Source organism: Neptunicella marina, from assembly GCF_014270035.1.
Lineage (GTDB): Bacteria > Pseudomonadota > Gammaproteobacteria > Enterobacterales > Alteromonadaceae > Neptunicella > Neptunicella marina.
The window spans coordinates 115,344-289,222 of sequence record NZ_JACNEP010000007.1; the positions used below are offsets into that span (position 1 = coordinate 115,344).

The 173,879-nt window shown below is 43.4% G+C and carries 151 protein-coding genes, 6 tRNA genes and 1 pseudogene (1 of these 158 only partly in view); 59 read left to right on the forward strand and 99 right to left on the reverse strand.

Annotated features, from left to right (window positions below; translation table 11 throughout):
* The 7 genes from H8B19_RS10535 to H8B19_RS10565 form a co-directional block, all read left to right on the forward strand.
* Window positions 1-1,529: the 3' portion of a TonB-dependent receptor gene (locus tag H8B19_RS10535; RefSeq protein WP_186506845.1), read on the forward strand. 1,459 nt of this gene lie to the left of the window's left edge; the window shows 1,529 of its 2,988 coding nt (coding positions 1,460-2,988); the start codon falls outside the window, past its left edge; the stop codon is at window positions 1,527-1,529.
* A 201-nt stretch (window positions 1,530-1,730) separates the two neighbouring features.
* Window positions 1,731-3,284 carry a tryptophan halogenase family protein gene (locus tag H8B19_RS10540; protein ID WP_186506846.1) on the forward strand — a complete coding sequence of 518 codons (1,554 nt, stop codon included), beginning with the start codon at window positions 1,731-1,733 and terminating at the stop codon, window positions 3,282-3,284.
* A 32-nt stretch (window positions 3,285-3,316) separates the two neighbouring features.
* Window positions 3,317-4,045: a SapC family protein gene (locus H8B19_RS10545; RefSeq protein ID WP_186506847.1), complete on the forward strand. Its 729-nt coding sequence runs from the start codon at window positions 3,317-3,319 to the stop codon at window positions 4,043-4,045.
* Window positions 4,046-4,055: 10 nt separating this feature from the next.
* Complete coding sequence (locus H8B19_RS10550; RefSeq protein ID WP_186506848.1) at window positions 4,056-5,069, forward strand: cupin-like domain-containing protein; 1,014 nt, start codon at window positions 4,056-4,058, stop codon at window positions 5,067-5,069.
* 38 nt (window positions 5,070-5,107) lie between these two features.
* Window positions 5,108-6,598, forward strand: a complete 1,491-nt coding sequence (locus H8B19_RS10555; protein WP_186506849.1) for a tryptophan halogenase family protein — start codon at window positions 5,108-5,110, stop codon at window positions 6,596-6,598.
* A 24-nt stretch (window positions 6,599-6,622) separates the two neighbouring features.
* Entirely contained in the window at window positions 6,623-7,339 is a 717-nt protein-coding gene (locus tag H8B19_RS10560) for a DUF6445 family protein (RefSeq protein WP_186506850.1), read from the forward strand.
* A 240-nt stretch (window positions 7,340-7,579) separates the two neighbouring features.
* Complete coding sequence (locus H8B19_RS10565) at window positions 7,580-8,524, forward strand: response regulator (protein WP_186506851.1); 945 nt, start codon at window positions 7,580-7,582, stop codon at window positions 8,522-8,524.
* A 36-nt stretch (window positions 8,525-8,560) separates the two neighbouring features.
* Here H8B19_RS10565 and soxR read toward each other — a convergent pair whose 3' ends face one another.
* The 10 genes from soxR to H8B19_RS10615 form a co-directional block, all read right to left on the reverse strand.
* The gene (gene soxR / locus H8B19_RS10570; protein ID WP_186506852.1) at window positions 8,561-9,019 is read right to left on the reverse strand and encodes a redox-sensitive transcriptional activator SoxR; all 459 of its coding nucleotides are present in this window, start codon (window positions 9,017-9,019) and stop codon (window positions 8,561-8,563) included.
* A 75-nt stretch (window positions 9,020-9,094) separates the two neighbouring features.
* Window positions 9,095-10,027 (reverse strand): M14 family metallopeptidase, encoded by a 933-nt coding sequence (locus H8B19_RS10575; protein WP_206683181.1) that lies wholly within the window; start codon window positions 10,025-10,027, stop codon window positions 9,095-9,097.
* 191 nt (window positions 10,028-10,218) lie between these two features.
* Window positions 10,219-10,623 (reverse strand): hypothetical protein, encoded by a 405-nt coding sequence (locus tag H8B19_RS10580; RefSeq protein ID WP_186506854.1) that lies wholly within the window; start codon window positions 10,621-10,623, stop codon window positions 10,219-10,221.
* A 118-nt stretch (window positions 10,624-10,741) separates the two neighbouring features.
* Window positions 10,742-11,911: a serine hydrolase domain-containing protein gene (locus H8B19_RS10585; RefSeq protein ID WP_186506855.1), complete on the reverse strand. Its 1,170-nt coding sequence runs from the start codon at window positions 11,909-11,911 to the stop codon at window positions 10,742-10,744.
* Window positions 11,912-12,010: 99 nt separating this feature from the next.
* Window positions 12,011-13,285: an ATP-binding protein gene (locus H8B19_RS10590; protein ID WP_186506856.1), complete on the reverse strand. Its 1,275-nt coding sequence runs from the start codon at window positions 13,283-13,285 to the stop codon at window positions 12,011-12,013.
* Window positions 13,286-13,288: 3 nt separating this feature from the next.
* Complete coding sequence (locus tag H8B19_RS10595) at window positions 13,289-14,023, reverse strand: response regulator (protein WP_277816403.1); 735 nt, start codon at window positions 14,021-14,023, stop codon at window positions 13,289-13,291.
* On the reverse strand, window positions 14,008-14,412 hold the full coding sequence (locus H8B19_RS10600) for a DUF3019 domain-containing protein (RefSeq protein ID WP_186506858.1): 405 nt from the start codon (window positions 14,410-14,412) through the stop codon (window positions 14,008-14,010). The genes H8B19_RS10595 and H8B19_RS10600 overlap by 16 nt, the downstream gene beginning before the upstream one ends.
* A 15-nt stretch (window positions 14,413-14,427) precedes the next feature.
* On the reverse strand, window positions 14,428-15,279 hold the full coding sequence (locus tag H8B19_RS10605; RefSeq protein ID WP_186506859.1) for a MipA/OmpV family protein: 852 nt from the start codon (window positions 15,277-15,279) through the stop codon (window positions 14,428-14,430).
* 242 nt (window positions 15,280-15,521) lie between these two features.
* The gene (locus tag H8B19_RS10610) at window positions 15,522-16,340 is read right to left on the reverse strand and encodes a 5'-nucleotidase, lipoprotein e(P4) family (RefSeq protein ID WP_186506860.1); all 819 of its coding nucleotides are present in this window, start codon (window positions 16,338-16,340) and stop codon (window positions 15,522-15,524) included.
* Window positions 16,341-16,477: 137 nt separating this feature from the next.
* A complete protein-coding gene (locus H8B19_RS10615) occupies window positions 16,478-18,283 on the reverse strand; it encodes a serine hydrolase (protein WP_186506861.1) in 1,806 nt (601 codons plus the stop codon).
* A 151-nt stretch (window positions 18,284-18,434) separates the two neighbouring features.
* On the opposite strand from H8B19_RS10615, the gene H8B19_RS19235 reads away from it, so the two are divergent.
* From H8B19_RS19235 to hpf, 3 genes are all read left to right on the forward strand, one after another.
* Window positions 18,435-20,156 (forward strand): histidine kinase, encoded by a 1,722-nt coding sequence (locus H8B19_RS19235; protein WP_186506862.1) that lies wholly within the window; start codon window positions 18,435-18,437, stop codon window positions 20,154-20,156.
* 8 nt (window positions 20,157-20,164) lie between these two features.
* Complete coding sequence (locus tag H8B19_RS10625) at window positions 20,165-20,860, forward strand: LytR/AlgR family response regulator transcription factor (protein ID WP_186506863.1); 696 nt, start codon at window positions 20,165-20,167, stop codon at window positions 20,858-20,860.
* A gap of 129 nt (window positions 20,861-20,989) precedes the next feature.
* Entirely contained in the window at window positions 20,990-21,346 is a 357-nt protein-coding gene (hpf, locus tag H8B19_RS10630; RefSeq protein WP_186506864.1) for a ribosome hibernation-promoting factor, HPF/YfiA family, read from the forward strand.
* 32 nt (window positions 21,347-21,378) lie between these two features.
* Here the strand turns inward: hpf and H8B19_RS19155 are convergent, their stop codons facing one another.
* Window positions 21,379-22,461: a methyl-accepting chemotaxis protein gene (locus H8B19_RS19155; protein ID WP_186506865.1), complete on the reverse strand. Its 1,083-nt coding sequence runs from the start codon at window positions 22,459-22,461 to the stop codon at window positions 21,379-21,381.
* 422 nt (window positions 22,462-22,883) lie between these two features.
* Window positions 22,884-24,800, reverse strand: a complete 1,917-nt coding sequence (locus H8B19_RS10640) for a methyl-accepting chemotaxis protein (RefSeq protein ID WP_186506866.1) — start codon at window positions 24,798-24,800, stop codon at window positions 22,884-22,886.
* Between the two features lie 299 nt (window positions 24,801-25,099).
* Between H8B19_RS10640 and H8B19_RS10645 the strand changes: the two genes are divergently transcribed.
* Window positions 25,100-25,660, forward strand: coding sequence for a hypothetical protein (locus H8B19_RS10645; protein ID WP_186506867.1), 561 nt, complete (start codon window positions 25,100-25,102; stop codon window positions 25,658-25,660).
* Between the two features lie 48 nt (window positions 25,661-25,708).
* Here H8B19_RS10645 and H8B19_RS10650 read toward each other — a convergent pair whose 3' ends face one another.
* On the reverse strand, window positions 25,709-26,851 hold the full coding sequence (locus tag H8B19_RS10650; protein WP_186506868.1) for an aldose epimerase family protein: 1,143 nt from the start codon (window positions 26,849-26,851) through the stop codon (window positions 25,709-25,711).
* Between the two features lie 188 nt (window positions 26,852-27,039).
* Here H8B19_RS10650 and H8B19_RS10655 point away from each other — a divergent pair, with 188 nt between their 5' ends.
* On the forward strand, window positions 27,040-28,338 hold the full coding sequence (locus H8B19_RS10655; protein WP_186506869.1) for a M20/M25/M40 family metallo-hydrolase: 1,299 nt from the start codon (window positions 27,040-27,042) through the stop codon (window positions 28,336-28,338).
* 93 nt (window positions 28,339-28,431) lie between these two features.
* On the opposite strand, the gene H8B19_RS10660 is transcribed toward H8B19_RS10655, so the two are convergent.
* Both H8B19_RS10660 and H8B19_RS10665 read right to left on the reverse strand, forming a co-directional pair.
* The gene (locus H8B19_RS10660) at window positions 28,432-30,888 is read right to left on the reverse strand and encodes a TonB-dependent receptor (RefSeq protein ID WP_186506870.1); all 2,457 of its coding nucleotides are present in this window, start codon (window positions 30,886-30,888) and stop codon (window positions 28,432-28,434) included.
* 303 nt (window positions 30,889-31,191) lie between these two features.
* On the reverse strand, window positions 31,192-31,956 hold the full coding sequence (locus H8B19_RS10665) for a CPBP family intramembrane glutamic endopeptidase (protein ID WP_186506871.1): 765 nt from the start codon (window positions 31,954-31,956) through the stop codon (window positions 31,192-31,194).
* Between the two features lie 144 nt (window positions 31,957-32,100).
* Here H8B19_RS10665 and H8B19_RS10670 point away from each other — a divergent pair, with 144 nt between their 5' ends.
* Window positions 32,101-33,171, forward strand: a complete 1,071-nt coding sequence (locus H8B19_RS10670; RefSeq protein WP_338401520.1) for a phospholipase A — start codon at window positions 32,101-32,103, stop codon at window positions 33,169-33,171.
* 20 nt (window positions 33,172-33,191) lie between these two features.
* Here H8B19_RS10670 and H8B19_RS10675 read toward each other — a convergent pair whose 3' ends face one another.
* Window positions 33,192-34,184: an AraC family transcriptional regulator gene (locus tag H8B19_RS10675; RefSeq protein ID WP_241737566.1), complete on the reverse strand. Its 993-nt coding sequence runs from the start codon at window positions 34,182-34,184 to the stop codon at window positions 33,192-33,194.
* 126 nt (window positions 34,185-34,310) lie between these two features.
* Between H8B19_RS10675 and H8B19_RS10680 the strand changes: the two genes are divergently transcribed.
* From H8B19_RS10680 to H8B19_RS10690, 3 genes are all read left to right on the forward strand, one after another.
* Window positions 34,311-34,829: a (R)-mandelonitrile lyase gene (locus H8B19_RS10680; RefSeq protein ID WP_186506872.1), complete on the forward strand. Its 519-nt coding sequence runs from the start codon at window positions 34,311-34,313 to the stop codon at window positions 34,827-34,829.
* Window positions 34,830-34,841: 12 nt separating this feature from the next.
* Window positions 34,842-35,108, forward strand: coding sequence for a cyclophilin-like fold protein (locus H8B19_RS10685; protein ID WP_206683178.1), 267 nt, complete (start codon window positions 34,842-34,844; stop codon window positions 35,106-35,108).
* A gap of 111 nt (window positions 35,109-35,219) precedes the next feature.
* A complete protein-coding gene (locus H8B19_RS10690; RefSeq protein ID WP_186506873.1) occupies window positions 35,220-36,389 on the forward strand; it encodes an MFS transporter in 1,170 nt (389 codons plus the stop codon).
* A 55-nt stretch (window positions 36,390-36,444) separates the two neighbouring features.
* Here H8B19_RS10690 and H8B19_RS10695 read toward each other — a convergent pair whose 3' ends face one another.
* From H8B19_RS10695 to H8B19_RS10735, 9 genes are all read right to left on the reverse strand, one after another.
* The gene (locus H8B19_RS10695) at window positions 36,445-36,885 is read right to left on the reverse strand and encodes a (R)-mandelonitrile lyase (protein ID WP_186506874.1); all 441 of its coding nucleotides are present in this window, start codon (window positions 36,883-36,885) and stop codon (window positions 36,445-36,447) included.
* A gap of 74 nt (window positions 36,886-36,959) precedes the next feature.
* Window positions 36,960-38,006 (reverse strand): NAD(P)-dependent alcohol dehydrogenase, encoded by a 1,047-nt coding sequence (locus tag H8B19_RS10700; RefSeq protein WP_338401522.1) that lies wholly within the window; start codon window positions 38,004-38,006, stop codon window positions 36,960-36,962.
* A 227-nt stretch (window positions 38,007-38,233) separates the two neighbouring features.
* Entirely contained in the window at window positions 38,234-39,118 is an 885-nt protein-coding gene (cyoE, locus tag H8B19_RS10705; protein ID WP_186506876.1) for a heme o synthase, read from the reverse strand.
* A 36-nt stretch (window positions 39,119-39,154) separates the two neighbouring features.
* Window positions 39,155-39,517: a cytochrome o ubiquinol oxidase subunit IV gene (gene cyoD, locus H8B19_RS10710; protein WP_186506877.1), complete on the reverse strand. Its 363-nt coding sequence runs from the start codon at window positions 39,515-39,517 to the stop codon at window positions 39,155-39,157.
* Entirely contained in the window at window positions 39,517-40,143 is a 627-nt protein-coding gene (cyoC, locus tag H8B19_RS10715; RefSeq protein WP_186506878.1) for a cytochrome o ubiquinol oxidase subunit III, read from the reverse strand. Before cyoC ends, cyoD begins: the two co-directional genes overlap by 1 nt.
* On the reverse strand, window positions 40,140-42,128 hold the full coding sequence (cyoB, locus tag H8B19_RS10720) for a cytochrome o ubiquinol oxidase subunit I (protein WP_186506879.1): 1,989 nt from the start codon (window positions 42,126-42,128) through the stop codon (window positions 40,140-40,142). Before cyoB ends, cyoC begins: the two co-directional genes overlap by 4 nt.
* Before the next feature lie 2 nt (window positions 42,129-42,130).
* Complete coding sequence (gene cyoA, locus H8B19_RS10725; RefSeq protein ID WP_186506880.1) at window positions 42,131-43,072, reverse strand: ubiquinol oxidase subunit II; 942 nt, start codon at window positions 43,070-43,072, stop codon at window positions 42,131-42,133.
* Window positions 43,073-43,257: 185 nt separating this feature from the next.
* Window positions 43,258-43,650, reverse strand: a complete 393-nt coding sequence (locus tag H8B19_RS10730) for a hypothetical protein (RefSeq protein WP_186506881.1) — start codon at window positions 43,648-43,650, stop codon at window positions 43,258-43,260.
* A gap of 358 nt (window positions 43,651-44,008) precedes the next feature.
* Entirely contained in the window at window positions 44,009-44,170 is a 162-nt protein-coding gene (locus tag H8B19_RS10735; RefSeq protein ID WP_186506882.1) for a hypothetical protein, read from the reverse strand.
* Window positions 44,171-44,336: 166 nt separating this feature from the next.
* Between H8B19_RS10735 and H8B19_RS10740 the strand changes: the two genes are divergently transcribed.
* From H8B19_RS10740 to H8B19_RS10750, 3 genes are read left to right on the forward strand one after another with little or no spacing between them, the layout of a single operon-like run.
* Complete coding sequence (locus tag H8B19_RS10740; RefSeq protein ID WP_186506994.1) at window positions 44,337-44,981, forward strand: CsgG/HfaB family protein; 645 nt, start codon at window positions 44,337-44,339, stop codon at window positions 44,979-44,981.
* Between the two features lie 14 nt (window positions 44,982-44,995).
* Complete coding sequence (locus tag H8B19_RS10745) at window positions 44,996-45,358, forward strand: DUF4810 domain-containing protein (protein ID WP_186506883.1); 363 nt, start codon at window positions 44,996-44,998, stop codon at window positions 45,356-45,358.
* The gene (locus H8B19_RS10750; protein ID WP_186506884.1) at window positions 45,345-46,013 is read left to right on the forward strand and encodes a DUF799 domain-containing protein; all 669 of its coding nucleotides are present in this window, start codon (window positions 45,345-45,347) and stop codon (window positions 46,011-46,013) included. Before H8B19_RS10745 ends, H8B19_RS10750 begins: the two co-directional genes overlap by 14 nt.
* A gap of 53 nt (window positions 46,014-46,066) precedes the next feature.
* On the opposite strand, the gene ilvM is transcribed toward H8B19_RS10750, so the two are convergent.
* From ilvM to H8B19_RS10765, 3 genes and pseudogenes are all read right to left on the reverse strand, one after another.
* A complete protein-coding gene (gene ilvM / locus H8B19_RS10755; RefSeq protein WP_186506885.1) occupies window positions 46,067-46,348 on the reverse strand; it encodes an acetolactate synthase 2 small subunit in 282 nt (93 codons plus the stop codon).
* On the reverse strand, window positions 46,336-48,000 hold the full coding sequence (ilvG, locus tag H8B19_RS10760) for an acetolactate synthase 2 catalytic subunit (protein ID WP_186506886.1): 1,665 nt from the start codon (window positions 47,998-48,000) through the stop codon (window positions 46,336-46,338). Before ilvG ends, ilvM begins: the two co-directional genes overlap by 13 nt.
* Before the next feature lie 473 nt (window positions 48,001-48,473).
* Window positions 48,474-49,388, reverse strand: a pseudogene (locus H8B19_RS10765) (MBL fold metallo-hydrolase); the annotation flags it as partial.
* A 118-nt stretch (window positions 49,389-49,506) separates the two neighbouring features.
* Between H8B19_RS10765 and H8B19_RS10770 the strand changes: the two are divergent.
* Complete coding sequence (locus tag H8B19_RS10770) at window positions 49,507-50,103, forward strand: TetR/AcrR family transcriptional regulator (protein WP_186506888.1); 597 nt, start codon at window positions 49,507-49,509, stop codon at window positions 50,101-50,103.
* Window positions 50,104-50,106: 3 nt separating this feature from the next.
* Here the strand turns inward: H8B19_RS10770 and H8B19_RS10775 are convergent, their stop codons facing one another.
* The gene (locus H8B19_RS10775; RefSeq protein ID WP_186506889.1) at window positions 50,107-50,256 is read right to left on the reverse strand and encodes a DUF2986 domain-containing protein; all 150 of its coding nucleotides are present in this window, start codon (window positions 50,254-50,256) and stop codon (window positions 50,107-50,109) included.
* A 198-nt stretch (window positions 50,257-50,454) separates the two neighbouring features.
* Here H8B19_RS10775 and H8B19_RS10780 point away from each other — a divergent pair, with 198 nt between their 5' ends.
* From H8B19_RS10780 to H8B19_RS10805, 6 genes are all read left to right on the forward strand, one after another.
* Entirely contained in the window at window positions 50,455-50,799 is a 345-nt protein-coding gene (locus H8B19_RS10780) for a YggL 50S ribosome-binding family protein (RefSeq protein ID WP_186506890.1), read from the forward strand.
* 283 nt (window positions 50,800-51,082) lie between these two features.
* A complete protein-coding gene (locus H8B19_RS10785; RefSeq protein WP_186506891.1) occupies window positions 51,083-54,280 on the forward strand; it encodes a glycoside hydrolase family 15 protein in 3,198 nt (1,065 codons plus the stop codon).
* A 527-nt stretch (window positions 54,281-54,807) separates the two neighbouring features.
* Window positions 54,808-55,251: a hypothetical protein gene (locus tag H8B19_RS10790; RefSeq protein ID WP_186506892.1), complete on the forward strand. Its 444-nt coding sequence runs from the start codon at window positions 54,808-54,810 to the stop codon at window positions 55,249-55,251.
* A gap of 129 nt (window positions 55,252-55,380) precedes the next feature.
* Entirely contained in the window at window positions 55,381-57,630 is a 2,250-nt protein-coding gene (locus H8B19_RS10795; protein WP_186506893.1) for an FtsX-like permease family protein, read from the forward strand.
* A complete protein-coding gene (locus H8B19_RS10800) occupies window positions 57,627-58,889 on the forward strand; it encodes an HlyD family secretion protein (RefSeq protein WP_186506894.1) in 1,263 nt (420 codons plus the stop codon). Before H8B19_RS10795 ends, H8B19_RS10800 begins: the two co-directional genes overlap by 4 nt.
* Window positions 58,890-58,899: 10 nt before the next feature.
* The gene (locus H8B19_RS10805) at window positions 58,900-59,565 is read left to right on the forward strand and encodes an ABC transporter ATP-binding protein (RefSeq protein WP_241737567.1); all 666 of its coding nucleotides are present in this window, start codon (window positions 58,900-58,902) and stop codon (window positions 59,563-59,565) included.
* Here H8B19_RS10805 and H8B19_RS10810 read toward each other — a convergent pair.
* Window positions 59,558-60,070: a YcxB family protein gene (locus H8B19_RS10810; protein WP_186506895.1), complete on the reverse strand. Its 513-nt coding sequence runs from the start codon at window positions 60,068-60,070 to the stop codon at window positions 59,558-59,560. The two genes, H8B19_RS10805 and H8B19_RS10810, sit on opposite strands and share 8 nt — an antisense overlap.
* A gap of 99 nt (window positions 60,071-60,169) precedes the next feature.
* The gene (gene efpL / locus H8B19_RS10815) at window positions 60,170-60,745 is read right to left on the reverse strand and encodes an elongation factor P-like protein EfpL (RefSeq protein WP_186506896.1); all 576 of its coding nucleotides are present in this window, start codon (window positions 60,743-60,745) and stop codon (window positions 60,170-60,172) included.
* 393 nt (window positions 60,746-61,138) lie between these two features.
* Between efpL and H8B19_RS10820 the strand changes: the two genes are divergently transcribed.
* The 8 genes from H8B19_RS10820 (at window position 61,139) to H8B19_RS10855 (ending at window position 72,282) form a co-directional block, all read left to right on the forward strand.
* A complete protein-coding gene (locus tag H8B19_RS10820; protein WP_186506996.1) occupies window positions 61,139-61,609 on the forward strand; it encodes a hypothetical protein in 471 nt (156 codons plus the stop codon).
* Window positions 61,610-62,171: 562 nt separating this feature from the next.
* Complete coding sequence (locus tag H8B19_RS10825; protein ID WP_186506897.1) at window positions 62,172-65,036, forward strand: TonB-dependent receptor; 2,865 nt, start codon at window positions 62,172-62,174, stop codon at window positions 65,034-65,036.
* A 100-nt stretch (window positions 65,037-65,136) separates the two neighbouring features.
* Window positions 65,137-67,077: an NPCBM/NEW2 domain-containing protein gene (locus tag H8B19_RS10830; protein WP_186506898.1), complete on the forward strand. Its 1,941-nt coding sequence runs from the start codon at window positions 65,137-65,139 to the stop codon at window positions 67,075-67,077.
* A gap of 29 nt (window positions 67,078-67,106) precedes the next feature.
* Window positions 67,107-68,003, forward strand: a complete 897-nt coding sequence (locus tag H8B19_RS10835) for an ROK family protein (protein ID WP_186506899.1) — start codon at window positions 67,107-67,109, stop codon at window positions 68,001-68,003.
* A 20-nt stretch (window positions 68,004-68,023) separates the two neighbouring features.
* A complete protein-coding gene (gene nagA, locus H8B19_RS10840; protein ID WP_194362702.1) occupies window positions 68,024-69,157 on the forward strand; it encodes an N-acetylglucosamine-6-phosphate deacetylase in 1,134 nt (377 codons plus the stop codon).
* On the forward strand, window positions 69,158-70,447 hold the full coding sequence (locus H8B19_RS10845; protein WP_186506900.1) for a DUF4832 domain-containing protein: 1,290 nt from the start codon (window positions 69,158-69,160) through the stop codon (window positions 70,445-70,447).
* Between the two features lie 418 nt (window positions 70,448-70,865).
* Window positions 70,866-71,090, forward strand: coding sequence for a helix-turn-helix domain-containing protein (locus tag H8B19_RS10850; RefSeq protein WP_241737568.1), 225 nt, complete (start codon window positions 70,866-70,868; stop codon window positions 71,088-71,090).
* Entirely contained in the window at window positions 71,080-72,282 is a 1,203-nt protein-coding gene (locus tag H8B19_RS10855; protein ID WP_186506902.1) for a type II toxin-antitoxin system HipA family toxin, read from the forward strand. Before H8B19_RS10850 ends, H8B19_RS10855 begins: the two co-directional genes overlap by 11 nt.
* A gap of 255 nt (window positions 72,283-72,537) precedes the next feature.
* Here the strand turns inward: H8B19_RS10855 and H8B19_RS19240 are convergent, their stop codons facing one another.
* From H8B19_RS19240 to gcvT, 13 genes are all read right to left on the reverse strand, one after another.
* Window positions 72,538-72,822 (reverse strand): helix-turn-helix domain-containing protein, encoded by a 285-nt coding sequence (locus H8B19_RS19240; RefSeq protein ID WP_186506903.1) that lies wholly within the window; start codon window positions 72,820-72,822, stop codon window positions 72,538-72,540.
* Complete coding sequence (locus tag H8B19_RS10865) at window positions 72,815-74,146, reverse strand: HipA domain-containing protein (RefSeq protein ID WP_186506904.1); 1,332 nt, start codon at window positions 74,144-74,146, stop codon at window positions 72,815-72,817. The genes H8B19_RS19240 and H8B19_RS10865 overlap by 8 nt, the downstream gene beginning before the upstream one ends.
* Before the next feature lie 292 nt (window positions 74,147-74,438).
* On the reverse strand, window positions 74,439-75,119 hold the full coding sequence (locus tag H8B19_RS10870) for an amino acid adenylation (protein ID WP_186506905.1): 681 nt from the start codon (window positions 75,117-75,119) through the stop codon (window positions 74,439-74,441).
* Entirely contained in the window at window positions 75,120-75,779 is a 660-nt protein-coding gene (locus H8B19_RS10875; protein WP_186506906.1) for a peptidase M15, read from the reverse strand.
* 26 nt (window positions 75,780-75,805) lie between these two features.
* Window positions 75,806-76,636: a hypothetical protein gene (locus tag H8B19_RS10880; RefSeq protein ID WP_186506907.1), complete on the reverse strand. Its 831-nt coding sequence runs from the start codon at window positions 76,634-76,636 to the stop codon at window positions 75,806-75,808.
* A gap of 66 nt (window positions 76,637-76,702) precedes the next feature.
* Complete coding sequence (locus H8B19_RS10885) at window positions 76,703-77,953, reverse strand: restriction endonuclease subunit S (RefSeq protein ID WP_186506908.1); 1,251 nt, start codon at window positions 77,951-77,953, stop codon at window positions 76,703-76,705.
* A gap of 58 nt (window positions 77,954-78,011) precedes the next feature.
* A complete protein-coding gene (locus H8B19_RS10890; RefSeq protein WP_186506909.1) occupies window positions 78,012-79,628 on the reverse strand; it encodes a type I restriction-modification system subunit M in 1,617 nt (538 codons plus the stop codon).
* A gap of 117 nt (window positions 79,629-79,745) precedes the next feature.
* Window positions 79,746-80,729, reverse strand: a complete 984-nt coding sequence (locus tag H8B19_RS10895) for a virulence RhuM family protein/type II toxin-antitoxin system death-on-curing family toxin (protein ID WP_186506910.1) — start codon at window positions 80,727-80,729, stop codon at window positions 79,746-79,748.
* On the reverse strand, window positions 80,730-84,185 hold the full coding sequence (locus H8B19_RS10900) for a DEAD/DEAH box helicase family protein (RefSeq protein ID WP_186506911.1): 3,456 nt from the start codon (window positions 84,183-84,185) through the stop codon (window positions 80,730-80,732). It abuts the gene before it with no gap.
* Between the two features lie 47 nt (window positions 84,186-84,232).
* Entirely contained in the window at window positions 84,233-85,699 is a 1,467-nt protein-coding gene (locus H8B19_RS10905) for a sigma-54 interaction domain-containing protein (protein ID WP_241737569.1), read from the reverse strand.
* A 241-nt stretch (window positions 85,700-85,940) separates the two neighbouring features.
* Window positions 85,941-88,829, reverse strand: a complete 2,889-nt coding sequence (gene gcvP, locus H8B19_RS10910) for an aminomethyl-transferring glycine dehydrogenase (RefSeq protein ID WP_186506913.1) — start codon at window positions 88,827-88,829, stop codon at window positions 85,941-85,943.
* Window positions 88,830-88,945: 116 nt separating this feature from the next.
* Window positions 88,946-89,335 (reverse strand): glycine cleavage system protein GcvH, encoded by a 390-nt coding sequence (gcvH, locus tag H8B19_RS10915; RefSeq protein WP_186506914.1) that lies wholly within the window; start codon window positions 89,333-89,335, stop codon window positions 88,946-88,948.
* Between the two features lie 64 nt (window positions 89,336-89,399).
* The gene (gene gcvT, locus H8B19_RS10920) at window positions 89,400-90,479 is read right to left on the reverse strand and encodes a glycine cleavage system aminomethyltransferase GcvT (protein WP_186506915.1); all 1,080 of its coding nucleotides are present in this window, start codon (window positions 90,477-90,479) and stop codon (window positions 89,400-89,402) included.
* A gap of 155 nt (window positions 90,480-90,634) precedes the next feature.
* Between gcvT and H8B19_RS10925 the strand changes: the two genes are divergently transcribed.
* The 3 genes from H8B19_RS10925 to H8B19_RS10935 all read left to right on the forward strand — a co-directional run bounded on the left by H8B19_RS10925 (window position 90,635) and on the right by H8B19_RS10935 (window position 92,157).
* Window positions 90,635-91,480, forward strand: a complete 846-nt coding sequence (locus H8B19_RS10925) for a LysR family transcriptional regulator (protein ID WP_186506916.1) — start codon at window positions 90,635-90,637, stop codon at window positions 91,478-91,480.
* 108 nt (window positions 91,481-91,588) lie between these two features.
* Entirely contained in the window at window positions 91,589-91,858 is a 270-nt protein-coding gene (locus tag H8B19_RS10930) for a type II toxin-antitoxin system Phd/YefM family antitoxin (protein WP_186506917.1), read from the forward strand.
* Window positions 91,858-92,157 carry a type II toxin-antitoxin system RelE/ParE family toxin gene (locus H8B19_RS10935; protein ID WP_186506918.1) on the forward strand — a complete coding sequence of 100 codons (300 nt, stop codon included), beginning with the start codon at window positions 91,858-91,860 and terminating at the stop codon, window positions 92,155-92,157. The genes H8B19_RS10930 and H8B19_RS10935 overlap by 1 nt, the downstream gene beginning before the upstream one ends.
* Window positions 92,158-92,180: 23 nt before the next feature.
* Here the strand turns inward: H8B19_RS10935 and H8B19_RS10940 are convergent, their stop codons facing one another.
* The 7 genes from H8B19_RS10940 to H8B19_RS10970 form a co-directional block, all read right to left on the reverse strand.
* Window positions 92,181-92,471, reverse strand: coding sequence for a type II toxin-antitoxin system RelE/ParE family toxin (locus H8B19_RS10940; protein ID WP_186506919.1), 291 nt, complete (start codon window positions 92,469-92,471; stop codon window positions 92,181-92,183).
* Complete coding sequence (locus H8B19_RS10945) at window positions 92,464-92,685, reverse strand: TA system antitoxin ParD family protein (protein WP_186506920.1); 222 nt, start codon at window positions 92,683-92,685, stop codon at window positions 92,464-92,466. The genes H8B19_RS10940 and H8B19_RS10945 overlap by 8 nt, the downstream gene beginning before the upstream one ends.
* Before the next feature lie 984 nt (window positions 92,686-93,669).
* The gene (gene gnd, locus H8B19_RS10950) at window positions 93,670-95,121 is read right to left on the reverse strand and encodes a decarboxylating NADP(+)-dependent phosphogluconate dehydrogenase (protein WP_186506921.1); all 1,452 of its coding nucleotides are present in this window, start codon (window positions 95,119-95,121) and stop codon (window positions 93,670-93,672) included.
* Between the two features lie 296 nt (window positions 95,122-95,417).
* Window positions 95,418-96,431 (reverse strand): DUF4340 domain-containing protein, encoded by a 1,014-nt coding sequence (locus H8B19_RS10955; RefSeq protein ID WP_186506922.1) that lies wholly within the window; start codon window positions 96,429-96,431, stop codon window positions 95,418-95,420.
* On the reverse strand, window positions 96,431-98,263 hold the full coding sequence (locus H8B19_RS10960) for a GldG family protein (protein ID WP_186506923.1): 1,833 nt from the start codon (window positions 98,261-98,263) through the stop codon (window positions 96,431-96,433). The genes H8B19_RS10955 and H8B19_RS10960 overlap by 1 nt, the downstream gene beginning before the upstream one ends.
* Window positions 98,264-98,265: 2 nt before the next feature.
* A complete protein-coding gene (locus H8B19_RS10965) occupies window positions 98,266-99,000 on the reverse strand; it encodes an ABC transporter permease subunit (RefSeq protein WP_186506924.1) in 735 nt (244 codons plus the stop codon).
* Complete coding sequence (locus tag H8B19_RS10970; protein WP_186506925.1) at window positions 99,000-99,923, reverse strand: ABC transporter ATP-binding protein; 924 nt, start codon at window positions 99,921-99,923, stop codon at window positions 99,000-99,002. The genes H8B19_RS10965 and H8B19_RS10970 overlap by 1 nt, the downstream gene beginning before the upstream one ends.
* 453 nt (window positions 99,924-100,376) lie before the next feature.
* Here H8B19_RS10970 and tsaA point away from each other — a divergent pair, with 453 nt between their 5' ends.
* Both tsaA and H8B19_RS10980 read left to right on the forward strand, forming a co-directional pair.
* Complete coding sequence (gene tsaA / locus H8B19_RS10975) at window positions 100,377-101,081, forward strand: tRNA (N6-threonylcarbamoyladenosine(37)-N6)-methyltransferase TrmO (protein WP_186506926.1); 705 nt, start codon at window positions 100,377-100,379, stop codon at window positions 101,079-101,081.
* Between the two features lie 111 nt (window positions 101,082-101,192).
* Window positions 101,193-102,902 carry a proline--tRNA ligase gene (locus H8B19_RS10980; RefSeq protein ID WP_186506927.1) on the forward strand — a complete coding sequence of 570 codons (1,710 nt, stop codon included), beginning with the start codon at window positions 101,193-101,195 and terminating at the stop codon, window positions 102,900-102,902.
* Between the two features lie 70 nt (window positions 102,903-102,972).
* Here H8B19_RS10980 and H8B19_RS10985 read toward each other — a convergent pair whose 3' ends face one another.
* A complete protein-coding gene (locus H8B19_RS10985) occupies window positions 102,973-103,362 on the reverse strand; it encodes a DUF3718 domain-containing protein (protein ID WP_186506928.1) in 390 nt (129 codons plus the stop codon).
* 310 nt (window positions 103,363-103,672) lie between these two features.
* Here H8B19_RS10985 and H8B19_RS10990 point away from each other — a divergent pair, with 310 nt between their 5' ends.
* Together H8B19_RS10990 and H8B19_RS10995 are read left to right on the forward strand one after the other, a co-directional pair.
* Window positions 103,673-104,863 carry an efflux RND transporter periplasmic adaptor subunit gene (locus H8B19_RS10990; protein ID WP_186506929.1) on the forward strand — a complete coding sequence of 397 codons (1,191 nt, stop codon included), beginning with the start codon at window positions 103,673-103,675 and terminating at the stop codon, window positions 104,861-104,863.
* A 12-nt stretch (window positions 104,864-104,875) separates the two neighbouring features.
* Entirely contained in the window at window positions 104,876-108,013 is a 3,138-nt protein-coding gene (locus H8B19_RS10995) for an efflux RND transporter permease subunit (protein WP_186506930.1), read from the forward strand.
* A gap of 35 nt (window positions 108,014-108,048) precedes the next feature.
* Here H8B19_RS10995 and H8B19_RS11000 read toward each other — a convergent pair whose 3' ends face one another.
* From H8B19_RS11000 to H8B19_RS11010, 3 genes are read right to left on the reverse strand one after another with little or no spacing between them, the layout of a single operon-like run.
* The gene (locus tag H8B19_RS11000) at window positions 108,049-109,155 is read right to left on the reverse strand and encodes an RDD family protein (protein ID WP_186506931.1); all 1,107 of its coding nucleotides are present in this window, start codon (window positions 109,153-109,155) and stop codon (window positions 108,049-108,051) included.
* Window positions 109,156-109,165: 10 nt separating this feature from the next.
* Complete coding sequence (locus tag H8B19_RS11005) at window positions 109,166-110,335, reverse strand: vWA domain-containing protein (protein ID WP_186506932.1); 1,170 nt, start codon at window positions 110,333-110,335, stop codon at window positions 109,166-109,168.
* Window positions 110,335-111,171: an AAA family ATPase gene (locus H8B19_RS11010; protein ID WP_186506933.1), complete on the reverse strand. Its 837-nt coding sequence runs from the start codon at window positions 111,169-111,171 to the stop codon at window positions 110,335-110,337. Before H8B19_RS11010 ends, H8B19_RS11005 begins: the two co-directional genes overlap by 1 nt.
* Window positions 111,172-111,357: 186 nt before the next feature.
* Here H8B19_RS11010 and cysK point away from each other — a divergent pair, with 186 nt between their 5' ends.
* Window positions 111,358-112,323 (forward strand): cysteine synthase A, encoded by a 966-nt coding sequence (cysK, locus tag H8B19_RS11015; RefSeq protein WP_186506934.1) that lies wholly within the window; start codon window positions 111,358-111,360, stop codon window positions 112,321-112,323.
* Between the two features lie 111 nt (window positions 112,324-112,434).
* Window positions 112,435-112,881: a nuclear transport factor 2 family protein gene (locus tag H8B19_RS11020; RefSeq protein ID WP_186506935.1), complete on the forward strand. Its 447-nt coding sequence runs from the start codon at window positions 112,435-112,437 to the stop codon at window positions 112,879-112,881.
* 53 nt (window positions 112,882-112,934) lie between these two features.
* Here H8B19_RS11020 and ggt read toward each other — a convergent pair whose 3' ends face one another.
* Together ggt and H8B19_RS11030 are read right to left on the reverse strand one after the other, a co-directional pair.
* Window positions 112,935-114,683 (reverse strand): gamma-glutamyltransferase, encoded by a 1,749-nt coding sequence (ggt, locus tag H8B19_RS11025; protein ID WP_186506936.1) that lies wholly within the window; start codon window positions 114,681-114,683, stop codon window positions 112,935-112,937.
* A 54-nt stretch (window positions 114,684-114,737) separates the two neighbouring features.
* Window positions 114,738-115,505, reverse strand: a complete 768-nt coding sequence (locus H8B19_RS11030) for an enoyl-CoA hydratase (protein WP_186506937.1) — start codon at window positions 115,503-115,505, stop codon at window positions 114,738-114,740.
* A 159-nt stretch (window positions 115,506-115,664) separates the two neighbouring features.
* On the opposite strand from H8B19_RS11030, the gene rrtA reads away from it, so the two are divergent.
* The gene (rrtA, locus tag H8B19_RS11035) at window positions 115,665-116,279 is read left to right on the forward strand and encodes a rhombosortase (RefSeq protein ID WP_338401521.1); all 615 of its coding nucleotides are present in this window, start codon (window positions 115,665-115,667) and stop codon (window positions 116,277-116,279) included.
* 31 nt (window positions 116,280-116,310) lie between these two features.
* On the opposite strand, the gene H8B19_RS11040 is transcribed toward rrtA, so the two are convergent.
* Window positions 116,311-118,794 carry a S9 family peptidase gene (locus tag H8B19_RS11040; protein WP_186506939.1) on the reverse strand — a complete coding sequence of 828 codons (2,484 nt, stop codon included), beginning with the start codon at window positions 118,792-118,794 and terminating at the stop codon, window positions 116,311-116,313.
* A 117-nt stretch (window positions 118,795-118,911) separates the two neighbouring features.
* Between H8B19_RS11040 and H8B19_RS11045 the strand changes: the two genes are divergently transcribed.
* Entirely contained in the window at window positions 118,912-119,454 is a 543-nt protein-coding gene (locus tag H8B19_RS11045; protein ID WP_186506940.1) for a glutathione peroxidase, read from the forward strand.
* 559 nt (window positions 119,455-120,013) lie between these two features.
* On the opposite strand, the gene H8B19_RS11050 is transcribed toward H8B19_RS11045, so the two are convergent.
* Window positions 120,014-120,610: a lysophospholipid acyltransferase family protein gene (locus H8B19_RS11050; RefSeq protein ID WP_186506941.1), complete on the reverse strand. Its 597-nt coding sequence runs from the start codon at window positions 120,608-120,610 to the stop codon at window positions 120,014-120,016.
* 255 nt (window positions 120,611-120,865) lie between these two features.
* Here H8B19_RS11050 and H8B19_RS11055 point away from each other — a divergent pair, with 255 nt between their 5' ends.
* On the forward strand, window positions 120,866-122,056 hold the full coding sequence (locus H8B19_RS11055; RefSeq protein ID WP_186506942.1) for an amino acid aminotransferase: 1,191 nt from the start codon (window positions 120,866-120,868) through the stop codon (window positions 122,054-122,056).
* A 101-nt stretch (window positions 122,057-122,157) separates the two neighbouring features.
* Window positions 122,158-122,673 (forward strand): DUF2937 family protein, encoded by a 516-nt coding sequence (locus H8B19_RS11060; protein ID WP_186506943.1) that lies wholly within the window; start codon window positions 122,158-122,160, stop codon window positions 122,671-122,673.
* 29 nt (window positions 122,674-122,702) lie between these two features.
* On the opposite strand, the gene maiA is transcribed toward H8B19_RS11060, so the two are convergent.
* The 10 genes from maiA to pspA all read right to left on the reverse strand — a co-directional run bounded on the left by maiA (window position 122,703) and on the right by pspA (window position 131,340).
* The gene (maiA, locus tag H8B19_RS11065) at window positions 122,703-123,356 is read right to left on the reverse strand and encodes a maleylacetoacetate isomerase (protein ID WP_186506944.1); all 654 of its coding nucleotides are present in this window, start codon (window positions 123,354-123,356) and stop codon (window positions 122,703-122,705) included.
* A gap of 7 nt (window positions 123,357-123,363) precedes the next feature.
* Window positions 123,364-124,374 (reverse strand): fumarylacetoacetate hydrolase family protein, encoded by a 1,011-nt coding sequence (locus H8B19_RS11070; protein WP_186506945.1) that lies wholly within the window; start codon window positions 124,372-124,374, stop codon window positions 123,364-123,366.
* A gap of 3 nt (window positions 124,375-124,377) precedes the next feature.
* Window positions 124,378-125,508 carry a homogentisate 1,2-dioxygenase gene (locus tag H8B19_RS11075; RefSeq protein ID WP_186506946.1) on the reverse strand — a complete coding sequence of 377 codons (1,131 nt, stop codon included), beginning with the start codon at window positions 125,506-125,508 and terminating at the stop codon, window positions 124,378-124,380.
* On the reverse strand, window positions 125,501-126,580 hold the full coding sequence (gene hppD / locus H8B19_RS11080; RefSeq protein ID WP_186506947.1) for a 4-hydroxyphenylpyruvate dioxygenase: 1,080 nt from the start codon (window positions 126,578-126,580) through the stop codon (window positions 125,501-125,503). Before hppD ends, H8B19_RS11075 begins: the two co-directional genes overlap by 8 nt.
* 246 nt (window positions 126,581-126,826) lie before the next feature.
* Window positions 126,827-128,383 carry a transcriptional regulator TyrR gene (gene tyrR, locus H8B19_RS11085; RefSeq protein ID WP_186506948.1) on the reverse strand — a complete coding sequence of 519 codons (1,557 nt, stop codon included), beginning with the start codon at window positions 128,381-128,383 and terminating at the stop codon, window positions 126,827-126,829.
* A gap of 130 nt (window positions 128,384-128,513) precedes the next feature.
* The gene (locus H8B19_RS11090; protein ID WP_186506949.1) at window positions 128,514-128,852 is read right to left on the reverse strand and encodes a 4a-hydroxytetrahydrobiopterin dehydratase; all 339 of its coding nucleotides are present in this window, start codon (window positions 128,850-128,852) and stop codon (window positions 128,514-128,516) included.
* A 14-nt stretch (window positions 128,853-128,866) separates the two neighbouring features.
* Window positions 128,867-129,667, reverse strand: coding sequence for a phenylalanine 4-monooxygenase (gene phhA, locus H8B19_RS11095; protein WP_186506950.1), 801 nt, complete (start codon window positions 129,665-129,667; stop codon window positions 128,867-128,869).
* Window positions 129,668-129,958: 291 nt separating this feature from the next.
* The gene (gene pspC / locus H8B19_RS11100) at window positions 129,959-130,393 is read right to left on the reverse strand and encodes an envelope stress response membrane protein PspC (RefSeq protein WP_186506951.1); all 435 of its coding nucleotides are present in this window, start codon (window positions 130,391-130,393) and stop codon (window positions 129,959-129,961) included.
* On the reverse strand, window positions 130,390-130,620 hold the full coding sequence (gene pspB / locus H8B19_RS11105) for an envelope stress response membrane protein PspB (RefSeq protein ID WP_186506952.1): 231 nt from the start codon (window positions 130,618-130,620) through the stop codon (window positions 130,390-130,392). Before pspB ends, pspC begins: the two co-directional genes overlap by 4 nt.
* A gap of 30 nt (window positions 130,621-130,650) precedes the next feature.
* Window positions 130,651-131,340: a phage shock protein PspA gene (pspA, locus tag H8B19_RS11110; protein WP_186506953.1), complete on the reverse strand. Its 690-nt coding sequence runs from the start codon at window positions 131,338-131,340 to the stop codon at window positions 130,651-130,653.
* Between the two features lie 202 nt (window positions 131,341-131,542).
* On the opposite strand from pspA, the gene pspF reads away from it, so the two are divergent.
* The 6 genes from pspF to H8B19_RS11140 are packed head-to-tail and all read left to right on the forward strand — an operon-like array spanning window position 131,543 to window position 137,936.
* Window positions 131,543-132,634, forward strand: a complete 1,092-nt coding sequence (gene pspF, locus H8B19_RS11115) for a phage shock protein operon transcriptional activator (RefSeq protein ID WP_186506954.1) — start codon at window positions 131,543-131,545, stop codon at window positions 132,632-132,634.
* Window positions 132,635-132,646: 12 nt separating this feature from the next.
* Entirely contained in the window at window positions 132,647-134,257 is a 1,611-nt protein-coding gene (locus H8B19_RS11120; protein ID WP_186506955.1) for an ABC transporter substrate-binding protein, read from the forward strand.
* Complete coding sequence (locus tag H8B19_RS11125) at window positions 134,254-135,285, forward strand: ABC transporter permease (protein ID WP_186506956.1); 1,032 nt, start codon at window positions 134,254-134,256, stop codon at window positions 135,283-135,285. The genes H8B19_RS11120 and H8B19_RS11125 overlap by 4 nt, the downstream gene beginning before the upstream one ends.
* A complete protein-coding gene (locus H8B19_RS11130) occupies window positions 135,272-136,165 on the forward strand; it encodes an ABC transporter permease subunit (RefSeq protein ID WP_186506957.1) in 894 nt (297 codons plus the stop codon). Before H8B19_RS11125 ends, H8B19_RS11130 begins: the two co-directional genes overlap by 14 nt.
* Window positions 136,165-137,160, forward strand: coding sequence for an oligopeptide/dipeptide ABC transporter ATP-binding protein (locus tag H8B19_RS11135; protein ID WP_186506958.1), 996 nt, complete (start codon window positions 136,165-136,167; stop codon window positions 137,158-137,160). Before H8B19_RS11130 ends, H8B19_RS11135 begins: the two co-directional genes overlap by 1 nt.
* Window positions 137,157-137,936 carry an ATP-binding cassette domain-containing protein gene (locus tag H8B19_RS11140; protein WP_186506959.1) on the forward strand — a complete coding sequence of 260 codons (780 nt, stop codon included), beginning with the start codon at window positions 137,157-137,159 and terminating at the stop codon, window positions 137,934-137,936. Before H8B19_RS11135 ends, H8B19_RS11140 begins: the two co-directional genes overlap by 4 nt.
* Before the next feature lie 76 nt (window positions 137,937-138,012).
* On the opposite strand, the gene H8B19_RS11145 is transcribed toward H8B19_RS11140, so the two are convergent.
* From H8B19_RS11145 to H8B19_RS11195, 11 genes are all read right to left on the reverse strand, one after another.
* On the reverse strand, window positions 138,013-139,905 hold the full coding sequence (locus tag H8B19_RS11145; RefSeq protein WP_186506960.1) for a SurA N-terminal domain-containing protein: 1,893 nt from the start codon (window positions 139,903-139,905) through the stop codon (window positions 138,013-138,015).
* A 261-nt stretch (window positions 139,906-140,166) separates the two neighbouring features.
* Complete coding sequence (gene hupB, locus H8B19_RS11150) at window positions 140,167-140,439, reverse strand: nucleoid-associated protein HU-beta (RefSeq protein WP_186506961.1); 273 nt, start codon at window positions 140,437-140,439, stop codon at window positions 140,167-140,169.
* A gap of 234 nt (window positions 140,440-140,673) precedes the next feature.
* Window positions 140,674-143,040, reverse strand: coding sequence for an endopeptidase La (gene lon, locus H8B19_RS11155; RefSeq protein WP_186506962.1), 2,367 nt, complete (start codon window positions 143,038-143,040; stop codon window positions 140,674-140,676).
* Between the two features lie 188 nt (window positions 143,041-143,228).
* The gene (clpX, locus tag H8B19_RS11160; protein WP_186506963.1) at window positions 143,229-144,509 is read right to left on the reverse strand and encodes an ATP-dependent protease ATP-binding subunit ClpX; all 1,281 of its coding nucleotides are present in this window, start codon (window positions 144,507-144,509) and stop codon (window positions 143,229-143,231) included.
* Between the two features lie 78 nt (window positions 144,510-144,587).
* Entirely contained in the window at window positions 144,588-145,205 is a 618-nt protein-coding gene (gene clpP / locus H8B19_RS11165) for an ATP-dependent Clp endopeptidase proteolytic subunit ClpP (RefSeq protein WP_186506998.1), read from the reverse strand.
* Between the two features lie 99 nt (window positions 145,206-145,304).
* Entirely contained in the window at window positions 145,305-146,606 is a 1,302-nt protein-coding gene (gene tig, locus H8B19_RS11170) for a trigger factor (protein ID WP_186506964.1), read from the reverse strand.
* Window positions 146,607-146,862: 256 nt separating this feature from the next.
* Window positions 146,863-146,939 (reverse strand) — tRNA-Pro (locus H8B19_RS11175).
* A gap of 27 nt (window positions 146,940-146,966) precedes the next feature.
* Window positions 146,967-147,051: transfer RNA gene (locus H8B19_RS11180), tRNA-Leu, on the reverse strand.
* A gap of 7 nt (window positions 147,052-147,058) precedes the next feature.
* Window positions 147,059-147,134: transfer RNA gene (locus H8B19_RS11185), tRNA-His, on the reverse strand.
* A 39-nt stretch (window positions 147,135-147,173) separates the two neighbouring features.
* Window positions 147,174-147,250, reverse strand: a tRNA-Arg gene (locus H8B19_RS11190).
* Window positions 147,251-147,280: 30 nt separating this feature from the next.
* Window positions 147,281-147,357 (reverse strand) — tRNA-Pro (locus tag H8B19_RS11195).
* Window positions 147,358-147,602: 245 nt separating this feature from the next.
* On the opposite strand from H8B19_RS11195, the gene folD reads away from it, so the two are divergent.
* The gene (folD, locus tag H8B19_RS11200; RefSeq protein ID WP_186506965.1) at window positions 147,603-148,457 is read left to right on the forward strand and encodes a bifunctional methylenetetrahydrofolate dehydrogenase/methenyltetrahydrofolate cyclohydrolase FolD; all 855 of its coding nucleotides are present in this window, start codon (window positions 147,603-147,605) and stop codon (window positions 148,455-148,457) included.
* A gap of 21 nt (window positions 148,458-148,478) precedes the next feature.
* Here the strand turns inward: folD and H8B19_RS11205 are convergent, their stop codons facing one another.
* The 10 genes from H8B19_RS11205 to H8B19_RS11250 all read right to left on the reverse strand — a co-directional run bounded on the left by H8B19_RS11205 (window position 148,479) and on the right by H8B19_RS11250 (window position 160,696).
* Entirely contained in the window at window positions 148,479-149,795 is a 1,317-nt protein-coding gene (locus H8B19_RS11205; protein ID WP_186506966.1) for a Na+/H+ antiporter NhaC family protein, read from the reverse strand.
* A 207-nt stretch (window positions 149,796-150,002) separates the two neighbouring features.
* Complete coding sequence (locus H8B19_RS11210; RefSeq protein WP_241737570.1) at window positions 150,003-150,785, reverse strand: DUF2884 family protein; 783 nt, start codon at window positions 150,783-150,785, stop codon at window positions 150,003-150,005.
* 87 nt (window positions 150,786-150,872) lie between these two features.
* Window positions 150,873-151,262: an Lcl C-terminal domain-containing protein gene (locus H8B19_RS11215; protein ID WP_241737571.1), complete on the reverse strand. Its 390-nt coding sequence runs from the start codon at window positions 151,260-151,262 to the stop codon at window positions 150,873-150,875.
* Between the two features lie 122 nt (window positions 151,263-151,384).
* A complete protein-coding gene (locus H8B19_RS11220; RefSeq protein ID WP_186506968.1) occupies window positions 151,385-153,088 on the reverse strand; it encodes an Lcl C-terminal domain-containing protein in 1,704 nt (567 codons plus the stop codon).
* A 74-nt stretch (window positions 153,089-153,162) separates the two neighbouring features.
* On the reverse strand, window positions 153,163-153,645 hold the full coding sequence (locus H8B19_RS11225; protein WP_186506969.1) for a PAS domain-containing protein: 483 nt from the start codon (window positions 153,643-153,645) through the stop codon (window positions 153,163-153,165).
* Between the two features lie 3 nt (window positions 153,646-153,648).
* Window positions 153,649-154,644 (reverse strand): response regulator, encoded by a 996-nt coding sequence (locus tag H8B19_RS11230; RefSeq protein WP_186506970.1) that lies wholly within the window; start codon window positions 154,642-154,644, stop codon window positions 153,649-153,651.
* Between the two features lie 254 nt (window positions 154,645-154,898).
* On the reverse strand, window positions 154,899-156,056 hold the full coding sequence (locus H8B19_RS11235) for a sensor histidine kinase (RefSeq protein ID WP_186506971.1): 1,158 nt from the start codon (window positions 156,054-156,056) through the stop codon (window positions 154,899-154,901).
* 11 nt (window positions 156,057-156,067) lie between these two features.
* Window positions 156,068-156,781 carry a LytR/AlgR family response regulator transcription factor gene (locus H8B19_RS11240; RefSeq protein WP_186506972.1) on the reverse strand — a complete coding sequence of 238 codons (714 nt, stop codon included), beginning with the start codon at window positions 156,779-156,781 and terminating at the stop codon, window positions 156,068-156,070.
* 368 nt (window positions 156,782-157,149) lie between these two features.
* Window positions 157,150-160,026, reverse strand: coding sequence for a TonB-dependent receptor (locus H8B19_RS11245; protein WP_186506973.1), 2,877 nt, complete (start codon window positions 160,024-160,026; stop codon window positions 157,150-157,152).
* A gap of 340 nt (window positions 160,027-160,366) precedes the next feature.
* Entirely contained in the window at window positions 160,367-160,696 is a 330-nt protein-coding gene (locus H8B19_RS11250) for a hypothetical protein (protein WP_186506974.1), read from the reverse strand.
* Window positions 160,697-160,914: 218 nt separating this feature from the next.
* Here H8B19_RS11250 and H8B19_RS11255 point away from each other — a divergent pair, with 218 nt between their 5' ends.
* Entirely contained in the window at window positions 160,915-161,559 is a 645-nt protein-coding gene (locus H8B19_RS11255; RefSeq protein WP_186506975.1) for an MBL fold metallo-hydrolase, read from the forward strand.
* A 14-nt stretch (window positions 161,560-161,573) separates the two neighbouring features.
* Here H8B19_RS11255 and H8B19_RS11260 read toward each other — a convergent pair whose 3' ends face one another.
* A complete protein-coding gene (locus H8B19_RS11260) occupies window positions 161,574-162,677 on the reverse strand; it encodes a methanobactin export MATE transporter MbnM (protein ID WP_194362704.1) in 1,104 nt (367 codons plus the stop codon).
* Window positions 162,678-163,355 carry an MbnP family copper-binding protein gene (locus H8B19_RS11265; protein ID WP_186506976.1) on the reverse strand — a complete coding sequence of 226 codons (678 nt, stop codon included), beginning with the start codon at window positions 163,353-163,355 and terminating at the stop codon, window positions 162,678-162,680.
* Between the two features lie 111 nt (window positions 163,356-163,466).
* Between H8B19_RS11265 and H8B19_RS11270 the strand changes: the two genes are divergently transcribed.
* The 4 genes from H8B19_RS11270 (at window position 163,467) to H8B19_RS11285 (ending at window position 168,856) form a co-directional block, all read left to right on the forward strand.
* On the forward strand, window positions 163,467-166,220 hold the full coding sequence (locus tag H8B19_RS11270; RefSeq protein WP_186506977.1) for a choice-of-anchor B family protein: 2,754 nt from the start codon (window positions 163,467-163,469) through the stop codon (window positions 166,218-166,220).
* Window positions 166,221-166,366: 146 nt separating this feature from the next.
* Window positions 166,367-166,443: transfer RNA gene (locus H8B19_RS11275), tRNA-Ile, on the forward strand.
* Window positions 166,444-166,611: 168 nt separating this feature from the next.
* Entirely contained in the window at window positions 166,612-167,712 is a 1,101-nt protein-coding gene (locus tag H8B19_RS11280; protein WP_186506978.1) for a nucleoid-associated protein, read from the forward strand.
* A complete protein-coding gene (locus H8B19_RS11285; RefSeq protein WP_186506979.1) occupies window positions 167,705-168,856 on the forward strand; it encodes a hypothetical protein in 1,152 nt (383 codons plus the stop codon). Before H8B19_RS11280 ends, H8B19_RS11285 begins: the two co-directional genes overlap by 8 nt.
* Window positions 168,857-168,899: 43 nt before the next feature.
* On the opposite strand, the gene H8B19_RS11290 is transcribed toward H8B19_RS11285, so the two are convergent.
* The 7 genes from H8B19_RS11290 to H8B19_RS11320 all read right to left on the reverse strand — a co-directional run bounded on the left by H8B19_RS11290 (window position 168,900) and on the right by H8B19_RS11320 (window position 173,745).
* The gene (locus H8B19_RS11290) at window positions 168,900-169,781 is read right to left on the reverse strand and encodes a site-specific integrase (RefSeq protein ID WP_186506980.1); all 882 of its coding nucleotides are present in this window, start codon (window positions 169,779-169,781) and stop codon (window positions 168,900-168,902) included.
* 849 nt (window positions 169,782-170,630) lie between these two features.
* Window positions 170,631-171,011, reverse strand: a complete 381-nt coding sequence (locus tag H8B19_RS11295; RefSeq protein WP_186506981.1) for a hypothetical protein — start codon at window positions 171,009-171,011, stop codon at window positions 170,631-170,633.
* Between the two features lie 42 nt (window positions 171,012-171,053).
* A complete protein-coding gene (locus H8B19_RS11300) occupies window positions 171,054-171,320 on the reverse strand; it encodes a hypothetical protein (RefSeq protein WP_186506982.1) in 267 nt (88 codons plus the stop codon).
* Window positions 171,321-171,446: 126 nt separating this feature from the next.
* Entirely contained in the window at window positions 171,447-172,058 is a 612-nt protein-coding gene (locus H8B19_RS11305) for a hypothetical protein (RefSeq protein WP_186506983.1), read from the reverse strand.
* Between the two features lie 111 nt (window positions 172,059-172,169).
* A complete protein-coding gene (locus H8B19_RS11310) occupies window positions 172,170-172,550 on the reverse strand; it encodes a hypothetical protein (RefSeq protein WP_186506984.1) in 381 nt (126 codons plus the stop codon).
* A 115-nt stretch (window positions 172,551-172,665) separates the two neighbouring features.
* Entirely contained in the window at window positions 172,666-173,154 is a 489-nt protein-coding gene (locus H8B19_RS11315) for a hypothetical protein (RefSeq protein ID WP_186506985.1), read from the reverse strand.
* Window positions 173,155-173,283: 129 nt separating this feature from the next.
* Window positions 173,284-173,745, reverse strand: a complete 462-nt coding sequence (locus H8B19_RS11320) for a hypothetical protein (protein WP_186506986.1) — start codon at window positions 173,743-173,745, stop codon at window positions 173,284-173,286.
* Between the last annotated feature and the right edge of the window lie 134 nt (window positions 173,746-173,879).

Here is a 173,879-nt window from a genome sequence, read left to right on the forward strand (position 1 = left end):
CAGAAAATCACGGACAAACCAAAGATATTTCTCGCGGTAACTGGGGTGGTGAAGGCGAAGCCGGTATGTACTCAGCCGACTTGTTCCCACGTAAATCTATTCATGATCAGTTTACTGATGTAAGCGGTGGCAATTTCGAAGATTTCCAAGGCATTTATGGCATAAATGACTGGGAAATTATGGATACCTATTTCGCTTTTGATTTCCGTGGCGTCCGTGATGAAGCAGCCCGTTTATTGAGCAAGCAAGAGTTAGGTGACTGTGGTGATTCATTCTGCCCATCGACCAATTATGCCTCACAAGTAGACCGCTATAACAAAGAAGAAATGACGTCGGTGTATTTACAATATAACTATGAAGGTTTCTTCGGTGAAATGCCTTATGACGTTCATGTAGGTGTAAGATATGAAGAAACAGACGTAGTATCAACTTCATCTGTACCTGTGTATCAAAATGCAGCCCAGTGGCAAGGTGCTTCGGAAGTCTATCTGCGCGATACGCCTGACTTTACCTTTGAAACTCAAAACGGCAGTTACAATCATACGTTACCAAGCTTCAACTTTAATATTGAAGTTACTGATGGTGTGATGCTACGTGCAGCTTACAGTAAGACAATCGGTCGTCCGGGTTATGGCGATATGATTGGGGGTACAATTCTGACCAAAGCTGGACGCTTAGATGGTACTGATGGTTCAACTGGATCTGCAGGTCTGTTACCTCTTGAATCAGACAACTTTGACTTCTCCGCAGAATGGTATTACGACGAAGGTAGTTATGTTTCAATTGGCTACTTCAAGAAAGATGTAACAAATGACTTAACCACAATAGATGTACCTACCACATTTGGCATCTATTCTCCGGCACAAGGTCCATATCGTCAAGAAGCCCAAGCGGCAGTAGGTCAAGACGGTGATTTACAACGTCAATGGATCTATGACAACTATCACGAAATTGATCCTGAACATGTATATATGGAAGCAGGCAATATCATTATTCTGGGCAACCCTGAAACGGATCAACAGATAGAATTCAACATCCACACTCCATCAAATTCAGATGAAGACAAAGGGTTTGATGGCGTAGAATTCGCGATTCAGCACTTATTCGGTGAAAGTGGATTTGGTGGTATTGTCAACTATACCTCTGTTGACTCTGACCACACTTATGACAACTTCCTGGTTGGTGAACCACAAGTTGCAGAGTTTGGTATCAGTGATACAGCCAACGTAGTTGGATTCTATGAAAAAGATGGTCTGTCAATTCGCTTGGCTTACAACTGGCGTGATAAGTTCTTAGTATCTGGCTACCAGGGCGATGTTGGTCCATCACCACGTTACGTAGAAGCATACGATCAGTTAGATTTAACTGTAAGTTATGAGCTACCTCAGGTTGAAGGTCTGACCTTGTTCCTGAACGGTATTAACATTACAGATAATTACAAACGTGAAAGTGGTCGCAGTGAACTGCAGGTTCTTAACGTTACCCAGCAAGGTGCACGTTATAACGTAGGTGTTCGTTACGCTTTCTAAAATAAGTTAGTAGTGTGAAGTAAGGCCGCTAAATTAATTTTTAATTTATGCGGCCTTTTTTGGTTAGATTGCAATTGCTTTAAATCAACATTTATTTACGCAGGTTCAAAACCTAACACCCTGTTTCAAAATGTATATTTGACACAATAGAGGGTAAGGTAAGTAACAATTTTTCATAGAATCGGTTTCACTGGCAGCAAAATGAACAACAAAATACAGCAGATAGTTATTGTAGGTGGAGGTTCCGCTGGTTGGTTAACAGCAGCAATACTTGCATCTCAATATGCTGTCAATGACGAACATGGTATTCAAGTAACACTAATTGAATCGTCAACCGTATCCCCCATCGGAGTGGGTGAAGGTACCTGGCCTTCAATGCGCTCTACGCTGGAAAAGATAGGGTTGTCTGAAACAGATTTTCTAATACAATGTGATGCCAGCTTTAAACAGGGTTCCAAATTTATTGACTGGCATCATGTAAATGACGGTCATTATTTTCATCCATTTACGTTTCCGGTAGGTATGGAACAAATGGATCTTGCACCTTACTGGTTGCCACACAAACAACATATTTCCTTTGCGGATGCGGTTACACCGCAAGGTCATCTCTGTCAGAAACATCTGGCACCGAAACAAATTTCAACTGCCGAATATGCCTACAATGCAAATTATGGTTATCACCTCGACGCAGGTAAATTTACTCAGGTATTAAGGCAACATTGTGTTGAAAAGCTAGGTATCACTCATATTGTTGATCACATTGAGCACATCAAAAGCCATAACAATGGTGATATTGCCACTTTAATTACCCGTAATAAACAATCCATACAAGGTGACTTATTTATTGATTGTAGCGGTGTGCATGGCTTGCTGATTGAGCAACATTTCGGCATACCACTAAAAAATCAGAAAAATATACTATTCAATGATTCGGCTTGGGCTGTGCATGTACCTTATACGGATGAACAGAGTCCCATTGCCTCGTGTACACTTTCCACCGCACAAACAAGTGGCTGGGTTTGGGATATCGGTCTTCCCTCTCGGCGCGGAGTCGGGCACACCTATTCAAGTGCACACATAACAGACGAACAAGCCGAACAGCAACTTCGTGAATACATCACCCCCGCTATCGGAGCAACAGCTGCAGAACAACTAGCTTGCCGAAAAATAAACTTTAATCCTGGTTATCGCCAAAAGTTCTGGCATAAGAACTGTGTTGCGGTTGGCATGGCTGCAGGTTTCATCGAACCTCTTGAAGCATCCGCGCTGGTAATGATTGAGCTGGCAGCTCAAATGATTTGTGATCAACTCCCTAAAACACGCAGCACTATGGATGTCATTGCCAAACATTTTAACCACAAATTTAGTGCTCGCTGGGAACAAATTATAGAATTTTTAAAACTCCATTATGTGCTAAGTGAACGCAAAGAAGAGTACTGGCTGGAAAACCGATGCTCATCCAGCATTCCACAGTCTTTGTTGGAGTTGCTTGAGCTATGGCAAAGTAACTTGCCTAGCAGATATGATATTACAGATACAGATGCATTATTCCCTGCCGCCAGTTACCAATATGTGTTGTATGGCATGGGCTATTCACCTGCACATCAGCAACATACATTACGCCACCCAAAACAACGGGACGCTGAAGTGCTTTTTAATCAGAATATGCAACAAAGCAAACAACTATTGGCGGCTTTACCCACAAACCGCGAACTTTTAAACAAAATAAAACAATATGGATTACCCAAATTATAATCGGGGATTCTTACAATAAAGCAGGATGATTTATGGCTAAAAATGTACTGGTTAACAGCATTGACCATCAAGACTTAAAAGTAATCACTGAACGTTCAGCGAACTTCGGTGACAATTTATGGTATACGTTAACTTTTCCTTCAGAATTCAGAAGCTTACAAGCCTACTACCCTATTTTCTTTCAAAAAGATGTAAACACAGGCAAGTTTCACGCACTGGCTTTATTTGGCTTTCAAAATGAAGAAAATTTATTCCTAAAAGATGGAAAGTGGGATGCTGGATATATTCCATTAACGATTGCAAGACAACCTTTCTCAATAGGGATCCACAAAGTTAGCGAAGATGGCGAAGAAAAAATGCAACGTATGTTGCATATTGACCTCGATAACCCTCGAGTTAACAAAAGTAAGGGCGAAGCATTATTTTTAGAACACGGAGGCAATACCCCATATCTCGACATGATGGCCGATATGCTGGAAGTAATTCATCATGGGATGCTTGACAGCCAGGAGTTTATAGAAAGCCTTATCGAACTTGAACTACTTGAAGCATTTACCGCAGATATTACTCTACAAGATGGCAGCAAATACCAGATGGTTGGCTTTTACACCATTAATGAAGAAAAGTTAAATGAACTAAATGGTAATGTACTGGAAAGTTTAAATAAAAAGGGCTATTTACAGGCAATTTATATGGCCTTGGCGTCTCAAGCCAATGTCAGCCATTTAATAAAACGTAAAAATGCTACGCTAAGCCACTAAGTATAGAGTTATGTTGGTTACAAAGTTAGTTGAACACGTTTACGATTGTCGCCCCGACAATATATCACAAGATATATTGTCATCTGACAGCCCTTTAATTTTAAAGGACTTTGCTAAAAATTGGCCAGTAGTTGAAGCGGGGAAAAAATCACCGCAGCATGCTGCTGACTATTTAAAAAGTCTATATAACGGAACACAGGTGTTTACAGCTTATGGCGAGCCCGACATAAAAGGACGGGTTTTCTATAATGACGACATGACTGGTTTTAATTGTCAGGGCGTTCGTGCAGATCTCAATCAAATTTTGCAACGAATATTCGCGCACAGTGACGACACATCCCCCCCAACTATCTATGTTGCTTCAGCTGAAGTAAATAGCTGGTTACCGGGCTTTGCAGAGCAAAATAATGCAGGTCTGGAACAGTTTTCTCCGCTAACGAATATCTGGATTGGTAACCAATCCAGAATCGCTGCTCATTACGATTTTCCCAACAATTTAGCGATATGTGCCGTAGGTAAGCGCCGTTATACCTTGTTTCCTCCTGAACAGGTAAACAATTTATATGTTGGCCCAATGGAGCTCTCTCCCGGTGGACAAGATATTAGTCTGGTCGATTTTGCTAATCCGGATTTTGATAAGTTCCCCAAGTTCAAACAGGCGCTCGATGCTGCTTTAGTCGCAGATTTGGATGCCGGAGATGCACTCTATTTACCTGGCATGTGGTGGCACCATGTGGAAGGTTTAACGCCTTTTAACGTACTGGTAACACACTGGTGGCGCGATAGCCCTTCGTTTATGGGAAGACCAGAAAACGCACTAAAAATGGCAATCCTGAGTTTACGTAATCTACCTGAAGCACAACGTAAAGCGTGGAAAGCACTATTCGATTACTACATCTTTGACCAACAACCTGATGATATAGAACATATACCCGAGCACGTAAGAGGCATGCTCCAGCTGCCGCTCAGCCCGCTGGAAGCAAAAAAAATCAGGGCGGAATTGCTCAATAAATTAAAAGTTTAATGATGTCTCAAATGCGACAAACAGGAAGAATTAAACCAATGAATTCAAAAAAAATTAAAAAAGTTGTCATTGCTGGTGGCGGCACCGCAGGCTGGATGTGCGCGGCGGCATTATCAAAACTACTAGGCAAAAATATACAGGTAACCCTAGTCGAATCTGATGATATCCCTACGGTAGGCGTGGGAGAGGCAACCATTCCTACATTACTTGTTTTTCACCAGTTGCTGGGAATAAATGAAGCAGAATTTATGGCAGCAACTAATGCCACTTTTAAACTTGGAATTGCTTTTGAAAACTGGCGGGACATCAAAAAAGATTATATTCATTCGTTTGGATTTTTAGGTCAGGATTGCTGGGCTGCAAGCTTTCAACATTTTTGGTTAAAAGGCTTACAGAAAAATCTGGTATCAGAACTGGGAGATTATATACCTGAACACCTGGCGTGCCGCGAAGGCAAGTTTGCCGTACTAGCTAATCAGGATAAAAACTATGCCTATCATTTGGACGCAGGCCTGTACGCTAAATTCCTGCGGAACCTGGCTGAAAAAAATGGATGCCAGCGTATTGAAGGAAAAATAAGCAAAGTCAATCTGGAGCCAAACACGGGCAACATTTCTGCCCTCTCACTTGAATCAAAGCAATTAATAGAAGGCGACTTGTTTATTGATTGTACTGGCTTCAGAGGCCTACTCATTGAACAAGCACTGCATACAGGTTACGACGACTGGAGTCACAACTTACCTTGTGATAGCGCGATAGCAGTACAAACCACTACCATAAATAAACCTGTCCCCTACACACGCTCCATTGCCCACGGAGCGGGATGGCAATGGCGAATTCCCCTGCAAAATCGCACAGGAAATGGTTTAGTGTTTTGCAGTAAATACATGAGTGACGAACAGGCAAAACAATTATTGCTGGACAATATAGAGGGTGAATTACTCAACGAACCCAGAGTAATCAAATATCGCACAGGCACGCGTCGTAAACACTGGAACAAAAACTGTGTTGCGGTCGGCTTATCATCAGGTTTTATTGAACCATTAGAATCAACCAGCATTCATCTTATCCAGCAATCAATTGTTCGGTTAATGTTATTATTCCCATCCGACGGCATTAGCCAAAGTGCAATAGATGAGTTTAACCAGCAAATGAAGACGGAAGTGGATAACATAAAAGACTTCATTATTTTGCATTACAACTTAACCGAACGTAAAGATTCAGACTTCTGGCGTTACTGTCGCACGATGCCGGTTCCAGAAAGCCTGACTAAACGAATGCAACTTTTTAAGCAAACAGCAAAAATCATAAAGCGCCACGAAGAATTATTTGGCGAAACGTCTTGGGTTCAGGTGCTGATGGGTCAGGGATTACTCCCTGAACAATATCACCCGATAGTAGACCTAATGCCCGATGAAGAGCTTAAGCAATTCTTAAACACAGTAAAAACAGGCGTTAAACGAAAAGTGGAAAAATGGCCAGATCATCTGGATTTTATCCGTCATTATTGTCATTCAAATCACCAATAAATCAGTACGGAAATTAAACAAGTAATGTCAGCAGAGCAGTATCAGGTCAATCCCAAGGCCAAATCACACATTAAGCTGGTGGGTAAAAGTCAAACTCCCGTTATTGTCATTGACGATTTCATGCTGGACCCTGATTCTGCTATTGCACATGCCTGTGAATTCGGACAGTTCAACCTTGCCAATACCTATTACCCGGGCAACCGAGCAAAGCTTCCTCGCAATTATGTAATTAGTGTTATTCAAAGTGTTTATCCAATGATAGAGAAGTTATACAAAATACCTCTCAATCTAAAATTACAACCACAGGCAACTTACTACTCATTAATTACTAAACAGCCAGCAGAACTGCAGTTATTACAACGTATGCCTCACTTTGATTCAGTTACTCCTTTTTATTTTGCGGTTCTACATTATTTAAATCCTGCGCCTCACGGTGATACAGGTTTTTTCAGACATATCCCTACTCAGTTTGAATATGTAAGCCCAGAACGTGAAAATATTTATTTTGAATCAGCGAGTTCCTATGTAAAACAACATGGCGAACCTGACGCAAAATATTGTGTAAAAACAGAAGGGCAGTTTGAATTGTATGATCACCTGGAATACCGGGAAAATCGGTTGGTCATCTATCCAGGCTGGTTACTTCACTCATGCTTGGTAAATCAAGGCAATGACATAGACAGTAATCCGTCAACGGGTAGACTCACCGCAAATATTTTTATAGATTTCTTAAAGGGTTAGCTTTTTTGCATAATTTAACAACTATAAATTGCACTGAGCCCACCGGCTAATTAATTTAAAAATTCGACCTAAAACTGAGTTTTGATAGGAAAATATTTAACATTTATGCTAAACAATGATGCCAGAAAACACTAAAACGTTTTCCATCAGGTACTGAGACGCAAGCAATAACTTGCCTGCATAATCCGGTTCAGTTGTTATGTTACTGAATCAAAATCAATAATAAGAGCAGTGATTATCATGTCTGTAGAAACCATTTATAAAGTCATTCTTTATCCTTTTATCAACGAATCTATTGCCAGTTTAAAAGCCATGGCCAGTGTGGCAGGTGAATCTGACGATGCTTTTATGGATAAAGTGGAGGATTTTCGCTTTAAGGGTTACGCCGTATGTTCAGATATCACAGGAAGTCTGGACGGGGTGATTATGATGCACCATTATCCTGAAACTGCCGTCGCCATTGGCAATGCCGTATGCCAAAACATGTTTGGTGAAACGTACGATTACAGCGAAATTAACGAAGAGTTGGGCAATGCGTTAGCTGAGTGGGGTAATACCATTGTTGGTCGTTCTACCGATCTACACAGCCGCCACAATCTGGACTATCAGTTTTCCAGTCCTTATTTTGTTAACGATGTCTCGGATATGGATAAATATTTAGTCGGTGTAAAAGAAATTGTGACTGTGCCGATTAAAATCGATGGTATTGGCCGTTATTATTTTAACTTGCTGGTGCGCAGCGCTTCTATTTCAGGTGGAGGACTAAAACGTGATGAAAGCCAGGGTGTAGCCAACCCTTACAGCACAGCACTTCCAACTGACAGCCGCATTTTACTGGTTGATGACAGTTCCCTTATTCGTAAAGGTATGAAGCGGTTTTTATCGCAGATTGGTTATACCAATGTTGATGAAGTTGACGACGGTGCTAAGGCGGTAGCCATGGTAAAAGACAATTGCCCTGATTTCATTTTCATGGATGTGATTATGGGAGAGGTTAATGGCAATGAAGCCCTGAAAGCGATGCGTGAGGCCGGCTCTGATGTTCCAGTGGTAATGCTGTCATCAGTGACCGATCAGGAACTGATTGACGAATGTCAGGCGCTGGGCATTTCTGGTTTTATCTTTAAACCAATCAACTCTGAAAATGGCCCACAAACATTAAAGGACTATTTGAAAATAGCTTAATCATAAATAAACACGCCCGCTTATTACCGGGCGTGTTTATTTATAGTTTTCGGCCGCTTTATCAATCAGCACCGCACCACTCCCCTGCTCGGCTAACGCATCATCCGGATTATACAAAGGGCAGTTTTTTAAAGATAAACAACCACAACCAATACATCCGTCCAGTGACTCGCTTAATGCCTGCATGTAACGAATACGCTGTTGCAGCATTTTCTGCCAGCGGTTGGATAGATTCGCCCAGTCCTGTTTATCAGGTGTACGTTTTTCCGGCAACGTCGCAAAAGCCTGAACAATTTCATCCAGCGTCAGACCTACTTTTTGTGCGGCTTTAATAACAGCAATACGCCGCAATACATCACGTTTATAACGACGTTGATTCCCCTGATTTCTCCAACTGCGTATCAGGCCTTTTTGCTCATAAAAATGCAAAGCAGATACCGCCACACCACAACGTTTAGCAACATTTCCAACACTAAGATTTGCTTCATCATGCATATTTAGCCACTACATCAACCAAAAGCTTACTTTAGGTTTAATAATCTAGTGAAAATTCAGATTGTTCGCAATGACTTACTGCTGATTTAGTATAAAATCAAGACCACCTGTGATAGCGGCAACCTGAGCCAGAATACATAACTCATCTGTTGCGTGCTCGCTGTCAGGATAAACTTCGGTCGTTGTTACGTAAGTGGCGTCAGTTAAGCCCCCACACAGTCCCAGGGATGATTTATCGTAATAAATAACCCCCCTGGCCTTTACTTTACTACCAATAATGCAACCAGAATCATCCGCAGGAGCAATATGCGTGACTTTCTCAACTTCATTTATAACCGCTTGTTGAAAGGCTAATTGTGGTTTAGCCGTGTCGGCCACAACATAAAAACCGTCTGGAATATGCCAGTTTTCCAGTGCAATTCCATCTCTGGCAGCCAGAGCAGGCCTGAATTCACTGTTATCAGTATCGGTTGTCTCATGTAAATCAAAATGGGCAATTAGTGACTGCTGCCCCTTTAACCATCCATGCTGTTGTAGCATCTGGATAAACAAACGAGCTTCAGCAGCGGAACTCTCAGTCACAAAATGGCGATTAGGATCGATGGCATCCGGATTCCAGCGATTAATGGTTTCATAACCCCAGGGACTTAAACAAGGTGCAACAACAAAATTAAACTGCTTAAGATAACGATGAGCCTCAGACTCTAAAAAACGAATCGCCCCCTGCACGCCGCTGGTTTCATAACCATGCACACCACCGGTAACTAAAACCACAGGCCTGTCCTGCAACCAGCTTTTAGACTTTGCTATAAACAACGGGTATCGCTGTTCGTCATAAGGCAGTGATCCATATTGCTCTATATTAAACTGTTGCTTTAAGGAATCGAGTTTATTGATGACTTCCTGCTGATATGAGCGCTTGATGGTTTGTTGCATTTTCCACTGTTGTTTTTCCGTTTGTTCCCATGGCTTTCCGGGGGTGCCAATTGAATAGTTAGCTGGTTTCATCATTCGTCACTTTTTACTGCAATACAGATGCTTATCAGTCTATCAAAATTTGATTGATACAACATTGAACCGAAACAAACGAAAGTTAATTTACAGGCCTTTTTTGACGGGATGTCATGTATTCGCATACGGAGCTCACAGAAGAGTAATTCAAACGGCGGTAAAACCGCCAAAATAAGACTCAGGACCTTTTATTTAAATTCGGCAGGCAATGCACATTGAAAGCCTTGTTGATTCAGCCACAGAACGGCTTCTTCAGGATCTTGCGTATAATAATGAAATTCAGGATCGTACTGACTAACATCACCAATAATATTGGCTTGAGCCTGCAAACGACACACAGTGACTTCATGAGTTTGATTGTGTTCAATACACCAGTCATATATTAGCTGAAAACCGCTTAAGGCATCGGGAGTCGGCATAATCCATTGCCTGATATCAACACACGCAGCCCAGGGTTCATCCTGAATATTAACAACCGTCTGTTGAACCTCGGCTAAAACTTTGTCTACGATATTACGTGTCCACACTTTATGTAGCTTCACAAAAAGAACACGGCCAACTAACTCCATCTGACAATAATCTTCAACTCGCATGGGTTATCCGTCTAAAAACTGTATCACCAGCATAAAACGAAGTGCATCAATTGCCAACACTGAAAAATATTCAAAACAAAAAAAGCCGCTTTGCGGCTTTTTTCATCAGAAAACACCTTTATTTATCAAATTCAATTTCATATAACTGGTTTAAGAAACTATTCACTTCAACCTCACATTGAGTCTGCGCACCGCAGGTTAAAAAAGCAGTAATACTGGTATCAGACTCTGGAATATACAGTGATAATGTTGAATATCCCGCTTCCTCTCCACCATGGTGATAAACAGTATGACCACCAATATTCTGTTTAAAAATTCCCATACCTGCGTAAAAACCTTCACTGATTTTAATATGATCACCATCGCCTCTGAGTCTGGCATGGCTTTCTTCGCTTATCATAGGATCATCGGTCACAATCACTTTTAGCAGATTGGCAATATCTTCAACATTGGCCACCAAGGGTGCATCAGCAACACCAATTCGCTCATAAAACGCTTTGGTATCCACCATAACTCCATCATAAAGAAGATAGCCGGAAGCAGTATCATATTGTTCCCTTTCTACCGCTCCATAATGCATGCTGGTAAATCCAAAAGGTTCAAAAATACGTTTGCGCATTTCAGCTGAATGGTGTTCTCCAAGCACACTATCCAAAATTAATCCCACCAATAAATAACCTGAGTTTGAATAATGAAATTCTTCACCGGGTTCGTTATAGGCTGGCATATCATAGGCAAATTTTAAGGCGTAACTGTCAGTTTTGAGTGTTAACTGATCTTCAAGCACAGCCTCAAAGAATGCGTCACCTTCCAGATAATCATAAACACCTGATGTATGAGTTAACAACATGCGCAGGGTAATTTGCTCACTGTACTGAATGTGTGACAAAACTTCCTGTGACAAGTAGGTGCTAATCGGCACATCAAAATCAATATACCCCTCTTCATAAAGCATATTAGCTAATAGTGCAGTGGCTTTTTTGCCCGAACTACCATTTGGAATAACGGCATCAACCGGCATAGGCGCCTGGGTGTCCAGATTCGATACGCCAGCGCTTCCCCAAAATTGTTTGTCAGGGGAATCAATGTATAACACGATACCCGGAACAATATCTGAAATACGCTGCTCAATTAATGCTTGATAATCCACCTCATTAGACACAGGAGGTGGTGTCGTGTTTTGAGGCGGAGTTTGGCTGTTATTATTACTGCTACCGCCACAGGCGGTGAGTAAAATGGTTGCAGCAGCAAGGCTGGTTAATTTTAAAGTGTGAGCAAAGTTAATCATGGTTTCTTCCTTAAAGTCATCTTGAATTCGATGAGCGTATTTTAAGGAAGAGCTTTGATCAGAGCGGTAACAGGCTGTAGGAGATGTATCAAATTGTAGCTATTTGCTCACAGCATGAAAGAACACACAAAATTTGGCCCCACCCAGCTCTACTGAATGAGCAATCTCCAAATCTGCCGAATGCCACTGCGAAATTCTTGAGACGATAGCCAGCCCCATACCATATCCCGGTGTAACATCCGGATTATCGCCACGAATAAAAGGTTTGAGTAACTCCTGACGTTTTTCAAAAGGTATACCCGGGCCATTATCTTCTACGGTCAACTGTACATACTGGCCGTTACGACTAAGCCCGACGCTAATGCAGCCATTTGCATACTGATGGGCGTTAATCAGTAAATTATTTACCAGCATACTAAGATAATTAGCTTCTCCCTGAACTTTTAATCCGGATTGAATTGTCTGGCGGATTTCGGTATCAGGCATATGCTGGCTGTCAATACAGTGAGCCACCAGTGAAGATAAATCCACAAGCTCCTTACCCAAACTATCTAATTTTTGTTCAAGACGAGCATAATTGAGCAACACATTAACCAACCGCTCCATTTCATCAATGTCTTTGGCTAAATGCTGCTGATATTTTTCGCGTTTTTGCACGTCTTTAGTATCTTCCAGCGCTTCAATGCCAAAACGTAAACGTGCTAACGGCGTGCGCAGATCGTGCGATACGGCATTACCCAATAATTTATTATCATTGACCAGTGTCTCAATGCGCGCCGCCATATGATTGAATTCCCGCTCAATATCTGCGATGTATGAGGTAGAGCTTCGTGCAATTCGACGGGTTAAATCACCTTCACCAAAGGCTTTGGCTACTTTTGCCAGCTTTTGCAGGCGATTAATCAGTGGATATAACCAAACCAGTACCAGCGCCAGTATTCCCACGTAAAACAATAATGTCAGGCTCATTTGTAAACGACTAACCTGCTGTTTGTCATTTATTATCATTTTCAACATCAGGATTTGTTGATGCTCAGGCAGCCAGAAATTGATGGTAACTTCGCTGTCGTCTTCGAGCAACAAAGGCTCACCTTGTTTAAAGTGTTCCGCAAGAGAGGGAGGCAGTGGAAAGTTTTCGGCGCTATCAAGAGCAAGACTGATTGAATGTGTTTGCTGATATTGTGAAAGCTGCTGCCCAATATCCTGTTGCTTATCTAAAGAGCGGGCCAGCACAGTTCCCAGTTCACGGTAACTTTGGAACTCATCCTGAACTGCCTGCTTGCTCATATGTACAAACAGATTATCCAGCCCCCAGCCCAACCCCACAATCGCCAGTAATACGACCAACAGCAACGAAAAAATCAGCTTTTTCACTTATTACACCCAGGCATCACTGACGAATAAGTACCCCTTTCCCCATACCGTTTTGATACGAAATGGATTGGTAGCATCATCACCCAGTTTTTTACGCAGGCGCGACACCAGTATATCGATAGTACGGTCAAATCCGTCATATTCGATGCCGCGGTATTGCTCAACTAAATCTTTACGGCTGATTAATGTATCAGCAGATTTTGCCAGTATGCATAACACATCAAATTCATTAGACGACAGTGCCACCCGCTCCGAGTCCAAAATAGCGGTACGGGTATTAGTATCGAGTTTTAACTCACCAAATTGCAGAATATGCGCTTTTTGTTGCTGCTCCTGAACTTGTTGGGTTTGCTCAGATCGACGCAACAATGCCTTAATGCGTGACAGTAGCACTCTTGGTTTAACCGGCTTAGTCAGATAATCGTCCGCGCCCAATTCAAGACCTAGCACTTCATCAGTTTCCTGATCACGCGCCGTCATCATTAAAATCGGCCCATGATAAAAACGTCTGGCTGCGGTACAAACATCAAAACCATCTTTAACGGGTAACATGATGTCCAGTATCACCAAGTCAGGATTATCAGCTTCTATCAGTTCAATGGCTAAGTCCCCCCGGTTGACCAGGGTAACCAGATATCCCTGTTCGGTAAGATAATCACTAAACCACTCTGCCAGTGACATATCATCTTCCACCAGCATGATGTGAATGGGTTCACATTCGCTCAAAACAGCCTCCATGTTGATACTGTGCGTTTGGTGGATTTGTATACCCAAGCAACAACCACCTTGGCGTTTGCGACATCGCGCCCTGTTGGATCCTGCAAGCTGTAATCGGTTGACTGCACACCTTGGAATTCAAAACTATGCGTTCCCTGTTTGCGATCTTTCCAGCAGGTGACGACTTTGTTATCTGTTTTGTTTATCAGACAATAATCGTTCGCATGATATGTATGCCAGTTAATAGTGACATCCAAATAACACATCTGGCCACGGTGAAGTGCAATACAGCGTTCTGGTGTCACCAACAAGGCCGCATTTTTTATAGCTTCATCTGCGCTGGCATTAATGCCAGTTAGCAAACTGGCCAATGCAAAAATAAAAACGATCAATGTTTTCATGTTTTTCATCGCGGTTCCTTGCACTTAAAACACGTAATTGATACTGGTTCTTACTGACACAGCGCTCGATTTTTTAGTCTGATAAAAGGGACTATCTACGATCGAATCATCAAGCGACGTAACTCGGGTGGCGGCTTTAAACACCCAATCTTCTGATATGGGATAAGTCACACCGATTTCGGCACTGTAACTTATACTATTCCCCGATTTGTAACGTGGCAGATCGTAATAACTCGCTCGGCGCTTATCCACACCAACAAAAAAGTTATTTAGCTTTTCGTCACCAAATTCCACCCCTATCATGCTGTGCACGTTCCAGTTACGAAGCTGCCAGCTACGTCCTAATACCAGTGATGCCAAATTGCCTTTATGATCATTAGTAGCATCATGTTGCAAGGTAAATTGCACCATGTTGTTACCAAAATATCCCATTAAGCGACCACCAACGATCCAATTCCCTCCGTCGCGCCAGTGTTTTAATTCTTGTCTAGCCCATAAACGGTTTTCATATTGGCTTTGACCAAAACTGTCACTGGCTAAAATATCAAAAGACCAGTTTTCGCTATTCCATGCGTTGTAACCAAGCGATAAACCACGTGCGTCCTCACCATGCATTTCGATGAAAAAGTCATCCCACTGATAACTACCATTAATAATGATATTAATAATCGCAATATGATCAGACGTTTCACTAAATGTGGGACCTGTGCCGTAAAAAGCCTGCATCCCTAACTCGATGTAATTATTATGAAAACCCGATTCGATACTGTTATCACGTAATGTCTGACCAATATCTTTAGCTAAAGTCTGACTGGCCACCATGCTTAGGCAAAAGGCACTTAAGGCCAAAAAATAAGATTTGAATGACTGCTGCATGTGTTTAGTCCCTGTATACAAGTTTGAGCATGCATATTATTGATTTGAGAGGAAGATAGACGTATCAAAATCCACATTCTGTAACAACATGTAGCACGAGTTAATCGGCGTGCCTGCATCCTTTCCTGCGGGCGCTATATTACTACTTGATTCGGGAGATACAAAAAATATACTAATATAAAATTGTAAAAATTGATGAGATTAATGAAGGGCAAATGCAGAAAACATTTGCCCGGCAAAACTTACTCTCCCGACCAGGGCTTCAATGCAGCTTTACGTGCATTGCTTTTTTGCTGAGGGCTCAATGACCAGTTTTCATCATACACTTTGCCTTCCCAATCACCATACATGGGGTTAGGCAACATGATGTATTTAGTACCAAACAAGGCTTTATTTTTGTCAACTGCATGAGCTGCCTGTTCAAAACCTTGTTGATAGAATTCATTGGTGAAATCACTCAGATTATCTCCCATAAACAAAGCAATATCATAGCTCTCCAATACTTTTTGACGACGTGCTTCTTTATCACTGGTAGTCGTTTTAAGCATCATATGTACATCATCCACAAACGGATAGCCTAATGCTTTTAAATTACTTGCTGTGGCCTGCAACCCTTTTTCAGAGCGATTAGTAATATAAAACACTTCAGCGCCGCGACTTTTTACATAGTTTAAGAACGCTTTAGCCCCCGGCATCGCAGTCGCTTGTTCAGCCTTCATCCACTTTTGCCAGGTCTTACCTGAATACCCCTGATCTTTGCCAATCTGCCAGGCATTATAAGCAGAGTTGTTTACCACAGTTTCATCGGCGTCGACCACAATCGCAATTTTTTTATCACCCGTATATGTTGCCAGATAGTGATCGAGACTCAGATGAGCCAGATTGAATGCCTGATAAGACAACGCACGGTATTCACCTGAGTTTTGCACCCAAACGTTTGCCATAACAGCTTGTTCATTTAACTGTTTAGTATTTAACTGGGGGACGTCAGCAACAGCTAAAGAACAAGATAAAAACAAGGCCGCAGAAAAGGTAGTGCGCCAGGCAGAAAAAGAAGACATAAAACACTCTCAATTTAACTAGATAAGCGCGGATTTTAGCCTTTTAACCTGTCCCTGCAAACCGATGAACTCGAAATTTTGTTAATCAGTGATATTGTCAGTCAGCAATCCAGTCGCTGACCGACAACGAGGCAAGGTTACTGAAGTAATTTCTGCAATTGTTGCGCCGCATGTTGATTGTGTGGATTTAACTGCAGGGATTTTTGATAGTTTTCAATTGCCAGTTCTTTGTTCCACAGCAGTTGATAAGCTTCTCCCAGACTGTCATACGCGTTAGCGTTCTCAGGGTACAACAGGGTCTGCACCTTCAGGTATTTAATTGCCAACGCCAGATTTTTTTCGTTAATCGCCTGATAACCAGCCCGGTTAATAGTGGACGCACTGCTAACGGGAGAGTCGGGAAAACGCTGCTGCCAGAGCCGGTAACATGCAAGCAATTGCTCTACCGACGCCTCATCGGCAATGTCAGCGGGGATAACTTCGTCATCTGTTAATTTAGGCATTAAAAATGCCTGTTTTCCCTGACGATAAAAGGTTAAATACAATCGATTATCTGCTGGATTAAGACGCGTATTGAAGCGGTTATTTTCATCGGAAGCACCAAACAAACCATCACCTGCATAATAAACCTCACCTTGCTGTTGTTGACTCCATAACGCCAGCCTGCCCTGATATTTTAATTGCTCATCCTGCTGGTAAATTTTCAAAAAACTGCCATAAGGAGCCAGATAACGCCCCTTTAATTGCTCTACCATTTTTGACTCTGCAGCCTGTGATGAAACAGGCACAGGCTGTTGCCATCCTTGTTGTTTAATAATGGTTGAAACCAATTGATTAATCACCGGAATACGGGCTGGATTGGGACCGTTACCAAAAATAGCAATGGCCCGACCATGCTGCATGCTGGCCATTACCTGCCCGCCAGTTCCTGTATTTGATCCGCCATGTGAAAACCATTCGATATTGCCAGCACCATTTCCCCGCATCCAGCCCAGCCCCCAACCGCCAACTTTTTTAAGCGTTGCAATCGATGTGGTTTGTTCAGCTACCCATGAGCTGATCACTTTCGATTTTTTGTGGGCCAGCGCCAACTGCACATCCACTAAAAACTTCAACATATCCTGAGGGGTACTCCACATGCCAGAGGGGGCAATTTGAGGACATATTGGGATCCCCGTGCCTATTATTTTCTGCTGATTATCATGCACTCTGGCAACATTACTTAAAAAGCCGGGCTGATTTGCTTGCAACATGGTGGTGTGGCGCATCCCCAGCGGTTCAAATAACATTTGCCGCGCCAGTTGCGCCAGAGGTTTTCCGCTAATATCTTCCAGCGCTACCTGTACGATGACATACCCACCACCACTATAATTCCAGTCACTACCCGGGGTAAATTCCACGGCAACAGGTTTATCATAACGGGGGAGTTTAACGCCATTTAAGCTTTCAATAATGGTAGGAATATCATCACCCAGATAAAAATCAGCAAATCCTCCCTGACTGGTACCTGCGGTATGGCTGAGTAAATGACGCAATGTAACAGGCTTATTATGAGTAAACTGATTATCCGTCAGTTTCCAGCGCTTCAGATATTGGTTTATGGGTTTATCCAGTGACAATTTTCCCTGCTCTACCAACATCAAAGCGAGGGTGGCTGTTACAGGTTTAGAAATGGATGCGGTAGAAAACGCAGTATCAATATCAATCTTATCACCGCTGCCAAATTCTTTTTCTCCGGCAACCGCAACTATCTCAGTTTTATAGTTATCAGCAACCGCCACACTGACGCCACTAAGATGATATTTTTTTAATAATGTCCCTAATTCCAGTTGCTCCAGTTGCTGAGTTTTTTCATCCTGCGGAGACAAATCTATCGCAGCAACACTCCTGGCGGTGCTGATTAACAGCATCAAACCAAAGATAAACAGGTTTCGACAATACATAATGATTTCCTATGCAAAAATAAGCGTTTGCCCAGATTAATCACATATAGTCGAACCTCATGGTCTTATTTCCTCAACCGCAGCCTGCCTGCATGAACGACTGTTACCAAATGAAAGATTACTGGTACCATATTTAAAAAAGGAAATTGCAGTGAAGACCATTATATTCAGTGTACTGCTATTGTTTTTGTGGATTGGCTGGTGGCTATCGCCGTGGCAAAACATTAGCTCGGCTCCAGTAATAACTGCATCTGACTATCTGTACACCGCTGACTCCGGGCAGCCTCTGTTGTTGCCGACACAGGATTTACAAAACTGGCAACGGCATCCAGCCAGTGGATTACCTCGTCTTGATAGTCCGTTGTGGCTACAGATGACCTTTAAAATTGAACAAACACCAAGCTCAACTCAGGGGTTATATATATCCGCTCTGGGCGCATATGATGCGTTCTGGGACGGGGAAAAACTCGGCAGTAATGGCCACCCCGGCAATAACATTGAGGAAGAACAGCCCGGAAAAATTGATAAGGTGCTGTTACTTGCTCCTAAGCAGCTGACTCCCGGTCATCACGTATTAAATCTGAATATCAGCAGCTTTTATTTCCCCGCCCACTTAAAAGAAGCAGGATTATGGGCTCTCATCAGTGATTATGATTTCTTAATCGCAATGCAATACCAACGGGTCATGCCGGCACTGATGATGACAGGTGCTTTGCTGTTGATCTCTATCTATTGCTGGATGCTTTATTTTACGTCGCTTAAAGAACCCGCCTGGCTGGTATTTGGCATACTGTCTTTCACCATATTAATGCTGATAATAGCCGAATCATGGCGCGGGCTGTGGGGTTACACCTACGATTGGCATATATTGCGTATGCAAATTGTTCTGGCGCTTTCCTGTGCGGTATCGACATTACTATGCCTGTTCTTTTGTTATTTCTTTCATTGTTCCCGTCGCTGGCGACTGGCCTGGCCATTGTTTTGCACCGCAATACAGCTTGCGATACTGGTCATGATGGACGGATATGATACCCGCAGTCTGTATGTATTCGTATCGGGTATTACCGTTTCCATGCTGATCTGTCTGCACGCTATGTGGCACCAGCATAAACAAGCGTTAGTGATGTTAATCGGTTTATTGCTGTTTATTTCGCCGGTTACTTTTAATCGTCTGTCGTATATGGATCAAAATTTCTTTGTTTGTTTTGCCATATTAATCGCGTTGATTCTTTACTGGTTAAATCAAACACTTAAAGAAAAACAGACACAACTTCATCAAAGTCAGTTAACCGCCAGCCGTTTACAACTTGAATTAGTCAAGAAGCATCTGCAACCACATTTTATTATGAATACCCTGACAGCCATTGAAGAGTGGATAGAAGAGAGCCCTGCAATAGCCATTCAATTTATTCAGACTCTGGCGGATGAATTTCGCTGTCTGGCCAGTATTGCCGACAAACCACTTGTACCAGCAGGACAGGAACTGGAGTTGTGTCAAACCTATTTAACCTTAATGCGCTATCGCGCCAACACACACTATGATTTTGTTACCGATCAGGTTAACCCTTCACTGCAACTTCCACCTGGTATCATATTAACCCTGCTGGAAAACGCTATTTCGCATAATCAATACCCCCCGGGCCAATATCAGTTTTCTTTGTTGCAAAGCGCGACTAGAAAACACACCGAGCTCTGTTTTGTGGCGCCGGTAACCCATTCAGGGAAAAAACGATCAGGCTCAGGAACCGGCAACAAATATATCAGGGCACGCCTGAATGAAAGCTTTTCCGACAATTGGCAGATGAAGGTCACACTGGACTCTGAACACTGGTTCGTCACCATTAGTCTGCCAGCAACGTTACATAAAACCTAAGGTTAACGATGAATCTGATAGTAGTTGAAGATGAATATATGGTAGCTAAACGGTTGATGCGATTTATTCAACTGGCGTTGCCAATGCAAAAGCTAAATCTGGTGCATTTCACCCGGCTGGACGATGCCAATGATTATCTGGCCAGCCATGCTGTTGATTTATTGTTTCTCGATCTGAATTTACAGGGGCAAGATGGCTTTGAGCTCTTAAAACAACAACTCAGTAAAAGTTTTCACACCATAGTAGTATCTGCCAATACAGACAGAGCCATTGAAGCATTTGAACTGGGAGTCGTGGATTTTATTGCAAAACCTTTCAGTGCTGACAGGATTGCCACCGCATTGCAACGGGTTCAGTCGCGCATACAACAGGTTGGTTGTGAGTACCTGTGTTATCGCCATATTGGGAAAATGGAGTTATTACGGGTGGCCGACATCAACTACATTAAAGCGGCAGGTCATTACAGTGAAATAATATGTAAGAACGGGCAGCACATATTGCACGATAAAAATCTCGACAGGCTGTTAACCCTGTTACCACCCGATTACATCCGTATTCATCGATCTTATGTGGTGGCTATTTCCTCTATTAGTAATATCAGCGGCAGTTCTGCCAGCCAGTGCCAACTTGAATTGCATTGTGGCACCAGATTACCTGTAGGTCGTACACGATATCACCAACTTAAACAACGATTAGGCGGTTAATCCCTTTCAGGTGCACTCCACTTTTATAAAATATTTTGCAACTAATGGGCTTGTAATTTGGACTAAATATCCCAAGCTCTATAAATGAAGAGCAACAAAACACGTCATAACAATGACTAAGGAACCCCTATGAAAATTAATCTTTCAGGTCACCATGTTGATATCAGTGATGCCGTTAGAGAGCATGTCGATGAAAAACTCAGTAAAATAGCAGGACATTTCCCAGGTTTAATTTCTGTAGATGCCATTATTGCCAAAGAACATGGCGAATTTCTGGTCGAGCTGATTACTAATTATGAAGGGGTAAAAATTGCGACTAAAGGCACTGATACAGTGATGTATCCAGCCATTAGTAAAGCAGCGAAAAAATTTGATACCGCGCTAAAGCATCGTAAAGGCCAGTTAAAAGATGACCTGCATAAAAAGCCGGTTGTCAGTTCACCAGAAATAGCCCATGAAACCATTCAAAATATGAATTTAAACTAGCCAAAAAAATCCCCGCCAAAGCGGGGATTTTTTTATTCATTTAATAACCGCCCCAGCAATGTCATCACTTCTTCACTTGCTGACTCCATTTGCTGCAGGCACTGCATTACTTTGTCAAGATTGCCATTTTTAAATTCACGGGTTGCTTCAGCCCCCATGGAATGAACCCTTGCATGAGGATTTTCAAGCTGTTTAAAACTTGAAGTATGTCCATATCGGTCAGCCCCTTCGGCCCGACACCACTGCCCAAGTCGACAGGCATTATGATCGGCCAACTCTTCAATACGACGTGTATTCTTACCTAACATGTAGGCATACACTTCACCTTTAAAAACAACATGATCCAACTTCACCGTTTGCACAAATGTCTCACGAGACGAAGATGAAATCGTTTTTTTCATATTATCGCAGTGTGCAACTATCAATTCATAATCATCTTTAAGGCTTCCTATGCCTTGTGATAAGCCTTCATTAGTTGATTGAATATGCCCTGCTGAGTCCACAGTTTGACCTGTGGTACTGATAATTTCTTTTACCAGTTCCGATACCTGATTGGCTGACTTACTGGTATTGTTAGCTAAGACACGAACCTCATCGGCAACCACGCTAAATCCACGCCCCGCATCGCCGGCACGTGCAGCTTCAATCGCCGCATTTAATGCCAGCAAATTAGTCTGATCCGAAATACTGGAAATAGTTGTTACAAAGGCGTTGATATCATCCGCCATTTTGGACAGACCGGAGATATTTTGTGTCATACCTCCCATATTACTGCTCAGCTCATCGGTTCCTTTTACAATCGAACTTAATGCGTTAGCTGAATCATCAAATAATTTGTTGATTGCATCGATAGCATGACTTTCTTTCTCGATACAGGAAAAAGACGCAAATACAGATTCACGAATAGCATCAATTTGCATAAATCCATTAAGTGCACAATCCAACACTTCCTGATGAAAACCTGATTGCTGCTGTGGCGTAATTGCCTCTATTTCAGCGCTTAAAGCTTGATTTTCATCCATTAACTGCTGATTTTTGCGTTGTTCATCTGCCAACTGACTGCGCAATTGTGCAACGTCTTCTTTTAATTCATTAATCGTAGAGAATGGAAACATACTTACCTCGGTATGTAGAAAGTAATTGTTATGACGATTTAACAATCAACAATCTAATATCAACGTAACGCACAGTAAGAACTCATTAGCATCGTAATCCAATTGAAGCTGATTGATTGAAGCCAGAACTGTTTTGCGTCACTGCTATATTTAATATTGTTATATTCCAGTAACTTGTGTCTGCTTCAAGTTGCTGTTGTCCCTTATCGGCCATTCACAGTTTTTATATAGAGAATTTTTCAGCTCAACTTTACACATTATTCAATCGGACCGGTTATTTTGCATGTTGGGGTACCAGGCCTGCAAACCGGCGCCGTGCTCAAAGGGCTTTGAACCTGAACAAAATTCATACATCAAAGATAAACACACCCTAAATTTCACCGATAAAAAAAGCGACCCGATGGTCGCTTTTCAAAATCAATTTATTTCCTGAACTTAGCCAACTCGCTGTCAACTGTTCTCACCAGTTCGGTAAGCTGCTGTGTATCCGCATTTATCCTTTCTACATTGCTCATATTTTCCGATGAATGTTGTCCAACACTTTGCATACTGCTGTTAATATCCTGAATGCTATAAGCCTGTTGCTCGGTTGCCACCGCGATCTGGCGATTCATGTCCATAATAACGGCTGAACGTTGGCGGTTTTCAGCTAAAATGGCCTCCGCCTGATGAATGGATTCAGATGTCTGTTTAGACGCATTCACGATAGTGGTAATTTCCTTACCCACTGATTTAGTTGTATGTTGCAACTGATCCATAATTTGCTGAATTTCCAGTGTAGAATCTGCCGTCTTTTGCGCCAGACTTCTCACTTCATCGGCGACCACAGAAAAGCCTCGCCCCTGCTCACCAGCGCGAGCAGCTTCTATTGCCGCGTTTAACGCCAGTAAATTTGTTTGATCAGAAATAGATTGAATCACTTCCAGCACTTTTTCGATGGTTTCAGTGTTCTCAGTCAGAGTTTCAATGACATTAGCAACATCATCAATTTTGCTGCCAAGCATTTCGATATCCTGACGTGACTTACTCACCACATCACTTACCTGATTCCGGCTCTTGTCGACTTCAGTAGCGGTTTGCGTCGCATTATCAGCATTTTGGGCAATTTCACCGACAGCCACGTTGATCTGTGACATTGCCGCGGACATTTGTGCAATACTCTGATCGGCTTGCTGTGAGCTGTGCATGGTATTTTGAGCTGATGACTGAAGGCTGTTTACCAGATAGTTGACCTGTTGACTGCCTGCAGCAATATTATCGAAGACCTGCTGCAGTTTTGCCGCAAATTCATTATAACCATGCACCATGGCCAGAATTTCACGCTCTCCCTGCTCAGGCAAACGGTAACTTAAATCAGCATCGCCCTGCCCCAACTGCTTAAACATACGAGCCTGCTGATGCAAGGGACGGGTTAATCGTCCTGCCAGCACCCATCCTGCTAAGCCCGTTATAATAACCACAACCAAAGTACCAAGCAGGCTGTCCCACATCATGGTATCAATGGAAGAGAAAACCTCATCATAAGGAACCTGAGCCATCACATACCAACCGGTACTTGGCACTATGCTGCTGGCCAGTATCCATTTTCTGCCATCACTTTCGACAGTAGTGACATTAAACTGGTTATCAGCCAGTAACTTGCGCTGCACGTCATGACCAAACACATCGGCTAATGATTTCTTTCCCATAAGAGCCGTATTTTTATGCACTTCGACCAGCCCACTGTCATCCACCAGAAATACAAATCCACTTTGTTCCAGCTTGAAGCGATCCATCATATCGATCACGCTATCAAATGATTTAGCGATACCCGACAATCCACGTCCATTAACTTGTTGAAAGTTAACAAACAAGTCTGTTTTACCTGTATTCTCATAATGATAAGTACTGACTAAATCAGCTTTACCACTTCTGGTATAGGTGTAAAACCATCCATCACGTTCATCGTCTTGTAACTGCCGCAGAAATCCATCCTGATTCCAGTAGTTACCGGTTTGGCGATCAGCAAATGAAGTAGCACTTAAATGGTATCGGTTAGCAATTTCCGCCAGTTTTTTAATCAGCAGGATTTCTCCCTGCTTATTTTGCCCTTTGGCATTCCAGTCCAGGATTAAAGGGTCCGTCGCAATTTGTCGTGCAATGGTCTGCATTTGATTAATCTCGCGATCAACCGCAATGGCCACACGTTGCACAACATTGGGTAACTCCTTTCCCATTACACGTTCTTTCAGACTTGATGTGGAACGATACAAATTAAGGCTGACGATCATCGCTGCCGTAATCAGTACCGACAGGATCAGACTGAAAGCAATTTTTTGTTTAATGGAGATATTTTTCATCCCGAGTACTTCTTATTTCAACAGGGGGATTAATGATGAATAAACGAAAAAACTACCCGCAAGCAGGTAGTTTGCGCATATTTTATGTCAGATGTATGGCAATCAGTAGCAACGTTCAGCATTTAACCCGGTCCTTCAAGTAAACTATTTTTTGCACTTATTTTCACAAAAAATAAATCCTATAAAAATCTATTAGTTATCGTTACATCGGACAAACTTTTTAGTTTTTTTCATCGCATTTAAACTTTTTAGTCAAAGAACTCGACTTATCTGATAACACCGATTTTAAGGACGTTATCATGAAAAAGTTATTTGTATTCCCAGCACTCATTATCACCACGGCTCTGGCTGCCTCGGTTGCCACCGCTAATAACAGCACGCCCACCGCAATCGACCTGTATAAGGTGAGGTATTTAAAAGATTGTCAGACTCTCAGCGAAAAACCGATGACTCAGGCACAAGTTGACAGTTATTTAAAGCTGGAAGATTACGCTGATCAAATGGACAGGTTGCAAAAACCAATCAGTAAGCTTCAACCTCAGCTTGACACCTTGTCAGACAAAATTAAGAACATAAGTGGGGACGCAGTAATTGAAAACGACACTGAGCTTCACATTAATAAAACGTTATTACAGCAACAAACTCATTATGCCAAACAAATTGAGCAGCTTGTCAGTGCTCATAAAAAAGATTTTGACGCGCTGGAATCGATGGGGAGTAAAATTTCAGAAGCAGCCAGTGAATTTGAAAAACAATTTAAACAGAGTGCTGGCGGACTTGACTACGACAATATCCAAATAATCAGCCCAACAACCAAAGCAAATGAACTTGTATGCCACAAAGGTGTTTTTAACATCTGACAAGTTAGCGCAATAAGGCATGGGGAAGCAGAAATGCTCCCCCGCCTTTTACCTGACAATACTGAACTTCCAGGCGATTTTTTTATGATACTGCTGCTCTGGTCTTAGTATTGCTGATGGAAAGGAGTGTTGATTAGGTGAATCAGGAAAATACTGAGGTTCGATACAAATTGCTCCTCTTGGACCAAACTGCCGATTATTTTTACCGCTAAAATCCCTGGCTATAAAATTACCGGTATAAAGTTGGACTCCGGGTAAATCAGTGAATACACTCATTGCAATTCCAGTAACCTCACTTTTTATTTCCACCGCTTTATTCAATGTTTGTTTATCGTTTGTATTAATAACCCAGTTGTGATCATAGCCGTGAGCATACAGTAACTGCTGATTCTTTTTATCAATGTCATGTATCAGCTTTTTTGACAGCCGAAAATCAAATGGAGTGCCCGCGACAGGTCGTAATTCTCCTGTTGGAATTAAACTGGGGGTAACGGGCGTGAAGTGTTCGGCCAGTACTTGTACAGCATGGTTTAGTACACTGCCTTCACCGCGCAAATTAAAATAACTATGACTGGTCAGTGATACAGGGGTCTTTTTGTCAGTATTAGCGCGGATATCAAGCAACAGACGATTATCATTGTTCAGACTGTATGTGGCGGTAATATCAAGATTACCCGGAAATCCCCCATCGCCGTCAGGGCTTGTCACCTTTAGCGTCACGCCTACTTCTGTATCATTTTGCCAGCTTGAAGCCTGCCATAGCTTTTTGTTTACCCCGGCACTGCCGCTGTGCAAATTATGCTGGCCACCATTTTGATCCAGTATATATTTATGCCCATCCAATCGAAAACTCGCATTGGCGATGCGATTGGCAAAACGCCCCACAATGGCACCAAGATAACTGTTATCCGCCACATATTTTTCGACAGTATCGTACCCCAGTACGATATCGGTCATGTTGCCATTTTTAGCTGGTAGCTGAATTTTTTGCACTATGCCACCATAAGTCAGAACAGTAACCTGTGTGCCCATCCTGTTGGACAACTGAAATGCCCATACCGGATGACCGTCATCAAGCTGTCCGAATTTATGCTGTTGTACGTTTAATGATGGCGAACCAGCCTGCACATCAGTCGCTCCCAGCGTCATCCTGCTAAAAACGGCCACTAACAGGAAATATCTCCAATTCATCAGCAGTAGTCCTTTCACTTATTGGGTATTTCAGCCTACCTCAAACAGGGTGATTTTACAGATAATTCAATTTGTTGAGTTAATTGTGAAATCACATTTTGATTAGGGCGTATTGATCTTTTGGATGAGATCCTGATGTAAATTTGCAATAGTAACGGCTTGTTGGCATTAATAAAGAATCACTATCCATGTATAAACTATCTCTGTTGCTCATCGCGGGTCTGCTTTCAAATTCAGCACTGGCACAATTATCTTCTGTCGAAAAAGGCCTGATAAATCAGGTTGACCACAATAACCCAGAGGCGGTCACGCTGCTAAAAGACATCGTGAATATTAACAGTGGCACCATGAATTTCAGCGGCGTAAAAAAAGTTGCTGACCGTTTGATACCGGAATTTGAGGCGTTGGGGTTTAATGCTCACTTTGAAGATGGCAGTGCATTTAACCGTGCAGGACACCTGATTGCTGAATATAAAAGCGGAAAAGGCCCCCAAATATTAATGATCGGGCACCTGGACACCGTATTTGAGGCAGACAGTCCGTTTCAGCATTTTGAAATGCTGGACAATAACATGGCTAAGGGTCCTGGTATTGCAGATATGAAAGGCGGTGATGTCATCATTTTACAAGCGCTAAAGGCGCTGCATCAGGCCAATGAATTGCAGGGTCTTAATATTCGTGTGGTGATGACAGGTGATGAGGAATTAAATGGAAGACCATTAGCCAAATCTAAACAGGCGCTGGTCGACGCCGCCAAATGGGCCGATATAGCCCTGGGCTTTGAAAATGGTGATGGCAACCCGCGAACAGCAAATGTTTCCCGGCGTGGATCGGTCGACTGGACACTAACCATATCGGGCCACGCCTCACACTCGTCACAAATATTTAAGGACAAGGTTGGAGCAGGTGCTATTTATGAAGCATCACGTATTTTAAACCAGTTTTACCAGCAACTGCGCAGCGAACCGTTACTTACCTTTAACCCGGGCAGAATTATGGGTGGCACCACGGTCCACCATAATAAAATGAACAATAGTGGCGATACTTTTGGCAAAAACAATGTGGTGGCGCAGAGTGCGATTGTTACCGGAGATATTCGTGCCGCATCGCTTGAGCAGTTAGAACGTGTAAAAGATAAAATGCGCAAAATAGTGGCAGACAACCTGCCACAAACACAGAGCGTCATTGAGATTGGCGAGGGTTATCCGCCCATGGGCGCAACAGATGGTAACCAACAACTACTGAGCATTTACAGTAACGTGAGTCAGGATCTGGGTCAGGGGCAAGTAGAAGCGGTCAACCCGCTAAATGCCGGCGCAGCTGATGTGTCGTTTACGGCACAATATGTATCTATGGCACTGGATGGACTCGGCATGAGCGGAACCGCAGGTCATACGGTTAACGAAACAGGCAATATGGTCAGCTTGCCCAATCAAACTAAACGCGCCGCCCTACTCTTATACCGTCTGAAAACCATGGCTAAATAAACACAAAAAAGCCGCCCACTGGGCGGCTAAAAACAACAGACACTTAAACAAGTATCCATACAGTTTGTCCATAAACTGCTTCGCTGCAGTGCATTAAAAGTACCCACGTACTCCTGCAGCGATACTGCGCCCCGGACGTGGCGCAATATCCTTAAGAAACGAGGTATGCACCCGCGCTTCTGTGTTAGTCAGGTTTTGTCCTTTGAGATAAAACACGATTTCCTGTGCATCAATAGGTAAGTGATAAGAAATCGTCGCATCCAGCATGATGTAACCATCCGTTGCGGTTTCTAAAGTCTCAACTTTGTCCTGTTTTTGATAGCGCGTTACATTTAGGTTAGCGCTGATGTTCTGACCTTCGTACGCGATTTTAGTACCAAAACGCAGTGGTGGTGTGCGTGGTAAATCACCACCATCCACTAAACGTGCACGCACATAGTCGGAGAACAACGTAGTTTTAACAGAATCAGTTGCCTGCCAGATAAATTGCGCCTCAAAACCATGTAAAATAGCATCTTCAGAATGGAACACATAAACAGGCAAATCTGCGTGTTCATGTTCGTGCTCTTCATGCTCTTCTTCGACACCTTCCTCTTCATGCTCATGTTCAAACTCGGCAACAAAACCGGTTGGTGACTGATAATAATAATTGTCTACACGGTTATAAAACGCGTTTAGGATAAAACCAAAGTCACCTTCGGTTTTACGCAAGGTCAAATCGATATTGTTGGCGGTTTCAAGTTCAAGATCATGATCGGCCAAATCTAAGTGTGATTCTTCACCTTCGTTATGCAACTCAAACAAGGCTCCCACTTCATATGTACCTGCACCAATGTGCGGGCCAAAGGATAGTACCTCTGAAGATGAAGGCGCACGTTGAGAACGGGATAAAGACACACCTAAGTTATAACCCGGTGCAAAATCCCACACTAAACCTGCAGATAAGCTAACTGGGTTAAAGCTTTTACTATAACCAAACAAATCGGCATGTTCGTGGTCGTGATCTTCATGTTCCTCGTGCTCTTCTTCATCATGATCTTCATCGGCATTATGCAGCTCCAACTCAGGTAAACTCACCGCATTAGATTCAAGTTCAACACGTTCAACACGCGCACCTAATTGCACTAACACGTCGCCAAAGTGTTGTTCTTCCATCAACGCCATGGCCAGGGTTTTCGTTTCTGAAGGAGGTGTAAAGGCTTCTTCGCCCTGCGCTTCAAAGTCACTATTTTTATAGTGTACACTCAAACCACCGGTCCAGCCGGCAACAGCTTGATGCGATAAATCGACACGCAATTCAGAGCTTTTATTTTTAAAAATGGTGGAAGGCGCACCGTCTTCGATTTCAGCGTGCTGATAATCTGTATAAGCAGCGCGGGTATTGATGCTACGAATAAAACTATTTTTAAAGTTTAATTCGCTAAGTAACTGATAACGGTTTTGTTCAAGGTCGGCAAAAACCGCCTCTTCTTCGTGTTCTTCCTCATGATCTTCATCTTCGTGCTCTTCTTCCCCACCATGATGATGACCAGGAATGCCGTATTCACGATCTAATCTACCAACAGAAAAACCCACATAGCCGTTATCCAGCAAATAACTGGCACCTAAGGTATAACCGCTAGAATCTTCACCACTGTTAGCCACATGATTTTCATCTTCATGATCGTGCTCTTCTTCGTGATCATGGTCTTCAATTTCAGCGCTACCGGGTACTTTATAATCATCAGACTGACGCCAGAAACCATCTACATGGAATGCAACATCGCCAGAGCCAGTGTTTAAATTAACCGAAGCTAAATCCTGATTATTAACGCTTTGGTGCTGAAGCAACCATTCGCCACGCGTCTCTGTATCGGTTGGCACGCGCTGATCAACAACATTAACCACACCACCAATGGCACCACTGCCATAAAACAAGGTTGCAGGACCACGTAATACTTCAATTTGTTCAGCAGTTGACGCTTCTGAAGCAACGGAGTGATCTGGCCCCACACGCGATGCGTCACCCACATCTAAACCATTTTGAGTAATTAATACTCTTGGACCACTTAAACCGCGGATAATAGGCGTACTCGCGACACCGGCATAAAAACTGGTTTGTACACCTACTAAGTTTTCAAGGCTATCACCTAACGTGGATGCCTGTTGCATACGTAATTCATCGCCACCCAATACATTCACTGGAATAGCGGATTCAATGGTAGATGCATGAAATGGACTAGCAGTAACATCAACCACTTCGATAGGTGTGGATTTAAGCGTGAGAGTCACATCTTGACTGCCACTAGCGGGTACGACGGCGTCAAAACTCTTGTGCGCATATCCTTTGGCTGAAACGTGAATTTCAGCTGCGCCTTGGCTTAGTTCATTTAATACAAAATGCCCTTTGCTATCGGTTGTTGTTTCGACACTTGTGCCTTTTATCGATACTGTTGCGCCTGCAACAATTTGGCCTTTTGAATTAACAACCTGACCTTCCAGCGATTGCGCAAAAGCAGTAGCAGGAAAAACAGTCGCTACAACTATTGCAATCGACGAGAGCTTAAACATGGAGAACCTCATTTTTTGTTATACTATATCATTACTTGAGAAATGTTATACTATCACAACAATATAAAGCAACCCGATTTACGTAAATTCACCGTAAAATACGCTGAATGACAGGTTTAATTGAATGTGGTTAAAAGTAACTGGACACAAGCTGTGTATCATCACGCTCTGTATAAAAAGCTAAAATGAAACACAAGGTTTGAAGATGGATGCACTCAATACGCCGGGCATTGTAATTGAACGCTAATTACACCCGGCATAAATTTAATAGTGATGTATTTAAAATATCAGCCAGCGTTTTTATTAAAATAATGCCGGTAAAGCATGGATGGTAATATCAGCAAAAAAGTGCAGAAACATGGCTGCCAGCAATCCGCGTTTCCAGTAAGCATATCCATATCCCATACTAACAAAGGTATTACCAAGCACAGTTCCAACGATAGTAAACGGTGTCGCAGCGGAATAAGACATCAAATGTGGAATATGTGCAGCGCCGAAAAACATACCGCTGACAATTATCACACCCCACACTATTTGCGGTGTCAATTGGGTTTTACCCGATACTTTTAACACACCAAAACACATTACTGTCATTAGACCAAGTCGGAACCAGACTTCTTCGGCCGTAGCACCGAGAGAAACAATGGTACCGCCCCAAAAACCGCGAAATCCATAAGCAGGCATATTGGCGGGCATATTTGACTGATTAACATAACGAATAAGCAACACCATAAGGCCAAGCACAAGACCCAGCTTGATGGCCCAAATCAGATTGGGTGTTATTTGGCGAAATAACGCACCCGGCCTGGCAATAATGGTTTCGACATCAGGTGCACCCAGGCCGATTTTACGTCCCAGATATAGCCCAGCAAGGGTCGCTGGCAAATTGACAATAGTGACAAAAACAAGGCTCTGAATGACTAACTGGTTCAGTGGTACCGGGGCTGTATTTTGGCTGGCTAATAAACTCAGTAACTGTACTGCTGAAGCGAGTATAAAAATAACGCTGGCTGTTTTATAAAAACTAACCTTTTGATTTGACTCAAAATGGGAGGAAGAAACATCCATTTCATTCATTTCCTGTATAAATTTTCCGGCATACTATTGCATGGTTTATAAAGCAACAAGAGTGCCTTACACTTACTTACAGTTTTGCTTAATTCAGACATATGTTGCATCAAATTCTGCGACCCAAATAATAACAGGTGTATTGTGGTAACAACCCGTTTAAAACAAGTGCATATGGTGCTTTTATGCAGTTTTTTCACCTCTTATGCCAGTGGCAAAAACATAACTGAGACAGAATATCAGCAGTGTATATTGCAGGCGGTGGCAGCCGCGGATAAACAAACCACGATTGGCAGTATTAAACAGCTGTGTTCACCTTTAGCGCAAAAACCTGCGCCAGAAAATGAGCATGCCACAGCACAAACAGCTGCAAACAACACGCTTCCGGACACCCACTACCAGTTAGGAGCAATTAGCTCCCGTCGCATTGAAGAACTTGAGACCGAATTTACGCCGTATGTGATTACCCCTCACCACGTTAACTATTTTTTACCGGTATTAACTACATCAGGCATTAATCATCAGGCATACGATGTTATTGGTGAATATCAGCAACACCTTGAAAATATTGAAGCAAAATTTCAACTCAGCTTCAAAGTACCACTAAACAAACACAGTTTATTTGTTAAAGGCGACGGACTGTTTTTAGCCTTTACACTGGAGTCATGGTGGCAGGTTTACGCCAGTAATATTTCCAAACCTTTTCGCGAGAGTAATTACACTCCCGAAATATTCTACATGGCACCGCTGGATTGGCATCCTTTTGGCGGAAATACTGGCTTTGTAATAGGTCTGGAACACCAATCCAATGGTAAAACTCAGGAATTGTCGCGCAGCTGGAATCGAATCTACGGCCATTTTTTGTTTGAAAAAGGCGACTTTGCGCTATCGTTCCGCCCCTGGTACCGCTTGCCGGAAAAAAACAAAACCTACCCGCTCGATCCCGGTGGCGACGATAATCCTGATATCGCTGATTACATGGGGCATTCAGAGCTGACCATGGGATACCGTATAGATGATTTTGAGTTTGGCTTAATGACCCGTCACAACGTATCAACCAACAAAGGCGCGGCAGAGCTCAGTATCACTTTTCCCATGTGGGGCAAAATCCGTGGTTTTGCAACCTTTTTTAATGGTTACGGTGAAAGCTTAATTGACTACAACTATAAACAAACCCGTTTCGGAATAGGCATTGCTATAAATAATATGCTGTAATCAAGCGCCTCATACAGCAGTTAAAACTGCATGGTCGCTGTAGTATCCGCAGTATTTAGCTGTGCAAATTTTTGCCAGTGCAGGTCGATATCCCGCCTGGGAGAATTGCCAAATAAGCGCGAATACTCCCGCGAGAATTGTGACGGACTTTCATAACCCACCCGATAGGCTGCTGCCGACGCGTCAAGACTCTCACTTAGCATCAAACGACGTGCTTCCATTAAACGCAAACGTTTCTGATACTGTAACGGACTCATCGACGTTAACTGACGAAAATGATGGTGAAAAGTGGATTTACTCATGGTTGCTAATTCCGCCAGCGCCTCAACTCTTAAGGGTTCACTAAAGTGATTTTTTAACCATTCCACCGACCGGACAAAACGCAATCCCTGACTGCCATCCGCCACGATATGTCTCAATCTCTGCCCCTGCTCACTTAGCAACACCCGCCAGAATATTTCACGTTTAATAACAGGAGCCAGTACTGGTAAAGATTCAGGCTCATCAAGCAAACTAATCAGACGTGAAAAAGCATCATATAATTCGACAGAACTATGCCCCAGCATCATTCCACTCTCAGTGCCTGATACTGATTTTTTGAGCGGAAGCTGCAGAATCAATTCACTTAATACGGCCAGATCCAGTTTTAAAACAACCCCTAAATATGGCTTTTGCGAACTCGCTGTTAAAACCTGCATACGGGCCGGCAAATCCAGCGATGTAATCAGAAACCGGGTAGGATCATATGTAAATGTGTGCTCTCCCAACATCATGCTCTTTCGCCCCTGCACTACCAGCGCAATACTCGGCTCAACCACACAGGTGGAGCATTCCGTAGGTGTATCCTGTCGGTAAAATTCCAGCCCTGATATATCAGTCTGATTAAGTTGCATTAGTAGTGTGCGTTTAACAATTTTGGCTGCTATTTCTGAGCACAAAGAGCTGACTGTGGTGGCACCGGCCATGGGTATCCCGCGACGACTGTTTACACGTGGGTGAAGTTTATCCTTCATCAATAATGAGACAACCTAAAAGCAGCTAATTCGCACGATTAGGCAATAAATTGCCAGTATCCAACTACCTTAAAACGCCAATGCCTGAAAAGATAACAGTCCACAAACCAATCAAGGGGTAAACACATGAAATCCATGTCTTTAACAATAATTAGTGCGTTATTTATTGGGGCTTTGTTGCCTGTAACTCAAGCGGCCGGGCAACAGCCAGCCATCACAGTTATCCAAAATGGCTCACAATATCCCATGCAAGGACTGGGTGCTTTTTTTGAGGGGCCGGTAAGAGTAGAGCCCCTGTTCTCAGCTCAGGAAAACAACAGAGCGGCAGGTGCGACTGTCACCTTTGAACCCGGCAGTCGAACAAATTGGCATACTCATCCATCAGGCCAAACGCTAATTGTTACATCCGGGATGGGATGGGTACAGCAATGGCACGCGCAAAAACAGGTTATCCGTCCAGGTGATGTCATATACATACCAGCAAATGTAAAACACTGGCATGGTGCAACCGCTAAGACTGCCATGGTTCACATTGCCATTCAGGAAGCCAAAGAGGGAAAAGTAGTCAACTGGATGGAGCCGGTTTCAGATCAACAATATCTGCAAATACAAGACCCTGTATCTGAACAAGCATCGGAGCAATAAAGGTTAATAGTGATGAATATAGAATTAATCGTTGCCGGAAACAGATTGTCAGCCACATTAAATCATACACCTGCTGCGCTCGCATTTTATGCCCAACTGCCACTCGAACTTGAGCTGAATGATTTTGCAGACAAAGAGAAAATTGCCAACCTGCCTTTTACATTGCCTACCGAGCATGAACCGGCAGGCACAGCAGCTAAACGCGGTGATCTAACCTATTATGCGCCATGGGGCAATCTGCCATTTTCTATCAGGATTTTACTTACGCCGCCGGACTGATTCACCTTGGGCATATCACTGACCAGCTTAACCCATTAACTCTCAGCAATAAGCTGTATGTTCGAATTGAACCGGCTTAAATACAGAGAATAGCGCGTGAAGGAGAAATCTGTGCGACTTTCGTATACCAGTTCATTTTGGCTAGCGTGTAGCGTATTACTCCTGACTTTTTTTGTATCAGGCACTCCTATTTCGCTGTTCAATCTTTACCGGTTACAGGAAGGATTAAGCAATGCTGATTTAGGTATAGTATCGCTGGGATATTTTATCGCTGCGGCATCAGCCTTGCTGATTTTTGGCCGCATATCAAACCATACAGGGCGTAAACCCCTGTTATATACAGCAATCGTGTGTTTGCTCACATCCTGTGCTTTATTGTTAATGATGCATAGTGTATCCGTTTTGCTATTAGCACGAATTTTACAGGGCTTTGCCTGCGGCATTGCCTCGAGCAACATTGCGGCTTATCTGGTCGATGTATCTGAACAACAACCTGGCTGGCTGGTGGCGTTAATTACCAGTTGCTCTCCTATGCTTGGGATTTCCGGTGGTGCAATTAGCAGCGGCGCTCTGGCAACCTGGGGACCGGCTCCCCGTTCACTCATATACATGCTTTTAATGGTAATCCTGAGCAGCATACTGGTTACCACATGGTTTGCACAGGAAAGTATTAAGCCCAAAGGCGGCTGGCTACTGTCATTACGCCCCAGGCTCTATTTACCGGAGGGCAAAAACAAGACATTCCTCACCACCGCAGGTGTGGTGATTGCCACCTGGTCACTGGGCGCGTTTTATCAGGCATTTGGCCCCTCTGTTTTGGCACAAAAACTTAATCAAAGCAGTGCATTTATGTCGGCAATCGCATTTTCGTCAGTCATGATCCTCACTCCTTTGGGTGGGTATATCAGCCGTTACTATCGCCCTCACATTGCAATCAGGTTGGGCATGGGGGCATTTATTGTTGCTTCATTTACCATACTCATATCACTTAAACAGGGATGGCTGATATCATTTATCGGCGCCAGTTTACTTGTGGGGCTATCACAGGGTGTTGCCACTGCGGCCTGCTTACACCTGTTGTTACACGGGATCACAAGTGAACATCGTGCCGGCACACTGGCCACTGTGTTTGTAACGTCTTATTCAGGTGCAGTGTTTCCGGGAGCAATTGCCAGTGCCTTTGCGCACAATCTTAGTGTGTTTCAATTATGCATGGGTTATGTGGGATTAGGATTCGTTGCAGCAACGTTTGCGATTATCATGTCCGCTAAACTGGAATGATATATAGCGCTACATAAAAAAGGCGCTGAACGCGCCTTTTCATTGTTTACAGAGGTTAATCTTTTATTAGGGTGGCAGATAAATACTGCTCATCAGAAACCGCTTCAAACCAATCAACTGGCTTGCCGTCCAGTGCTTCCTGAATGGCCACATGCTGCATTGACTGGCTATCAGTCGCACCATGCCAGTGACGTTTTCCGCAATTACACCAGATAATATCACCGGGACGAATTTCAGTTTTGTCACCGCCTTCACACTGAGTCCAGCCCACTCCTTCGGTAACCAGTAATATCTGTCCCAACGGATGGCTATGCCAGTGAGTACGGGCACCCGCGTCGAAATTAACCACCGCCATGCCCACCCGGGCAGGTGCTGGCGCATTAAATAATTTACTGATGATTACCTTACCGGTAAACCAGTCTTTGGGACCCTCAATTGGTTTAAAACTGTCAGCACGTAACACTTGCATATTATTGGCTTCAGTATCGCTACTCATCGTTTTCTCCCACTTAGTTTTAGTAAATGAACATTACCTAAAGGTGAGATCAGAACCTCACGTTCAGGTTTGAATTAAAAATCTGAAGCCTGCATACCAACCACAAAACGATAATGCACATCGGAGCGCTCCAAACGCTCAAAGGCCTGATTGATGTCCTGCATTTTGATCATTTCCACTTCAGGCATAACCTGCATACGCGCGCAGAAATCAAGCATTTCCTGAGTTTCGGCAATACCGCCAATAATCGAACCGGCAATACGGCGGCGCCCCAGAATCATAGGTACGCTGTTTATTTCAGCCAATGGCCCCACCTGTCCCACTAAAGTAAGCGTGCCATCCACTTTTAACAAAGGAATATAAGGCGTGACATCATGCTTAACCGGCACAGTATCGACAATTAAATCAAACTGACCGGCGGCTTTTTCCATGCTGTCGTTATCTTGTGAAATTAAAAAGGCATCTGCGCCTAAGTTTAGGGCATCATCTTTTTTACTGTGCGAGCGGCTAACAACGGTCACATGTGCGCCCATGGCCACTGCCAGTTTGACCGCCATATGGCCTAAACCACCCATGCCAATAACCGCGACTTTACTGCCGGGGCCTACATTCCAGGAGCGTAAAGGGGAATAAGTCGTAATACCTGCGCATAACAAAGGTGCCGTTTTGGCTAAATCTAACGATTGGGGCACGCTTAACACAAATTCCTGGCGTACCACGATATGTTTGGCATAACCGCCTTTGGTAATGTCCTGAGTATGGCGATCCGGGCTGTTATAGGTTTGGGTAAAGCCTTCAACACAGAATTGCTCTTCACCATCGTGGCAGTGGTGGCAGCTTTGGCAACTGTCAACCATGCAGCCTACCGCTACATGGTCACCGACTTTATATTGATGAACAGCAGAACCTACTTCGATAACACGTCCAACAATTTCATGACCTGGCACATTGGGGTAAATCGTCCATCCCCAGTCATTTTTCACTGTGTGTAAATCACTGTGGCATACGCCACTGTATAAAATTTCGATTGCCACATCGTCGTGTCTTAGTGATCGGCAATCAAATTCCATGGGTTTTAAGGGGCTGGTCGCAGACTCAGCAGCATAGCCAATGGTTTTTATCATAAATGCAATCCTCTGTTGGGTAAGCCCAAAAGTGTAGTCAGTCGGGGAAATATCACCGGCTAAGTGTGGAAAACATTTTGCAAAAATTATTCAACTTGCTGTAGATACAATCATGGCAAGTGATTGCCTAATCGTCCGGCTAACGTATAAAAGTTGAAATGTAATTTTCAAATGGGGTAATAAAAAACCGGCATAAAGCCGGCTTTTTAATCATTCAATTGCGATTAATTGAGCATCACAAACTGGGGTGCGATGCTCTGATAATCCAGTGCCATCGTCAGGCTCAGCGCGGTGATATTGAGAATAGAATAAGCAAATATCTGTCTGGCCCAGCCGACCACATTGGTATCACGTCGATAACCGCGCAGCGCCATCAATAACCACCAAAAGCTGCTGATACAGGTCACAGCCATAAAGGCCACGCCGGTATAGCCACTAATCGGCAATAACATGGTCACTAATGCATACACCGCGATATACAACATAATATGCAGCTTGGCTTTTTCAATGCCTTGTGCAACAGGCAATACCGGAATATTGGCCGCTTTGTAATCATCAAAACGGAAAATCGCAATCGCGTAGGAATGCGGCATTTGCCATAAGCTAAACATGGTCAGCAAAATGGCCGCTCCCGCATCAAACTGGCCGGTTACCGCGCAATATCCAACCACCGGAGGAACGGCGCCGGATAAACTGCCTACCAGGGTGCCATATACCGAATGACGCTTCATATACAGGCTATACAAGCCCACATACACCACATAGCCAAGCGCTGCAAAAAACACCGCCATTGCATTGGTATAAACGGCCAGTAACGCAAAACCAGCAACGCCTAACACAATGCCGTGGCTCAACGCTGCCAACAGTGACATTTCACCGGTGACGGTAACGCGCTTTTGGGTGCGCTGCATACGCGCATCGATATCGCGATCAATACAGTTGTTGATGGCACAACCTGAGGCGACAACTAATGACAGCCCCACCAGTGTTGCAACCATCAGCCAGCCGTTGACGTCACCACGCGAAGCCAGTAAAAATCCGCCCGCCACCGAGATTAAATTACCAAAAATAATGCCCGGTTTAGTGACTTGTAAATAACGGCGAAACATAAGCTGTATCCTGTAAAAACGATGTACTGACTAAGGTCAGTACATCATCATCGCGTTGGATTCGTAAATGATCCAAACCGACAAACCCACCACCATAAAGATGATTAAGGCACTGAAGATAAAGGCAATTGAACTGGCTTTACCTTCTTCGGTTACAAAGTTTAAGTGCAGAAAATACTTAAGATGCACCCAAACCTGTACCACAGCCATGGTCACAATCGTCCATAGCACGGTCGCTTTGGAGTAATCCCCTTCCATTACCATGTAAAAAGGGATAACGGTTAAAATCACCGATAATACAAAACCAATTAAGTAAGATTTCACATCACCATGTGATGCATCATGCTGTTCGTGGTGCGTGGTATGCTGCACGCCCACCTGGGTTCCACTATGACTCATTACATCGCTCCCATCAGGTAAACAACGGTAAATACACAGATCCACACCACGTCCAGGAAGTGCCAGAACAGGCTCAGGCAGCTCAAACGGGTAACCGTTTTATCGCCTAAGCCTTTACGTGCAACTTCAATAATCAGCGTGGTCATCCAAATCAAACCAGCAGTTACGTGCATACCGTGCAAACCAACTAACGAGAAAAAGCTGGTTAAAAACGCACTACGCTGTGGGCCGTTACCTTCAGCAATCAGGTGATGGAATTCATTGATTTCCATGCCGATAAACACCGCGCCAAACACAAAGGTCACCGCCAGCCACGCCAGCACCGCTTTTTGTTTTTTGGCGTGCGCTGAAATCATCGCAAAACCAAAGGTGATGCTACTTAACAACAGCGCGGCAGTTTCAATGCCAACGTAATCCAGTTCGAAAATATCTTTGCCCGAGACACCACCGGCAGTGTTCATATACAACACGGCATAAGTGGCGAAAAACGAGGCGAACAACAAACAGTCGGTCATCAGGTATAACCAGAAACCAAACACATTGTTGCTTGGGTGAGCATGATGCTCGTGATCATCGCCGTGAGCGTGACTCAATTCAGGATTTAAACTTGACGGAACAGCGGTCATGCGTTGATCCCTCCTTTATTGCTATCAATATGTGCCTGTTCGATTTCTTCGATTTCAGCAGGCATCACGTAGTAATCCACGTCACTGGTGTAACAACGCTTGAAGAACACCACTATGCCAAACAGGAAGCCTGCGGCGGCTAACCACCAGATGTGCCAGATCATGGCAAAACAGAAAGTGGTGAAACCAGCGCTCATCAATACACCGGCAGAGGTGTTTTTAGGCATGTGAATAGGTGCATACACTTCTGGCTTTTTGTAAGCCTGGCCTTTTTCCTTCATGTCAGTCCACGCATCGATATCATGTACAGTCGGGATTTCAGCAAAGTTGTAGTACTGAGGCGGAGACGCAGTAGACCATTCCAGTGTGTGGCCATTCCATGGGTCACCGGTTGTATCATCCAGCGCTTCACGGTTTTTGTAGCTCACAATCAGCTGAATGATTTGCGACAAAATACCGAACATAACAATCACAGCACCGCCACAAGCGATGTATAACCACATGTTCCAGTCAGGGTTGTCAGTGTGATTCAAACGACGGGTCATGCCCATAAAGCCCAGCACGTACAGCGGCATAAAGGCCACAAAGAAACCGACTAACCAGCACCAGAAAGACGCTTTACCCCAACGCTCATCCAGTTTGAAACCAACTGCTTTGGGGAACCAGTAAGCAAAACCAGCCATGTAACCGAACACGGCTCCACCGATAATGGTGTTATGGAAGTGAGCAATCAGGAACAAACTGTTGTGCAATACAAAGTCAGCACCTGGAATGGCTAACAGAACGCCCGTCATACCACCGATAGTGAAGGTCACCATAAAACCTAAAGTCCATAATACCGGCGGCGTTAAATGCAAACGGCCACGGTACATAGTGAACAACCAGTTAAACAATTTAACCCCGGTCGGTACGGCAATAACCATGGTCATCACACCAAAGAATGCATTCACGTTGGCGCTGGAACCCATAGTAAAGAAGTGGTGTAACCATACGATAAAGCCCAGAATTGAAATCGCACCACTGGCGTAAATCATCGACTTGTAGCCGAACAGACGTTTACCGGTAAAGGTAGAGATAACTTCTGAGAAAATACCAAAGGCTGGCAAAATCAGAATGTAAACTTCAGGGTGACCCCAAGCCCAGAACAGGTTGATGTACATCATAGCGTTACCACCAGCTTCATTCGTGAAGAAGTGGAAACCTAAGTAACGATCCAGCGTTAACATCGCCAGTACGGCCGTTAAAATTGGGAAAGAGGCTGCAATCAGGATGTTGGCCCAGGTACAAGCCCAGGTGAATACCGGCATATCCATTAACTTCATGCCAGGCGCACGCATCTTAAAGACGGTCGCCAGGAAGTTAACCCCGGTAAGCAAGGTTCCTAATCCCGATATCTGCAATGCCCAGATATAATAATCAACCCCGACACCCGGACTGTAACCCAGCTCAGATAACGGCGGATACGCCACCCAACCGGTTTTAGCGAACTCACCCACACCTAACGACAGGTTGATCAGAATCGCACCACCGGTGGTTAACCAGAAGCTTAAGTTATTCATGAACGGGAATGCCACGTCACGCGCACCGATTTGCAGTGGCAGAACAATGTTCATCAGACCAATCATAAATGGCATCGCCATAAAGATGATCATAATTACACCGTGGGCGGTAAATATTTGGTCGTAGTGTTCAGGCGGTAAATACCCTTCTGCACCACTGGTCGCAACGGCCAGCTGAGTACGCATCATTATGGCATCAGCAAAACCACGCAGTAACATAACCAGGGCCAGTACGATGTACATAATACCCAGACGTTTATGGTCAATTGAAGTGACCCAGTCACGCCAGAATACACCCCATTTGTTGTGCTTGGTCATCAGTACTGCAATCACCAAACCAATCAGGCCAACCACAGCCAGCGTGCCCATAACAATTGGCACATGGAACGGCACTGCGTCCCAGGTTAATTTTCCAAACAATGACATAATTACTCCCCTGCCCCCATTTGCATATGTTTCTTGTGCTGCATGTGATCTTTATGATCCATGTGAGCAGAATCTTCAGGTTTGCTGTAATAATCCATTTCGCCGTAATCCTGCATGTACTTCATCACGATGGAATGGAACAAGCCTTTGTCCACGTGGCCGAAGTACTCAACCGGATTATTTTCACTGCGCTCAGCTAATTTGCTGTATTGCGCTTTGGTTAAATCACCACCTTGCTGACGCACTTTTTCAACCCAGGCATCAAAATCTGCCTGTGTGGGTGTGGCAATCGCTTTGAATTGCATACCAGTAAAGCCTTCACCGCTGTAGTTAGCGGAGTAGCCATCATAGGTACCAGGGTGATCAGCAATCAGGTGGATTTGGGTTTCCATGCCGGCCATTGAATAAATCTGGCTGCCTAATTGCGGAATAAAGAAAGAGTTCATCACACTCTCAGAGGTGATTTTGTACTTAACCGGCACACCTGTTGGGAACGCTAATTCATTCACCGAAGCAATGCCCAGCTCCGGGTAAATAAACAGCCATTTCCAGTCCAGTGATACCACTTCTACCGTCATATGCTTGCCCTTGCCTTCTAACGGCTTATAAGGGTCAAGCTCCTGAGTTGATTGCCAGGTAATGACACCTAACACCACTACAATCACGATAGGAATAGCCCACACCACGGCTTCGATTTTGGTCGAATGCGCCCATTTAGGTGCGTAAATTTCAAAGTCACGGCTGGCGCGATATTTCCAGGCGAAATACAGCGTCAGAACGATAACCGGCACCACAACCAGCAACATCAGAATGGTTGAAATGATGATCAGATTCTTCTCATCCACACCCACCTGACCTTTAGGGTCGAGTATGCCGCCAGAACAACCAGTCAGAATAAATCCGATGGCGAACAGAGCGAGTTTACTAAGGTTTCGAATAAACAAAAGAATGTTTCCTTTAACCCAGAGATTGACAACTTCATCACTCCAAAGGAGCGATATGCGAACTCCGGCAACGGCCGGAAAATTTAGCCAGATAACTGCTGAGGCCGGTTACAAAAACCGATAAAAGGAAACTGAAACCAGCACATTAGGTTTGTTGTGACAACACAACAAATCCCAATCAACAATTACTGCTGGCGAAACGGAGGTGCCCGGCAACCATGTGCAAGTTGCAACACAGAGCGGACAGAAATATCGAGAGGCAGGTCGATTCTGGCGTTTGAAGAACAACAAACGCTGCGTAGTAAACGCAATAAATCAACCAGTAACAGGCTTAGCAAATACAACGCAGGGCGCGTTAGCTGAGCCACAACAATCAGGGCGCTAAAACAAGCAGCGAGCAAAAAATCTACCAGAGGCGGCTCATTAAACGAACCAAGCAAATCCGACGCATCGTGAGTCAAGCCAAAAAAATGCAGTACCACTTCCAATACAACAAACACCATTAACAACCAACAACGAGCGACAAGCTGTTCTGTCATAGAACAGGCTTTTTCGGCACTTGATGTGGTTAACTGCATCGGCATTTGACTACTCTGACGACCTGCTAAAACGGCTGCAGATTTATTGTTAAATCAGCAACCAAAGAATTCGGGCGCGCATCATAACAAAGCTTTCTAATACGGATAAAGTATAAAGTTGATTAAAATCAATAACTTTACGGCTTTTTTATGCTTAATTAAAAAACAAATAAGTCGTAACAAATTGATTTTTATATGTTTTATAAAAAATAAATTTAGCGTAAAAACTAATAAAAACTCACGATTTTCAAATATTTACGAATATTTTTCGCACATAAATAGCGCTTACAAATAAAATTCCCGTCAAAAATACATTTTACAAACATAATTAACATTTATTTAACTAAAGGTGAGGCTTTTATGGGATCCGCCCAGCCATTCTTTCAATCGCCGGAATTTCATAATATTTATCAGAATCTGCGTTTTTAAGTGCACCCAATGAGGCTTTTTGCGCTTTACGTTCTGCTACAGAAACACCAAATACGGCTTTAGGCTTTGACTTAAACCTGTTCGCAATCATGTACATCTCGATACAATTTACTGTACACATCCGTGTTTAAATTCACGATAGAATTTATCCCTTACCGACGCAAACGATGTCACCTGCGGTGGCTATCTCCGTCATTTTTTAAAAAGGAATTGTTATCATGTCTTTTAAACATTCACCTATCAAATTAGCTTTAGTAATGGCTATGGCTATGGCTAGCGCAATGTTAGGCGGTTGTGCCACTACATCTTCCAAAGTGGTTGAAACGCCCACTGTCGCGGCTTACAACACTCAATATAACGGTGAAAAAAGTAAGCTGGCAGTAGGCCGTTTTGTTAATCGCTCTAGTTTCCAAAATGGAATATTTTCCAACGGTCAGGACAGATTGGGTAATCAGGCTAAAACTGCCTTAATGAGCCACTTACAGCAAACCAATCGTTTTACCGTGCTTGACAGAGATAACATGCAGGCACTGGCTGATGAAGCAGAGCTAACTGGCAGCAAACAAACGATTAGCGGCGCTAAATTTATTATCACCGGTGATGTAACTGAATTCGGCCGCAAGGAAGTAGGTGATAAACAATTATTTGGTCTGTTAGGAAAAGGCAAATCGCAGATTGCTTATGCCAAAGTGACGTTAAATGTGGTGGATGTTAATACTTCAGAAGTCGTGTATTCGGTACAAGGCGCAGGAGAATACAGCTTATCAGAACGAGAAATTATCGGTTTTGGTAGCACCGCTAGCTACGATGCAACCTTAAATGGCAAAGTACTCGATTTGGCCATACGTGAAGTAGTGAATAAATTGGTCATCGGAATTGAATCCGGCAGCTGGAAAATCTGACACAAGGATCAAAAGTGAGACGTACTCTTATAAGCCTGAGTCTTTTAATTGGCCTGTGCGCCTGTAAAACCACAGAGCCGCTTTATTATTACGGTGAATATAATCAAGCGGTATACAGCTATTTTAAATCCGATGAATTGAGTCAACAGGAACAAATAGCAGCGTTAAACCAAGTGATACAGAAAGCCGCATCCAAAGGAAAAGCCGTGCCACCTGGTGTGCATGCACAACTGGGTATGCTGTATTTTGAAAACGGCAATCAAACCTTGGGTGAGCAACATTTTATGGAAGAAAAACAACGTTTCCCAGAATCTGCTCAGTACATCGACTTTTTGTTAAACGCAGCCAAAAAAGGAGGTCAAAATGAAACTAATTAAGTTTGTTTTAGTGTTTAGTTTTGCCACTTTGTTTGGCTGCACCAGCACACATAATGGTTATGACTATACGGCATTTCGAGCTGCTGATCCGCACTCCATTCTGGTATTGCCACCACTAAACAATACCACTGAAGTGATTGCGCCTTATAGCGTTATGGCACAAGTGATCAAACCGATTGCGGAGTCCGGTTATTATGTTTTCCCGGTTGCAGTTGTTGATCAAACCTTTAAAAACAATGGGTTAACTGTTGCTAACGATGTACATGCGGTTCCTGTCAATAAATTACACGAAATATTTGGTGCCGATGCGGCGCTCTATCTCACTGTTAGTGAATATGGCACCAGTTACGTGCTGATTGCCAGTGAAACCCGTGTAACATTAAAAGCCACCTTAGTGGATTTACGCAATGGTGTGGTGTTGTGGCAAAACTCAGCAACCGCCTCTTCCGATGAAGATCGTGATGATGAAAATAACCATGGTCTGTTCGGTGCTTTGGTAGACGCTGCAGTAAACCAGATTTTCGAATCCATTGCAGACACAGGTTTTGATATTACGGGTAAAACCACCGACCGTTTATTATCAGCCGATAACTATAACGGTTTATTATACGGCCCTCGCTCACCACAATATGGCCAGCCAGCGAAAGGCGAATAACCCATTCTCAAGCCAAAGCGGGCGTCCGCCCGCTTTTTTTTAAGCAAAATAACCTAACAACCTGCGGCAAGCCTGACCACAGGTTGCTCGTCTGAATCCCCAACAGAAGAACAAAGGCTTGTCAGGCACAATTCCTCTAAATCGTGCAACTTATTTAACTGGCTGGTTAATAAAGAAACAGGTCGGCTCCCCGATACCTGCATCTTCACTGTCAGGTTATTTTGCTCTGTACGCACATCGCAACTTTCCAGCACAAAACCCCGGTAGCGGGTTACCTGTAATACGCGTTCCAGCGCTGCTGGCGCGTTATTTAATAACAAAGTTAACTGGTGCATTGCGGTTTCTCCCACATTTGATGATTAGCAGTATTTGGCGGCACAATTGGCCACACGTTATCGGTGGTGTTTAAGCGCACATGTAATAAATATGCACCCTTGTGTTCTAACATGCGTTTAATTGCAGGCGCGACTTGCTCTCCTTGTGTTATGACGTCGCTGGCAATATCAAATGCAGCTGCCAGCTTCGAAAATTCAGGGTTGTCGGACAAGTCTGTTTCGCTATAGCGCTGTTCATGAAACAACTCCTGCCACTGTTTCACCATGCCGAGACGCTGATTATCCAGTACGATAATTTTTACTGGTAATGGATACCGCCTAAGCGTTGCCAGCTCCTGAACATTCATCATAAATGATCCGTCACCACACACTGCCACAACTTGCTGCTGTGGATTAGCCACTTGTGCGCCAATGGCCGCAGGTAAACCAAAGCCCATGGTACCCAGTCCACCACTGCTTAAATGCTGGGTGGCACGATTAAACTGCATATGTTGTGCAACCCACATTTGATGTTGTCCCACGTCGCAGCTAACAATCGCGTCAGCTTGAAGTGCATTGCTTAACGAGCGCAACATCGCTGGGGCATCAATAGATTGTTGTTTGGTTAAGTCAGCGTATTGCCAGCTTTTTTGCTGCTTTAGACTGGCGATGGTATGCAGCCATTGTGGTTTATTTTGCAAAGCGGTAAGTTGCGGCAGGATTTGGTTTAAATCCCCCAAAAGACTTAAATCGGCCTGTCGTCGCTTATTAATTTCAGCCGGGTCGATATCGATATGTAACAGTTTGGCATTAGGCGCAAACTCATCCAATTTGCCCGTCACTCTGTCATCTAATCTGGCGCCGATAACAATCAGTAAATCACATTGTTGAACCGCTAAATTGGCCGCCGGTAAACCATGCATGCCCAACAGACCTAAATAACCAGCATGGCGAAAATCAGCACTACCCAATCCTTTTAAAGTAGAGACAACCGGGAAATTATTGCGCTCTATAAAATAGCGCAAATTTTGTGTGGCATTAGCCATGCCTACCCCACCACCGACATAAACCACCGGCGAAGTGCACTCATCAAGCAACTGATTCGCCTGTTCAATTTGCTCATCGCTGCACTTTGGGTATTGGAAATCAACTTGTGGCAGCGCCATAAGTTCTGGCACATCTCCCAACAAAATATCTTTGGGCACATCGATTAAAACAGGGCCAGGACGTCCGGAACGGGCAAGCTGAAACGCCTCATTCAAACTGGGTAATAAATCTTCAGGCTGCATAACCTGCATACTGTGTTTGCAAATGCTTAATGACAGCCCTAACACGTCCACTTCCTGAAACGCATCCGATCCCATTGAAGGACGTGCCACCTGCCCGGTTATCACCACAAGCGGCACAGAATCAAGCATGGCATCGGCTAAACTAGTGAGCAAATTAGTCGCCCCCGGCCCGGATGTTGCCACACAAACACCGACGTTATTGGTGGAACGTGCATAACCTATGGCTGCAAACGCAGCACCTTGCTCATGACGGCAAAGATAATGTTTGACTGGCGAATCGAGCATCGCGTCATACAGCGGCATAATTGCCCCACCGGGATAGCCAAACAGGGTGTCGATTCCTTGTTGACTCAGATAATCCAAAATTGCTTGTGCGCCTGTCATGGTTTTCTCACTTTTTCAGGGCCAGAAACGAAAAAACCCCCGGACTTTCGTGCGGGGGTTTTTGCTGAAACTGGGCTTAATTTAGGCCAATAGCTTCCCCCGCGGAGATAGAATAATCACCACGACTAGTAGGACAATAATACGTACTAAGGAAGCAAAAAGGTTCATGTAAGTGTCGGTTTCAATTTAACTATTTAATTCAGTATTATTTACAAATAACACGGGGTTAAAAATCAGGTCAACCATTAATTAACAAAAAGTGAAAAATAATTGAGCAGTTTCACTCTCTGTTAGTCAGGCATGTATGCTTGCCACCAGTGTTCTGTTTTCACTAAATTCTCAATTTGCATAATATCGCCCACCACAGGTGTGCTGATGGCAATATCATGTTGCGCTGCAAGCTGAGTGACACGTTCAAGCGGTTCATACCAGGTATGCAATGCGAGATTAAAGGTGCCATTATGCACCGGGATCATGGTTTTACCCTGTAAATCAATATGCGCCTGCACACTTTGTTCTGGCAACATATGTACGTCTGGCCACATATTGTCATAAGCGCCGGTTTCAATCAGGGTAAGATCAAAGGGTCCATACTTTTGCCCGATTTTTTTAAACCCCTCAAAGTAACCAGAATCGCCACTAAAGTAGACACTCTCATGGCCAGTTTTAATCACCCATGACCCCCATAAGGTTTTGTTACCGTCGCTAAACGAACGGCCAGAAAAATGACGGCTCGGCGTAAAGGCAATTAATGCATTTTTGGTGGTTATATCCTGCCACCAATCAAAACTAATAATGTCATCTTCAGCGACACCCCATTTACGTAAATCACCTTCCACCCCCATGGGTACGAGAAACTGTCGGGTCTTGCCAACCAATTGTTTTATCGATTGTTTGTCCAGATGATCATAATGATTATGTGAGATCAGCACTTTGTCGATTGGCGGTAATTCATCAATAGAAATCGGTGTTGGGTGAAAGCGTTTTGGCCCCATAAATGAAAACGGCGATGCGCGTTTGGAAAATACCGGATCAAGCAACCAATACTCACCATAAACCTTAAGTAAAACCGAGGAGTGCCCTAACTTCACCAAATGAAAACTATCGTCAGATAAGGCTTCAAGCTGCTCGCGGGTTAGCGTATTTATTGGCAATACCACATCTGGCTCGTGGTCAGTTTTGTCTGCAGTAAAATAACGCGCCATCACCTTTAAAAAAGTCTTAAATGTATTGGCCTGAATGGGTTGGTCGTTTTCAAAACGACCATTGTGATAATGACTGGATTGCTGACCCTGTGCCATTTCAGTTGCAGATAACGATTGATTCACAATAAACCCTCCTACAGCCAATACCAACACAGTGACAAAAATTGCGGTTAGTATTTTCATTTTCACACCAAAAAGTAAACTACACGGTTTAGTTTACACGGCGACGTAAAAAAGTAAACTGCCTAGTGCACATTTTTATGTAACAAGGTACACTTGAGTTGTGATCTATGAGGTGAAGATGAAGTTATCAGAGCAAAAACGACTGGATATTTTAACGGCGGCTGAACTGCTGTTTTATCAACATGGTGTTGAACAAACCAGTATGGATCTGGTGGCCAAACAAGCTAACGTGTCTAAACGTACGGTCTACAATCACTTCGCAACCAAAGAGCAGCTGTTCCACGCTATTTTACTTCGTTTACGCGATCAGCTGGATGACGCAGAAACCATTGCGTTTGATCCTTCACTGGATATTCGCGGCCAATTAGTGAGCATCGCCCGTCAGGAAGCCGCATTACTTACCTCAGATAAATTTTTACGCATTGCACGTGTGGCCTTTTTACATATGTTGCAACAGCCTGATTTAGCCAAACAGTTGAGCGATAATAAAGTTGGCTGCATGGCCTATCTTGAGACATTTTTAACCGAAGCGGTTGCGGCAGGTAAGCTTGCGATCAGTGATATTGAGCTGGCGGCTAAACAGTTTGTTTACCAACTCAAATCTTTTATTTTCTATCCGCATTTGTATGGCTTTGAAGTGTTAGACAAACAGCAAGAACAACAAGTGATTGAAGAAACCGTTGAGATGTTTTTGTGCCGCTACCTGCCGACTTAACGATTAACTATTTTCGTCACTTTGTTCTGCAGCCAGAGCGGCTAATCTTTCACGTTCGGCTTTGCAGATATAAGGCGTTTTCTTTTTAGATGGGCCTTTGGCTTTTTTAAGTCTTTTCTGCAAAATCTGGTTTATCTTTTTTTTTCGGTTCATAACGTATTCTTTTATCGGTTTGGAAACAACAAAACGAGTGGCATTAAGAACACCCGGCTGAACATTATAAATTATTGTTTCGTGACAGTACGTTTTACTTCACAAGTTTCAGTGAAAAGCTGTTAGTATGCGCGCGAATTTCTCGGCGAATTGCCATTTAAGGCAACTCCCCTTTTTTATAATTGAATAGGTATTTCCATGTCAGAAAAAACGACCCGCAACCGTCGTATTCGTAAAAAGCTTTATCTTGATGAATTCGCTATTTTAGGTTTTGAATTTAGCTGCAAATTAGGCACGGCATCAGAAGATGATTACGATGCCTTTTTTAACGACTTCGCCCAGTTTTTAGAAGATCAGCATCTGTACATTACACTGGATAGTGAAGAAACAAACGAATGGTTAGGCGGTGTTATTACCTCTGCTGACCGTTACGGCAACGCCACCGAAGAAAATCGCGAAGCCTTCGAAGCTTTCCTTAAAGCCAACAAAATCGTTAGCGATATCGAAGTAGGCCAATTGGCTGACGCTGTTTACGGCATGTAACAGATAATTTAAATTAACTGGCGCCAGACTGGCGCCATTTTTGTTTTTGGCACCGCATCAGGTTTTCCCATCTCTTCCCCATTACTTTGTTTTACCATTTCATTCAATCGCTTGGCATTTAGCTAATTTACACTCAGAATGTATAACATTATGAATGACTTGTAGTGCATACATCGACCAGACTCTTGTCATTTTCAAGTAACCGATAACCTGCAAATAAAAGCGATATCGGAATAGTAATATCCAGTTGCCTCCATACCTTCATGTAAAATCAGGATGAAATATGCGTGACCTTGATTTGAGAATTAGCCTCGACCGTTATTATCAACAAATTAAAGCGGTAATCATCGATAAACAGCACCCTATTTCCGGCTTGTTACCGGCCAGTACAGCTATCACGGTGCATGGCAATTATCAGGATGCCTGGGTAAGAGATAACGTTTACAGCATTTTAGCGGTTTGGGGATTAGCACTGGCTTATCGCCAGCTGGATAACAATGATGGTCGCGCCATCGAATTGCAGCAGCGAACAGTTAAATTAATGCGTGGTTTATTGCGCTCGATGATGAACCAGTCGGCCAAAGTTGAACTGTTCAAAAAAAGCCGTAACCCACTCGATGCCTTGCATGCAAAATATGATACCGCAAGCGGTGAAAACGTGGTGGCCGACCATGAATGGGGGCATCTGCAAATTGATGCGACATCGGTTTATTTGCTGATGATGACGCAAATGATTGCCTCGGGTTTGAACATTATCTGGACCGAAGAAGAAGTCTGTTTTATCCAGAATCTGGTGTACTACATCGAACGCGCCTATCGCACCCCGGACTACGGCATTTGGGAGCGTGGTGATAAGCGCAACAGTGGTAAGGTTGAGCTCAATGCCAGTTCGTTAGGTATGGCAAAAGCGGCACTGGAAGCCTTATCTGGTTTTAATCTATTTGGTGCCAGGGGGTCGCAAAATTCGGTTATTCATGTGGTGCCGGATAATATCGCGCAAGCCAATATTACCCTCACGTCCATGCTGCCACGCGAATCAAACACCAAGGAAATCGATGCAGCGTTACTCAGCGTCATTGGCTTTCCTGCGTTTACCGTGCCGGATTCAAAACTGGCCAGTAAAGTGCGCAAAGAGATAGTTAAAAAACTCGAAGGTCCTTATGGATTAAAACGTTTTTTACGTGATGGTCACCAAACAGCGTTAGAAGACGATGAACGCCTGCATTATGAAGAGCAGGAATTAAAGCAATTTGAGCACATCGAATCTGAATGGCCGCTGTTTTTTACTTATCTGTACCTTGATGCCATTTACCGTAACGATAGCCATCAAATTGAGCATTATCGCGAATGTTTAGACAACGTACTGGTTGAGCACAACGGCCATAAACTGCTACCTGAACTCTATTATGTGCCGCTTGAACTGATTGAACAGGAACGCGAAAACCCGGGCTCCCAACCACGCGTACCGAATGAAAACGTACCGCTGGTGTGGGCGCAAAGTTTGTTTTTACTCGGCTCGATGCTCGAAGATGGTCTGTTGCGTCCTGGTGATTTAGATCCATTGGGTCGCCATCATAATAAACCAGTGACTCAACCCGTGGTTCAGTTAATTTTTCTGGCTGAAGATGAAGCACTGCAAGATGAACTGGCCACCTTTGGTGTGCGCACCGAAACCTTAAAAAACATTGCCCCGGTAAAAGTCTGCCGACCAGAGGACATTGCTACAGTTCACGCACAGGTAGGTCGTTGTGACAGTTTAGGCTTGACCGGTCGCAGTTATCGCATACCCAAAAGCCTTGCCACCAGCCGGGTGTATAAACTCAATCATGAGCGTGTGGTGTGTATTACACCTTCCTTTATGCAGCAAGAGTTTTTCTTAAGCTACGATATCGATTTTTTAGTCAGTCGCTTTAAAAGTGAATTACGTTACCTGCAACGCAACTGGACTGAACTAGGCCGCCCAACGGTGACCGTGCTGCTTACCCGACAATTGCTTGATACCGATCGCAGTTCGTTTTTCGCCTTGATGAAGCAAATTGAAGCAGGTGATGTAGATGGCATTGCCGTCACCCATGGCAAAATGGCGCAGTTAATGTCTACCGCAGCGATTGAACGCATCGACCATTTACATGGTTACACTGTGCCAGATGCGCCACTGGATCAAATCCTCGCCACATCGTGCCGTTTGGATACCAGCGCAGATCACACACCGCTATCACAGGCTGACGATCTTGAAATTGATTTATGTACCGATGAACAGCAACTTATAGACAAGTTGGCTTGTGCAACCAATGTCTACGAACAAATCGCTTTGTTAAGTGCTCTGGTAAAAATCAAAACACTGGATGCTCACATTTATATCCATCACGGTGAATACTCGCTGCGTGATTTAATCGAAGAAGTGTATTGTCAGGCGGGTCGTTTTCGCGTTTGGTCAGTATTACGCAGCGCATCAGGTTTGTTGGGTAAATCGGATGGCGATTTAGGTCTGGCAGTGAGTGCTTTACTGGTTGCACAAAAGAACATTCAGGTAGGTCGCGCCTACAGCGATGACTCGTTAATTTCCCGGCCTTTAAACGATGATGAACTGTTGGAAAAAATTCACACCTATTGCCGTGAAGATGTGCGCGACCAGATATTAACCCAGGAAGTATTACTGAGCTTAAGTCTGCTTATCCGTGCGCGTCCTGAACTATTCAGTGAACTGCTAACCATTCGGGTCAGCCATTTAATTTTGCTGCTCACCAGCCAGATTGCGCGCGCAGAAAACATCGCACCAGATGAAGCCTACGAACAACTTATGAATGTGGCACCATCAGACATTCAGCGGCGTTTAGAGGCGGTATTGGAAAATTACCAATCGCTGAATGACTTACCTCAAAAAATGGAAGTACTGCACGCCAAAGGCAGCTCCGACACATTACATTGGCAGCAAAATCTCGGATTAGAGAAAATCAGCGAACCGGCAGGAGGCTGGCTGGCATGGCGACAACATCAGGGGATCATTGACCGTCGTTCAGCCGAATTTAATCAGAATATCTGGTTGATACTGCATCACACTACCGGACTTATTATCGGTAATAAAATGGATAAACGTAACCGCATCAACAGTGACGTGGTGCTAAGTGATATGACTCCCGGTGAAGCGGCTTTTGCGCTGTTAACCGAACATATGCTTAACAATATTCAGTCGGCTGAATATCGTCAGCTAACCATTGAAGCTCTCACCGCGATGGCGAGCTTTTTTGAACAAAACCCGAGTTTAAAAGTGGATGAAGCGATAGTGGTGGATGTGGCCATTGGCCATGCAGTTAATCTGGCCTATCTGGATTCCTACCCGGAACGCGCCGATAACTACAATCATTTTAAAGGCCATGCGTGGGATTGTTTTTACGCTGGCTCAGTGCAACAAAGCACCGCCTTTATTATTCAGGCGTTAACAAACTTGTTAATTGTGCGCACACCGGCACAGCCCGTCTGATAATAAAATAACTAAAAGCACCACAGTGACTATTGATTAACTGTGGTGAAGTTTATTTATCTACTCATATAAAATTAATTAAAGTTGAAAATAATATACACAAACCGTAGAAAATTTAATCAAAACCCTTGTGCAAATTAATTAAACAATTAAGAATTAACATCAGAAAGAATATGTCATTCAAAAAATAAAAATAAAAAATAATAAAAAATTTAAATTGAAATAACCATTGACTTCCTATCATTATAATGAGAAGAATAAATAGTCGACAACATGCTTAGTCGACAAGGAATATAATTACATCAAAAAAGGAATATTTATGTCTTTAAGAAAAAAAAATAGCTAGCATTGCATTCATCTCTTTATTTACTATAAGCAATTCAGTTTATGCTTTCTCATGTGAAACATCTGCTGAAGTCACTTGTGACTCCAACGGGAATTGTAGCGCAACCATTAAAGTAAAGTGCAGCTAGTAATTTTAAGTATAAAGGGGTGAGATACCCCTTTTTTTATAAAAAGGATGTTATATGAAAAAATATCTATCTATACTTTTCCTTCTCCTTTCATTCAACTCTTATGCTAACGAGAGTATATTTACCAATATTAAGCCCTTGCAAGTTATGGATTTTTTACACTCGGGCATACCAAATAAAGTTCCCGCTTTATATGTATGGGATAAAAAAGGACAACCTCAATATTTTCATTCTGGCAATGGCTTTGACAAAATCCCAAAGAATATTAATTTAGAGAGCGCCATTCCAAATACGACACAGAGTGGCTTTATTTTTTTAAAAAAATATTTAACCAGTAATAAACTATGGAACAAAAATAAAAATAATGTAGTTTTTGTTATTTTTGATAAAAGTGTAGGTAACTGCCAATCCTGCGATACTGCACAAAATACATTTTCCCACTCCAATCCGTTTAGCTCTGCAGACTACAATTTAATCAAACTGGTAATTGTTCAATAACTGAATATGTTTTATGGATTGTGGAAGTATTGGAAGTATTCTGCAAAAGAACTCGTTGTTCTTAGCTGTGCATTTGGCCTACTGTTAGCAATTATTGTTTTATTGTCTACCATAGCCAAAGGGGGGGGATTGAATAACCAATTTAACCAGCTTAATGGCTTTGGAATGTTATCCAAAAGCGGGGTATTAAGTCGCACCAGCCAAAATATTAGCCAATTATTAGACTCTATTCCCGCAGTGCAGCAACGTTTTGTATGGTATGTAGATAGCGTACCGGTAGTAATTAGTGGTGAAGAGCACATACTTAATGTGGGATTTACGAATAGCGCTTATTTGACTGCATTGTCCCCTCGCTTTACTAATGGTGCACAACCCTATCGTTGCGATCCAGACTGCGTATTAATCGGCGCCGCGATTTCTTCGACTTTGGCAAACGCAGATTCCATATCAATAATGGGGAAACGTTATTCAGTATCTGCCCAATTTACCCAAAAACAAATAGCCTTTCCCCATGATGAAGGTGCAGACCTTATATTAGATATCAGTGAGCTTGCCTATGCCTCGAGCTTTAAAGACACATTAGAGTTTGTAAGCAGTAGTTTAGGAGGAAGTATAAGCTCGGTGAAAGCAGCTGAATTTATCCCTATTATCCGCACCATGGTTAAACTTATACCAAATACCAATTATCACGATGTATCGCAGCAATTAAAGCGAGAATTTGAAAACCAACAACCTTTGTACAGCGAAATAAAAAAGATATTCAGCTTGCAAGGTAGTGATAATAGGGTTTTGGATATTATTGAGGGACCATTTTTTGATATTCAAGCCAAACAAAATCAAGCTATGATTCGCAGCTTGTTTTTTATTGCTGCAGTGCAATTGCTGCTGGTTGCCTTTGTCAATCTAATCAGCCTCATATCTCGTTTGAATTTGATGCGTTCGCACGAGAACCACATAAGATATGCATTAGGTGCCAGTAAGCTCTCAATATTCATCAACAACATCATTTTTATTCAACCTGTAATGCTCTTATCAGGAATCTGTGGAGGCATTATTCTATTGACCTTCAAGCTAGTTGCCAGCGAGGCATTAATAGCAATGCTAAATATCCCCTTTCCCAATGCCTCATTTTTAATGGCTTTTTATTTACTGTTGTTGACAGTTATTGCATTACTACTACCAGCATTGATAAACATCAAGATATTAGTATCTGGTACCGGTAATGAAAGGGCTCCTCTCTCACGTAAGATAATTTATCAAGTCAGAAGTCTAAACGTGGTTCTATTTTTGCTCGCCATTACCAGCGTGTTTTTAGGATTACATACCTATACGCAATGGCAATTACTTAAAGACAGGGGCATCAAAAATCTCTCACCAACAACTCAAGTAGTTGAAGTGAAAAAAACCGAAAATCAGCCCATATCCAGCCATTGGGTCAGCCAAGCGCAAGCTATTTTAACAAATGTAACAGGCGCAGCATTCTTAGAAACATTACCCGGCGATAGACGGTTGTCTTATAAAAATTTGCGCTTTAATGACGAAGCATGTAACAAACAATTTGATAGCTGGATCAATAACTTTTATGGGGAGCCATTTAAAACTTTAACCAACTCAACAATATCCACACAGAATTGGAGTAAAAATGATATAGCGATTTCACAAAGTATATTGGAGCTGTGTGGCTTTGACAAAAATACGATAATTGGTAAATACGTAATGGATACAGATAATAATCAATACAAAATTAATGCGGTTATCGCTGATATTAGTTATGACCTGTACAGTCAAACCCCACAATACGTTATTTACCAACCACAAAACAATGCCCACAACTTATATGCTCTAGTATTACCCGGCAATATTAAAGTAAGCAATATAACCAAAACATTAGAGCAGCTATTTATTGAATACAATCTACCACTGAAAGTAAGCTTTAGTAGTCACATAATCGAGTTTATAAAAGCCAAATTGGTTAAAGAAACTGTCACTATGTTTATATGCTTTACATTAATGGGAGTGTCGCTTGCGATACTTTATTTAGCATTTACTCAACACATAAATAAAGTACTGGCAATGAGAAACACCGAATGGGGTACCATGAGAGCCATGGGTGCCAATAAAAATAGACTAACCCGATGTGTTTTAATGGAATTAGTTAGTGAATGGCTATTAGCAATTTTAATAGGTTTAACCTTGGCGTGTGGCTATATGTATTTTATCAACCGCATGAATAGTGCTTCTCTTTTTGCGGACATATTAACCCTGGCCGTAGCAAGTGCCCTTGTTTTAATCATCGCAAGTTTGTATGTGATAAAAAAATTGCACCAACTTTTCCAACACACGCCATCACAGTTATTGAGATACAAGGGAGCTCAATGAAATTTGAAGATATTCAAAAACAAGTAGCCAATAAAAGAAAAAATCGCATGGTGATATTGTTTACCAGTGCATTAGTTATATTGACAATATTCATTGCCATGGGCTTAATGCTCGCCCAAAAAAAAATCAGTAAAAACGAATTACAGCTAAGTCATGTTGAATTGGGGGATTTCACAGAGATCATTGTCGCCAATGGCCAATTTAAAAACCGATATCCCAGTGTTATTCCTACAACGCAGGAAGGTGTAGTGCAAACCATACTAGTGGACGAGGGGCAATATGTAACACGTGGTACTCCGTTGCTGACGCTAAGCAACGACAACTTTGATTTAAAAAAGTCACAGCTACAGAACCAGCGTCACAATAGCCAATTAGAACTAGAACTGAAAAATGCCCGCTTAGCACTGGAAACTGTGCAGCAGCAAACCGAAGTTGCGCGCTTAAAAGGTGAATATGATGTTTTGCAAGCGCAGTTTCGTGCCCAGCAAGAATTGGCTAACAAGGGTATTATTTCAAAACTGGAGTTAATGGCGACCGAAGTAAAACTTCGAAATATGCAGCGTCAACACACGCTTGCGGCCAATACACTTAGCACAATGAATAGCTTGCATAACAAAGAGGAAACATTATGGCAGCTTAAAGTAGCCGAAATCGATAAAGAAATCGATGCACTTAATGACGACATCAATGAGCTTAATATTGTGGCCAAAGAAGATGGCCAGATTCAAAAAATTAATGCCAAGTTAGGCGAAAGACTAACGTTAGGTGCTCCCGTGATAGAACTATCTAAAAATGAAGATCTGTATTTTGTCGCTCAAATACCTGAGCGAGATGCACAACGCATTCAGCCTCAAAATCAAGCGAACATACGGGTAAACAGCAAATGGCTTCAGGGTCAAGTTGAAAGAGTTAGTCCTAATGTCACTAATGGCTTTGTTGATGTATATATTCAATTCTCTCTGAACAACACCAGCCAATACCAATTAAAACAAGACTTGTCAGCCAAAGTCGAAATCACCACCCAAGTGCTCGACAACACCACTTTTAGCGATAAGCGCATTGCCAACAATGCCAACACAGAACAATCCAGTTGGTTTTACAATCAAGCTGACAACTCGTTAGTCAAGCGTAACATCAAACTAGGTGAAATTTCTCAACAAAAAGTCATGATCGTTTCAGGGGCACAACCAGGTGAACTTATAGTTAGCTTCGAGCAATCAAAACTTTGGGGCGACACACCACCAAAGGTTGTGTTGTAAGGAACATTTAATGTTAGTTGCGTTAGAAAAGCTGAATAAACATTTTGATTTGGGTGGTATGTCCCAACAGGTTCTATTTGATATTGATTTAATTATTAATGAAGGCGAGTTTGTTGCGATTAGTGGTCCATCAGGCGGGGGGAAATCCACCTTGTTATCGATTTTGGGTTTGCTCGACATGCCCTCGAGTGGCCAATACCGTTTGGCCGGCCATACTACAGTGGATTTTTCAGACGAATTGGCAGCGGCCATTCGTAATCAATATTTTGGTTATGTTTTTCAAAGTTATAACCTTATCCCACAACTTAGCGTGTGGGAGAACGTCGCACTGCCATTAACCTACTACAGCCAATTGAAAAAGCCGCAGTGCCAACAAAAAGCACGCGACTATTTAACCAAGGTTGGTCTTGATGACAAATACGCTCACTATCCTAACCAGCTATCAGGCGGTCAACAGCAGCGCGTCGCCATTGCACGAGCCCTTATCACTGAGCCAAAAATTATTTTTGCAGATGAGCCAACCGGTAATCTCGATTCTCACAATAGTGAAAATATTATGAATATTTTCAAGATGTTAAATAATGCAGGCCAAACCATAGTCATGGTGACGCATAATCCACTGGAACTTAACTACGCCTCCCGAACCATTACAGTCAAAGACGGCCGAATTAACTAATAGCTGTATGTTTTCGTTCAGCGAATAACGACTGAGCTTGCTGGCTAAGATATTCCTGCGCGTCATTATCTAAACAGCGGTTGGAAAGATAACTGCGGCTTTTGCCCACATACAGCAGCCAGCCTTTATCCGTAGCTTCAATTTTACTAATACTGTCCCAGCTCATATTGGCATTTACATGCAAAGACGAAACTTCAATCCCTTGTTCGTTTATCACCAGTGTGACTTTATGCCCAGCGGCTTTACTTATCATCTGCCGTGCCAACCACCAGGATTTTTTAAAGCGTTCACTTAAGGCTTCAATCACCCCCAGGCCAACCACAAACCAGGCTAGATAAGCATCAATATCTGGCACATACAACAAAATGAAACCAACCAACACCAAAGCCAGGGATTTTCGATAGGGTTTAAAGCCCGGCTCAATCACCACAGATTGGTCAAAGGTTTCACTGTAATGGCTTTTATCCAGCACGTAAGTGGTGGTGTAGTTAAACGGCTCTGTCATCTGTGGCTCGGTATCTCGTTTTGATTATTTAGCATATACAAAAAAGCGAGCATCAAGTTCCCCTGTCGCTCGCTTTCATACAGAACACAAAACCGCTAATTAGTGTTTATCACCACGGCTTTGGAATTTACGTTCTTCGGTGTTGATTTTAATCCACTCACCTGTGCTGATGTATTCTGGTACTTGCACAACCAAACCTGTTGATAAGGTTGCAGGCTTAGTACGAGAGGTAGCAGATGCACCTTTAATTGAAGGGTCAGTTTCTACCACTTCCAGTTCTACGCTCATTGGCAAGTCAATCGCAACGGGCACTTCACTTACGATAACGACCTGAATACCATCGGTGCTTTCTGTGATAAACAAGGCTTCATCGGCAATGCTGTCTTTGTTTAAGTGATATGGGGTGTAGTCTTCTTTATCTAAGAATACGAATTCGTCACCATCCATATAAGAGAACATTGCTGGACGACGGATCAGATCAGCCATTTCCAGCATGTCTGAATCTTTAAAGGTTTCGTCAAACTTAGCGCCAGTTACTACATCGTACATACGCATACGGTAGATGCTGCCGCCAGCACGGCCTTGTGGTACTGAGCGGTCGATATCGCGAACGATACAGGTTTTACCATCAAACACGATGGTGTTGTTCTTTTTGATTTCACTTGCCTTTGGCATGATTTAATCCTGCAAAAAAATGCCAGCGATGCTGGCGTGCTATTCAAAATTCAGGCGCTATTCTCTTAGATTTTGCCCCAATGGGAAAGCCTCAATTTCGCCCACCGGATCTAATAAGGCGTTTCATTGCAATTATTCATGCATTTTTACAAATCGGAGTTGTCATATTGGAATAAAAATATAAGGTAAGGCAACGTTGTGCTCTGGGAACCGAATAACATCTGTTCAGCCGCTCAAAAAGTCACTGTACAGTTAATAAAGACACTCAAATCATTATTATCGACTGGAGAATAAAGGGTAAATATCCATAAAATTATAAGGCACCAAATTCAGCAATTTTATCGATATTTAAACCTTCCTCAACAACATCAATGCAGGAGATTTGTGATACCAATGTTTACTGAAGAAATGGTACATACCGCGCTACAAACCTGGTGCGACAACGTGGTTAAAGTTGGCAAAATTCATTCAGAAGGTGGCGATGCCAAAGCATTCTCGCTTCAGGTACTGTCGGAAAATTACGATTACGACAACGGACACGTATTATTTAAACCCACACTAACTTTCGGCCAGCAAACCTTCCGCCCAACTAAAGAAGGCGCGTTATCTTATTTTGTTGGTGGTAACAGTGATTACCCTAATGACAATGGCTTTAAACTCAAGCCGTGGGTAAAAGTGTGGTACAGCAAAGAAGACTTCATCCTGCATGGCGACTTAGCCATAGTGCAATGTAACGTTCACTTTATCGGTGAAGATGACAGCCATATTTTTGTGAACAAAAGCTTTGTATTCAAACAATGCGAAGACGGCAAAATCCGCATCATTCTGCATCAATCTTCTCTGCCTTATCAGCCAGACGCGTAAGTTTTAGGTTGAATCGAATATCGGCAGCTCTAGGTTGCTGCCGATAGCACTCCAATAAAACGGAACTTCATCCCTCGCTTACCGATACAAACACATTTCTACTGCGTTAACTCACTAATAACCAAATTAGTCGCCCTAAACGTCCAATCAATAAAAGTCTGTTCTGTTGTTCCTATATGTATCAGTGCCACAAAATGAAACATAATGAAACTTTCTAATGCAAGTAACTGTTAACCTTACACCAATTTACTGGTATAACTTTCAAACCAGTCACCAAAACCCTGATAAACAAGGCCATCTAGTTATACTAAGCCAAATCATAAAATACTAATAACCACCTATTCAAAGCCATAAATAGCGATATACCCACCCCAAAACGAAACATAAACAAGCTAAAACGCTTCACTTAAATTACAAAATAAAATATAAAACTAATAAAACTAATAAGAAAAGTTCATTAAAACGTAATTTATTTCTTTTAATGACTTTACAGTTTCGTTATGCTTCCTTTTTGAGCAGTATCTAATAACTAAATAACAACTGTAAATTTAAGGAAATCACAATGGTCCCAACTATAAAAAAAAGGAAGCTGGCAATTGCATTATCACTCGCGTTTTGTAGCTATGGAGTGAATGCCGCTGACGACGATAAAACCGAAAAAGAAGAAGACAGTCAGTTCGAAAAAATCACGGTGTCCTCTCGCCAAAGCAGTTTAATTAAAGCGATGGATATTAAGAAAAGCACCGATTCAGTTGTAGACGGCATTACTGCACAGGAATTAGGGCATTTTCCGGATGCAAACGTTGCAGATTCACTATCACACATTACTGGTGTCACCATAGACAGAACAAGTGGTGGTGAAGGACAAGGTGTTAACATCCGTGGACTGGGACCAGAATTTAGCATTGTAACCTTAAATAACCGGATCATGGCGACCGACCAATCCGGACGTGAATTTGCGTTTGATGTGCTGCCATCAGAAATGATCTCAGAGGCGTGGGTACATAAATCCGTCACCGCCTCAACCTTAGAAGGCAGTATTGGTGGTGCCATTAATTTAAAAACTGCGCGCCCGTTAGATAACAAAGGCAAACAAGGTTCTATTGCGCTTGAAGGCCAGTATGGCGAGAAAGTTGACGATTACGGTTATAAATTTTCTGCGGTAGGCAGCAACACCTTTGCAAATGACACTATGGGTGTCATTTTTTCAGCGTTAATGAGCAATACCCCTACCCGTACCGATTCATTATCTGACCTTAACTATGGTGAAAACTGGAGCTGGGATCACGACAACGATGCAGGTGGCGGTGTTAACTGGCAGGATGCTTCAAACGAACTGAAAATTCCTAATGTTGTGGCCTACACAGCTCAGCTGGAAGACAGAAAACGCTTTGCGTTATCCGGCGCATTTCAATATCGCCCCAACAATGATTTAGAAGTGGTAGTTGATGGTTTGTGGACCCGCCTTGAAGCACCGTCACAAGGCTACACAGAATCTTATTACTTAGTGGGCCGTGCACAAAGCTGGCACGACGCAACCTATACCGGCACCCCAACTGCGCTAAACCCTCAGGGCACCATAGTGACCAGTGTCAAAATGGACAACCTTATTCCTGAGCTGGTTACCATTACTGAACACCGCGTGGTTGATACTGCACAGCTCGGCATTAACGCCAAATTTTCAGTGTCTGACACTTTTGTTGTCACCGGTGATCTTTACGCATCTCAGTCAACACGTGACGCAGGCGGTAAAGATAAATTTGTGGTTGCCCACGGGGTGGGCGGTGTACCAAATACAGCCACTTTTAGCCTGACCGAAAATGGCTTACCCAATGTCGAATTCGATTTTAGCCAGAATGCCCACATTAACTCAGTGAGTGATTTAATCAGCAATGATCAGTTTGGCCCGCACTTCTCGCAAACAAACGGGGTTGATATTGAAGACACTGTTATTGGTGGCTCGCTGGCCGGTGAACTGTTCTTTGATCTTCCGGTAATTGATAGTCTGGATATGGGCATTGTTTACAACAAACGTACCAAAGGCAGAGAAAAATACGATAACCAGCAAGCACGTAATTTATACAGTAACGGCCCGTTTACCTTCGCCGATACCGGTGTGAATGTGGTAGAAAGTTTTCCGATTGATAACTTTCTGGATGGCATTGGCGGCAACTTCCCACGTCAGTTTGTCGGATTTGATATCGATGCCTATCAGGAAGCTATGCATGCAGCAGACAATAATCCTAACGTCATCAATCGCTTCACGGGTGAAATGTATCCTGAAGGTTATTCATACAATGATGAACCGGTATTTAATCCAAATGAATCGTTTGAAGTAGAAGAAGAAACCATATCGGTTTACCTGCAGGCCAATTTATCCGGCGAACGTTGGTTTGCTAACGCTGGCTTGCGTTATGTCAGCACAGATACCGCGTCGAATGGTTGGTTGTGGGAGATTGATAAAGTCAGTGAAGCATCGCCGTGGGTATGGATAGTTGAACACAAAGATCCAGAGCCGCTATCGGTAACCAAATCTTACTCTGAGCTTTTACCCTCAATTAATATTGGTTTTGATATTACTGATGAATTGCTAATCAGACTGTCCTATGCACAGGTTATGTCCCGTGCGTCACTGGATCAATTATCGACTCAGGTTGATGATGGTTCAGCAGCCTGGGGCGAATTTACCCTTAACCGTGTAGGTAACCCGACCCTTTCGCCGGTTACCGCGGATCAGGCCGATATTTCACTGGAGTGGTACTTCCAGGAAGGTTCAGCATTAACTGCGGCCGTATTCTATAAAGATATCAAAGGGTTTGTTCAGGATTGGCAAAATGTGTATCCCAATGAGGAAGATCAGGCTAACCGCCCTACTTATTTAGTGGAAAATCCTCAACCCTGGATTGAAACAGGCTACATCGAAGTGCCGTTCAATGTGTTTGAACCACGAAATCTGGACACCGCTAAAGTGCTGGGTTACGAGTTTTCATATCAGCAGTTTTTCGAAAATGGTTTTGGTATCACTGCCAACTATACCTACATCGACACTGAATCTATCGTAAACGGATTTAACGAAGGTGTACTGGCGGGTGTGCCCGACACATCCTACTCGATGAACCTGATGTATAACGTTGACAAATTAAGCCTGAGTTTGTCGGCGACACATACCGAAAGTTACATCACCAGTCACTGGAGTCCGCTAAACGTGGTCAGCCTCGACGAACGCAAATATAAATCAACTGCCGATGCCATGACCTGGATGTCTGCATCTGCAACCTATGCATACACTGAAAAACTGCAGGTGTTTGTACAACTGGATAATATCCTCGATGACAACTGGCACAGCTATCTGGGTCAGAAGGATATTCCAGGCTCCTACGCCGAATGGGGAAGAAAAATAAACATGGGCGTGCGCTATAAGTTCTAAGTTTGTCTCCCACTTAGAACCAATGGATGCCACTTTTTATCCCGGTAAGAAGTGGTATCCATTATTTTTTATAACAAAAACAAGGCTCATAGAGGCAACAATGAAAGGCATCTGCAAAACATCATCATTTCTTTTTTTAAGCTCAGCGTTACTCGCATCCTGTGCATCCGTTTCCGGTACCAAAACCCAAAGTGCAGCATCATTACAACCCAGTGGACAATGGACCGCGTTCACTAATGGTCAGGCTGCCACTCCACCCATGGGCTGGAATAGCTGGAATGCCTTCCACACAGACGTTAACGAAGAAAAAGTACTGGGCGCAGCTCAAAAACTGCTAGACAGCGGCCTTGCCGACCTTGGCTATCGTTATATCAATATCGATGATGGCTGGTGGTTAAAACGTCGCCAGTCGGACAATACGCTGGTGGTACGCACTGCCATTTTCCCAAGTGCCGTAATACAAGGTGCCCCGGCCGACCAAACCTCATTTAAACCCTTTGTCGATCATATTCATGCCATGGGTTTAAAAGCCGGAATTTATACCGACATTGGAAGAAATGCCTGTTCACAGGCCTATAACCTGACCAGTCCAAATCTGCCAGAAGGCACTCAGGCAGAACGTGAAGTCGGTACTTACGGCTTTGTGGATCAGGATATGAAACTGTATTTTGCCGACTGGGGCTTTGACTACATTAAAGTAGACGCCTGCGGCATCGATGCTTACGCACCAGAGCGCGAGCATGTAAAAGCGCTGAATTACCGCCCGATGCAACCGCTTATCTATCAGGACAATATCAATCTGACAGATTCTGCCACCGTGCAAAACCTGTATGAAACCCTGCAACAAGCGCTGATTAAATACAATCCAGATGGCGATTTTGTGTATTCCATCTGCAACTGGGGCTCAGCCAATGTGCGCCAGTGGGGAAAAGATGTGGGCAATATGTGGCGCACCAGTGGCGATATTGTCCCGGTTTGGTCGCGAATGCTACACAGTGTCGACAGTGTGATCACACGCAGCCTTTATGCGGGTCCCGGTACCTGGAACGATCCCGATATGCTGTACATAGGCAAAGGTGATTTCGATGAACATCATTTAACAGAGGCAAAAAGCCAGTTTGCGCTTTGGGCGATCCTGTCTGCGCCGTTATTGATCGGCTACGATTTACGCCATGCACCTGACGCACTGATGGATATTTGGGGTGCAGATGAAATTGTTGCGGTAAACCAGGATCCGGCTGGCAATCAGGGGGTTCTGGCCTACAACAGTGACGACGTCCAGATTATTGTAAAAACACTGGCTAAAACCGGTGAAAAAGCGGTGGCCATATTTAACCGTGGTTTAGCGCCAATCAAGGTTCAGCTGACTGCCGCGCACCTGAAAATGGCGGCCGATCAGACTATCTCGTTACGTGACTTATGGGAAAAACGCGATCTTGGCAGCTTTAAGGGTGAAACCACAATAGAAACACAACCTCGTCAAACCGTTATTTTAAAAGCCAAAGGAAACAGTGAGTTAACAAACGGTATCTATCTGTCGGAAATGCCCGGCCGGGTTAACGTAGCAGAAGATGGTGTGACGGCGCCCATGATGGATCCCAACATTCATAAAATGGTAGATCCGTGGGGCATGGGAACCCGTTCCGGCGGCCAGCGACCACAATATGCCGGATGGGGCGGAGCCAGAGCAGATTCAACGCCTTATAACGAAAATATCCGCATGCAAAATACTATTTACCGCTCGGGTATCGGCGCGTTGGCTAATTCACGTTTAGAAGTAAAAGCAAACGCTGAATTTAATACATTCTCGGCGCAGGTAGGAATTGACGACAGCAGCCCGGGTAAATCGGCCCCCGTGCAATTTGAAATTTACGGCGATGGTAAATTGCTGGAGACATCTGTGCCCACATCATTCAATCAGACACCCGTCACCCTCAGTGCTGATGTCACAGGAGTCAAAGTGGTCGAGCTGATTGCCCGCCAAATGGGTCCTGCTCATCATCCAGTGGTAGTGGCCTGGGCAAACGCAAAACTACAGTAATTAACTGTGATACAGAGATAAAACAAATAATGTTGTGTGGTATCGATATAGGTGGGACGAAAATTGAAACAGCAGTATTTAATGATGATTTATCGCCCGTTGAAACCTGGCGGGTAGATACGCCCACCCGCGATTATCCATCGTTTTTAAGTTGTATTAGGCAACAAATTGCTAAGGCGGACACCATTGCCGGTTCGCCTTGTTCTGTCGGTATTGGACTACCGGGATTGCGTGATGTCGAGGGACGCACGCTGTCAGTTAATGTGCCTTGCGCCAACCAGCAACAGGTTGAACAGGATCTGTCGCACCTATTAACGCGCAACGTATATATAGAAAATGACTGCAGGTGTTTTGCGTTATCAGAAGCCCGCTTTGGCGCAGGACAAGGCTACACGCGGGTGTATGGTGCCATATTAGGCACAGGTGCCGCCGGTGGTTTTTGTGTCGACGGCAAACTTAACAGCGGCCAAAACCATATAGTTGGTGAGTATGGTCACATTCCCATTCCTGCACAGTTAGCCATGCAATATCAACTTCCTGTATTGCCTTGCGGATGCGGGTTGAGTGGCTGTCTTGAGCAGTATATTTCAGGAAAAGGCCTAATCTTTTTGCATCAGCATGTTAGTGGTGAATCGCTATCTACCCGCGAGATTGTCGATAAAATTCGTGAAAACAATACAGATGCAATCAAAACCTTCGCCATATTTATGGATTTACTCGGTTTTGCCATGGCGACCATAGTACATAGTTACGACCCCGACGTTATCGTGCTGGGCGGTGGTTTATCTAATGTTGCTGAGATTATTGACAGCTTACCGCAAGCCGTTCAGCGCTTTACTTTCCCAATTGTAGTATTGCCGCGCATTGTTAAAGCCACACACGGCGATTCCAGCGGTGTGCGCGGGGCAGCACTACTCGCAGTTTAATCATTAAAGGTATTTTCATTATGCAGGCCATTACTAATGCCACTGTTTTCACTGGTGAAAAATTGCTTGAATGCACCAGTGTTGTTTTTGATCACTCCGGCATTATTCAGGTTATTCCCGACGCCGATTTGCCCGTGGACATTCCCAAAATCACCGATTTTGCCGGGGACTATCTGGTTCCTGGTTTTATCGATTTACAGGTAAATGGCGGCGGCGGTGTTATGTTTAATTCATCCCCTACCCGCGCCACTATCCAAACCATGGTAAAGGCTCACAACCAGTTTGGCACCACGGGATTGTTCCCCACATTAATTACCGACAATAAGGATAAAATGCGTTTGGCTATCAGTGCGGTGGACGAAGCCATTGCCGCAGGCGATAGCGGCGTTTTAGGTATTCACCTTGAAGGCCCGTTTCTTAATCCACTTAAAAAAGGCGCGCACGATGCCAGTAAATTTAGCCAGATAGACGATGAAGCTATCGAGCTGCTGTGCTCACTCAAACACGGTAAAACAATTGTTACGCTGGCACCGGAATTAACCGATGCCCAAACCATCACCAAACTAACCGAACGCGGCGTCATTGTGTGTGCAGGGCATTCAAACGCAACCTACGAGCAAATGGTAGAAGCGATAATGGCTGGAGCACAGGGCTTTACTCATTTATTTAATGCCATGAGCCCGTTTGAGGGTCGTGCACCCGGCATGGTCGGCGCTGCTCTTTTAGATAAAAGCAGCTGGTTTGGCATTATTGCCGATGGACACCACGTACACCCTGCATCGTTAAAACTGGCAGTACAGGCAAAACAAACCGGAGGCGCTATTCTGGTAACCGATGCCATGTCTACCGTGGGTGCAACCGATAACAGTTTCGAACTGAACAATGAAATCATCTATGCCAAAAACGGACGATGTGTAAACGCAGCAGGCTCACTGGCAGGCTCTGATCTGGATATGTTCTCAGCCATCAAAAACAGCATGCAATTTGCTGATATCAGTTGGCAGGAAGCCGTACGCATGGCAAGCCTGTATCCGGCAAAAGCCTGTGGTATGGATAAAACTTGCGGCGTAATTCAAGCGGGAGCTAAAGCCAGTTTTAATCGTCTTTCGGCCAACTTTGAGTTACGTAATAGCTGGATAAATGGAGCACTCTAAATGATGTATCAAATGATAAAACAACGGGCACTGGGCATTACTGGATTACTGTTAACAACACTGGCGCTGTGTAGTTGCCAAAGCTCAACATCCGAGCCCGTGTCGCTCCAGTCCAGCATTAACAGCGTACAACCAATGACAGGTTTAGTGTACTGGACAGATAACCCTGAGCTTGAAACTGAAAAAGGCAGTGCAGCGCGCATTGAGTTTTCATATTTAACCTATGCTGAGGTGGTCGCCAGCAATGGTGATTTTGACTGGCAAAAGGTGGATAACATATTAACCACGGCCGCTTCACGCGGCCATCATGTTATTTTGCGCTTTCACTATACCTACCCCGGCGTAACCACGCCTTCTGTACCTGCGTTTATTACCAATCAGGCCGGTTACCATATGCGCGAGGAACAGGTTGAAGGACAGCCGACGTTTATACCCGACTGGTCATCACCCGCGCTGCAAGATTTCACCCTGGCGTTTTTGCAGGCATTTGCGCAACGTTACAATAACGATAAACGACTAATGCTGGTTCAACTGGGTTTTGGCTCCTATGCCGAATATCACCTGTATGAAGGGCCATTGACGTTGGGCGACACCTTTCCGTCAAAGGATTTTCAGCAAACCTTTATCAACACCGCAAACAGCTTGTTTACCCGGCTACAATGGGCAATTTCGATAGACTCGGCCAATACTGATTATTCTCCGCTACAACCTTTTGCGGCAGACACAGCATTAAATTTTGGTTTATTCGATGACTCACTGATGCACCAAACCCACTCAGAGAACGATCAAGAATATAACCGCGCAAGCTGGCTGGCCTTGGGCGAAAACCGTTATCAAAACAGCATAATGGGCGGTGAACTTAACTACTACAGCGACTGGGATCAGGAAAGTGCATTAGCATTACCCGACGGCCCGTGGGGTAAAACTTTTGAGTGGTTTGCAGAGCAATATCACCTAACTTATGTGATTGCCAACGACCAGCCAGAATATCAGGACGTTGCCAGGCTCAAACAAGCATCAATGTCACTTGGTTATCGATTTGCAATTACGCAGTTTGAGTGCGATGACTCACGCTGTGATATCACAGTTACCAATCAGGGCACAGCACCTTTTTATTACGATGCCTTTGTTTGTGTTAACCAAAACTGTGCAGAACAAAGCCTCAAAATGCTACAACCCGGTGCCAGTTTAAATTTGCAGCTAGAAGGCCTGACTGCCCCGTTTAAGCTGAGCATAGAAAGCCCACGATTATTAGACGGCCAGACGATTCAATATGAAGCAAATATCTAAGGATTGATTTAGACCTGCAAGACGATGCTTTTTAAGTAGCAGTCACAGTATTAATTGAGGAATGTTTATTATCGGTTGCAACTAACTGTGGCCGATAATGTTTCCTCTAAAAAGCCAATAAATTCCGTTATGAATAAAAACAGGTGGACACCATTGCATATCAGGTTAAGCAAAAGTCGTTACGGGAAAATGACTTGATTTAGGCTCAACGCATAAATTACAAGCCCCATACAAAGCATACTTATGTTTATTTTATTAATCATAAACCATCTTGTGCATAAATAATCAATCATTGACAAAATCATGCAATGCACTATATTTCAATCAATAAATATTTAATGCACAAAATATCATGCATAAACATCAACACTTACTTATTTCTATAGGTAAACTCATTAAAAACACGCGAAGTGCCACGATGGATCAACAAGAACTAGGGCAGCGCGTCGGTGTTGGTCGCAATACCATATCATCGATGGAAAATGGTAAAAGTGTGAGTGCTGAATCACTGTTTTTGGTATTAGAACATCTTGATTTAATTGATGATATTCAGGAAGTGATCGACCAACAACTCAGTAACACCACAATCAAGCTGAGCCGTAAATCACGTAAGTCAATCAGTGAGCTGGACAATGACTTCTAAAGCCTATGTTTTTATAGATGGGCTAGAAGATGCCCCTATCGTTTGTGGCGTTATTCAAATAGATGAAGCCACTAAAAAAGGCCGCTTCCGCTATGGTAAAAGTTACCTGAACCGCCCCAATGCCTTTGCGCTTGATCCGGTAAACCTGCCTTTAACAGATCAGGAACATTCAACCCAGTTTAACCAAGGATTATTTGGTGTGCTGTCTGACGCCGGAGCTGATTCATGGGGGAAAAAAATAATATTATCCCTCCACAGCACTAAACCTAAAAATGCACTGGAGTTTTTGCTTGCAGGCTCTGGCATGGGAGTGGGAGCACTGGTATTTAGCCTTTCAAGCACCAACTCAAAGCCCAAATACAATAAAAATACCTTGGGTGATTTGCCCATGCTGCTTAAAGCCAAAGATGCCATTTTGGCTGATGAAGACATTTCACCCGAGGCTAAAAAAGCATTTGAATATGGCTCCAGCATGGGTGGTGCCAGACCTAAAACCATTGTTCAAGACGGCGATATTACCTATCTTGCCAAATTCAACCGACCTGATGACATTATCAATATTGTCAAAGTAGAACATGCCGCAATGCGCATGCTGGATGAATTACCCTGTCGTGTCGCGACTACAAAAGTACAAACGACACCTAATGGTGATGTTTTGTTGGTTGAGCGATTTGACTTACACAAAGGCAAGCCTAATTGCCACTATCTCAGTGCCAATTCAGTATTTAGCCAAAATAAAGTCAATTCAGCCGTGTTGAGCACCACCTACAGCTATGGCCAACTCGCCGAATTTATAATGAAAAACGGCGCAGAGCCTACCGATGCGCACGACCTTTACTACCGCATGGTTTTTAACGTACTGATGGGTAACACCGATGATCACTCGCGCAACCACGCATTACTTTACCCGTTTGATCAAGCTCACTGGCGCTTATCCCCCGCGTTTGACGTATTGCCTGTAAACAATTCCCAAATGCATGGGATAGGAATTGGTATTAATGGCCGGGAAGGTAACGTAGCAAACCTACTTAGCCAATCTCTGCGCTTCGGACTTAAAACATTTAAAGCACAAAAAATCATTGAAGACGTGCGCCAACTCACTCAAGAATGGCAGTATTATTTTGAACAACATGGAGTGGGATCAGCGGATATTGAACGGTTAAAAGCCATCATTCCCAATATTCAGGCTTAATGACAATTTAGCGCGCGGATAATAACGGTTTAGTTCTGGGCTAACTCTTATCCAAGCCATTGGCTAACATGGGTTGATTGGCGCAGCGATACCAGTAACTGGCATTACCCATATCCCCTTCAATACGGTGTAAATAACCGTGTTATAACGAGCCAAACATACTGGGATCGTCCTGCACCAGATTATGCGCAGCGTCCCATTTATCTTCTTCGATTAGCTCAACGCTTGTAAAAATATATCTGTCATAAGTATCCATTAATCCTGTACTACTCGCGGCACAAAATGGGCGCTGACTTTAAAGCCACCCGGTGCCAAAATTTTGTTAAGTACCGATAACCTTGGGTCTGTATTACCCTTTTCGATATCCCGTAACGTTTTGTCAGACACCTTAATAAACTTGGCGTATTGAGTTTGGGTCATAAAATATAAGTTTGTGCGGATAAGTTTGACAGCTTCCCCTAAAGAAATGGTGTTATTTCTTAAGTCATGCTCAATCCTGGCTACGATGTCTTTGCGCTCATCTGCGGTTAAATTAATCACCGTAAACTCCCATCTCAATCAGTTTGTTCTTGATGTTACTAAAGCCAATGGCGGGGAAATTTAAAATCTCTTCTGGGCAATCGAGCTGCTTGAGCAAATCAGGTAATTCAATTAACGGTGCAGCAAGTTGCGTTAAGAAATCTACTAACGCCTGGGGATCACAAAAATCGCTAAGTTTATCAGCGACCTGAACAAAATTAACCCGGCCACCTTTCTCACAATCGCGCTCCCACTTAAACAACCGGGTAATCATTTCCGAATCAGCTTTCATTGGAGCAAAATCGTATATTGGCGCAAAACGAATATCACCCTCAAACTTCAAAAATGAAATATTACGGCCGTGATTAACTGAATTACCAAATATCAAATTCAAAAAATCCCGCGCCACGTACTGTTTGGTAAATTCTTCAGAGTTCATTTGAGTTGTATCGTTTATGCGGCGCCATACTTTTTCCATCACAGCAAAATGATCCTGGTAGCTACCAGGCCCTGCATTGATCATGGAATAAATACTCTCAAGACCGAGGCGGGTTGCAATGCCGTTTTCAATACGCACATCAAATCTTGGCAGCCACAGGCTGACTTGCCCCTCATGCTGTAGAATTTTCAATCTTGAAACATCGATAGTTTCAATACCCGTTCCTTTTAGAACATGATGTAGAGCTTGGTAGTAAACACCCTCTGCCCTTAAAATATTGTTGTCTCTCAATGTACGGTTATTTCTGGCAAATTTGGTTAAGTAAGGCTCTGCATGAAGCGGTTTGCCTGCAAAATCACTATCGATATACACATTTTTGCCGTCCAACATCAACAACAGTTTAGGCGCAACGCCTCCGGCACCAGTCGCACCACCTACAGCTGCACCTTGTTCATTGGCATATTCCAAAAAACCATGTTGAAGCTGAACAACATCATTAATAGAAAAGCGCACATCTTGGTTAAGACTTTGCGCAAGTACAGATTCCTTTATCCGTAAATTCCCGACCGGGGACATACAGGCATTGGTTAATAACGCATAATTTTGTTGAAAATTATCAGCTCGCCCCACATTGAGATATTGCAACCACCAATCTCGTGATTTACCCACAGGTAAAATATCATCGAGTAAAGCCGGCCAATTTGGATAATCTGTCGGGATAATGCCAAGCGGAGCATTAACAGTACATGCCCAACAATCCTTTGCTTCGTATCGCACAACAGCGCCAATATATTCAGGAAAGTAAGACAGACTCACAGCACTACTTAACTGTGCTCCAGCAAAATTCAGAATGGCAGCATCCCACCATTTACCTTGATTAAATAATTGAAGAGTGACACTTGGCATAATCGAACCGGTAGTTTATTACTGTTCATGTACTAAAAATAACAACATAACGGTAGATGTCTACCGTTTTATTTCATAAAGCGCAAAAAAACGGTAACAAACTACTTTTATTAGCAGTAACTCTGAAAAAGACAGGCAAAAGAAATTATCCGCATAATGAGACAATCATAAAAGTAACTAATTGATTTTAATTGTTTTTAGTCCAAAAGCGGAGCAAACCTGGGTCTACAATCGCGTCCTAAGTCAAACATAGCCCATGTCTTTCTGAATATCCGACATTTGCTGGATTAGTCTACGTCCTCCGATAATCACTTAACTTGATTATTTTTGCGCTGTGCAAAGCCTCTTCTTCACGGACCTTGCCACTAAGATCCCGGCAATAGCCGAGCAATCGTTCTAACGGTACAAATTTTACTTTGCGCTGCTTAATTCGTCTTGTTTGTGTGTTCAGGTAAGCTGCCAGCTCTGCTGCCAATTCCGGTGTTAATTGAGATAGTTTACGATCACTCAATGTATCGGTTACCCAAAGTCCTGCATCACTGATATGGCCATTGATACTAAGATCGGTGTTTCTTACCCATTCAGGATTGAACTCTAATTCGGATAGGTCGCTCAACAACAATGCTATCTCAGAACGCGGAATAATTTGATACGCTTCTAACGTATCAGCAAGCACTGCCTGCCACTCCATTTGCAATATCTGAGTCAGTTCCTGCAATGAAAGCCTCTGTTCCACTGGCAGAAAAAAGGTAAAACGGCTATTCGCTTCACAGGCGATAATGGTCTTTTCATAAGACTGGTAACGGTTATCAATGATATGCACTTGCCAACATAAGCAGTCTGAACCGGATGACAGGGTATTAACCCCAGCCTGTTTTCCCGGCTCAACAGGCAATCGAGGTAAATCAGCCTTGAGCCATTTGTTCAGTGCATTTGTTGCACTGAATATTAGTTGAGGAGTGTTGCCCCGCATTTAGTTCCTCAATTGTTCGAATATATCTTCACAGGCAGCATAACGCTGTTCCAGAGGAATTTTTTTATAAAAATCACTCACCTCTCCAGCCGTCAGGATACGTTTTTTATGGCCCGTATTAGGGTCGGTAATATACGAACTAATGCTTTTAGGGGCAGTTTCATCTTCGTACCACGAAATATTAAACGCACATAAATTCGGGAAAAAATACATATGTTTACAGGCTGGAATATGGGCGTGAATCCACCATGCTAATGATGTCCAATCGCCTGTTTTCTCAAAATAATCTAAGTAGGCTGGTATAACGATACATGCAGTCGCCCCCATATTGCCATGTTCATCACGCCTGTCCCAAATATGACCTGCGTAGTTCTTTTCGTTACTGGCGCAATTTGCACCTAGCTCATTACCCAACTGGTTTACTTCACAGCTTCTAAAAGCTGAGCGGATATGAAGTCGCCCCCATGCGTCTTGGATTGGCTCCAGCACTTTTTCACATAGCTGTGTACCTGCTTCTACGGCTAATTCGATATCGTCCGGGATATTATTAATGCCGTGTACAGCGGCAGTTTCTGAAAACAGAAAATCTCGCAGGAAAAAATGCTTGGATAGTCTTCTTCTGGCTAAGTTATCAAGCGTGGTTATTTTTGATTTAGACATATAAAATCCCTATGAGGTGCTAAAGCTTATTCACTAAACCCAATAGTTGGCTCAGCCAACAACGCCATTGTCATGGCTAAAATGCTTTTTGCTTGTGAACGTGTAAAGCTTTCATCGCCATGTGCACCTAATTGACAAACGTTTTTTAATTGTTCTCTCATACTAAGCAAGCGTTCAATGGAATTCATGCCTTGTCGTTCTTGCCTATCATGTGCTTTTTTATTGGCTGCTGAGGAGAGTGACTTATCTTCACGACTTGATTCTATTTTTTCGATGATATGGCGGCATTGTATAACTGACTCTTTATAGTGCCCGCTTTCGATAAATTCCTGTGCTTTACTGCAAAGGCTGACGAAGTCATTTGAAACAGACGGTAACGGCACTTCAAACAACATGGTTTGTCTAAATCCAGCGCTATTTAACGCTTTTAGCCATTGTTCTCTATGAACAATCACCTCTGAATTATCATAGCTCGACGTTAAAACACTCTCAGTTAGCGTTAACGCATATAACCCAAAATTCAGTTTTAAATCGCTGGATTGTCGATACTCCTCAATGGCATTGATTTGCTCTTTGCTAAACACTAATTCAAAAGCCAATTGTTCACCGTTGTTAGGGTGTGGGAAACATTTAATGTGCTGTTGAAATGCAGGAATCAAGTTAACTAATGGCTTTATGGGTTCTGCTAATGCAATTGATAAACGAATATCAAAAATAGAGATATTTTTTTCAACCCCATGACGAGTGCCTCGTAGAACAATATTAAAAGCATAACCCCCAGCCGCGTTGCGCCCTTGTATGTTTAATTGATTAAACTCAACGATATCTTCGCCATTATCTCTTATTAAAATTTTCATCTTTAATTCTATTTTTTACCACTATAAGTTTTGAATTCGCGATGACTTAAATAAAGTACTATGGCATTACAATTCGCCAGCGAAAGCTTTTTGGCTTAACGAGTTAAAAGCATTTGATGCTTCCACTAATGATTTTTGCATTGATAATTTTGACTTTCGTACTTTGACTACTGCATCGTGATATTTATCCACGAGCTTTTCATCAGGCACAAGTACATTAAAGTTTTTCAATTCCACAGGCGAAATATGTGGCACTGTTGTTTCCGTCGGGCAACAGTGTTTTTCAAAAGCCTTAGACAATATGCTGGCATACAAAAAGTCAGTGTATTTTGGTTTTTTGGGTCTTATTCTCGCTACACGCTGGACAAGATACGTATCCCTCTCATTTTCTGGGAATACACAAACTTTCAATCCACTAGAAATCCACGGACGGTCCATTGCCAAAATGACATCTCCAGACTTTATTTTATAATTTTGAATTCCAGCTAATTTTTCTTTATTCCAGTAGGCCGTATCTTTCCAATCGAAATACCCAGTCAAGGTATTGGCTCCACGACAAAGCCTTACCGAATCTTCACCATCGTCAATATATTCAGCACTTTTAAACGCATATCCAGAAATTACGTCTGAGAGTTCAGTTAACTTAACTTGAGGCAACCCCTTCGGGTTTGTTACAGGATCGCCGAACATATCTAGGAAGACGCTGCGGAGGAAGTCGTCGGCGAGGTCGATGGCTTGTTGGCGTTTGCGGCGCACGCTGACGGCTTTATCTAAAATCGCGGCGATACGTTTTTGCTCGTCGAGTGGGGGTAGTGGTATTTTTAACTCTTTAAATCTTCCGACGTCTAAGTTTGAAATGTTGGTTGTTTGTCTGCCACAGTGCCTAATATCATGCTGAATTTTTGGCGACATTACCCAGTGATATAAATACCTAGCATCGATTATATTTTTTTTAGGACGAACAATCGAAATAAACCCACCAGCAGTTGCTTCATAACCTAGTTCGCCAACAAAACTAGACTTGCCTACAAGTTCCCAACTATTAGCTGAGGAAATTAAAAGGTCTCCATTTTTCAATTTCTGCTCATCACGCTTCATTAGTTCTTTTGGAACCGAGATTAAATCATCCAGAGCCAACTCAGCAATCTGAACATTCTTGGTTCTCATCACAACTATAGAACCTTCAGAAAATGGTTCTACGACTTGATCCGGTTTGAAAGTTATACCGCGAATAAATTGGATTGCATCCCCTACGTCAACTAAAGGCCAACTCACAGCATTGCCTCCAGCGTCGTTCCTGCGCATCCATGCGCCCACGACATTAGTGCTTCCTTGCACGTCATCTTTAAGGTCGGATTTAAAACAGCTTTCGTCATTAGATCATTTCCTCAAGTTGTTTCAAATCAGCCAAAATCTCATTTTCCAATAACACTAACTTGCCTAAAATTTCCTTTGGCGGATCGTATTGCTCTTCTTCGTACACCACTTCTTTATAGCGGTTAATGGAAAGATCATATTTGTTTGAGGTGATATCGTCTTTACTGACTATAAAAGCCTTTTTCGTCCTGTCGCCGTACGCCTGCATCAACGTTTCTGGATTCCCGCCTTCGCGGGAATGACGGTCTCGGAGTTGTTGGTAATTTTTATACTGTGCAACTAAGCCAGGCAGGTCGTTATCTTTAATGGGTGTGCGTTTATCATCTAACGAGAAGCCATCGGCCTGTACGTCATAAAACCATACATGGTCGGTTGTACCGCCTTTGGTGAAAATTAATATCGCGGTTGATACACCTGCATACGGTTTAAATACACCACTTGGCAGTGAAATCACCGCTTCAAGCTGGTTATTATCCACCAGCAATTGTCGCAATTGTTGGTGCGCTTTTGATGAGCCAAATAATACCCCATCAGGCACGATAGTCGCTGAGCGGCCACCTACGCGTAGCATACGTTCAATTAAGGCAACAAACAGCAGCTCAGTCTTTTTAGTTTTTACTTTACGTAAAATTTCCGGGCATACATCTTCTTCATCCAGAGAGCCTTTGAACGGCGGGTTAGCGAGAATAATTTCCATGCCTTCTTTGGCCTCAGCAGGAAACTTCTCAATAAAAGACTGGCTTAAGGTGTCCTGGTAATGAATATCGGGCTGTTTAATACCGTGCATCACCAGGTTCATCGCTGCAACACGTAACATGGTGGCATCGAAGTCAAAGCCGTGGAACATGTCGGTATCAATATGTTTTCTGTCGTCAGGGCCAATCAGGTCACCTGAATACAAGACGTTTTCAACGTGTTTGCCGTCACGGTCTAGCAGCGGCTTGCCTTCTTCGTCAAATAAAGGCTCTCGTTCAATACCGTCTGGTGAGGTGTATTTTTCCAGTAAGTACTCATAAGACACAGATAAGAATCCACCTGTGCCGGTTGATGGGTCACAAATGCGGCTGTTTTTATCCGGGTCCATCATTTCCACCATGACACGAATGATGTGGCGTGGTGTTCGGAACTGGCCGTTAATACCTGCCGTGGTTAACTTACTTAATAGATATTCGTATAAGTCACCTTTGGTATCAGAGTTTTCTAATGGTAAGTCGTTCACCATCTCTACCGCTTTCACTAATAACGACTGCTTTTGGATCATCAACTGCGCGTCTTTCATAAACTCGTTGAAAATAGCGCCCTCGGTTGATTCATCATCGTTGGCTTTAGAGAAATACGGGAATAGTTCGTCCTTAACTACTTTATAAAGTTTTTCTGCCCCTAAGTGACGCAAGTTTTGCCAACGTAAATGCTGCTCGTTGTCATTAAAGCGGCGTGTAAAGGGGATTTTGGTGCGTGCTGAACGCTTTTCATCAGCCTGCTCATTCATATCCAGCATTCGGGCGTACATTAAAAAGGTAATTTGCTCGATTACCGTTAGCGGGTTAGTAATACCGCCTGTCCAAAATTCTTCCCAAAGTTTGTCTATTTTGCTTTTAAGCTGACCTGTAATCATGTGTTGTTAATTTCCTTTGACGGGCTAAAGCCCGACCTACATTAAAATTCATCTGTGGTGATCATGTGTATTTTGTGACGGGCTAAAGCCCGACCTACTGCTAAAGTATTGGGTTATTTAATTCGCACTTAATAAGTTTTCGATTAAGCGGACAATGGTGTCTTTTTCTTGTGGGTTTGATTCTGCGACTAACAAGGTAATGGCCGCTAATCCGGTGTCATTAATTACCGGTTGGTAATTGTCATTTAATAAACGGTTGTTTCTATTTAAAAAGTCCACAAAAAGAAATGCAGCGGTTCTTTTGTTACCATCACTAAATGGGTGGTTTTTAACAACAAAGTACAACAAGTGTGCGGCTTTGCTTTCAATACTTGGGTAAGCAGGTTCCCCAAACACGGTTTGCTCTAGCGCCCCCCAAATTGCGGCTAGCCCATCTTCACGTTCTTGTGCGAATAGCGGCGTGGCTTCGCCTTTATTGATAAGATTTTGCTTAAGTTCAGCAATGGCTATTTTGGCATCGGTAAGTTGCGTTAACTCACCTCCTTGCTGACCTTGAGGTGTTTGTAGAAGGCCTTCATCGTATTGCTGCAACCATAAAAACGTTTGAGTGTAATTGGCAATAATATCGACTAATCCCGCACCAAATTCGCTATTTTGTGGCAATGCAGCGGCGCGTTTTACCAGTAATAAGGCTTTTTCAAGTTCGTTGGCGTTTTGCGCTAAACGCTCTTGGTTTAATGTGTAGCCATGCAAAAGGTGTTGCTTGAGTGTTTTAGTCGCCCATTGGCGAAAACGCGTTGCTTGTGTTGAATTAACGCGATAACCCACGGATATTATTGCATCAAGGTTGTAATGTTTTAATTTACGCTTAACCTGTCGCTTTCCCTCTTGACGAACTACCGAGTAATCCTCGGTAGTTGCCATTTCATCAAGTTCACCTGATTGATAGATGTTCTTTAAATGCAGACTAATATTATCAGTCGAAGTATTGAATAACTGAGCAAACTGCTGTTGTGATAACCAAAGACTTTCGTGTTGCAAAGCAACAGCTAACTGTAAGCTACCATCTTCATTTTGGTAAATTTCTAATTGATTACTCATTTACACACTCACCTCTTTATTAACTATTTGATTTTTATCACCTAAATCTACATCAAACTGTTTAATAAACTGTTCTATCACATCGGCTTGCGCTTCACTAAACACGCCATCTAAGCCCATGTCATGCACTTGAGTGAATGGTGCATCGTAAAGCTGATCAATCTTGATAACGCCATAGCGCACTAAGTGATTTTTTAATAAACCAATAAAACGCTGTTGTTTGGCATTCATATGGGTATGAGTTTGCTGTACGAATTTAGTAAAGCTTTGCTCGATTGCCTCTTTATCCATGCCAACAATGGTACGCAGAATTTTATCTAAGCTTGCCGTTGAATCTGGGTAAAACTCTTTCAAGGTATTTAAATCAACATTCGGGTTTTGAATGTGAACCAAGGCATTTAAGCGAGCAATATCATCTTCTGTAACAGGGCTACCTGCACGGATTTTTTGTAACACGCTATCGGTTTCAAATAGTGGTGTTAAGGTTTTTTCCACTTCCTGGCGGAAGATTTGATAATCAATAGACACTATCTTGGTAGGACGTTCCGTAACCTGATAGTCAGCTTCATCTTCTCTAATGTCTAAGATGACTTCTTGTGAAGGCGGTTGAATGCCTTTCTCTCTTAAGTGAATAACGCTACGTAATGCCTTGCGACTGGTTTCCAGTGTTTCAAAACCGTTAATTGATGCTGTTAGGTTCTGCCAGTATTCCTCTTTTTGAATATCTGCAATAAAACTTGCCTTGGCACGCACCTCGTTTAAATGCATTTGTAGTTTTTCTATCTTCACCATTAAAGCTTGCCTAGCTAAGTCGATTTGGCTTGGGTCGGTGTATAGCAAGGTTTGCATGATGGCGATTTCATTATCAAATTTATATGCTTCTGACTGTCCCATAATGTTGCGCCATTGCATCAGTGGTGCAATATGCTCATAAAGACTTGCTTTAGTTTCTGGGGCAAACTGGTTGAGGTATTTTTCGTCTTTGCACGCTTCAACTACTTGCCAATTGTCACGCACCGCGATGGTATTCATATCTAGTGAACATACGTCCTGATGGATGAGTTTTATCACTTCATCAAAGGTTGCGACATCGGCTTTTTTAAGTGAGGTTTCAGCCAACAACAAGCGTGATTCAAATAACTTTTGAGTTAGCGATTTTGACTGTTTAACGTCCTCTTCTTCTGGGTCCATATCGAAGTATTCGAAGTTCTCCCAGTGGTCAAAAATCAAGAAGTGAGTTTTATCGTGACCAACGCCATACAGATCCTTGCACAAGCGCGTGCCACGCCCAATCATCTGCCAAAACTTCACTTTCGATTTAATTGGCTTTGCAAATACGAGGTTTACACATTCCGGCACATCAATACCTGTGTCGAGCATATCAACCGAGACAGCGATGCGAATGCTGTTTTCTTCTGTCGATTTAAAGTCATCAATTAGCTCTTCAGCGCGTTCATATTTGGAGTGAATAACCCGGCAGAAGTTATTGCCCAACTGCGGATACATTTCAGCAAATAAGTTAGCCATAAGTTCGGCATGAGCGATATTTCGCGCAAAGACAATTGTTTTACCGGGCAATTGTCCATCCATATCACGTAAGCCTTTTTCCATTAAGTTACGCAATATCACACGATTGGTATCTTTATTTTTGACCGCTTCATCGATTTGTTTGGCGTCGAAGTCTAACTCGTTGGGATCGATGCCTTGCTCTTCCAGTTCGGCAATTTGCTCGTCGGTAAGATTGTCTTTACTGATCCCTTCACGTAAAAATTTAGTGGTAAAGCTCACTATTTTATAGGGGACCAGATTACCGTCTTCTATCGCCTGTTCTAATGGATAATTAGCCGTAGGCATTTTAAAGTCGCAACCAAATAGCTGACAGGTAGAACGAGATACCATTTCTACTGGGGTTGCAGTTAAACCAACTTCTAACGCATCAAAGTATTTAAAAATATCGCCGTAAATATTGTAAATAGAACGGTGGGATTCATCGGCAACAATCAGATCAAAATAGCCGACATCATATTTTTGGAATATGCGCATCATACCCGGATAAGTGGCGATAAAGACACGAGCACTGCTTGCTGCTTCTTTTTTGCTTTTACCAACGACATAAAGAGGTTCCTTAGTAAATTCGTTAAAGGCATTACCCGCTTGTTTGCGCAACTCTTTACGGTCACACAGGAATAAAACTCGCTTTGCCCAGCCAGCATCCAACAGGCGTTTCGCCAGCGCGATAGATACTCGCGTTTTTCCCGTGCCCGTTGCTTGTACGATAAGAGATTTACGGTGTTTGTTGGTGAAACGCTCACAGACACGAGATATGGTTTCCATTTGATACATACGACCAGCCACATCGGTATCAATAGGCGTTTGGTTGAGATTTTTTTTCAAAGTTCGTTGCTTAATAAGGTATTGCAACGAGTCTTTTGAGTAATAACCATAAAGCTTGCGACTGTTATAGCCTTGGGCATCGTCTAAAATACGAATGTCGTAACCATTTGAATAGAATATTACAGGGCGCTGACCATATTCCTTTTCTAGCGCATCAGCATATATTTTTGCTTGTTCGCGGCCTTTTTCAACCGATTCTCGAGTGCGTTTAGCTTCAATAACTGCCAACGGCTTACCATCATCATCCCACAGCACATAATCAGCTCTTCCGTTTCCACTATTCGTTGGCTGATGAGGCAAATCTACTTCTTTGCCCACTTCATCGGTGCTAGATTCGTCCAGTGAAACATTCCAGCCCGCTGCACATAAATCCATATCAATAATACGGGCGCGAGTTTCAGCCTCGTCAAACTTAAAGCTTGATGTGATTTTCTTATTCAGTGATTGCACTTGGCTGACTTTTTCAGAGTCAATTGCTTGTTTAAGCTTGGATGCTTCAATTTGCGCTAGTTTTTGCGCTTTTTCAGACGCTTCCAGTTCCTCTAGTGCTTTCTTTAAACGTGCTTCATTTTCAGCTAGCTGTTTTTCAAGTTGTTTGTTCTTTTTAACAAACTCTGCCCCAGATTGATCAATTGGTTTTGTTTGTTCTGGGATCGTAAATTCAGGACAATCTTCTTGCTGGCCTCCCGCATAAGCCATAAATAGGTAACTAGCGACAAAATAGCTTTCTTTTAATATCCAAATGGCTTGCTGTTGATCGACCTTGCCTTCGTGTGCTGCTTGGTTACCGCTTTTACGGATCGCGTGAAGTTTGTCTGTAATTAAGCGCGGTACAACACTAGTAAAGTCATCTGAGGTTAACTTGTCGTAAATGTTAGAATTCGGGAATACCGGAAGGCGAAGCTCCTTGTACAAATAACCAACCACTTTTTCAGCAAAACAGCGTAACTTTACTAAAGCACTTTGTGGATCGCTGATCACATAATCTTCTGCAAATGCAGCAAGCTGATGTAACTCAGGCCATTTGTTTTGGATATGCTCAAAATTCATTGATTGCTTCATTTGTTGTTATTCCTTGTTCCTTTATCGCAATACCGATGCCAGTTTTATTAATCTGCCTTTTTCGGCATTTCCATTCCTAAGCGTTCCATCCAGTTACTGAGGTTTTGATGATTGCCCAACCCCAGCATATTGGCGGCAGTTTTCTTCACATAACCAGATGCTTTTAGCGCCGCTGAAATGTAATTTTTATGATAATTATCAGTAAGTTGTTTAATGTCCACCTGTTGACCGTGGGCCAATATTACCTCTTCGGTTTTGGTTGTTGTATTGCGCTTGATCATCGCATTGTCGATTTCTTTATCGGTGACTTCCAGGCTGTCTGACAGAAAAAATGCTCGGTTTAGGGTGTTCCAAAGTTCCCTGACATTCCCCAGCCAAGGTTGCTCACAAATAAATTTAATTGCATTTTGGGAAATATTTTTACTTTTATAATTGGAGTATGAAGCCGCAGCAGCATTGATCTCCTGCGCCAAGTCCAGCACCAATGGTTCGATATCTTCTAACCGGTTGCGCAAGGCAGGCATTTCGATCACCCCCAAGGCCAGACGATAAAAGAGATCCTCTCGGAAAGTACCTGCATCAACCATCTCTAACAAGTTTCTGTGAGTGGCGGCGATAATTCGCACATCCACAGTAATAGGCTTGTCGTCACCCACACGTTTAATTTCCCGCTGCTGAAGTGCCCGCAGCAATTTCACTTGTGCATCGAGAGTTAGCTCACCGACTTCATCGAGGAACAGTGTGCCGCCATCAGCTTGTTCGAATAGGCCTTTCTGATCTTTTATCGCGCCTGTAAATGCCCCTTTGATATGACCAAATAAAATGGAGTCAACGAGGTTTTCCGGCAACGCACCACAGTTGACGGCCACCAGATTTTTTGAAGCTCGTGCACTCGCCTTGTGGATTGCTGTGGATATGACTTCCTTTCCTGTTCCGGTTTCACCGAATACCAAAACAGGTAATTCCAATGGCGCAAGTTTCTGGGCTTTACGGACCTGTTCTTTCATTGCCGGGGAATTCGCGACAATCTTTTCAAAAGCGATATGTTTGTCTGGTAAACCTGCCGCCTTGGAGGCGATGGTTCGTGCGGCAGAAGCATCCATTTCTGCTTTGAAGTCAAAGGGGATAGTATCTAATTGGATCTGTCCACTAGGATTCGACTGATAGAAAAAGGTATTGGGCTTGGCTTTGCCAACAATAATCGACATCGCCGCCATTGCTGGCGTGCCTGAGCTTAAGTTGATATAGAGACTTTCACTCTCAGCAGAAAGTTTTGAAATCCACTTCTGCGCTTCCTTGGCTATCGATGTGTAGTCTATTGGACTGACGATATTCGCCCGATGGATTTTAATATCATTATATGGGCGCGAAATAATGCCCATCCGTTTACTCAGCCAAGATTCGTATCGATGCCAGCTTTCATCCCATGCATTGGCAAGAATCACGATACGGTCGAATGGTTGTGGGTGCCCCTTGGCGATTGACGATATGGCAGCATTTTCATCTCGCTGCATATTATCCAAGTCCGTTTTACCTAACCATGTGAATAGCGTGTTCAAAATATCCGCTCTTTGCTGCCCAACCCGAAAAGTAATTTATCTTACGTCGGAAGTAAGTTTTTTACTATAAAAAAGGGGCGAACTGTTGTTCGCCCCTTTCAATGGCATCTTTTGAGCGGTTACCAACTAGATTTGTTGGTTTCCAACTAGATTGGCGCGGTTACCAACTAGAATTGTCGTGATCATCAACAACCTATCAGTCTCTATACGTATCCACACTTGGGCAGCTACAAATCAGGTTACGGTCGCCGTATACGTCATCAATACGGTTAACCGTTGGCCAGAATTTGTTTTTCGCTACGCTGGCTACCGGATAAGCCGCTAACTGGCGATCATAGCTGTGGTTCCATTCGCTGTCGCAGATATCGGCTAGCGTATGCGGGGCGTTGTGCAATGGGTTGTCCAGTGCATCCCACTCGCCACTTTCCACTTTGGCGATTTCTTCACGAATGCACAGCATGGCTTCGATAAAGCGATCCAGTTCGGCTTTGGCTTCGGATTCAGTGGGCTCAATCATTAACGTTCCTGCCACCGGGAAGCTCATGGTCGGTGCGTGGAAACCGTAGTCATTCAAGCGCTTGGCCACGTCCATTTCTGTTACGCCGCTGGATTCTTTCAGCGGCCGTAAATCGATAATACATTCGTGTGCCACACGGTCATTACGGCCTTTGTACAACACCGGATAATGGCCAGACAGTTTTTTGGCGATGTAGTTGGCATTTAAAATCGCCATTTCGGTGGCTTTTTTCAGACCTTCGCCGCCCATCATTTTAATGTACATATAGCTGATAGGCAGAATAGACGCGCTGCCCCAAGGTGCTGATGACACCGCGCCATTACCTTTAGTACTGGCATCCACGCCTAATACATTATGATCCGGTAAAAACGGTGCTAAATGGGCTTTCACCCCGATTGGACCCACACCCGGACCACCACCGCCATGCGGAATACAGAAAGTTTTGTGCAAGTTCAGGTGCGATACATCCGAACCAATCAACCCCGGAGAGGTTAGTCCCACCTGGGCATTCATATTGGCACCGTCCAGATACACCTGACCACCGTGCTGATGCACGATGTCACAGATTTCACTGATGGTTTCTTCGTACACGCCGTGGGTGGACGGGTAAGTGATCATGATACAGGCCAGATGATCGGCCATCTCTGCGGCTTTGGTTTTCAGGTCTGCCATATCCACGTTACCGTTTTTATCGCAGTTCACCACTACCACTTTGTAATCCACCATTTGTGCCGAGGCAGGGTTGGTGCCGTGCGCTGAGCTGGGAATTAAACAGATATTACGGTGCGCATCACCACGGCTTTCGTGGTATTTACGAATGGCAATCAAACCGGCGTATTCGCCCTGTGCACCCGAGTTAGGCTGCATTGAGATATTGTCGTAGCCAGTCACCTCTACCAACCAGTCGCCCAATTCTTTGATGAGATCCTGATAGCCTTTGGCTTGATCCAGCGGTGCAAAGGGGTGCAGCTTGCCAAATTCTGGCCAGGTTACTGGGATCATTTCTGCAGTAGCGTTAAGTTTCATGGTGCATGAACCTAACGAAATCATCGAATGGTTAAGCGCTAAATCTTTGTTCTCTAAAGATTTAATATAGCGCAGCATTTCGGTTTCGCTGTGGTAGCTGTTGAATACTTCGTGCGTAAGAATGGCGCTGGTACGGTTTAATTCAGCCGGGATAGAGCCGCTACCGTTTTCAACCAGTTGCTGATCCAGTTTATCGATATCTAAGCCATGACCTTCGCCTGCCAGAACAGTGAACAACTGCTCAATATCGGCACGGGTGGTAGTTTCATCTAACGCGATGCCCACTGCGCCGTCTAAATCGTTACGCAGGTTAATGCCAGCGGCCAGTGCGGTTTCAAGTACAGCTTTTTTATCAGCCACTTCAACCGTAATGGTATCGAACCACTGGTTATGACGCAGGCTAAAACCTTTAGTAATTAAACCGGCTGCCAGAATATCGGCAAAACGGTGAATGCGGTTGGCGATGGTTTTTAAACCTTCAGGGCCATGATAAACCGCAAAGAAAGACGCCATATTGGCTAACAATACCTGCGCGGTACAAATGTTAGAGTTGGCTTTTTCGCGGCGAATATGTTGCTCACGGGTTTGCAGCGCCATACGCAAGGCTGGTTTGCCGCGGCTATCCTGAGATACACCAATAATACGACCAGGTAATGAACGTTTGTACGCATCACGTGTGGCAAAGAATGCCGCGTGTGGACCACCGTAGCCCATTGGCACACCAAAACGCTGTGCACTACCTAATACTACGTCTGCGCCCATTTCACCGGGTGATTTAAGCAATACCAGGCTCATTAAATCGGCAGCAACGGCAACAATGCCTTTTTTATCCTGAACGGCTGCGATTAAATCGGTTAAATCGCGCACTTCACCTGTGGTACCTGGATACTGTAATAACGCACCAAATACATCCTGTGCAGCTACTTCTTCAGCTTTGCCCACCACAATTTCAAAACCGAACATTTCGGCGCGGGTTTCAACCACGTTAATGGTTTGTGGGTGCACATCGTCTGCGATGAAAAACAGGTTAGATTTTTTGTTTTTCGACATACGGCGCGCCAGCGTCATCGCTTCGGCTGCGGCTGTGCCTTCATCTAACAAAGATGCTGAGGCTAAATCCATACCGGTTAAATCCAGCGTTACCTGCTGGAAGTTTAACAATGCTTGCAAACGGCCCTGGGCGATTTCTGGCTGATACGGCGTGTAAGCCGTGTACCAACCTGGGTTTTCCAGCACGTTACGCAAAATTACATTTGGGGTGTGGGTATCGTAATAACCCATACCAATGTAACTGCGGTTAATTTTGTTTTGGCTGGCAACCACTTTAAGCGCGGCTAAGGCTTCGGCTTCAGTCTGGCTTTGGCCTAAGTTCATGGCCTGTGGCAAACGAATGCTGGCCGGTACGGTTTGTTCGATTAAATCGTCTAGCGAGCTGGCACCAACGGTTTCCAGCATTTGCGCGGTTTCTTCAGCGCCCGGGCCAATATGGCGACGGATAAAATCTTGCTTTTGCTCAAGCTGTGACAATGTAGAGTGAGGCATAATGAAATTCGGTATCCAGTTTAATCAAGGCGTTAACTGCGCGTGGCGCAAAACGCTATATACAAAAGGGGAAAGCAATATGCTTTCCCCTGAAAAAATCCGGGTCGCCCCTTCAATTAATCTTCGTCGATGCTGTTTTCGTAACCTTCGGCATCCAGCAGGCCATCAACTTCAGAAGGATCTTCTGCTTTAATACGGAACAACCAGCCGTCACCGTATGGATCAGAGTTAACTTGCTCTGGAGAATCTTCCAGTTCGTCGTTAACCGCAACAATTTCACCAGTGATAGGAGCGTAAACGTCAGATGCCGCTTTTACTGATTCAGCAACTGCAACATCATCACCCGCGTTTACACCTGAACCTACTTCTGGCAATTCAACAAACACCATATCGCCCAGTAATTCTTGCGCGTGCTCAGTAATACCAACAGTAAAAGTACCGTCTGTTTCTTTGCGAACCCACTCGTGCGTAGTGGCATAACGTAATTCAGATGGGATGTTGCTCATTATTTTTTATCCTCTATTTTGTTTAATTTGGTTCACATCATTAACGAAGGGCTGGATAGCCGGATTAACACACTTTTTTGCCGTTACGTACAAAGCTGGGTTTAATCACTTTTACTGTAACCCACTTTTTACGCATTTCAACTTCGGCAGTTTCACCAATATTGGCAGGCACACGTGCCATTGCAATACTGTGACCGAGTGTTGGTGAGAATGTTCCAGAGGTAATTACCCCTTCTGCATCGCCCACTTTTACTGTTAATCCAGAGCGTAATACGCCCTTCTCTTCCATCACTAAGCCAACCAGTTTTTCGGTACCTTCGGCTTTTTGTTTTTCCAGTGCACTGCGGCCAACAAAATCGCGATCTGCTGGTTCCCATGTGATGGTCCAGCCCATGTTGGCAGCCAGTGGCGAAATGGTTTCGTCCATATCCTGACCGTACAGGTTCATACCCGCTTCTAAACGCAGGGTATCACGCGCGCCTAAACCACAAGGTTTAACACCGGCTTCCAGCAGTTTTTGCCAGAAATCAGCCGCTTGCTCGTTTGGCACCATAATTTCGTATCCGGCTTCACCGGTATAACCTGTGGTAGCAATAAATAAATCTTCAGCCTGTACGCCGTAGAACACTTTCATGCCTTCTACTGCTTCAACCTGTGCTGCTGAGAACACAGTTGCCGCTTTGGCTTTAGCATTTGGGCCTTGTACCGCAATCATCGCAAATTCAGGGCGCTCGGTAATGGTTACATCAAACTTAGCCGCTTTATCTAACAACCAGTTCATGTCTTTTTCGCGGGTAGCAGAGTTAACTACTAAACGGTAGTTGGTGGCATCAAAGTGATACACGATTAAATCGTCAACCACACCGCCGGTTTCATTTAACATACCGCTGTACAGGGCTTTGCCTTTATCCTGCAGTTTTTCTACATCGTTAGCTAATAAATAACGCAGGTAAGCTTTAGCGTCGGTACCTTTTACATCAACAATGGTCATGTGAGATACATCGAACATTCCCGCGTCCTGACGAACCGCGTGGTGCTCTTCAATTTGTGAACCGTAGTTGATTGGCATTTCCCAACCGTGAAAATCTACCATTTTGGCGCCAGCTTCTAAGTGCTTAGCATGTAAAACCGTTTTATTGGTCATTGCATTAACCCTGCTTTTATCAATTTGAGCCTGAGTATAGAAACAGCCAGCGAGCACAACAAATTGAAAATTCCTATCATTACATAAGAATTATTTATGTATAATCACAATTACATGAGCAATCCTAATATTTACCTTATGTACAGGCTGGTCGGATGAAACAACTGTCGTTAGATAATTTGCGTACTTTTGTCACAGTGGTAGATAGCGGCGGTTATGCCAAAGCGGGTGAGCTGCTGGGGCGCACGCAACCGGCAATCAGCCTGCAAATTCGTAATCTGGAAGAAAAGTTAGGTAAAAAGCTGTTCAGCAAAAACGGTCAGCGCCATCAGGTGAATATTGACGGACGTTTGTTATACCAACAGGCACGCGCCATGCTGGATATTAATGACGATATTTTTCGCCAGTTTGAACAAACCTCATTACGCGGACGTTTACACTTGGGTATTCCCAGTGAATTCGCCACCACCCTGCTGCCCGGCATAGTGGGTGAATTCAGTAAAATTTATCCCGATGTGGCGTTGGAAGTCACCTCAGCACTGAGTAAATCGCTACTCAACGATAAACAGCTGCCCGACTTTGATTTAATTATGGCGCTGGTAGACCCCGATAAACCCACCGAAGGCGAAATTATTCTGGAAGATGATTTAGTCTGGGTCGGCAACCGCTTTCAGCCAGTACCCAGCGAAATGTTATCACTGGTTTTAGCGCCACATGGTTGTGTGTATCGCAGCCGCGTAATAGACCGCCTCAAACAGCAAACCCACCAATGGCGTATTAGCTACACCAACGCTGATTTAACCGGATTAACTGCGGCGATTACCCAGGGATTAGGTATCACGGCTCTTTCGCGTGCCTCGGTACCGCAGGAACTAAGCGTGATCCGCAGCCCATACCTACCAGATTTAGGTAAAATAAAAATCTGCCTGTTCAACCACAGCCGCCACCACCCCCAAGCTACAGAACGCTTGGCAGAGTTTATAAAGAGTCGATTGAGGTAAGCCTTGCAGTGCCAGCTCTGCAAGGATAAATAAGCATTGCGCCTTCATTGACAGCACCTGTTAACAGGTGCTATTTAAAGCACTTAAATCATCAAACAGGTCATCACTATGTCCGTAAAATTCTCTGAAGATGTTATTCCTTTGTCAGACTTAAAAATAAATCCCGGAAAGGTGGTACGCCGTGCGCAAGATACCCATCGCCCCATCCTGCTCACCAGTCGTGGCCGCGGTGTTGCTGTTGTGCAAGGTCTTGAAGTTTATGAAAAAACCGCAGAAGAACTGCGGTTTGTAAAAGCAGTCGCGCAAGGGTTGCTGGATGCGCGCGACGGCAACACTGTCTCTCTGGAGGACGCGAAGAAAACGCTGGGCATTGAATAATGAAACTACGTATCGCACAGTCCGCACTCAGCGACTTAAAAGCGATTCAGCAATATTACCAGGAACAGCAAGTGCCACATATCGGCAATGATTTTGTCGCAGCTATTTTGCAGCAAGCTGAAATGCTGCAACGTCACCCCGATTCAGGCCGCATCGTACCTGAGTTTAATCTGGACTATATTCGCGAATTAATTCACCCACCGTTTCGGGTTGTTTATCTCAGGCAACAAAGTGAAATTGTGCTTATCCGTGTTTGGCGCAGTGAAAGGCTGCTCGAGCTTCCAGAAAATGACAGATAAATTAAGAGGTAAGTTCTAATTTTTTAGAATATCTTTTTAACATCACGATAGAAATTTTCGTGTGAGCCAAGCGCAATTAACTCCAGGATAACCGTTCCATCCTCATAACTGTAACCAAGTAAAGTTAACTGTTTGACCATCTTGAACTTATAAACTCGCAGAAAAGAAAGATCACCTTTTTTCGGCTCGCCAATCAGTGGATCATCCATTAGCGTTTTAACCGCCTTGTCCAAATCTTTCTTTTGGTTTGCATGTAATTTTTTAACTGCTTTTTTAAAACTGGCAGTCTGTAATACGGTTGTAATGCTAGCCAAACTCGTAAGGCTCCAACTTACCCGCTTCTTTCTCCGCTTTTGATATGATGGCCTGCTTGACAAACTCATAGGGTAAATCAGGATTATCTTCCATCATTTCACCAATTTTCGCCCAATGCTCAATTTGCTTTGGCATAGTTCGATTCAGTGCTTTACCCATAATAGTGGCTTTATCCACCAGCTCTTGATCTAACCTTACACTTGCGGTTGCCATAAAACTGTCTCCTTATATCAACTAAGATATTGTAGCAATCCGCTACAATTGTCGCAAATCGCGCAACAGAAAATGAAATTCACTAAAGCATGGAGGTATGTTAATTCAATATTTGACGTTTTGTGTTATCTGAAACATTGCTTATTTCACGTCCCTTCGTGGACGCGAGCCTATTTGGACAGACCCAAATAGGCGAAAGGTCTTTCACTCCATTTACTTTCTTAACGCCAAAATCAAGCTGCCTTTAATTCGAATCGGCCAAAGGCAGCAGTCCATGCAAAGCATTGGCCTTGGCCGAACGTCGTGTTCGGCCATTCGAAAGCCAACTTGGTTTTGCCTAAAAGTCAGAGTCGCATAAAGTCAGCCTCTGGCTGACTAGGTAAAACCAAAACTTTAAATTTATGGGCGACAGCGGCCAAACGCAGTTTGGCTCATTGCGACTCAAACTTGCCTTGTGAAGGTGAAACTTGTTCGAACGGGAAAACAGGACGTTTTCCCGAGGTGCGTGCTTTGCAAGGATAGCTGCCTCGCACCGGTTCGATTAAACAAGTGATACCGCAACAAGATTAGCAAGTTGGCGGAGTAGAGCACTTTTTACTTCGGACTTCCTGTCCTTCGCCCTTCGGGTCGCACTAAAGTGCGTTTAAAATTTTTCCTAAAAATTTTGTCCCATTTTTGGTGCCTCAAAACAGGGTCCCGCCCAAAGGATTGGGCGTGAAAACATCATGGACGATACGAACTATGACATGAAATCACAGGATTTTTACTCCGGACTTCCTGTCCTTCGCCTTTCAGGCCGCACTAAAGTGCGTTCAAATTTGATCCTGTCAAATTTGTCGCCTCTTTCTTATCCCTAACAAAGGGGCTCGCCCCACATGGAAGCGGTGAGAAAAAGGCTACGGACAGCAAAATAACGGCAGATACAAAAAAGGTGAGTATCAACTCACCTTTTTGCTAATTCAAACAACGCTTATACGTTATACGTTATACGTTATACGTGGTCGATGCTGTATCCCCACCACGGCCAGTCCAGTTGGTGTGGAAAAATTCACCGCGTTCACGGTCGATACGCTCATAGGTATGCGCACCAAAGTAGTCACGTTGCGCTTGCAGCAAATTTGCGGGTAAACGTGCGTGACGGTAACCGTCGAAGTAGCTTAGTGCCGAGGTTAACGTTGGGGTTGGAACACCGTTCATTGCTGCGGTAGCAACCACACGGCGCCAGCCAGCCTGAGCTGCCATCATTTTCTCAACAAAGTAATCGTCCACTAACAGGTTGGTTAGTTCAGGATTACGATCAAAGGCATCTTTGATTTTGTTTAAGAAAGTTGAACGGATAATACAGCCACCACGCCACATTAACGCGATACCGCCGTAGTTTAAATCCCAGCCCGAGGCTTTAGCCGCTTCACGCATTAATACGTAGCCCTGGGCGTAAGATACGATTTTAGAGGCTAACAATGCCTGACGGATATCTTCGATAAAAGCTTTTTTATCGCCTTCAAACGCAGGTTTAGGACCAGATAAAATTTTAGAGGCTGCCACACGCTCGTCTTTTTGTGCTGACAAACAACGTGCGAATACCGCTTCACCAATCAGGGTTAATGGTACACCTTCTTCCAGTGCAGAAACCGCTGTCCATTTACCTGTACCTTTTTGACCAGCAGTATCGAGAATCTTTTCAACCAGCGGCTCGCCGTCTTCTTTAAACGCCAGAATGTCACGGGTAATTTCAATCAGATAGCTGTCGAGCTCACCTTCGTTCCAGTCTTTAAATACTTCATGCATTTCGTCGGCTGACAAGCCCAGCAGTTCTTTCATGATTTGGTAGGCTTCACAAATCAGCTGCATATCGCCGTATTCGATGCCGTTATGCACCATTTTCACGAAGTGGCCTGCGCCGTCTTCACCAACCCAGTCACAACAAGGTGTGCCATCTTCAACTTTGGCCGAAATGCTTTGGAAAATGTCTTTTACTGCTGACCATGCGGCAGTTGAACCACCAGGCATAATGGATGGACCAGTTAATGCGCCTTCTTCGCCGCCCGATACACCGGTACCAATGTATAACAGGCCTTTGCTTTCAAGGTATTTAGTACGACGATTTGAATCAGGGAAGTGGGTATTACCACCATCAATAATGATGTCGCCTTTATCCAGATGCGGGATTAATTGCTCAATCATGTCGTCTACTGCCTGGCCAGCTTTAACCATTAACATGATTTTACGAGGGGCAGCCAGTGAACTTACCAGCTCTTCAATACTAAAAGCACCGCGGATAGTTTTGCCCTTGGCACGGCCTTCGATAAACTTTTCTACTTTTTCAGCAGAACGGTTATACGCCGTTACCGTAAATCCTTTGCTTGCCATGTTCAGAATCAGGTTTTCACCCATTACTGCCAGGCCCACCAGGCCAATATCCGAAAGTTCTTTCATAGTCGTGTCAGCTCGTCGTTTTAAAAGTTGCGATAATGTAGTGGTTCAGGCCAGCAGAAACAAGTCAAAACAATGACAGGTTTCGTATTTAAACAATTGAACTTGCCTGTGCTGCTATTCTACTGATTTTTAACCAATCAGACCAATCGACATATGAACAAATAAGCAATAGTGACTGAAAATCAAATAGATGCTGAACCGATACTGTTACTTCTTATTTATGTACGCGTTACTTCTATTTCAACAAAAAAGGGCGTTTGTTTTAAACGCCCTTTGCTCCTAGTCATAACTAAAGGTTATTTAGGTGCTTCGCCTTCATCAATCACAGCACCCGACATTGGCACATTATCACTGGCTTTTTGCAGGAAATCTTCCATGCCTTTATTGAGTTGCTCAAAGCTAAAGCTGGAAATTTTGTAAGTGCGATGTTGCCAGTAACCTTGCAGTGAATCAGACGACACAGTTAAATAATGGTCATTGCCAACAGTGGCAATGTCCAACTGATACAGATCACCGTTGTATAAACTCACATTAAAGGTGGTTTTATCCGCTTGTGACCAGTCGACGGTATCGGCCGCAGCGATGGCTTCAAAGTTCAGCCCTGTTACTGAACTTACCGCAGCATCAAGCACGCCCGGATAAGTTAATTTACGATCGGCTGCTAAATCAGCTAGCTCAAAATGTGGCTGCTGTTTGTCCTGCTTGCGGATAATCCAGCCTTTTTCACCCAATTTTTCCAGTTGCTGAATATCCTGCATGGCAGTGGGCAAAACAGGCTGTTTTAACCAATCAGTATCTGAAAATGGCAGCTCAAAGGCTTTATCCACCAGCCATGCCTGATTGTTTTTTGGCAGGCGCACATACTGGCCGCTGGAACGTTCAGGACGCTGTCCCACCAGTACCGACCAGCTTTTGCTGCCCGAATATAACGTCACTTGAGTGGCTAAGCTGTCCTGATCGCTAATTGCCCGTAAGCCTAAACGGTCGAAATAATCGGGCTTGCTGGTTTTGGCCTGCAGCTGACGCGCTTCCACCATAGCCGTGATGAGTTTCGCCAGCTTAGTTTGCTCTACCGGATAATTATCCAGCGCAGCAGCCACCCACTGTCCGTCTTGCTGCGTGGCGTTAAAATCCAGACCATGGGCTTTTTTAATCTCGATCCTGTCAATGTTAGCCGCGCTGGATTTTAAGCCTTCCAGCATCAGGCCCTTTTCCAGCGAGCCTTGCTGTTGGTGTTTGTTGAAGACCAGAAAACCTGCAAACGCTGCCAGTACCACCGCCAGTGATAAAATACCGATATGTTTATTCATCATGCCTCCTTACTGGCGCGTTTACGGCTAATGCGGGCAATAAAGCCCAGCAGCAACACTAAAATCAGCGGTGCAACAGCGATATTGATAAATTTAAGCTCGCTGCCCAGATTTTCAATGTCCATATCCAGTTGATGACGCACTTCACGCAATTCCTTACGAATGGCGATTTTCTTTTGCATAAACTGCTCAATCGCCTGCTGCTGCTCATCGCTTAATACCAGCGCGCCATTTTCTGCTTGCTGGCCCTGCAACTGAGATAACTGCTGTTCGGTTTGTTGCAGTTCCTGCTGTAGTTGTTGCTCTTTTTCACGGAAGCGTTTTTCAGCTTTAACGGTTAAGGCATCAACCACATCAAACGGACGTGCCGATGTACCGCGGCTACGCACACTGATCAGTGCGTTGCTGCCACCTAAGTTTTCCACTGCGTTGGTAACAAAGTCACCATTATTGGCAAAGGGGGTAAAAATAGTCTGACCGAAGAAATTCGACTGGCTACCCCAGAAACGGTCGGTAAGTAAGTCAGTATCTGCCACCACAATCACATTTAATTGCTTTGTATCTGCCACAAAATCATCGGTTTCGACGCCATCCGGCACCTTATCAAAGGCCGATTTCGCCGTTCCTGACAAACGCGCTGCTACCGTATACGCGGTATTAGTCGAAGTAAACTTGCTGGCAAGCGCGTTTACATCACGGGTCACGCCATATGTAGCGCCATCGATCAAACCTGAATTATCCGAGGTTTGAATCAGCGGGATAAATTTAGTTTTGCTGTCTTTTTTGTGCATAAGCGCGCCAACAGAGGCCGCGTTAATCACATCCAGACTGGCGGTAACCACATCGTCTTTATCCAGCGCGTTGCCCTGCAAACCTAAATAACCTAAATGACGTTCCACACCGTTTTGAGTGCGGATATCGAGGCCGGAGGCTGCATCTAACACAACCTGCTCGCCGTTAAATTCAATGCCCCAACTTGCAAGCAAATTATTGATATCGGTTGCGCCATTGCCTGTCATGGCAGACATGGGATCAGAATCGGTATGTGGATCGACAAAGGCCAGCACTTTACCACCGTGCATCGCATATTGATCAATCGAGAACTGCAATTGCTCGCTGTAATTTTTAGGATTCACCAACAGCAACACATCAGTATCGGCGGGCACTTCTGCAATATCATTACCCAGTTTTTGCACGTCGTACAATTGCTGCAACTGGGTAAAGATAGTCCAGGGCGGGTCCATACGACCTGTCATTGGGTTCTGACCACCCATCACCGCTAAATCAGTGATCACACTCACATGAACTTTTTTCGGATCCGTTAGCTGATACACCAGTTTGCTGATGTCGTATTCAAGGAAGGATTCCTGTTTAGGGTCAAAAAAGGCAATGATTTTTTCATCATCATAAGCATTGCTGCCTGCGAGCCCTAAATACACCGGATCGCCACCATTACCCACTGTTGCACCGGTTAAACCAAACTGATTGGCTTTGTCCTCAGCTTCGGAAAACGGCACAGGATCAATCTTATGCAGGATAATTTTGCCATCTGACGCGCTGGCATATTCTTCCAGCAAACTTTCTACGCGATTGGCATAGTTGCGCAGGCTGGTCATGCCATTCGAGGCTTTATCCGAATAAAAGAAATACAAATGCACCGGCTCATCGATAGCTTTAAGAATTTCTTTACTGCCATCGGATAAGGAATACACCTGATCTTCGGTTAAATCGAGGCGCATATCACTTAATAAGTGATTGTTAATTAAGACTAATGCGGTAAATACCACTGCCAGCAAAATGGCAGTCAGGGTACCTGAAAATTTATTCAACATACTTATTCTGCCTTTTTCTGCTCAATGACACGTAATCCGGCATATAACCAGACACCAATAACGATCAGGAAATAACCCACATCGCTTAAGGACAATACGCCTTTGGCCATCGCCTGAAAGTGAGTTAAAAAGCTGAACGAAGCCAGCGTATCGAGCAACACAGGCGGTAACCAGGCTTTAAAGGCATCCAGCACCATATCACTGCCGCTTAACACAAACAGAAAACACAGCACCACGGCCAGAATAAAGGCCACTACCTGACTTTTGGACATGGCAGACATGCATAAACCAATGGCTAAAAACGCACCGGCCATTAACCAGCTGCCAATATACGCAGCAACAATAATACCGTTATCCGGATTGCCTAAATAATTAACGGTTAACCACAGCGGAAAAGTCAGCGCCAGCGATAAACCTAACACCGCCCAGGCAGCGAGAAATTTACCCAACATGGCTTCCCAAATAGTCACCGGCAGGGTCATTAATAGTTCGATGCTGCCGCTTTTGCGTTCCTCAGACCAGGTACGCATTGCCATGGCGGGCACTAAAAACAGATATAACCACGGATGGAAATTAAAAAACGGGATAAGGTCGGCCTGTCCACGTTCGTACAGTCCCCCAATATTAAAGGCAAATACACCACTTAAAATCAGGAAAATAGCGATAAACACATAAGCCACTGGTGTGGCGAAAAAGCTGGAAAATTCACGTTTAAAAATGATCAACGTATTGTTCATTACAGCGCTCCTTCTGTGGTCATCATTCTAAAGACATCATCCATACGCCCTTGCTCGGTGTATAAGGTATCCACCGGTAAATTGCGCTGTTGAATGTAATCGGCCACTACGGGTAATAAATCGACGTCTTTATCCGGGAACAAGGTTACCTTGCCACTTTGGCTGTCCACTTCCATTTCCGCAACGCCCTCCAATTCGGCCAGGCCGGAAATGTCCGCCAGTTTGCTAAAGTGAATGCCCACGGCTTTGTAATATTTAGAGCGTTTAACCAGCTCTTCCGGGCTGGCATCAAATAACATTTTGCCGCCAGCAATGATCATGGCGCGGTTACATACGGCGCTCACTTCTTCCAAAATATGGGTAGAGATAATCACGATTTTATCTTTGGACAGATTCTGGATTAACTCACGCACCTGATGTTTTTGGTTAGGGTCCAATCCATCGGTTGGTTCATCCAGAATTAAAATATCCGGATCATGGATAATTGCCTGAGCCAGCCCTACCCGGCGTTTAAAGCCTTTGGATAAGTTTTCAATCGGTCTGTCGAGCATATCACCCAGTTCAACCTGCTCAATAACCTCTTTAATGCGTTGTTTTTTGTTTTCGCCCTTTAGGCCGCGAATTTCAGCAATAAAATTCAAAAACTGCAGTGGGGTCATATCACCGTATGCGGGTGCACCTTCTGGCAAATAACCAATTTGCTTTTGAATGGCGGTGGCGGATTCTGGCATAGGCATCTCGAAGATACGGATTTCGCCAGCGGTGGGATTTAAAAATCCGGTGAGCATTTTCATGGTGGTTGACTTACCGGCGCCATTTGGCCCCAGGAAGCCCACAATATCACCGGGCTTTATGTCAAAAGACAGATTATCAACTGCCTTAAAGTCACCAAATGACATGGATAGGTTCTTAACGGAGATCATATACATCCTCTGATGATCAAAAATTTATTATTAATTTTCGAAGTATGTGGGCTTTGGTGATAATCACAATCTGCCAAATTCAACATACTTGTCTTCCTGTGGACAGGATATATAGTTGCTCAATCTGAATTCAAGTCAGATTGAGCTACATTTGATTGCAAAGCCACTGACCTTGTTTAAAAACAAAAATTCCATGCCAATCGCAAGTCTTACGCAAATTTTATGAACAAGCAGAAGTAAGAGCCGTCGAGGATGCTTTCGAGGTTAAAAACGCATAAAAAAAGCGGCCACAAGGGCCGCATAAATAATTGATAATTCAGGGAAGAACTATATCGCGGTCTACTCTATCGCTAAAGTGTTGTTATTTTATGTCGGTAAACCGATAAAATGTTGCAAACTGTTTCTATGTCGTAGTTTGCGCATCATTACTTTAACTTTAAATCAGGTCCTTTAATGCAATTAACGCCAGTGGCTGTGCTGCGCAGTCCGTTTAAACAAAAATTTGCCATCCCACGCCAGCCCGGACTGGCGCCTGCCGCGTTATCCACCATTGAGTTTTATGCTGAATTTAACGATGCCAATAGTTTGCGTGGCATCGGCCAATTTAGTCACTTATGGCTGATTTTTGTTTTTCATGAAAATGCCGACAAAGGATGGTCGCCCTTAGTACGTCCACCACGATTGGGGGGTAATCAGAAAATGGGCGTATTTGCGACCCGCTCGACTTTTCGCCCCAATCCAATTGGTATGTCAGTGGTTGAATTAGTGGACTGGCAACATAAAAACGGGGTTTTAACCATTACAGTAAAAGGGGCTGATTTACTCGATGGCACGCCAATTCTGGATATTAAACCTTATATCCCCTACTCAGATGCGCATCCCGACGCCAGTGGTGGATTTGCCAGTGATGCCCCACAGCCATTATTAAGCGTAACGTTTTCGCAACAAGCACAAGCACAATTGCAAACTACCAGTAAAAAATATGCCAGTATTCAGGCATTAATTGAGCAAGTTTTGGCGCAGGATCCGCGTCCGGCATACAAAAAATCGCAGGGTGAGATTCAGGAATATGGCATGACGCTATACGATTTGAATATTCGCTGGCGATGCAGTGAAAATCAGGCTGAGGTTATCGGGATCAGCCAAATCGCTGAATAATCATTATTTATTGTGTGCTTTTTTAACTTGTCATCTTTAGCGAGTCGGGATGCGCTGATAGAATAGCCGCCCAATTTAACCCTCTCTACAACTTTATTTGGTACCTAAACAATGCGTAGTAGCCAATATTTGCTATCCACATTAAAAGAAACACCGGCTGATGCCGAAGTTATCAGCCATCAGTTAATGCTACGTGCCGGCATGATCCGTAAGCTGGCCTCTGGATTATATACCTGGCTACCCACGGGTTTGCGTGTATTAAATAAAGTGTCGCAAATCGTGCGTGATGAAATGAACAAAGCCGGCGCAATTGAAACCCTGATGCCAGTGGTTCAGCCTGCTGACTTATGGCAGGAATCTGGTCGCTGGGAAGAATACGGTCCAGAGCTGTTGCGTATTCAGGATCGTCAGCAACGTGACTTCGTATTAGGCCCAACACACGAAGAAGTGATTACCGATTTAGTTAAAAACGAAGTAAGCAGCTACAAACAGTTGCCGTTAAATCTGTATCAGGTACAAACCAAGTTTCGCGACGAAATTCGTCCACGTTTTGGCATTATGCGTAGCCGCGAATTCATTATGAAAGATGCCTATTCTTTCCACCTTGATGAAGAGTGCCTGGGCAAAACTTATCAGGATATGTATCAGGCCTACTGCAATATCTTTGAGCGTATCGGTTTAGATTATCGCCCGGTTATGGCCGATAACGGTTCAATTGGCGGTAACGCCTCGCATGAATTCCACGTATTAGCCGCATCGGGCGAAGATGATATCGTCTTTAGCGATAGCTCTGACTATGCAGCCAATATGGAAAAAGCCGAAGCTAAGGCACCGGATACGCAAATTGCAGCCCCCACTGCCGACATGGCATTAGTGGATACACCAGACGCCAAAACCATTGAACAACTGGTTGAACAATTTGATGTGGCAATTGAAAAAACCGTTAAAACCTTAATTGTGCATGCCGCTGAAGGTAGCGAGCATAAACTGATTGCACTAATGGTGCGTGGTGATCACACCTTAAATGAAGTGAAAGCAGAAAAATTAGAGCAAGTGGCAGCGCCGCTGGTTTTTGCCTCAGACGCAGAAATTCGTGACGCGATTGGCGCTGGCCCGGGTTCATTAGGTCCGGTTAATTTGCCCATCCCGGTCATTGTTGATCGCAGCGTGGCAGTGATGAGCGATTTTGGCGCGGGTGCCAATGTTGATGGTAAACACTATTTTAATATCAACTGGCAACGGGACTTACCTTTGCCTGCAGTAGCCGATATACGTAATGTAGTTGCAGGCGATCCTTCGCCTTGTGGTACAGGTAAACTGGAAATCAAACGTGGGATCGAAGTGGGTCACATCTTCCAGTTAGGCGATAAATATTCTAAAGCGATGAAGTGCGGCGTATTAACCGAATCGGGCAAACACCAAACCTTAACCATGGGTTGTTACGGTATTGGTGTCACTCGCATTGTGGCAGCCGCGATTGAGCAGAATCATGATAAGTTCGGTATTATCTGGCCAGATGCAATTGCACCTTTCAAAATTGCCTTAATTCCAATGAATATGCATAAATCTCATCGTATTCAGCAGGCGGCTGAGAAACTTTATGCTGAGCTGGTTGAAGCAGGCGTGGATGTATTTTTTGATGATCGCAAAGAGCGCCCGGGTGTGATGTTTAACGATATGGAATTAATTGGTATTCCCCATTCCATTGTTATTGGTGAAAAGAATCTGGATAACAACGAAGTTGAATACAAATGTCGCCGCAGCGGTGAAAAACAAATGCTGAATCTGGATAACGCAGCTGAGTTTATTAAAAGCTTATAATTTGCAAAGCAATAAATACTAAAAAAGCGCCTTTAAGGCGCTTTCTTTAAATGCGTTAAATAATCGGCAATTAGTTTAAACGGTCGATCAGTTCTTTGCCAATTGCGGTTTCAATATAACCATTGGTTTCTGCCCACTGCTTAACAGAGATACCATCGGCTTCTGCGGCAGTCAGATCACCTTTCGACATTTTCTTAATCATGTAAGTGCCAACATCAACAGACTCATTTTGCATGCTGTAGCGAATTAAGCTTGAACCACCGCAGGTTACGCCTGTGTAGAAGTCACCCAAACGTAAATTGTAGTCTTTGCGCACTGAACGCATTTTTTTACGAAGTTCACCTTTGTCATTATTTTTAACTATGGTGCAGATGTTTTTTAAATCGTCAGCTACATCGGCTAACGATACCGGAGCGATAAATGCACATGAGATAGCTGCTAAAGTAATTAATTTTTTCATTTTGATTGCCTCGTTAAATATTTGTTAATGAATTGCCTTGACGGAACACAGTCTAAAAAACGTACAAATATGTTAAAGGGGGCAAAATGACACCCAGGTATATTTTTTAATACTTTTATAAGTATGTCTTAGCCTTGCTTAATAAGTTATCAAAGCTTACTTTGAAGGGTTACCCAAATAAAAGAACAAACAATAACCAATTGATTTATAACAACTTTACACAAAAAACATCTTTTTACATTTGAACATAACTGTTGTGAATAAAAGAACTTAAGATCCCTTCATCAAAATTTATTAGGAAATGAGTAAAATGAAAAAAACATGGATAAAGATAGTCATCCCTGTGGTGATTCTGGGTGTCGGTTTCCTGGGAATGGGGTTACTTAAAGCTTCTGCCAAACAAGATGAAGAGAAAAAACCATTAGATCTTCGTCCTACTGTGCGTATTAAATCCGCTGAAGCAATAGATTACTCTGTACAGCTGGATAGTTACGGCGAAGTTCGTCCGTTTGAAAGCACGCAAATTTCTGCACAAGTCGCCGGGGAAGTGGTTAGCTGGAATGAGCAATTTGTCGCAGGTGGCCTGGTTCGCCGCGGTGAAGTACTGTTCAGTATTGAAAAAGATCAGTATGAAGCTGCGTTATTGCAAGCCGAAGCCAACCTGCAATTAGCCAAAGCACAGTTAATTGAAGAACAGGCGCGAGCTGATGTGGCCAGGGCTGAAACCAAAAATATGCCTAAGAACAGAATTACCGATCTGTATTTACGTAAACCACAGGTATTAAGCGCTAGGGCAAACGTTAAATCTGCAGAAGCCGCACTTAAAATTGCACAGCGCGATTTAGACAACTGTGACATTGTTGCGCCTTACGATGCGCTTGTTGTAAGTCGTGATTTAGGTAAAGGACAGTATGTAAATAAAGGTTCTCAGGTTGCAGAAATTTATAATGTGGAAGTAGCGGAAGTGACCTTCCCTATTGCCGGTTTTGATAGTGCATTCCTGCCGGATAACCTCAGTCAGCATCCTGCTGTCATTGCAGTAAAAGGCAATAAACGTATCCAGCGTAATGGGCTTATTACCCGGGATTTGGGCATAGTGGATAAAGCCACTCGCATGAGCCAGCTGGTTGCACAAATCAAAGATCCTTATGGCATTCACAGCAATGCGCCGGCACTAAAATTTGGTAGTTATGTGGAAGTATCCTTTACCGGAAAAACGTTACACAACGTATTCCGCTTGCCGCAGGAGCTGGTAACGCAACATAAAGTGTGGGTGGTGAACAGCGAGCAAGCGCTTGAATCTAAGCAGGTTGAAGTTGCCCGTGAAGATGATACTTATTTTCTGGTTAGTGCGGGTTTAGTCAATGACGACCGCATCGTACTAACGTTACCGGAATACCCGCAAAATGGCTTAAAAGTAAAACTTGCCGGACAGAAATCATCTCCGGCAACCAGTGTCACTGACGATCAGGCCACGATTGTGGCTAAAGCCAGCAAATAAGGAGCAGGCTTTATGTCACAAACACAACCCAAAGAACGCGGATTAATCGCTTATTTTGCCAATAATTCGGTAGCAGCCAACCTGATGATGGCGTTTATCATCATCATGGGATTTATTGGCTATAAGACCATTCAACGCCAGATGTTCCCTAATATTGAAATCAACTACATCAATATTAATGCGACCTACCGCGGTGCTTCGCCTCAGGAAATTGAAGAAGGCATCCTGATAAAAATTGAAGAAGCACTGAAGGATGTTACCGAAATCAAAAAAAGCGTATCCCGCGCATTTCGTAACAGCGGACGCATTAGTCTGGAAATTTATCCTAATCAGGACTTGCAGGAAACGCTGGATAAGGTCAAACAACGCGTTGACAGTATCGCCACTTTCCCGGCCGATATGGAGCCGGTCAATGTAACACAGGCAGAATACCGTCAGGATGTGATAGAAATGGCGCTGGTGGGTGACACCGAGTTAACTAACCTCAAACCGGTCGCCAAAATTGTTGAAGACGAATTACTGCAGCTAAACAATGTGTCGCTGGTGCAATTACAGGCGCCTGATGATGAAATTGCCATCGAAATTCAGCCTGATGAATTGCGAAAATATGGCTTAACCCTGAACAATGTCGCCCAGGCGATTCGCAAATATTCTGCTAACTTTTCGGCCGGGCAAATTCGTACCGATGCGGGTTTAATCGCGGTCAGGGTTGAGAACCAACATTATAACGGTGATGAATTCCGCAATATTCCGGTAAAAGTAGGTAGCAACGGTGCCAAAGTACTGCTGCATGAAGTTGCCAGCATCCATGACCAGTTTACTGAGGGTGAGCGTTACTTTAAGTATTCGGGTAAAAACGCCATCATGATGTCGGTTAAAGCCACCAAAGACCAAAATACCATCCCAGTGGCACAATCAGTGAAAGACTTTATCGCCGAGCGCAATAAAACCCTGCCCGCCGGCATGGAGTTAAAAGTGCTGGTGGATATGACCTACTACCTGAATGCACGTCTGGATATGATGTTAAGCAACCTGGTGCAAGGTGCGATTCTGGTTGCCATCATGTTGTCACTATTCCTGCGCTTTAGGCTGGCATTCTGGGTTATGCTGGGTCTGCCCATTTGTTTCCTGGGCGCAGTCATGCTGATGCCAGTATTTGGGGTAAGTATTAATATCCTGTCACTATTTGCCTTTATTATGGTGCTCGGCATAGTGGTGGATGATGCCATTGTTATCGGCGAAAGTGCCTATACTGAGGTAGAAAAGCACGGCGGTGGCGTTGAAAACGTCATACGTGGCGCAAAGCGCGTAGCCACCCCTGCCACCTTTGGTGTGTTAACCACCATTGCCGTTTTTGCGCCTTTTACCTTGACCAGCGGCCCTGACGGTGCATTTTTCTATAATATCGCCATCGTAGTCATACTGTGTCTGGTATTCAGTTTAATTGAATCCAAATGGATATTGCCTGCCCACTTAGCCCACACTCACTTTAAACCAGTTGGTGAAAAGCACTGGCGTACCCGCTTTAACAATGCTTATTTTGGATTTATTAATGGTCCATACAGACGCACAGTACAGCGTTGTGTGGAATGGCGCTGGGCAGTGTTTTGCGGATTTCTCGCTGTGCTTATAATTAGCTTTGGTTTAATTGCCGCTAACTATGTGCGTATGGTGCCAAATCCTAAAGTGCCACATGACTTCCCGCGTATTGCAATTGAAATGAACGAAACCGTATCCGATGAAGCGACCATTGATGCGCTGAAGCAAATCGAAGGCGTCGTATTAGATGTGGAAGACGAAATTAAAAAAGAATATGGCCGCGGCATGATGCGCGATATTTTATCTTTCAATGAAGATCGCACTAACGCACGTGTGTTAGTTCCGCTGGTTGACGAGGAAGAGCGCCCGTTTAATACCTTTGAACTGGCACGACGCTGGCGCGAAAAAATGCCCGAAATAGCAGGCATGAAATCCTTTACCATTCAGGATGATGTAAACGGTGGTCGTGACGGTGGTGAATTTGGTTACCTGTTATTTGGACCCGATATCGAAACCCTTAACGAAGCCGGTCGTTACTTTATTGAATTACTGCAAAATGAAAAAGGCTTATACGACATAAGCTCCACCATTGACCCTGCCAGTAAAGAAATCCAAATGTCACTTAAACCTGTGGCTTACGATTTAGGTCTGGATTTACAAAATATTGCCAGCCAAATTGGTGCAAGTTTTTATGGTGGCGAAGCGCAGCGTGTTATTCGTAATGGTGAAGAAGTGCGGGTGATGGTGCGTTACCCCAAACTCACTCGTGAACAGTTCTCTTCATTAAAATACGCGATTGTTACAACGCCTTCGGGTCGTGAAGTCATGTTAGGCGATGTGGTAGACCTAAACGAAAAACCGGGTATTAGCTATATTCGTCGTGAAGGCGGTTATCGCAGCGTGTATGTGTATGGCTCGATTGATGAAGAAGCGATTGAACCAAACGAAGTGACCAAAAACATCAAAGAAAACCTGTTACCCAAACTGAAGGAAGCTTACCCATCGGTCAAAACCGAGCTGGGTGGTGCAATCGAAGAGCAACAGGCGCAGCAAAGCGAGCAAATTATGTTCTTCTTTGCCGGCATGATCATGGTGTACATCTTATTAGCCGTGCCGCTGAAGAGTTATGGTCAGCCGATTATAATCATGTCGGTTATTCCGTTTAGTTTAACGGGTGCTATCTGGGGTCATTACTTCTTTGGTCTGGATTTATCTATGATGTCAGGCTTTGGTTTGATTGCTGCAGCCGGGGTGGTAATTAACGACTCGCTGGTGATGACTGATTACGTCAACCAATGCCGCAAAGAGGGCATGCGTATTACTGATGCGGTCGTGGAAGCAGGTTGTACCCGTTTCAGAGCAATCACACTGACTTCAATCACAACCTTTGTAGGCATATTGCCCATTATGTTTGAGAGCAGCCTGCAGGCGCGATTTGTTATCCCGATGGCAGTAGCACTTGGTTTTGCTGTGCTGTACGCCACCATAGTGACATTAGTGCTGGTGCCATGTTTGTACCTGATGCTGGAAGATATGAAACGTCCATTTGTTGCCCTTAAACGTAAATTAAGCGGTAACAAACAAGAACTGGAATTAAGTGAGCAACATTAATTTCAGCTGACACCAACCCAATAAAAAAGCATCCATCAGGATGCTTTTTTATTGGCCTTCTTAGCATTGGCTTTAATAACTAACGTTTCGGCGATTTTATCCTGAATCGCTTGCCTGTTTGCATCCCAGTATATTTGAATAAAACCCAGCAACCCGGTTGCCAGGCCAGCACCATAACCACCATAACGCCCAAAACTTTCCCATAAGTTAGGCGTGGTGCCATCCAGCCTTACCACTTTAATACCAAACAACTTTTTGCCCGGCGTCTGGCCTTTCCACCAACAGGTGAAAAAGGTGAAATACAAGGCTGCCCAGCCAAAACCTAAACCTAAGTCGCTGGCAATACCTTTAAACCATTCAATAATGCTGTGAGTTTTGCTGTTATACCAACTGTCCTGCGATTGTGTTTCGTTCGCTGGTTTCTGTTGTTTTTGTGGCGTGGCATCTTTATCTTCAACCGGTATCTTAAACTCTTCCATCAGCTGCTCCCGCTCACGTTTGGACAGAGAATCAATCCCGGATATAACACTACTAAGCAGTTGCTGCTTTTCCTGGCTGTCTATATCCTGATCGAGAATATCCTGTGCATATTCCTGCACCACAGGACGCCAGCAATTAATAATTTGTGGACATTCTCCGTCACTGATTTTTTGTTCTACTTCAGCGCCTTGTTTAACCAACTTCACCGTCAATGCAGTAAGAGCAATCCCCTGACCTGTGGACAGATTAAAGTCACCTTCACTATTCTGGCCACTTGACCCTGCATCATAATAACGCGACAAATCGCTAAATAAGTTCAGTGCAATGACAAACAGTAATATGGCACCGACAAATCTGAAAAATCCACCCAGAAACTTAAACCGGCGACTGTGTTTTAACTTTTTACTTTCTTTATAAAACACCCAGGCCGATACCATGGCCAGAATGAGGCTATTAACATTGGTTAACATAGAAATGCAGATAAAGTCAGTTAATAAGGCAAACCCTCTTGCTTTGGGGGTTGCCAGCGGTGTACCAATTAAATTCTGTGATACACCAAAGGCATAAGGCGTCACAATATCGCGAACTTCCTTGGGCGCTATATTGGGCTCATGTACCGATGACTGTTGCGGCTCAACAGGCTGTGAAAGTGATTCCTGCATAACAATGATCCTATAATTTTGTAATTGCCTGACTTATCCCGTCAGGTGTCAGGGTAAACATACGTTGTTCCATTATCTGTTGAATCATGCCTATCGAAGCATAATATACCCAGTGTTGCTGGGGCTGTGGATTCAGCCATACTGCCTTGTCAAAATGGTGCAATAAACGGTTCATCCATATGCTGCCCGGCTCCTCGTTCCAGTGCTCAACACTGCCCCCAGCATAGTTAATTTCATAAGGCCCCATAGTGGCATCCCCCACTAAAATCAGTTTATAGTCGCTGCCGTATTTATGAATTACATCCCACACATCAACCTGATGTTGCTGCTGGCGCTTAGCACTGGTCCATAAATGTTCATACACGCAATTATGAAAATAAAAGTACTCTAAATGCTTAAACTCACTTTTCACAGCACTGAATAATTTTTCACACTCAGCGATATGAAAATCCATAGAGCCACCAATATCAAACAATATCAGTACCTTAACCGCATTATGCCGCTCGTTTAGCCACTTTAGATCAAGCAAGCCAGCATTACTGGCGGTGGCGTCAATGGTGGTTGCCATATCCAGTTCCTGATTGGCCCCCGTGCGCGCAAACTGGCGTAATTTTCGTAAAGCCAGTTGCAGGTTGCGGGTGCCTAACGATTGCTGGCCATCCAGATCCTTAAACTGGCGTTTCTCCCACACTTTTACCGCACGGAACTGGCCATTTTGGTCACTTCCCATGCGAACACCTTCCGGGTTAAAACCATGAGCACCAAAGGGTGAAGTACCGCCCGTGCCAATCCATTTGTTGCCACCCTGATGTCTTTTTTGTTGCTCCTGCATACGCTGCTGCAGAGTGTCGAGTAGTTTATCCAAACCACCCATGGCTTCGAGTTTGCGTTTTTCATCCTCACTGAAATAACGCTCAATTTGCTTGCGTAACCAGTCTTCGGGAATATCCTTCCCCAGTAAATCAAAAGTTTCCAGCCCGTCAAAATAATCGGCAAAGGCTCTGTCAAAGCGATCAAAACGTGTTTCATCTTTGACCAGCATCAGACGTGATAATTGATAAAACTGGCCCATGTCAGCAACAACCAGTTGTTGCTTCATGGCTTCAAGCAAATCCATTAGCTCAGTGAGACTACAACCCACTTTGTATTGGCGTAGCTTAAAGAAAAAATCGATTAGCATTAGCGACGTGCCATAAAGGCCAGCTTCTCGAACAGATGCATATCCTGCTCGTTTTTAATTAATGCACCATACAAAGGTGGTAAGCTGTTTTTATGCTGTTTATCCCGCAATACGTCAGGATCGATTTGATCGGCCACTAACAACTTAATCCAGTCAAGTAACTCTGAGGTGGAAGGTTTCTTTTTAAGACCAGGCACTTCGCGCAAATCAAAAAAGCTATCTAAGGCTTGTGACAACAACTCTTTGCGCAAACCGGGATAATGCGCTTCTACGATGGCTTCCATCTGCGCCTTATCGGGAAATTGAATGTAATGAAAAAAACAACGACGCAAAAAGGCATCTGGCAGATCTTTTTCATTATTCGAGGTGATAATCACAATCGGACGCTGACTGGCGGTAATCGTCTGATGGGTTTCGTAAACATAAAACGCCATTTTATCCAGCTCCTGTAATAAATCATTTGGAAACTCAATATCGGCTTTATCAATTTCATCGATTAACAGCACCGGGCGGTTTTGCGCTTCAAACGCCTGCCACATTTTGCCTTTTACAATATAGTTAGCAATGTCATGCACCTTTTCGTCACCCAATTGCGAGTCCCGTAAGCGTGATACTGCATCGTACTCATATAACCCTTGTTGGGCTTTAGTGGTGGATTTAATATGCCACTGGATAAGTTCTGTATTTAATGATGCAGCAAGCTCCTCGGCGAGCTGGGTTTTACCGGTTCCCGGTTCACCTTTTACCAACAATGGGCGTTGCAACGTGATAGCTGCATTGACTGCCAGTTTTAACTCATCGCTGGCGATATAACGGGATGTTCCACTAAACGACATAAGTCTAAATCCTTTAAAAATGATTTATTGCCTGACGCTCTAAAATAGCAGACCGCAGCCTACTACTAAACTGCCTGTTACCTTGCTTGTAAGTTTAAAAAATATCTTATAGCGAAAAAACAGTTTGCTTTTAGTTATATAGGATTAACCTTATTGGTGAATAATAAAATAAGGCTAGGATATTCCATGCAAATTTTTGAAGACAATTCCCTATCGATTGGTAACACCCCATTGGTGAAACTCAATCGTGTCACTTCTGGCAACGTATTTGCCAAAATCGAATCACGTAACCCCAGTGCCAGTGTTAAGTGTCGTATTGGCGCTAACATGATCTGGGACGCAGAAAAACGCGGCGTATTAACCGCAGGCAAAGAGTTAGTCGAACCCACCAGCGGTAATACTGGTATCGCGCTGGCATTTGTTGCTGCATCCCGTGGGTACAAACTGACCCTGACTATGCCTGCGACGATGAGCCTTGAGCGACGTAAGTTACTTAAAGCACTGGGCGCCAATCTGGTATTAACTGAAGGCCCTAAAGGCATGAAAGGTGCAATCGCCAAGGCACAGGAAATTGTCGATTCTGATCCGGACAAATACGTAATGCTGGGACAGTTCGATAACCCGGCCAACCCCGAAATTCACGAAAAAACCACCGGACCTGAAATCTGGTCTGCAACTGATGGCAATGTCGATATTTTTGTGGCGGGTGTTGGCACAGGCGGAACCATAACGGGTGTAGCACGCTACCTGAAAAAAACTCAAGGTAAAGATGTGCAATGCGTTGCGGTTGAACCTGTCGACTCTCCGGTTATCACCCAGGCAAAAGCCGGGGAAGAATTAACTCCCGGGCCTCACAAAATTCAGGGTATTGGTGCTGGCTTTATTCCAACCATTCTCGATCTGGATTTGGTGGATGCTGTAGAACAAGTGGGCAATGATGACGCGATGGCAATGGCACATCAACTCATGAAAGAGGAAGGTATTCTGGCCGGTATCTCTTCAGGTGCCGCTGTTGTAGCCGCGAAACGTCTGGCAGAAAAACCTGAAAATGCAGGCAAAAACATCGTGGTTATTTTACCAAGTTCCGCAGAACGTTACCTAAGCAGCCCGCTGTTTGCAGGTGAGTTCAGCGAAGCCGAGCTTGAACAGTAATTTCTCCCCTGGGTGAGCCAGAGGCTCCTGCCGGGGCTCACCCTTGTCTTTACATTTGTTTTTTTTCATCGCAGACTAATTAGCCTTTTTAATCATTAGGTAACTTAGCTAATGCACACACTACCGCGCCTGCTTTACCTGTTAGCAGCTATGCTGATGCTAACCAGTTGTTGGTGGCAAGACGCAAGAGTCAATCCAACCATAGATGGCACACCGGAAGACGCTGCGATCAACTTTTTTGACGCAATTTACAACAAAAAAGACATGGAATTAGCGCTGCAATTATCCTCTCCGCGCATGAAACGCTTGCTTAAATCCTATGTGGTACCCACTCAGGTACAAAAACACTTGTTTAATCTGATGTACGACAAAGTTGAAATTGCACTGGATACCGGCAATACCCGGATGCGCACGCAATTTGCAAAAAATTCAAAAGTATCGGTGTTTTTTACTGGTTATTATATTGACGATAAAATTGAAGATATTCGGGTGGCCAGCATGGTAAAAATAGACGGCAAATGGCGGGTTGAACGGGTAGACATTGCCCACTACTACTAAAACGATATCAGATGCACGCTACACTCTGTAGGTGCATCTCTTTCATCAACAGCCTAATTGGTAACAACTACCCCTTCGCGACGCGGATCGGCGCCACCGATGAGTTTGCCATCACGTAATTCAATGCCATGTAAACCACTGTTAAGCGGCACTAAATTCACCTTGTGCCCCAACATTTCAAGTGCTGGTTTTAGTTTTTCCAGACTGGTGCCGATTTCCAGTTCCGTATCACGGTTACGATTTACCACTTTTGGCAGGTTAATCGCGTCCTGAACATCCATTTTCCAGTCAAGAATAGCGACCAGACTTTGTGCAACATAATCTATGATGCGACTACCACCTGGCGAACCAATGGCTAACACCGGCTTATTTTTGTTATTAAAAACAATCGTTGGTGACATTGAGCTGCGCGGACGTTTACCCGGTTCAATGCGGTTTAATAACCAGCGATCACCAATTTTTGGATTAGTGGCAAAATCAGTCATTTCATTGTTAAGCAGGAAACCACCCACCATTACACCCGAGCCAAAGCCCATTTCAATACTGGTGGTCATCGACAATACATTGCCTTGTTTGTCCACAATTGAAAAATGACTGGTATTGGGGATTTCATAAGAATTATCCAGACCCAACGCAGCCGGAGGATAAGGATGGCCTGCTTTAGCACGCCCCATATCCTGTTTTATATCAATTTTTTCTGCACGACGTTGCAAATAGCTGCGGTTAATCAACGCCGCAAACGGCAGGTTGGTAAAGTCGGTATCTGCCATGTAGATATTACGGTCGGCAAAAGCCAGTTTTGATGCCTGAGTAAATAGATGAATCGCAGTGACACTATTAGGCGCATATTGCTCCAACTTAAAAGGCTCAAGCATTTCAAGAATTTGCAGTACAGTTAAACCACCCGAGCTTGGCGGCCCCATTCCACATACAGTGTAAACCTTATATTCACCACAGGCCGGTTGACGCTCTTTAGCCGTATAACCCGCTAAATCAGACAATTCCATCACGCCCGGATTCACTTCTGAGTTATGCACCGCTTTCACAATCTGTTCAGCAAGGGGACCGCTGTAAAAATAATCAGCCCCCTGTTTAGCAATCCCCATTAAGGACTCAGCAAGTTCGCGATTAATAACTTTTTGTCCTGCCTGCAACGGTTTGCCAAAAGGATAAAAATACAAATTCGCAGGCGCCAGCGTTTTTAAACCGGGATGAATTTCCTTTTCCAGTAAACTGGCTAATCTGGGCGAGACAATAAATCCCAGTTCCGCCATTTTGGCCGCGTCAGTAAATAAACTACTCCAGGGCAATTTGCCGTACTGTTTGTGCACCATTTCCAACATGCGCAACACACCAGGTACGCCCACCGCTCGTCCGCCTTGCACGGCATCCTGCCACTTAGCGACTTTGCCGAATTTATCGGTAAACAAAAAAGCGTTAGTTTTATTCGGTGCGGTTTCACGGCCATCAAAGGTACGAAGCTTGCCGGATTCTTTGTCCCACAACAGCATAAAGCCGCCACCACCAATACCTGATGACTGGGGTTCGACCAAGGTTAAGGTTGCCTGAATTGCCACTGCTGCATCTACAGCATTTCCGCCCTGATTAAGAATTTTTTTACCAATCCAGGCTGCATATGGATTGGCAACGCTGATCATATATTCACTGCCGGTTAGCGATTTTTTAGCTTCATAACCGGTAGCCGCTTCAGGCTCCTGCTCGGCTCTCTGAGGCTCAGCTAACGACTGTAAAGACACACAAATCGCCAGCAGGCTGAACCAGGCTAACCCCTTACTCTTCATCTAAAAACTCCGGATTTGAATGCTACGACCAACATATTTAGGTTAAATTGTCTGTTATTCATTAATTTTTTGCTGATTGACAGGCCTTTTTTGCAAAAAGGCTTCAAACATTTCTTTGGCGGCGTCAGATTCAAGCTGGCGGATAAAGATGTCCAGCTCTTCGTCCATATGCATCAGGACGTTATCTGAGTCATGACGTAACAAAGCTTTAGTATGCATCAGCGCCTGCTGAGGTTTGGCGCTCAACTGTGCACATACCTTATTAACCAGTTCATCCAGTTCCTGTGGCATCACGACTTTGTTAACTAAACCACATTGGCATGCCTCATCTGCGCCAAAGGCGTTACCCAACATCAACCATTCGGCCGCTTTTACATGACCGGTTAAATGTGGCAACAAATAACTGGAGGCATATTCTGGTACCAGGGCGAGATTGATAAAAGGCAGCATAAACTGGCTGTTATCCGCGCAATATACCAGATCGCAGTGTAATAAAAGTGTGGTTCCTATGCCGATTGCACTTCCGTGTACTTGCGCCACAACCGGCTTGGGGCATTTGATTAGCGCTTTCATAAAACGCACGGTAGGACTGATATCGGTATTAGCACCCAGCTCAGCAAAATCCTGCAAATCATTGCCTGAGGTGAAACAATCACCCTGCCCCTTGATACACACAACGCGCACCGAGGGCTCAGTTGCGGCTTTTTCCAGCGCTTCGGCCATTTGCTGATACATGTTAAACGTCAGCGCATTTTTTCGTTCCGGACGCTGAATTAAAATAGTCAGACAAAAATCTTGCTGAGTGACGAGAATATTCGACATAACCTACCCAATAACAATTAACAAAGCCACAGATTAAAGGCGTAACCTCAGTGAATACTTGACTGTGAGTCTTCCCAAACCGCACAATCGGGTCAGACAACACGTCGGACCTATCATACTGTAAATTGCCTTGTGATGCTGTTCAAGTTGGAGCCAAATGTGAAAAAAACACTACCTTTTAGCCAGATAATACTGCCAGCCATGATTACGTTACTGGCATTTTTTGGCTGGTTAACGGCACCTGACAGCACAACCTGGTTTACCTATGACAGAATTGCTATCAGTGATGGTCAGTGGTGGCGATTACTCTCAGCCAATCTGTTGCATACCAACCTTAATCATTTATTGCTTAATCTGGCGGGCCTTTTTCTAATTTGTGCGTTGCATAAACAACATTATCAACCACTGCTATTCTTGATATTGTTTTGCTGGATCTCATTAGTATGTACAACCGGACTGTATTTTTTTGATACAGATTTACGCTGGTACGTTGGTTTATCCGGAACGTTGCATGGCCTGATGGTATGGGGAGCATGGCGTGATATTCAATCTGGCATGCGTTCCGGCTGGCTGCTGCTATTAGGTACATTAGGCAAAATTGCTTACGAACAAACAATGGGCGCCAATGCAGACATTGCGACATTAATTAATGCCGAGGTGGCGACTAACGCACATTTATTTGGCGCCGTTGGGGCTCTGATTTGGATTGCAGGACATTACTGTATTCCCGGAAACAGCATAACGATGTTACAACACAATAAAAAAGGGAGCTAAGCTCCCCTTTACGACATATTAAACTTTGTTACTAAAGGTTCTGTTCAAACAATTTATATATGCGTTTGTATTCGTCCAGCCAGGAAGTTGGTTCAACAAATCCGTGAGATTCAACCGGAAACAAGGCCGTTTCAAAGTTATCTTTCTTCAGCTCAATCAAACGCTGCACCAAACGTACGGTATCCACAAAAAACACATTGCTATCCACCATAGGAGCGTTAATCAGCAACGGCTTTTGCAACCCTTCAGCAAAGTAAATCGGCGAACTCCGTTCGTAAGCGATGGGGTCCGTATCTGGCATATTTAAAATATTGGACGTGTAGCCGTGATTATAATGCGCCCAATCTGACACAGGGCGCAATGCTGCACCGGCCTGGAACAAATCAGGCGCAGTAAATAGCGACATGTAGGTCAGGAATCCACCATAAGAGCCGCCATATGTGCCAACACGATTACGATCAACGTTGGCATTGTCTACCAACCAATTCACGCCATCACGCAGGTCCTCCACCTCGGGTTTGCCCATATGACGGTATATTGCAGTACGCCAGTCTCGCCCATAACCACGTGATGCCCTGTAATCCATATCCATTACTACATACCCTTGCTGAGCCAGCAGACTATGGAACATAAATTCGTGATAATAATCAGACCAGCCTAAATGCGAATTTTGCAGGTAACCGGCACCGTGGGTAAACATCACCGCTTTACGAGGCTCGCCTTGTTTATAATCTTTGGGGTAATACACCCGGGCGAAAACAGGCTGCTGAGTGTGTGATGATGGTACTGGCACCACATCAGGCGCAGTCCATGGTAAGGCCAGAAATTCATCACTGATTGTATGAGTTAAACGTGTTGCTTCAACGCCGGTTTTCGCGTTCTGAATATAAAGCTCTGGCGGCTGCACCAGTTTAGAATGAGTCAGCAACAACTTACTTTCATCCGGACTTAACTGATAGTCTGTCTTGCCCTTTAAATCGGTTAATTGCTCAACAGCCCCGCTTTTTGTATCAACCCGGTAAATATCATAAATACCAGGATGTTTAACATTGGCCTTATAATAAACATAACTGTCGTTATGAGTGACAGTGAGACTATCAACTTCAAATGCACCAGAAACCAATGCCTGTGCTTTTTTACCCGGTTGCTGCATATATAAATTGGCGTAACCGGATTTTTCAGACAGGTAATAAAGAGTTTGCGACTGATTAAACCAGCCAAAGCTGTTAAAGCGATAGTTTATCCAGGCATCGTCGTGCAGACGATCCTGATTGACTAATTTTGCATCCTGCAAATCGACTGTGGCCAGCCATCGGTCTTTGTTATCCCAGGCTTCCAGCATAACAGCAACCTGCTCACCACTGTTATGCCACTGGATAGAACTGCCATTCCAGTACCAATCATCCATCAGCACGATATCGCGGGGCAAACGGTTAACCTGATAGGATTTCCCTTCTCTTGACGCATTTTCTTTCCTGACCTGCGCCAGTACGTCATCGTTATAACCAGGCAAACTGTTATAAGACAAAGGACGGACTTTATTTTGTGTTATATCCACTAACCACAACTGATAATTTTGAGCTTCGGCGTCTGCTACTCGTTGACGTGCTGGCTGTGCTTCAATTCGACCATCTTCATTTACGTAACTTGGCATAATATCGCTATCATCACGTTCGGACACCGGTTTGGATGTTGCCAGCACTAACCATTTGCCATTGGGTGACAAACTTGCTTTTACTGTGTATTGCTCTTGTGGCAAATACACCGGACGCTTGGTAGTGGTCGCATTTTTACTTTCCATCACGTACTGATGGTTAAACTGGGTCTGGCGATCAGTTCGTCGCTGTTTAACCACTCCAATCAATTTTTGTTGTTGTTCAGCGATATAATCAGCTGGCTTGTCGTTGGCTTCTGGCGTCTGTTCAAACGACCATTGCACCAGCAATCCTGTAAAACCATTGGTTAAATCCAGACTAAAGAACTGATCACCGCTTTGGTAGGCCAGATTACCGTTATTCAAAAATAATATCTGACTTGCATCGATATTGCCCTGACTCAGCTGACGTACCTTACCCGTGACTAAATCCTTTACAAATAAATTGCCTTCAAACTGCCATGCCGCTTTGGTTTTATCGCGATTAAATACCCTGTTGTTATAAGCGACCTGATGAAGTTGTTCTAATTCAACTCGCTGACCGTTGTCAGTATCCGATGGGGCTATACGAAATAAATCATTAATTGGCTGGCCTTCACGTTTACGTTCATAAAAAACATGCTGGCTATCATCTGCCCAATAGGCGTTAGATGGCTGACGGCCAATCCAGTCAGGGTCTGACATTATTTTTTCCAGCGTAATTGGCCCGTTGGCATTGGCTGGATGACTTGCAGCATGGATAACAGGCACAGCTGCACGCGACACCAGTTGGGTTTGGGGTGAAGAATCTGGAGTTGCACTACAGGCTACCAGTGAGGCGGACAGCAAACAGGCTGCCACAGATTTATAAGAAGGTCGCATACTACTCACAACTTGGATTAAAAAAGACCGCTATTAATACGTAAAAGTTGATGCTTTGGCAAATCAGAGTGTTATTCTGATGGCAACATCCGTTCACACCTGACTTTTGAGGAAATTATGAAAAAGCTTGTTACCTTACTGGCAGTGCTTGGCTTCAGTAGTGCTACGTTGGCTGAATGTCCAGATGTACTGAAATTTGTAAAACGTAAATTAAACTCACAGGAAACGGTCAATCTGTGTGACGCTTATGCAGGTAAAACACTATTAATCGTTAATACGGCCAGTTACTGTGGTTTTACGCCCCAATTTAAAGGTCTGGAAGCCTTATACGCTAAATACAAAGATCAGGGGTTCAGTATTTTAGGGTTCCCTTCCCATGATTTTAATCAGGAAGATGACGACGAAGGCAAAACGGCGGAATTATGCAAGTTAACCTACGGTGTAAAATTCCCAATGTTTGAGCCCATGTCGGTCAAAGGTGAGGATGCTGATCCAATGTATCGCATCCTGGCTAAGCAGGCAGGCAGCGAACCCAGCTGGAACTTTTACAAATATTTGGTTGGCGCCGATGGCAAAGTTATTCAGGCGTTTGGTTCCAGAACAAAACCACAAGATGAAGACTTTATTAGTGTGCTGGAAGCCAACCTCAAAAAGTCATAGTTAAAATTATGCAGTCTACCCAAAACAGAAAAGCGCCTGTTTAAGGCGCTTAAATCATTCAATTGCACTGCATATTTTATAAAACGACATTGAAACAACTACATCAATATTATTGTTATTGGTAGTGTTGGAAAATTATTCAGGCTTCAGATATACGCAGACAACGAACAGACAGCCACAATTACCAGATAAAATCCAATCCTTAAAAAAACTCTCATAAATCCTCCTTGTTTCCTTGAGTTTTCTCTACCCGTGCTGAGTAGGGCGTAAATTGTAGAAGAAAATATGATAAAATCCAGAAAAAATCAGGAATAAAAAATCCTTTTTTCTGGTCAGAGGCTATTGCATTTGAAAATTATTTTTAGAATCAAAAAGATGCAGACAAAAAAATCCCGCCTAACGACGGGATAACTATACACTCAACTTGGAACACACTTTAGCGGCGGAGCCATGTTTAAACAACCGCGCTATAAAGTTAGTCAATTACCGTTTTGATTAGTTCAACATAAATGCAAAAAAAACGTAAATAATTTCAGAATTTTTCCAGGATATTGATTCTTCAACATTTTTCCGGAAATTTAGCCGTAACACCGGCAAAAAATTGCTGTACTTTTTGCATTTCAGCATCCCAGTCGTCGCTCACCGCAAAACAAGGACCAAATCCCACCACCTTTTTTGCGTAATCAAAATAAATCAATTGCACCGGCACGTTGGCCTGATAAGCAATTTTAAGAAAGCCCGATTTCCATTCCGTCACCTTACTACGAGTCCCTTCCGGTGCCAGCGCCAGCATCAGAAAATCGCTGTCCGCAAATTTTTCGCTTAACTGGGTGACCACACCATGACTACGCGAACGTTCAATCGCTATTCCACCTAAAAACCGCAGTAAACCGGCAAATGGCCATACAAATAAACTGCTTTTAGCCATAAATGCCAGCTTTAAACGCAATGCAAAAACACTGGCCATTCCTACGACAAAATCCCAATTAGACGTATGCGGTGCAACCGCAGCCACAAACTTTTTGTGTTGCGGGAATTGGCCTTCGAAACGCCAGCCCATCATTTTTAATACACCACAACCCAGCCAGTACATAATTCGGCTTTGCCAGCGTGGATTTTGCGCAGGAATATTTAACGCTTCAATATTCAGAGACATGTTTTGCACTACTTAAAATAAGGTGGACATACTAGCAGCTGATCAGCCTGAACGACGAAAAGTAGCCTTTATATTAACGAGATTTTAACAGACTTCTGATATATGCAAAATAATCTGATTAAATTGAGATAAATTATCGATTTAAGTACTGAAAAGAACGGCCTTTTATTATTATAATGCCTGCAAAATAAACGATAGCGTGACAGCTTAGGCTGCACATACATTAATCACAATCACATACTGACTGAGGCGACCATGTTTGACGTTCTGACTCCCCTTCCTGCCGACCCGATTTTAGGTTTATCCGCTGCCTATAAGAAGGATACCAACCCAAATAAAATCGATTTAGGTGTAGGTGTCTATAAAGATGAGCAGGGCCGAACGCCAATCATGAATACAGTGCAAAAAGCCCAGCGCATTTTACTGGAAACCGAAGACAGCAAGACCTATATCCCTCAACAGGGTGTGCAGGGTTTTATTGATGGTATGCTGCAATTAATTTTAGGTCAGGGACATAAAGCGCTGATCGAGAATCGTATTGCGGCGGTACAAGCACCAGGTGGCTGTGGGGCACTGCGCATTTTGGCAGAGCTAATCAAACGTTGTGACGGAGACACCACGGTATGGGTAAGTGATCCAACCTGGGCAAACCACATTCCATTAATTGGCAATGCGGGACTGAATATCAAAACCTATCCTTATTTTGATAAAACCTCTGCCAGCATTAAATTTGATGAAATGGCAGATTGCCTGAAACAAGTTAAAAAAGGTGATGTAGTTTTGCTGCACGGCTGCTGCCACAACCCAACCGGTGCAGACTTAAATAAAGATCAGTGGAATACTGTACTGGAAATTGCTCAGCAAACGGGCTTTATTCCCTTTGTTGATATTGCCTATCAGGGTTTTGGTGACAGCCTGGAAGAAGATGTATACGGCGTGCGTTTGTTGGCAAATAGTTTGCCGGAAGTGATCATTGCGGCGTCTTGCTCAAAGAACTTTGGTTTGTATCGTGAACGCACTGGTTTAGCAGTAATGATTACCGAAACACCGGCAATCGCCAGTATCACTCAGACCCAAATTCAGAGCATTGCACGTGGTATATATTCGATGCCGCCTTCCTATGGTGGTGCATTGGTAGACATCATTTTAAATACACCTGATTTAAAAACGGAATGGATGCAGGAAGTCACCGACATGCGCGAGCGCATGAAAAACTTGCGTAAACTGTTGGTGGATAAACTGGCAGAAAAAGGCGCAAGCAAAGATTTTAGCTTTGTTAATCAACAAAAAGGTATGTTCTCATTCCTGTGTATCTCTCCTGAACAGGTTGAAAAGCTGGTTAATGAACACAGTGTTTATCTGGTAAGTTCCAGCCGCGTTAATATTGCCGGTATTAGTTTGAGCAATGTTGATAATCTGGCAGAAGCTTTGGTAAAAGTACTGTAGCAATTAAAGTAATATGACAAAGGGCACCTTCTGGTGCCTTTTTTGTTTCTGATTTAAGAATATGCCACAGTAGCAATTCTGCTGTTAACTGCGTGAGTTGTATGAATAAACTGAATCACTATTTGTCGATGTTATGTTTTACCGCTGGTTTATTGTTTGGTGTGCAATTACCTAACTGTTTGCATCAGTACGTGCAGCGCGTGGATGCGCATTTTCAGGAAGCCAGTCTTGCCATTGCACCTTATCAACAATTGGCAGACGAGCTGTATAACGGTTCAATGCAGGCCTTAGTGGAAGAACATAAATCGTCGAAAGTGGTGTTATTTCAACGTGAAGCCGAGCCTATATTGCAGTTATATACACGCTGGCAGTACCTGGGACATTTACGTCAGCAACTTAATGGCACTTTAATGCAACAAATGATCGTTGTAGTACAACAAGGTGACTCAGCCATACTTGATGAGACCTTAAGTGATTATCAGGCGACAATCCCGCTAACGCCTGTTGCTATTATTTGTGCACTTATCGGTGGCGTATTAGCCAGTATTTTATTTGAGTTAATTAGCAGTTTGTTATTTGCCCCATTCAGACAAAAAAACAGGACGCAAGCGTCCTGAAATTTTCATATTAAGTTGTACCCTAACGCTTATTCGGCATCCGGTTGCAAATGGGGCTGCGCCTTTTTAAACGCATCCAGCTGCATACAATTATCCGCCACGCGCTGAATAGTTGGAAACTGTTGCATATCCAACCCAAAGCGTTCGGCATTGTATACCTGCGGCACTAAACACACATCGGCCAACGTCACATCAAAACCAAAACAATAGTCTGCTGCGGTACTTTGCAGGCGTTTTTCCACGCCAGCAAAACCTTTTTGCATCCAGTGGCAAGCCCACCTGGCTTTGCCCTGTTGATCCTGATTGAACTCGTCTTGCAGATAATTCAGTACCCGTAAATTCCCAAGCGGTTGCATATCAGCTGCGAAATCTAATGCAAGAGTTCGAACTCTGGCGCGCTCTAGTGCATGAGCGGGTAATAATTTAACGCCCTGCTCGTACTTTTCGTCAACGTACTCGATGATAGCTAACGACTGATTAAGAATAATATCTTCATCGTCATCATAGAGCGTTGGCACCAGTTCAGCAGGGTTTAAACCAAGATACTGTTCGCTATGTTGTTGTCCACCATCTTTAACCAGATGCACCGGCACAATTTCATAATCGAGTTGTTTTAGGTTAAGCGCAATCCGCACCCGATAGGTAGCAGATGAGCGCCAATAGCCATAAAGCTTTAATGACATAGTTTACCTACAGTGATTTTACCGTTTGTTCGATACTGCCAAAAATACACTGTCCTTGCGGGTCTTGCATGTGAATTTTGATGGTATCGCCAAAACGCATAAAGGCAGTTGAAGGTTTACCGTCACGAATGGTTTCAATCATGCGCACTTCTGCAATGCAGGAATAGCCAACACCACCTTCACTAATAGCGCTGCCGTGATCTGTGCCCTGTTTATTGGAAACTGTCCCGGAACCAATAATCGCACCAGCACCTAAATTACGGCTTTTAGCCGCATGTGCGACTAACTGACCAAAATGGAAAGTCATGTCCTCACCCGCTTGTGGCTTACCGAAAGGCTGGCCATTGTATTCAGACAATAACGGCAAATGTACTTTACCTGCCTGCCAGTGCTCACCTAATTCATCGGGTGTCACTACCACAGGTGAAAATGCAGACGCAGGTTTAGACTGGAAAAATCCAAACCCTTTGGCTAATTCACCAGGGATGAGACCACGCAAAGACACATCATTAACCAGCATGATCAGTTTAATGTGCGATAACGCATCTTCTGCCGAAATGGCCATGGGCACGTCATCGGTGATGACCGCGACTTCACCTTCAAAATCAATGCCCCATTCGTCGCTGGGTAAAATAATGTCATCACGCGGCCCAATAAAGTCATCGGAACCACCCTGATACATCAAAGGATCGGTCCAGAAGGTGTCAGGCATTTCAGCACCACGTGCTTTACGCACTAATTCAACGTGGTTGACGTAAGCACTGCCATCTGCCCATTGATAGGCGCGAGGCAAAGGAGATTCACACTGAGACTGTTCAAACGCAAAACTGTCCTCAACATCTCCTGAGTTTAGATTTTGATAAACGGCATTTAACCCACTTTCACATTCTTGCCAGTTATCAATCGCCTGTTGCATGGTCATTGCGATAGTGGGAACCGCAACGGCTTTAGATAAGTCTTTACTGACAACCACTAACTGGCCATCACGAGTATTATTTTTTAAGGTAGCTAACTTCATATTTTATTTAACTTTCCAGCTATTTACGTAGTCAGGATTTTCCACCACTAATGCACTCTCACCTATTTCAAGTGCATCACGGGTATCCAGCATCACAGCGACTTCATCGGTAAATTTCTTTTTATAGGCTTGTCCGGCAGCAAAAGCTTTAGGGTGCGGCCCGTGGGTGAAGCCAGCAGGATGGAACGACACCATACCCGCATCAATATTATCGCGACTGAAAAAATCCCCAGCGTGATAAAACAGAACTTCGTCATAATCATCGTTGCTGTGGTAAAACGGTACTTTTAAGGCTCCCGGATCACTTTCAATGGGTCTTGGCACAAAGGTACAAATCACAAACCGGCTAGCCACAAACGTGGTATGCGCCGAGGGTGGCAAATGATACCTATGGCTCATTAGCGGACGAATATCGCGCCAGTTAATGCGCACCACAGCTAAATCACCATGCCAGCCAATTGCATCCAGTGGATTAAACGGATAGGTAATGGTTGAAATTTGCTGGTGACGCTTAATTTCAACCTGCCATTCATTTTCATCCTGCTGAGCTAAAAACGCATCGTCAATTTTAGGTGTATCCAGCATAGCCGCATCGAATACAGCATGCGGACCGACCATGCCTTTTTCCGGCAATTGATAGCTATCGTTGGTGGCTTCGATTAACAGAATGGTCATGGGTGAAGTCGGTTCGATACGCCACATGGTCGAGCGAGGCAGTACGATATAATCACCATCACGAATTGTTAAATGGCCATAATCGCAGAACAGCTCACCTTCGCCCTGATGAATGAACAACAGTTCATCACCATCGGCATTACGGGCCAGTTTCGGCATGGCGCTATCCAGTTTCCACAACCGATAACGACAATGTGCGTTAAATAAAATATCCGGCACATTCCACGGACAGGGTGTGCTGATTTGCTGCAACTGGTTTAGATCAAGTAAACGCGGACGCAATGGCCCTTGCCAGTCGCTCCAGCCTGTTGGCGCATGTTTGTGATGTAAATGGGTAGCAGGGCCGAAAAAGCCGCTGCGACCGATTTCACGTTCATATATTCCCTGCTCAGGAAAATCAGCATGCGCCTGACGCGATACCTGACCTTCCTGACGAGGAAAATGGATCCATTTACGCATTTTCGATTACGCCACGACGAATTTGATCTTCTTCAATGGACTCGAATAACGCTTTGAAGTTTCCTTCACCGAATCCCTGATTACCCTTGCGCTGAATAATTTCAAAAAATACCGGACCAATAACAGTATCGGTGAAAATTTGCAGCAAGATGCCGTCTTTCATTGGCGCACCATCAATTAAGATTTTCAGTTCCTGCAGATCTTTTACGTTTTCAGTGTGACCTTCAACACGTGCATTTACTTTTTCATAATAGGTATCTGGTGTGTCCATAAACGCCAGACCACGATCTTTTAAGGTGCGCACGGTTTGGTATATGTCGTTGGTGGACATAGCAATGTGCTGGATCCCCTCACCGTTATATTCACGGATAAATTCTTCAATCTGAGATTTATCATCAGAAGATTCGTTAATTGGAATACGAATTTTGCCACAAGGGCCGGTCATGGCTTTGCTCACCAAACCCGTTAACTTGCCTTCTATATCGAAATAGCGGATTTCACGGAAGTTAGCGATACGCTCGTAGAAATTAGCCCATACCGACATGTTGCCGCGTTTAACGTTATGAGTAAGGTGATCAACTTCAAATAAACCAGCACCCGCTTGTTCCATTTTGGCTTGCCAGTCTGGATAGAAGCTGAAGTCGATATCATAGATAGACTGACCATCCTGATAACGGTCAACAAAATACAAGGTGCTTTCACCAATGCCATATACGGCAGGGATATTCAGCTCCATAGCGCCGAGATTACCTACGAACTGTTTGGCGCCATTTTCTAACGCATGTTGTAATGCTTTGTTGGCATCCGCCACACGCCAGGCCATACCACAAACACTTGGGCCATGTTTACGCGCGAATTCTTCCGCTTGAGACGCAGGCTCTGCATTAACAATAAAGTTAATATCACCTTGTTTATATAACCAAACCTGTTTTGAACGGTGTTTTGCCACTTCAGCAAAACCAAGTGAAACAAACAAATCTTTTAATGCTTTGATGCCCTGCTCATCTGCCGCAGTATATTCAACAAATTCAAAACCATCGCAGCCAATTGGGTTATAAGTAGGGTTAGTCATAACTACATCTCTCTTTATTTTTTATTAAGGTTTAGAGCGACTTACACTCTTTTTAGTTAGACGCAATAAACCGTAATTTGTGCCAAAAGAGAAGAGGTGTGCAGTGAGTGACTTTTTAGCTCCTAAAAGGAAATTTTGTATTTAAAAATGTACAGCTGGAATGAGACGATTTATGAAGAGCCAGAATCAGGGTATTTATCCAAGATAAACACCCTGATTCGTAACGAAATAATTACAAAAGTGACACTAAAACTTTACAGACTTCTTATTAATGCCGTAATCACGCAATTTATTAGCAATGGCGGTATGACTAAGACCCAGTTTTTTAGCCAGTTGTCTTGTACTGGGATGAGCAGGATACAAACGACGCAATAACTCTTTTTCGAAGTTTTTCACGGCTTCATCCAAAGTGCCTTCAAAGTCCTCAGCGAAATAACTGATTTCGCTATTAGCACCCGGTAGCTGAATACTGTCTTTACTAAGTTCGGTGCCTTCCATCAAGGATACGGCGCGATACATGGCGTTTTCCAGCTGGCGTACGTTACCTGGCCAGGGGTAGCTTTGCAGATACTCAACGCAACTTCGATTTAGCTTAGGAGGACGACAGCCGACTTTACTACTGTGTTGTTTCACAAAACGCTCAGCCAACGGCACTATATCTTGTTTACGTTCCCGTAGCGGCGGTAAATGCACACTCATCACATTAAGGCGATAATACAAATCTTCGCGGAATAAACCGTCGTCCACCAGTCGCTGCAAATCTTTATGCGTAGTACAGATAATACGTACGTCCACTTTAACTTCTTTAGCATCACCAACACGGCGAAACGATCCATCATGCAACACACGCAGTAATTTTGCTTGCAACTGCGGCGACATATCGCCTACTTCATCCAAAAATAAAGTACCGCCTTGTGCCTGTTCAAACAGACCGCTTTTACTTTCACTCTGACCAAATGCGCCCGGTCCGTAACCAAATAGTTCGGTCTCAGCCACATTATCCGGTAGCGAGGCACAGTTAAGCGCTAAAAATTCCTGTTCAGCACGACGACTGGCTAAATGACAGGAGTACGCCAGCAATTCCTTGCCTGTACCAGTCTCACCTGAAATCAGCATGGGTGCATCAAGCTCGGCCATTTTACGGGCTTCTTTGACCACTTTTTTCATTAACGGACTGTTGGCCTGTATACGCTCAAAACTTTCACCGTCGGTCTGGTTAAAGGCATTCACTTGCTGCCCCAGGCGGTATTCCGATTTCAGCAATAACACTGCACCGGCCAGAATATTGCCACCTTCAACATCAGACACCATCACAGGCATAATGTCAGCGATAAAGTCCTGCTCTATAAATTGTACTTTGTGGGTTTCAACCTGAATATTGTCACTGTCCATCCAGCGATTAACATTAAAGCCCTTAACCAGCTCGTTAATATCAGAGCCTTTTATCTCATCAATACTGCATTCAAGCCCAGCGACAACCGCTTCATTGACCAACACCACCCGGCCTTTAGGATCAATCGAAAATACCGGATCAGGTAACGTTTGCAGCAAAGTAGCGAGCTGATGTTTCTCACGTTCATTTGGCATATAGGGAATGGTTTTAACATCAGAAATTCCATCAATACGGCGGATCTCTGGCATCAGGTGTTGGAACTCGGCAAATTCAATAGAGGGGAAATGCAGATAAATTTTACCGGTTTTATCGATTTCAATTCCTTTTAAATCGATTTCGTGACGAACTAAAATATCCAACACGTCTTGCGCTATGCCCAGACGATCCTGACAGATAATTTCTAATCGCATATACACAACCTACAAAGGAAACAGTTGTAAAGATTTTATTACATTATTGGAGAGATTATCAACAAATTAGCGAAGTAATGCATGTTGTGTCAGCCTTTGCAGGCTGACACAACCGGACAGAGTTGGATGATTAGTCGAGCAATTCGTCTGTTTTAGCAGCACATATAAAATCGTTTTTGTGCAGACCATTAATTTTATGCGTCCACCAGGTGACGGTCACTTTACCCCATTCAAGCAAAATTGACGGGTGGTGGAATTCTTCTTCCGCCAATTCACCCACTTTATTGGCAAAAGCCATCGCCAGTTTAAAGTTTCTGAAAGTAAATTCACGCTCCAGCATCATGATGCCGTCACGTGCCATCGGCGTCCAATCGGGGATCATTTTCATTAACTGAGTTAATTCTTCATCCGTCACTTTTGGCGCATCGGCCTGACAGGCTTCACATTGCTGTTTAGCTAATTCTGACATAACAATTTTTACTCCTAGCTGGCCATTTTTTCTTTTGGCGGAAATTTAGGGGCATGCAAGCCCAAAAGTTTAGCTTGTTCCACTAACGACATAATATCGCTCTCAGCAATATCATGCAGTTGCGATAATTGATTAATACAATAGTAAACTGGCTGCATAATATCGATACGATAAGGCGTACGTAACGCATCGAGGATATTCATTTTTTCGCGACAAGGTTTATCACTTTCCAGCGCATACATGGTTTCACCTGGCGATGATAAAATCCCTCCACCATATATACGCATTCCGTCTTCGGTATTCAATAATCCAAATTCAACGGTAAACCAGTACAAGCGTGCTAAATACGCTCTGTCTTGTTTACTGGCCGCATACCCCAGTTGACCATAAGTATGAGTAAAATGCGCAAAATCAGGATTCGTCAGCAGTGGGCAGTGACCAAAAATCTCATGGAAAATATCTGGCTCACGCAGGTAATCAAACTCTTCGCGTGTACGAATAAAGGTAGCAACAGGGAATTCTTTATTTGCCAGCATGCGAAAGAATTCATCAAAATCAATCAGGGCTGGAACCTGGGTGACTTTCCACCCTGTTCTGGCTTGCAATATTTCATTGATTTCACTTAACTGCGGAATGCGACCTTTTGGTAAATCCAGCAATGCTAATCCATCAACATATTGCTGACAGGCGCGACCTTCAATCACGGTTAACTGGCGCTCAATTAAATCGTGCCAAATTTGGTTCTCTTCGTCTGTCCATTGAATGATGCCATTAGCATCTGGCAGTTTTGATACATATTGGGATGTTTTACTCATACCAGTGTCTCACCCTCTAAATATTATAGTTTTGGCGTTAAGCCAACAAAGAATTTAGGGTCAGTCTACTGATTTTAAATTGGGGTAAAAGAGGGACATATAGGATTTCCGCCGCCACAACCGTAACATTAAATTTACATATCAATAATAAACAAGTGAAGATATGCCCTAAAAGATTGAAAAATCATTTAACTTGGAAAGTATTAATTACACATTAAAAAAGCCTGTACCGATAATCAATACAGGCTTTTTTCCTCCACGCTAATGGAATTGGTTTACTGGGAAACGCCTTTAAAGCTTGTTTATTTCCCGATTTAACTGAAACTCTGCTGTTGTTACATAGGTTTCCATATTACGTAACTTTTGCTCAATTTCAGCGTAGTGCGCTTTAATATCCTGACATGCCTGCTTGGCAGATTCACCGGATTGCCACACTTTGGTTTTTACTTCGACGCTTTTATCGTCGCCAGGTGCGGAATGCCACCCTTTACCTTGCTGTTTATAATGCTCTTTACTGGGGTCTGCAAAGCCAGGTTTTTTCTCCAAAATGAACCAGGCTGCAATGTAAACCACGATAAAGAACGGGCCACTTCCTAACAATGTTGCTGTAACAACCAGAATCCGAACTAACCATATTTCCATGCCAAAGTATGCTGCGACACCTGCACATACCCCGGCAATTTTGCCTCGGGCCGGATCCCGGTAAAGTTCACGTTTGGTTGTCATAGTTTATTTCTCCACTCCGGGGCTTCCGCATCCAGGATAGCTTCCAGTGTATTGATTCTGTCTGACATTTGTTCCGCTTTCGCTGCCAGCTCTTTAATTGTTTCGTACTCTTCCGCAGTAAGGCCCTGACTTACCTGACGTTTACTACGGTAGTGTAGGATTAACCATATTGGCGCGACAAAAATCATAAATATAATGATGGGCGCCATTAAAATATCGATATCCACTACACCTTCTCCTTAATTAGTCAGTTAAGTTTATTTTTTAGCTGATTTTGCTGCGCTTTTTGTCTTACCTGACAGTTTTGCTTTTAACGCGGCTAATTCATCATCTACTTGATTGGCAGATTCCAGCTCTTTAAACTCATCGTGAAGCGTCTTTTTACCCATATCATAGGCATCAATCTGCGACTCGATATCATCAATGCGGTTCTCGTAGCGTTCAAAACGGTACATGGCATCATCAACTTTAGTGCTATCCAGCTTTTTCTTCACTTCAAGACGCGAACTGGCCGCTTGCTGACGCATAATAATCGATTTCTGGCGATTTTTGGCATCGGCCAACTTTTCCTGCAACTGCACTACTTCGTTTTGCAGTTTTGAAATTTGCTCATCAATCAACACTAGCTCATCACGCAATGCAGACGCGTTGTCAGCTGATTTTTGCTTTTCAATCAATGCTGCGCGAGCTAGATCTTCACGATCCTTGCTAATTGCCAGTTCAGCTTTTGCCTGCCAATCGTCGGCTGCCGCTTCATGTTTGTTAATTTGACGCTCAATATCTTTTTTGTTTGCGATGGTTTTCGCAGATACCGAACGTACCTCAACTAAAGTGTCTTCCATTTCCTGAATAATCAGGCGAACCATTTTTTCAGGATCTTCTGCCTTATCTAATAAGGAGTTGATATTGGAATTCACAATGTCAGTAAAACGCGAAAAAATACCCATAATGTTTACCTCGTTAGTTACTGTATTAAATCGAACTTGGTAAATAACGGTATTCAATTACCAGGCCAATTATTTTTCTTCAGTAACTCTTTGTTTTTTATATAAAACTAATTTACTACCCTTTTAAGCTCAACTACAATATTATTTAGTTAAACCAACATTTAGCCGATTAGACCACTTTTTAAGGATTTAGGGCAAACGAATGAGCCGTTTTCGTAAACAGGACAATCTGCTTGGCCAGTCAAACAGTTTTTTAGCCGTGCTGGAGCAGGTGTCGCAAGTCGCCCAGCTAAACAAACCTGTATTAATTATTGGAGAGCGAGGCACGGGTAAAGAGCTGATTGCCGCTCGTTTACATTACCTTTCTCAACGCTGGGATCAGAACTATCTTACCCTGAATTGTGCAGCCTTGAACGAAAATCTGCTGGAAAGTGAATTGTTTGGTTATGAAGCTGGTGCATTTACCGGTGCCTCTAAACGACGCGAAGGTCGCTTCGAACTGGCTCACCAAGGCACCTTGTTTTTAGATGAACTCGCGAACACGTCAGGATTAGTCCAAGAGAAATTATTACGGGTTGTTGAATATGGCGAATTTGAACGTGTGGGTGGCTCCCGAACCGTAAAAACCGATGTGCGTTTAATTGCCGCCACCAACGAAGATTTACCCTCGTTAGCCGCACAAGGTGAATTTAGAGCCGATTTACTCGACCGTTTAGCCTTTGACGTTATTACCTTGCCACCGTTGCGCCATCGCCCGGAAGATATTCTTTTATTAGCAGAGCATTTCGCCATCAATATGGCGCGCGAAATGGAGCTGGAGTTATTCAGTGGCTTTACTGAAAAAGCGCGCAATACACTGATGGATTACCACTGGCCGGGCAATATTCGGGAGCTCAAAAATGTGGTGGAGCGGGCGGTTTATCGTTGTAATAATCCCCATTTACCGGTGCATGAAATTAGCCTGGATCCTTTTGAATCAGAATTCAGACCGACGGCAAGAGTGAAAACACAGGATAGAGTCGCGGCAACGACAACAACGCCAGTTGAGCCACAAGTTGTCGAAACAATCTCGTCCCCTAAAACTACAACTAACGAACCCGCCGCAATTAATTTTCCACTTGATTTAAAACAAGCATCTCAGGATTTTGAAATTGAGCTGCTCAAAAAAGCCTTGGCAGATAGCCAGTTTAATCAGAAAAAGACTGCAGAAAAACTGTGTTTAACCTACCATCAGCTAAGAGGTTATTTGAAGAAATACAATCTGTTAGATGGGACCGCAGATGATCAGGATTAAGTTGACGTTATCATGAAATATAATCTGTTTGCTGCTTGCCTTGTATTGTTGGGCATTGGTGCCTGCACTGATCAGCATACAACCCGGCAACAGCTTGATGGTTTCATCTATTGTTCGGAAGGCAGTCCGGGCAGTTTTAATCCACAAATGGATACATCGGGCACAACAGCAGACGCGACAGCCCATCAGATATATGATCGTTTAATCGAATTTGATCCCCATACCAATAAACTCGAGCCTGCCTTAGCAGAAAGCTGGGCAATCAGCAGCGATGGCTTAACTTATACTTTCCAACTTCGTAAAAAAGTCAGCTTTCATCAAACCAGTTATTTTACTCCAAGTCGCTATTTTAATGCTGATGATGTGATATTTAGTATCGACCGCTGGCGCTTAGATGATCATCCCTATCATAGGGTGTCAGGTGGCGTTTATCCCTATTTTGTCAGCCTTGGTCTGACATCAATTGTTGCAAGTGTCGAGCGCATAAATGGCTACAGGATTGAGATAAAGCTGACCCGGCCAGACAGTTCATTTCTGGCTAATCTGGCCACTGATTTTGCAGTAATACTATCGGCAGAGTATGCACAACAGTTGCTGGACGATGGTCATCCTGAGCAAATTGATCAGTTACCCATTGGTACCGGGCCGTTTGTATTTGAAAGCTATCGAAAAGGACGCTACATCCGCTATCATAAAAATGAAAATTACTGGCATCATGAAGTGTCTATCAATCAGTTAATTTTCGATATCACACCCGCCAGTTCGACCAGGTTAGCTAAATTACTAACAGGCGAATGTGATGCCATTGCATTTCCTGCCTACCCGGATCTCAACATTATTAAGAGCCGTGCAAACTTGCAAGTGGATGAAAAACCCGGGTTGAATGTAGGATTCTGGGCTTTTAATACACAAGTAGAGCCTTTTAATAATCCGTTAGTGCGTAAAGCGCTTGCCATGGCGATTGATAAAGATACGCTGATTAATACCGTTTATTCTGATAGTGCGGTGCGTGCCCGCAGTTTGTTGCCGCCAACGTCCTGGGCATATCAGGCATCAGCAAAAGATAGCAGTTACAATCCGGTTTTAGCGCGTGAATTACTCGATGAGGCAGGCATTCCTGAAGGGTTTACGTTTGACATCTGGGCATTGCCGATTGAACGAGCATATAACCCTAATGCTCGCAAAATGGCCGAACTAATCAAAGGCTATTTAAAACAAGTGGGGGTTAACGTTAATGTGGTCAGTTACGAATGGAGCACATTCCGTCAACGCTTAAGAGAAGGCAAACATGATACCGTATTAATTGGCTGGAACGCTGATAATGCGGACCCGGATAACTTCTACCGTCCACTACTAAGTTGTGCAGCCATTGCATCGGGGACCAACCGTTCCAACTGGTGTAACGAAGAATACGATAGTCTGATAGATCAGGCGCTGTTATACAGTGAGCCAGAAGTACGTAGCTTGTTTTATCAGATGGCGAACACCATATTATCTGACGAAATGCCGTTAGTTCCTATAGCCCACGCATATCGCTATCAGGCATATCAAAATCGCCTTAAGAATTTTGATATTAATCCGTTTGGTGGGATTAAGTTAGGCGATGTGGAGAAAGTAAGATGATTGCTTATTTACTACGTCGCCTTAATTTATTTGTTGTCACCATTTTTGTGGTAACACTGGCGACATTCGCCTTAAATTATTTATTTCCCGGCGATACACTGGAAAACCTTTCAGGTATTTCCAGTCATCAAACTGCCGAATATAACCAAATCGTTCAGTACCATGGTTTCGATCATAATATCGTTTATCAGTATGGTATGTATTTGCAGCATTTATGGAAAGGTGACTGGGGTATTAGCAGCAGTTCAGGCAATGACATCGTTGAAGAAATAAAACTGGTGTTACCCGCTACGCTGGAGCTAAGTGTTTATGCCATGGTTCTGTCGTTATTTATTGGTATACCCTTTGGATTCTGGGCCGGCCTGCGTCACAGACGACCAATTGATTTAGGTATTTTATCGGCGAGTGTGCTGGGATATTCAATACCGGTGTTTTGGCTTGCCTTACTGCTTATCCTGTTTTTCGCTTTACAATTAGGCTGGTTGCCTATGTCTGGCAGAATAAGCTTGTTATACGATATCCCTCATTATTCCGGTTTTATCTTAATTGATATTTTAAAATCGGATATTCCGAATAAACAAGACGCACTTAGTAATGCGATAAGGCATATGATTTTGCCTACCTTGTCCATTGCATTGGTGACTGCCACCATTGTTATCAGGATAACCCGCCGTTCTGTTGCCGATGTGATGCAAAGTGACTATATACGCGCAGCCCTTGCCCGTGGGCTGACTCGTCCACAGGTATTCTGGCGCCATGGCCTGCGTAACACCTTGCTCCCTATTTTACCGCAACTGGTATTGCAATTTACCACTCTGCTCACTAATGCCATGATTGTTGAAGTAATCTTCTCATGGCCGGGCATAGGTAACTGGTTAATGCAGGCGGTTTATGTACAGGATTTTCCCGCTATCCGCGGTGGAGTGCTGGCAGTATCGATTGTGGTAATTATTTTCACCTTATTAATGGATATTGTACTTAGAGTGATAAACCCACTGAAAAACAGGGATATACATGGGACAATCTAAACTCTATCTCGAAGACCATTTCCCGTCACCGGTTAAACATACCTGGATTGAATTCAGACGTAATCACGTTTCTATCATTGGCCTGTGGATCTTCCTGTTTTTTGTTGCTGTTATTGTATTTGCACCGGGTATCGCACCATTTAGCCCAACAGAGCAAAATACCGATGTAATTTTGCTGCAACCGGCATGGGATAATAGCGGCACCATAGTGCATTTGTTTGGTACCGATAGTTTGGGACGTGATGTCTTATCACGGGTAATACATGGTAGCCGTGTTACATTTGGTATCAGTATCTTAATTGTTTTAATTGCTATGTTAGTTGGATTTAGCCTTGGGGCATTTGCTGGCATGGGACATGGTCTGCGTGCCAGTGTATTAAATCACTTACTTGATGCAATTATGGTTATTCCGACACTTATTATCGCCATTATCATAGTGGCAATATTTGGCACCGGCTTAACCAGCTGTATGTGGGCTATTACCTTGTCCATGATCCCAAAATTCATCCATCTGACCCGGGATTTAGTGCGTAACGCCTGTCACATGGAATACGTAACGGCAGCCCGATTAGACGGTGCCAGTAATACCCGTATTTTATTTGATTCAATCTTGCCAAATATGATTGAACCATTGGTCGTCAATGGCACATTTGCACTATCTGTCGCGATACTTGAATTAAGTGCCCTGGGCTTTTTAAATCTGGGTGCACAAGCTCCCACAGCCGAATTGGGCGCTATGCTATCCGATGGTCTGGAAGTGGCTTATATTGCCCCATGGAATATTGCCCTGCCCGGAGCAGCAATCCTGCTCATGCTGATTGCAGTCAATTTAGTCGGCGACGGCTTACGTACCGCATTAAGAAACAGGTTGCAGCAATAATGTTTTTACTCGATGTGAAAAACCTGACACTGGAAATTGAAACCACCAATGGCTGGGTAAAGGCATTGGATAAAGTTAACATCAGCCTTAAGCGCGGTGAAATCAGTGCATTAGTTGGTGAGTCTGGCTCAGGTAAAAGCTTAATAGTAAGAACTATTGTTGGCGCGTTACCTGAGCGCTGGAAGATAACGGCAGACAGAATGACCTGGAAAGGACAAGATCTATTATCCATGTCGGAAAAAGCCCGCCGAAAACTAACCCGTGATGAAATGTCGGTCTTTTTCCAAAATGCGCCCGATGCCTTTGATCCCACAGCGACACTAGGTGAACAATTGCGTGAAAGCGTGCCGGATAAGATGCTCGACAAAGGTTTTTTCTGGCAACGAAAACAACAACGCGACGCTCTAATTATCAAATACCTACACAAAGTGGGTATCAAAAATCATCGTCAATGTATGCAAGCGTACCCGCATCAGGTAGCAGATGATGTGTGCCAGAAAGTCATGCTCGCCAGCGCTCTGGTGAGCAAGCCTGAACTTCTCATCGCTGACGATCCCACAATGGGCATGGAAATAACCAATAAAGTACAAATACTGCGGTTATTAACCCGTTTAAATCAGACTCAGAATTTGAGTATTTTATTTATTAGCCACGATTTACTGGCAATTGGCAATATGGCCACTGATATGACAGTTCTTTATTGTGGACAAACAGTAGAAAGTGGAAAAATGGCGCAACTTCGCAATAAACCACTGCATCCCTATACTCAGGCCCTATTAAACAGCGCTCCCAGCTTTCGTAAAGATTTGCCCCCAAAAGCGCCACTATCATCATTATCAGGCACTATCCCTACCCTGCAACATCTGCCAATAGGTTGTCGACTGGGGCCACGTTGCCCAAGGGCTCAGAAAGAGTGTGTCAAAACACCTTCCCCAAAAAAATTGCAAAATCGCAGTTACAGTTGCCATTTTCCGTTAAACCGGAGCATTGAATGAGTTCATTACTCGAAGTTAAAGATCTGAGTTACTGTGCCAAATCCCGGGGAACACTGTTTAAACGGGAACAGAGTTTTAAGCTTGAGCCAATTAATTTCGAGCTGCAATCTGGCGAAACGATGGCCATTATTGGCGACAATGGTTCCGGTAAATCCACTGTTGCGAAATTACTGGTAGGTGCAGCAATGCCTGATAGTGGCAGTATCATCTTAAATGGTGAAACCATGCAACCGGGCAATATAAAACAACGTTGTTTAAAAATTCGTATGGTGTTTCAACATAGCCAAAGTTCACTCAATCCAGGTTTAACCTTAGGGGCACTTTTGGATGAACCGTTGAAGCTCAATACTGAATACGACGGTTATGAGCGTCGTCGCATAATCGAAGAAACATTAGTGAAAGTTGGCTTAATGGCTGAACACGCCCATTTCTATGCACATATGCTCTCAGAAGGTCAAAAGCAGCGTGTCGCGGTAGCCCGGGCGCTTATTCTCAATCCTGAAGTTATTGTTGCAGATGAGCCGTTTGCAGCCCTGGATCCGTCGGTACGCTCACAAACAGTAAATCTGCTGGTAAAATTGCAGCAAGACTTAGGCGTAGGTTTTATTTTTATTTCTCACAATTTAGGAATAGTGCGCCATATTAGCGATCGAATCCTGGTGATGCGTCATGGGAAAGTGATTGAAGCCGGAAAAACAGATGTGATTTTTAACTGGCCAAAACATGACTACACCAAGAAATTGATTTATGCCTACCAATCCCTAAGTAAACGTTAATTTAACGACAAAAATTTGAGAATATACACTCATTAAAAAAGGCGCCAGTGGCGCCTTTTTTAAACGGTTAACCTTTCTATAGCGTAGAGAAAACCTCTATCTCAGCCTGATTTTTTAAGGCTTCAACAAATGCCCCCATAGCTTGCTGTGACTTCATTGATTCCAGACGTTGAGAAATGCCGGCAATCTGATCTGCTGGCGTTTCTGCAGCACTGTTAATGGCCTGTACTTCCACTAATGCAGCGTTATTACCAGAGACTTCCACTGCCGCGAGATTTTCACCGGTTTTAGCCGACATTTTAAATGCTTGTTGGCTAATGGCTGGAGCAATCTGACTGCCATAACGCGGTAACGCTTTCTGCTCTTGCCATTCAACAGACTTTTCACCCAGCTTAGCAGTAATATCTTCACCATTTTGCAACGCAGCAACCAGCTCCTGAGTCCAGGTTAGTGCAGCTTGTTGTTCTTTTTCGGCTTTCAGTGTTTCCGTAATTTGCACAGAAACTTCTTCAAGTGAGCGGGTTCTTACAGGCTGATGCTCATGCATACGGAACACAACAACATGGTTGTCACCCACTTCCTGAACTTCACTGTTTACGCCCTGATAAATGATTTCATCTGTGAAAACAGCGTTCAATACAGCAGGCTGATTAAACAACTCAGGAGCGGCATTACGGTCAAACAATTCTGTGGTTTGAATTTTCTTCCCGGCAACGCTGGCAACCTCATCCAGATTATCCGGAACTTCAAACGCGACTTCAGCCATACGCTGCTGGAGAGAATACAGTTCAGTTACCGCTTTATCATGCTTAACTTTCGCAACAACATCATCACGAATATCAGCCAACGGCGTGGTAACCTGCTTCTTACTGTCAATTAATTTAATAATGTGAAAACCAAAACTACTTTTAACCACATCAGATAGCTGGCCTTTTTCATTCATAGCAAAGGCTGCATCTTCAAATGCCGGATCCATTTCACCTTTTTTAAACCATGCCAGTTCACCGCCATCTTCTGCACTGGCGATATCCGCCGAGTTCTCCTGAGCCAGAGTAGCAAAATCTGCACCTTGCTTAATCTGGTTTAAGATGTCCTCAGCTTTAGTTTTTGCCGCGGCTTCATCATCACCAAAATCAATCAGGATATGTGCAACTTTGCGCTCTCCTTCAGTTTGGTAAGCCGTTAAGTTGTCCTGATAATACTGATTAACTTCATCATCGCTAACATCAATACTGTCAAGTAAATCATCAATTTTCAGTTCTACATAATCCAGAGATACTTTTTCCTGAGTATCGTATTGAGTCACGTGTGACTGGTAATACTGGTTAACCTCTTCATCAGAAACACTTACCTCATCAGCAAACGATTTGCCTTCCACCAAAAGATAACGAATATCGCGAGTTTGCTGCTGAAGTTTTAGTACCTGTTCAGCTTCAGATGGCAAGGCAAAGTTACTTCCAAGCAACGCCTGAACCACTTGCTGACGAGTCATATCCACACGCATATAATCGCGGAAAGAGCTAGGTTGATAACCAGCCTGACGCAAAATAGCCAGATAAGTGTCATTGTTGAATTTTCCATCCAGCTGAAATTCGCGCATATTGACGATTTTTTGTTTGATTTGTTCGTCACTAACGCGTAATCCTAATTTTTCTGCTGTTTGCTCAAATAAGGTTTCAGCAATTAAGCGGTCTAAAACAGATTGTTTGATTTGTTTTAGATAACCAGAGTCTGAGGCTAAATCAGCGAACGCATCACCATATTGGGATTCCAATCTCGCACGTTCATTTTGATAAGCACGCTCAAACGTCGCTGCACCAATATCGGTTCCGTTAACAGTAGCGACAGGTTGCTCAGCTTTGGTGTTTAGGTAGCTACCAACACCGGCCAATGCGAAAGTGATACATACAAATCCCAATATCGCCTTTGCCCAAAAGCCCTGCGATCCTTCTCGAATTTTTTCTAACATGGTGTTTTTCGAACTCCAATTTAATTTTTCTCGTTATCGGAAATTCGATGACGAAATTCCAGACGCCGGATTATAACGCAATTATCCCCTGGTAAAAAAGCATCTAACCGGCATTTTCACCTAGTAAACGCACCTCTTTGAACTCTGAATTTTTAAATTTGAGATAAAACCACGATGAAAGGAAAAAACAGATGGGGAGAGGTACAGATAACAAAAAGGCGATGAATAAATCATCGCCTTTTTACAGAACTAACAATCGACTTAGTTACAAGCGTCTTTCAGTGCTTTACCAGCTTTGAAAGAAGGAACTTTAGCAGCTGCGATTTGAATGGTTGCACCCGTTTGTGGGTTACGACCGGTGCGAGCAGCACGCTCACGAACAGAGAAAGTACCAAAGCCTACCAATGCAACTTGATCACCAGCTTTCAAAGCTTCAGTAACAGCGTCTGTTAGCGCGTCTAGAGCACGGCCAGCTGACGCTTTAGAAATATCTGCACCTGCGGCAATTTTGTCGATTAATTGAGACTTGTTCACAATATCATCCCCTTCAATTGTTATTATATTGTTTGGTTAACTCAACCAGCATTAAAATTTGTTGTTTTCCACATCGGAGTGATTACTCTGAAATGTTCAAACAGATTTGCTTTCAATGAATCACCGCTATCCCTTTTGCGATAAGGCCTGTGGCGAAACTGAGTCTAAGGCTACCACAACTTTTGTCTGAGTGAAGCCCTAAATTCAAAAAAAATTAAAAAAACAGCAGAAAAATTACTTTTTCTTGCGCGAAACCGTAACTGGCTTGAATTTTTCCGGCTGTTCCTGCAGAGCAATGGACAGAACATCGTCAATCCATTGTACTGCATGAATATCCAAATCCTGTTTAACGTTGTCCGGGATCTCTTCCAGATCACGCTCATTTTCCTTAGGAATGATCACCGTTGTTATCCCGCCACGATGAGCCGCTAACAGTTTTTCTTTCAAACCACCAATAGCAAGTACTTCACCACGCAAGGTAATTTCACCTGTCATTGCCACATCACAACGAACCGGATTTCCCGTTAGCGAAGATACCAGAGCGGTACACATTGCGATCCCCGCACTCGGACCGTCTTTAGGGGTCGCGCCTTCAGGTACATGGACGTGAATATCGCGCTTTTCGTAGAAATCTTCGTTAATTCGTAGTGTTTCAGAACGTCCCCGCACCACTGTCATGGCGGTTTTAATTGACTCCTGCATCACATCGCCCAGTGAACCGGTAAAAGTGGTTTTACCTTTGCCCGGCACGGATGTGGTTTCAATCGTCAGTAAATCCCCGCCGACTTGTGTCCAAGCCAAACCGGTAACCTGACCAATCTGGTTATTTTTGTCTGCTTTGCCATAGTCAAAGCGTTGCACACCAAGATATTCAGATAGATTGTCCTGAGTAACGGTGACGGCTTTGGTGGCTTTATTAAGCAGAATATTCTTTACGGCTTTACGACAGATCTTAGAAATTTCTCTTTCCAGGCTACGTACACCAGCTTCTCTGGTGTAATAACGTATGATGCCAACAATTGCCGATTCCTCAATTGTTAGTTCACCTTTTTTCAGACCATTGCGCGACATTTGTTTTTCAATGAGATGACGCGTTGCAATGTTAAGTTTTTCATCTTCGGTATAGCCGGATAAACGAATGACTTCCATACGGTCCAATAACGGACCAGGAATGTTCATGCTGTTTGACGTTGCAACAAACATCACATCGGATAAGTCATAATCCACTTCCAGATAATGATCACTAAAAGTACTGTTTTGTTCCGGATCGAGTACTTCAAGTAATGCAGACGCAGGATCACCGCGCATATCAGACGAAATTTTATCGATCTCATCTAACAAAAACAGCGGATTTTTCACCTCAACCTTAGCCATTTTCTGGATCAACTTGCCCGGCATCGAGCCTATGTAAGTGCGGCGATGACCACGAATTTCCGCTTCATCACGCACTCCACCTAACGCCATACGCACATATTTGCGACCGGTTGCTTTCGCAATGGATTGTCCTAAGCTGGTTTTACCCACACCTGGAGGTCCAACTAAGCACAGAATTGGGCCTTTAAGTTTTTTAACACGTTGCTGTACTGCTAAATATTCCAGAATACGTTCTTTAACTTTCTCAAGACCATAGTGATCTTCATTTAATACATTTTCGGCAACCACTAAATCGCGTTTAACTTTACTACGTTTATGCCAGGGCACGGTTACCAGCCAGTCAATGTAGCTACGCACCACTGTCGCTTCGGCAGACATAGGCGACATCATTTTTAACTTGTGCAGCTCAGACGATGCTTTTTGTTTTGCATCCGCCGTCATTTTGGCGTCTTCAATCTTTTTGGCTAGTGCTTCAAATTCATCAGGTGCGTCATCAATTTCACCTAACTCTTTTTGAATCGCTTTCATTTGTTCGTTGAGATAGTACTCACGTTGACTGCGTTCCATTTGCTTTTTAACTCGCGAGCGAATTTTCTTTTCCACTTGCAGCAAATCGATTTCACTTTCCATCAACGCCATCAAATACTCCAGACGCTCATGCACATCCAGAATTTCCAGCACTTTTTGTTTTTCCGCCAACTTCAGCGACATGTGCGCTGCCATGGTATCGGCTAACCTTGCAGCCTCTTCAATACCATTTAATGAAGTCAAAACTTCAGGTGGGATCTTCTTGTTAAGTTTTATGTAACCTTCAAATTGTGAAATCGCAGAACGAACTAACACTTCCTGTTCGGCCTCACCTATTTCGTCATCTGGCGTGGTATTAATCTCACCAATAAAATATTCTTCAGTTTGCAAATAAGTCTGAACCTGACCACGCAGATTACCCTCAACTAACACCTTTACTGTGCCATCGGGCAATTTTAACAACTGTAGTATGGTGGCAATGGTGCCCACTTTATACAAATCATCCACTGCGGGTTCATCGACAGAGGCGTCTTTTTGCGCTACTAAAAATATTTGTTTGTCATTTTCCATTGCTGCTTCTAAGCAGCGAATTGATTTTTCCCGGCCAACAAATAAAGGGATCACCATGTGCGGATAAACCACAACATCACGTAATGCTAATACCGGAATTTCCAGACGATCCGAACTCACTTCTGTCATATTAATTCTCTTTTACTATCTCTGGCCTCAAAACATTGCTAACTATATGGGGATCCCTGTTGGCAAGTTCAATTGGTTTTTAATCTATTTAATTTGAATGAGTGTCGCAAATTGTGAAGCGGCTTTCCATGCCTTTATCGGCCAAATTCACCAATAAAAAAGGCCCTTTAAGGGCCTTTTTAAAATGTTTATTCTGAAGCGGCTTTTTTCTCTTGCTCACTTTCATATATTAGAATTGGTTTCGACTCCCCGCGAATAGCAGACTCATCAATCACGACTTTACTGACGTTTTCCAGTGATGGAAGTTCATACATAGTATCCAGTAACACCGCCTCTACAATGGAGCGCAATCCACGCGCCCCGGTTTTACGTTTCATGGCTTTGGCTGCTATGGCGTGCAGTGCATCTTCACGGAATTCCAACTCAACATCTTCCATCGAGAACAATGCACCATACTGCTTGGTTAGTGCATTTTTAGGTTCCTGGAGAATCTGAATTAACGCGTCTTCACTGAGCTCTTCCAAGGTGGCGACAACCGGTAAACGCCCGATAAATTCGGGAATCAAACCGTATTTAACCAAATCTTCCGGTTCAACCTTCTGGAACAATTTCGACAAAGTGTCTTTATTGTTTTTGCTTTTAACTTCAGCTCCAAATCCGATACCACTGCCGGTTAAGGCGCGTTGTTCAATGACTTTATCCAATCCAGCAAATGCACCACCACAAATAAACAGAATCTTGGAGGTATCTACCTGCAAAAACTCCTGCTGTGGATGTTTACGACCACCTTGTGGTGGTACTGATGCAATGGTGCCTTCTATCAGTTTCAATAGTGCTTGTTGAACACCTTCACCGGATACATCACGAGTAATTGATGGGTTATCAGATTTACGTGAAATTTTGTCGATTTCATCGATATACACGATACCACGCTGGGCTTTTTCAACGTCGTAATCACATTTCTGTAATAACTTCTGAATAATGTTCTCAACGTCTTCCCCCACATAACCCGCTTCAGTCAATGTGGTTGCATCGGCCATCGTAAACGGCACGTCCAGTAAGCGCGCTAACGTTTCTGCCAGTAATGTTTTACCACTACCAGTTGGACCAATTAATAGAATGTTACTTTTACCTAGCTCAACACCTTCATGTACATCGCCATTACGTAAACGCTTGTAATGGTTATATACCGCAACGGACAGAACTTTTTTTGCGTGTTCCTGACCGATAACGTAATCATCCAGGTGATGGTGAATTTCTTGCGGCTTGGGCAAAGAATCCGCTGCCTTTTTATTCGGCGCGATTTCTTTTATCTCTTCACGAATGATGTCGTTACATAACTCAACACATTCGTCACATATAAATACGGATGGGCCGGCAATCAGTTTTCTGACTTCGTGCTGACTTTTGCCACAAAAAGAGCAATACAGTAATTTATTATCACTGTCGTTGTTGTGGTCGTCACTCATTAAACCTACCTCTGTTTTCGGACCTAAAACCTGCCCTTAACCCAAACAGGAAAAGGGCGAGGGTACTTTCAGTTTAGTCTATTTATCTAATCTGCTCGTTAAAACACTATCAACTAAACCATATTTCACTGCTTCTTCAGCATTCATAAAGTTGTCACGGTCTGTATCTCGCGCAACAACATCGTAATCCTGTCCAGTATGACCGGCGATCAGACGATTTAGTTTATCTTTAATGTATAAAATTTCTTTGGCGTGAATTTCAAAGTCAGAAGCCTGCCCCTGAAAACCACCCAGTGGTTGATGGATCATAACGCGTGCATTAGGTAAACAATAACGCTTACCTTTTTCACCACCGGATAATAAAAACGCGCCCATACTGGCAGCCTGACCCACACAAACCGTGCTTACATTAGGTTTGATGAAATTCATGGTGTCGTAAATAGCCATACCTGCAGTAACAGACCCTCCAGGCGAGTTTATATAAAGGAAAATATCCTGATCCGGATTCTCTGATTCCAGAAATAACATCTGTGCGACTATCAGATTGGCCATATGGTCCTCAACCTGACCGACCAGAAAAATAACACGCTCTTTTAATAAACGTGAATAGATATCATAAGAACGTTCACCCTTGGCGGTTTGTTCAACAACCATAGGGACCAGCGCATCTTGAATGTCGAAATTTTTATTTTGCATCATAATAGTGATCAATTTTCCATATATAAAAAAAATGCCCGGTAAGCACCGAGCATTTAATCAGTTGCTGACTGGTTAAGTCAACGAACAAGCAAGATTTTAAGCTTGTTTGTTCATGATATCATCGAATGGTGTTTCGACTTCAGTCACTTGTGCTGATTCAAGAATAAGGTCAATTGCCTGATCTTCAAGGGCAACATTCTGCATTTGTTGCATTAATTCCTGATTTGATTTGTAGTAGCTAATAACTTCCTGAGGATCTTCATAAGCAGAAGCTGCAGATTCGATCATCTGATCAACACGGTCGCTATCTACCTTCAGCTCGTTTTGTTTGATCACTTCACCTAACAACAAACCAATGCTTACACGACGTTCTGCATTTTCTTTAAACAGTTCAGCTGGTAATTCTGGTGTTTTACCACCAGTTTGACCGCCAAAACGCTGAATTGCCTGTTGACGCAAAACATCAACTTCCTGCTCAACCAATGCTTTTGGTAATTCAACTTCATTGGCTTCTAATAAACCAGTCAATACTTGTTCTTTGATACGGTTCTTCAGGTTTTGAGTTAATTCGCGATCCATGTTTTTACGCACTTCTGTCTTTAACTCTTTAACACCACCTTCCTCAATACCGAATAATTTAGCAAATTCGTCATCCAGTTTAGGCAGATTTAATGCTTCAACTTTCTTCACTGTAATGGCGAAAGTAGCAGCTTTACCTTTTAAATTTTCTGCGTGATAGTCTTCCGGGAAAGTTACGTCAACAGAGACTTCTGAACCAGCTTTAGCACCAACGATACCCTCTTCGAAACCCGGGATCATTCGACCTTTGCCCATTTCCAGCGTAAAGTCTTCGGCTTTACCACCTTCAAATTCTTCGCCATCGATACTACCAACAAAATCGATAGTCACCTGGTCTTCTGCTTTAGCAGCGCGTTTTACTTCGCTCCAGGTCGCGTGTTGCTTACGCAGTGTTTCCAACATACCTTTTACGTCGTCTGCGTTAATTTTTACAACAGGTTTCTCAACCTTGATGGTATCTAAGCCAGACAATTTAACTTCCGGATAAACTTCAAAAGATGCAACGAACTCAATGCCTTCGCCTTCTACATCTTTTTTCAGTTCAAATGTCGGAGCTCCAGCAGGTGTCAGTTTTTCCTGCATAATCGCCTGATAGAAATTACGTTGCATCACTTCACCAGAGATTTCCTGACGAACAGCCTGACCATAACGTTTTTGAATAACTTTAACTGGCACTTTACCCGGACGGAAACCGTTAATACGCTGAGTCTTGGCTAATTGCTGTAAACGTGATTTAACTGCGGAATCAATATTTTCCGCTTCGACTGTGATCGTCAGACGGCGTTCTAAACCTTGAGTCGTCTCAACTGAAACTTGCATTCTTATACCTCAATATTGCGCTGTATGGCGCTTATAATTTGTCATTCATTAAGGGGATCAACATATATGTGCGAAAGCATTTCCGCTACTGAACAACCGCCATGAAAGACACTTGACTAGAAAAAAGACGCAGCATTATAGCGGTGACTTTTTTATGAGTCGAGCCGAAAACCTAAAAAAATCGCCAGATAATGGAAATTATTACGGGTAATTGCACAAATAATCTGTGACTGATTGATACAAAGGGAAAAGAAAATGGTCGGTGAGACAGGATTTGAACCTGCGACCCCTTGGACCCAAACCAAGTGCGCTACCAAACTGCGCTACTCACCGAATAATTTTTATCGGAAACCGTGAAAATGGTGCGGAAGGAGAGACTTGAACTCTCACGCCGTGAAGCACTGGAACCTAAATCCAGCGTGTCTACCAATTTCACCACTTCCGCAAGAAAGTGGGGTGGACGATGGGGCTCGAACCCACGACAACCGGAATCACAATCCGGGGCTCTACCAACTGAGCTACGCCCACCATAGAGGTGTTTTTTTCACTTGACTGAGGCAACGCCAATGGCGCGCCCGGCAGGATTCGAACCTGCGACCCACGGCTTAGAAGGCCGTTGCTCTATCCAGCTGAGCTACGGGCGCATAATACGCACCTGCGACAGTTCAAGCAAGTGGTCGGTGAGACAGGATTTGAACCTGCGACCCCTTGGACCCAAACCAAGTGCGCTACCAAACTGCGCTACTCACCGCCTTTCAAAGCTAGTAACGACGATGCCCTGCCGTTATGGGAGGCGCATATTACCCACTTGCCTATAGGTCGTCAAACACTTTTTTAAACAAAAAGTTTGAATGATTAGAATTAAAGCAATGTTCACAAAAAACAGCCAGTAACGGGTGTATTTCAGTCAATAAAGTAACTATCAAGATTGCCTGTATTCAACGCGATGTGTGACAATAGCGCCCCTGTTTAATTGTCAAAAAAAGAAAACCCTCGATGCCAGCGCAAATTATTGATGGAAAATTAATAGCCAAACAAGTCAGAGTGAATGTAGCCGAACATGTTCGTTCAATCGTTTCATCAGGAAAACGAGCTCCGGGACTGGCTGTCGTTTTAGTTGGCGCGGATCCCGCTTCACAAGTCTATGTTGGAAGCAAACGGAAAGCCTGTGAAGAAGTTGGTTTCGTGTCTAAATCCTTTGATTTACCCTCTAATACGGGTCAGCAGCAATTACTGGATTTAATTGATAAATTAAATCAGGACAAAGAAATCGATGGCATTTTAGTGCAGTTGCCGTTACCAGCGGGACTCGATGCCAATGAAATTCTGGAACGCATTCATCCTAATAAAGATGTTGATGGTTTCCATCCTTATAATATTGGTCGTCTGGCGGAACGTATGCCCGCCCTTCGCCCCTGCACACCTAAAGGCATTATGACACTGATAGAATCCAGCAAACGTCCGGTAAAAGGATTGGATGCTGTCGTTGTAGGTGCATCTAACATTGTCGGCCGTCCCATGTCGTTAGAGCTATTACTGGCTGGATGCACTACCACCGTATGTCATAAATTCACCAAGAACTTACGAGCCCATGTTGAACGCGCAGATTTACTGGTGGTCGCTGTAGGTAAAGCTGAGTTTATTCCCGGTGAGTGGATTAAACCTGGCGCCATTGTCATTGATGTAGGTATTAACCGGGTGGATGATGGTTCTCTAGTGGGGGATGTCGAATACAAGGTTTCCAGCGAACGAGCGGGCTGGATCACACCTGTACCTGGTGGTGTAGGGCCTATGACAGTTGCGAGCCTTATAGAAAATACTCTTGAAGCGTACGTAAAATACCACTCCTGATACACACCATAAAAAGGCGCTTTAAGCGCCTTTTTTATGTCTGATGTAATGCCAGACAAAACTCAATATTGTAATAATTGCCAACAAATAACAGTAAAAAGCAAAGGGAATAATATCCACAGGCGAGATAGAAAAACTCGCACCAAGTAACAGCAACTGTGCACCGTATGGCAGGATCCCCTGTAATACGCACGCAAATATATCCACAAGACTCGCGGCTTGTTTAGCTTCTATACCACCTTCCTTTGCCAGTGATTTCACTGTATCTCCGGCCACAATGATCGCCACCGTATTGTTTGCCACACAGGCATTAACACTGCTTATCAAGCCCGCAATACCGATTGAGTAACCCAATTCTTTTGGCAACGCTGTTGCTTTTACAAGTCTGGAAATTGCATTAACTAAAAAGACTAATCCACCTTGCTGACGCATTAACGCCGACAAGCCCCCCAGCAATAAAGATAAAATAAATACTTCCTGCATTTGGGTGAAACCGTTGTATACGTCTTTACCGATGCTAACAACCTGATATTCACCAAATAACATGCCCAATAGCGCGCTGGCGACAATACCTATGGTTAAAACGGTAAACACATTCATGCCAGCGACTGCCAAAATCAAAATCAGCACATATGGCAACACTAACCATAAATTTGAACTATCAGGCGGTGTTACTTCAGCAGGTACGCCAAGGGTCAGCAGTAATACAATAACCAGAAGGGCGGCAGGTAATGCCAGTTTAATGTTGGCGCGGAATTTATCCTTCATATCACAACCCTGAGTACGGGTTGCTGCGATAGTGGTATCAGAAATAATCGACAAGTTATCACCAAAAATAGCACCACTAACCAATACACCAGCCATTAAGGCGGGCTCTATTCCGGCTTGTAGTGCAACACCGCTGGCGATTGGCGCTAAGGCCGCCAGAGTGCCCATTGAGGTACCCATTGAGGTAGCAATAAAGGCTGCAATAATAAAAAGCCCTGGCAAAATAAAACTGGCAGGCACCAGTTGTAACCCCAGAGCAACGGTTGCATCCACGCCACCTGAAGCTTTAGCAACGGATGAAAACGCCCCGGCCATCAGATATATCAAGCACATAGTAATGATATTGCTATGCCCTGCCCCTTGCACAAATTCAGCAATGGTTTTATCCAGTGATAAACGGGATAAAAAAACAGCAAGTAGCACGGCCGGTAACATAGCTGCTGGCGCTGGTAGCTGATAAAACGCAAAATCGACACCTTGTGACTGGAAGTAAAAACCCACTCCCAAAAACAATGCCAGAAAGAGCACAAGTGGTAACAAGGCAACCGGATTTGCATTATGGTTTTGCATAAATTCACCAAAGACGTTTAGACGTCTAGAATTCTAACCATTTTGATTTTCGGTGCAACCGATAATTATCAGTGGCAATATTCCGTTCAATTATGAATCAATCAGCTTCTTCAGTGCCTGAAGAGCATCCCGTTTTTTTAGCCGAACGTTTTTGCATTTGTATTCTCCTTAAACAACATTAACTGATTGTTTAAAAAGAAATTTAAATTAATTTACCTGGTGACCTGTAACGATGACATCAAATGGTTGGAGTTGAGGAATAGACTTACGTAACTGATTTTCCACATCATCCAGACGTTTCATTTTGCCACAAAACCATTTAGCTTTATTACGCAATGTCTGCGCGCGCGGCCCAACCTGACGCTCGATTTCAGCGCCCATGGTTTCCAGGCGCAATGATAGGTTATCCATGCGTTGCTGCGTTTGAGCGTCACCATCGCTGGTAAGTCCGGCTATAGCGGACAATATCCCACCTATTGAGGTTTTGATGGCATGTTCGATTTCTTCTTCCATTTTGGCATCAACCAGAAGATCAACATTTTCCAGACTACGGGGACCAATATAGTAGTAATCTTCGGTATGGATAAATTTTTTGCCAACCTTACGTTTCACCCGCTTTAACGCGCTGGAAAGTCGTTTATAACTGGTATGATCTTCTCCCACCAGGCCAAGATAAACATTTTCCACTGTACTGATGGCGATATCGACACCTTCCGTTGCGAGCAACACCATTTTGGGCATGGCATAATGGATACCGTGTGAAAATTCGGCCAGCAATTGATTTTGTTGTTCATTTAGCATTAACCAGTCACCTTGCACAATCAACTGATTATCGCCGTTAATCTGATAAAGGGTTCGGTAGTCTTCCACTATACGGATCTGATTATCATTAACCAGAATGCCCTGCTGCAGATCCATATCGCATTCAAAGTCTGCAAAGCAGGAGGAGCTCACCAACAACAAGCAACTGGTCATGAGTGTTTTTAACATATGCAACATCCACATTAATACAAATGTATTGTGGATCTAATTTGAGCCAAACAAAAGGTTCACAGGCTCAGGTGTTCAAATTGCGAGCTAATCTGCGGTTTTAACTAAACGAACATAGGGAAACAAGGTTTGGGTTTTAGTGGCATTGCTACCATTAAAAAAAGCCACAACCCAACTTTTGGTTGGATCGGTCATGGATGGTGTGGACGTCCAGAAATCATCAGCCGGAGTGTCAGGAAATAAGCCCTCGTTGATTGCTGGTCGAACACACTGACGTTCAACGATGGTATTTAACTCTTTCATATTGGGTAATCGCCAGCCGGTTTGCTGGTTAAAAACATAACCATGTGCTAATTGTAATGCTTGTTGCCAGTTCATCGGTTTGGCATCTCCGGTACAGCGCCCTGAGGTTTGATTCCAAGTCTGACCAATTGCACAACGCATCCACAACAACCGATTAGTATTGTCCCTTAGCATACCTCCTGTTATTTGTGTGTATTGGTCTTCATTAATTGATGCAGGAATATTATTTTGACAGTCAGCTGTCGCCCAAGCGCTGACCAATACCAATGTCCCTAAAATTATTTTTAGTATTTTCATTAACGCCCCGCCCTTACCAGTCTGATATGTGCTGCACTGCCTTTATTAATAAAGTTGTCATTACCCGTGGCAAAATCCACCACCCAGGCATTTTGTGATTCATCATTACTCACACCATCAGCACTGGGCTCACTTGTCCAGTACCATACAGGAGCGGTTAAACCCGACGTAGCAAAGGGAAAATAATTCGAATCAATTAACGGAGCGGTGGTTTTGCCCAAATGCAAAATAGACACTAATTCGTTATGGCTCGGTAATCGCCAGTCATAAAATCCACACACTCCTGCATTGTTCACTGCCAACACATAATCAGTGGTATTACATTGTGCCAGGTTGCAATTGCTTGCCGCACCATTAAGCGCGCCATCAATACCACCATTATTTTCTTGCTGATACCAGGAAAAGCTGTGCTGATAAAATCCCAAACCTGCACTGGCTTGTTTCACTTCCCAAATTAGCCCAGTAACATTGTCTCTCACACAACGCCAGGTCGTCGCATTATCAGGTAGTTCATCACCGTAGAGATCCAGCTTGGTAAAATCAAAACCTTTGTCGCCTTCACCGGCTTTGGGCTGGTTACCATTTTTTGCGATAGCATCGCGCCCATTATCTGCATCCTGATTAGGATATTGCGCAACTAACGCCTGAGAATTTACCTGTGCTGACCCATCAGAATGCAAAATAACACCAGTGTCATTTAAACGACTTAATACCTGTGGTACCACTTTAACATCCAAGCTATCTTCTACCTTATTTCCAAGTGCATCCGTCACTTGCAGGGTAAAGGTAGCAGTGGATGACTCAGTCACGCTGGGGGCGACTGCATAGGTTGCCAGAGTATTTTCACTGACAATGGATGGTGCCAGTTGAGAATCATTTAACCAGCGGTAACTAAGCGGCATGGCATCAGGATTAACCGTATCAGCCTGACCTAACAGCAGTATATTTTCGCCACTGGTGACGGTTACATTTTCTCCGGCATAAACAGTGGGTAAAGTATCACTTGCCGCTACCACCGCGATGGTAACCTGTGCTGTGTTCTGCCCGCCTTCGCCATCAGTAACGGTTAAACTAAATGTCATGGACTCACCAGGATCTGCAATTGGTGCAGTTAACCTCAAAATTTCCCCATCCAGACTTTTTCCCTGAGTAATATCGCTACCGGCTGTTTGTGACCAACGCCATTCAGTAATGGGATTATTTATATCGACTGCGTCTGTATCAAAACTGCTGGTGCCATCCAAAACAATTGCCGACCCAGCAGGGAATTGTAAGCTGGCATAATTAGCGTGTTGATTGGCGACGATGACCGGCGTAGGCAAAGTATTTACTGGCTGAATCGTAATCATTACCGAATCGGTTGCTGCGTTGCCCAATCCGTCAGTCACGGTCAGGCTGGCAATGTAATCAACAGGAACCGTGGTTTGAGGTGCCGTAAAAGAAGCGGCTGCCATCGTAGTATCGTCGTGAGCAATATCCAGAGCAGGAGTAAGGCTCCAGGCATAAGTTAACTCTGTAGTTTGACCTCTTGCACTACCGGTTAACGCGACCAGCGAGTTTTCGTTAGCACTGAAATCATCAGGAAGAGTAATGGATACTGCAGGTTTGGGAGGTTGCTCGACAGGGGCTGTCGATAAGGTATCCTCGCCTGAACACGCCAGTAACGAAAACAATATAAAACTGACAAAATACAAACGTAACAACAGGCTGTCCTTATTTAGTTTAACTGCCTAATGTATCGTTTGCTGACTCAAATACTTGATAGTTTTATATGATTTCAGACACTTTCACGTTCATTGATTTCTCCCAGTGTCACCTGGGTAATTTCAAGAAGCTTTTTACTGGCAGCGACATCTGTCATGTCGTAAACCATCATGCAGATATGGTCAACCGTACCAGTGGTGCTTTTCAGCGGCGATAGCGTGATATTTTGGTACATATAGTCTTCACTACCAGTAATCGGACGATAGTTAGGAAAACGAAATAAATAAGGGCGCTGCTCCCAAATCATAAATGCCCGGTTTTTTAATTCAAACACCTGACGCGCTTTTTGAGTAAACCAGTTGCAATCAATGTCCGGAAACAGTTCAAACAAAGATTTATCTCTGACTTCACTGGGTAACATGCCACTGTGACTTTCCATAAATCCATTCCACAGCTTTATATTATAATCTTTATCCAGCACCACCAAACCCACATCCACTGTTTGCAACATATCCATCATCCAATGGAATTCTGTCAATTCAGTATGATCACTCATGAATTAATCCTCCATCCAATGGGATAATTTGTGGTTCATTATTTTCATCGATTCTTCAGTGACCAACATCAGTAAATCACAATGAACATTATATCCTTCCAGGCCATAACTCACTTCTATCGCAACGGTTCTGCGCCAGCGGGTTTTATTCGTTGAAATCAGTTCAGATATATTGCAGTGCTGTCCTAACACAACCGGATGCCCCTGACTAAAATGCATATCCAGTTGAGTGGCAAAACCATTTAAAAATGACCCAATCAGAATATTGGCGGCATCCATTAGCAGTTCAAGCTGAACCTGATCATCCACTTCATCTTTAACATTCAGTATTTTAGCAACGTCACCAAAACTGGAATCGCTGAGTATAAACAAGGCTTCACCACACACACCTGGCCCAACAAACCCCTGACAAATACCAGAAACTGATTCTTCATCTTCAATATCCTGCAGCATCATTACCAGCTCTGATACTTCAATCAGATTAACGTTTGGAATAGGCAATTTCACAAATACGTTCATCAACCGCGCCAGATTATCTCCCGCCTGTCCCATGGCAATATTAGCAATTTCCTGGTAACAATCACGAACTTGAGGATCAAGTCGTTCAAGCTGCTTAACCTGTTGATGATGAATTTCGGTATGAATTTGATGTTTGGTTAAAACCTGCTCCAACACTTCTGCGCGCACAGGTTTTTCAATAAACTCCAGCGCACCAAGTTTTTGGACTCGCTGATGGGCTTCCGGCTGAATATCACCAGAAATAACAATGGTTTTGGTTGATAGTCCTTGCTGCTTAATTTGTTCCAGTACCTGATAACCATCCATAACAGGCATGTTTAAGTCCAGTAATAATAACTGTCCTTTACCTTCTATTAGCGCATTAATTCCTTCCTGCCCATTTTTGGCAAAATGGACCGCGACATCCCAGTCGTCTGGCAGGCTCTTGGCAACTTGTTTGCGTGCAACCAAAGAGTCATCACATATAAGCACCGAAAACATAAACGTTTTCCTTAACAGGGTGAATGGTTATAACACTAGTGATAGCAGCAAATTAACGGGATGCCCAATTTGAACCATCAACGACAACCACAGGCAACAACCTGACATGATACATTTTTTAACAACATATTAATGTATCGACAAGAATGGCAATTGATAAAGCAATTATCAAACAATTAATGTAAATAAATACCTGATAATTCCGGGAAAATTAGGTGCAAATATTCAAGTTTCAATCAGCGTAAAGTCAATATTTACGCTAATGCATCAGGATGCTGGCAGACCGGATGTTCAACTGGAATCTGTAAGGTTACCGCAAAGCCATGAGGCTCAGCCACACTGATATCAAAGCTATGTTGCTGAGGATAAGTGACATTCAAACGCTCATGAATATTTTTAAGCCCCACCCCTTGCTCTTTAAACACAAGGTCGTTCAAATTGGTAAATGGACCGTTATCTTCAACCCGCATTAACAATCTGCCATGAATACAATGCGCCTGAATCAAAATTTTCCCCCCTGTACGCATTTTGCTTATGGCATATTTAATCGAATTTTCAACCAAAGGTTGCAGAATCAAGCTAGGTAATAACAGATTTAACGCATTAGGTTCAATGTCAAACTCTACCGTCAGCCTTTCATCAAAGCGTGTTTTTTCGATGTCCAAATATAACTTAAGCGCATCGACTTCTTCCCGGAGGGTAATTTTTTTATCCGGATCATTATCGAGTGAATAACGGAAAAAGGTAGAAAGCTTAATCAGCATATCATTGGCTCCTTGCTGACAGCCTTGAAGCACTAAAGTAGAAATAGCATTAAGCGTATTGAACAAAAAGTGAGGATTAATCTGATAACGCAACATTTTAATTTGTGATTTGTGAGACAACATCACAGCCCGAAAATGCTGCTCTTTTTCCTGTACTAGCCGAAAATGGTAATTAATACCAAAATATAAGCTACTCCATACCATTACCATAAAAAACGCATAGCTAATCGTCATAAACAAACGACTAGGTTGATGCTCTGCGTCAAAATGCCCTTGAAAAGCCTGCAAAATTGAGAACTGATCTTCCCAGCTCCACACCACCATATTCTTTAATGGTGTCCAGATAACAGCGACCATCAAGCTGCTAAAAACCACAGCTAAAATCAGATGTGCAGGTTTCAACCGCCAGAAATGCCGGTACAGATAACGCAACGGCCAGGTTAAGAATAACGCAATAATGCCGCTGGTTAACACCGGGAAAATCACGAGATCATTATCCAGCTTATCACTGCCAATAAATGCAATATTATCGATAGTCAGAATCAAAACATAAAACATCCAGCCCAATACATGCAATTTCCAAAAAGAAGGCTTTTCAGTATCATGAATGATCGGCTCGTTGGATGACTGGAAAAACAATTCTGGCATAGGGAGTAATATTAATTGAGTTCTAAACCAAGGCGACCAAACAAATTTGATTTGTAGGCAGAACTGATTTTAACTTCATCGCCATTAGTCAAATGCAGTAATGAATATCGTCCCAGCTCACTACTCAGGCTTTTAACTCGCTGCACATTCACCATGGAAGAACGATGTACTCGCACAAAGGTTTTAGGATTAAGCTGTTGCTCTAATTTAGATAACGTCTCACGGTGTAATAACACTTTATCATCACAGTGTAATTCAACGTAATTAGACGATCCTTTAACCCATAAAATATCTTTTACATTTACAAACTCAACCGAACCCACCGACTTAATTGCCAGTATATCCGGGCGGGAAATGCTTTTTACCGGCACACGCTTTTCTGCTTTATTTAACGCATCCAGCAAGCGCGCGTTATCATAAGGCTTTAACAGATAGTCAACTGCATCTATTTCAAATGCGTTGATAGCATGTTCGTTGTACGCGGTGCTAAAAATCCACGCACAATTAATTTTAGAGCTCAGAGATCTGGCCAAATCCAAACCACTGCCACCTATAATACTTATATCCATAAAACAGGCATGAGGCTGATATTCTACTAACAATTCCTTTGCTTCTTCGTAATCCGATGCCTGTGCCACAACTTGCCATCCTGACTGCTGCTCAATAAAACCACAAATGCGCTGACGCGCGAGAGGTTCATCATCAACGACAATACACTGGTACATGTAAACTCCGACGCTAAGAGAAGGCGCGCAATATAAAGGACTAAGACAGCGTTGTCAGGTTAAAAAAGCCTAAAAAACCATAGAATAAGACTAACCACATAACAGCAAAGGAAATTTAATTACATTAAGCAGAGAAATAAAAATGCAGAATAAAAAAAAGCTGCGCTAAAAATGCGCAGCTTAAACTATCCAGGGTTTATACATGTTCAGTAAAATTCTAAACAGTGTAAGTCGGGTTATCAGGCCGACGATGAGATCTTACTGACTTCATCGCGACATGTAACAAGCTTGTGACGAAATGTCACATTGGAGGGATAAAACCAACAATTTCGATGAAATGATGCTTATCCCTCCCACAACCATTCCGATTAGAAACGGATGCTGGCGCTTAAACGCACGCTACGAGGAGCCTGGAAACCAGTAGGTAATAAGAACTTACGATCTTCAACACCTACACTTTGCTCAGCGGTTTCGTATACCTGTGTAACACTTGCCTGATTGAAGATGTTGAAAACATCAGCACGGAAAGTTACATCAGCCATATCCCACTCTGGGGTATATTGAACGGACATATCCACTTTGCTAACCCAGTCTGTGCGACCAAATGTACCGCGAGGTACAAAGTTTTCACCATCAAGATAGAAAGTGTCACCGTAATCAGGAGTACCATTTGGATGACCAACACCGTAACCATTAACCGGACGACCAGATTGCAGCATAAAGTTTACACCTAACAACCATTCGCTATCGATAGCATAAGATCCGAACAACTTAACAGTGTGGCGTCTGTCGTTTGGCAGATTACCGTAGGCACCATCCATCAATTCAGGTAAATCGAAGTCCTGAGTCAGGCCTGCGTCATCTTGCGCATTATCAGACTTAACATAACCTTCTGCATTACCCCACGAATGAGACCATACATAAGACCCCTGTAATGACCATACACCGTCCCAGTTTTTAGCGAAGTTATATTCAAATGCCATGTATTGGCGATTTGCTTCTTCAAAGCCCAGCTCTTCAGCCGAGATGCTAACAGGAACCAGATTACCGTCTTTATCGGTATATGATACTTCCATATCAGTACCTGGATTGGTCAGTACACAACTGGTGTGGTTGTTTGGATAACCTTTAGCAACCATTACGTCATCTATGTTACAGATGTCATCCATCGCCACTTTCAGGTCACGATAAACAGCACGTACACCCATTGACCATTGATCAGCAACAACCGTCTCATAACCCAGGATATATTCATCCTGGTACATGGGTTTGATTGTCTGGTCAACAATTTGCAGTGGATCTTTCACTTCACCGTTTGAGTTGATTAACTCACTGCCAATTTCATTGGCAGGATCGTAGCTTGGAATGCCTTCATCATTCACACCATCCAGCACGTAGAAGCGAGAGCGATCATCTTCAGCACCAGCTAAACGAATGTTGGTGTTACTTGCTACCGGCAGGTAATAACGACCAAAATTACCATATACACGTGCATCCCCGTCACCATTAACATCCCAGATAATACCTAAACGCGGTGCCCACTGGTTATCAACTTTGATGAAAGATTCACCATACACGTTTTTATTATCAAACGTTTCGTTACGAATACCCGCAGTCACTGTCAGTTCGTCAGTTGCATTCCAGGTATCTTCTAAATAATAAGCACTGGAGATAGTTTCAAAGCTACCAATATTATCCAGTTTACGAATACGAATAACCTGAGTAACACCATCTGGAACAATACCACCATTATTTAGCTCTGCACCCGGCTCAGTATCCATGTAGCGGTAATATTCACCACCAGAATAATGCTGTTCACTGAATGAAGAGTTTTCTTCACGGTCATAACCAAAACGGATTAGGTGATCATCAAACTGCCATTCAAAGTCTAAACGTGCCGCTTTACGCTCATCGTCACCTTTTTCAGCAATTTGGTTAACCCAACACCCAGGATATACCGTAGAAGCACTTTCACGCACATCGACAGTCAGCGGACAATTTACATCCGCATCAGATTCAGTGGTCAGTGAATATTTATTAACACCATAAAGTGCAGACATAGTGAAAGTGTCGGTTAAATAACCACGGTAATTAACAATATAGTTTTTACCACCACGTGATTCTTCAGTCACACCTTTTACATTACCATCACTGTCATATGAGTATGTTGGGTTAGTCGTTTCGTCAGAAAATGCAGTAATCGCAATTGAATGGTCAGCACTGATCTGCCAGTCAATTTTAGCACCCCAGAATGGGTCATTTGATTCATACTTATCAATCTGGTTTGAGCCCGCCAACATGTTTTCTTGTTTAGTATCACGAGCGGTTACAATACCGTAGAAAAACAGTTTATCTTTAATTAATGCACCACTGGCATAGATGTTTGCTTCCATATTGTCGCGAACATCGTCATGGTTATTGATGTAAACTTCACCATTTCTGTAGTGAACATCGGGCGCCTGGTCAGCCAGACTTTTAGGTTCCCAGTATGCAGTTGCGCCAGCGTGGAAATCGTTAGTACCGCGTTTAGTTACCGCGTTTACCACACCTCCGGTTGAACGACCAAACTCAGCAGAATAACCACCGGTTTTTACTTCAAAGCTGTCGTAGAATTCAAATGGAATACCGCTGCCGCCCATACCATTACGGAAGTTAGTAACATTTAGACCGTTAATATAGAAGGCGTTTTCAGCAACAGATGCACCACCAAAAGACGCGAATGTCTGGCCGGTATCACCAAAAGAGGTATCACCCAAAGTAACACCTGGTGCCAACATGGCAACGCTGGTTACATCACGTGGAACAGGAATTTTCCCCAGGCTTTCTGCTGAAATGTTTAAACCCGCTTCAGCTGAGCTAGTATCCAGATAAACCGCCCGGCCAGTTACCGCAATGCGTTCTACAGAACCTGATTTTAAATTAACCACGGTATCGCGGCTGATATCAACACTAACGGTACGTTCTAATTTAACTTCGTCACCTTTGAAAATGCGAACTGAGTATGAACCAGCACTCAGTTTAGGCAAACGATAATCACCGCTGGCGTTTAGGCTTACAGATTTTTTGAAACCGGTAGCAGGATTAGAAATTTCAACATGGTACTGCTGGAAATTGGATTCAGTTGCAGCTGCAACCTTGCCCTGAATGGTACCTGAAGTATTATCGGCAGCGGAGGCAACACCTGCGTTTAATACTCCCGCAACAGCCAGTGCACAAAGACTGGCTTTGAAAGTAATATTTTTCATGGAATTTCCCAAATCTGGTTTTAGTTATTTGCTATCTCCCCTGTTGCACAAGCAACAAAGTGATACGGCACGCTAACAAGAAGTTCCATAAAAACGGCGTAGAAGGGATGAAATACACGCCTGATGTTCCGAATTAAACGAAACACAAGGGCGGGATTGGTGGTAACTAACAGATTAGTAGTGAATTATTGCAGTTTAACGACAATTTTATTCCTACATTTGTCTTAGGGATAAACCTAACAGTTCACGGTACGAAAAGCGTTACACCACTGGATGAAAAAATACACAAAAAAGCCCCAAATTAGAGGGGCTTAAATTTCCGACATTCAGCTAAACTAGTTTAAAACAAACTATCCTGATGCACAGTTATAAACAAATCACTATCTGCTTTACTGTAATCTATTTTGTATTCTTTACCGTTGATGGTTTGCACAAAAATTAGGACTTTTTCATCACCAAAAACATCCCCCACGGTCACATCAACCAATTCCATATCCATTAATTTGGCATCGCGTTTATTTTCTGGAATTTTGCCAGAATAAGGCTTCAGACCACGGTGAGTGACTAAAACAGGTGGATAATCGTCCCCATTAAGTATTAACAGATCAAACTTACGCACTTTGTGAATAATGGTGTTTCTGCCGCTTAACAGGAAGGGTTTCTCTTGCATCTTCAACTCCATCGATGAGCATTGAGCCCACGAAAAATTTTTTGCACTTATAATTATTAGCTAAAAGATAACAAAGTTTTTAAAAATGCGCACCAGTTAATTATCTGTTAACGGGGTCACAGCCCATATTTATAAAGCCCTGCCCATCTACAAGGTGAAGCTTTTACATTGTACTGATAGTATAAATAACAATTTGAAGTCAAAAAGCAGGTTAAACCGTGAATATTGTTGTTATTCCCGTTACCCCATTTCAGCAAAACTGTTCCATCATCTGGGATCCGGATACACTGGATGCTGCCATTATTGACCCAGGTGGAGATGAACAACTCATTTTGGACAAAATAAATGAGCTTCAACTCAGCGTCAAAACAATTTTGCTCACACACGGACACCTCGACCATGTAGGCGCCACAACACACCTTGCACAAAAATTACAGGTTCCAGTAAACGGGCCACATCCGGACGATGCCTTCTGGCTCAACGCCCTTGAACAACAAAGTGCCATGTTTGGTTTTGGCAATATTAAAGCCTTTACCCCCACTAAATGGTTAAAAGATGGCGATTCTGTCAGTTTGGGTAACAAGACATTACAGGTTTTACATTGCCCGGGTCACACACCGGGTCACCTGGTATTTTATGAACCGACCAGCAAAAAAGTCATTGTTGGTGATGTGTTATTTGCAGGCTCTATTGGGCGCACCGATTTTCCGCAGGGTAATCATGCGCAACTGATTGAATCAATTAGAAGCAAACTATTTAGTTTGCCCGATGATGTTACTGTCTACCCCGGGCATGGCCCTACAACCACCATCGGTCAGGAAAAATCCAGCAATCCATTCGTATCCGATAAAAATTACGGCTAAATGGTATTAACACTTTACTCGCCTGCAGCCGGTAAAGCTGCAAACGCAGGATTTGAGACAAAACGTGGGTCAGTCAATGCCATTAAAAACGCTTTTAAATCCTGTTTTTCCTGAACAGACAAATACAAAGGTCGAATAAACGGACTTTTTAGTGGGCTGGTTACACCGGCTCCCTGACCGCCCAGATTATAAAACTCAATCACATCGTCCAGCGTGTTTAAACTGCCATCGTGCATATAAGGTGCGCTTAATGCGACATTACGTAAGGTGGGTGCTCTAAATCGTCCCATATCCTTAGGATCTCCGGTGATTTCAATTAAGCCGGGGTCTGAGTCTGGAAACGCCCCCTTACCATCTAAATTATACAAACCCGTGTTATGAAACTGGCTTAAATCCAGTTGCTGCTGTTGATGTACACTGGACTGAGTAAAATTAAATCCACCGTGACAGTGATGACACTCCAGCCGTTCAGAAAAAAACAAATTCATACCGCGCAATTCTGATTCATTTAATGCGTTATCATTTCCCTGGTAAGCATAGCGATCAAAGGCGCTATCAAAAGACAACAAACTACGCACAAAACTGGCCAACGCTTTAACTATATGGTCAAACGTGAGCTGCTTTTCACCAAACGCACGCTGGTTTAATTGCTGATACGCCTCGGTTTGAAAACGCTGTAATACCTCATTTTCATGCCCGGTAATATTAAGCTCATGTGGTGTTTCACTGAACATGGGGATCAGAATTTGCTGCTCAATGCTATTGAGCGCATTGTTAGACCAGGTCAAATGGCCGTTATAAGCCACATTCACTAAAGATTGCGCGTTACGTCGGTGCGCTTCTCCTGTGCTACCAACTGAGTGTTTTAAAGGTTCCGCAAAAGCATATTGTTGCTGGTGACAACTGGCGCAGGCCTGCGTTTGATTAAAAGACAAATTAATATCATAAAATAACACCCGCCCCAGTGCGACTTTGGCCTCAGTCATAGGATTATCATCTGGTACCAAAGGCGTTGGAAAACCTGTAGGCAACGACCAGTTAAATGGCTTAGTGTCGGGCGATGGGCTGCACACGACCAACAAAAAACTAACCCAACCAATCACACCTAAACGTATCAATTATTTCACTCCAAACATGGCAGGAACCTTATTAATTAGGCTCTCACATGCATCTGATTGCCCATGATGAAAGGTGCATGAGGTTTGATTATTTAAAACCATTGAATTGAATAAAGCATCAATATTAACGGTTATCTGGTTGCTGGTTGGATTAGCAATCTCAATGTCTATCGAGTTTGGCTTTGAGCAGGCTTTCTCCGGACGACGCATTTGACTAGCCGCTTCACAGCCCGTACTGCCTAAATGAAATGCCCAGGCCGTTTGCTCATTTTGCAAATCCAATCGCAGAAATTTGTGCCCACCCTGCCAGCTCCAGAACATTACCGGCATATTCAGAGGTGAGTTTTGCGTTAAAGGATTGGCATGATTTTCCTCAAAAGGCACACCTACCGTGAAACGAATATTGGTCACATCAGGCCACTTTATCTGCTGCTCGGTTTGCAACATTAAATTGCCGCGTCCAGGCATTTGGCAATCATCAGATAAATAAATAAGGCCAGTGTGTTTGCTTGCCCAATTGGATTCAACCCAATCTAATGCCTGCCAACCAGCTGTGGTTTTAACCCGTAAATCACTGATAAAAAATCCGAATTTTTCTATATTCCAAAGCTGTTCATTTGCGTTAATTTCGCCAGTACAACTCAGCGATTGTTGCTCTGACTGTATATTAAACTTCACACCATAACTGGCTGTTTGTTGCGTGCAGCCTGAAAGCATTGCTAATGCAACGCCGATCATATAAAAATTAAGCCATCTTGGATTTGCTATCAGCGTCATAAAGGAAAAGTAATGCGGTTAATCAGGTTGTTGATCATTATGGTTTTGTCTGTACCGAGTCAAGTCATATGGGCTCATGCAGAACATGACAAAGCACGATTTATTGCACCTGATGGCAACGACGAAGGACGGTGTGACAACCGTTTTCGCCCATGTAAAACCTTGTTGTATGCCGCGACTCATGCCAACAAAGGCGATACCATTTTGGTAGCCCAGGGTGATTATCTTATTAGTGATGAATCGGAAATTTATTACCTCACCAGCCAACTGGTGCCGGTGTTAGGCGGTTACAGCCGTATTGATAATTACAATGTGCAAAATCCATCACTTTTCGCTACACGCCTGATTGGCCTGCCATTTGAATTTGCCAGCGATATGCAAAAACAAGGCTTCGCGGTACTGGCCGATACCAAGTCACGTAATATTAATCATCAAAAACTTGCGGCAAAATTTGCCACCGATAATCAGTTAAAGCAAGCTCAACAGGACGTTGCCTGCACCAATGGCAGTGCTGGAGCCTTCCCTTGCCATAACATGTCACTGGTCGCGCATGTACCGATTGAACAATTCTCTGGTAGTCATTATGCCGCCAATGATATTTGGGGACACATTGATTTAAATAACGGTACTGAATATGCCTTAATTGGCCTGAGCCATGGTGTGGGTGTGGTGAGTTTAGCTAATCCCTCAGCACCACAAGTTGTGGGGAGCGTTAGTGGCTTTTCTTCAGACTGGCGTGATATTAAAGTCTATCAATATTACTCAGCTGCAGAGGGACGCTGGCGTGCCTATGCTTATGTCACCAGCGAAACCCGGGGGGATGGCGTCAGCATAATCGATCTCAATCATCTTCCTGAATCGGTCACTCTGGCCAGTAACGATTTCGCCTTCGCTACCGCCCATAATGTTTACATCAGTGGCGTGGATTATTCACTGAATATTGCTAACTCTGGCTTCCCTCCCCTATTGCAGATTTTAGGTGCCAATCGTTTAAGTGGCAGCCAGCACAGCTATTCATTAACGGATCCTACCGATTTATCCGATGAAATGATCCCATCAGGACAAACACGCAGTGACTACACCCACGACGCCAGTTCATTTGTCACTCGCGATAGCGCGCAAACAGCACAGTGTAATAACGCCACCGAAAATGGCTGCCTGGTCCTATTAGATTTTAACGAAGATGAAATTCGACTGTGGGATCAAAGCAAATTAACCAGACGCTCAAACTTAAGCAGAACCACCTACAGTAACGCAGCTTATGTGCACTCAGGCTGGTGGAGCGAAGATCAGCAATTTATTTTTGTTCATGATGAACTGGATGAAATGCAATTTGGCCTTAATACCACCTTGCGTATTTTCGACATCAGCGATTTACATTCGCCTCAATTAGCCGGCACCTGGACCGGCCCCACCGCCGCCATCGACCATAACGGCTTTGTACGCGGTAACCGTTATTACATGTCGAATTACGAACGCGGCGTTACTGTGCTGGATATCAGTAATCCGGCCTCACCTGAACAGATTGGTTATTTTGATACTTTCCCTTCATCTGACAACAGCAGTTTTAATGGCGCCTGGGGCGTTTATCCGTTTCTGCCAAGTGGCCTGATATTAGTCAGCGACATTGGTAGCGGTTTATATATTTTAAAAGACGAGACCTTAAATCCTGCCGATGACACCTTAAGCTTTAGTGATAATCACCTTACCAGTGAAGAAGGTGAACAAATTACCTTAAGCGTTAATCGCAGCGGCAACAGCTCCCAGGCCGCCACAGTGAACTACGAAACATTGACTGGCTCCGCGACCGACAACGACTTTAGCGCTCAGCAAGGCACGTTATCCTGGGCGGCCGGTGATACAAGCCCCAAAACCATTACGTTAACGATTACCCCAGATCAAAATGATACTGAATTAAATGAGAGCTTCTTTGTTCGCCTGTACCAACCCAGTAGTAAAACGCAATTGGGCAGCAACAAGTTAGTCAATGTGACCATTGCCGGTAAAACGGCTACCAACAGCGCCTCATTTACCCAAAATGAGCTGACCTTGTATGAAAATGGATCCGCGCAAACCATCACAGTCGCGCGCCAGGGCAATGTGGCCGAAGCATTTAGCGTCGATTATCAGTTAACCGCACAAACGGCAGACATAGGCGCAGATATTCAAGGAATTGAAGGCACCTTAACCTGGCAGGCCAATGATCTAGCTCCCAAAACATTAACCCTAACGCCCATTGATGACAGCGACGTAGAAAGTGATGAAACGCTATTACTGACATTATCTGCGGCTAATCAGGACTTACTCGGTAATCCGCATGAAGTTGTCATTACCATTAAAGATGACGAAAGTAACCATGCGCCAAGCGTAAACGCAGGCAACAATCAGCAAGTCAACGCCTTACAACGTGTTGAACTTGTTGCCAGTGCGACCGATGAAGACGGTGACAATCTCACCTATAGTTGGCTGCAAACCAGCGGTGTTATTGTTAACTTACGCGATAAAGACACCTTAACTGCAATATTTACCGCACCTAATAACAATGCTGATTTAACCTTTGAGCTTACTGCAACCGATCCCTTTGGCGCATTAAGCAAAAGCAGTGTCAGTATTAAAGTAGTTAAATCGGACGCGAGTGGAGGAACATCATCGGCTGGCGATTCAGGCGGCAGTGTGAATTGGTTTGGCTTACTTTTGTTAGCAACACTCTGTGCCTGGCGACAAAATCAACTCACAAACTTGAGGCGGGATAGTCGAAGTAATTGAATAGTGGATGAAAATTTCACCAATCAATTAAAATGCGGCGCGCAAACAGATGACATTAATTTAAAAACTCCTTATACTGCGCGTCGCTTTCAAAGCAACTCTGGCATCAGGTTTCACTTTTAGCATGCCGACAACATATCAAAAATGGCCCTATAGCTCAGTTGGTTAGAGCGCACGACTCATAATCGTTAGGTCCCTGGTTCGAGTCCAGGTGGGGCCACCATTTTTTCTACGCTTCAATGATAGTTACTACTAACCTGATTTGGTTGGTGCTACCTCTGTGCTACCTTTATTATTACCAAATTAAGAAGATTTATCTATACACTTAGTAGTAGTTGAAGATCCGACATGTGTTTATTAGGATAAAGTAACGATACAAGGAAGAATAATAATGACAAATATAAATGTTTTAGCAGCAACCAGCATCCCTTATAGTTTGGATAAAGAAGATAAGAGTTGGAAAGCGAAAAATGGACATCCGTGGAACGAGACTGATGAATTTGTTAAGGCCTTCGCGGAAGAAGCTGAAACAAAAATTAGGAAAAGGTCAAAAAACTACGGAAAAATAAAAAACCCACCAAAACCAAACTCACTAGCTGACTTTTATAGAAAACACCTGGAAGATGAGAAGACATTAAATTTTTCTGAATTCGTTAGAAAAGTTCAGGCTGAGAACAATATTGCACTTAAGGCTTCAAGAGCCCAAAGCAAACTAGTACTAATATTTCTTAAATACCAAAAAGAGATAGAATCCCAAAATGACGAAAAACCTATCGTTAAAGAGAAGCTCATTGTTGTTCTACTTAAAGATAAGTCAGCACTTAGGTTCAGCGACGAAGGCATTCCCCAGGGAACAGATATCATCGATTTTGATGACGTTATGCAAGGTGCCATAATAGACAGCGATGAATTTTCGAAAAGCTTGTTAGATAAAGAAGACATTGATATCTCATTTATAAATGGGAGCTCTGGGACTACTAACTACTTTATTAATTTTTTTGATGCAAAAGACATCATAAAAAATAAAGAAAGTGTAAACAATGTCTTGACTGCGCTTGAAAAATTTCTTGAAAAAGAGAACATAAAGAGAAATCAAAGAGACCTTTGTACTGAAAAGGTTATTGCAAAACTTCAGTACAACGGCAGAAACGGATTCAAAACAACTATTAAAGATATAGATGATGCAATTTATTCAAGCCTGAAGGATCAGAAGAATATAGATATAAAAAGAAGTGCCTTTGAAGAGTTTGTTAACAACTATGACTACAAAGTTAATGAGGAATTCTCTGTAACCAACTCAGATATAGATAAATTAGAGTTCATTAGCTTAGAAACCGGCATTGGCTCATTAAAATTGAAACGCTCACATTTCAAAAAGGACAAAGTTGGGGATGTGGCCAAGTTCAATGAAAATGACAATACATTAACTGTCACTACTAAAGTCAAAGATGATGAAGTTGTTAAGTTACTGAAGGATCTTCAACGTGAATAGCTTGTCTAAAGAAATAAAGGACATCTTTATTCACGGAGAATTTAACTTTGATGAGGGTTACCTTGAAGTTAAAAATATTCAAGAGCAAGATTTCTACAACGCGTTTCCAAGAAAAAAATACGAATCTTCTTTGTATGAAAAAGGCCATCAATTTGGAAGTATTAAAATTGAGGACATTGATTTCATTTTTGAAGACTACCATCAACTAATAAGATACATATCGTCAGATAATGAAGAAAAAACTTCCGAAGAGGTAGTAGTATTAAGTCAAAGCAAAAATTTAATTGATATAAAAAATCAATACATTAACCTAAAAAAATGGATTGAATTTTTCGATTTCATATCTGTTCACAAGTACCCAAAATCAGATAGAAATGATAGTTGGGCTTACATTTTTTTTGACAAAAAATCCAAGAATACTTCAACTGTATTAGATTTTGACATTGGCGAGTATTCTGAGGTTGAGTTACGCGAGGCTTTTACAAATATTTCAGATCCATCATTGCTGCTTGGGTCTGTTTTACAAGAGGATGCACATCAGGGCGAGAAAGTATCAATAATGCGTGCCTCTTTAATTCAAATGGAAGAAGAGAATAATATTGGCTTTCTGGAGTTTATTAAGTTTTCAAATGAGCTATTGAACTTGTTTCATATAAACTATGAAACTTATTTAAGAAGCTTTTCATTTGAAGACTTCATAAAGGAACTGGAAGAAGATGTTGGTGACTTCATTAATAAGATAGAAGAGCAGATTCAAGGCTTTTACATCCAGGCTCTTGCGGTTCCTGGAGCCGTCATTTTGGCTTCAGCTCTGAGAGTAGCAAATAAGAGCCTTAACTTAGCGCTAATATTTAGCACTCTTCTAGCATTTTTCATTTTATATAGATCTATGACTGCCAAGAAAAAGTTTATCAAAAGAATGGCTGAAAACACTATTACCAGGCTCGAAATATATGAAAAGAGGTCATCTGAGATAAACAACTCTTACGCAAAAGACGCAATATCAGAGAAGGTTAAATCAGCCAAAAATTCGATCATAACTTGCAAAGATGACAGCCTGAAGGATATCAAAGGGTTAGTAGAAAAAACAGTAGGCATATTTATTATGTACGTAATTTCAGCAGTCGTTTTTAACTCTGGCTGACATTGCTTTTTATAATATTTTTTAAAAATTACAGACTGATAATTCATGCCAAATATACCTCCGTAATCTCAGGCCTGAAATGCCCCATCTCTTGTGAAACAGTTTCCAGAGCAACAGTTCGCCTAAACCCTAACGCCATTAATTCGCTCATACGCTCTTGCGCATAGCTATGTCGCAAGCCATGGGCACCAGTAGAGAAAAAGAGAGCACGCTTGGATGCTTTACTAAACGAGTCTGACCATCGCTTCCCTGCCCCAATATCATAACGCTGAAGGTAGTTTATTCTTCGGTCTCTGACAGTCACTGGATTATTAAATCTGCGTTTTTCCAGCTCCACGACAAGGTCGTTGGGAATCAAAACGTGGCGTATCAATCCGCCTTTCCCCTGAACCGTGTACAGTTGACCTTCCCGCCCAGCCCATTTTGAGTGTAACGCGGGACGTTTGTCAGGATTTCGCTCTTCTGCCCTGGCAAGCGTCAGAAGCTCATGAGCTCTTAATCCGGCAGCATACGCAATTTGGGTGGAAAGTTTATGTGTGTCTGTTTGATGTTCGGATACCGCTTGTGCCTGCGCCGATGTATAGGCTCTGGACCTTTTAATTTCTTCTAGCTCTGACTTAACTCGGTACAAGGTTGCTTTAGGAGGGAGTTTGCCATTCATTAGCATCATTGCCTGAATGGCCTGACGCTCCATATCAAGCGCTTTCTGCCCTACTGCTTCGGCGCGGTATTCAAGATAATACCTGGCAACGTCTGGTGTCAGCGACTGAAGCCCATTTAGTTTCTTTTCCTTAGTCCACTTGGCAACAGTTTTAAGAGCTTGTTCGTAGTTACGGGCTGTACCATATGACTTGATAATTCTTGCTTTTGTCAGCCCTTTAACTACATTTTCTGCCTGCGTTTCTGCTTTGGCGAACTTAGGCATTTCTGTCCAGCCAACGTTTCACCGTGGTCCAGTTTACTACAACACCCCTACGAACAAGCCAGCGCTGAAGCTCCGCTTTACTAGCGCCCTCCTCATAGAGTTTACGCAAGTGAATACCGTACTTGTCTAGCTTCGACGGCTTATGCCTCTTTCTGGCGATTAGTCGGGTCTCGGCTTTAAGCTGAGACACTTCATGTACTTCATTAAACATTATGTCATTCCTTAGGTTGTAAGATTAACTGGCTGTAAACAGCTCAGCGACACTTAAGCCTATTCGCCCCTGTTTAGCGCATAACGCAAGGCTCGGACCGATCTCGCCTGGGATTTAAAAATCAAAATAGATAGAAACGGCAGCAACTAAGCGCCGAACTTGAACGCCGAAAATGCGGCGCGGCATGACATATATAGAAGGACGTGAGGATGCCTCACTACGTGGAAACGGCAGCTGGAGAGCGCCGACTTTTTTCGTTGCCCGAACGGACTAGTGGTTTAAAGATTACCTGCATATAAATCAGGATGCAATCTGCAAATAAATTTCTGCGTGTAAGCGCCAGAACCCAGACGCCCGCTATGTTGAAGGCGATTTTTCGACTTCGACATAGCGGGCGGCGGAGCGCCCGAATAAAAAAGAGGGATATTGCTCATGATGCCTCTGTTTTACGGATGGGTTCTTTGCGTAATTGGCAGATTTAATAAACCTGATGGCTGCGAGACAGCCAAATTATCGCCAGCAGGTTTGAACGAATAGCGGTCATTCAACGCTTTGCGAAGGGGCAAATGCGAGCGTAGCGAGTATTTGTCCCGCCCGCTGTTTGGGCAAACTTACGCAACTTGTTATACGCCGCTTTACTACAGCACATGAACATCATTTATAGTTGCCAAATATTGCTTCCTGCCAGAAGGCTTAAACTCAAACTGAACCGTCAAATCTGTAACCTCTTCGTTTGCGGGAAGGTAAAAGCCAAAAAGCAATGAGCCGTCACTAGATTCGAGAAATTCGGGATAGCAGTTGGTGATATCTACATTTTGAAAGCTAACTTCGCCTTCCCGGTTAAAGTATTCTCTCACAGCACTCTTTAACTCTTCCTCTCCCCACTTTACTCCATAACAATTTGGATGGTCGATTAGCTTATCTGCGTCTTCAAAATGACCGTCAGCAAGATATGCCAGCCACTTTTGACAGTATCCCGTCAATTCCAACTGCTTATCATCTGTTGAGATGTAAATCATTTGCTTACCGAGGCGTATAACGCCTTATTATGTTTCTGCACATTAATGGGTAAAAGAGCCTATAAATTGCAATAAAAATCCAATTAGTAACAACACATAGCCAACATAAGTCAGCCCGCGATGAAAGCGATACTTTCTCTTTTCAGCAATAGTTCTAGAGTCTTTTTCGCCTAAATTGACCGTTTGATAGTGAAGACCCTCTTTATTCATTACTTCTGATGGAGTGTTAAAGAAAGCAAGTACAGCAACACCAACGATATCAACAATTAACCCAAACTGAGAAATAGATAAACAAAATTCCCACTTCATTTGTTATTCCTTCGTGCAGTATCCAAAACAAACATAACGCCCGCCTAACAGGCGCAAAATGCTTGGCTAAAATTAGGAACGAAGTGACGCAAGCCTAGCTTTTTGCGTCCTTTGTTGAGGCGTTTGTTATGCACGCTCTGCACTAAAACGTTCCCCTATTATATAGCTTGTTCCTAACTCAAGAACTTGAAGGTTCTGAGAATAGGAGACAAACTCTGATCCATTCCATTTTTTAGGAACGCCTTGATCAAGTGCATTTATACGGATTGGCTTAGCTTCTAATGCTTTCATAATTTTAATAGCAAGTGATTCGGGAAAACGCCCAAGCTTGCCGTATTTTGAACTAACGATACCTTTAAGTTCAGGCGATTGATTTAAAAACCTGTGTATATATTCTGCTCGACTGAAAACTTCAATACAACAGCTTAAAACGATACCCAATAGAGCCTCTGGATCACAAAAATTGTCTGAAAACATCAAATCAAATTGAATATCACTATACGGAATTAGTAGTGGAGATTTGGAACTCAACATTATAGTTTCAGTTCCTGTTGAGTTTATCGACTCCTCTACAACTTGATCACAAGAAATTTCCCATAGCTCAGGTTGTGATTCATCATGCATAGAGATAGAAACATCTAATCGCAAATCATTCGAATACCAATTGGCATCTACAATACGAATCCAACCTTCAGCCTCGTCAAATTCCTTTTCTATCAAGCTTAAAAGATTCTGCATGGTTCCCTTAGTGCATAACGCCCCAATTTGGGGAAATTGCGAGTGTTTTGCCACGGAGTGACAGCGAGTAATTTTCCCAAGCCAACTTGCTGGCTGAACAACATTGGTTTGTTAGTTGCCTTTTGCAAACTGCCAAAAGTCTCTATTTGCATATAAAACCCAATTTAAGCTTTTTGGTACCATATAGAAAAAAAGAATTTCAGTAGAACTTTGAAAAGCATCAAAATTAGCCCAGTTTAAATCTAGTTGTTCAGTTAACCTTTTGGTTAAACCTGAAATTTTATAAGTACGTTCAAATGGCTCAAATACAAACACTGTATCACTATCTTGAAATTCAGCGGTCTTGGAAAAAATCTGATTAAATTGATCTTCAGATAACCAGTTATTTGATTGAGAGTTGGGCTTTTTCGTAATCTGCCAATCAGAAGAAACCACATTTAACTCTTGATCGCTTCTAAGATCTATAATCGATTTCAACTCATCAAAATGCACACGATGCTCCTGAGGCAACTAACGCCCGCGTCACAGGCCGAGGTAACTGGCGGCTTTTGTGCGCATGCACAAAAGGTGACTGTTGCCGAAGGTCATGTGCACGAGCTTGTTAAATTCATTGCTCTTGAATGATATTTTCTTCCCAATATTGAGGGTTCGATAATACCTCATCAATTATATCTTTATCTTTTAGAGCGATTACTTGAGGAGTTTTATAAAAGTTGTGCTTTGACTTCCAGCCTTCAAATTCAAAGTTTTCCTCATCAGCAGGAATAAAGCAGCCATCTAGATAAATATATGTTTTACCAGCTTCTATATGGCTCACCATGTTTTGCATACAATCAATCCAGCTATTTATATCCTCTAATTCAGGCTCTTTACCGCTGTACCCCAGCAAGTCTTCTCTTGCTAACTCTTCCCATGTTTTATCTATCTCTTTCGCTTCTGCAAAAGTGAATGCCTTCCGACATTTAGTGCATGAAAAAAGCCAGCCACAACCACACCAAGGACAATCTAGCTGCCCAGGGTCACCAACTAAGGACTCTTCACATTTACAATGAGAAATAAGTTCATCATTTTTCTTTACTAAATATAAGATGCTCATGATTTCTCCAAGAATTTAACCCCCTGTTAATGGGCAAAATTTAGTTGGCTATAATGTGAAGCGAAGCGAAACCAGCCAACTGAATTTTGTCCACTTTTAAACAGCTTGTTATACATCAATTTACACATATCAATAATCATCTGCGTTGGGTGGAGGAGGAGAAGTTGGTGGTGGAGCCTCATTTGCTGCTTCAAAACTAAGCAGCTCCCTTAATTTGTATATCTTCCAATTAGCGCAGAAAAGCATAGTAGATCGGTCTTTTTTCGTGGTGTTGTATGAAAGAACAACCTCAACTTTATCAATATATTTATTTGGAATACTTATAAAAGAGCGATAGTAGTTACCAATGTAACTAAAGTCCTCTCGAATATCTAAATTAACTTCAAACTCGCCTTCTAAACGAGCTGTAACGCTACTTAAAAATTCATCACCTTTCTTGACTGGTGATAATATTTCAAAAACTTGTAATTCTTGTTGAGAAGTTTGCTGGTCTTCAAATTTTAGAGCAAAAGGCGAGAACTCCTTTGTTTCTTCTCCACATGCAAAAGTTTTTGAACTGATTATGAGTAGCAGTATTAAGAATCTACGCAAAACTCTTCCTTGATGTATAACGCTTCAAGCAGAGGCGCAGCTTTGCTGCGTCCATTGCCTTGACTTGTTAAGTTGCTTTGCTTTCTTTTTATCGCGAACCCACAAGACTGAGCCGTTTGTTTTCTTCATCTCAA

What these genes read in the sequence shown, in the direction of transcription:
- H8B19_RS10540 (WP_186506846.1), top strand. Translation starts at nt 1,731, where the DNA reads ATGAACAACAAAATACAGCAGATAGTTATTGTAGGTGGAGGTTCCGCT.
- H8B19_RS10545 (WP_186506847.1), top strand. Translation starts at nt 3,317, where the DNA reads ATGGCTAAAAATGTACTGGTTAACAGCATTGACCATCAAGACTTAAAA.
- H8B19_RS10550 (WP_186506848.1), top strand. Translation starts at nt 4,056, where the DNA reads ATGTTGGTTACAAAGTTAGTTGAACACGTTTACGATTGTCGCCCCGAC.
- H8B19_RS10555 (WP_186506849.1), top strand. Translation starts at nt 5,108, where the DNA reads ATGAATTCAAAAAAAATTAAAAAAGTTGTCATTGCTGGTGGCGGCACC.
- H8B19_RS10560 (WP_186506850.1), top strand. Translation starts at nt 6,623, where the DNA reads ATGTCAGCAGAGCAGTATCAGGTCAATCCCAAGGCCAAATCACACATT.
- H8B19_RS10565 (WP_186506851.1), top strand. Translation starts at nt 7,580, where the DNA reads ATGTCTGTAGAAACCATTTATAAAGTCATTCTTTATCCTTTTATCAAC.
- soxR (WP_186506852.1), bottom strand. Translation starts at nt 9,019, where the DNA reads ATGCATGATGAAGCAAATCTTAGTGTTGGAAATGTTGCTAAACGTTGT.
- H8B19_RS10575 (WP_206683181.1), bottom strand. Translation starts at nt 10,027, where the DNA reads ATGAAACCAGCTAACTATTCAATTGGCACCCCCGGAAAGCCATGGGAA.
- H8B19_RS10580 (WP_186506854.1), bottom strand. Translation starts at nt 10,623, where the DNA reads ATGCGAGTTGAAGATTATTGTCAGATGGAGTTAGTTGGCCGTGTTCTT.
- H8B19_RS10585 (WP_186506855.1), bottom strand. Translation starts at nt 11,911, where the DNA reads ATGATTAACTTTGCTCACACTTTAAAATTAACCAGCCTTGCTGCTGCA.
- H8B19_RS10595 (WP_277816403.1), bottom strand. Translation starts at nt 14,023, where the DNA reads ATGGAGGCTGTTTTGAGCGAATGTGAACCCATTCACATCATGCTGGTG.
- H8B19_RS10600 (WP_186506858.1), bottom strand. Translation starts at nt 14,412, where the DNA reads ATGAAAAACATGAAAACATTGATCGTTTTTATTTTTGCATTGGCCAGT.
- H8B19_RS10605 (WP_186506859.1), bottom strand. Translation starts at nt 15,279, where the DNA reads ATGCAGCAGTCATTCAAATCTTATTTTTTGGCCTTAAGTGCCTTTTGC.
- H8B19_RS10610 (WP_186506860.1), bottom strand. Translation starts at nt 16,340, where the DNA reads ATGTCTTCTTTTTCTGCCTGGCGCACTACCTTTTCTGCGGCCTTGTTT.
- H8B19_RS10615 (WP_186506861.1), bottom strand. Translation starts at nt 18,283, where the DNA reads ATGTATTGTCGAAACCTGTTTATCTTTGGTTTGATGCTGTTAATCAGC.
- H8B19_RS10625 (WP_186506863.1), top strand. Translation starts at nt 20,165, where the DNA reads ATGAATCTGATAGTAGTTGAAGATGAATATATGGTAGCTAAACGGTTG.
- hpf (WP_186506864.1), top strand. Translation starts at nt 20,990, where the DNA reads ATGAAAATTAATCTTTCAGGTCACCATGTTGATATCAGTGATGCCGTT.
- H8B19_RS19155 (WP_186506865.1), bottom strand. Translation starts at nt 22,461, where the DNA reads ATGTTTCCATTCTCTACGATTAATGAATTAAAAGAAGACGTTGCACAA.
- H8B19_RS10640 (WP_186506866.1), bottom strand. Translation starts at nt 24,800, where the DNA reads ATGAAAAATATCTCCATTAAACAAAAAATTGCTTTCAGTCTGATCCTG.
- H8B19_RS10645 (WP_186506867.1), top strand. Translation starts at nt 25,100, where the DNA reads ATGAAAAAGTTATTTGTATTCCCAGCACTCATTATCACCACGGCTCTG.
- H8B19_RS10650 (WP_186506868.1), bottom strand. Translation starts at nt 26,851, where the DNA reads ATGAATTGGAGATATTTCCTGTTAGTGGCCGTTTTTAGCAGGATGACG.
- H8B19_RS10655 (WP_186506869.1), top strand. Translation starts at nt 27,040, where the DNA reads ATGTATAAACTATCTCTGTTGCTCATCGCGGGTCTGCTTTCAAATTCA.
- H8B19_RS10660 (WP_186506870.1), bottom strand. Translation starts at nt 30,888, where the DNA reads ATGTTTAAGCTCTCGTCGATTGCAATAGTTGTAGCGACTGTTTTTCCT.
- H8B19_RS10665 (WP_186506871.1), bottom strand. Translation starts at nt 31,956, where the DNA reads ATGGATGTTTCTTCCTCCCATTTTGAGTCAAATCAAAAGGTTAGTTTT.
- H8B19_RS10675 (WP_241737566.1), bottom strand. Translation starts at nt 34,184, where the DNA reads ATGAAGGATAAACTTCACCCACGTGTAAACAGTCGTCGCGGGATACCC.
- H8B19_RS10680 (WP_186506872.1), top strand. Translation starts at nt 34,311, where the DNA reads ATGAAATCCATGTCTTTAACAATAATTAGTGCGTTATTTATTGGGGCT.
- H8B19_RS10685 (WP_206683178.1), top strand. Translation starts at nt 34,842, where the DNA reads ATGAATATAGAATTAATCGTTGCCGGAAACAGATTGTCAGCCACATTA.
- H8B19_RS10695 (WP_186506874.1), bottom strand. Translation starts at nt 36,885, where the DNA reads ATGAGTAGCGATACTGAAGCCAATAATATGCAAGTGTTACGTGCTGAC.
- cyoE (WP_186506876.1), bottom strand. Translation starts at nt 39,118, where the DNA reads ATGTTTCGCCGTTATTTACAAGTCACTAAACCGGGCATTATTTTTGGT.
- cyoD (WP_186506877.1), bottom strand. Translation starts at nt 39,517, where the DNA reads ATGAGTCATAGTGGAACCCAGGTGGGCGTGCAGCATACCACGCACCAC.
- cyoC (WP_186506878.1), bottom strand. Translation starts at nt 40,143, where the DNA reads ATGACCGCTGTTCCGTCAAGTTTAAATCCTGAATTGAGTCACGCTCAC.
- cyoB (WP_186506879.1), bottom strand. Translation starts at nt 42,128, where the DNA reads ATGTCATTGTTTGGAAAATTAACCTGGGACGCAGTGCCGTTCCATGTG.
- H8B19_RS10730 (WP_186506881.1), bottom strand. Translation starts at nt 43,650, where the DNA reads ATGCAGTTAACCACATCAAGTGCCGAAAAAGCCTGTTCTATGACAGAA.
- H8B19_RS10735 (WP_186506882.1), bottom strand. Translation starts at nt 44,170, where the DNA reads ATGATTGCGAACAGGTTTAAGTCAAAGCCTAAAGCCGTATTTGGTGTT.
- H8B19_RS10740 (WP_186506994.1), top strand. Translation starts at nt 44,337, where the DNA reads ATGGCTATGGCTATGGCTAGCGCAATGTTAGGCGGTTGTGCCACTACA.
- H8B19_RS10750 (WP_186506884.1), top strand. Translation starts at nt 45,345, where the DNA reads ATGAAACTAATTAAGTTTGTTTTAGTGTTTAGTTTTGCCACTTTGTTT.
- ilvM (WP_186506885.1), bottom strand. Translation starts at nt 46,348, where the DNA reads ATGCACCAGTTAACTTTGTTATTAAATAACGCGCCAGCAGCGCTGGAA.
- ilvG (WP_186506886.1), bottom strand. Translation starts at nt 48,000, where the DNA reads ATGACAGGCGCACAAGCAATTTTGGATTATCTGAGTCAACAAGGAATC.
- H8B19_RS10770 (WP_186506888.1), top strand. Translation starts at nt 49,507, where the DNA reads ATGAAGTTATCAGAGCAAAAACGACTGGATATTTTAACGGCGGCTGAA.
- H8B19_RS10775 (WP_186506889.1), bottom strand. Translation starts at nt 50,256, where the DNA reads ATGAACCGAAAAAAAAAGATAAACCAGATTTTGCAGAAAAGACTTAAA.
- H8B19_RS10780 (WP_186506890.1), top strand. Translation starts at nt 50,455, where the DNA reads ATGTCAGAAAAAACGACCCGCAACCGTCGTATTCGTAAAAAGCTTTAT.
- H8B19_RS10785 (WP_186506891.1), top strand. Translation starts at nt 51,083, where the DNA reads ATGCGTGACCTTGATTTGAGAATTAGCCTCGACCGTTATTATCAACAA.
- H8B19_RS10790 (WP_186506892.1), top strand. Translation starts at nt 54,808, where the DNA reads ATGAAAAAATATCTATCTATACTTTTCCTTCTCCTTTCATTCAACTCT.
- H8B19_RS10800 (WP_186506894.1), top strand. Translation starts at nt 57,627, where the DNA reads ATGAAATTTGAAGATATTCAAAAACAAGTAGCCAATAAAAGAAAAAAT.
- H8B19_RS10805 (WP_241737567.1), top strand. Translation starts at nt 58,900, where the DNA reads ATGTTAGTTGCGTTAGAAAAGCTGAATAAACATTTTGATTTGGGTGGT.
- H8B19_RS10810 (WP_186506895.1), bottom strand. Translation starts at nt 60,070, where the DNA reads ATGACAGAGCCGTTTAACTACACCACCACTTACGTGCTGGATAAAAGC.
- efpL (WP_186506896.1), bottom strand. Translation starts at nt 60,745, where the DNA reads ATGCCAAAGGCAAGTGAAATCAAAAAGAACAACACCATCGTGTTTGAT.
- H8B19_RS10820 (WP_186506996.1), top strand. Translation starts at nt 61,139, where the DNA reads ATGTTTACTGAAGAAATGGTACATACCGCGCTACAAACCTGGTGCGAC.
- H8B19_RS10825 (WP_186506897.1), top strand. Translation starts at nt 62,172, where the DNA reads ATGGTCCCAACTATAAAAAAAAGGAAGCTGGCAATTGCATTATCACTC.
- H8B19_RS10830 (WP_186506898.1), top strand. Translation starts at nt 65,137, where the DNA reads ATGAAAGGCATCTGCAAAACATCATCATTTCTTTTTTTAAGCTCAGCG.
- H8B19_RS10835 (WP_186506899.1), top strand. Translation starts at nt 67,107, where the DNA reads ATGTTGTGTGGTATCGATATAGGTGGGACGAAAATTGAAACAGCAGTA.
- nagA (WP_194362702.1), top strand. Translation starts at nt 68,024, where the DNA reads ATGCAGGCCATTACTAATGCCACTGTTTTCACTGGTGAAAAATTGCTT.
- H8B19_RS10845 (WP_186506900.1), top strand. Translation starts at nt 69,158, where the DNA reads ATGATGTATCAAATGATAAAACAACGGGCACTGGGCATTACTGGATTA.
- H8B19_RS10850 (WP_241737568.1), top strand. Translation starts at nt 70,866, where the DNA reads ATGGATCAACAAGAACTAGGGCAGCGCGTCGGTGTTGGTCGCAATACC.
- H8B19_RS10855 (WP_186506902.1), top strand. Translation starts at nt 71,080, where the DNA reads ATGACTTCTAAAGCCTATGTTTTTATAGATGGGCTAGAAGATGCCCCT.
- H8B19_RS10865 (WP_186506904.1), bottom strand. Translation starts at nt 74,146, where the DNA reads ATGCCAAGTGTCACTCTTCAATTATTTAATCAAGGTAAATGGTGGGAT.
- H8B19_RS10870 (WP_186506905.1), bottom strand. Translation starts at nt 75,119, where the DNA reads ATGCGGGGCAACACTCCTCAACTAATATTCAGTGCAACAAATGCACTG.
- H8B19_RS10875 (WP_186506906.1), bottom strand. Translation starts at nt 75,779, where the DNA reads ATGTCTAAATCAAAAATAACCACGCTTGATAACTTAGCCAGAAGAAGA.
- H8B19_RS10880 (WP_186506907.1), bottom strand. Translation starts at nt 76,636, where the DNA reads ATGAAAATTTTAATAAGAGATAATGGCGAAGATATCGTTGAGTTTAAT.
- H8B19_RS10890 (WP_186506909.1), bottom strand. Translation starts at nt 79,628, where the DNA reads ATGATTACAGGTCAGCTTAAAAGCAAAATAGACAAACTTTGGGAAGAA.
- H8B19_RS10895 (WP_186506910.1), bottom strand. Translation starts at nt 80,729, where the DNA reads ATGAGTAATCAATTAGAAATTTACCAAAATGAAGATGGTAGCTTACAG.
- H8B19_RS10900 (WP_186506911.1), bottom strand. Translation starts at nt 84,185, where the DNA reads ATGAAGCAATCAATGAATTTTGAGCATATCCAAAACAAATGGCCTGAG.
- H8B19_RS10905 (WP_241737569.1), bottom strand. Translation starts at nt 85,699, where the DNA reads ATGCAGCGAGATGAAAATGCTGCCATATCGTCAATCGCCAAGGGGCAC.
- gcvP (WP_186506913.1), bottom strand. Translation starts at nt 88,829, where the DNA reads ATGCCTCACTCTACATTGTCACAGCTTGAGCAAAAGCAAGATTTTATC.
- gcvH (WP_186506914.1), bottom strand. Translation starts at nt 89,335, where the DNA reads ATGAGCAACATCCCATCTGAATTACGTTATGCCACTACGCACGAGTGG.
- gcvT (WP_186506915.1), bottom strand. Translation starts at nt 90,479, where the DNA reads ATGACCAATAAAACGGTTTTACATGCTAAGCACTTAGAAGCTGGCGCC.
- H8B19_RS10925 (WP_186506916.1), top strand. Translation starts at nt 90,635, where the DNA reads ATGAAACAACTGTCGTTAGATAATTTGCGTACTTTTGTCACAGTGGTA.
- H8B19_RS10930 (WP_186506917.1), top strand. Translation starts at nt 91,589, where the DNA reads ATGTCCGTAAAATTCTCTGAAGATGTTATTCCTTTGTCAGACTTAAAA.
- H8B19_RS10935 (WP_186506918.1), top strand. Translation starts at nt 91,858, where the DNA reads ATGAAACTACGTATCGCACAGTCCGCACTCAGCGACTTAAAAGCGATT.
- H8B19_RS10945 (WP_186506920.1), bottom strand. Translation starts at nt 92,685, where the DNA reads ATGGCAACCGCAAGTGTAAGGTTAGATCAAGAGCTGGTGGATAAAGCC.
- gnd (WP_186506921.1), bottom strand. Translation starts at nt 95,121, where the DNA reads ATGAAAGAACTTTCGGATATTGGCCTGGTGGGCCTGGCAGTAATGGGT.
- H8B19_RS10955 (WP_186506922.1), bottom strand. Translation starts at nt 96,431, where the DNA reads ATGAATAAACATATCGGTATTTTATCACTGGCGGTGGTACTGGCAGCG.
- H8B19_RS10960 (WP_186506923.1), bottom strand. Translation starts at nt 98,263, where the DNA reads ATGTTGAATAAATTTTCAGGTACCCTGACTGCCATTTTGCTGGCAGTG.
- H8B19_RS10965 (WP_186506924.1), bottom strand. Translation starts at nt 99,000, where the DNA reads ATGAACAATACGTTGATCATTTTTAAACGTGAATTTTCCAGCTTTTTC.
- H8B19_RS10970 (WP_186506925.1), bottom strand. Translation starts at nt 99,923, where the DNA reads ATGATCTCCGTTAAGAACCTATCCATGTCATTTGGTGACTTTAAGGCA.
- tsaA (WP_186506926.1), top strand. Translation starts at nt 100,377, where the DNA reads ATGCAATTAACGCCAGTGGCTGTGCTGCGCAGTCCGTTTAAACAAAAA.
- H8B19_RS10980 (WP_186506927.1), top strand. Translation starts at nt 101,193, where the DNA reads ATGCGTAGTAGCCAATATTTGCTATCCACATTAAAAGAAACACCGGCT.
- H8B19_RS10985 (WP_186506928.1), bottom strand. Translation starts at nt 103,362, where the DNA reads ATGAAAAAATTAATTACTTTAGCAGCTATCTCATGTGCATTTATCGCT.
- H8B19_RS10990 (WP_186506929.1), top strand. Translation starts at nt 103,673, where the DNA reads ATGAAAAAAACATGGATAAAGATAGTCATCCCTGTGGTGATTCTGGGT.
- H8B19_RS10995 (WP_186506930.1), top strand. Translation starts at nt 104,876, where the DNA reads ATGTCACAAACACAACCCAAAGAACGCGGATTAATCGCTTATTTTGCC.
- H8B19_RS11000 (WP_186506931.1), bottom strand. Translation starts at nt 109,155, where the DNA reads ATGCAGGAATCACTTTCACAGCCTGTTGAGCCGCAACAGTCATCGGTA.
- H8B19_RS11005 (WP_186506932.1), bottom strand. Translation starts at nt 110,335, where the DNA reads ATGCTAATCGATTTTTTCTTTAAGCTACGCCAATACAAAGTGGGTTGT.
- H8B19_RS11010 (WP_186506933.1), bottom strand. Translation starts at nt 111,171, where the DNA reads ATGTCGTTTAGTGGAACATCCCGTTATATCGCCAGCGATGAGTTAAAA.
- cysK (WP_186506934.1), top strand. Translation starts at nt 111,358, where the DNA reads ATGCAAATTTTTGAAGACAATTCCCTATCGATTGGTAACACCCCATTG.
- H8B19_RS11020 (WP_186506935.1), top strand. Translation starts at nt 112,435, where the DNA reads ATGCACACACTACCGCGCCTGCTTTACCTGTTAGCAGCTATGCTGATG.
- ggt (WP_186506936.1), bottom strand. Translation starts at nt 114,683, where the DNA reads ATGAAGAGTAAGGGGTTAGCCTGGTTCAGCCTGCTGGCGATTTGTGTG.
- H8B19_RS11030 (WP_186506937.1), bottom strand. Translation starts at nt 115,505, where the DNA reads ATGTCGAATATTCTCGTCACTCAGCAAGATTTTTGTCTGACTATTTTA.
- H8B19_RS11040 (WP_186506939.1), bottom strand. Translation starts at nt 118,794, where the DNA reads ATGCGACCTTCTTATAAATCTGTGGCAGCCTGTTTGCTGTCCGCCTCA.
- H8B19_RS11045 (WP_186506940.1), top strand. Translation starts at nt 118,912, where the DNA reads ATGAAAAAGCTTGTTACCTTACTGGCAGTGCTTGGCTTCAGTAGTGCT.
- H8B19_RS11050 (WP_186506941.1), bottom strand. Translation starts at nt 120,610, where the DNA reads ATGTCTCTGAATATTGAAGCGTTAAATATTCCTGCGCAAAATCCACGC.
- H8B19_RS11055 (WP_186506942.1), top strand. Translation starts at nt 120,866, where the DNA reads ATGTTTGACGTTCTGACTCCCCTTCCTGCCGACCCGATTTTAGGTTTA.
- H8B19_RS11060 (WP_186506943.1), top strand. Translation starts at nt 122,158, where the DNA reads ATGAATAAACTGAATCACTATTTGTCGATGTTATGTTTTACCGCTGGT.
- maiA (WP_186506944.1), bottom strand. Translation starts at nt 123,356, where the DNA reads ATGTCATTAAAGCTTTATGGCTATTGGCGCTCATCTGCTACCTATCGG.
- H8B19_RS11070 (WP_186506945.1), bottom strand. Translation starts at nt 124,374, where the DNA reads ATGAAGTTAGCTACCTTAAAAAATAATACTCGTGATGGCCAGTTAGTG.
- H8B19_RS11075 (WP_186506946.1), bottom strand. Translation starts at nt 125,508, where the DNA reads ATGCGTAAATGGATCCATTTTCCTCGTCAGGAAGGTCAGGTATCGCGT.
- hppD (WP_186506947.1), bottom strand. Translation starts at nt 126,580, where the DNA reads ATGACTAACCCTACTTATAACCCAATTGGCTGCGATGGTTTTGAATTT.
- tyrR (WP_186506948.1), bottom strand. Translation starts at nt 128,383, where the DNA reads ATGCGATTAGAAATTATCTGTCAGGATCGTCTGGGCATAGCGCAAGAC.
- H8B19_RS11090 (WP_186506949.1), bottom strand. Translation starts at nt 128,852, where the DNA reads ATGTCAGAATTAGCTAAACAGCAATGTGAAGCCTGTCAGGCCGATGCG.
- phhA (WP_186506950.1), bottom strand. Translation starts at nt 129,667, where the DNA reads ATGAGTAAAACATCCCAATATGTATCAAAACTGCCAGATGCTAATGGC.
- pspC (WP_186506951.1), bottom strand. Translation starts at nt 130,393, where the DNA reads ATGACAACCAAACGTGAACTTTACCGGGATCCGGCCCGAGGCAAAATT.
- pspA (WP_186506953.1), bottom strand. Translation starts at nt 131,340, where the DNA reads ATGGGTATTTTTTCGCGTTTTACTGACATTGTGAATTCCAATATCAAC.
- pspF (WP_186506954.1), top strand. Translation starts at nt 131,543, where the DNA reads ATGAGCCGTTTTCGTAAACAGGACAATCTGCTTGGCCAGTCAAACAGT.
- H8B19_RS11120 (WP_186506955.1), top strand. Translation starts at nt 132,647, where the DNA reads ATGAAATATAATCTGTTTGCTGCTTGCCTTGTATTGTTGGGCATTGGT.
- H8B19_RS11125 (WP_186506956.1), top strand. Translation starts at nt 134,254, where the DNA reads ATGATTGCTTATTTACTACGTCGCCTTAATTTATTTGTTGTCACCATT.
- H8B19_RS11130 (WP_186506957.1), top strand. Translation starts at nt 135,272, where the DNA reads ATGGGACAATCTAAACTCTATCTCGAAGACCATTTCCCGTCACCGGTT.
- H8B19_RS11135 (WP_186506958.1), top strand. Translation starts at nt 136,165, where the DNA reads ATGTTTTTACTCGATGTGAAAAACCTGACACTGGAAATTGAAACCACC.
- H8B19_RS11140 (WP_186506959.1), top strand. Translation starts at nt 137,157, where the DNA reads ATGAGTTCATTACTCGAAGTTAAAGATCTGAGTTACTGTGCCAAATCC.
- H8B19_RS11145 (WP_186506960.1), bottom strand. Translation starts at nt 139,905, where the DNA reads ATGTTAGAAAAAATTCGAGAAGGATCGCAGGGCTTTTGGGCAAAGGCG.
- lon (WP_186506962.1), bottom strand. Translation starts at nt 143,040, where the DNA reads ATGACAGAAGTGAGTTCGGATCGTCTGGAAATTCCGGTATTAGCATTA.
- clpX (WP_186506963.1), bottom strand. Translation starts at nt 144,509, where the DNA reads ATGAGTGACGACCACAACAACGACAGTGATAATAAATTACTGTATTGC.
- clpP (WP_186506998.1), bottom strand. Translation starts at nt 145,205, where the DNA reads ATGCAAAATAAAAATTTCGACATTCAAGATGCGCTGGTCCCTATGGTT.
- tig (WP_186506964.1), bottom strand. Translation starts at nt 146,606, where the DNA reads ATGCAAGTTTCAGTTGAGACGACTCAAGGTTTAGAACGCCGTCTGACG.
- folD (WP_186506965.1), top strand. Translation starts at nt 147,603, where the DNA reads ATGCCAGCGCAAATTATTGATGGAAAATTAATAGCCAAACAAGTCAGA.
- H8B19_RS11205 (WP_186506966.1), bottom strand. Translation starts at nt 149,795, where the DNA reads ATGCAAAACCATAATGCAAATCCGGTTGCCTTGTTACCACTTGTGCTC.
- H8B19_RS11210 (WP_241737570.1), bottom strand. Translation starts at nt 150,785, where the DNA reads ATGTTAAAAACACTCATGACCAGTTGCTTGTTGTTGGTGAGCTCCTCC.
- H8B19_RS11215 (WP_241737571.1), bottom strand. Translation starts at nt 151,262, where the DNA reads ATGCTAAGGGACAATACTAATCGGTTGTTGTGGATGCGTTGTGCAATT.
- H8B19_RS11225 (WP_186506969.1), bottom strand. Translation starts at nt 153,645, where the DNA reads ATGAGTGATCATACTGAATTGACAGAATTCCATTGGATGATGGATATG.
- H8B19_RS11230 (WP_186506970.1), bottom strand. Translation starts at nt 154,644, where the DNA reads ATGTTTTCGGTGCTTATATGTGATGACTCTTTGGTTGCACGCAAACAA.
- H8B19_RS11235 (WP_186506971.1), bottom strand. Translation starts at nt 156,056, where the DNA reads ATGCCAGAATTGTTTTTCCAGTCATCCAACGAGCCGATCATTCATGAT.
- H8B19_RS11240 (WP_186506972.1), bottom strand. Translation starts at nt 156,781, where the DNA reads ATGTACCAGTGTATTGTCGTTGATGATGAACCTCTCGCGCGTCAGCGC.
- H8B19_RS11245 (WP_186506973.1), bottom strand. Translation starts at nt 160,026, where the DNA reads ATGAAAAATATTACTTTCAAAGCCAGTCTTTGTGCACTGGCTGTTGCG.
- H8B19_RS11250 (WP_186506974.1), bottom strand. Translation starts at nt 160,696, where the DNA reads ATGCAAGAGAAACCCTTCCTGTTAAGCGGCAGAAACACCATTATTCAC.
- H8B19_RS11270 (WP_186506977.1), top strand. Translation starts at nt 163,467, where the DNA reads ATGCGGTTAATCAGGTTGTTGATCATTATGGTTTTGTCTGTACCGAGT.
- H8B19_RS11280 (WP_186506978.1), top strand. Translation starts at nt 166,612, where the DNA reads ATGACAAATATAAATGTTTTAGCAGCAACCAGCATCCCTTATAGTTTG.
- H8B19_RS11290 (WP_186506980.1), bottom strand. Translation starts at nt 169,781, where the DNA reads ATGCCTAAGTTCGCCAAAGCAGAAACGCAGGCAGAAAATGTAGTTAAA.
- H8B19_RS11295 (WP_186506981.1), bottom strand. Translation starts at nt 171,011, where the DNA reads ATGATTTACATCTCAACAGATGATAAGCAGTTGGAATTGACGGGATAC.
- H8B19_RS11300 (WP_186506982.1), bottom strand. Translation starts at nt 171,320, where the DNA reads ATGAAGTGGGAATTTTGTTTATCTATTTCTCAGTTTGGGTTAATTGTT.
- H8B19_RS11305 (WP_186506983.1), bottom strand. Translation starts at nt 172,058, where the DNA reads ATGCAGAATCTTTTAAGCTTGATAGAAAAGGAATTTGACGAGGCTGAA.
- H8B19_RS11315 (WP_186506985.1), bottom strand. Translation starts at nt 173,154, where the DNA reads ATGAGCATCTTATATTTAGTAAAGAAAAATGATGAACTTATTTCTCAT.